The sequence below is a fragment of the Dyella mobilis genome (genome assembly GCF_016904945.1).
Classification (GTDB): Bacteria; Pseudomonadota; Gammaproteobacteria; order Xanthomonadales; family Rhodanobacteraceae; genus Dyella_B; species Dyella_B mobilis.
The window spans coordinates 343,631-574,316 of the sequence record NZ_JADIKF010000038.1 but is presented as its reverse complement, the minus strand read 5'-3'; the positions used below and the strand labels follow the sequence as shown (position 1 = coordinate 574,316).

Sequence of the window (230,686 nt, the reverse complement as noted above, 5' to 3'; positions counted from 1 at the left end):
CGGCAACCAGTATTTCTACGACGACACTGGCATCGGCGCCAACTTCAACACCTACAACCCCGTCGCACAGCAGATGATCATCGATTCGCTCGCTTACTGGAGCAACACGATGGGCGTCGACGGTTTCCGTTTCGACGAGGGACCGATTCTCGGCAACAACTGTTTGAACCAATCGTACGAAGCAGCCGCACCGAACTGCCCGAACGGCGGCTTCAATTTCGATGCCTCCGATTCCAAGGTGGCTATCAACCAGATTCTCGCCAACTTCACCGTGCGTCCGGCTGGCGGCGGAACGGGACTGGATTTGTTTGCCGAACCGTGGAGCGCCAGCGGCGGCAACGACCAGGGACAATTCCCAGCCGGCTGGTCGGAATGGAACGGCGCGTTCCAGGCCACGCTTCGCCAGGCGCAGAACGAACTGGGCAACATGACCATCTCCATTGGCCAGGATGCACAGGACTTCACCGGCTCGGCCAATATCTTTCAAGGCAATGGCCGCTATCCGTGGAACTCCACCAACTACATGGATATCCACGACGGCTTTACGCTGTTCGACATCTACTCCTGCGACAACCCGAACAATAGCCAGGGCTGGCCTTACGGTCCCTCATCCGGCGGCAACAGCACCAACTACAGCTGGAACCAGGGCGGCGCCGCCTTGGATCAACGCCGCGCGGCACGCACCGGACTGGCATTCACCATGCTCTCGGCCGGTACGCCGATCATGGCCGGCGGCGACGAATACCTGCGCTCGCTCCAGTGCAACAACAATCCCTACAACGTCGACTCCACCGCCAACTGGCTGACTTACTCGTGGACCAGCGACCAATCCAATTTCTACAACTTCGCGCAACGCGCCATCGCCTTCCGCCTCGCGCACCCAGCCCTGCGTCCGGCAAACTGGTACACCAGCAGCCAGGTGGAATGGTGGGAACCGAGCGGTGTGCAGGCCACCAGCAGCTATTGGAGCAATACCAGCAACTACGCCATTGCGTACACGATCAATGGTTCGTCGTTCGGCGATGCCAACTCCATCTACATCGCCTACAACGGTTGGTCCGGCCAGGTGACCTTCACCCTGCCGCCACCGCCCACCGGCACCAACTGGTACCGCGTCACCGACACCTGCAACTGGAACGACGGCCCCAACACCTGGGTCACACCGGGCAATGAAACGCTGATCGGCGGCAGTGGTGCGACCTACAACCAATGCGGGCAATCGCTGTTGCTGCTGATTTCCAAATAATGATCCGCACAAAAAAAGGAGGGGCATGGCCCCTCCTTTTTGCGTTCGTCGAAACGACAGCCGTTCAGCGCGTGGTGCTGCCCGTGTTGGCAACCGGCGCCGGCTCCAGATTGAAGGAGATGGTGGTGACCTTGGCGTCCAAGCCCTGCACCACGGCAGGCGTGAGGTCGTTGGCCATGTTGCCGCTCAACACCACGTTGCGATCGAACAACACGCCGCAGCCCTTGCTGGAGTAGGCGCTGGCGATGACCGGCTGCGCATACGATGCGATCTGGTCCATCGCCTTGGCGCGCGTCGCTTCGAGCTGGCGGGCCTTGGTCTGCTGGTCGGTCTGCACGCCCTGCATGCGCTGGCCCAGCGCCTGTTCCTGCGCTTGGCGCTGATCGGCCGACATCGAACTGGCCTTGGCGCGATACGCCTGGACGTCCGCTTCGATCGGCTTGCGCTCGGCATCGATCTGGCTCTGTGCCTGCTCGGCCAACTGCTTCAGGCGCGCGGAAGCCGCCTGGCCCACCTTGGCGTTGGCGAAAACCGCCTCGCGGGACAAATAGCAGATGCCGGCCACTGCCGGTCCGTTGCTCGGCAAGGAGCCGCTGCTGGACTGAGCGTGCACGGCGGCGCCCGGCAAACCTGCCAGAGCCACTGCCGCAAGAGCCATCATTGTTCGATCGATACGCATGGTGTGTCCTTGTCCTTAGCTTTGGTGAAGTAGCAGACGCATAAGATGGCACTAATTTTTGGAATTTGCATAGGGGCGAGGCGCCGCGGGCGGCGAGCCCCTTGCGGCCGCCGTGGAGGCCTTCGGAATAGCTCTTTATCAGGCCGATTCCTGGCCCGCTCACCGGGTGGCGATCGAATTTACATTTTTTTAACCATTCGGAGCCGCCATGATCCACCTGGAAGTTTCCCCTAAAGAAATGGCCTACCTTCTTCTTTCATTGAAGCGCTACCAGGAAAGCCTGCTCGCGCAGGAGGCAGAAGACCTGGGAGACGCAGCAACCGACCTGATCGTCATTCAATCCTTGGCGCAGAAACTGAGGACGGCGATCGAAGCGAAATGATCTGGTGGCGTTCGACGTTGCATCACCATCGCAACGCATCCACCCCGCTCGCGTCGCACCGCAGTCGGCGCAATACCCGTCTTTCGCTTGCGACAAGCTGACAAAGAAAAATGCCGGCGTGAACGCCGCGCGCATCCTTTGTGGCAAATTCGTTGCACGCAGACGCTTTTTGCTGCACATTCGAGCCGGTGTTGGGCGGGTGATCAGTTGGGGATGGAAAATAAGCGGGAAGGCGCGTCGATCGTTCCGTTGCCGGAAAACCCGGCCATCGACGTACGCGCCAATGCACGGCATTTCGACGCATTCATCCGCGGCCAGTTCCGCGGACTGGTGCAGTTTCTGCGCGGGCGAACGGCGTCCGAGCAGGATGCCGAGGATGCCGCGCAGGAAAGCCTGACCCGACTGCTGCGCTATCGCGAGTCGGAGCCGCCGTCGGCCTGGAAGCAACTGCTTTACCGTATCGCGGTGAATGTCGCGCACGACCAGTTCCGCGTGGCACTGACCCATCACCGCAAAGAACACGTCGCACTGGAGGGGCTGGAAATCGCCGCCACCGAGCACACGCCGGAACAACGCGCGGTTTACGACCAGCAGGTGGCCCGCTTGTCCAAGGCCATCCTGGAGCTGCCGCCGAAGTGCCAGCGCGTCTACCTGCTCAAGCGGGTGCACGACCTGAGCCACCTGCAGATCGCCGAGCGTTGCGGCATTTCCGTCAAGATGGTGGAAAAGCACCTCGCCACCGCCCTGTCGCAATTGCGGCGCAAGGTAGGCGATTCCTCATCGGACACGTTTTAATGGACATGGACAGGCGGAATACAAACAGGGGCGCGGCGCTGGGCTCGTACGACGAAGCCGAGCACTGGTTCGTGCGCCTGCTCGAACCGAACTGCCCTGCCAACGAACGCTCCGCATTCGAGCACTGGCGCACGGCCGACCCGGCCAATGCGGCGGCTTATCGCGAAATCGAGCTGCTGTGGAAGCAGAGCGAAGACGCCGTAAAAGATCCCGCCGTGATGGCCGCAGCCGCCCGCGCACTGCGTCCGGAGCCGGCGGAACGGTTCCGGCGGCACTGGCTGTTTCCGGCTTTCGCCGCCGGCTTCGCCCTGCTGGTGGCTGCCGTAGTGCTGCCTCGCTGGCTGGCAACGCCGGCCGCATCTGAAGGTGTTGCCTACGCCACGACCACCGGCCAGGCGCAGACCGTCACCCTGTCCGACGGCTCCTCGATCCTGCTCGATACGGATACGCAACTGACCGTGCGCTACGACGCGCACGTGCGCCGCGTGGATCTGATGCACGGCCAGGCGCAGTTTTCGGTGCATGGCAATCACGCCTGGCCGTTCGTGGTGCATGCGGGCAGCGGCACCGTGACCGCGGTCGGTACGCGATTCCAGGTGCGGCTCGACGAGCACGCCACCGAAGTCGCCCTGCTGCAGGGCAAACTCGCCATTGCCGCGGCATCCCCCGACGGAGCCAGGCAGGAAGCGGCATTGGTAGCCGGCCAGGGCCTGGCCTACGACGACGGCGGACACATCACGCCCGTGCATCCGGTGGATGTGCCGCAGGCGCAAGCGTGGACCCAGGGCAAGCTGTTCGTGCACGACTGGCGGCTGGCGGACCTGCTCGCGGAAATGAACCGCTACAGCAACACCAAATTGCAGATTGGCGATGCATCGCTGCAGGACATCCGCGTCAGCGGTGTTTTCAACACGCACGATCAGCAGACCATGTTAATGATGCTGCAGCAGGGCTGGCCCATCCACACCAAGCGCATCAGCGCTACGCAGATCGAATTGCTGCGCAATCAGTAAGACCGCACATCGCGTAATGCGTAGGTTGGGTTAGCGAAACGTAACCCAACAGCCGATGAGTGAGTGGAGAGAAGCGAGAATTAAGAGAAAGGCGAAGCCATGCCGTGGCTTTGCTTATTTCTCACTTCTCTCCACTTACTCCTAACCTTTCGCAATTGTCGGGTTACGCTGCGCTAACCCGATCTACATTCGACACTCGCATTCGTCAGTGCGCAACGCACGCTTACGACAAAATGACAAAAGCGACATTCGTGCGAACCACGCCACAAAGTTGATCTTCGTCATCGCACGCGGGTGGGGATTCCTTTCACGCACGCGTCTTATTCATCGGCGGAACTGCAGCACCGACGTACAAGGAACGTAGGGGACGTCGGCCTCTGAGAGCCTTCGTGGGCCGCCAGACACGCAGTGATTCGAGATGCCGCACGCGCGGCAACAACTACTTCATGGGGCTTGCGAGCCGCATCGGGTTCGCTTGTCCCAAAATTCGGGAGTTCACTCAATGTCGAGTCGTTTTGGTTTTACGGGGAATCGCAAACTGTTGTTGCCGGCGGCGCTGTCGCTGGCACTGGTGTCGATGTCGGCGCAGGCCGGCAACAACTGGGTATCGACGCGTACGCACGCGGGCATCCAGAACAATGGCAGCAAAATTTCCACGCTGATGATGACGGGCCATCCTTCGATCGAGGCCTCGCAGATCATGCCGCTGGAACAGAGCAAGAAACTGCACGTGGAAGTGAGCCTGAATCTGCGCAACGTGGATGCGCTGCAGAGCTTCCTGCATGCGGTTAACCAGCCTGGCAGCGCCAGCTATCACCAGTTCCTGACGCCTGCACAGTTCAAGGCCCAGTACGCGCCGACCGAAGCGCAAGTGCAGACGGTGGTGTCGCACCTGAAGTCCTACGGCTTCACCAACATCAAGGTGGCACCGAACAATCTGTTCGTGTCGGCGGATGGTACCTCTGCTGCTGCCAATGCGGCGTTCAACGCCAACATGAAGACCTTCAGCTACAAGGGCAAGAAGCACTTCGCCAATGCGTCGGACGTGACCGTGCCGCAATCGCTGGGCGGCATCGTCGACGGCGTGCTGGGCCTGCAGGATTTTGCCCGTCCGCACGTGATGTCACACCGCATTAGCGCCGACGCCGCCAAGCTGGCGACGACCGGTACGCAGGTCGGCCACAACCCGACCGATTTCGCCTCGATCTACGATGCCGGCAGCACGCCCACCGCATCGAACACCGTGGTCGGCATCATCACCTGGGGTGACATGACCCAGACCATTTCCGACTTGAACACCTTCACCAGCAACAACAACCTGGCCACGGTGAACACCTCCACGGTCGCCGGCGGCACCGGCACGCTGGCCAGCGACGGCGATCCGTCCGAATGGGATCTGGACAGCCAGGACATCATCGGCGTGTCCGGCGGCGTCAAGCAGCTGATCTTCTACGCCGCAATCAACGGCGACAGCAGCGACAGCCAGCTGACCGACGCCACTATCACGGCCGCGTACAACAAGGCGGTGACCGACAACGTCGCCAAGGTCATCAACGTCTCGCTGGGCGAAGACGAAACGGCTGCGAACAACTCCGGCACGCAGGCTGCCGACGACAAGGTGTTTGCCCAGGCCGTCGCGCAGGGCCAGATCTTCTCGGTCGCCGCGGGTGACGCGGGCGTGTACCAGTGGTCCAGCGATCCGACCGAAGGCGCTCCGGGTTATGTCGCCAACTCCAGCGGCACCACCGAGATCTCTCTCAGCCACTACGGCGTGAGCGAACCGGCCAGCTCGCCGGACGTCGTTGCCGTGGGCGGCACCACCCTGAGCACCACCAACACCACCACCTGGTCCGGTGAAACGGTGTGGAACGAAGGCCTGGCGCAGATCGATCCGCAAGGCCAGAACAACAACGGCACGCCCGACGACAACGAACGCCTGTGGGCGACCGGCGGCGGCGTGAGTCTGTTCGAAGCGGCTCCGGCCTGGCAGACCAGCGCGCTCGGCGCAACGGTCACCAAGCGCGAACTGCCGGACGTGGCGTTCGATGCGGCATCGAGCACCGGCGCACTGATCGTGATCAACGGCCAGGCCAACCAGCAGGTGGGCGGCACCAGCCTGGCTTCGCCGCTGTTCGTGGGCATCTGGGCACGTATCGAGTCGGCCAACAACAACTCGCTCGGCCTGCCGACGCAGAACATGTACACCTACTTCTCGAAGGACGCCACGCCGCTGCATGACGTGACTTCGGGCAACAACGGTTACGGCGGCTACGGCTACAACGCCGCCGCGGGCTACGACACCACCACCGGCTGGGGCAGCCTGGACATCAGCAAGTTCAGCACCTACGTCACCAAGTATTGGGGCGGCACGAGCACTGGCGGCGGCGGCACCACGCCTCCCCCGGCCGGCAAGCCGGTCGCCAACTTCAGCGACACGGTGAGCGGCCTGACGGCGACCTTCACCAACAGCTCGACCGATACCGGCGGCACCATCAGCACCTACGCCTGGAACTTCGGCGACAACGGCACCTCGACCTCGGCCAGCCCTAGCCATACCTATGCGGCTGCCGGCACCTACACCGTCACGCTGACGGTCACCGATAGCACCGGTGCGACCAACACCAAGACCGGCTCGGTCACCGTGACCAGCAGCAGCACCGGCGGCGGTGGCAGCACCAGCGGCGTGTTCAGCAACAACAAGGCCGTGGCGATCAACGACAATGCCACCATCACCAGCAGCATCGCGGTGACCGGCATCTCGGGCAACGCACCGACCAACCTGCAGATACACGCCAACATCACGCACAACTGGTCGGGCGACCTGACCATTGAGATCGTGGCGCCGAACGGTGCGTACGCCGTGCTGCAAAACCCCGACTACGGCGATGACGGCAACATCAACACCACCTGGACGGTGAATGCCTCCTCGGTGACGGCCAACGGTACGTGGAAGCTGAAGGTCATCGACAACGATCCGGAGTATTACGGCGATTACGGCACGCTCAACAGCTGGAGCGTGACGTTCTAATCCGTCTCTGAAGCGTTGCCCGGCGCGCACGGAAGTGCGCCTGGAAATCACCAAGCCCGGCTGTCACAGGCCGGGCTTTTTCCGTTGGCGAAGCCGCGATTGCGCCGCCATGCCCTATGATCGACCCAAGCCGTCCGGCAACGCGAACGGCATCACGCAGGGGAAAGAAGTGGGAGGCGAGAAGTAGGCATGGCGGGCATTATCCGGCGAAGGTTTGCGCGTGCTCTCCGGCATGACGTCATGCCTGCCGCCAGCATGCCGGGCCGGGTACGCCACGCATCCCTGTTGCTGCTGGCGCTGTGCGGTGCCTCGCTGTCGCTGGCCGTCCCGCAAGAAGCCGCGGCGCAAACCTCCTCGTCGCTGCCCTCCTACGCGATCGGCTCCGGCAGCCTGCGTGATGCGCTGGATGCGTTCGCCGAACAGGGCAAGGTGCAGCTGATCTATGCGCCGGAGCTGGCCGAAGGCAAGACCACCCGCGGCGTGTCCGGAAGCTTTGCCCCGGCCGATGCCCTGGGGCGGCTGCTGGTCGGCACGGGCCTGACCTGGAAGACCTTGAACGATGCCACCTTCGTGCTGGAGCGCTCGCCGGTTTTCCAGCGCGCCGCCGACGCCACGCAAACGCACATCGGAACGATGTCGACGCGGATGCTCAGCGCGGTGAACGTCAGCGGCTCGCTGATCGGCAATGCCTCGATCCAGACGGCCACGCCGATCTATTCGATCAGCGCCGAGGAGATCAAGGCGCGCGGCTTCAACAACCTCGCCGACGTGCTGCAGAACTCGGTGCTGGCCACCGGCTCGGTGGAAGGGCCGCAAGCGGCCAGTACCTTTACCCAGGGCGCCCAACCGATCAGCCTGTTCGGCCTCAATCCGCAGTTCACCCTGATCCTGATCGACGGCAAGCCGCTGGCCGATTTTGGACGGCTATACGACGGCACGGCCAATTTCACCAGCGTGGCGAACCTGCCCATCGCCATGATCGAGCGGATCGACTTCATGCCTGGCGGCGCATCGTCGATCTACGGTTCGCAGGCGATCGGCGGCGTGATCAACATCGTGACCCTCTCGCACCTGCAAGGCGGCGAAATTTCCGTACGCGATGGCGGCTATTCGGACGGCGGCGGCGCGAACCAGCGCCTGAGTTTCGCCTATGGCCACGATTTCGGCCGACTCAGAGTGCTGGCGGCCGGCGAGTTCGACAATGCCTCGCCGATCTGGGGCTTCCAGCGCCCGCTGACCACCGGCAGCAATTCGGGCCCTTCCGGCAGCACGGCATCCAACCTGCAGGCGGCCATTTTCGACTACGGCACGCTGCCCCAGTTCACCGGCTATCCGTTGAGTTACCTCAACCCACCCGCCGGTTGCGACACCCGCCTGTTCGGCGGCAGCACCACGCTGATGAACAGCCACCAGGCCAGCCAGCCGGGTCAGTTCTGCGGCTCGGACCGGCAAGTGGGTTACGTCACCTATAGCAATCAACTGCGTAACTACGACGGCATGCTGAAGCTCGACTACGAAGTCAGCGATTCGCTGCGCCTCTACGGCAGCCTGATGCTCGATTCGCAGCAGCAGCGATGGTATCCGGGCGTATCGGACTGGTTTTCCGACGACTATCCGCAGGGCTTGATCGAGGACGCCAACAGCCGCCAAATGCTGTATCTGCTCAGGTACTTCGCACCGGAGGAAATGCCCGGCGGCGTGGTGGAACAGATGACCCGCCAGGACGATCTGCTTTATCAAGGCACGCTCGGCGCCAATGGCCGCTTCGGCGACTCGGGCTGGAACTGGGACATCTATTACCTGCGCACCGGCGATCGCACGGAGGTGGTCGAGTCGCTGCCGATCAAGGCATCGATCGATGCTTTCTTCGACCAGATACTCGGTCCGCAGCTCGGCGTCGACCCGGGCACCGGCGTAAACCTTTACAGCCCGCGCTATCCGGCGTTCTTCCAACCGGTAACGCCCGCCCAATACGGCAGCTTTACCCAGGGCGTGAATGAAACCAGCAATACCTGGATCAACGACACGCGCGTCACGATCACCAATGCGTCCCTGTTCACCCTGCCGGGCGGCGATGCCGGCTTCGCGGCGTTGGTGGAAAGCGGCAACGAAGCCTGGTACGAGCCGGTCAATCCACTGTTTACGCAAGGCTCGATCTTCGAACACGCGGCCACCGGCGGCGGCGGCCAGCGCACGCACGAGGCATCAGCGTTCGAGTGGAACCTGCCGCTGCTGAATTCGCTGACGCTGGATGCATCCGGCCGTTACGATCATTACGCGCTGGAAAAGGGCAGCAACAATCACAAGTTCACCTACAAGATCGGCATCGAGTTCCGCCCGCTGGACAGCCTGCTGTTTCGCGGCAACTACACCACCGCGTTCAAGGCGCCGGACCTGGCTTCGATCTTTCTCGGCCCTACCAGCTACTACACGCCGATCACCGACTATTACCAGTGCGCGATCGAGCACGTGACTCCATGCGGCAGCAACCAGCAATATGAAGTGCGCGGCACGTCGCTGGCCAACCCGACCTTGCAGCCGACCTCGGCGCAAAGCTGGACGCTGGGCTCGGTGTGGTCGCCCATCGATGGACTCAACTTGAGTCTGGACTATCTGCACCTCACCGTGCGCGACGAGGTGGTGCTGCAAGACGTGAACCTGCTGATGCACATGGATGCGCAGTGCCTGCTCAAGCAGCTCGATCCCGATTCGGCCCAATGCAAGGCCATCCTCAACCCCGTCGACGGACAGGTACAACGCGCAGGCGGCACGGGACCGGTCACCGCGATCACCACGTACTACGCCAACCTCAGCAACGAAACCACCCGCTCGATCACCGGCAGCGCACGCTACCGTTTTTCGCCCTGGCACCTGGGCAGCTTCGTCGTGCAACTGGATTACAACGACATGCTGGGGCACGAATACCAGATCGCACCGGGCCAGGCACCGATCAACCGCCTGGCCGATCCGCTGTACAGCAGCGAGTTCAAGAGCATCGTCAGCGGCAGCGTCACCTGGACCAGCACCAGCGGCCGGTGGAGCAGCACCTTGTACGGCCACCGCTACGGCCCATCGCCCAACTACGCCGCGCAGAATGACGGCGCCGGCTATGACGGCGCGGGAAGCCTGTCGCCGTGGATCACCTTCAACGGCAGCGTGAGCTATCACCCGACTCGCGACGTCGAGATTTCGCTGATGGTGAACAACATCGCCAACAAGATGCCGCCCGCCGACCCCACCGACACCGCGTACCCGTATTTCAACGTCGAGAACTACAACATCTACGGACGCGAGATCATGTTGCAGATGGATCTGCAATGGGGCAGCGCGGCGCACTGAGGCCAACCGCAGGTGGAGGCGCTACTTCCAACTGACTCCAATTAGCGATAACGCTAAGCAATAGATGCGTTTTCAACCACTCGACAAGGTGAAGCCATGGAGCGAAGGAAATTTATCGGAACATTGCCGTTATCAATAGGCGGCGCGCTAGCCGTCGGAGTTTCCAACTCCAACGCGCAAAGTGCACCGGCACCGGCACCGGCACCGCCAATGTGGACAAACGTCAAGACGTTTGGTGCTACCGGCGACGGGGTGACGGATGACACATTGGCGATACAAGCGGCGATAAGTTCTTTAGAGAAAGACTCCACTTCTCGTGGAGGTGTAGTTTATTTTCCGGCCGGCCAATATGTATGCAGTGCAACGCTTGCCTTTACCTCTTATAGCCCGGACGGTGCGTCTGGAAACGCATTGCACAACATCATCGTAAGAGGTGATGGGCCGGTGTGTACGACTCTCAATTTCTCCACTGCCTCTTCTGGCACCAACGGAATCACGTTCAACGCTGGTGCGCATTTTGGTATCGAGGACATAGAAATCAGCCAAGCGCCAGGCAACGGCATCGTGATTGGCATGGGAAACGATACCAATACAACAGGATCATTCTGCTTGCTCTTTGCGATCAGCAACGTTCGCGTTCAGCAAAGCGGAGGAAGCGGCCTTGTATTTACAAATGCTTTTATGGGCACGATCTCAGATTGCTGGGCGACGACGAGCGCAGGTGCTGGCTATCTCTTCAACGGCTTTCATACGTCTATAAATGCCACTAGAAGCTACGCCAGTGAAAACACAGGAATTGGGTGGTCTTTGAATGGGCTGACGTACTCATCTTTCACCGCCTGTGGGTCCGATTACAATCTTTGGGGCTACGCGCTGTCGAACATCATCGGCGTTAGCTTCAACTCGTGCGGCGCTGAACACAATCAGCGAGAAGGGTGGTATTTGTTTACTGACAGCTCGACGGTCACCGGCCTTCCAACAGATTCCCAAGATATTCATGGCCTGATTTTTATCTCGTGTGCGACTTATTCAAATAGCATGGCGGGGACAAACTCATACGGTTCCCACTTAGCTGCTAACACACAAAACTACCGCCCAATCGAGTTCAAGATGATCGGGAACACTTCATCCTGCGCCATAGGCTCCAATATCAGCATGGTGCTCAATGCGTCAGGAACTCCTCCCGTACCCGGCGGACCTATAACGGCTTTAGATGAACTTTCTTACTTCAATGGGAGTTGGGCAACCAGTGGCGTGGTCAACCGATCACCTCCGGCGTCTTCTTGAAGATTAGCTGGCGATAAAAAGTCTCTTCAAGGTGAAGCCAGGTTCACTAAGAAAGTGAACCTATGTACAAAGGGGTCAGAACCTGAGGCATCCCCACGTTTTTGCTTGAGATTTCCCCCAAAAATCTGCGCCACGTCCAAGTCAATCTAGACCTTCAAAGAGTCTCGCCGTCATCCCAGCGAAGGCTGGGATGACGAGCGAAAAAACGTGGGGATACCTCAGGCTCTGACCCCTTTGACTGCTTTGACTCGGGCCCCTTTGACCCAACGGGTTTCTGGCTTGTAGGGATTTCCTGACAGAACTTTCCCTAATAATCGGGTTAAATGCGAGGGACCAAACGACGAGGGAGTGTCGCAATGCCATTTAATGCCACCGGCGCAGCCAATTTTATCGACGGTCATGCGCAGCCCCACAGCACCAACAATTGCGCTGCATATGTGCGCCGGGCTATCCAGTGGGGAGGGGTCTACGTTACCCCTACGAATAATGCAAAGGACTATGGCCCCAATTTGGTGGCGGCTGGTTTCTATGCAGTCACTGACGCACCTCAAAAAGGCGATGTCGTGGTTATCGATGGAATCGCGGGCCACTCTCATGGTCACATGGCGATGTTCGACGGTTCAAAGTGGGTGTCCGACTTCAAGCAAAGGGCGGGCACTGAGGGTTTCTATCCTGGCCCCGATTATCGAAGGGTCAAGCCGTCCTACACGATTTACCGCCACAATTGAGAGGGCGTATGTTGAAGATATTTAGGGTGTTTGGGTTGGCGGCAGTGCTGTTGATTTGCGCGCTCAGCCCGCGGTTTTCGGTAGCGATGGGCGCGCCCACCCCCGAGGCTGACGTAAAGGCGTTTTATGCCTGGTATGTCCCCCTCACGGCTCAGCTAAAGAATCCGCTGATTGACGACCACATCTATGCCTACGTCGAGAAGAAGACGATCGACGCCCTGCGCGATGACTACAAACACGACAAGTTGCCGGGGGATACGGACTACTTCACCAAGGTGCAGGACTTCGACGAAAAAGATTGGGCCAGCCACGTCGTGATTCGACCGCCCATTACGTTGGACAACGTCGCGGTAATTCTGGCTACCTTTGGCTCCGGCGCAACAAAATCGAACATCGTCATCTTCCTGCGCCAGCAAGGCGGAACCTGGAAGATCATGAAAGTGGAAGACACTGACGATCCCTTTTGACGCCGTAACCATTGGCGAGCAGTGAGGTGGGAAGGAAACTCCATTCCGCCCCTTTTGGTCGCCAACATCTACGGACGCGAAATCCTGCTGCAGATGGATCTGCAATGGGGCGGCGCGGCGCATCGATCGTGGTTACGGATGCTCTTCCGCTGCCGTGCTCCGCTGCACGATGCAGGCGAATCGATCCAGCGGACAGGCATTCGCATCGCTCCCGTCGCTACATCCCGGAATGGCGATCGGCGCCATCGCCGGCGGATGATCCAGATCCAGCGGGGTCGTGTTGCGCATCTGCATCATGCTCTGGCTGACGTAATACGCGCGCACCATGAATTGACTGTTCTGTGCGTCGCCGTACAATTCGAAAACCAGCGCATCGCCGGTGGACGTCGGATCGGCCGACGGCTCGTCGAGCAGCCAGTGAAGGTTTAGCAGGCCGGCCAGTGTCTCGATATTGGTGTCGTGACCGACCAGAAAAACCAATTTGGACTGCACGCCGCCGATGGCCTGCTCCGTCGGCTTGCCGCTGACTGCCTGCTGCAGCGTCGCCATAATGTGCTCGGCCAGCGGACCGGCATAGGCGCGCGCGATAAACGGCGTACGCAACACGGTGTCGCTGTAGATGCTGTGCAGAGCGAGCAGTTGTCCCACTTGTGCGGGCGTGATGCGTCCCCACGCCACCTCCGGCATCGGCATGCCTTCGACGTATTCGAGAAGGTAGTTTTCGGCACGCGCTGGCGCAGGTTGCCCACCAGCGATATGCCGTCGGTGTGAGGCAGCATGCGGTCCACCACGAGCAGGTCGTATTCGCCTTGCATCGCCATCTGCCAACCGGTTGACCCATCCGCGGCGCAATCGACGAACTGGCCGGCGCTGGACAGGCTGGCCTTCAGATATTTCGCGGTCTCATGGTCGTCTTCCACCACCAGAATCTTCATCTCGCCCTCCCGCCCTGCCCAGCCAGGAAGCGCACCCCATACAAGCAAGGCGCGCTTCGTGCAATGCAACAGAGAGTGTGACGCGGGCTATGCGGCAATCTGATGACAGGGGGTATTGCCGTGAGATGTCGGAGGGGTTTGCGCCTTTTTTGCTCAAGACCTTAAGCGCTTAATGTGGAGGCTCGGCCAATTTGGAGTGAAAGCCGTATTTCCAATCGGCATTCATTGGCGGGAGCGCCATACCTGGTTTCGCCCTTTAATGGTAAGGATTATGCTCGCTATCGCACGCGGCCCTGATATTTCTTCTTCATATTGCGACATGGAGGCCTTATGAAAGTTCTGCGCGCTGCCCTGATTTTCTTGCTGGTCTGCTGCGTATTTACGTCGAGCGCATGGGCTGCCAACGGTGATCCGTCACCTACTTTGCCTGATAAGCACGATCTGAAGGTGCTGGAGGCAATGAGCGAAAATTCGACCGATTGGCATCCAGACTTGCATGGCCAGTTTGAAGGGTTGATTCGCTACGAAAAAGGCGACTATACGGAAGCGATGCAATACTTCTTGGTCGGCGCGCGCTATGCGGACAAGGTATCTCAGCTCTGCATAGGCTTGTTGTATCTCAATGGCCAGGGGGTACGTAGAGATCCCGTTGCGGCCTATGCCTGGGTAGCCCTCGCTTCCGAGCGCAACTATCCAAAGTTTGTGGCTACCCGCGACCAGATCGGAAGGCAGCTCAGTCCACAACAGCTCGCACAGGCCAACGAACTTTTAAAAAAGCTTGCCGCCAACTACGGAGATACCGTTGCAAAACCCCGCATGAGTGCGCAGCTGATGCAGGGAACGTTGCACATGACCGGATCAATGCTCGGCTTTTCGCCGTATACCCAAACGGCCACCCCCGAACAATATTTATCGGGAACGAATAGCGGAAATCTGGTTGCGGGAGAGGCTCCGCCCAATTGCAGCGGAGGTTCGATTGAGGGCGGGGTCACGATAGGCTGTGGGGAATATTGGAGCGCTGAACGCTGGAAGCCGTCGCTGTACTTCAGGTCGATGGATAGCCTGTGGCAGTCCAAGGTGACGGTAGGCGCTCTGCAGAATGTCCAGTCGCCGGGAAATTAGGCGCTCATATTGGAGGGCTAAACAGGGATTAGAGCGCACGTCCCTTCATCGGAACGTGCACTTTGGCCCGAGCTTCAGCCCGCCCCTGTTTCTGGTTTCGAGAAAGTGCACTCTGACCCAACGCTGGATCAGTGTTGCAGCATTAGGTTGCGTGGTGTTTTTATCATCGGGCCTGACAGAGGGATGTGTGATGGGTGTATTTGATCGATTGGTTCTGATTTCTGAAGTTCATGGCACGGTGCTGATGAATGGCATGCCTGTGCAAGGGGCCGTACTCGTAGAAAAAGCGGTATGGTCGGGAAACAAAAGCGCACCTCAGCGCACGGTAACCGACGAAAATGGAGCATTTTCGTTACCCGCCATGAAACACCGGGCCGGCTTGCGCCGATTAATTACCGCGCAGCCTAACGTGTCGCAAGAAATTTTGATTAACTACCAGGGCGTTCAATATATAGCCTGGAATTACCCAAAATTTAACTACGAGGCAAATGGCGAGCTAGATGGTCGCCCCATCAACCTGCTCTGTGAATTGACTAATCCACCCACTACTGACGGCAGCCTCTACGGAATCTGCAAACTCGTGTGAGCAAGCGGAGGTGCGTTTTCACATCTTTTTCAAAGGGAAGCGGATCAGGGACATCCGCTATTTGAACGCCACGTTGTGCCGGAGCCAAGGGGAGTGTTGTCCGCGGCTGTCGCGACATTTTGTCAGCAATGAATTAATTGATGGCTGGCCCTGATTGCGCTTGAAGATTGCGCTTGCGAAGGAGAATGAGGCTTCGATGGACGTGGACCCAAGCCAGCGAAGACTAGGAGGAGGGAAACGAATGGGAGGCCGTTTGAGCGATCACGAAAGGCGCAGCGCTGGATCAGTGTTGCAGCATTGGGATGCCTGGTTTTTTTGTCGTCGGGCCTGACAACGGGATGTGCAATGGATGCATTTGATCAATTGGTTCTTTTTTCTGAAGTTCATGGCACGGTGTTGATAAATGGCAGGCCTGTGCAAGGAGCCGAACTCGTAGAAACGGCGGCATGGTCGGGCAACAAAAGAGCACTTCAGCGCACGGTAACCGACGAAAATGGGGCATTTTCGTTACCCGCCATGAAACACCGGGCCGGGTTGCGTCGATTAATTACCGCGCAGCCTACTGTGTTGCAAGATATTTTGATTAATTACCAGGGCGTTCAATATGTAGCCTGGCAGTACGCCAAGTTTAGCTACGACGCAAATGGCGAGCTAGATGGTCGCCCCATCAACCTGCTCTGTGAGTTGACTAATCCACCCACTATTGCCGGCAGCCTCTACGGAATCTGCAAACTCGTGTGAATCGCAAGGGCAGATCGAGGGCACCGAAGGCAGATCAGCGACACCCACCACTTTGCGCCAGAGACGAAGAAAGTGCTGTCCGTGGCTGTCGCAACACCTTGTCAGTGACGGACTAATAGTGGATGGCGCCGATTGCTAGCCGATCCGGTTGCTAGCGCCTCTGATCCTAATCAGCCACGATACTTGCGCGGCAAGAAGGAGCATGGGGCTTCGATTGACGTAGACCCAAGCCAGGGAAGACTACGAGGAGGGAAACTTGACTTCCGGGAATGGGAGGCCGTTTGAGCGGTCACGAAAGGCGCAGCGCTGGATTAGTGTTGCAGCATTAGGATGCCTGGTGTTTTTGTCATCGGGCCTGACAGGGGGATGTTCGATGGGTGCATTTGATCAATTGGTTCTGTTTTCTGAAGTTCGTGGCACGGTGTTGATAGATGGCAGGCCTGTGCAAGGAGCCGAACTCGTAGAAACGGCGGCATGGTCGGGAAACAAAAGAGCACTTCAGCGCACGGTAACCGACGAAAATGGAGCATTTTCGTTACCCGCCATAAAACACCCGGCCGGGTTGCGCCGAATAATTACCGCGGCGCCTACTGTATGGCAAGAAATTTTCATTAATTACCAGGGCGTTCAATACGTAGCCTGGAAGTACGGAAAACTGAACTACGACATTAACGGCGAGCTAGATGGTCGCCCCATCAACCTGCTCTGTGAATTGACTAATCCACCCACTAAGGACGGTAGCCGCTACGGAATCTGCAAACTCGTGTGAGTAACAAGCGGAGGGGCAGACCAGGGACATTCACCAGTTTGCGCCAGGAACGAGGAAAGTGTTATCCGCGGCTGTCGCAACACCTTGTCAGTGAAGGGCTAAATGGTGGGTGGCCCCGATGATGATGACAGGCCTAGAAATGTGTTCTGGCCCCTTTGACTATGGCGCTCTTATAAAGACTATCCCTGCCTAGCGGGATGAAGAAACATCGAAGTGCTTAAATTCGAAGCCAAAGCCAGCGCCCTCAACAATGCTGGATACCTTCGTGTAGAAGGCCTGAGCATCGCCGCTCAAAGGGTGCTTTCCCACGACACTGATTTTTGCCGGCATGCCCCGATACTGCGGGCACGATTCGTAAATCTCGCCACTCTCGAAAAATGCCAGGTACTTGTTAATCTTTTCTTGAAGCAGCCACAGATGCCTTGGAGCATCCACATTTTCCCATGCAAGATGGTCGCTGATGGTAAGGACGACGACGCCTTCGGAATCCACGCTCGTGACGTCTACGACATCGAGTTGCTCTATCGACATGCAGGGGTATTTCCTTCATCTACCGAATCAATTACTGCGATGACCCTCAGAATAAGAGATCGCTTTTCTGCTGAATCAGGAAACGACGTGGCGCTTAGCTTTAACAATGGCTCGAATGGCGAACACACCAAAGATGATCGAGAGAGCCGCGGCGATGCATGCCAAAGTGCCCCAAAATTCAACATTGCGCACCGCTCGATCCCCAGAAAAAAGGCATGCGGCCTGGACAACACCAAGCGCGCAATACAAGGCAGACAAGAGCGTGAATACCGCCAGCCCGATGAACATCCACTTTTTCTTTCGAGGCGTCATCATCTGCCTTTTTCGTCAAATGTCCTTGGCTTATCCGGATGCTGAAATCGGACTGACTATCCCTTACTCAACCAGCCCACTATTTTGCCTCATCGGTACCTTGGCCATTATACAAAACGCTCCCGCGACCACGGCTCCTGCCAAAGCGGTCACGAGCAGCAGAACCCCGTTCTCAAAAATACTGCGCAAGCTTTTTGTGAAGGCCAATATAAGGACCACCGTTAGAAGGCCACAAAACGCCCCTAGCGGCACAACAAACCGACCTTGCAGTCGCTTTGCCTTTGTCAGAATCAATATGACTGGAACACCAAAAATTAGAAAAAATAAATAGCTGAAAGGCAAAACGCCAGCAAACGTTTCGAAGACCGCGCCCCTAAAATAGTTGGCATTACGTTCGTCGAAAACAATCATTTTTGCGATGAAGAACAGCACGGGAAGCACCAGAGGGGAAATTATCATCGCGGCCATCTTCTTCATTGACTAAATTCTCTCCGCGGTCAAAACAGGGCCGAAATGGTGATTGAGCTCGCTTCCCGGCTGGGAAAAGTGAATCTGGCGCCACTTGCGCAACTCGCGTGCCACGACAGCAGCAGGTTTCTCGCTGACTTTCATCATGCGGCCCCCTTGGCTCTTGAACTCCACGCTAAACCTTTGACGCGTTTCCATGAACACCTCCGTGCGAGGATTGTCCTCGCTTTTAGGTGTCCGTGAAATCAGGACCCATCCACGGAAACGGGACCCGTCCATTCCGACCCCTTTGGTTCCGATTTTGAACACCTTTGGTTCGTTTATTTCATATGTGTCATTACTGCTTCGATGCATCCTGAGTGCTCGTCGATCACCACCGTTAAACCACCGGCTGTGGTCATTGCAGGAGTTGTGCCCTGAACTATCCAATAATTTCCATTGGGACTACGAACCGCGTGAAGAGGAAGTTGTGGCTTTACCCTATCCTCTCCAAAGCGAGCAATTAAAACAGCTTGAGCAATGGTCTCTGCAGTTCTTTCATCGGGCACGTAATCCGGGTGCGGTCGCACCCCATTCGTCGCCTGCCCGAATATCGCACCTGAGAACATCAGTGCTATTAACACAGCACCTAATTTTTTCATATCTAACTCCTCATTCGCGCCTTACTGGCACCCGCAGTTTCCAGGACTCAAGAGCGTCGACTTCCCATAGGGATAAAGCTCCTGAGGATGGTCGCCGGGCGTATCGAGGTAACCAGGAACACGATTTGAGTTTGTGAAGCCGATATCAGCTTCGGACCAAACCTCATTTCCATCATATTCCCAAGTATATCCAGCCTGCCCCGGGCCAGGATTATTGTCGTAATTTGCGCCAGGGTCATACCCACCATGGGTGTGATACTAACCTGCCTTCTGAGTGTCTGATGGAATAGGGTTAAATGTATTGGGATCCATTTCCGAAGAGCCCCCAGCAACAGGAGCGGTGTAGGAAAATGTTCCGTCCCTGTTTTGATATATCCATCCACCATATTCCCGGCCATTGGGGTGAAAGAAACCTGGAATTTTTGATTCGGGATTAATGCCTGTAACTGCATTCCATCCCGCGCACCGCACCGTATGATATCGGTCGCCAGGAGCAAGGCCGAGAGGGTCGATATTGCCTAGTGGATCCCCGCTCACATAGGCATAGGTACTAGCCTGACCGCCAAACACCCCTAACGGATCACTCTCAATATATCTGCCCGTACCTGGGTCGTAATCCCGATTAACGTTGTAGCTAAACCCCGTCTCAGCATCCGCATACTGCCCCGCAAACCGCAGGTTGTAGGTATACCCACTACTCGTCGGCGCCACCTCCGCCCACGGATTGCCCTGATACGGCAGCTGCCACACCGTATTGCCACTGGCATCGGCGATAGCCCTCGGCGTCCCCAACTGATCCGCCGTCACATACGCCATCGTGCTGCTGCCATTGGCCGTATCGATATTGGCTACCGGAATACCATCCATCCAGAGGTAATCCCGATTCGTCGCGCCGTATTCGGCCAGTAACTGCCCGGCCTCGTTGTAGACGTAGCTCTCCGGCTGCCCGTTCGCCACCTTCTGTATCCGCTGCCCCAGCGCATCGTAGGTGTAGTTCGCCAGGGTGCTGCCACCGACCTGCGCGACCACCATGCGGTTGCGGTCGTTGTAGCCAAAGCCATACGTGCTGCCGGCCTGGGTCATGGCCGTGGTGTTGCCGTTGGCATCGACCGTCAGTGCCGCGTTGCCGATGGTGACCAGCTGATGCGTGTTCGGGGTATAGCCGTAGGTACCGGTGTCTAGACCACTGCCCGCTTTGCTGAGCCGGTCGCCGGTTTGATTGTAGGTGACGCTTTCCAACACGCTGCCGTTGGCTTCGGTGACGGCGGTGAGGCGATACAGCGGGTCGTAGCTGTAAGTCTCCGTGGCTGGATTGGCACCGGCGACGTTGCCGATGGCGGTGATATCGCCCATCGCATCTCTGGCGACGTGCAAGCTAAACGCGGGGCTGGTGAGGTCGGTGAGACGGTAGTTGGCGTCGACCGTGCGCGTGATGGCCTGGCCATTGCCCAGGGTGTAGCCGCTGACCGGTCCGAAGGGCTGGTAGGTCACGCCGCTGACGACGGTGGTGGCGGTGCCGTTTGGCGGGGTGGTGCTGAGGCTTTGGATGCGGCCGTCGCCGTCGCGGTCGTAGCTGACCAGTGAGCCGTCCGGCGAGACGAGGCCGCTGAGCCGGCCGGCGGCGGTGTAGCTGTAGCCCACGGTGTGAGTGGTGGTGCCGGTGATGATCTGTTTCTGGATCACGCGGCCCCAGGCGTCGTAGCAGTACGCTGTGGTGACGCTGCTTTCGATGATGCGGGTCAGGCGGCCGACGGGGTTCGAACTGCTGCACCCGGTGACGCTGTTGGCCTCGTCGTAGGTGTAGGTGATGTTCTGGGTGGTGTCGGGAAAGCTGGTGCTGGTCAAGCGATCGAGTGCGTCGTAGGTGTTCGTTGCCGTGATGCCTTTGGCATCGGTGCGGGTCAACACGTTGCCGGCGGCATCGAAGGAGCGACTGGTGGTGCCGGTATCGGGACTCACCTGCCCCGTCGCATCGCTCAGGCCGTCGTAGCTATAGGTGGTATTGAGGCTGCTCGGATCGGTGACCTGGGTGAGGCGGTCCGAACATTGGGGTCAGACCCTTTAAGTTGCTCGTAAGCTGCTCGGAGACCGGCACTTTTTCAACCAGGCTCAAAATTTTTCGTCATTCACGAAAGTACTTCGGATTACAAACGATCACGTCTCCAACCATTTCCCTATCTCCGACAAAATCAGAAAAGTGGCCATGCTCCTGTTCGCCACCTCCCGCATAAAGGTCCGCTTGATTAATTAAAAATGCAGCCAACTTACGAAGCTCCGTCGGATCTGCGATAAAGCTCACCTCTTTAAGTGCAGCCAGCTGATGAGGTTCCGTATCGGTGTAGCCATACAGTTTCATATTATTTCACCCTTAGAATTGAACACTGACTTGGTCAATACATCGGCTGTCCAGGAGGCTGCCCGCTCATTGATTGATATACCCCACAGGCAATCGCGTCCCCTCTTGAACATGCCTCCGCCTCGACATTCTTCACTAGGTCTTGGATAAAAAATGCATCCCCCACCGTAGAAAGACATTCAACTGCAAAACCTTTCTTCGCGAGAAATTGCAACACTTTTTTACTACGCGTCATTTTAGATAGGTCCGATCCGTGGCTAGGCGTACCATCTAAATTCATTGCCACCTCCGCCCCCCTTTGTTTGAATGTGCGCATGGGTTTGCTGACCCGGCACGTGGGGACCATCAATTCTCACCCACGTATTGGTTCCAGGAACCTGCTGCCATTGCCCGGAAGCAAGGCCAAACGGATCACTTTCGCCTAATGGGTCATTGTCAGCGTAGGCGTACGTGCTCAATTGATCTCCAAACAGTCCATTGGGATCGCTTTCGGTGTATCGCCCACATGCAGGACAGTAGTCACGATTTACGTTGTTATACAACCCTGTCTCCTCGTCGTAATACTGGCCGGGAAGACCAAGGTTATACACATAGCCACTGCTGATAGGTGTCTGCTCATTCCATGGATTGCCCTGGTAGGCGTTCCGCCAGAGCGTGTAGCCGCTGGCGTCTCCGATAGCTCTTGGCGTTCCCAATTCATCCGCTGTGACATACGTGATCGTGCTGCTGCCATTGGCCGTATCGATATTGGCCACCGGAATACCGTCCATCCAGAGGTAGTCCCGATTCGTCGGCCCCGATTGCCGCAGCCCCGATTGCCGCAGGGCGGCCCCGATTGTTCCCCGACTGCTGCTCCGTTTTAACTAAATTCCGTCTGTAATCTCAATTTTTCCTGAAGACTTATACTTAGTCACAATCCAATGATATCCAACATTTGCATATTTCCCGGTAGCCTCAAATACGTAATAGACGCTGTCACCACAGTCACGTCCGCTTGACACACTTACCTCGTTCACTGGAAATTTATGAGATTCCATAAACGCCTTCCTAATTTCCGGAAGTGCAGCATCCGACGTTTTTTTTGACATCTCTTTACACCCATCGACGTCTGCCATGCATTGAGCACTAAACATTGCGAGCAATATCAGAGCTAGAATTTTCACTTACCACCCCCAAGCTTCACACTTGTAGTATTGCAATAGTTTCTTATCTCTAATCACTGCACTTTGCGCGCCAGGGCACTGAGAATCACACTGCAGCGATTTACGATATGCCTTGCATTCACTTCTTTGCAATGGGTATTGCGGCACGCTGGAATTCGGCTTGGACGGGTCCCGTTTCCACGGACAGTTTAATTAGTCACCTCAGCCATTCTCTCGAAAGCTTCGGGTGAGCGGTAGCCCAAGCTGCTATGCAGCCGTTGTCGGTTGTAGAAGCTCTCGATGTATTCGAAGATCGCCGTCCTGGCCGCATCACGATCCTTGAAACGTTCGTGATGTATCAGCTCCTGCTTCAGCGAGCTGAAGAAGCTTTCCATCACCGCGTTGTCGTAGGGGAGACCCTTGCGGCTCATGCTGGATACCAATCCGGCATCAGCAAGCTGTTTTCGATAGGTCTTGCTTGTGTACTGCGCGCCTTGATCACTGTGATGGATGGCGCCTGGCGCTGGGTGTCGTTGCCCAAGGGCCATCGTTAACGCATTGCACGCCAATGCTTGCTCGGGGCGATCAGACATCGCCCAACCCACGATGCGACGGCTATAAACATCCAGCACCGCAGCGAGATATAGCCAACCCTGTCGAGTCGGCACGTAGGTAATGTCAGCCACCCATATCCGGTCCGGTCCAGGGCTACTGAACGGCCAGGTCAGCCGGTTCGGTGCGGCAGGCACGCGCTGATAAGGGGCTCTCGTGCGCAGGTAACGACGTCGCCGACGCGTTTGAATGCTGTGCTGCTGACGAAGGCGACGCACCCGGTGACGCCCGCACGTCTCACCCTCTTGCCGTAAGGCCTGCCATATCCGTGTCGTCCCATAGGCTTCGCGCGTGACGACATGTAGTTCCCGGATGCATTGAATCAGGCGCTGGTTCTCCAACGCTCGATCACCAGGTTGCCGGCTGCGCCACGCGTAGTAGCCACTGGGCGATACCTGCAGCGCACGACACAAGGTGCGTACGGCATGACCGTGCTGGGTCGCTACCCAGGCGTACTTCACGGCAGCTCCCGCGCAAAGTACGCCGCCGCTTTTTTTAAAATCTCGTTCTCTTCTTTCACGCGCGCCAGTTCGCGCTTGAGCGCTGCCAGTTCGTCCTGACTTGCCTTGGGACGACCACTGCCACGAAACGCCTGGCCACCCTTCTTCTCGGCATCCTGTACCCATTTGTAGAGCCGATTGCGAGGCACGCCCAATTCACGAGCTAGCGTGGCGGACGGCTTACCGCTTGTCTGCACCAAGCGGATCGCCTCACGCTTGAATTCCGCACTGAACCTTTGGCGCTTTTCCATCGAACACCTCCGTGCGAGGATTGTCCTCGCTTTTAGGTGTCCGTGAAATCGGGACCATCCATTCCGCCCCCTTTTACGGATCTTGGCTTTCAACACTCCCCCATTGATAAAAATGCGCTGAGCCTCGCAAAAATATACATACCGAAGTCCGCGAACTCCGCCTCATCAATGGCCATCTCTCGCACAACATTTTCATCATATGTTTTGTTTGTCACATGCTCTTTCCGCACCCAGTTCTTAGACCCCTCCTCACCTTCCACGTCATCGAGACGAATCCTTATTCGACCATCTTCTTGCTCAATAGATACCAAGACCGCACGACGTGTTTTTTTGTTAGTCATAACTGTGTACTCAGTGAAGTCGCCACGGCGGAAGAGGTGCATTGATACCATCATCTCCATCTCGCTCGCTTAGACAGTTTCCGTAACGCAGCATCGCCTGCTGCTCGCATATTTTAAAAGCATTCTTTCCACGCGACTTACCAAGCTGACTGCACGTCTCCATGTCGCGCCTCAGATTTTGTTCGCAACGATCCTCATTTGAATGACATTCAGTCGGCGGATGCGGCTCGTCAGCACACGAATCGGCTGTAGCCGTCGGATACAGACACCCTCCTACAGTTGCTGCAGCTGTACACAGAACAGGATTTTCGATACATATCCCAATCAACGCCTTCGCGACTTGCCCCGGGTTAGGAATGGATCTCGGCGGCACGATCGGCTCCGGCAGGACACCCGGCGCAGCCGGACTCGTCGGCCCAATCGCCGGCGCGGAAGCGCGAAATGGGAAAAGCCCAAGCGGATCAATAAAACTCAGCGGACTGTTATTTCCATAGGCATAGAGAGCGATGCCTCCCTCAAATCCGGTTGGGTCGGGTTGATCAAAGCCGCCTCTAGCGGAGTCATAGGTGCGAGCACCATTGTCCGACGAGCCTGTTTCAAGGTCGTAATACTGCCCCGCAAACCGCAAGTTGTACGTGTACCCACTACTCGTCGGCGCCACCTCCGCCCACGGATTCCCCTGATACGGCAGCTGCCACACCGTATTGCCGCTGGCATCAGCGATAGCCCTCGGCGTCCCCAACGGATCCGCCGTCACATACGCCATCGTGCTGCTGCCACCGGACGTATCGATATTGGCCACCGGAATACCGTCCATCCAGAGGTAGTCCCGATTCGTCGCGCCGTATTCGGCCAGTAACTGCCCCGTCTCGTTGTAGACGTAGCTCTCCGTCTGGCCGTTCGCCACCTTCTGTATCCGCTGCCCCAGCGCATCGTAGGTGTAGTTCGCCAGGGTGCTGCCACCGAGCTGTGCCACCGCCATGCGATTGCGGTCGTTGTAGCCAAAGCCATACGTGCTGCCGGCCTGCGTCATGGCCGTGGTGTTGCCGTTGGCATCGACCGTCAACGTTGAGTTGCCGATGGTGACCAGCTGGTGCGTGTTCGGGGTGTAGCCGTAGGTACCGGTATCTAAACCACTGCCCGTTTTGCTGAGCCGGTCGCCCGTTTGGTTGTAGGTGACGCTTTCCAGCACGCTGCCGTTGGCTTCGGTGACGGCGGTGAGGCGGTACAGCGGGTCGTAGCTGTAAGTCTCCGTCGCCGGATTGGCACCGGCGGCGTTGCCGATGGCAGTGATGTCGCCCATCGCATCGCGTGCCACGTGCAAGCTAAACGCCGGGCTGGTGAGGTCGGTGAGGCGGTAGTTGGCGTCGACCGTGCGCGTGATGGCCTGGCCATTGCCCAGGGTGTAGCCGCTGACCGGTCCGAAGGGCTGGTAGGTGACGCCGCTGACGACGGTGGTGGCGGTGCCGTTGGGCGGGGTGGTGCTGAGGCTTTGGATGCGGCCGTCGCCGTCGCGTGCGTAGCTGACCAGTGAGCCGTCCGGCGAGACGATGCCGCTGAGCCGGCCGGCAGCGGTGTAGCTGTAGCCCACGGTGTGGGTGGTGGTGCCGGTGATGATCTGTTTCTGGATCACGCGGCCCCAGGCGTCGTAGCAGTACGCTGTGGTCACGCTGCTTTCGATGATGCGGGTCAGGCGGCCGACGGGGTTCGAGCTGCTGCACCCGGTGACGCTGCTGGCCTCGTCGTAGGTGTAGGTGATGTTCTGGGTGGTGTCGGGGTAGCTGGTGCTGGTCAGGCGATCGAACGCATCGTAGGTGTTCGTTGCCACGATGCCTTTGGCATCGGTGCGGGTGAGCACGTTGCCGGCGGCATCGAAAGTGCGGCTGGTGGTGCCGGTATCCGGACTTTGCTGGCCCGTCGCATCGCTCAATCCATCGTAGCTATAGATGGTGGCGAGGCTGCTGGGGTCGGTGACCTGGGTGAGGCGGTCCAGGCTGTCGTATTGGTAGGCGGTCTTGGTGTTCTGGGTGGCGGTATCGGTGCCGTTGTAGTTGTCCAGGGTTTGCACCAGGCGGTTCAGGGCGTCGTAGCCGAGTTGGCGCTGGATGCCCAGGGCATCGCTGCTTTGCACCAGGTTGCCGTTGGCGTCGTAGCTGGTGCTGGCGGTGGCGTTGAAGACGGTCTGGTTGAGGCCGTCGACCACGCTGGTGAGCTGGCCCAGGGGGTTGAAGGTGCGGGTGAGGCTTTTGTGCAGGGTGCCGCTGGCGTCGTAGACACTCTCACCGGTTTTATCGCCGGCGGCATCCAGCGTGTAGGCGATGGTGTTGCCGAGTGCATCGGTGATCTTGGTCAACCGATGGGCCGCGTCGTAGCCGTAGGTGGTGGTGACGCCATCGGGATCGGTGAGGGTTTGCACGGCGCCGTAGGCGGTGTAGGTGAAGCTGGTCTGGGCACCGCCGACGGTGCGGGTCTTGAGCCAGCCGCGGGGGTAATAGGTGAGATCGGTGTTGGTGCCGTTGGCGTCGGTGAGGCGCGTGATGCGGCCATCGGCATCGTAGGAGGCGATGGTGGTGACGTGGCCCAGCGCATCGGTGACGGTGTGCAGGTCGCCGGGTTGGTAGCAGGCGGCGCCGGGGGTGCCGCAATTCACGGCGCTACTCGCCATGTAGTAGCTGTAGGCGGTGGTTTGGGTGAGGTCGGTGCGGGGGCCGGTCGTCGTCAGCAGCAGGCCGACGAGGGGGCATTGCACGGTGTCGACGGCGGTGCAGTAGGTGTCGGTGGTGCGGCGTACGCCGGCGGGGACGGTGCCGGTGGCGCTGCAGCTATAGCCGGACGCAGATGCGTTGGTCGGATCGATGGCGCAGCGGGCCAGGGTTTGGCCGGTGGCGGTGTAGACCCATTGGGTATTGCTGACGAGGTTGCCGTTGGCGTCCTGCACGGTGCGGGTCAGCGGGACGCGTAGTGCGGTGTTCCAGGTGAAGGTGGTGGTGCGTTGGTTGGGCGTGCCTTGCGCATCGACTTGCTGCGTCAACAGATTATTGCTGTTGTAGGTGGTGGCCGTGGTGTTGCCGTTGAAGTCGACCGCCGTTTGCGGATTGCCGTTGGTGTCGTAGGTGCGCGTTTTCCACGGCTGGTTACATTGCGGGCCGCAAGCCTGACTCACCGATGCGATGTTCGCGACCCCTAGTGTCGTCGAATATCCATAGTCGACGACCAGCCCCAAAGACGTCTGAATTGACGATGTGCCATTGCTTCCGTAGGTGATTTGGACCGCATCCACACCTCCCGCCAATACAGAAGAAGTAGCGAGACCACCACTCGTGTAAGAGGTACTTTCCAGACGTGTATTCGTCTCATCAACGGTTCCCGTCATCGCAGCAGGTAGACTGGCACCACCCGTCAATGAGGCCTCGTTATAGACATATTGCTTCTTCGAATTATCCGGGTACGCCACCGTGATGAGGTTGTCGTTGGCATCGTAACCGTAGTTAATGACCCCGCCATCGGGCAAGGTCAGCGCAACGAGGTTCGACGCGTTGTCATAAGCAAGATGAAGCTGCCGGCCTTCGGGATCAGTCACTGAAATCAGAAGCCCCTGCGCTGGCGCGACGGATGAGGGCGTCGATGGCGTGCTGTACGCAAACCGCAAGCTCTGCCCGCTCGCATCCGTGATCTGCTGCAAGAGACCGTTTGCCCCGTATAGCTCATACGTCCTTTGCGATGCGATAAAAACGGTGTAACTCGTCGCAACGCCATTCGCGTTGTCGGTTTCGGTAAGCACGTCCGCATTGTCGGATTCGGCCTGCCACTGGTTGCCGACCTTATTGAACACCTCTCGATTCCCGTCGGGTCGCAGCATCACCATGGACGCTGCCGGGTTACCGAATACGTAGAGCATCTGACTGTAGGTATGACGCCAGTTAGAACCGAGAGGCGTAGTCACCAGACCGGCGGCGCTGTTATAGAAACGGCTGAATCGCAGCCATGCTCCACTGTCAAAGTCATCATCGCGATGAAAGCTGTTGCCCGTAGCCCCGTTGATGGGCTCGCCCACCATCACGCAGCTGCAACGGCTTCCGTTGCCATAATTTTTTGACAAGGCGTCAGAGGCATTCAGAGGCGATGTTCCGCACTGATACTGCCATGCCTGTGATTGCACGTGAGGATCGCCCGGCCCGTCCCAATACAGTTCCACCCAGCACTGCGACGAAGAGAGCGTCGTGACGGTTTTTGACTGGCAAGTATGCGAATAGCCGGGCGTATCTGGAACGTAGAGGCACGCCGCCAAGGCTTGTGAATAGGTCGTCGTCAAAGCCTGCGCATACACGTGCGTTGGCACGAGCATGCCCCAGACTGCAAAAAGCGAGAGAACATAAATCCAATGTGGAAAACGTCCATGACCCAAACGCATAGATACCTTCACCTTTTCCCTGAAAGTGGAATTCCTTAGCAAGCTCGGCATGGCTCGTAAGCGCGCAGAAAGCGGGATATCCCGACGATCAGCCGCCATGTGTAACCGACTGAGGCTGATCGAACGGAAGAACGCCAAGAACGCTGCCAACCACTTTTTGCCACGCATCCTTTTGGAAAAGGCGCTCAAGAGCGCGACGCGTTCCTTGGATACTCACCCCCACTGCTCCCTGACAAATCCTTGTTCGCGCGTGCCACCCGATCAACGGGCAGCCACACGGCCTTACTGAAGGCACGCACCCTTAGCCAATAACTTTTTACGCTATCGCAAACCGCACGTCGAGAGAACCATGCCACCCTTCTTGATGAGCATGAAGCCTGTCTCGTCTCGATGCTGCGTCACGCTGGTTGTCTGTCACGGTGGAGCACACCTGTCTCATGGCGTGCTACGCGTACGGCGCGCCGTCATGCCGACGCGAGCCCTACCTATCCGCTTAGATGCGGCACGCCCTTCCTCACGCGGCGTGCCGCGGTGACGATCATGCGGCAGTACGGGTTATCCACCCGGCTCAGGTGGGAGCGTGCCGGCGTACTGGCGCAGGTAGTAGAGCGCGGCGTGCAGGCCGCTGGCTTCTGACGGGATCAAAGGCCAGGGGCTGATCGGGTCGCGGGTGCGACCGATGCGTGCGCGTTTGTAGGCTTCGCTGTATTCCAGCAAGGCTTCGATGGTGCCGGTGGCGTGGATGACGCCAGCGATGCGCGCGCTGTTGGTCAGCCGCTTTTGCTGCGTGCGGCTCAGTGGATAGAGCTGGTAGTTGGCGAACGGGAAGGATTCTGAAACGGGTTCGTTGCGAACCGATGGGCGTGCGTCTGCCGTATGATCTTGGGTAGCCATGATCAACTCCTGAAAGTTGGTTTTGGTTAGCGGATCGTGGGAGCTCGTAACTCTCACGGTCCGCGCCTTCCACACATTGCTGCATGGGTCATCGACGTTGCCTGGTTAGAGATGGCGTTGATGACGGTGCCAATTTATCAAATGAGTGCGCGGGACCCGTGTAGGGGATCGATGGCAGGTTTTGTGCGTGCTTGCGCTGGAGGGATGGGGGTTCGCTTGCGGCACTGAGGCGTGCGCTGATGTGGGGTCGCTGAAGAGCGGGAAGGAAAAGCTTTCCTTCGGAAGAGTCGCGCAAGAGTGGCCCCTCACCCTGCCCTCTCTCCCACGGGACTAGCTTTGCGTCGCCCGGAGGGGAGAGGGGAAAAGCTTGCGCGGCTTCGTTCTTGGCTTGGTGTTAGCGCGGTACGCGCAGGCAGGAGTCGCGCAGGGCGGCGTCGTGCAGTACTTCGTCGTGAGCAGCGGTGTCTTCGGTATCCAACGCGCAGTGACCCGGACGGTGCATGCCACCCGGATGGCTGGGAGCTCCGGTGGCGTCATCCTTGTCGATGGTGGTGTCCGTGGTGGGCTTGGTGCTCATGCGCGATGTCCGAAATTTTCGCTATTTCCGCACGAAGCCTATCGGCGCGCAAGCTGATCGGTGGACCAACCGCCGCCGAGGGCGCGGATCAGCTGCACGCTGGCGCGCAGGCGCTGGGTATCCAGTTGCAGCAGGCCGCGTTGTTCCTGCAAGGCCACGGTTTGCGCTTGCACTACGTCGAGGTAGCTGACGGCGCCGTGTTTGTATTGCGTCATCGACAGGTCCAGCGCGTGCTGCGCGGCGTCGGAAGCATCTTTCTGGTTGACGCCGGCGGTGCCCAGGTGATCGAGCAAGGCGAGGTTGTCCTGCACTTGCTGGAATGCAGTCAACACCACGCCGCGGTAGGTGGCGCCGGCTTCGTCGGTCTTGGCTTTGGCTGCGTTGACGCTGGCCTTGCGGTAGCCGCCGTCGAACAGGTCGTAGGCAAGCTGCGGGCCGAGTGCCCAGATGCGGTTGGGCGCGGTGAACAGGTTCGCCCAGCCGGTGCTTTGGAAACCGCCTTGCGCGTTGAGCGTAAGCGATGGAAACCATGCTGCGCGTGCCACGCCGATGCCGGCATTGGCGGCGGCTACGCGGCGTTCCGCTGCGGCAACGTCGGGGCGGCGTTGCAACAGGCCGGACGGTACGCCGACCGGTACCACCGGCACGGGAATCGCGGTGGTTTGCGCCGGCAGCGTGAAGGTGGAAGCGTTCTCGCCTACCAGCACGGCGATCTGGTCTTGCATCAAGGCGCGTTGCGCCAAGGCTTGCGACCATTGCGAGCGCGCATCGGACAGCTGCGTTTGCGCACGCGAAACATCCAGCCCGGAGACGATGCCGCCGGCATGCAGGGTTTGCGTGAGCTTCAGGGCTTTCCCATAAGCCTCGATGGTTTGTTGCAGCAAGGCGATCTGCTGGTCGTAGCCGCGCAGTTGCACGTAGGTGTCGACCAGCTGAGCCTGCAGGCTCAGCTGCGCCGAGGCGAGATCGGCTTGCGCAGCCAGCGCATTGTCGCGGCCGGCTTCGACGGTGTTGCGCACCTGGCCCCACAGATCGACTTCGTAACTTGCTTGCACGCCGACGGTGTAGGAATCGTAGTCGGAGGGCGCAGCGGGGTTACGCAACGGCGGCGCGGTGGCCGACTGCCGCTGGCGCTGCCCGACGGCGCCTGCGCCGATCTGCGGGAACAGTTCCGAACGGGCTTGCGCGCTGTACGCCTGCGCCTGCTGGTAATGCGCCAGCGCCGCGGCGAGATCGGTGTTGTTGGCCAACAAGCTGGCTTGCAGCTGATCAAGCTGGTCGTCGTCGTAAAGCTTCCACCAACTATCGCGCGGCAGCTGGTCGGAAGGTACGGCAGAGATCCACGGACCGACATCGCGATACGCGCTGGCCTGCGGCGTGGCCGGTGTTTTGTAGGCCGGTGCCAGCGAGCATCCGCTCAACGCCGCGGCAACGGCCGCGCAGAGTATCCACTCAAGCTTTTTCATGGGGCTTGGCCGCTGCGTTGTCGGTGGCGATCTTCACCTGATCGCCGCTCTTGATGCCGTCCGGCGGGCTGTCGATGACGTGATCGCCGGCTTCCAGGCCCGAGCCGATTTCCACCGACTTGCCGTAGTCGAACAGGATGCTGACTTTCTTGAACGCGACTTTGTTGTCGCCGTCGACCGTCGCTACGCGCAGGCCGCCGTTGTCGAAGATCAACGAGCTGGCCGGCACGCGCAATGCCGCCGTATCCGCCGGCAGACTGAAATGCACGTGGGCGAAGCTGCCGGGCATCAGTTTGCTGTCGGCGTTGTCCACCATCAGCTGCACCAGCGTGGTGCCCGAGGTGGCGTTGACGGCGTTGGAGGTGGCGACAACCTGAGCGTGGAATTCGCGGCCGGGATATTCCGGCACCACGAGCACGGCATCGCTGCCGGGACGGATCGACGGGCCATAGGCCTGCGGCACTTGCACGTATACGCGCAGCTTGTGGATGTCCGACACCACGAACAGTTCCTGGCCTGCACCGCCACCGGTGTTGACCAGGGCGCCCACGTCGGTGTCGCGAGCGGTGACTACACCATCGAACGGTGCGATCAGGCGCGCGAATGCCTTGGTGGCTTCGAGACGATCAACATTGGCTTGCGCGGCTTTCATCTGTGCGACTTTTGCCGCGTAATCGCCGGTGCGCTGATCGACATCCTGTTGCGCCACCGAATCGCTGCCGAGCATCGCCTGCCAGCGCTTGGCGGTGATGCCAGCCAGATCCGCATTCGCTTTCGCGCTGGCGAGATCGGCACGTGCCTGCAGCAACTGCTGGTCGATTTCCGGCGTGGAGATTTCGCCGAGCAGCTCGCCGGCTTTCACCGGTGCGCCGATGTCGGTTTTCCAGTCTTTCAGATAACCGCTGACCTGCGCGTAGATCGGTGCGCGCACGTACGCTTCCAGCCGGCCGGGAAGATCCAGCACCGGACCTTTGTCGCCGGGCATCGGCGTGACCAGCTTGACCGTGGGTACAGCCTGCTCCTGCGTCCAGGTCTTGATGTTGCTGGCCTGGGAGGCGCGGGTGATCAGGCCGATCACCACGATGGCGATCAACACCACCGCCACGATCAATCCGGTCAGGCGTAGACCGCGCTTGGAGAGTTTCTGGGGCGCATGAGTAATGGCTTCAGACGACATAGCTGGGTTCTCCGGAAGCGTCCGCTTCTTTCGGTGCATGGCTGTGACGACCATGGATGATGCTGAACACCACGGGCACGAACAGCAGCGTCGCGCAGGTGGCAAAGATGAGGCCGCCGATCACCGCGCGGCCGAGCGGCGCGTTCTGCTCGCCGCCCTCGCCCAGGCCCAGGGCCATCGGCGCCATGCCGATGATCATGGCGAGTGCGGTCATGCACACGGGACGGAAGCGGGTGAAGCCGGCTTCGAGGGCAGCGAGGGTGGCGTTGCCGTGTTCGGCCAGGCGTTCGCGGCAGAAGCTCACCACCAGAATGGAGTTGGCGGTGGCCACGCCCATGCACATGATCGCGCCGGTCAACGCAGGCACCGACAAGGGTGTGTGCGTGGCAAACAATATCCACACGATGCCGGCCAGTGCGGCAGGCAGCGCGGTGATGATCACGAACGGATCACTCCACGATTGGAAGTTCACCACGATCAGCAAATAGATCAGCACCACCGCACCAAGCAAACCGAACAGCAGGCCGGAGAAGGCGCTGTTCATGGTCTGCACCTGGCCGAGCAGCACCACGTGCGAACCCTTCGGTTGCTGGCTGGCGGTGTCATCGATCACCTTCTGAACATCCGCCGCTACCGCACCAAGATCGCGATCCTGCGTGGCGGCGTAGATCTGCACTACCGATTGAATGTCGTACTGGTCGACCACGGCATTGGTGTTGGTGCGCTGGAGCGTTACCAAGCCGCCCAGCACCTGCGGCTGGCCGTTGGCACCGTTGATCGGGAGGTTGCGCAGCTGCGCCAGGCTGTCCAGATCGTATTGCGGCGTCTGCATCACGATCGGATACGACACGCCGTTGGCCGGATTGAGCCAGAACGTGGGCGCCACCTGGCTGGAGCCGGCGAGGTTCACCACCAGGCTGTTGGTGACGTCGCGCTCGGTGATGCCGAGCAGCTGCGCCTGGGTGCGATCCACGTTGACGTTGAAGCCGGGGTTGGCCTGCGATTCCTGGATGCGTGCGTCGACCACACCGGGGATCTGCTTGATCTTGCCGAGCAGAAGATTGGCGTAGGCAAAGTTGGCCGGCAGGTTCGGGCTGCGGATCTGCAGGTCGATCGGTGCGGGCGAACCGAAGTTGAGGATCTGGCTGACGATGTCCGCCGGCGGGAACGAGAAGGTGACGCCGGGGTATTCGCGCGGCAGCAGCTCGCGCAATTTGCGCACGTATTCGGCGGTGGGATGGTGCCCTTCGTTGAGCGCGATCTGGATGTCGCCATCCTGTTCGCCGACCAGGCCGGTGTTGTTGTACGTGGTGTTGATGCTGCTGCCGGACAGACCGATGTTGTCCACCACCGTGCCCAGTTCCTGCGGCGGAATCACTTTGCGAACGGTCTGCTCGATGTGGTTGAAGATGATGGCGGTATCTTCCACGCGCGTGCCGACCTGGGCGCGTGCGTGCATCAGGATCTGACCGCCATCCACGTCGGGGAAGAAGTTGCGCCCCAGGAACGGCACCAGCAGGAACGACACCAGCACGAAGGCGAGAAAGCCGATCACGAACGGCCGGCGATGCGCCAGCGCCAGATCGAGCGCGCCGTGGTAGGTGGCGCGAATGCGCTCGAAGCGTGCCTCGAAGCCGCGCTGGAAACGCACCAGTGGATTGCGCGACGGCGCTTTCGCCACTTCCTCGCCATGCGGCGCATGCGCTTTCAGCAGGTACTTCGCCATGGTCGGCACCAGGGTGCGCGACAGGATGAAGGAACAGATCATGGCGAACATCACCGATTCGGCCATCGGCACGAACAGGAAGCGCGCCACGCCGTCGAGGAAGAACATCGGCACAAACACGATGCAGATGCACAGCAGCGAGACGAAGGCCGGCGTGACGATCTGCTTGGCGCCGTCGATGATCGCGGTTTCCACATCCTTGCCGTGCTCGAGATGCCAGTTGATGTTCTCGATGGTCACCGTGGCGTCGTCCACCAGGATGCCCACCGCCAGCGCCAAGCCGCCCAGGGTCATGATGTTGAGCGTTTCGCCGAAGGCGGACAGCAGCGAAATGGCGCCGAGAATGGCCAGTGGGATCGACACCGCGATGATCACGGTGGACCGCCAGCTGCCCAGGAACAACAGGATCATCAAGCTGGTGAGTGCCGCGGCAATCACGCCCTCGCGTGCCACGCCGGTAATTGCGGCGCGCACGAACAACGACTGGTCGCCGATCGGCGCCACTTTCAGGTTGTCCGGCAGGATGCCCTTGCTGTCGGCCAGGCGCTGCTTGATGCCGGCGACGATGGCAAGCGTGGAAGCCGAGCCGTTCTTCAGGATGCTAAGCAGCACCGAGCGGTGACCATCCACGTGCACGATATTGGTCTGCGGCGGTGCACCGTCGCGCACGTGGGCCACGTCGCGGATGTAGATGGTGGTGCCGTTGACCTGCTTGACCGGCAGGTTGCCCAGTTCGTTGATATCCGACGGCGCGTTGTTGAGGTTGAGCGTGTACTCGAAGCTGCCGATCTTCTGCGTGCCGATCGGGGTGATCAGGTTCTGCGCGGCCAGTGCATTGGCGACGTCCTGCGCCGACAGCCCGCGCGCCTGCAACTTGGCCGAATCGACGTCGATCTGCACCTGGCGAGTCTTGCCGCCGTAGGGATACGGAATGGCCGCACCGGCTACCGAGACCAGCTGCGGACGCAGGATGTTCTGGCCCAGGTCGCCCAGGTTCTGCTCGCTGAGGCCGTCGCCCGACAGCGCCAGCTGCAGGATCGGCACGGTGGATGCGTTGTAGTTGAGGATCAGCGGCGGCGTGGTGCCGGGCGGCAGCTGCCTGAGCATGGTCTGCGCCACGGCCGCGACCTGGGCGTTGGCGGTGGCGATGTTGACCGTGGGCTGGAAGAAGATTTTGACGATGCCGTAGCCGGCGATCGACTTCGCCTCGATGTGTTCGACGTCGTTGACCGTGGTGGTCAGCACGCGCTCGAACGGCGAATTGATGCGCCCGGCCATCTGGTCCGGCGGCAGGCCGGTATAGGTCCAGGCCACCGCAATGACCGGAATCTTGATATCCGGAAAAATATCGGTGGGCGTGCGCAGGGCGGCCAGCGGCCCGACGATCAGGATCAGCAGGGCAAGAACGACGAAGGTATAAGGCCGCTCCAGCGCAAGCCGTACAATCCTCAGCATGGATGAACTCCAAAGGATGGGGCGGAGCGCCTGCCGCGTGCCAGTCCATGGCAACCATGCAGCGCAACGAGGTTTGTGCAGCCGGATGTGGCGGCCGCATGCTCCGCTTACATGCAAAATTCCGGTTCGGACGGCCGGTCCATGGGGATGGCGCCAGCCGAACGTGAAGGTTAGTTGTACGACTTGCTAAGATCGATACAGTAAGGCGAATGGCTCGATACACATGACGAATGAATACTTGGAACTAAGGCACCTGAAGTATTTCGTCACCGTGGCTGACGAGTTGCATTTCGGGCGCGCGGCGGAACGGCTGGGCATTTCGCAGCCCCCGCTTAGCCAGCAAATTCATGCACTTGAGCTGCGGCTCGGGGCCAAGCTGTTCGAGCGCAAAGGCCGCGGCATCAGCCTGAGCCATGCGGGAAACGCATTGCTGCCCCGAGCAAGAGGCATACTGGCGCAGGCCGAACGCGCGGCCGAATCGGTCGCCCGCTCGCAACGCGGCGAACTGGGCGAATTGCATCTTGGCCTGATGTCCTCCGGCCCCTTCACGTTTGTGGTGCCACGGGTGCTGGCCCGGTTCCGCGAACGCCTGCCCGACGTGCGCCTGTTAATTCACGAGATGGCCACCTCACAGCAGATCGACGCGCTGGAGCAAGGCACCATCGACGTGGGCGTGATCCGGCCGGAAGCCTTGCCCGACGGCATCCGCGCGATCGAGCTGTTCAAGGATTCGCTGACCGTGGTCATGCATGCCAGCAACCCGCTGGCTGCCGCGCGCGGGCCGATCCACATCGGCGAGCTGGCCAACGAAGATTTCATCTTCTATCAACGCCACCTTGGCGTGCGGTTGTACGACGAGGTGATCGCGCTGTGTACGAAGGCGGGGTTCAATCCGCGCATTCTTTACGAGGTGCGCGAACTGCCCACCATCATCGGCCTCATCTCCGGCGGCTTCGGCGTGGCCGTGTTGCCAGGATCGGTGCAGCGCATGACGGTGGAGAACGTGGTGTACCGGCCACTGGCGGACATGGAAGCGGCCACTGCGGTGTGGGCCATCTATCGCCACGACGGCAACGACCCGATGGTGCACGCCTTTCTGCAGATCGCGCAGTGCATGGCTTCCAAACAGGTGGACAACCGTGAACGCGGCGTCGCCTAGCCTTAGTCGCGGCATTACGCAGGCGCTGGCGGCGGCTGCGCTGTTCGGCGTCAGCACGCCGCTGGCCAAGCTGCTGCTGGGCAGCGTGGCACCTGGCATGCTCGCAGGGCTGTTGTATGGCGGCTCGGGCGCGGGACTGCTGCTGTGGATGCTCTGGCGGCGCACGTGTGCATCTTCATCGGATGAAGCGCCGTTGGCGCGGCGCGATCTGCCGTGGCTGGCCGCGGCGGTGTGCTTTGGCGGCGTGCTGGGGCCGCTATTGCTGATGTTCGGGCTGATGCATACGCCGGCGTCTTCCGCATCGCTGTTGTTGAACCTGGAGAGCGTGCTGACGGCGGTATTGGCCTGGGTGGTGTTTCGCGAGAATGTGGATCGCCGGGTTTTGCTGGGCATGCTGGCCATCGTGGCCGGCGGTGCCTTGCTGTCGGTGCAGCACTTCGGTCTTGGCGGCGCTGCGCCGGGCGCGGCGGCGATCGTCGGCGCCTGCCTGTGCTGGGCGCTGGACAACAATTTCACCCGCCCGATTTCCGGCAGCGACCCGGTGCAGATCGCCGGCATTAAAGGCGCGGTGGCCGGCTCCATCAACATCGCGATAGCCCTGGCCAGCGGTTACGGCTTCCCTGCCCCGTTCAAGATTGTGGCCGCGGGTGTGCTGGGGGCGGGCTATGGCGTCAGCCTGGTGCTGTTCGTGCTGGCCCTGCGTTCGCTGGGGACGGCGCGCACCGGTGCGTATTTCTCCACCGCGCCGTTCCTGGGGGCGTGCGTGTCGCTATTGCTGTTGGGCGAACACCCTGCTCCCGCGTTCTGGCTGGCCGGTGCATTGATGGCGCTGGGCGTGTGGCTGCACGTCAGCGAACGCCACGAGCACGAGCACGTACACGAAGCGCTGGCCCACAATCACCGGCACCGCCACGACGAACATCACCAGCACGATCACGACTTTCCATGGGACGGGAAAGAGCCGCACACCCATCCGCATACGCACGAACCGCTGCGGCACAGCCATGCGCATTTTCCGGATCTGCACCACCGGCATCGGCATACCTGAGAAGCGATTGTGCGATCGCAGGTGGCAAGTGAATCTTGCGCGTAGCTGTCGATTACACGCACTCACTCCGAGGCAACAGTGCGTTGCTGAAAATGACACAAATGTCGCTAGCCATGCGCCTTAATCATTTGTAAACTTAGTAGTACATAAACGTCATACCACCCCTTCCCCACAGGTATTTCGAATGCGTATTCATCCAATCACCCGCGGCCTGGCAGTCGCGCTGCTGTGTGCCCTGCCGGCGCTGCCCGCGATGGCCGCTCGGTTCGAATTGCAGGGTGGCGTCAGCTACATGGGCAACCCCAACAACAACTACAACACGCCGGTTGCATTCGGCGAGGTCGTGTTCGATCCGAGCCAGATCGGCAGCAGCAATTTCACCTGGTCGCCGGACGTCACCGCCGGCTGGATCGGCGGCCGCGACGGCCGCAAGGTTGCCGAGTTCAACAACGACAACCCGAGCACGCGCCACGACACCTTCATTCTGGCTGGCGGCGTGCGCGTCCATTACGGCACACCCAATGCCTGGTATCAGCCGTTCTTCCTAAGCTTCCAGCCGGCCTACAACAGTGCCCGCACGCAGGCATTGAGCACGGCCTACGAATTTGTCACGACGGTCGGTTACCAGGGCAATCACTGGAGCCTCGGTATCCGCCACATTTCCAATGGCAGCCTGCACGAGCCCAACCGCGGCGAAACGATGGCGGTGGCAGGTATCGCGTTCTGATCTATCGCGTTCCGGTTGCGCACAAGACAACGGCCCCAAAAGGGGCCGTTGTCGTTTGTGAAAGTGCCTGGCGTATCAGTGACCGCCTCCCCCTGCGCCCGCCTTGGCGGCGAACGGCGGCTTGGCCATCCAGATCACCACGATCAGCGACAGGAAGATCCAGCCCAGTGCATGGAACACTTCGTTGAAGGAGATCTGCAGGCCCTGCAAGGTGATGGTCTGGTTCAACATCGCCATCACGGTCTGCGAATCGCCGGTCTGGCTCACCGCCTGTTGCACCAGCGGGTTGTACGGCGTGATCTGCTCGGCCAGATGCTCGTGATGGATGATGCCGCGGTGCTGCCACAGGAAGGTGGTGATCGACGCGGAGAAGCTGGCACCAACCGTACGCAGGAAGGTTGCCACGCCGCCGCCCGCCGCGATCTCGTGCGGTTGCAGATCCGATAGCAGGATGGTGGTAACCGGCATGAAGAAGAACGCCACGCCCAAGCCTTGCAGCAACTGCACCAAGGCCACCGATTCGAAATCCACGCCGATGTAGAAGTCCGAGCGCAGGAAGCAGGTCACGCCCATCACCACGAACGCACCGCTGGTGAGCAGGCGCAAGTCGAAGCGCGTGGCGTATTTGCCGACGATAAAGGTCAGCAACACCGGCAGCACGCCCAGCGGCGCGGTGGCGAAACCGGCCCAGGTGGCGGTGTAGCCGAGATTCAACTGCAGCCACTGCGGCACCAAAAGACCGATGGCGAAGAACGCGGCGTAGGCCAGCACCAGTGCAATGGTGCCCATGCGGAAGTTGCGGTGACGGAACAGCTTCAGGTCGACGATCGGATCCTTGTCGGTCAGCTCCCAGATCAGGAAGATCGCGATCGCGATGGCCGAGACGATGGCGGTGATCACGATGAAGGTGGAGTTGAACCAGTCTTCGTCATTGCCCTTGTCCAGCACCACCTGCAACGCGCCCACGCCGATCACCAGGGTGATCAGGCCGACGTAGTCGATCTTGGGCCGCTGCGTAACCACTTCGCGCAGGCGCATCTGGTTGCCCACCACCATGCTGGCGAAGATGCCGATCGGCACGTTGATGAAGAAGATCCACGGCCAGGAATAGTTGTCGGTGATCCAGCCGCCCAGGATCGGGCCGGCAATCGGCGCCACCACCGTCACCATCGCCAGCAACGCCAGCGCCATGCTTCGTTTGGCGGGTGGATAGATGGAGATCAGCAGTGCCTGCGTGATCGGATACATGGGACCGGCCACCGCACCCTGGATGGTGCGGAACAGGATCAGCATGCTCATGCTCTGCGCAATGCCGCACAGGAACGATGCGATCGAAAACAGCACCGTCGCCCACATGAACAGCTTCACCTCGCCGAAGCGGCGGGTAAGAAAGCCGGTGAGCGGCAGCGCGATGGCGTTGCTCACTGCGAACGAAGTAATCACCCAGGTGCTCTGGTCCTGGCTCACGCCGAGGTTGCCGGCGATGGTCGGCAGCGACACGTTGGCGATCGTGGTGTCCAACACCTGCATGAACGTGGCCAGCGACAAACCGATTGTCGCCAGGACCAGGTTGGGTGGACGGAAATGGGTGTTCACTTGGCTATACCTGAATTAGGCCTTTGATTCCCTCTCCCCGGCGGAGAGAGGGAAAAGCGTGGGGCTCAACGGCCACCCGTGTTCTCGTGGATGATCTGCTCGATCTGCTGGTTCGCTTCGGTCAGCTGGTGGTTGTAGACGTCGGTGCTGAACAGCGGTTCGGTGCGCGGCGTCTGCGACAGCGCGAGGCCGTTCTGGTTGTGCAGATCCACTTCGGTGTCCAGCGACATGCCGATGCGCAGCGGGTGCTTGTCTAACTGGGCAGGATCGGTGAAGACCACGCGCACGGGAATGCGTTGCACGATCTTGATCCAGTTGCCGGTGGCGTTCTGCGCCGGCAGCAGCGAGAACGCACTGCCCGTGCCGACGCCGAGGCTCTGCACCTGGCCTTTGTATTTCACCGAGCTGCCGTACACGTCGGAGATGATTTCCACCGGCTGGCCGATGCGCATCTGGGTGAGCTGGGTTTCCTTGAAGTTGGCATCCACCCACACTTCGTGCAGCGGCACCACGGCCATCAGCGCGGCACCGGGCTGTACACGCTGGCCCACCTGCACGGTGCGCTTGGCGATGTAACCGGTGACCGGAGCGATCATGGTGGTGCGTACGTCGTCCAGATAGGCGGCGCGATATGCAGCGGCGGCGGCCTTCACGTCCGGATGCGACGTGACGACGGTGTCGTCCACCAGCACCTGGTTGGTCTGCAACTGCTGCTGCGCGGTGTCGAGGGCGTTCTGCGCGGCGGTCAGCGCATCGCGTGCGTGCGACAGCTCTTCGGCGGAAATCGCACCGGTCTTGGCCAGATCGCGGCGGCGGTTGTAGTCGGCCTGCGCCTTCTGCAAGGACACGCGCTGCACTGCCAACTGCGCCTGCGCGCCGGATACCGTGCTGTACAGGCCGCGCACTTTGCGCACCGTGCTGGCAAGGTTCGCCGCGGCGCGCTGCAATTCGACATCCGCATCGGAGCGGTCGAGCTGCACCATCACCTGGCCCTGCTTGACGAAGTCGCCGTCGTCGCCGCCGATGCTGATCACCGTGCCGGCGATGCGCGGCGTGATCTGCACGATGTTGCCGTTGACGTAGGCGTCGTCGGTACCTTCGTACCAGCGGCCGTCAAGGAAATACCACGCGGTCCAGGCAATGGCCGCGAGAACGAGGACCACCAGCAGCAGTCGCAGCAGGAAGCCGCGCCGGTTGCTGACCGGAGGCGCCTGGACTACCGGCGTGTCGGCGGTATTGGGGTTCGGACTGGACATGGGGCTGCCTCAGAGAAAGTAATTACTTGGAAGAAAGTTGGGTGTCGGCCTGCGGACGGAAGCCGCCGCCGAGCGCCTGGATCAGTTGCACATTCAGATCGGCCTGCTGTGCATGCAGCGCGGCCATGCGCTGTTCGGCGGCCAGCAGTTCCTGGCGCACGCTCAGTGCCTCCAGGTAGCTGCCGATGCCGGATTTGTAGCGCTGTTCGGACAAGCTCCACGCATCGTTCGCCGCGTCGAGTGCGCGTTGCTGCGCATCGACCTGCTCTTTCAGCGAATTGAGCGCGTCGTAGTCGTCGGAGATTTCGTTCACCGCCGACACCAGCGTCTGGTTGTATTGCGCCACGGCCAGATCGTATTGCGCATCCTTGCTGCTCAAGTTGGCGCGGCGACGACCGCCGTCGAAGATCGGCAGACTGATCGCCGGGGCCGCTTCGTAGAAACGGTTCGACATCTGGAACAGATTGGCGCCGCCCAGATTGATCAAGCCGAGCATCGCGCCGATGTTCACGTCCGGCAGAAATTGCGTCTTGGCGGATTTGATCTCTTTGCCGGCCGCTTCGACGCGCCAGCGCGCAGCCACGAGATCGGCGCGATGACCCACCACGTCGACAGGAACATTGGCCGGTACGGTCAATGCACCCGGCGGCAGCAACTGCGGACGGGCGATATCCAGGCCGCGGTCCGGACCTTTGCCGAGCAACACCGACAAGGCAGAACGTGCCGCATCGATCGCGCGATCGGCCTGCGCCTTCTGCCCTTGCGCGCTGGCCACTTCCGAATCGCTCTGCTTGAGCTGCATCTGGTTGTCGATGCCCGCGGCGACACGCTGGTGCGTGAGGTCGCGCGCTTCGCTGGCACGCTTCAGTTCGGCGGCAGCCACGTCTTGTTGCACGTAGGCGTAGCTCAATTGCACGTAGGCACGAGCGACATTGGTGGACAACTCGATGCGTGCGGCCTGCGCATCCACTTCCGATGCACGGTATTGACCCAAAGCCGCTTCCCACGCAGCGCGCTGGCCGCCCCACAGATCCAGGTCCCACTTGAAGCTGCCGTAGACATACTTGGCCGCTCCCACGTGCCCATTGCCGAGTGCGGGAATGGAGGTGGGAATGCGTGCTTCGGCAACGCTGGCGCCGACGTCGAAGACCGGCTGGCGCGACGCATCGGCCGCACCGGCTGCCGCTTGCGCGGAGCGTGCGCGCGCATCGGCGACGGCAAGCGTCGGGTTGTCGTGCAGCGCCTCGGCGATCAGTGCGTTGAGCTGGGGATCGCCCAGGCCGGTCCACCAATCGTTCTTCGGCCAGGCCGCATCGGATACCTGCACGTTCGCCAGGCTGCGATCAGCCTTGAGCGAAGACGGATCGGTCGGGGTACCGTCCGGGTGAATGCCGCCCGAGGTGGCGCAACCCGCCAGTGCGAACGTCAGTCCGACAGCAGCCGCAAGAATATGCAGACGCATGGCTTTCAAGTCTCGATGCAATGAGTAGATGGATGAATCAGTTCTTGTCACGAAGTGCGTGCAGCACACGCTCCAGGTAGTCGTGCAAGTGCTTGCTTTCGGTTTCGGTCAACGAACGCTGTGCGGCCCGCAGCACGCGTTCGTTGCAGCCGGTCAATTGCTGCCACAACGCGTCGCCTTGCTCGGTCAGTTCGATGCGCAACGCTCGGCGGTCCTGTTCATGCGGAAGCCTGCGCAGGAATCCCCTGCCCTCCAACTGATCGAGCTGGCGCGTCATCGCGCCGCCATCCAGTTCCACGGCACGCGCCAGCTCGGTGGCCGTCATCGGGCCCAGAGCGGCCAGCCGTTTGAGTATCAGGAACTGAGTAAAGCGCAAATCCAGTCCCTTGGCATTGATTTCCGCTTCGATACCGCGCACCAGCTCCGCGCGGACGAGGCCAATCAACACGCCAAGGCTTTCCTGGCTGGTAGGGGTAATGAGCGGGCCTGTTTGCATGGGAGCGCACTTTATTGCCCCTAACAATATTTGTCAAGGCAAATATAGTTTGGACACCTATTGTTACAGCAAATGGACAGAAATGAATTATTTGCGCGGAGCGGCGGTGAGTTCCGCCAGTTCGTCGCCCATCCAGGCGCGCAGGGCCGGGTCGCGCAGTTCGAACAGGTCGAACACGCCCAGCGCCCGCAAGGCCGGCAATTGCGCCAGCAGTCGCGGCTCCATGGCACGCCTCATCGGTTCGGGCGTGGCGGGGTCCAGCATTTGATGGGCACAGGCGACGAAGGTCTCCAGCGGGGAACGGGATATCTCGGATTTCAGGGACACCAATTGGATCGGGGACATAGCCTTTCCTTGTGTTCTTATCAGCGTGTCTTGTCTGCGTGCCAGGTCTTGCGGGGGTTACTCATTAAGACGAACGAATGAGGCTTCCCGTGACAGACGTCCCATGGCCAGACGGGGTTTTCCGCGAGCGGCGCGGTCCGAGGCGATCTGGCTGGGTGTCGAGGCCGCGAGCGGCGGCGGCGGCCGGGGGAACCTGGTGGGGTGACCAGGTACTAGAAAGCTTAAGCAAGGTCAGGGCGGAACTGATAACGTTATTTGGCCAAATAATGTCGAGATTCGGCCATGACGCGGTCCAAGCAAGAACTCTACGAATACATCGAGAAAATCGACGGCCCGCCGCTCATTGCCTACTGGAACGAAGGCGAAGCCACCGGCGAATACAGCCAGGACACCCACACCTACGACTGGCACAGCCACGTGCGCGGCCAGTTCTGGTGCGTGGAAAGCGGCTTGGTGCAGGTCCACACTTCGCGCGGCTCGTGGTTGCTGCCACCACATCGTGCCGGATGGATGCCGGCCGGTGAAATGCACAAAGTCACGCTCAGCGGCGTCATGAGCGGCTGGGGCGTGTTTGTCACGCCAGAGGTCAGCCAGTGCCTGCCGCACCATCCCTGCGTGATCGGCACCAGCCCGTTGCTGCGCGAGCTGGTCCACCGCGCCAGCTCGTGGACCTGGGAGACCCGGCTCAGCGAACGGCAGGAACGCGTGATGACGGTGTTGCTGGACGAGATCCGCCACGGCAGCCCCGAACCTTTGTACCTGCCGATGCCGCTCGATCGCCGCCTGCACCGCATTGCCCAGGCCGTGCTGGAGCAACCGCAAGACAACCGCAGCCTGGACGAGTGGGCGGCGTGGGCAGGCCTGTCGCCGCGCACGCTCAGCCGGTTGTTCCGCACCGAGACCGCGCTGAGCTTCGCGCAGTGGCGGCAACAGGCCCGCCTGAGCAAAGGCCTGGAGCAACTGGCCGACGGCGTACCCGTGGCCGCGGTGGCCGACAGCCTTGGCTACGCCAGCACCAGCGCCTTCATCGCCATGTTCCGGCGCAGCTTCGGCTACCCGCCGGCGCGCTATTTCGGCCAGCGGGTCGCGGCCTGACGGACAGCGTGCGTCGCATGGATTGAGACGCTCGCAGCGGACCATCCGGCAGGCCGGCCTTTACCGCTGCGCCACCAGGCCCTATGTATGATCGACGAACCGCTCCCGCCCCAAAGCGGGCTATCGACGATGCCGCTGCACGATTTCCATCCTGCCGTTTCCGCGTGGTTCGAAGCCACGTTTCCCGCGCCCACTTCCGCGCAAGCCGGTGCGTGGCCGGCGATCAGGGCAGGGCAGCACACGCTGGTTGCCGCACCGACCGGTTCGGGCAAGACGCTCACCGCGTTTCTCGCTGCCATCGACGCCCTGGTGTGCGAGGCGGTGGCGCGCGGCGGCACGCTGCCGGACGAAACGCGCGTGGTGTACGTGTCACCGCTGAAGGCCTTGTCGAACGACATCCACATCAACCTCGAGGCGCCGCTGGAAGGCATCCGCGCGCAACTGGAGCAACTGGGCTTGCCCGACGCGCCGATCCGCACCGCCGTGCGCACCGGCGACACCCCGCAGCCCGAACGCAACCTGATGCGCAAGGCACCGCCGCACATCCTGGTGACCACGCCGGAATCGCTCTACGTGCTGATGGGATCGCTGTCCGGCCGCGAGATGCTCAAGAGCGTGCGCAGCGTGATCGTCGACGAAATTCACGCCGTCGCTTCCAGCAAGCGCGGCGCGCATTTGTCGCTGACCTTGGAGCGGCTCGAAGCGCTGTGCCAGCGACCGCTGCTGCGCATCGGTTTGTCGGCTACGCAGAAGCCGATTGAAGACGTGGCGAAATTCCTGGTGGGGGAGGGCGTAGGTTTGGCGCCTTCTCCGTTGCGGGGAGAAGGTTCGGATAAGGGGGCAACCTCGCGGAATCCTTCCAGCGAAACAAAACCTTTTATTCCCGATCTTTTCGCAAGAGCCGCCCCTCACCCCAACCCTCTCCCCGGAGGGGAGAGCGAGCAGGAACTTCGTGCCAAGGAGAGGGAGCAGGGCTGCACGATCATCGATGTCGGTCACACGCGTGCGCGCGACCTCGCCATTGAAGTACCGCCGGTGCCGATGGAAGCGGTGATGTCCAACGATACCTGGGAGCTGGTCTACGACCGGCTGGCCCAGCTGGCTGACCAGCACCGCACCACGCTGATCTTCGTCAACACGCGGCGCATGGCCGAAAGAGTGGCGCGGCATCTTTCCGAACGCATGGGCCACGAAACCGTCGCCGCGCATCACGGCAGCCTGGCCAAGGAACAACGGCTGGATGCCGAGCAGCGCTTGAAGCGCGGTGAGCTGAAAGTGCTGATCGCCACCGCGTCGCTGGAACTGGGCATCGACATCGGCGACGTGGACCTGGTTTGCCAGTTGTCCTCGCCGCGCTCGATCGCCGCCTTCCTGCAGCGCGCCGGACGCTCCGGCCACGCGGTGAACGGCACACCCAAGGCGCGCCTGTTTCCCAGCAGCCGCGACGACCTGATCGAATGCGCCGCACTGCTCGATTGCGTGCGGCGCGGCGAACTCGACACGCTGAAACAGCCGCCGCAACCGCTGGACGTGCTGGCGCAGCAAATCGTCGCCGAAGTGGCCTGCGCCGAATGGGACGAGGATGCGCTGTTCGACCTGGTGCGCCGCGCCTATCCCTATCGCACGCTGTCGCGCGAACAGTTCAACGCCATCGTGCGCATGCTGGCCGATGGCTTCACCACGCGGCGCGGTGCACGCGCTGCCTACGTGCATCGCGACGCCGTGCATCACGAACTGCGTGCGCGGCGTGGTGCGCGGCTGACCGCCGTCACTTCCGGCGGCACCATTCCCGATACGGCCGACTACCTGGTGGTGCTGGAGCCGCAGGCAACGATCGTGGGTACGATCAACGAAGACTTCGCCATCGAGAGCATGGCCGGCGACATCTTCCAGCTCGGCAATACCAGCTATCGCATCCTGCGGGTCGAACGCGATCGCGTGCGCGTGGAAGATGCGCAAGGCGCGCCGCCGAGCCTTCCGTTCTGGCTGGGCGAAGCGCCCGGGCGCAGCAACGAATTGTCGCTGGGCGTGTCGCGCCTGCGCGAAGAAGTGGTTGCGCGCATCGAAGCCGGCGGCGTGCAGGCGGCTTACGACTGGTTGCGCGATACGCTCGGGCTGAACGAGCCGTCCGCGCAACAGATCGTGGAATACCTCGCCAAGGCCAAGGCGGCGCTGGGTGTGTTGCCCACGCAGTCGACGCTGGTGTTCGAGCGCTTCTTCGACGAATCCGGCGGCACGCAGCTGGTGATCCACACCCCGTGGGGCAGCCGCATCAACCGCGCCTGGGGCCTGGCACTGCGCAAGCGCTTCTGCCGCCAGTTCAATTTCGAATTGCAGGCGGCCGCCACCGAAAACGCGATCGTGCTGTCGCTCTCCACCAGCCACAGTTTTCCGCTGGAAGAGGTGGCGCGCTACCTGCACAGCAGCAGCGCCGAGCACGTGCTGGTACAGGCGCTGCTCGATGCGCCGCTGTTCCCGGTGCGCTGGCGCTGGAACGCTGTAACTGCGCTTGCCTTGCCGCGCTATGCCGGCGGCAAGAAGGTGCCGGCGCCATTGCAACGAATGAGGAGCGAGGATCTGCTCGCCACCGTTTTCCCCGATCAAGTCGCCTGCCTGGAAAACATCGTCGGCGAGCGAGAGGTGCCCGATCATCCGCTGGTCAACCAGACCATGCACGACTGCCTGCGCGAGGCGATGGATGTCGATGGCTTGCTGGACATTTTGAAGGGCCTGGAATCGGGCGCGATCACCGTCGTGGCACGCGATCTCACTGCCCCCAGCCCGCTCGCCAGCGAAATCCTCAATGCCGCACCGTACGCCTTCCTAGACGACGCGCCGCTGGAAGAACGCCGCACGCGCGCCGTGCAGACGCGCCATTGGAACGGCATCGAAGACACCGACGACCTGGCCAAGCTGGATCCGGAAGCGATTGCCGCGGTGCGCGCCGAAGCCTGGCCCGAAGTGCGCAGCGCCGACGAAATGCACGAAGCGTTGAACGTGCTGGGCTGCGTGACAGCCGAGGAAGCGGAGCGCAACGATGGATGGGGCGACTGGCTGCACAAACTCGCCAACGCCCATCGCGCCACCCTGTTGAATCTTTCTGCTGCGTGCCGAGCGTGGGTCTGCGCCGAAAAACTTCCGCTGTGGCAAGCCGTCCACGCAACCCCGGCCATGCAGCCGGCCATCGCTGCACCTGCCGAATACGCAGCGCAAAGCTGGACGCGCGAAGATGCGCTGCTGGAGTTGGTACGCGGCCGGCTGACCGGACTGGGCCCCACCAGCGTGCGCGCACTCGCCGCGTCGCTCGGCGTGGAAGCTTCCGATATCGAGCTTGCGTTGCTGCGCCTGCAAACCGAAGGCTACGTGATGCAGGGCCGCTTCACGCCGGACGCCAGCGAAACCGAATGGTGCGAACGCCATCTGCTCGCGCGCATCCACCGCTACACCATCGGCCGCCTGCGCCGCGAAATCGAGCCGGTCAGCCGGCGCGATCTGATGCGCTTCCTGCTCGATTGGCAACACGCCACGCCGGGTACACGGTTGAAGGGGCCCGATTCGGTGTTTGCGGTGATCGGCCAGCTCGAAGGCTATGAAGCCGCTGCCGGCGCCTGGGAAAGCGAATTGCTCGCCTCGCGCATCGAAGACTATGCCAGCCGCTGGCTGGACGAGCTGTGCCGCGCCGGCCGCATCGGCTGGAACCGCTTGCGCAGCGGCGGCGGCAGCAGCGGCCCGGTGCGCGCCACGCCCATCGTGCTGTTGCCGCGCCGCCAGCTCGGCATCTGGACCTCCGTCGCCGATCGCAATCAGGAGCAGCAACCGTTGCTGTCCTCGCGCGCACAAGCGGTGCTGGACACACTGCTCGACCACGGCGCGATGTTCTTCGACGAGCTGATGGAAGACGCCCGCTTGCTGCGCACCGAACTGGAAGATGCGCTGGGCGAACTGGTCGCCGCCGGCCGCGTCACCGCCGACAGCTTTGCCGGCTTGCGCGCCCTTCTCACGCCCGCCGCCAAGCGCGAGTCGCCGCGCCACCGCCGCGTGCGCCGGCACGCCTTGAGCGAGATCGAGGACGCCGGTCGCTGGTCGCTCGTGCGCAAACGGACGGAGGGCAGGGCAGACGCGCCCGGCTCGCGGGAAACCGGCGCGGACGACCCGATCGAACACATCGCCCACACGCTGCTGCGCCGCTACGGCGTGGTGTTCTGGAAACTGCTGGAACGCGAGGCGCCCTGGCTGCCATCGTGGCGCGAACTGCTGCGCGTCTACCATCGCCTGGAAGCCCGCGGCGAAATTCGCGGCGGACGATTCGTGGAAGGACTGGTCGGCGAACAATTCGCCCTGCCCGAAGCCATCGGCCAATTGCGCAGCGTGCGCCAGCGTCCGCTCGAGCAGCAATGCATTTGCCTCAGCGGCAGTGATCCGCTCAATCTGGTCGGCACCGTACTTGCGGGTGACCGCCTGCCTGCCCTCGCCGGCACGCGCGTGCTGTATGAGGACGGCATGCCGGTTGCCGCACTGGTTGCCAACAAGCCTCAATGGCTGATCGATAGCGATCTGGTCCAGCAACGCCGCTGGTTCAACGCCTTGCTGCGCCGGCCGGAACCGGATGGGACCAGCGACGTCAGTTACGTGCGTCGCTGAAGACTGACGCGCTAGACTTCAGCATCATCAACATCTCTAAGGGAAGGGAAGATGTCCATGATTTTGGGACTGCGTACCGCGATTTACCCCGCCGGCGATTTGACCGCCGCCAAGCAGTGGTACGCGCAAGTGCTGGAGCAGCAGCCTTATTTCGACGAGCCTTTCTATGTGGGCTTCAACGTCGGCGGATTCGAACTCGGGCTGATACCCGATGCCCAACCCGGCATCGCGGGTCCCCAGCCGCTATGGGGCGTGGCAAACATCGCGACGGCCTTTGCGCGCTTGCTCGAACTTGGCGCCGGGCAGCTTGAACCGGTTACCGAGGTGGGCGGCGGCATCAAGGTCGCCGCGGTGCTCGATCCTTTCGGCAACCGTTTCGGCATGATCGAAAATCCGCATTTCGATCCATCGAATGTCCGGTGACATTTGAAGACACCAAAGGAGCTGGACAGGTGTCGATAAACTTCACACCGGACGAGAAGCGCTACATCGCCTATTTCACCAGGCTCGACAAACCGATCTACCGATGGGGCTTCTATTCGGCATGGCTGGTTCCGATCCTGGCTTTTGGCAGCTACGGATTGTTGCGGCAGGACATCGTTGCCCTGGGGATGGCGTTCTTTGGGCTGCTGTTCTTCACGCTCTGGCGCATTGCGTCCAGCTTTCGCAGTCAGCGCATCGTGGCTTCGATTCTCGACAAGGTGGCGGACGAGAAATCGTCACCCGCCGCGCCCCGCGAATGACCGCATCGGATCACTGCCCGCTCAGTCGCTGTGGTCGGCGATATAGATCAGCAAGCCGTCGCGTTCGCGGAATTCGCTGCGCCCCGGCATGGCGATGCGTTGCCCAGCACGCACGCCATTGGGCAGGTCGATGGCAAACGTGCCTTCGAAGAAAATCTGCACGTGCGCCGTGCCATCGGTTTCGGCGTAACCGGTAATGGTCTGGCGCCGCCCTGAAAACAGGCCGCGCGAACGCTCGGCCAGCAGGCGCAGCTGATCGATGCCGATGATGCTCACACTCAGATTGCCGGCCGTGTAGTTCTCGAAGATCACTTCGCGATGGACATTCGCCAGCATGGCGTCGACGTCCATACGGTTGTAGGCGTCGATGTAGCGATCGATCAGAGTGCGCATGAGCATGAAACGGGCAGGGCAGGGGTGGTGAGCTTACCCCACCCGGCCCGTCGCCGCCGCTTCAATGCTTCAGGTTGTCGGTCTGCTCGATGAAGCGCGCCACGTTGTCGTGCAGCTGCTTCAGCGACGGCTCGTTGGCGTAGACCATGTGGCCCGACGGATACCACGCGTAGCTGATGTTGTTCATCAGTGCGGACGGCACCGGCAAATGATGGGCTTCGTAGTCGGCGGCGAAGAAGGGGGTTGCAAGGTCGTAGTAGCCGCCGTTGAGCAGGATCTTCAAGTTCGGGTTGGTCTTCATCGCCATCGCCAGGTCGGGCATCACATTGAGGGAGCCGTCGTGACCGTTGTGCTTGAAGCCCCAGTCGGTCATGTCGCTGGCGAATTCGCGATAGGTCTGGTCCTGGCCGTATTTCAGGTCCTTGCGCACATAGTCGTTGAAGGCGGCAATGTAGGCCGAACTGATGGCCGAGGATTGCGGGTCGTACTGCGATTCCTTGCTCAGGGGATCGAGCGAGGGACCGGAGAAGCGGCTGTCCAGGCGGCCGGTGGTGTCGTCGCTGTCACCCAGCAGCTCGTGCTCGAACATGCCGCCGCTGACGCGCAGGTCGGCCTTCAACAGATAGGCCACCGGCAGACCGGTGTATTGATGCAGCTTTTCGGCAATCGCCTGCTTGCGCGCATCGTCCAGGCGCGAGCCGGCCATCATGGCCTGCGCGTAATCGCCGAGTGCAAACTGCTCCACTTCTGCCAGGAAGGGTTCCAGCGCTGCCGGTTGCTGCGGCAATTTGTGGTGGTAGTAAGCCGTGGCGGCAAAGGTCGGCAAGGCCAGCTCGTAGGGCAGGTCGACGCCGGGATTCTGCTCGGGGCCATCGATGCTGGTGTCGAAATTGAGGATTTGCGACAGCAGGATCACGCCATTGAGATCCACGCTATCTTCGTTTTCCAGGTCGTTCGCCACCACCGCCGAACGGGTGGTGCCGTAGCTTTCGCCGAACAGGTATTTCGGCGAATTCCAGCGGCCGTAGCGCGACAGGAACTGCGTTATGAATTGCGCGAAGGCATGGCCGTCGCCGTCGACGCTGTAGATGTCCTTGCGGCGCTCCTTCATCTGGTCGCCGCGCTTGGACGCATCCGGATCGTTGGCGATCAGCCGGCTGAAGCCCGCGCCGGGCGCATCGATGAAGACCAGGTCGGAAGCATCCAGCAGGCTGTAGTCGTTATTGACCAGTTGGTACGGCGCGGCCGGCGTGTGGCTGTCGTCCTTGGTGAGCACGCGGCGCGGACCGAATGCGCCCACGTGCAACCACACGGTGGCCGAACCGGGGCCGCCGTTGTAGACGAAGGTGATCGGGCGCTTGGCCGCATCGTCGCCTTTCTTGAAATAGGCGACGTAGAACATGCTGACGGTAGGTTCGTTTTCCTTTTCGTTCTTGCCGTGCAGCACGATGGTGCCGGCCACCGCCTTGTAGGCAATGCGCCTGCCCTCGACCGACACCGAACCTTCGCTGGCCGAGGCCTGCGGATGCACCAGGGCAGCATCGGGCTTCGTTTCTTCCGGCGTCTTGTCCTTCTTGTCAGCCGCGCTGGCAGTGCCGAGTAGGAGCGCGGCGAGGGCGACGACGAGCGGAAGCTTGCGCATGGGAGATCCTTGGGCCGGGCGGTGGCGGTGCGCACACCGGAATTCCCAGCTTAAGCATCAAACGCGCCACGTTTCATACGCCAGAAGTCACTGTGCCGCCACCTGCGCGTGCAGGTGCGGCATCTTGTGTTCTTCAGCCGCGCAGAGCTGCGGCCTCGCGCGCCAATTGCTCGATGCCCGCCCAGTCGCCGGCCTTCAACTTGTCGCCCGGGGTGAGCCAGGAGCCGCCCACGCAAAGCACGTTGGGAAGGCCGAGGAAATCCTTGGCCGTTGCCACGGAGATACCGCCGGTGGGACAGAAGCGGATCTGCGGCAGCGGGCTGGCCCAGGCGCCGAGCAATTTCGTGCCGCCAGCGGGAACCGCCGGGAAAAACTTGAGATGGCGATAGCCGCGCTCGAGCATGTTCATCGCTTCGCTGGCCGTCGCGACGCCGGGCAGCAGCGGCAACGCGCTGTTGTCGGCGGCGGCGAGCAGGTTAGGCGATACGCCCGGCGATACGGCGAAGCGCGCACCGGCCTGCTCGGCGGCGTGCAGATCCTTGGCCGTGAGGACGGTTCCCACGCCGACCACGGCGCCTTCCACTTCGGCAGCGATGGCGCGAATGGCGTCCAGTGCCGCAGGCGTGCGCAGCGTGACTTCGATCGCGGGAATGCCGCCGGCCACCAGCGCGCGCGCCATCGGCACGGCGTGGCGGGCGTCATCGATGATCACCACCGGGATGACCGGCGCCAGACGCATGGTGGCTTCGACGTGCTGCTGCTTTGTTTCGATGTTCATGGCGTAGCCTGAATGTTGCGACTCGTGGAGATGAGGTTCAAAGCACGCCGGCGCCGAGATCGGCGGCCGTCGCGTTGCGGCGGAACATGCCGAACAATTCGCGCCCCATGCCGCGCTGATGCCGCGAAAGGTCTTCGATGGCCGGCGTGCGGTCGGCGAACTCCGCCGCGTCGACCATCACTTCCAGCTGGCCGTGGACGGCATCGACGCGGATGATGTCGCCGTCGCGGATCTTGGCGATCGGGCCGCCATCGTCCGCTTCCGGTGTGACGTGGATCGCCGCCGGCACGCGACCGCTGGCGCCGGACATGCGCCCATCCGTGACCAGGGCGATGCGATGGCCGCGATCCTGCAGCACCGACAAGGTCGGCGTCAGCTTGTGCAATTCGGGCATGCCGATCGCGCGTGGACCCTGGAAACGCACCACAGCAATGAAATCGCGATTGAGTTCGCCGCGGTCGAAGGCGCGCTTGATGTCGTCCTGGTCGTGGAATACCACGGCCGGTGCTTCGATCACCAAGCGATCGTCGGGCACGGACGAGACTTTGATCACCGCGCGGCCGACATTGCCGTGCAGCATGCGCAAGCCGCCGTCGGGACGGAACGGTTCGTCCGCGCCGCGCAATACGCCGCGGTTGCCGCTCTGCTTGAGCACCGGCGTCCAGACCAGCTCGCCGGCCTCATTCAGCGACGGCACCTGGTTGTAATCGGCCATGGTGCCGCCGGTAATGGCGCGGGCGTCGCCGTGCAGCAGGCCGGCGCTGAGCAGTTGGTCGATCAGGAAGCTCATGCCGCCGGCATCGTGGAATTGGTTCACGTCGGCATAGCCGTTGGGATAGACGCGCGCCAGCAGGGGTATGACGGAGGACAGTGCGTCGAAATCTTCCCAGCGCAGGGCGATGCCGGCTGCCTGCGCCATCGCCACCAGATGCAGCAGATGATTGGTGGAACCGCCGGTAGCATGCAGGCCGATCACGCCGTTGATGATGGCGCGCTCGTCGATGATGTGACCGATCGGCAAGTTTTCCCCGTGCTTGCCTAGCGCGGCGCAGCGGCGCACGGCTTCGGCGGTAAGCGCATCGCGCAGCGGCGTATCCGGCGCAACGAAGCTTGCGCCCGGCAGATGCAGGCCCATGATCTCCATCAGCATCTGATTGGAGTTGGCTGTGCCGTAGAAGGTGCAGGTGCCGGGGGCGTGATAGGCCGCGGCTTCTGCTTCCAGCAATTCCGCGCGTCCGGCCTTGCCTTCGGCAAACGCCTGGCGCACTTTGGATTTCTGTTCGTTGGTGATGCCGCTGGGCATCGGACCGCTGGGCACGAACACTGCCGGCAGATGGCCGAAACTCAAGGCGCCGATCAGCAAGCCCGGCACGATCTTGTCGCAGATGCCCAGGTACAAGGCGCCGTCGAACATGTCGTGCGACAGCGCCACTGCCGTGGCCATGGCGATCAGGTCGCGCGAGAACAGCGACAACTCCATGCCGGCACGGCCTTGGGTGACGCCATCGCACATCGCCGGCACGCCGCCGGCCACCTGTGCGGTAAAGCCCGACTCGCGCGCCACTTCGCGGATGTAGGCCGGGTAGCGCTCGTACGGTTGATGCGCCGACAGCATGTCGTTGTACGCAGTGACTATGCCGATATTCGGCACGTGTCCTTCGCGCAAAGCCGCTTTGTCCTGCGCGCCGCAGGCGGCAAAGCCATGCGCGAGATTGCCGCAGGAAAGGCGCGCGCGGTGCGTGCCTTCGATGGCGGCGCCATTGATGTGGTCCAGGTAGGCGGCGCGCGTATCGCGGCTGCGTTCGCGCAGGCGTTCGGTAACTTCGGCAACGACGGGATGCAAACTCATTTCAAACTCCAGCCAGGCGAACCCGGCGTTGACGCATACAGTGCTTGGATGGTGTGGCCGTCATTCCCGCACGTGCGGGAATGACAGCCCCTTCTGCAGCAAGTCCGGAACGCGGCAGCCGCATCACGGGCACCAATAGATATCCAGCGGCCGGCCCGCGCGCAGCACACTGGCGATGGGCAACTTGCTGCCCGGCTGCTCCGCCTCATCCAGCACGATGCGCTTGTCATCGCCCTGGATGTGCAGATACAGCGCCTTGGCCTGCAACAGTTCGCGCAGCGTAAAGGTGATGCGTGGCTCGCCCGCGCCCTGCGCACGCATCGGCAGCACCACAGCGGTGTTGGACACGTCGAGCGCTTCGTCCAGGCGATCACCGCCAGGGAAGAACGATGCCGTGTGGCCATCCGGCCCCATGCCCAGCACCACCACGTCGAACGGCAGCTTGAGTGCGCCCACGTGCGTGCGCACCTCGGCGATACCGGCCTCCGGGGTCGCCGCTTCCACATACAAGGGCACGAACTGGGCATCGGCCGCTTTGTGCTGCAGCAACGAGGCTTCCACCATGCGCGCGTTGGAACGCTCGTCGCTGTCGGGCACCCAGCGCTCGTCGACCAGAGTGACGGTAACGCGCGACCAATCCAGGATTTCGTTGGCAAGCGCTTCGAACAGGCGCTTGGGCGTGCTGCCGCCAGAGACCGCGATCAGCGCTTCGCCGCGCGCTTCGATCGCGGCACGCAACTGGCCTGCGATGCTGGCGGACAAGGCGGTAGCGAGGCCCTGCCCGTCTTCGAAGGCGCGAAATTTTTGCTCGTCGGACACTATTCGTAATCCTCGTCCCAGGTGCGTCCGTCGCGCTCGATCAAGGCCACCGCGGCACTCGGCCCCCAGGTACCGGAGGTGTACGGACGCGGCGCTTCGCCGCTGGCCGCCCAGGCCGCCAGGATGGGATCGGCCCAGCGCCATGCCGCCTCGACTTCGTCGCGGCGCATGAACAAGGTGGGATTGCCGCGCACCACGTCCAGCAACAGGCGCTCGTAGGCATCGGGCTGCTGCACGCCGAACGCTTCGACAAAGCTCATGTCCAGCGGCACGTGACGCAGGCGCAAACCGCCTGGGCCGGGATGCTTGATGGTGAGCCACAGCTTGACGCCCTCATCCGGCTGCAGGCGCAGCACCAGGCGGTTCTGCGCCAGCGGGCCGGCGGAAGCGGTGAAGATCGAATGCGGCACGGGCTTGAACGCCACCACAATTTCCGACACGCGCTCGGCCAGCCGCTTGCCGGTGCGCAGGTAGAACGGCACGCCGGCCCAGCGCCAGTTGCCGATCTCGGCCTTGAGCGCGACGAAGGTTTCGGTGTTGGATTTCTCGACCTTGGACTTGCTGTCCGCATTCAGGTCTTCGATGTAGCCCGGCACGCTCTGGCCTTCGGCCGCGCCCGCGCGGTACTGGCCGCGCACGGTGAGCTGGGCCGCGTTGCCCTCGTCGATCGGCTTGAGCGCGTGCAGCACTTTGAGCTTCTCATCGCGCACCGCGTCGGGCGAAAGCGAAGCGGGCGGCTCCATCGCCACCATGCACAACAGCTGCAGCATGTGGTTCTGCACCATGTCGCGCAACGCGCCGGCGTGGTCGTAATAAGGGCCGCGGCGGCCCACGCCCAGCGTTTCGGCCACGGTGATCTGCACGTGGTCGATGTGGCCGGCGTTCCACAGCGGTTCGAACAAGGCATTGCCGAAGCGCAGCGCCAGCAGGTTCTGCACCGTTTCCTTGCCGAGGTAATGATCGATACGGTAGGTCTGCGATTCGGCGAACACCGCACCGACGTCGTCATTGATGCGGTTGGCGCTGGCCAGGTCGTGGCCGATCGGCTTTTCCAGCACCACGCGCGACTCGCCCTTGTTGAGGCCGTAATGGCCCAGGCGCTGGCAGATGTCGACAAACAGGTCCGGCGAGGTGGAGAGGTAGAACACCCGCACGTGGCTGGGGCATTCGCCCATCAGCTTGGCGAAATCGTCCCAGCCCTCGTCCTTGCGCGCGTCCAGCGGCCGGTAGTGCACCATCTTGAGGAAGGCGTCCAGCTTGTCCGGCTTCGATTGCGCCGCACCGTTAAGCGTCGCGCGCACCTGCTGGCGGTAGCCGTCGTCGTCGAGGGCTTCGCGGGCCACGCCGACGATGCGGCTGCCGTCCTGGATCTGGCCGTCAACGAAGCGGTGGAACAAGGCAGGGAGCAATTTGCGCACGGCCAGGTCGCCGGTGCCGCCGAAAATCACCAGATCGAACAGATCGACCGGTTGAGCAGGTGCAGTCACAACTCACCTCTAGAGAATGCTGGCAGCCACGGGCGTGCGGCCGCCGGGGAGCTTTGATCGTACCAATGACATACCAGGCAATACCAGTGTTTTGTGCATTGCAATCGTATGCAAATTTTTCCTAAGCCGACGGGGCCCTGCGGGGGTGACCCAGTTGTCCCAGTGGTTCCTCATTGGTATTGTGCGGCTATGCAGAATGCCTTGGCCGACGAATACCGGCGCCTCAGCCGCGATACCAGCACCCACCAGCCGCTGGCTTACCTGCGGCTGCGCCGGGCGATCCGTAACGTGATCCAGCACCGGGACATCGAACCGGGCCAAACCTTGCCCAGCGAACGTGATTTATCGCAGGCCTTGGGTTTGTCCCGCGTGACGGTGCGCAAGGCCATTTCAGGTTTGGTTGAGGAAGGCCTGCTGACGCAGCGCCACGGCGCCGGCACATTCGTGGCCGAGCGCATCGTCAAGCCGATGTCGCGGCTGACCAGCTTCACCGAAGACCTGCGCGCGCGCGGCCTGCATCCGCGTTCGGAGTTCTTCGAGCGCAGCGTGGGCGAAGTGACGCCGGAAGAATCCATGGCGCTGAACCTGTCGCCCGGCGTGCTGGTGGTGCGCCTGCACCGCGTGCGCTACGCCGAAGACGAGCCGTTGGCGATCGAGCGCACGGTGGTGCCCGCCAGCATCCTGCCCGACCCGCACGAAGTGCACGATTCGCTGTACGAGGCGCTGGAAAAATACGATTGCCGCCCGATCCGCGCCTTGCAGCGTCTGCGCGCCGTATTGCTGGGTGCGCGGCAGGCCCGCTTGCTGCACGTCACCGCCGGCAGTGCCGGCCTGCACATCGAACGGCGCGGCTTTCTCGAAGACGGTCGCGTGGTCGAGTTCACCACCTCCTGGTATCGCGGCGACATCTACGATTTCGTGGCCGAGTTGCAGACGGACTAAGCACAACCGAGATTTCCCGATAGTGCGCGACCCAGGCTCGTCGTCATCGTGCGACCGATGTCTTCGCCCCATGACTTTCCTTCTTGCATCTTCATCGTCCTAAACGCTGTCAGGCAATGCCTTCGATCTGCGTGAGTTCATCGTTGTAACCATGTCCGTGTCGACAGCGAATCGCTGCCAGACCAGCACGGAAATCTGGTCGCAACATCGAACAGGAAGAACACGATGACGATTTATTTTGTTCGCCACGGCGAATCGCTCGCCAATGAGCAGAACTACTTTGCAGGGATCCTGGACTCTCCGCTGACGGCGCTGGGCCGGCGCCAGGCTCGGGAAGCGGCGGCACGCATCCGCAAGCTTCACGTGGACTTCGATGAAGTACACATCTCGACACTCGGACGCGCACGAGAAACTGCGCGCACCATTCTTGGCGACGATCTTGCACCGCGCGCAAAAATCGTCTTCAGCGACGCGCTGATTGAACGCGACTTCGGGGTATTTGCAGGCGAAAACAAGACACTGCTGAAGAAGGCTCTCGGCTACGAACGCTTCGATCACTTCATTCACAGCAAGGACGGCCAGCCTCCCTCCGGCGAGAGCTGGATGGACATGTATGAGCGCTGCAAGGCGTATCACGAGCAAGTGCTCGCACCACTTGAGCAAGCCGGCAAGCACGTGCTGGTGGTCGCCCACAAATACATCGTGGAGATGTTCGCGCTAATCGCTTCCGGACGCACGCCATCGGAATATATCGATTTCAAGCTACCCAATTCCCATCCGCTGTCCTGGAATGACCTCACCGCGCTGACGGCAAGCAGCTCGTCCGTGCTCAACCACGTGGCCGAACACGTGGAAATCCACCTGCCGCTGTGGACGCTCGGCGCGGCGCTGGCGGGCCTGGTCATGGCGCTGTCTGGCGCGGCGTTGCCTGGAGCGTGGGTCGATGCTGGCATTCTGGCGCTGCTGGCCGTCAATGCTTTCTTCCTGGCGCTGCGCATCGAGACCGGTGTGCTCGATCCTCGCAAGGGCTCGCACACGGTCAGCCTCGTTGTATTGATCGCACTGCGGCTGCTGGTTTGCGGCTTGCTGATGTTCTATTTCAACAAGTCGTGGGTGCATCTGGTCGGCCTGTTGCTGTTGATGCCACCGGCTTTTTCTGTTCCCACTTTCTCGCTCTCTCGCGGCGGCGATTATTTCTTTGCCGCGCGCAACACCTTGTGGCTTTCGATCCTTTCTCCGTTCGCGCTAATCGCCGTGGCATGGTTCGATCCATGGATGACGACGGATATCCACGGCTTGCAGCGCTTTGCGATCGTCTTGCTGGTGGCCATGGCCGCTCCCATCCTGCTGGCGCAGAGCTGGCGTCGCTCCCAGCCGATCCGGGCTGGCAGCATCAGCACGAACTGGGGCTGGATTGGCTCGGCGGCAACGATTCCCTTGGCGTTCCTGGCGGTTGCCAATACATCCAGCCCCACTCTGATCACCGATCTGTGGCTGGAGGAATGGCATGCTTATGTCTATCTTCTGAGTCCGCTGGCCGTGCTGATGTTCGTGCGGTTCGGCAGCATGCTGTATGTGCAAATCCACGCGCGATTCAGCCATAACCGCATAGCCTCGTCCATCGCCAGCGATTTGCACCTGATGCAATCGCTGCCGAATATCTTTCTGTGGTTCAGCCTGCTTACCCCGTTCTATCGGATGGACTACTCCGCACTGATCGTGGGAACGATGCTTGGCTTCTTCGTGTTTGCCTTTATCGACGATGCCATCGTGGTGGCGCGCTTCCGGTCACGTATCAGATCCAAGATGGAAGCGGCCTCTGGCCATGCATCCATCACGCCTCGAAATGCCCCACGTTCCATGGCCGACGCGACGGCCTAGCGACAGCAAAGGCACACGGAAGTGCTTTTCGCGGCCAGGCTCATCGCTCCACGACGGTGATCGGCGTTCCTTCCACCCCTGCATAGAACACCAGCAGTAGCGCCGATTGATCTTCGGTGTAGCCCAGGTGCGACTGATTGACCGTCTCCGGCAACACATCGCCCGTCTTCAAGTGAAGCTTCTTGCCATCGCTTTTCTTTTCCACGGTGAGTTCGCCAGTAAGCACATAAGCGGCATTGATCACGGGATGGCTGTGCCAGGGAAGCGAGGTATGCGGCGGTATGTAGATGCGCAACACAGATATCTGCGGCTGCCCGGCCGGGTAGGGTTTGTACCGATCGCCATCCCAGGCCCGGGTGGTTTGCAGCAGAACTTCGGATATCGCCGCCTTTTCGGGTGGTGCGACTTCTTTGGCCAGCACCACGCTGAAGGCAAAAAGCGCCACCGCTGCCAAGCCACAACACGCCTTCCATTCGTGGGGCGACATAGTTCCGTCTCATTCCGTTGCTGAAATGTCCCAATGGTGCACAAGCCTTCCGCGAAGGTAATTCGGACTGACCGCAAAGCTTGCGAAACAGGTGCAACGGGCGCCACCCGGCGACGCGCCATTTGCGCGCGCTGACTGCAACTAGTTAAGATCGCGTTTGTTTCGGGTGTCCCCTGGCCTAGCTGAGGGGATGAAACGGGAAGCCGGTGCGCTGTATCGACAGCAAGGCCGGCGCTGCCCCCGCAACGGTAAGCGAGCGTTTCACGAACGATCACACGCCACTGTGCTCTGCATGGGAAGGCATCGTTCGACGGCATGCACAAAAGCAGCCACTCGCGAGTCCGGAGACCGGCCCGATTCGATGGTTCTGGCGACTCGCGGTGGGCGGGGCTCGGATCGCGTGCTCCGGCTGCTTTCGCCCGCCCGCCATTCCGTCCCCCGCACCGCTGGTTCGCCGGCTTTTTTATTCACGCCGCGCGGGGACGCTCGGCAGGGGAATCATTATGTCGTTGAAGAAAACTGCCCTGGCAGCCGCATTGCTCAGCCTCGGATTGGCCGTCCAAACCGGCCACGCCCAGACGGTCACCGATCAGAACAACACGCTGCAAACGGTGATCGTCACGGCGACGCGTACGGCCATCACCGAAAACCAGGCGCTTGCTTCGGTTACCGTGATCACGCGCGAAGACATCGACCGCCTGCAGCCGGCCACGCTGACCGATCTGTTCAACGGCTTGCCCGGCATTTCGGTCGCCACCACGGGCGGACTCGGTTCGGCAACGTCGCTGTATGTGCGCGGTACCAATCCCAACCACGTGCTGGTGATGATCGACGGCGTGCGCATTGGCTCGGTCAGTCTGGGTTTGACGGCGCTGGAACAAATCCCGGTCGATGCCATCGATCGCATTGAAATCGTGCGCGGCCCGCGCGCCAGCCTGTATGGCTCGGATGCGATTGGCGGCGTGATCCAGATCTTTACCCGCCACGGCCAATCGAATGGCGGCATCACGCCTTCGGCGCAGGTCACCGGCGGCAGCCACGGCTATGTCAACGGCCAGGCCGGCGTGTCCGGCGGCGATTCGCATCTCTGGTACAACGCCAGCCTCGGCGGCGAATACACCGGCGGCATTCCCAACTGCCGTATGGGTGCGGCCGAAGCCGGCGTGGCCTGTTTCGTGGACGATCCCCGCAACGACGCGTATCGCAACTGGAACGGCTTCGCCAATTTCGGCTATCGCTGGGATAACGGCACGGAACTGGCCTTCGACTGGATGCGCAGCAAGAGCGACGCGGAATACGCCGGCAGCCCTTACGTCGGCAACGACGCGCTCGAAGAGCAATATGTCGCGGGTGCGCGGCTGAGTTTCAGCCCGCTGGAGATCTGGAAGGTCACGCTGAATGCCGGTCAGAGTCGCGATTACGACAACACGTATTACGAAGGCACCTATTTCGGCCAGTATTACCCGCGCATGGCGACGGGCTATTTCAATTCGCGCCGCAATCAGGCCTCCTGGCAAAACGACATCACCCTGACCAGCAACCAGTTGCTGTCGGTGGGCGTGGATTACCAGCAGGAACACATCTACAGCGATACCGCCTTCCAGGAGACCACGCGCGGCGACACCGGCACGTTTGCGCAGTACCAGGGCACGTTTGGCCAGAACGAAGTCCAGGTTTCCGCGCGCCACGACCACAACGATCAGTTCGGCAACCACAACACCGGTGCCGTGGCGTGGGGGTATCACTTCGATCAAGGCCTGGTGCTGTCGGCCAGCTATGGCACCGCGTTCCATGCACCGACCTTCGATGACCTGTATTTCCCGGCTTTCGGCGGCGTGCCTACCGCCAACCCGGACCTGAAACCGGAAACCTCGCGCAGCGCGGAAATCGGCCTGAACCAACAGCTCAGCAACTGGAACTGGGGCGTCAACGTCTACCAGACGCGCATCAACGACCTGATCGTGCTCGATGCCGAACAAAACTACGTTCCGTTCAACCTGGGCCGCGCACAGATCCGCGGCATCGAAGGCCAGTTCGGCTTCAACCTCGACGACTGGCGCGTGCAGAGCTACCTGACACTGATGCAACCGAAGGACGACGATGGCGGCCCGGACAACGGCAACCTGCTGCCGCGCCGACCCAAGCAGACCGCGCGCGTGGACGTCGATCGCAGCTTCGGCAAATTCAACGTCGGCGCCACTTTCTTCGCCTCCGGCAAGCGCTATGACGATGCTGCCAACACCTATCGCATGGGCGGCTACGCCACCACCGACTTGCGCGCCAGCTACACCTTCGCGCCGAGCTGGCAGGTGGAAGCCAAGCTGGCGAACGTGTTCGATCACAACTACGAAACGACGTACTACTTCAACCAGCTGGGCCGCACCTGGTACCTGACGTTGCGTTACAGCCCGTCCATTCATTGATCTTCCGGCGCCTTGAGCGCCTGCCCGTTCACTCGCTCCCTAGGGCCTGTTAGCACTATTTTCGTGGCTCGCGCCGGGAGCTGTTTGCGCGCCAATCAAGGAAGAGTGAGGGAGTGTACGTCCGTACACAACCGAGCGATGACGCAGGATGGCGGGCAAACAGACCCGGCCCGTAGGGTTGCCGTTGAGTGGCCGCCATGCGGCAGCGCGCGGCACCGGCTTGGCAGCCAGCCAAGTCAGTGCCACGCACTACCACCTGACGTCCACTCAACGACAACGCGGGCTACGAAAATAGTGCTAACAGGCCCTAGCAGGGAGCGGGTGAAGGCCGCATCCACGCCACGATTCCCAGGTGATTGGGTTCCGCAACGGAACTAAATCGCCAAGCCGCGGACCATATCCGGTCCCGTGCCTTCCGGCAGGGCCGGACTTCAGGCACATTTACGCGGCGCCTATGGAGGGTATGAAGTGGTTATGGAACCTACTCACGATTTCTCGCGACTGCTGCCCGTGCCTGGCCTACGCCGAACTGACAACGGCGCAGGGGCACCGGCATGAATATCTTTGCGCCGATCATCCGCCGTCCCGCGGGTACCTCGCTGCTCGCCATTGGCGTGGTGATCGCCGGCATTTGCGCCTACATCCTGATTGGATTGGCGGCCTTTCCGTCGCTGGAGTTTCCCGGCGTGATGGTGGCGGCGTCGATGCCGGGTGCCAGTGCGCAGACCATGGCCTCGACCGTCACGGCGCCGCTGGAGCGCCAACTGGGCCGCATTCCGGGTGTCCAGGAAATCGACTCGCAAAGCGACGACGGCGCCACCCAGATCCAGATCATGTTCGACAGCGGCACCAACGTCGACCGGGCCGCCCGCGACGTGCAGGCCGCCATCAACGCCTCCCTGCCGCAGCTGCCGCAGCAAATGGCTTCTTCGCCACCGCAATATTACAAGTTCAATACATCGCAAATTCCCGTCCTACTGCTTGAGGTGACCTCCACCAGCATGTCGCCGGACAAGCTTTACGACCTGGCCGACACGTTCATCAAGCCGGTGGTGTCGCAAATCGACGGTGTCGCACAGGTGCAGGTGCAGGGCGGTGCGCCGCACGCCGTGCGCGTATCGCTGAACACCGCCGCCTTGACCGCCAAGGGGCTGACCTCCAATGACGTGGCGAACACCTTGCGCGCCGCCAATGTCACCTCGCCGCAGGGCCTGCTGTCCGACGGCGTAAGCCAGATGACCGTCACCGCCAACGATGCCTTGCAGACCGCCAGCGATTTCCGCTCGCTGGTGATTGCAAACAAAAAGGGCGTGCCGGTCTATCTCTCGGATGTCGCCAAGGTGGAAAACGGGCAGCAGGATGCGTATCAGGCAGCCTGGTTCAACAACCAGCGCGCGGTGATGCTGAATATTGCCAAGCGACCCGAAGCCAACTCCGTGCAGGTGGTGAAGAGCATCAAGAGCTCCATCCCGCGGCTGAAGGCGCTGCTTCCTGCCGATGTACAGATCACGCCGATTTTCGACCTTACGCCCTCCACCACCTCGGCCCTGCACGAAGTGGAAATCGCGCTGCTGCTCAGCATCGTGATGGTGGCGATCGTGATGCTGGTGTTCCTGCGCCGCGCACGGCCTACTTTCATTGCCATGGTCAGCGTGCCCCTGTCGCTGGCCGGCGCGTGCGTGGTGATGTTCGCCTGCGGCTTCACGCTCAACATGCTGTCGCTGATCGCACTGGTGTTGTGCATCGGCTTCGTGGTCGATGACGCCATCGTGGTGATCGAAAACATTTTTCGCCACATGGAGCGGGGTACCGAACCACTGGAGGCCGCACTGATCGGCGTGCGCGAGATCGGCTTTACGGTGATCTCGATCACCTTGTCGCTGATCGCCGTATTCGCGCCGATGTTGTTCGGCAACAACGGGCTGGTGACGGTGATGCGTGAATTCTCCGTCACGCTGATTTCCACCATCATCATTTCGGCGGTGGTGTCGCTGACGCTCACGCCGGCGCTGTGCGGCCGCTATCTCAAGCAAGAGCGGCCGGGCGAACACGTGCCTAGCCGGTTCGAGCAGTTGGCCGAGCGCCTGGACCGCTGGATGCTTGCGGTCTACGAGCGCAGCCTGCACTGGGCCATGCGCCATCGACGCATCATGCGCTGGCAGCCGCCGATCCTGCTGGTGTTGACTGGCGTATTGGCCTTTGCGGTCGTCAAGACCGCGGGCGGCGGCTTCATGCCCAAGAGCGATTCGGGCATCGCGCAGGCTTTCCTGGTGGCCGACGCCAACGTCTCGCCCGAATTGCTGGCCAAGCGCACCCAGGCTGTCTACACCGCCATCCTGGCCGATCCGGCGGTACTGGATGTGGCCAGCTTCCTGGGCGGCAACGGCGGCAACGGTTCGGTAGGCAACCAGTCGTCGTTCTTTATCGATCTGAAGCCCTTGGGCAGCGGACCCAACGATCGCCGCGATTCGACCGATACGGTGGCGAACCGCCTCAGCGACCAGTTCAAGAAGCTGACCGATGTGCAGGTTTCCGTCACCGGCCTGCAACTGTTCGGCAACAACGGTCCGTCATTCGGCGGTGCGAAGGGACAATACTCGTTCAACCTCACCAGCAACAATGGCGACCCGCTGCAGGGCCCCACGCTGGCGCTGGCGCAGCAACTGCGCAAGATGAAGCAGTTCCGCGACGTTACGACCAGTTTCGACAGCATCGGCAAGCAACAGATGATCGAGGTGGATCGCAATGCCGCGGCGCGCCTGCAGGTGACCATGGGGCAGGTCGACCAGGTGCTGTTCGACGCATTCGGCCAGACACCGGTCTCCACCATTTACTCGGACATCAACCAGTACCAGGTGATCCTGGTGGCCGACAATGCCAACTCGCTGCGGCCGGATACGCTGTTGAACCTCTACGTGCGCAACAACCAGAACCAGATGGTGCCGCTATCGGCGTTCGCGCACATCAAGCCGTATATCGCACCGATGGAAGTGCAGCACTACAAGCAGCTCGAGGCGGCGTCGATCAACTACAACCTGGAAAAGGACGTGACGCAGAGCGACGCCTTGCAGCTCATCAGTGTGGCCATGCTCAACGCGCACATTCCACCCGGCATCTCGCAGCAGTTCACCGGTGATAACCAGAAACTTGCCGAAGCGGCCACCAACTCGATCTTCCTGCTGATTGCCGTGATCCTGGTGATGTACATCGTGCTCGGCATCCTGTACGAGAGCTTCATTCATCCGCTGACGATTCTTTCCACGCTGCCTGCCGCCGGCATGGGTGCGTTCCTTGCCATGTTAGTAACGCACACGCAGATGACTATCATGTCGGTTATCTCGGTGCTTATGCTGATCGGCATCGTGAAGAAGAACGCGATCCTGATGGTGGACTTCGCCCTGGTCGCCGAACGCGAACACGGCCTCTCGCCGCCGGAGGCGATTCTGGAGGCGGCGCTGGTGCGCTTCCGCCCCATCACCATGACCACGCTGGTGGCGATGGGCGCTGCGTTGCCGCTGGCGGTCGGCTTCGGCATCGGTTCGGAAATGCGCCAGCCGCTTGGCATCTCCATTCTGGGCGGCCTGCTGGTATCGCAGTTGCTGACTTTGCTCAGCACGCCGGCCATCTACCTGTGGCAACACGACCGGCGCGAACGCAAGGCCAAGCGGGCGGAGCGACGCCGCCTGCGCCGCTTGGGCAAGCAGGCTGCGGCATCATCCTGAATCGGTTTTGCCACGCGGCATTCACCTGAAGGAAACATCCGGCCCGTCACGCGTATCGCCCTTTGGCGATACGCGTGCTCAAACCATCTCTACCTAATGGCACGGTTGGACGAAAGGCACATTTGCGCCGTGGCCGATCAGGGTATGAGGTGCGCATGGATATGTTCTCTTCGCCCTCTCTGTTTCGACGCGCCCGATATCGCGGCGCGTATCGCTGGACCCACGCGTGAATATTTTCGAGCCCGTCATCCGCCGACCGATCGCCACGTCTTTGCTGGCGATCGGCCTGGTCATCGCCGGATTCTGCGCCTACCTGGTCCTTGGACTGGCTGCGTTTCCGTCGATACAATTCCCCGCCGTCACCGTGCAGGCGCTCTTGCCGGGTGCGGATGCGCAGACGGTGGCGTCCACCGTCGTCGCGCCGCTTGAGCGCCAGTTTGGACGGATTCCCGGCATCCAGCAGATGACCTCCGATGCCAATCCGGGCGGCACGCAGATCCAGATCCGTTTTGACACCTCGCGCACCGCCGACAGCGCGGCGCGCGACGTGAACGCGGCCATCAATGCGGCGATCCCCGACCTGCCGCCGGTGATGGCCTTGTCGCCGCCGCAATTGTTCAAGGCCGACACTACGCAGATCCCGGTGTTGCTGCTGGCCATGACCTCTTCCAGCATGGCGCCGGACAAGCTCTACGACCTGGCCGACACCTTGATGCGGCCGGCCATCGCGCAAATTCCCGGCGTGGCACAGGCACAGCTCATCGGCGGCACGCCGCACGCCGTACGCGTTTCGCTCAACGCCGCGGCCCTCACCGCGATGGGACTGACCGCCAATGACGTGGCCAACGCCTTGCGCGCGGCCAACGTCAGCTCGCCGCAGGGCATCCTGAGTGATGGCACCACGCAAATGACGGTGAGCGCCGACGACGGACTGATCCGCGCACGCGACTTCGCCAACTTGGTCATCGCCAATCAGAAAGGCGTCCCGGTGCGGCTTTCCGACGTGGCCACGGTGACCGACGGCCAGCAGGACGCCTATCAGGCCGCGTGGTTCAACAATCAGCACGCCGTGATCCTGCAGGTGATGAAGCGCCCGGAGGCGAACGCCGTGCAATTGGCGCAGAGCATTCGCGACACGGTGCCGCGGCTGGAAGCGCTGGTGCCGGCCGACGTGCGAATCAACCCGATTTTCGATCTGACCGACTCCACCAAGTCGACGCTGCGCGAAGTGGAAGTGGCACTGCTGCTCAGCGTGATCATGGTGGCGTTGGTGATGCTGGTTTTCCTGCGCAGGGTGCGCCCGACCCTGATCGCCACGCTGAGCGTACCGTTGTCGCTGGCCGGTGCCCTGGTGTTGATGTACGCGCTCAACTTCACCCTCAACATGCTGTCGCTGATCGCGCTGGTACTGTGCATAGGTTTCGTGGTGGACGACGCCATCGTGGTGATCGAGAACATCTACCGACACATGGAACGCGGCGCCGATCCCATGGAAGCCTCGCTCAACGGCGTGCGGGAAATCGGCTTTACGGTGATCTCGATCACCCTCTCGTTGATCGCGGTATTCGCTCCGATGGTGTTCGGGCACAGCTTCATGGTGATGCTGATGCGCGAGTTTTCCGTCACCCTGATTGCCACCATCGTGATCTCCGCGCTGGTGTCCCTCACGCTTACGCCTGCGCTATGCGGCCGTTACCTGGTGCGGGAGGAGGGAAGCAAGCAGGCGGGCAAGCTTGAAATGGCGGTGGAGCGCTTCGACCGCAGCCTGCTGCGCATCTATTCGGGTGCGCTGGACTGGGCCATGCGCCATCGCCGCATCATGCGCTGGCAACCTCCGCTGCTGTTGATTCTCACCGTGGTGCTGGCGATGGCAGTGGTCAAGACGGCAGGCGGCACCCTGATGCCGGAGGGCGACACCGGCAAGATCGAAGCCGACCTCGTAGCCGATGCCAATATTTCGCCCGCATTGCTGGCCAAGCGCACGCAGGCGCTGGAAGCCTCCATGCTGACCGACCCGGCGGTGCTCGACGTCACCTCGTTCCTGGGCGGCAACAACACCAACGGCGCGGTCTCGAACGAGGCCACCTACTTCATCGACCTCAAGCCGCGCGGCGACGGCCCGGGCGAGCGTTCGGACCCGGCGGACAAAGTCATTGCGCGCCTCAAGGCGCAGTACCAAAAACTGGCCGACGTGCAGCTATCGCTGACCAACATCGGCTTCTTCAATAGCAACTCAAGCAACAAGGCCAAGGGTAAATACGACTTCGACCTGACCAGCACCACCAGCCAGGCCCTGCAGGGACCGACCCTGAAACTGGCCCAGGTGATGCGCACGATGAAGCAGTTCCGGGACGTCAGCACCAGCTTTGACAGCATCGGCAAGCAACAGATGCTGCAGGTGGATCGCAACGCCGCCTCGCGCCTGCAGGTGGACATGGGTCAGATCGACCAGTTGCTGGCCAACGCCTTCGGGCAGACGCCGGTGTCGGTGATCTATTCGCCGCTCAACCAGTATCAGGTGATCCTGACCGACGACAACGCCGGCTCGCTGAACCCGCAGACGCTGCTGGGCATGTACGTACGCAATAACCAGAACAAGATGGTGCCGCTGTCGGCCTTGGCGCACGTGCGGCCGTTTATCGAACCGATCGATATCCAGCATTACAACCAGCTCGAATCGGCGACCATCAACTACAACCTGGCGGACGGCGTAACCCAGTCCGATGGGCTGAAGCTGATCGATCAGGCCATGCTTGCCGCGCAACTGCCGCCTGGCGTCATGAAGAAATTCACCGGCGACAACCAGCAGCTGATGGAAGCGGCCACCAACGGCGCGATCATTTTCATTGCGGTGATCCTGGCCATGTACATCGTGCTGGGCGTTCTCTACGAAAGCCTGATTCACCCGCTGACCATTCTTTCCACCTTGCCGGCAGCCGGCATGGGTGCGTTCCTGGCGATGCTGGTTACGCACACGCAGGTGTCGACCATGTCGGTGATTGCGGTGCTGATGCTGATCGGCATCGTGAAGAAGAACGCGATCCTGATGGTGGACTTCGCCCTGGTGGCCGAGCGCGAGGGCGGGCTCACGCCGCCCGAAGCCATCCGCGAGGCGGCCCTGGTGCGTTTCCGGCCGATCACCATGACCACCCTGGTCGCCATGGGCGCCGCACTGCCGCTGGCGCTTGGTTTCGGCATGGGCGCTGAGATGCGCCAGCCGCTGGGCATCGCCATCCTCGGCGGACTGTTCGTATCCCAGTTGCTGACCTTGCTCAGTACGCCGGCGATCTATTTGTGGTTGCACGATCGACGCGAACGCAAGGCCTTGCGCAAAGCCAAGCGCGTGCACAAGCGCCGCTTGCGCGCGCTTGGCGGACAGGCCACGGTCAGCGAGTGAAGCCGCTCAGTCGGCAGGGCCGGTGCACGCTGCGTAGCGCTGGCCTTCGACTTTCAGCACATCCTGCTCGTCGAGTTTCACGCTGCCGAGATAGTGCTGCGGCGAATCCAGCGCAATGCGTCCATGGCCGTCGTGGGCGCCGCACGCAGTTTGCCAGGCCAGGGCCGTACTGGTGCGATGTTCGTTGCTGCGCTGGCAATCGGCGTCCGGAGCCATCACGTCCACAAAGGTGGCCCACGGGTCGGCGCCGTCGTACAGGCACTTCCACTTCACCGTGTCGTGGCCGTCCTTGATGGTGTGCAAGGTGATCTTCCACAAACCGGGCATGGCCTGGAAGTCGCCCGGATCGGCCTGCACGGGCGAGCTGATCGTACTGGACGCGCCCAGCAACAGCAGCGCGGCGGCGGGATTGGACCAGCGGCCCAGGTAGCTGACGGAACGTGCAAAGAGACTCATCGCGAGAATTTTTCGGCGTTCGGCTGAGGAAAAAAAGCCCCGCCTGCCGAAGCGGGCGGGGCATGGTCCACAGCATACTCAGTTCTGTGTTGCGGCAACGCTACCGTTCTGGGACTCCCAGCCGTGATGGAAGTTGAACATGTCCATCAAGTCGCCGATGGCCGGGGCGTTCACCGGAACGTAGGGGTTCCAGGGAAGCTGCATCGGGTTGGGCAGGTTGTCGCGGCTGCGGCTGGAGATGGTCTCGCGGATACCCCAGTTGGCTTCGACGAATTTGTCGAACGAGACGTGGTCGAAATAGGTGTGCACCACGCGGCCGCCGGCGGAATACTTGGAGACCACCAGCAACGGAATGCGCGTGCCGTCGCCGAAGAAGTCGATCGGCTGCACGTAACCGGAATCGTAGTAGCCGCCGCCTTCATCGAAGGTGATCATGATGGCGGTGTTGTTCCACAGGGTCGGATTGGCCTGCACCATCTGCACGATCTTCTGCACGTAGCCTTCATACAGCTCCAGCTTGGACGACGACGGATGACCGTCCAGCAGGCCGTCGGGCTTGGCGATCGCCACTGCCGGCAAGGTGCCGTTCTGGATGTCGCTGTACAGGTTGTTGATGTCCTGGTTGTTGGCGCGCAGGGCCGGGTTGGTCATGACCTGCGTGGAGTACAGGAACGGATCGCAGATATTGCAGAAGGTGCCGGCTTCGCCCGATTCGGTACCGTTCGCCCAGCCTTCGCCGTAATACTTCCAGCTGACGTGATGGCGCGTCAGCAGCAGCGCGAGGTTCTGCTGCTTGGTCGGCGGAACGGTATACAGGTCGTTGCCCAGCGGAGCCGGTGCACCGGTGCCCAGGTAACCCGGGTTGTAGTTGTTCACCAGGTAGTAGGCGCCCGGCTTGCAATCGGTGCCGCGGAAGGTGTGGTACGGCAGGCTCTTCAGATATTTGCGCACCGCGCCCACGCCGGGTTGGCTGTCATCGGCGCAGTTCACGTAGGAACCGCCGCTGTAGCCGTCCTGCACCCACCAGTTGTTGGTGCCGTTCTGCGAGTTGGGGTTTTCGATCTGGTTGGTCGGCGGCACCGCGGGGTTGCCGTTGGTGTCGGCGTAATAGATCGCGTCGCCGAAGCCCAGCATGATGTGGTTGGCACCCGTGCCGCCCATCACCGACTGGTGGAAGTTGTCGCTAAGCGCGTACTGCTCGGCAAGCTGCTTGAAGTACGGCGCGTCGCCTTCGGCCATGTTGAGGAACTGCATCGAGGTGGAACCTTCACCCGTGCTTTCGTCGCTGAAGTTGGTTGGCTGGATCTTGCCGTTGTTGCCGGCACCCATGGTCACTTCCACCCAGGGGAAGAGGTCGGCGCGGCAGCCGCTGGGATTTTTCCAGGTGGCGTTGGCGACGTTGCAATCGAGCTGCTGCCACATCTGGAAGAAGCGATGTACCGGGCTGTTGGCGTAGTCGTTGTAGCTGAGCGATGCATGCATGTCGACCGGCGCATTGCCCAGCGTAGCCGGGAAGCGCGTGTCGACGACATCGTTGGGAAGGCCGGTGCCACCTTCGGCCAGTTGCACGTAGTCGGCGCTCGGCAGCGCCGGCTCGATCGCTTCGGCCTGCGCGGCGGAGGACAGATACGGCTGGGTCGGCGCGCCGCCAGTGTTCATCTGCGGCAGGTTCGTATATGCGCCGGTGCGCGTGGGCGAATTCGAATAGTCGCCGGTCTGGCTGGCCTGCCACTGCTCGGCCCTGGCCACGTTCGGACCCGGCGTGCCGTCGGCATTAACGATGCCTTCGGAAAGCAGATTGTTGACGGTCTGCCCGGCCGGCGGCGTGTAAGTGGCGAAGACGTGATCGAAGGTGCGGTTTTCGCCGATCAGCAGAATGACGTGCTTGATCGGGGTACGCGTGCGATTGCTGGCGTCCTGCCTGTCGTTCGGATTGTAAAGCGTAACGATGCCGCCCGGCTGGCCGTTCACCGGCGTGGTGGCCGTGCTCGGCACGTTGTAACGGAAGTGGGCGTCATTCGGCGGAGTGGCGGTCTGTGCATTGGCTAGACCGACGATCCCGGTCGCCAGCGCGCACAGTGCAACAGGCCTCATGAAAGATGATTTGAAGCGTTTACGGCCGAACTTCGTAGGCATGACTGGTGTCTCCTGCCGGCTTTCCAGGAAAGCCTGCAATCGAAGTAATCCCCCTGATTACGCTTGCATGCGCGAAGTGAGCCTCGGAGCAAGCGGCGAAAAGTGTGCGCCGCCCACGTGACGCAACGTTGGCAGGGCCGCGACATCGCGCGCGTGCGACGTGACAGTTCTGCGACAAAGATGACGGCGTGCACGGATGCATTGACGCACCCTTCACTTCTTACGCGGGCAACAGCTCGTAAGGCCGCATCATTTCGTTGTCCTCGTGCTCGAGGAAATGGCAATGCCACACGTACCGGCCGGGCTCGCCTTCAAAACGCATCGCTATGCGCGTGACCATGCCCGGATCGGTGCGCACGGTATCTTTCCAGCCGCATTCATGCGGTTCGGGCGGCAGGGCAGGGCCGGTGAACTTCAACTCGCGACGTGCATTCCAGGCAAACAGGTCGAAGGGACGCCGATCCACGATCTGGAAACGCACCAGATGGAGATGGATCGGGTGCGCATCGCCGGTGGGATTCACGAAGCTCCAGGTCTCAATGCTGTGCTGGCGCGGTTTTTCGCTGATCGGATCGGACCAGCGCCTGCCATCCAGCAGCATCGTCATGGCATTGCCATTGGCATCGTCCACTTCGGTCAAGGCCATCACGCGGTGCTGCGTCGCGCTGGCGGAGTCGATGCGCGGCACGTCGCGCAGAGTCGCCGGCAAGGCAGGGACCTTGCTACCGGTACTCGCACCGACGCGAAACTCCAGGATGCCTTGCGACTGGTGGCGAAGCTGAATCGTCTTGCCAGCCCATGCGGAGAAGTCGATCAGCACATCGGCGCGTTCGGCCGGATAGAGCTCGATGCGCGCGCGCTCCAGCGGCTTTGCCAACAAGCTCTGGTCGCTGGCGACCTGCTGGAACGCCTGATCGTGCGACAACGACAGATCGAAGAAGCTGGTGTTGGCGACATTGATCAGGCGCAGGCGATAGCGGCGCGGCTCGACCTGCAGATAAGGAAATATCTTGCCGTTACACAACGGCAAGTTGCCGTTGCATTGCATGACCCAGGGTGCGGACGGATCGTCCGAAACCGGGTAATACAGGCTGCCGTCCTGTGCCACCAGGCGGTCGCACAGCATCAAGGGAATGTCGTAGCCCCCGGATGGCAGTTGCAGGGCCTGCTCCTCGGAATCGCGCACGATATAGGCACCCGCCAATCCTGCGTAGACATTGAGCCGCGTGATACCCATGGCGTGATCGTGGTACCAGAGGGTGGCCGCGTCCTGACCGTTGGGATAGTGATAAAGCGCCGAACGGCCTGGCGTGTACCAGTCCTCCGGAAAACCGTCAGCATCGGCCGGCACGCGCGCACCGTGTACGTGCGTCACTGTGCGCACGTCCGGCTTGCCTTTCTCTGCGCCGTGAATCGTGTGATCGATCGGCAGAAAATGCCGCTCAGGCAATGCGTTGATCCATTCCACCAACACAGGTTCGTCGCGCTTTACGTCGATCGTGGGGCCGGGAAAGGCGCCCTCGTAGCCCCACATCGACGTCGGCGGAAGGTCGCGATGCAGGCGCGCCTTGAACGCGCGCATCTCCACCCGGTAGTACGGAAGTTGCCGGCCGGGATAGCGGGGATGTGCGCGCTGACCCGCGGCGCGCATCACGGGCGGAATCGGCAAGGGATCGACGAAGCGCGCCAGCGAAGTGGGGCTGATCAATGGCACCTTGGGTGCAGCCAACGTTGCGGCCGTGCTGCGCATGGGCATGCTCATCGGCGGCGGTACGAATGCCGCCGCGCTGCGCCAGGTGCTTTCCAAGCCGCAGACGCCTAGCAAACTGCCCGCACCGAGCAGGAAATCGCGCCGCGAGACCGTCACGCTCCCATCCTCCTGGTCGGAACCGATAGAACCCGCAAGCGAAGCTTGCAGTGCGAGTGTTGCCAATGAGAATCACGTGCGGATGCCATGCCAGCACCGTAAGCACGCCACGTGACAGAGATGTTTCAAGCGCGACCGCCAGTCAGGCAAGCGGTCACACCTCCGGCAATTCGTCAGCGGTTGAACTCGGTCATACGCAACGCTGCCGGCTTAGGTGTCCCGTCCTGGCGGTACAGCCCGAAGCGATCTTCTTTGTTTTCCGGATCCCCGCCGTCATCGATCAGGTCGTACCACCACACGCCGCGCACGTATCCGCTCGCCTTGGCCAAATTCATGAAGCGGGTCAGGTAATCCGCAACTGTGTCCTCGGCATAACCGCCCACGTGAGTCGGCCAACCGATTTCGGTGACATACACATCGACCGGGCGGCCGCTTGCCTTGGCCAGCAATTGCTCGGTCCGGTCGACCCAGGCCATGGCCGCCTCGGGTGTGTGCCCCCATAGCGGCTTGCCGTAGTTGTAAGGATGGATGCTGACTCCGTCGATCTCCGATAGAGCGCCGGTGCGAGCGAACGCCTCGAACCAATGCGTATCCTCGTTGGTCGCACCGCCGGCAATCACTACGGCTGATGGGTCTGCGGCACGGATGGCGGCGGCAGCGGCGCGTACGAGCTTGGCATAAGCGTCGACGCTTCCAATGGTTCGCGGCCTGGTGGTGGAGCCTAAGCCGATGTTCCACTCGTTCCATATCTCGTAGTGGTGCACGACGCCTTTCATTTGCGTTGCCACCCAGCCGGCATAGTTGGCGAAGCCTGTGCGCGCTTCTTCGGTGGTGACGAGCCCGCCTTTCTCATAAAGCTCGTTGCCGTAATCCAGAATCAGCAAGGGATGCAGGCCCTGCTGCCGTGCCTTGCGCGCCTGTTCCACTACGAGCGCGAAAGGTGGCGGCAATACGTAGCTTCCTTTTTCGCGCTCGACGGCTGCCCAGACCAGCGATGTTCGCCAGGATGTCAACCGAGTCTGCCTGATCAGACACGCGATGAGGGGGATGTTTGCGTCCTCATAGGAAAAGTGGACGACAGCACCTATTTCCAGGTCGTTGGCGCGCGCATGGGCCGACTGGGTCAGTGATAGCGCCAAGGCGAATGCCCCGGCCCAGACTTTTACGGCACGGAGCATCGTCAATACGCTTCCTGCGCGATCCGGCGTGCGCGTTCTACGCCACTCGTTTCTCTTCCCTTCCACTCGAAATCTGCAACCACTAGCAGAAGAAAGGGCAGTACGCCGATCTTGTGCCGGAAGTACGAGCCGAAGTCCGGTTCGAAGAGCGCGCCCACAATCGTGAAGGCCAGCAACACGTGGGCCGCCATGGAGCGCAAATCGCGGCTCGGATACCTGAGCTGGCGGAGCGTCATCCAGGTCAGCAGGCATTGCAGGACCACGTATGGCAGATAAGACGGGCTGATCGCCAGCAAGCTTACTGGCAACAGCAGTTGTAGCAGCGTGAGTACGCGATTGCTGACGAAGCCGATCCCGTTGTTGTCAGGAAACAAATATCGGATGCGGCTGTTGGACACGCCTTCCAAATAAGAGGCGCGACCTTTGTTGATCAGATCAAGTGGCAGCTTGTCGTACAGAACGACCAGAGCACCTGCGCCGAGGAGATAGAACAGCAGCAGGTTCTTGCGGCGCCCATCCATCGTCCAGTTCAGCCACAGCAGCCCCGCGAAGCACAGATAGTAGATACGAAAATAAAAGCCGCACAAAAGAATCAAGCCGACATAGAAAGCGAACATCCCTCGCCGACCCAGCCAACCGAGCCGGTGAGTTGTCAACGCTACGACCGCTACCCATGCAGGAACGAGTTCCTTGGAAATGCAGAAAAAGAACGGGGATAGGGCCAGTAGGAAAAAGCCGAAGCTGACGACATTCACCAAGTTCGAGCGTACCCGCAAGCTCATGGCTACCACGGCCACCCCAAGAAAGAACATTCCACCGAACAGCACATTGACGATGAATTGATCGTCGTCAAAGACCTGGCCGTAGCCATCCAGCCTCACTCCGAACGTGCGCAATACGTCGAACAGCGGAGAAAGCAGATAGGCGGAAGCCTCATACGAGCTTCCGAATGCCGTCAATGCCAGCTTGGTTTGCAGGATGCTGATCCCATCCACGTACAGTAGCGGGATCGGCTTCAGGCCGGCCATGATGCAAGCAGACAGAAAGCACAGGCACAGCAGCACGATACGCGTTGCCAGTGCATTCCTTCTCTCAACGTTCACGAGTTCGTCGCTCGTAGAAGGCCTCGAACAGCGGCATGGATTGCCGTATGTCGAAGCGGCGGGCGGCCTCTTCCGTGGCCGCCGCGGACATCGCCGACCAGGCGTCTTGGTGATTCAGCAAGTGCTGCACGCGCGAAGCCATCGCCTCGGCATCGCCGGCGGGCACCAGATAGCCGTTGCGTTCGTCGCGGATGATGTCGCGGATGCCGTCGACATCGGTACCGACCACTGGTATGCCCAAAGCATTGGCTTCAGCCAATACGTAGCCGAAACTTTCGTAGTTCGAGGTGAGAACCACCACGGCGGCATCGGCGATCAGGCCGATCAAATCGGATCGCGGCATCCATTCGACGATTTTCAGGTCCTGCTCGACGAGTCCGCTGGCATGCATCATTTGCGCGAGCGTCCGGCGGTCGTCTTCGTAGTGGCCGACACCCACCAGATAGCACGGCGCGTTCGATGTCTCGCGAAGGCGGCGCACGACCCGCAGATACATGGGAATGTTTTTCTGCTCGCTGACCCTGGCGACGAGCACTATGTGCCCACCTGTCGGTTGCGTGCGGCGATGGCTCAGGTGCTCCAGATCAACGCTGTTGAGGATGTGCTCGACACGCGAACGAGGGCAGCCGATATCCTCGAGGGCGCGCCGCTCTTCCGACGGCGAGGTTCCCAGCGTGATGCTGCGCGCCAGCCGGTCCAGTACCCGCTCGGCCCACGTGAATATGCGCCGCGCGAGTCCTCGTTTCGCCAGATAGAAGTAGGCGTGTGGCGTGTAGACGACTTTGCGCCCCAGGCCCACGCACGCCAGGCGCCCCACCAGCCCTGCCTTGGAACTGTGCAGGTGGACGACGTCGGGCGATGCGCGGCGCACGATGCGGCGCAACGCCAAAGCGGCTTTCAGATCCGCCCATGGCGCGATCGGCCGGCGCATTGGCACGGTATGCACCGGCATGCCTTGCGCGGTCGCGTACTCGTACAGGTCACAGGCTTCGGGCAACACGAACGACAGGCGCAGCTTTTCGTTGTCGTTATGCGATGCAAAGATTTGCAGATAGGTTTCCACCCCTCCCAGGCATCCGCTGACGTGCATGATTTCCAGCGGCGCGTCCGAACGGCGCTGACGGGTCAGCTCCTTATCGACCGCGATTTCGTGCAGTACGCGATATCCACTCTGGGCGTCGGCATAGCTGTGATAGCGCCTGGCCAGGCGGGTACCCGCGTTGTCGCCGCCGGGCTGCAGGGCTGCTTCGTTACTTAAAATGGCTTCCAGCCGATCAATGGCACCTTGCCAATCGATGGACCATTCGCCGCCCGTGAAGTTTTCGTAGCTCTCATACAGTCCACGACTGCGCTGATAGGCCTCAAGATCCGGTGCCAGAAATACGATCGGTCGCTGCAGCAGGCTGTAGTCCATGGCGATTGCCGAGTAGTCCGTAATCAACACGTCGAACGCATTGAGCACCTCGTTGACGTCGTGCAGCATCGAGGAAGTCAGAAAGCGGATGCGCCCCGTTTCTACGTCGGCCACTTCATTCTGCAACGTTCCCCACGGATGAGAACGCACCACCAAACAGGCGTCCTGCCTGCTCAGTGCTGCCTGTAAAGCTTGCAAAGCCTCGGCGCGCGGCAGGGTCGGATCTTTCTGCCCGTCGCGCCAGGTCGGCGCGAACATCACCAGCCGGCCCGGCAGGGCTTCGATTCCCCAGATGTCGGCCAGCCGACGCAAGGCTTTCGCCTTGCGCTTGTCCGGTTCGCCTTCCAACAGTACGTCGCAGCGCGGATCACCGGTAAGACGGATGCGTGACAGATCCTGCCAACCCCAGGAGCTTTTGAATCGCTCGCTGACCATCGGCGACGGCGAGGCCACGCAACTGATCAGGCGTGAAGAAATTTTGAACGCCGTCCTGACCAGCCAGGCGCCGACCTTTCCCACGCCCCCTTGCGCACCGGCGGTTTGCGTATGGGGGGCATCCAGCTGGATGCGTTTCAAGGGCGAGCCATGCCACAACTGGACCAGATACATGCCCGGCACGAAGGGTCGGCAGAGATCGCCAAAACCATGCGTCATCACCCCGACACTCGCCCGCAAGGTGAGCCAATGCGCACGCCACGAAGACTTGCAATGGACCTCCAGGCCCAGCCTTTTCGCCTCTTCACATTGGGATGGGTTCTGCGCTATCCAGACCAGGCGCAACTGCGGGTATTCCTGGCGTGCCACCCGCAAGAGGCGCAACGGCCCCTCGCCGACCCCTGTGCTGCGGCCAAATACCCACAGATCCCGTCGGCGTGGAAAAAACCAGGCAACGAGGCCACCCAGTGCATATAAAGGCAATCGAGCCAATTTGACCGCGTTGGCCTTGGCGAAAGTGAAATTTTTCACGAGCCTGCCTTCGTCGGAAGCATCCGGCGGCGGAAGTGATAGATGAAACCCGCGACAATCAGGAGTTGCGTCGCCAGCATGCCGTCCACGGCAGCAGCAGCGCCGTAGCGAGCAAGTACGGCCATGAGGACCAGCCCCACCGGCAGCAACGCCATGGCGTAGACCTTGAACAGGTCGCGGGTGTTGGCTTGCGCGCGAATCGCCGAGCGATAGACAGATGCGACCACCCAAAGCGCAGGCAGGAACGCCGCGCTGCGCAGGACATCGGCGAATCCGACATAGGCTTCGCCATAAATCAGCACGATTAGCCTGGCGCTGGTCGGTGCCACTACCAAGCCGCAAAGCAGCGTGGCGCCGAACAGCGCTGCGGCCATGCGATGAATGGCTCGCGCATAGCCTGGGGCGTCGCCGTTGCGATGCAGATCCGCAAGCATGGGCAGGATCGCCGTGCAGGCACCGACCAGCAACGTGTTGATCGGGGCCACCAGGTTGAGCACCGCGCGCAATCCGCCGGTTTGCGCGGTATCGCCATACAGCGGCATCACGAATGTGTAGCCGTTGCTGTTGATCCAGATGAGCAGCGCGGCGGGAAGACCCCACGACGCATATTTCGAGGTCGCCTTCAAATAACGCCCCAGGTGCCTGGCACATTCGGCATCGGGCGGCTTGATGGCTCGCCAAAGCGGGATCGACGCCGCTGACGCACCCGCCGCGATCGACCACAATGGCTGCCACGCCGCGCCCTGCATACGGTAGCCCATCCACGTGACGCCCAACGTGACCAGCGCATACGCCACGGTCGTACCCAGTACGGCCAGCGGTCGCTTCTGTCGATAAAAGAACGGCTTCACTGACCAGTAACAGGCGCTCAGCGCCGTTGCCAATACGAAAGGGATATTCCAGGTCGCCTTTTGCATCTCCTCCGACCACGTGCCAGCCAACGCAATCAGGCCAATGCTTCCCAATAGGAGCGAAACCGTAGTGAGGAAGAGCGGCAACGTGCCGTAGCGACGTGCACTCTCCGCTACATTTGGGTCGACGCTGTAGATTTCGGCAATTGCGGCCGCGTGCACCATGTTCACCAGCACGATCAGCGAATAGGCGAAAGCAAATTGACCCAGCGCCATCACGCCGCCCATGCGCGCCACCAGTACGCCAAGCAGAAAATGCGCCGCGGCCAGGGCTGCCTGGTCGATCGCGCCAAGCACGGCCTGGCCGCCGGAGCGGGTGCGTAGCCGAAGATCCGCCATCGCCTAGCCCTTACGAATCACTTCGATGATCTCCGTAGTGGAAATCGACGGCGTACGCGCGAGATAGACCACCTCGCACAAGTCCCGGCAAAAGTCGAAGCGGCCTTGCCAGTCGTCGCCCATCACCAGCACGTCGGCCCTGTGCCTCACAATGTAGTCGCGCTTCAGATCCAGGGATTCCTCCATGAACACCTCGCTGACGCAGCGTATGCCCGCAATCAGCGTCGCGCGATCCTTTTCGCCGTAGATCGGGTAGCGATGCTTTTTGCTGTAATTGAGGGCATCGGTGGACACGCCCACGATCAATTCGTCGCCCAGCCTGCTGGCCCGTTCCAGCAAACGTAGATGGCCCAGGTGCAGGACATCGAAGGTCCCGAACGTAATGACGCGGCATGGCGATGAGGGGAATGCCGAGTCCGTCGCACGCATCACGGGCAACCGCCTTTGCTTTCCACGGTTTGGGTGGCGGCTTCGCTCAGATAGCTGCCATAGCCGTATTGGCCGTATCGCGCACCTTGCAGGCTGGTTTGAACGCCATTGAGCACGATGCCTTCGAACTCGATATCGGCACGGGTCAATCGGGCGCGAGTTTCAATCAGTTCGCCTTCGCTGGTGATGCCGTAGCGCGCGACCACATAAACGGTGCTGGCATGCAGAGCCAGCCACAGCGTGTCCGCCACCGGCAACAAGGGTGCCGTATCCACGAGCACGACGTCATAGCTGGTCGCGGCCTCAGCCAGGCATGTCTCGAGCATGGGGCTTTGCAGTAGTTCGGTCGGATCTGAGGTCTTGCTGCCGCTGGCGAGCAGCGACAGCCCCGGCAAGACGGTCTTTTGTACAGCCTCGGCGAGCGTCGCCTCTCTGCGCAGTATGCTGGAAAGGCCCTTGGTTTCTGCGAGCTGGAACGTGTGATGCAGAGTACCTTTGCGCAGGTCGCCATCAATCAGCAACACCTGCTTGCCAGCCTTGGCCAGCAATACGGCGAGGTTGGACGCTACAAAGGACTTGCCCACGCCCTGCGTAGCGCTGGTTATCAGGACGACGGCTTTGCGCGCATCGAGGCCGAGCAGTTGGACCGCTACGCTCAGTCCTCGCAGTCCTTCCACGGCAGGCTCCTGAGGCTGGCTTATCGCCACCGGCCGACCATCCCTGAGGGGCATGCGCAACCGCCGCAAACCCCGGCGGTCGTTACGAAGCTGGCGCTTGCTCAAAGGGATGGTGGCTTGCACTGGCACGTCGAGCAGTTGCTCGATCTCGTGGGGCTCGGTCACGGATCCGCGCCACAGGCTCCGCAGCAATGCAATCACGATGCCGGCAAGCAAGCCCAACGCCAACGCGCCGATCATTATCAATGCTCTACGCGGCGTGACCGGCTGCTCAGGCAGCTCGGCATCATCGATGATACGCACGTTGCCGACTTTTCCAGCGCGCAGCAGGCGCAACTGTTGCATGCTGTTGAGCATCGCCACATAGAGATCGTTATTGACCCTCACCTCGCGAGTCAGGCGAACCACGTCTTGCTCGGTCGCTGGCAGGCGCTTGATCCGTTGCTCGATGCCGCGCATTTGCCGATCAAGCAAGGCGATCTGCGCATCGACGGAAACGATGGATGGATGCCTGGCTGTGAATTGCTCCAGCTTCGCCTGGCGCTCCTGCTGCAACAAACTGATGCGGGTCTGAAGGGCCACGACCTGACCCATCTCCTGCCTGGCCTCTTCGCTCAGGTCGACGGCGCCGTGAGCGTTGCGATAGGCCAGCAAAGCATCCTCGGCACTTTGAAGATCCTTTTTCATGCCCGGCAGTTGGTGTTCCAGGAAGGCCAGCGACTTCTCGGCCTCTTGCGCTTTTCGTTCGCCGTTCTGGCGAACGTAAGCCCTGCCTATTGCCTGCAACAGCTCGGTTGCCCGTTGCGGATGGACACTCTTCAACGCCACGGAAATGATACCGGCATCCTTTGACTTATCGACGATGGCGATGCGGCGCCGCAGGTCGGCAACGGTCAATTGGCGCGAATGGCGGTATAGCTTGAAGCGCGTGCCGACATTGGCGTTCATGCCCTCGATGTTCAACGCTATTTCACCGTACCGCGTAGGAATGTGCGCAGGTTCACCCACCCTCCCAACGTATTCGTTTGGCAGATCGGACGAGTGGAGGCTGTAGCGACCCGCGCCCAACGACATCAAGGTGAATGTGTCGTCGTAAAGCAAACTAGGTGTATCGAATTGCACGATATCCAGTGATTCGTTGCCCCAGGCGTATCCTCCAACGCCGAACATGCCAGGCTTGGACGGGCTGTTGCTGCCGCGTGCGATCCACTGGCCGATGAGCGGAAAGCGCGCGGGCTCGGCCTCGATGTCATAGCGGGTCTCGTCGACCGCTGCGCCGATGACCTTGTTGGACCCCAGAATCTGCATCTCGGCGTCATCACTGGATTTCACGCCCAGAAAGGTCGACAGGCTCCCGAGCAGTTCGGTGCCGGCGTTGTCGCTGCTGCTTTCAATCTGAACCAGCAGGCTCGATTCATATGTGGGCGTCGCCAGCCACGCATAGAGGACGCCGGCGATAAAGATCAAAGCAGCGACTTTGGCTATGAGACGCCACGAGCGCCACAACACATCGAGCAACGCAATGATGTCGATGGCGTCGCACGAGCTTTCACGCGCCACATAGGTTCGCCTTTGATGGGTCATGACGCACCTCGCGCAGAGACCCTCGCTAGCGCATGCAGTCGGGGCCGCCACACTCCGACAGCCTCGGCTACGTGCGTGTAGCAATCGACGAACGCGGCATAGGATTGCTGATAGGGGTCGGCGATGCATCGCTCCGACAATTTCCGCACTCGCCCTCGAAGTTGCGGATAGCGGAACAGCACGTGGTTCTTGAGCGGCTCGTCCATCACGAATATCACGTCGTGCGCTGCGCATAGCGCGCGGGTCAGCGGTTGTGCGCGGTGAGTTTCAATGTCGATGCCTCGTTCGCGCATGATGGCGATGGCGCTTGGGTCGGCCGCTGCGCCGGTTTGCGCGTGGATACCGGCAGATGCCACTTTCATGCCTGGCATGGCATGGCCAAGCACGCCCGCTGCCATGGGGCTGCGGCAGAGATTGCCGACGCAGACGAAGAGCACGCCGCGAATCATGGCCCGTCAACCGCACGCTGGGTGTTGTAGAGCGACAGCGTGCTCGACAACAAAAGATTCATGACGCGGTTCCAGCGCATCAATCCGGCCGTCTGTACATAAACGAGGTCGCGCGGCTGTAGCGGAAATTGGCCGGCCAGCGCCAGCCCGGTGGGCGACGCTGCATCGAGGCGGAAAATTTCAGGCGTGCGGCTGCGTTCGGCAATGCGCACCACGTACACGCCGCGTGGATTGCTGCCGAGCTGGCTGACGGAGCCGGACAGCGCCAGCGCGTCGCCAAGACTCAGCACGCCATCGCGCATGGGCACGGCTCGCGCCTGCCCCACTTCGCCGGCGACAAAGACCGGTTTGTCCGCCTGTTCGGCTATGTGCACCCGGTCGCCATCGCGCAGGTAGATATTTTCTGCGCCGCGTCCGACCCGCACCAGCGAGCCAAGGCTGATGGAGTGAATCTTGCCGCCACGTGTGAGGGTGATGCAGCTGGCATCCGCGTTCGACGGGATGCCGCCCGCACCCGCCAATGCCAATGCCAGCGTCATCGGCACGTCGGTGATGTCCTGGCTGCCGGCGGTGTGAACCGCGCCATCCACGTAAACGCGCTTGCTGCGGAAGCCGATCACGCGTACGGCTATCTGCGGGTCACGGATATATTGCGCAAGCTGCCCGGTCAGATCGCTGCGCACTTGTTCCACCGTTCTACCCGCTGCGACGACATGGCCGACGTGCGGATAATTCAGGCGCCCGGATGCGTCGACCACGAAGCCAAACGGCTGGTCGGTGCCGTTGCGCTCAGGTGGCGCGTCCGGCGGCACCAGCTCCGGGTGATTCACCACGCCGATGGCCAGGATGTCCGCCGGCCCGATCCGATATTCCTCGCTTGGTGTTGCGAAAGCAGCCAGGAGGGCGTCGATATCCGGATCGGCGGGTATCGCTTGCGCTGCAATCACCGCGGGTGTGATGAGCGTGGCGGGTGGTTCGCCAACTGGCGCGCTCATGCCTGGAGCCAGGGCGCAACCACTCAGGCACAACACCGCCAGCGGTGCAAAGCGGCGACGGGCACGGGCGGTCGATAGTCCGCCGCGTACATCAACGGCGAAGCAGGTGAGCACGCGAACAATCATCAGTAGGCATCCTTGCCGCCGAAGCCCTTGAATACCGTCGTCGCGACAATTTTCAGATCGAGCCAAAACGACCAGTGCTGGATGTAGAACAGATCCAGCGCCACGCGATGCGTCATCGATTCGACTTTCTCGGTTTCGCCCCGCGCACCATTAATTTGTGCCCAGCCGGTTATGCCGGGTTTGATGCGATAGCGGTACATGTAGCCGTCGATAAGACGCATGTAGAAATCGTCGTGCTCGATCGCATGCGGTCGTGGCCCGACTACCGACATGTGCCCAAGCAACACGTTGATGAACTGCGGAAGTTCGTCCAGGCTCGTCTTGCGTAGAATTCGACCGATTGGCGTGATGCGCTTGTCGTTCTTGCTAGCCTGGGTCAGCCTCCCCGTTATCTCCTGGTGCACGCGCATGGAGCGGAATTTCAGGATGGTGAATTCGCGACCGTCGACGCCCTTGCGGCGCTGGCGGAAAAGAACCGGACCGGGCGACGTGCACTTCACCGCCACGGCAATGGCAATCAACGCGGGTGAAAGGAGTAGCAAGGCCGCCAGCGCAAACAGGCGGTCGAAAACCGATTTCGACCAGGCGTCGTCCTGCGCTGAGGGCGACGTCACCAGATCGACGAAAGTCGTCCCCGCCAACGTCGTCGCGGCAGGATTGAACATCGGCAGGTTTTGCACGTCCGCGAACAATCGGATGTCGACGAAGTGATGCTGCATCGCCGTCACGTAACGGCTTATTTCTTCCTGGCTGGACATAGACAGTGCCAGCCACAATTCATCGAAGTCCTGGTTTTTCGCTTTGGCAACGAGGCTGTCGAAGTCCACCAGTATCGGCACGCTGCTTTCAATGGCTCGTGTCGCGTCCGGGTTATAAATGGCGATGACCGCATAGTCCGAAGTCTCGTCGTGACCGGACCGCAACCACGGGTTCAGGTAGTCGGCTTCCCCCGCGACGGCTACTCGGCGTTTGCGCAGATGCGATCGCCGTGCGCGATTGATCCATGGATCGAGAGCCAGGCGCGAGGCGAGCATCAGGATCGTGAAAATGGCCAACCAGGAGTCAAGCCAACCGAATAGCTGTGGTCGATCCGGTCCCATCTCCATGGCGGCACGGTTGGCGGCAGCCCAGGCCAGCATGGACAACACGACGATTCGGGTCGCGGCGCTGGCCGAACTTTTGTGGTGCTTGCGTGCGTACACGCCGGCGATCACGAAGGTCAACAACAGCATCAGACTGCCGGCGCTCGCCAAGGTGGTTTCTTCATTGCTCCACGATGCTGGCAGCCCAGTGGACAAGGTACGGGCAAGCCATGCTCCACCTGCTAGCGACAGTAAATCCAGCATCATCCACATTGCTGCTGTACACACGGCACGAATCCTTGATGCTCGAAACTCACATTCGAGCTACTGACCCGGCCCCCTGCTCCGGAATGCAAACGATGGCAGCGGACTGCCTGTTCGCGCATAGCTCTTTACTAGATGACGTTGGTTGTTTCGAGCACTTGACCAGTCAAGGCACCATGACCGACGACCACCGTATTTCTGGGTAATCGTCGATAGCGTGCTCGCTGAACATCTCGCGACGCTTCGAACGAGCGTCTTTTACGTCGCTGCGCGGGACATTCAGGGAGATATGCTAACGACGACGCGGGTAGGCGGCATATCGAAAGTTGGCCGCGTACGATCCGGTTTAATACCCGTGCGCCTGTCGGAATTTTTCTTTTGCTTGTCGGATATTTTCTAGCGATTTGTACGTTGGCTATCGAAAATCACACAATCAAAGTAAGGCAACGCTTTCAGTCTGTTTTGAGTCTCGATGTGGCGCAGCGCCAGCTTCCCTGGTCATGCAGCCCACAACGACAACGGGCGCCGAAGCGCCCGTTGTTTTCAAACCATGATGCGTCGACGCGCGATCAGATCGCGTAGTACATCTGGAATTCCAGCGGATGGGTGCTGGCGCGGTAACGGGTCACTTCCTGCATCTTCAATTCGATGTAGGCATCGATGAAGTCGTCGGTGAATACGCCACCGGCCTTGAGGAAGTCGCGATCCTTGTCGAGCGCTTCGAGCGCGGCGTCGAGGCTGGAGCAGACCTGCGGGATGTTCTTCTCTTCTTCCGGCGGCAGATCGTAGAGATCCTTGTCGGCCGGTGCACCCGGGTCGATCTTGTTGAGGATGCCGTCGAGGCCGGCCATCATCAGCGCGGTGAAGGTGAGGTACCCCGACTGCATCGGATCGGGGAAGCGCACTTCGATGCGGCGGCCCTTCGGGTTCGACACGAACGGAATGCGGCAGCTGGCCGAACGGTTGCGGGCGGAATAGGCCAGCATCACCGGCGCTTCGAAGCCCGGCACCAGGCGCTTGTAGCTGTTGGTGGTGGAGTTGGCGAAGGCGTTGATGGCCTTGGCGTGCTTGAAGATGCCGCCGATGTACCACAGCGCGGTCTGCGACAGGCCGCCGTACAGGTCGCCCGAGAACAGGTTCTTGCCGTCCTTGCTCAGCGACTGGTGCACGTGCATGCCGCTGCCGTTGTCGCCGACGATCGGCTTGGGCATGAAGGTGACGGTCTTGCCGTTCTGGTGCGCCACGTTCTTGATGACGTACTTCATGGTCATCAGTTCGTCGGCCTTCTGCACCAGCGTGTTGAACTTCACGCCGATCTCGCACTGGCCGGCATTGGCCACTTCGTGGTGATGCACTTCCACCACCTGGCCGAGCGACTCCAGCACCTTGCACATGTCGGCGCGAAGGTCGTTCAACGAGTCGACCGGGCTGACCGGGAAGTAGCCGCCCTTCACGCCCGGACGATGGCCGCTGTTGCCTTCGTCGTACTTGAAGCGCGAGCTCCACGCGGCTTCCTGCGATTCGATTTCATAGAACACGCGGCCCATGTCGTTCTGCCAGCGCACCGAATCGAAGATGAAGAATTCCGGTTCCGGACCGAAGAAGGCGGTGTCGGCGATGCCGGTCGACTTCAGGAAGGCTTCGCCGCGCTTGGCGATAGAGCGCGGATCGCGGCCGTAGGCCTGCATGGTGCTCGGCTCCAGCACGTCGCAATGCAGGACCAGCTGGGTGTGGCCGCTGAACGGATCGAGGTAGGCGGTTTCCGCATCGGGCAGCAGCACCATGTCCGACTCGTTGATGCCCTTCCAGCCGGCGATCGAGGAGCCGTCGAACATCTTGCCGTCCTCGAAGGTCGACTCGTCGATGGCGTGCGCCGGGAAGGTCACGTGATGGTGCTTGCCGAGCATATCGGCGAAACGCAGGTCGACGAACTCGACCTCATGCTCCTGGATCAGGTCGAGAACTTTCTTGGCGGACATGGTGAAACCTCGATTCGAGAAATGGGGATCGCGCGTGCAGTTAAGGCAAGCACCGTACCAACTGCGAAAAGCACGGTGTATCAAGCATTTGAATGTAAGACGGGGACCCTGGAAAGTCTACATGCACCAAGTCGCCCCTCCAATTTGCACCAATTTAGTGCAAACTGAAGAAGCCCTATCGACCGTGCGCCGCGTCGAATTCCAGCGTCGTACGAACGGCGGCCATCATCATTCCGCCTAAGCTATGCCGTTTTGTGTCGGCTGTCCCGCCCCTTTCCGGAGCCTGCCTGCGTGCATGATCTTATTAATGTCATTTTGCTCGGCATCATCGAGGGCATTACCGAATTCCTGCCCATCTCCAGCACCGGCCATCTGCTGATCGCCGAGAAGTTCGGGCTGGGCGCCCGCTCGGACCTCTTCAACGTCGGCATCCAGGCCGGCGCCATTCTGGCGATCACACTGATCTATTGGCGACGCATCTGGCAGTTGCTGACGCAGTGGCGGGAAGCCTCCAACCGCAGCTATCTGTTCAAGCTGGTCACCGCCTTCCTGATCACCTGCGTGCTCGGGCTGGTCGTCACCCGCTACGGCTTCAAGTTGCCGGAAACGGTGACGCCGATCGCCTGGGCGCTGGTGATCGGCGGGTTCTGGATCCTGGGTGCGGAAGCCGTCGCGGTACGCCAGCTGGATCGCCGGGAGGTGACCTGGCGCGTGGCGATCCTGGTCGGAGTCGCACAGATCGTGGCCGGCGTGTTTCCCGGTACGTCGCGCTCGGGCGCCACCATCTTTACCGCGATGCTGGCCGGCACCAGCAACCGGCCTGCGGCGACCGAGTTTTCGTTCCTGGTGGGCATCCCGACCATGTACGCCGCCACCGGTTACGAGCTATTGAAGGTGCTCAAGAGCGGCGGCGCCGCGCACGAAGACTGGAGCGCGCTGATCGTTGGCTTCGCGATGTCGCTGGTGGTGGCATTCATCGCGGTGAAATGGCTGCTCGGCTATATCCGCACGCATCGCTTCACCTGGTTTGCGGTCTATCGCATCGTGGTCGGAGCGGCGTTACTGCTGCTGATTCCAGCAGGCGCGTAGAACGCTTATTGCGTTCTACGCGCGGGCGGCGGCAACTCCCGCACCGGCCGCAACGCATCCACCACGGGTGCAGCCGCCACCTGGCATACCGACTCGAAGGGACGCTCGAACAATTCGCGCGACCACTCGATAAACGCCTGCACGCGTGCGGACAAATGCTTCTTCTGCGGATAGACGATCCACACATTCTTGCCGGTGGAAACCGTATCGGTCATCACCGGCTCCAGCTTGCCCAGATCCAGCATGCAGGCCGCCAGTACGTGGGGAGCCTGGATGATGCCCAGGCCCGCAACCGCTGCCTGGATCACCGACTCGCCGTCGTTGATCAGCAGATGCGCGTTGATGTCGATCTCGACCCGGCCGCCAGGGGTGTCGAACTGCCATTGGCGCGGACGGCCGTTGGCATAGACATAGTTGATGCAGCGGTGGTTCTGCAGATCATCGATGCTGCCGGGCGCGCCGTATTTCTGCAGGTATTCCGGCGAGGCCAGCAGCACGTTGCGGAAGTAGCCGATCTTGCGGGCGATCAGGCTGGAGTCTTCCAGCTCGCCCATGCGGATGGCGCAGTCCACCCCTTCCTCATTGAGGTCGTAGGGGTAGTCGCACATCATCAATTCCAGCCGGATATCCGGGTAGCGGCGCTCGAAGTCGGAGAGCTGGGGAATGATCGCCGCCCGCCCTACCGATACCGACATGCCGACCCGCAATTTGCCGGTCGGCTTGCGATGGGCGTAGCCCAGAGCCTCGGTGGCTTCGGTGAGATCGGCAAGGATTTCCTTGCAACGTGTATAGAACGATGCCCCATCGTCGGTTAAACGCAAGGCGCGAGTGGAGCGGAACAACAACCGCACCCCCAGATGTTCCTCCAACCGGGATACGGCACGGCTCACGCCCGAGGGGGTCATGCCCAGCTGTGCGGCTGCGGACGCAAAACTCTTCGCCTCGACCACGCGAACGAAGGAGGAAATGGCAGAAAAGTCTTCCATAGCCGTGCCCAGAAAAAGGAGTGCCTATCATTGTGCACCCATTCATGACTGTGAGTCACGAGTGGCTTGCGCAAGAAACGGATTTTCTAAACTGTACCGTATACCCATTATTCGTTTCCCCATCGTTGCTGCATTGCGGCACGACTATTCCCAGGGAGCGATAAAGATGTTGAAGAAGACCATTCTGGCCGGCCTCGTCGTAGCTGCGATGGCCGGTAGCTGGGTATTACTGAGCAACCACGGCGCCCACGCCCAAGGTGCGGGCCCCGGCGGCGGTGGCCCGCCCGAAGTCACCGTAGCCTCGGCCATGATCAGGCCGATTAGTGACAGTGCCGATTTCACCGGCCAGTTGCAGGCCGTCGATACCGTGGACGTGCGTCCCCGCGTCGGTGGATATGTGGACGCCGTGTTGTTTAAGGAAGGGGCCGAGGTGCACCAGGGCGATGTGCTGTTCCGCATCGATCCGCGCCCGTTCCAGGCCGAGGTGGACCGGCTGACCGCCAACCGCGCCCAGGCGCAGGCCCAGCTGAGCTTGGCCCAGGCTAACGCCGCCCGCGCCAAGCGTTTGCTGGCCCAGCACGCGATTTCGCAGGAAGACGCGGACAGCATGAGCACCAGCGAGCAGAGCGCCACCGCCACCCTGGCGGCGGCTTCCGCAGCGCTGGCTACGGCCAAGCTCAATCTGGACTGGACCAATGTACGTGCGCCGATCGATGGCCGCGTCAGCAATGCCCACATCCAATCGGGCAACCTGGTGAGCAGCTCGGATGTGCTGACCAGCGTGGTGTCGGTGAATCCCGTCTATGTGTACTTCGATGTGGATGAGCAAACCTGGCTGAAGCTGGACCGGTTGCGTCGCGATGCCACCCGCAACGGCCACACCCCGCGCATCGAGGCGACCATGGGCCTGGCGGATGAGCAAGGTTATCCGCACACCGGCCGCATCGACTTCGTCGACAACCAGCTGCGTTCGAACTCCGGCACGATGCGTCTGCGCGCCGTGTTCGACGACGAAGGCGGCTTGCTCACTCCCGGCCTGTACGCGCACGTCCGCCTGCAAAGCGGCCAGCCGCGTTCGCGCGTGCTGATCGATGACCGTGCCGTCGGCACTGACCTGAGCAATCAGTTCGTGTACGTGGTGGATGGCCAGCACAAGGTGGAGTACCGCAAGGTCGACCCCGGCCCGCTGTTCCATGGCATGCGCGTCATCAACGACGGCCTCAACGCCGGCGACGTGGTGGTGATCAATGGTCTGCAGCACGTGCGTCCTGGCGTCGAAGTGTCGCCGCAGCAGGTGGCGATGGATTCGCGCCTTAGCCCGCAGGACAAGGCGTTGGTCGATGCGGCAGCCACCAACCCGGATGGCGATGACGCACGCACGGCACAGGCCAGCAACGCGAAGGCATCGAAGCCCCCGCAAGGTTGATGCACTTTTCTTCCTCTCCCCCTGCGGGGGAGGGGACCGGGGCGAGGGTCAACTTCGCGAAGACTTCAGCAGAAACATTCTGAACTTTTAGCTCACCGCAAGCGTAGCCCCTCGCCCAAACCCTCTCCCCCGGAGGGAGGGGGAGCCTTTACGGCAAGCATTGAGAGAACTTCCATGAAAAACATTGCACAGTTTTTCGTCGACCGGCCGATCATGGCCGCCGTGCTTTCGCTGATCTTCGTGATCGCCGGCAGCATCGCGGTATTCAAGCTGCCGATCAGCGAATACCCCGAAGTGGTGCCGCCCACCGTAGTGGTGCGCGCCAACTATCCCGGCGCCAGCCCCGAGGTGATCGGTGAAACCGTCGCCACGCCGCTGGAAGAACAGATCAACGGCGTCGAGGGCATGCTGTACACGTCCTCGCAGGCGACCAGCGACGGCCAGATGACCTTGACGGTCACCTTCGCGCTGGGCACCGACCTCAACAACGCCCAGGTGGAAGTGCAGAACCGTGTGTCACAAGCCTTGCCGCGTCTGCCGGAAGAAGTGCAGCGCCTGGGTGTGACCACGCAGAAGAGCTCGCCCGACCTGACCATGGTCGTGCATCTCACCTCGCCGGATAAGCGCTACGACATGCTGTACCTGTCGAACTACGCGCGCCTGCACATCAAAGACCTCCTCGCCCGTCTCGACGGCGTGGGTGATGTGCAGCTGTTCGGCGCCGGCGAATACAGCATGCGTGTGTGGCTGAATCCCAACAAGTTGGCGCAGCGTCACATGACCACCAGCGACGTGGTGCATGCGATCCAGGAGCAGAACGTCGCCGTGGCAGCAGGTGCGCTTAATGCACCGCCAGTGCCGGGCAACACGGACTTCCAGCTCAACATCCACACGCAGGGTCGCCTGAGCACTACGGATGAGTTCGGCAACATTATCGTGCGCACCGATCCGGATGGCAGCGTGGTGCACCTGCGCGATGTCGCCCGGGTGGAACTGGGTTCCAATCAGTATGCGTTGCGCAGCTTGCTGGACAATCAGCCGGCGGTGGCGATCCCGATCTTCGCGCGCCCTGGCTCCAACGCGATCCAGATCTCCAACGAAGTACGCTCCACCATGGCGGAGCTGAGCAAGGAATTCCCACAGGGTATCGAGTATCACATCGTGTACGACCCGACGGTGTTCGTGCGCGGCTCGATCGAAGCGGTAGCGCATACCTTGCTGGAAGCGATCTTACTGGTCGTGCTAGTGGTGATCTTGTTCCTGCAGACCTGGCGTGCGTCGGTGATTCCGTTGGTGGCGGTGCCGGTGTCGTTGATCGGTACCTTCGCTGTGATGTATGTGGTCGGGTTCTCGCTCAACGCACTGTCGCTGTTCGGCCTGGTGCTGGCGATCGGCATCGTGGTGGACGACGCGATCGTGGTGGTGGAAAACGTCGAGCGCAATATCGAGCTTGGCCATACGCCGCGCGAAGCCACGCGCCGCGCGATGAACGAAGTGACCGGACCGATCATCGCCACCGCACTGGTGCTGTGCGCCGTGTTCGTGCCGACCGCATTCATCAGCGGCCTGACCGGCGAGTTCTATCGCCAGTTCGCGCTGACCATCGCGATCTCGACCGTGATCTCGGCGTTCAACTCGCTCAGCCTGAGCCCGGCGCTGGCCGCTGTGCTGCTGAAGGGGCATGACGCGCCGAAGGACAAGTTGTCGATCCTGATCGAGAAGCTGTTCGGCTGGATCTTCCGCCCGTTCAACAAGCTGTTCCACCGCGGCGCGGAGCGCTATGTCGGTGGCGTGCGCCGCATCGTGGGCACGGGACCGGTGGCGCTGGTGCTGTATGCCGGCCTGATCTTCATGACCTGGGTGGGCTTCTCGCACGTGCCGATGGGCTTCGTGCCACAGCAGGACAAACAGTATCTGGTGTCGTTCGCGCAGTTGCCGGATGCGTCATCGCTGGATCGCACGGAAGATGTGATCAAACGTATGTCGGAGATCGCGCTGAAGCAGCCGGGCGTGCAGAGCGCAGTAGCGTTCCCCGGTCTGTCGATCAACGGCTTCACCAACAGCACCAACTCGGGCATTGTGTTCGAGACGCTCAAGCCGTTTGAAGAGCGCCGCGATCCGTCCCTGTCCGCCGGTGCGATTGCCGCTGCACTGAACCAGAAGTTCGCCACGATCCAGGATGCCTACATCGCCACCTTCCCGCCGCCGCCGGTACAGGGCCTGGGTACGATCGGTGGTTTCCGTATCCAGATTGAAGATCGCGGCCAGCTCGGTTTCGATGAGCTGTACAAGCAGACGCAGAACCTGATTGCACAAAGCCAGAAGACACCGGCGCTGGCCGGGCTGTTCTCCAGCTATCAGGTGAGCGTGCCGCAGGTCGATGCCAACGTGAATCGCGAAAAGGCGAAGGCGGAAGGCGTGGATCTGAGGGATGTCGATGAAACCATGCAGGCCTATCTGGGCTCGCTGTATGTCAACGACTTCAACCGCTTCGGCCGCATCTACCAGGTGAACGTGTCGGCAGATTCCAGCTTCCGCCACGAACCGGAAGACATCCTGCAGCTGAAGACGCGCAATGCGCAGGGCGACATGGTGCCGCTGGGCTCGTTCGTCACCGTGAAGAAGACCGCCGGCCTCGAGCGCGTGATGCACTACAACGGTTACGTCACCGCGGAAATCAACGGTGGCCCGGCACCCGGCTACAGTTCCGGCCAGGCGCAGGCAGCGATGGAGAAGCTGGCCCAGGACAACCTGCCTAACGGTATGAGCTACGAATGGACCGAGCTGACCTATCAGCAGATCCTCGCCGGCAACACCGCCATCCTGGTATTCCCGTTGTGCGTGCTGCTGGTGTTCCTGGTGTTGTCTTCGCTGTACGAGAGCTGGTCGCTGCCGCTGGCGGTGATCCTGATCGTGCCGATGGTGCTGCTCTCGGCGATTGCCGGCGTGTGGCTGTCGGGCGGAGACAACAACATCTTCACTCAGATCGGCCTGATCGTACTGGTTGGCCTGGCGTGCAAGAACGCGATCCTGATCGTGGAATTCGCCCGCGAGCGCCAGCATGAAGGCATGAGCCGTCACGATGCGGTGCTGGAAGCTGCCCGCCTGCGACTGCGCCCGATCCTGATGACGTCGATCGCTTTCATCATGGGCGTGGTGCCGTTGGTGACCTCGCACGGTGCGGGTGCGGAAATGCGTCACGCGATGGGTGTTGCGGTGTTCTCCGGCATGCTCGGCGTCACCATCTTCGGCCTGATCTATACCCCGCTGTTCTACGTGCTGATCCGCGCCGTGGTCGAACGCCGCGAAGCGCGCAAGAAGCAGCACGCATCGAATACGCCCGCTTTGGAGGGCCATTGAGATGACACGTTTCTTTCGTAACACCGCGTTGTTCGCCGCACTCGCGCTGGCCGGTTGCGCCAGCGTGGGGCCGGACTACAAAACTCCGCAGACGCCTGCCGCCAACGTGCAGGGACTGGACGCGGCGCGCGAAAGCGCTGCGCAATTCCAGGCCAGCTGGTGGAAACAGTTCAATGATCCGGTGCTGGACGCACTGATCCAGCGCGCCGCCAAGGGCAGCCTGGATCTGCGGATCGCCGAGTCGCGACTGAAGGAATCGCGCGCGCTGCTTGGCACGGCCAGGTCCGACCAGCTGCCGACCATCAGCACGGATATTTCCGCCAATCGCGCGCTCGAACAGCAGCCTGGTTTTGGATCGACCAAGCGTATCGGGGTCGATACCTACCAGGCCGGTTTCGATGCTTCGTGGGAACTGGATCTGTTCGGTGGCATCCGTCGTTCGGTAGAAGCCGCGCGTGCGGATGTCGGCGCCAGCCAGGCATCGCTGCAGGATGCACAGGTCAGCCTGTTTGCCGAGGTCGCGCGCAATTACTTCGAACTGCGCGGCGCGCAGCAGCGTTTGGCGATCGCCCAGCGCAACATCAATAACCAGACCGACACGCTGAAGCTGATCCAGGCGCGAGCGGAAATCGGCACCGCATCCGAACAAGACGTCGCCAGCGCCAGTGCGCAGCTCAGCGCTGCCAAGGCGCAATTGCCGGTGCTGGATACGCAGGCTCGCGCCTATGAGTACCGGCTGGCGGTGCTGTTGGGCGAACGCCCTGGCGAACTGGACGTCGACGTATCGCCGACCACGTTCAAACCGATCGCCACCGTGTTGCCGATCGGCGATGCCGGCGACGCGCTGTCGCGTCGTCCCGACGTGCGCATTGCCGAACGGCAATACGCGGCAGCCACCGCGCGCATCGGTGTCGCCAAGGCGGATTTCTTCCCGCATATCTCGCTCGGCGGCTTTTTCGGCTTCCTGGCCGGACAGCCCAACGACTTCGGCGGCCCGGGTTCACGCGCCTTCTCGATCGGACCCAGCATCACCTGGAACGGTTTGAACGTGGAGCGCGTGCGATCCAACCTGCATGCCAGCGAAGCGCGTGCCGATGAAGCGGAAGCGAATTACCAGCGCACGGTGCTGCAGGCGATCGAGGATGTGGACAACGCCGTCGTCGGCTATAACGCCGAGCATGCGCGGATCGAGCAACTGATCGCACAGAGCCAGCAGAGCAAGCGCGCGGCGGACCTCGCACGCATCCGCTATCGGGAAGGCGCTACCGGCTATCTGGAATTGCTGGATGCCGAGCGCGTGCAGCTGGCGGCGGAAGATGACCTGGCGCAGTCCGAGACCGCTATCGATACGCGAGCGGTGTCGCTTTACAAGGCGCTGGGTGGTGGGTGGCAGGCTTGTGGAGATGCGAATTGTTCGGATGTTGCACAAACTCAATAAGCCTGCCGTAGCGGCTTAACCTGTCTGATCGTCATCCCGGCGCAAGCCGGGATGACGTGCGCGCGATCAGCGCTGCACCATCCGCGCAAACCACTCCCAGCCGCGCACGCGTTCAGCGATCAGCTTGAAGCTGGTCAGCATGGGCACCGCCAGCAGCGCACCGGGAACGCCCCACAGCCAACCCCAGATCAACAGCCAGATCAGGATGGCGATCGGGCTCACGCGCATGCGCCGGCCCAGGATCATCGGCGTGATCAGATTGCCTTCGAAGGCGGTGATGCCCGCGAAGCAAAGTGCCGGCAGCAATGCATTCGTCACGTCGTTGAAGTGAACCAGGCCGACCAGCAGCAAGGTGGTGGTGGTGACGATGGCGCCAACGTAGGGAATGAAATTGGCAAAGGCTGCAACTGTCCCCCACAGCAAAGGATCGGGCACGTGCAGCAGAAACAGCATTCCCGCCGTCAGCGCGCCGAGCGAGGCGTTGATGACCACGGTGGTGAGAATGTAGCGCGACACCTCAGTCTGGATGCCGCGCACGATGGTTACCGCATGGCGCTTGTAGCCGAAACTGGGCGCGATCTCGACCAGGCGCCGCAGGATCAGGTCGCCGTACACCAGAAAGAAATACACCAGCAGCAACACGGTCAGCACCGCTGCCAGCACTTTGGGTGCATTGGCGAGCACGTCCCACACGCTGAAAGCCACGTCGCTCGGGCTTTGCCCGGCTTCGGGGCGAACCGGATGACCGTTGACCAGTGTCTGCGTAGCGCGGCCGGCCGCTTCCAGCGGACGGGTAATGTGTTCCAGCTTGGGAATGAAGCTGCGAATGGTCGACGGTGCGCTGTGCAGCCAGGTCGTTGCCGGCTCGGCAAGCAGGCTGATGCCGGTGACGATGCCGGCGATCAGGAAAATCATCAACGCGCTCGCGCCCAGCCAGCGGGGGATGTGATGGCGCGTGCCACGAGCGACGATCGGGTTCAGCGCCAGGCCGATAAACGCGGCCAGCACCAGCGGAATGATCAACGCCTTGACCAGGGTGATGGTGTAAACCAGGGCGAGGATCAGCATCGCGTTCAACGTCATGCGGATCGCCCGCAGATGCCCGCGCAGGCGGTGAACGCCGTGGGCGGCCTGCTTGATCTGGTTGGGGGTAAGGGCGGCCGGAGGAGGCGGGGCGGATGTTTCGCGGGTTGTTCCGGCCACTGCCGCATCGCCTGGCAATGCCGTGGGCTCGATGCCGGTCACGCGTCGGTGCCGTCTTGATCGCTATCGCTTTCGTCCATGCCCAGTTCGGCGATCAGGCGCGTGCCATGCGCCACGATGTCCGCCACGCTCGTGCTGATCATCGATGCCAGTCCCGGCACACGCAACGCACCGACGCCCATGCTGCCGAGCACGACGCCCGCGCCGGCCGCCACGCCCATTGTGGTCAGGGGATGCCGATGCCCGCGCGCCAGCAGCGCCGCGGCCGGGGTGGCTACCTCGTTGCGGTGAACTGCCACGCGATCACGCGCCTTGCGAACTTTTTCGATCTGTTTGAACAAACCCATGGCGAGCCCATCCCCCTTCAGTCTGGACGCTTGTCGGCCTCGACGTCCTGCTCGGCCTTTTGCAAAGTATCGCGCATGATCGCACGCCATTCCTGACGGCTGCCCGGCAGGCTCATCCAATGCATGCAGCGGCGGAACAGCAGGATCGCGCCAGCCAGCGCCAGCGCTTCCAGCACCGCCAGCACGGCGAAAGCGGCGATCCAGGAACCGAACCACTTGGCCAGCACCAGACCAACCAGCCCGAGCACGGTCAGCCCGAGCCCAACACCTGCCACGGTTGCTATCAACCCGGCAGCCAGTAACCACGACACGGCGCTGCGCGCCAGCCCGAGCTCGGCGGCAAGCAACTGCATCTGCGCACCAAACAGCTGGCGCATGGCGCGCGCCAGCTGAGTCACATCGTCGAACAAGCCGCCCGGGGCCTGCTCGGATGGCGGCTCGGTTTGCCCGGCCGCCTCGTTATCGCGCACGGAATCGTGCATCGCCCCGCCTCCGTGCCGAATCGTCAGGGATCAGCGGCGAAGAATCCGGCCCAGCAGCCAGCCGGCGCCGAGTGCGATGGCAACCGCCTGAACCGGCTTTTCGCGGACGTAATCGCGCACTTCGTCCAGCCACTCGTCCGCGCGATCGCGTGCCTGGCCATAGGCGGCACGCCCGCGCTCCTTGGCGTCGTCCACCTTGTCGCTGGCGCGGTTGGCGGCATGCGCGGCCTTGTCGGTGGCGCGATGCAGGCCGTCTTCGAGATGATCGGCTGCGCGTCCGAACTTCTCCTTGCCGCTGGCCACGGCCTCGGAGGTGGCTTGCTTGATGCGCTCCGCACCGTGATCGATGCGCTCGTGAATGTCGTGTTCGCGTTCGTGCGCGTCGTTCGCCTGGACTTCTTTGTTCATGACGGTCTCCGATGACAAGGACTTCACTGTAACGGGTTATCGGCGAGTTGGCTGAACGGCCGCCCGGTCGTTCAGTTAGTCCGCCGCAGGAATGCGACCACGGCCAGGATCAGGAACAATACGAACAGCACTTTGGCAATCCAGACGGCGGTACCTGCGATACCGGTAAAGCCAAGCAGGGCTGCGATGACGGCGATAACCAGGAAAACCAGGGCGTAGTGCAGCATGACGGCGCTCCTCGCAAAGCCGGGGCGTCATCACGCACGCCCCGCGTTCCATGTTCCACGTGGCGTGCCGTCTGCGCGTGAAGGTTGCCTGCTGCAACTTTTGCCGTTTCATTACGTTCATCGCTGCCGCCGATGCGACGATCAGGCGACCGCGTGGGGATTGATGCTGTAGGTGCCGGTGATCGCCGCTTCCGCCAGCACGTGTCCGCTCATGGCGGCGCGCAGCTCGGCCAGGGTGAAACCCGGCTTCAGCGCGAGCTTCTCCGTATCCAGCGCATAGACGCGAAAATGGTAGTGATGCACCAGCGTGTCGTTCCACGGCGGGCAAGGGCCGTCATAGCCCAGATACGTGCCGCCCATCTCCGCATCGCCGGCAAACCATCCGGTGTAGTCGTTCACCCCTTGCACACTGCCGGGCGGACCAAAAGGCTGCTGCTTGCCGCGCGCCGTGATCCCCTCGCTGCACGCACCTTCGCCAAGCTCGACGCACTCGACGGGAATGTTGGCCATCAGCCAATGCGCGAATTCCACGCGCGGCAAATCGGCCGGCACGCTGCGGCCGGGCTTGTTCACGTCGTCGGGCTTGCTCGGCACGTCGGTATCGATGCAGGTGAGCACGAACGAGCGGGTGCCGGCGGGCGCGTCCTTCCAGGCCAGGTGCGGGTTTTCGTTGTCCGACAGCGCCACCGGGTCGCCCGGCTTGCCGAAGGCGTTTTTGGACGGAATCGCCTTGCCGTGCTGGAAGTTGTCGCTGCGTAGCTGCATGGGTGTCTCCGATGGCGCAAGGGAAAGGCTTCTTTATTGGGGGCGCCGTCAAGGTGGCGCAAGTCAGTGCTTGCGGCCGCCGGGCTGCACCCCCATCTGGCCGCGGAGCTTAGCGCAGCCGCCCTGATCCGGCGGTGACAGCTCTGCTAAGTTACGCGTTCGCAGGGAGGAAGCATGAGTGTGAGTGAGCTTGACGATCTAAGTACCCTGGTGCGCGCCGCGACACCTTTGCTGGTGATCGAAACCGTTGACGAACAACGGGTGATCGAGTGTTTCCAGCACGTTATTGCCCAGACCCTCAGCCCGCTGTGGCGCTGGACCATGACCGAGGGTCTGGAACGCCTGGATTTCAACGGCCCGCGCGACGTGCAGGTCGCCCCCGACGCCACCGCCACGCTCAACGCGATTCGCGACGCCGAGCAGCGCGGCATCTATCTGCTGTTCGATTTCCTGCCCTGCCTGCAATACGCCATGACGCAGCGGCAGATGCGCGAAATCGTGCAGCGGCAACACTCCGTCGCGCATACCCTGGTGCTGGTGGGCGCGAAAGTGGAGTTGCCGCAGGAACTCGAACCCCTCGCGACCCGCATCCCGCTGTCTTTGCCGGACGTCAAGGAACTGGCCGGCATCATGCGTGGCGAGGCCGCCGCGTGGCAGCGCGAAAACAACCGCAACCTGGAAGTGGATAACGAGGCCGCCCGCACCATCGTGCGCAACCTGCTGGGCCTCACTGCGCCCGATGCACGGCGCATCGTACGCAAATTGATCTACAACGACGGCGCGCTCAACGCCAACGACCTGCCCGAACTGATGCAGGCCAAGTTCGACCTGCTCAACCGTTCGGGGTTGCTGCATTACGAATACGCCACCGCCAGCTTTGCCGATGTCGCCGGCGTCAGCCACGTGCGCGACTGGGTGCAGCGCCGACGCGCGGTTTTTCTCGATCCCAATCCGGCACCGGCGCTGGATCCGCCCAAGGGCGTGCTGTTGCTGGGCGTGCAAGGCTGCGGCAAGAGCCTGGCGTCCAAAGCCATTGCAGGCGGCTTCGGCGTGCCGCTGATTCGATTGGACTTCGGCTCGCTCTACGACAAATACCAGGGCGAAACCGAGAAAAACCTGCGCGAAGCCCTGACCAGCTGCGAAGTGCTCGCACCCTGCGTGCTGTGGATCGACGAAATCGAAAAGGGGCTGGCGGGCGGCGGTGAAGACGGCGGCGTCTCGCGGCGCGTGCTGGGCTATCTGCTGACCTGGATGGCCGAACGCAAGTCCAAGGTGTTCGTGGTGGCGACCGCCAACGCGGTGGACGAACTGCCGGCAGAGCTGTTGCGCAAGGGTCGCTTCGACGAAATCTTCTTCGTCGATTTGCCGCGCGCCGAGGTGCGCGCGGCCATCTTTGCCTTGCATCTGAAGCGCCGCAAGCTGGCGGTCGACTCGTTCGATCTCAACGCCCTCGCCGACGCTGCAGACGGTTTCTCGGGCGCGGAGATCGAACAGGCCGTGGTCAGCGCACTGTACGATGCCGCCGGCAACGGTTCCGCACTCGACCAGGCCACCTTGCTCAACGCCCTACACGCAACCCGGCCGCTTTCCGTGCTGATGCACGAGCAGGTCGCCACCCTGCGCCAGTGGGCCAGCGGCCGGTGCGTGCCGGCTGATTGATCCGTTCGCAACCGGCTGCTCAACCGGCGGTCTTGGGGGCCTGGGGCGAAGCTGCCTGATCCAGCAGCTTCTGCACCGTTGCCCAGGGCGTCGGCCCCTCGTGCATGGCGTAAACGGTATCCACTTGAAGATGCTCGCGTGCGACCGCTTGTGCCACTTCGTACATCAGGTCCGGATCGTAGAGCGTCTTGTCGGGATTGAGCGCCAGCGTATCGCTGGCGTACAGCAGCTTTTGCTGCGGGAAATAGACCATGTATTGCCGCTCGGTCGACGCGCCACGCAGCGGATACAGCACGACTTGGTTCGCGCCATGGCCCAGCTCCAGCCGGCCGCCCACGTCGATCCAGTGCGGCGCCTGCGGATGGTTTTGCAGATCGTCCGGCTGCAACCGGTGCGGTGCATCGACCAGGCGGTCCAACAGCGGACGGTTGAGATCGAGCGCGTAGACCGGAATGCCCGCGGCCACCGCCTGACGCACCCCGGCTGCGTGCGGCCAGGAATCGGAAGTGCTGAGCACGCCCTTGATCGGTACGCCCGGATACTCGCTGTGCACCTTGGCCAGCACGCCCTGCACGTAGCTGGGAGAAATCGGTGCCTCCAGCACCAGCACACCGTCTTCCTGCTTGATCAAGGTGGTGTTCCACGAACCGCGATAGAGCTCGATGCCCGGCGCCAGCTCGACGCGCTTCTTGTCGCTGAAAATCCGGTTCCAACCCTTGGACTGCGCACTCTTGGCTGCGACGGCGGCATCCATCGCGAAGGATTTGTCGTCGACCGGGGCGTTGAAAACCGGATTGAATATCTGGGTGGAGGCGTACAGCATCCCGTTGCGTTGATCGATGCGATTGGTCGGAAACACCACGCCTTGCACGATGTGCCAATCGTCGAAGTAAATGCGCTGGTCGACGTCGCCCCAGGCGAACCAGTAATCATTGAAAGTGCGGGTGCGCTCCAGTGCATCCGGCAGATGGTTGTACGCATTGAGCAACACCTTCACCGGCGTGCCATGCCAGGTGAATTCCACCACGCTGTGCGGCGTCGCACGCAGCCATTGCGAAGGCGCGTAATGCAGATCGGGGGCCGCTGCTGCGTTGAGCAGCAAGCGCTCCGGACCGAGCGCCAGGGTATCGGCGGTATCGTCCAGATCGGACAGGCCGCAGGGTGAATCGCCAGCTTTGCTGCGATAAACGCCACCCTGCGGCGTCGCTACCAGGGTGACGTCGACGCTTTCCGTATGCGGATCCGATTCCGGCCAGGTAACGTGCACGGCGCGCGTCAGGCGCTGCTTGTCGAAATCGACCGTGACCTGGTCGCGTTCGTAAGAAGTGATGAAGGGTTGCTGCCGATACGACTGCTCCGCCAGCACGGCATGCCCCATCGATTCGTAACTCGCTTCGTGGATGCCGGCGAGCCGCTGCCGACCACCCATGGCGGCGATCGCCTGCTCCACGCAAGCTTTGGCGTCAGCGTGATCGCAACCCGGATGCGCCGTGCCTTTTACGGCATCGCCATCCTGCGGAAGGCTCGCGGCAAAACTTGGAGCAACCGCGGCTAGCGCCAGCAACGCGGGTAAAGCCCTACGGATACGGCGTTCCATATCGATTCCCAGGCGACGCCCGTAGACCACGGGCAGTGGTAGCGCAACTTACGCGCCCGGGCCTGGCGCATCCCCGTGGAGGAAGTCACGCAAGCGGGGGTGCCTGATGGCAGGGGTGGGGTGCCTTACGAGTACAACGACGGAAAACTCGTCACTCGGTCAGTGCGTTGAAACGGGCCGCAATGTAGTCGTCGCAAAAGCTGGTCATGTCCCATCCGCGAATGAAACCGCAGTGGCCGCCATAGGTGGCGATATCCAGCTCCACGTTGCCGGGCAGCTCCAACTTTTCGAACGCATCGACGGGAATCACCGGATCGTCGCGTGCGGTGAGGATGGTGGCCGGTATCTGCAAACTGGCGAGCGCGCGGCCGGCTACCGAATAGCCATCCAGATAGGCTTGCAAAGAACCGAAATCGGTATGCCGCAACACCAGCGCCTCGGTCAGGCCGCGCAGGTTCTGTTTCAGCTCCTGCAGCTCGAAATACTCACGGTGCGGAAAGGCCGCCTGCTTGGCGCGCAGCGAGTGGCGCCATTTGTTCATGAAATATGCCTGGTAAAACCACGGCGCGGTTTCTTCCAGCGAAAACAGGCCTTCGCTGGGATCGATGATCGGGCACACCGCGAGCGCATAGCTGAGCGGAATGCTTTTCGCGGGCGCCTGCATCGCCACGCGCAATGCAAAGTTTCCGCCGAGCGAGAAGCCGGCCAATGCCAGCGGACGCGCCGGCCAACGCTGTGCAATGTCGCCCAGGGCGTGCACCACTTCGTCGATGCGGCAGGAATGGAACAGCGCCTCGTTGAGCCCGTGGCTTTCGCCGTGGTCGCGGAAGTTGAGCCGGAAGATGTCCCAGCCGTCCGCCAGCAGGCGACTGCCGGTTTGCAGCACATAGGTGGAATCGAGACTGCCTTCCCAACCGTGGAACAGCACGGCAAGGCCGCGCGAAACCGCTTGGGTTTTCTGCGCCGTGTAGGCGCCGGTCAGCCGCACGCCATCGCCGCCGTCCACCATCACCGTCTGTGCGCCTTCGAGCACCTGGTACGCGCGGCGCGGCAGCAGCATGCGGCGCACGCCGCTGGAAGAGAGCATGGTTTGCACGTGGCCGCTGGTAAGCGGCCAGGAAGGACGAAAATCCCTTCCCATGGGCAAGCATCGGTTCAATGCGTCCATCTGGCTCACGCGGTCGTCGGACGTTCGTCAGATGATGATATGAGGCGCGTCGAATGGCTCATGCACGTCGATCCTCCAACGCTAGTGCGATGCGCTCGCGCGCAAGCTCGGCCATGCGGCGGCGGCCATCCTGACTGGCTGCCACGGGGTCAAGAAAATGCACCTCCGCATCCATCGACGGGCCGCCGAGCATGCGCAGGAAGTTCTGCATGAAGTTTTCGTGTTCGCGAAAGCCGGCATCGATCAGGCGCTTGCCTTCGCGCGCGAAGCGCAGCGCAACCGGTTGCACCGGCACTTCCGCATCGAGTGCGGCCTGGAAGATGCGCGCATGAAAAACCTTCAGCACGCCGTTGTGGCCGGTGCCGCCCTCGGGAAACACCGCGACCGAACGGCCCTGGCGCATGCGTTCGACCATTACCTGCATCACCGCGGCCAGCGAATGATTGCTGCCACGGCGATGAAAAATGGTGCCGCCGCTGGAGGCCAGCCAGCCGACCAGCGGCCAACTGGCGATTTCGGCCTTGGCCACGAAACAGGCGGCGCGCTGGCTGTGCAGCAGTTCGATATCGATCCACGAGGTGTGGTTGGCGACGAACAGCACCGCGTCGGGCAGCGGATTGCCCACGCGCACGGAACGCAAGCCGAAGATGCGCATCAGTCCCTTGGACCAGGCGCGGATCATCCGGTGCGTAAACGGCTCGCGGCCGTCCTTCATGACGGCCTTGCGATTCCAGGTAAGAATGAACCCGCAAAGCATGATGCCGAGCACGATGTGCAGCAGCAGCAGGGGCACGCGCCACACATAGCGTAGCGGGCGCAGCAGGTCTCGGTCCGGGGCGGAAACGGCTTCGATGCTCATCAGCACATCATTTTAACGTTAATCGGGGCGCGCGTCGGCAGTACGCGTGCGCACTGTCTTTCTTGAAGCGTTTCAAGCGCGTGAGCATCCACAAAATCGCAAGAAAGCGCTCCGCTACAACGCCGCGTCGATCAGCTTGCGGGCGGCGACACCAAGCGCGCGTGCCGGCCCGCCTTCGCCGAAGGCCTGCCCGGACACGTAGCTGCCTTCGATCAGCAACAACAGGCTGTCGGCCAGTTCGTCCGCATCGCGCGCGCCCATGGAGCGGCACATCTCGCCCAGGCGTTTGCGCAGGGCGTGTTTGCTGTCGACCGCCACCTGGTGCGCGGGATGCGCGGGGTCAGGATATTCGATGACGGCATTGGTGAGGCCGCAGCCGCGATAGCCTTCGGCACTGGCGCGCGCCGCAAGCCTGTCCAGATAGGCCAGCAACTGGCCTTTGGGATCACCGGGATGCTCGGCCGCGGGCGCCTCGAAACTCCGGCAAAAGCGTTCGTCGTAATCGCGCAGGTAGTCGGCGATCAGTTCGTCCTTCGATTCGTAGGCGCGATACAGGCTGGGCTTGGTCACGCCGGCGCGGTTGACGATTTCTTCCACTCCGATGGCGCGGATGCCCTCCCGGTAGAACAAGTCGAAGGCGGTGTCGCGGATGCGGTCCGCCGCACGACGCGGGGTGTCGGCAGCCGTGGTTGGCGGTGATTTCGAACGCGTGGACATGATCGGGCCTATTGACAATGTTACCGATCGGTACGTACTCTGCGCCTCCGTCCCGTACCGATCGGTAACATGACTATACAACGCCGCCGGCCCTTCGGCCAAAACTATGCCTTTGTCGTCGTAGCTGTCGTGTTTCTGGCCTTGCTTGCGTCGGCAGGCATGCGCGCCACGCCAGGGGTGCTGATGTTGCCGCTGGGCCGCGCCTTCGGCTGGAGCCGGGGCGACATTTCCTCGGCCGCCGCCGTCGGCATCCTTCTGTACGGCTTGATGGGCCCGTTCGCCGCCGCGCTGATGCAGCGCTTCGGCATCCGCCGCGTGCTGATCAGCGCCCTGGCGGTGATGACACTGGCAGCCGCCTCCAGTGCGTGGATGACCCGGCCTTGGCATCTCCTGCTGACATGGGGCGTACTCTCGGGTGTCGGCAGTGGTTGCGTGGCGGTGGTGCTGGGAGCCACTGTGGTCGGCCGCTGGTTCAGCACCCACCGGGGGTTGATGATGGGCCTGCTCACCGCGAGCACCGCCACCGGCACGCTTATTTTTCTGCCCGCACTGGCAGCCATCGCCCAATACGCAGGCTGGCGGCCAGTGGTTTTGACCATCGCTGCGGTCTGCGCAGCGCTGGTGCCGCTGGTGCTGTGGCTACTGCCGGAACGCCCTTCCGACATCGGGTTGACTCGCTATGGCGCCGTGGCTGACGAAGCGGCCGAGGTCGGTGCCGGGTCGGGCAATTTGCTGGCGCTGACCCTGGGTGCGTTGCATCGCGCCAGCAAGCGCGGCGTGTTCTGGCTGCTGTTCGCCACTTTCTTTGTCTGCGGATTCACCACCAACGGCCTGATCGGCACGCATTTCATCGCCATGTGTGGTGATCACGGCATTCCCGAGGTGCGCGCGGCGGGTGTGCTGGCCATGATGGGCGTGTTCGATCTGTTTGGCACCACCGCCTCGGGTTGGCTCACCGACCGCTTCGATCCGCGCAAACTGCTGTTCGTCTATTACGGGCTGCGCGGACTGTCGCTGATCTACCTGCCCTATTCCGATTTCTCGCTCTACAGCCTTTCGCTGTTCGGCGTTTTCTACGGCCTGGACTGGATCGCCACGGTGCCGCCCACGCTGCGCCTGACCACCGATGCCTTCGGCGATCGCGACGCGCCGATCGTGTTCGGTTGGGTGGTGGCCGGACATCAGATCGGCGCCGCGGCCGCTGCGTTCATGGCAGGGGTGCTGCGCGTGCAGATGGGTAGCTATCTCACGCCGTTCGTGATTGCCGGCGCCGCCGGCGTGGTGGCCGCGTTCCTGGCCCTGCGCATCCAGCGCCGGGACCAGCGCGACCAGGACGCGCCAATGCTGCCGGCCGGCGAAAGCGCTTGAAGTCGCTCACGACTCCAGTTGCGCCAGCGGCAAGGCCGCGGAGCGTTTGACCGTGCGCAGCACGAAACTGGAGTTCACGTCCGCCACGCCCGAGGCATTGAGCAGGCGGTCGAGCAGGAAGCGCGAGAAATGCTGCAGGTCCGCCACATAGATGTGCATCAGATAATCCATGTCGCCGGTCAGCGCATAGCAGGCCACCACTTCGTCCCAGGTGTTCACGTGCTCGACGAAGCGTTCGATGGTTTCGGCCTCGTGCTTGGTCAGCTGCACTCGCACGAACGCCTGCAAACCGAGACCCACCGCCTCCGGATCGAGCTGGGCGGTGTAGCCGATCAGAATGCCTTCGCTCTCCAGCCGCTGCAGCCGGCGCAGGCAGGCGGAAGGAGACAGGCTGATCCGCTCGGCCAGCTCCGCGTTGGTGATACGGCCGTCGCCCTGAAGCACGGCGAGGATGCGCAGGTCGGTACGATCCAGGCTGACCATGCACGATGCTCCTGTATTTGAGGTCAAAGACGCACAAATATTGCACCTACAGACGCAGATGCTGCAATAAAACAAGGTTCGTGCGAGGGCTTGGCCGTATGATGTTGCGAGTAGAGCAATGCATTCGATCCCTCGCAAGCCGGAGCCCCGATGGACACCCACACCGCGCCACGCAAAGTCGAACACCAGCAGACCGATCGCGGCTATGTGCCGGTGTACGCCACTGGCGTGGTCGAGCAGCCGTGGGAGAGCTATACGCGCACCGACCACGAAGTCTGGGACACCCTTTACAAGCGCCAGCGCGAGCTGCTGCCCGGACGTGCCTGCAAGGAATTCCTGGCCGGCGTGGAGCGCTTCGGCCTCGGCGACGGCGGCATCCCGAAATTTGCCGACCTGAACCAAGTGCTGGGCCAGACCACCGGCTGGGAGCTGGTGGCCGTGGAAGGCCTGCTGCCCGACGAGGTGTTCTTCGATCACCTGGCCAACCGCCGTTTTCCGGTGAGCTGGTGGATCCGCAAACCGGATCAATTGGATTACCTGAGCGAACCGGACCTGTTCCACGATCTGTTCGGCCACGTGCCGTTGCTGCTCAACCCGGTCTTTGCCGATTACATGCAGGCCTACGGCCGCGGCGGCATGAAAGCCTTCGGCATCGGGCCGGAGGCATTGATGAACCTCACGCGCCTGTACTGGTACACGGTCGAGTTCGGCCTGATCAACACCGATGAGGGCATGCGCATCTACGGCGCCGGCATCGTGAGTTCCAAGGGCGAATCGATCTACTGCCTGGATTCGGCCGCTCCCAACCGCATCGGCTTCGGCCTCGAGCGCGTGATGAATACGCGCTACCGCATCGACACGTACCAGCAAACCTATTTCGTGATCGACAGCTTCGAGCAGTTGTTTGACGCCACGCGGCCGGACTTCACGCCGATCTATGCCGAGCTGAAGCAGCACACCGCGCACGCCGCGGCCGACGTGCTGGAGAACGACCGCGTGTTCAACCGCGGTACGCGCGAAGGCTTCGCCAGCAACGCCGATACCTGAGACGGCGCGGTCACCTGGATTGAAACGGCCGGCTTGATGCCGGCCGTTTCGCTTCGCCCCTTGCAAGTCGGCCGACTGCCTACATCCGAAGAAGCGGACTCCAGGGGAAGGGACATGCCATGCGCATCGAAGCCGTCGAGCGACTGGATCTTGCGGATATTCAGGTGCTCGTATTCGCCGGCGGCGGCAACCGCTGCTGGTGGCAGGCGGGTGCCGTAAACCATTGGTTGGAACGCGGCTGGTTCTTGCCCACGCGCTTGCTGGGTACCAGCGGCGGTGCGGCAGTCGCTACCTCGTTCCTGACGACAGGGGCCAATGCTGCCCTGGATACGTGCCAACGGTTGTTTGCCGCCAACGCGCGCATGTTCGAGTGGAAGCATCTGCTGCGCCTGCGTGTGCGCTTTGCCCATCGGCACATCTATCCCCAATGGGTGGCGAGCTTCCTGGACACCGAGCATTTCGAGCGCCTGCGCGAATCGTCGAGCCGGCTATCCGTTGCCGTGACACGGCCGGCCAAAATGCTGGGGCTGAAGGGTTCGGTGGCGGCTGCCACGCTGGCTTACCTGGTCGACAAATTCGTGGCGAACCGGATTCATCCGCGCTTGCCCACGTTGCTGGGACTGCGCCAGGACCTGCTCGAGCTGCACGCCTGCGCCGACGCCGACGAGGCACAGACCCTGCTGGTGGCTGCCGCCGCCGCCCAGCCGTTCATTCCCGCCCGACGCGTGGCCGGACGCATCGCCTTCGATGGCGGCTATACCGACAACGCACCCATACCGCCGGCGCAGGAAGGCTTGCACACCCATACGTTGGTGTTGCTGACCCGGCGCTATCGGAAATTGCCGACCCTGTTCCGCGCCGACAATCGCTACTACTGGCAACCCAGCCGCCGCATTCCCGTGTCCATGCTGGACTGCACGGCGCGCGCCACGGTTCGCGACGCCTTTGCGCTCGGCGAAAGCGATGCGCGCGATGCCTTCGCACGCAACGAGCTGTGCATCGGGCCAAGCGTCTCATCGTAGAGAGTGGTGAAAAAAGAGCGGCTCTATCCGCGCTTCATCTCGCTCACTTGCAGCACTTTCGCGATGCGCTTGCCGTCCCAGCGATAGATCAGGTGCTGCGCCTGCACGCAGGGCGCCACCACATCGGGATAAAAAGCCGCGAGGCATTCGCCGCCGCGATGACGCACGCTGTCGTAGACGATGCCGTTCGAACCGGCCTGACGCAGTTCGCGCGCCAGCTTCACGCCGGCAACATAACTATCGGGATCATGCGCATGCGGCCAGCCGCCGCGGATGTCATGCAGCTTGCAATCGACACTGGTGCGATAGCAGCGCATTTCGATGTCGCAGGCGGGCTCCGCCGTGGCGGCAAGGAACAACTCCCGATGGTAGACCGTTTCTTCCACCGCGGTGGTCACGCTGCGTGCAGCGTAAAACACCCCCCACGTGCCATCGGAAAAACGGCTGCCATCCGGATTGAGATGGGTGAACGCCGCCATCACCGGGGTCGAACCCGGTCCGCTGATGCGCCTGTCGCGCGGCACCAGGCGCAAGGTATTGGCTTCCTCGCGCAGGCGTGGATTGGTCAACGCCTCAATCGCGAAAACGGCGTCTAGATCCGCGGGATCGGCGATGCGATCAAACAATCCGGCCGGCGGAAACCGGCTCGGCACGATGCGATAAGCCTGGCTCCAACGGATGCGTCGAATGGGGGGCGTGTCGATGGGCATGAGTATTCCGTGGCACGAATCGCGTGGACTCGCGGTCTTCCGTGCTCGCTCCAGGGCCTGTTAACACTAGAAGTCTGCCGAAACGTGCTCTCGCCGACTGCGACGACCGGCACCGTTTGCCTGTCGGGCGTTCAGTTGCCGCCGCGCTGCGCATCCAGGTATTGCCGCACCACGTACAAGTCGGCCACATTGCCTGACAGCATGCGTTCCAGCGCGGAGTGCCCGCCGAACAAAGCCGCCTGATTCGGTTTGTGCAACCACGCGTCGGCCTGCTGCACGTCGGGGAAGAGAATCTGCAATGCCTTGTAGATCCCCAGCAGGTAACTGATGCGCTCCAGCGTATCGCGCCCAAGCGCACCATCCTGGTGACGCTTCCACTTGTAGAAGGTCGACTCCGGCGGATCGCCCAGCAGCTTGCGCTGATCGGCAATGCGCAGGCTCCACAGGTCGGCCAGCTTGAAGAAGCTGCGCAGGGCAGCTCCGCCAAGGCCTTCGGCGGGCTCGGTGCGGGGCAGGGGATAGGCCGTCATACCAAACTCTCCTCATAGAGTTTGTGAAGATAATACTCCACCGGTGAAGTTGTGGCCAGTCCGCTCGGAACACGGGACGCAGCGGGAGATTCCCCCGCTACGTCAACCTGACGATGCTCAGTCGCCTGCCTTGCGCGCGGTATTGCCGTAATCGGGCTCGGGCCCGCCCTCGGCAATGAAGCGGTTGATGCGCTGCTCCAGCACCGGCAGCGGCACGGAGCCGGTCGAAAGGATCGTGTCGTGGAAGGCACGAATGTCGAACTTCGGACCCAGCGCCTTTTCCGCCTTGGCGCGCAGCTCCAGAATCTTCAGATAGCCGAGCTCATAGGAAAGTGCCTGTCCCGGCCAGCTGATATAGCGGTCGACTTCATTGGCAATCTCGCGATCGGACAGCGCGGTGTTCTGCGTCATGAAATCGATCGCCTGCTGGCGGGTCCAGCCCAGATGATGGATGCCCGTATCGACCACCAGGCGGCAGGCGCGCCACATCTGGTAGGTCAGGTAGCCAAAGCGCTGATAAGGCGTCTTGTAGATGCCCATCTCGTTGCCCAGGTATTCCGAATACAGGCCCCAGCCTTCGCCATACGCGGAGATGTAACCGTTGCGACGGAAGGCGGGTTGGTCGTGCTCCTCTTCGGCCAGCTCAAGTTGCAGAGCATGGCCGGGATAGGATTCGTGCAAAGTCAGCGCCGGCATGTTGTAAAGCGGGCGCGAAGGCAGGTCGTAGGTGTTGACCAGATAGACGTCCGGGCCGCCGCGGCCGGAGGTGTAGTACGGCGCGATATCCGCCGCCACCGGCTCGATGGTGAAGCGTTCGCGCGGCAGATGGCCGAAGAACTTGCCGACCTGGCCATCCACTTCCTTGGCCACCCAGGCGGTCTTGTCGAGCAACTCCTGCGGCGTCTTGGCATAGAAGCGCGGATCGGTGCGTAGGAAGTGCAGGAACTGCGCGAAGCTGCCTTTGAAACCGGTCTGCTGCATGGTCTGCAGCATCTGCGCGTGGATCTTGTCCACTTGCTCCAGGCCGATCTTGTGAATGGTGTCCGGATCGAGATCCAGCGTGGTGTATTCGCGAATCTGCTGCCGGTAATAGTTCTTGCCGTCGGGCAGGGCTTCCGCCGCCAGCGTGGTGCGGGCCTGCGGCACGTATTCGTTGCGGAAGAAGGTCAGCAGCTTGGCGTAGGCGGGAATGATGTCCTTGCTGATCTTCTCGCGCGCATCCGCCTGGATCGCCGCCGCCGTCGCGACGGGAATGCTGGACGGCAGGTGCTGCAATGGGGCGTAGAACGAGGTCTGTGTCGGGTCCTTGGCATCGGCGACGGAGGCGATCGAAACGTCGCGTCCTGCCAATACCGCGCGCGGCACGCTGAAACCGCGCTTCAAGCCTGCACGCATGTTGTCGATCTGCTCGTCGAAATACGCCGGCACCTGGCCCAGGCGGTCGACATAGTGGCGATAGTCGCTTTCGGTGTGCAGCCCGTCGGCGCCCAGATCGTCGTCCAGTTCGCTCCAGAAGGCCGAATCGCTGTTGAACGGCATCTGCCATTGCTTGAACTGCTGGTCGGCGATGAAGTTGCGGATCTGTTCGCGGTACACCGCGTAGTTGACCTGCTCTTCCGGCGACAGTTGCTTTACGTCGATGGCATCGAGCTGACTCATCACCTTCTGCCAGTAGTCCAGGCGTTCCTGCTGATGCTTGGCATCCACCTGGTCGAGACGGCCATTGTTGGGCAGCGGCTCGCCGGACGTACTGAGGCCGGACTGGCCGGTGCGCCAGGCCCATTCCTGATGGTAGATCTGCTTGAAGCGCGCGTCGGCGTCCTGCTGCGCGAGCGCCGGCAGCGCCAACGCCAAACCCAAAACCATACAGCCGATTCGCGTCGTTCGTGTTGCGCTATTCACTAAACTCGTTCCCCGTAGACGATGGTGCGCCGAGCAATGCCGACACGGCATCTTCCACGCTCCAGTTATTGAGTGCCTGTGGCGAAAGCTGGGGCAGGCCGGCGCGCAGCAGCAGGTCGCGCGTTTCGTCTTTGAGCCGGGCGACGTGCAAGCCGATGCCCAGCGATTGCAGCCAGGCCGAAAAATCGCCGAGCGCCTCCAGCGCGGTGCTGTCCAGGTCCGGCGATGCTTCCAGGCTCAGGATCACCTGCTTCAGATCCTTGCGCTCAGCCACTCGTTTGCGCGCGAGACCCATCACCGATTCGGCGTTGGCAAAAAATAGGGGCTCTTCCGGGCGCAGGATCAGGATGCCTGGCGGCTGCGCGGCATCGGGATGCTGGGCCACGTCGACGAAGTCGTGGCCATTGGCCAATCGTCCAAGCACGTCCAGGCGTGCGGCGGCGAGCTGGCGAAGCAGCAAAATCAGGCTGAAGACGATGGCAACCAGCAAACCGTTGAGGATGCCCAGCGACAGCACCGCCACCACTGCCGCCAGCGCCAGCAGGCGATCGCGCTTCCATTGCAGATAGGGGCGGAACACCGACAAGCGCCAGGATTTGCTCACGGCGTGAATCACGATCGCCGCCAGCACCGCCAACGGAATGCGCTCGATCCAACGCAACAGCAACAGCACCATCAGCAACACGGTGACCGCCGCAACCAGGCCCGCCAGGCGCGACTGTGCGCCCGCCGCCTCGTTGGCCGAGGTGCCCGAATAACCTGCACCCACGGGCATGCCCTGCAGCAGCCCGCACAACACATTGGCCACGCCCAGCACCAGCAGATCGCGATTGGCCTGGACCGGATCGTTGTGCTTGAGCGCGAAGCCGCGGATCGAACTGTATGACTCGGCGTAGAGAATCAGCAGCAGCGCGGCGGCCATTTCCACACTGGGAAGCCACTGGTCGCCCGACGGCCACGTCGGCATGCCCAGGCTCATCTGCAAATGGATGGTGCCGGTCAGCGGCACGCCGCGCGCGGCCAGCCAACCGGAAGCGATCACGCCCAGCGCGATCACCAGCAAACTGCCGGGCAGGCGGCGCACCCGCTCGCAGGCGAACAACAACGCCAACGCAATGACGCCGGTGCCCAAGGTCACCAGGTGCACCTGATTGGAGGTCTCGACCAGATTCTTGATTAGCAGCGGCACGAAATCGCCGTGCAGATCCGGCCATCCACCCAGATGCGGCAATTGCTTGAGGGCAATCACGATGGCCAGGCCAAAGGTGTAGCCGCGCAAGACCGGACGGGCGATCAGGTGCGATAGACCTCCCAATCGTGCAAATCCGGCGATGAGGAAGCAAAAACCGCCGAGCAGCACCAAGGTCGCCGCCATGGCCACCCTGGCGGCGAGGCCGCCGCCGGCCAACGCGAGCGTTCCGGCCGCAAGCACGGCCGCCGACGATGAGGTGGATGAAACAATCGCAAAACGGCTGGTGCCTAGCAGCCCGTAGCACACCAGTCCGATGAACAGCGCGATCACGCCCGCCTGCGGCGGCATGCCAGCAATGCCCGAGTACGCCACCGCTTCGGGCACCAGCAGCCCCGCAATCGCCAGACCCGCCAGCAGGTCCGCCGCGTTGATCGAGATGCGGGGCGCAGCGGTGCTCATTGGACGATCACGCCACTCCAGCCGGGCAGGTACGCGGTGTCGTGCGAGTGTGCGTAGATCATCGCGTCCTTCACCACTTTCGCCGTGATGTGGCCGTTCTTGAGTTTGCAGTGGCGCCGATAGAAATCCGCCCACAGAAATTCCGAGTAAGGCGTCGCGTCCTTGGAATAGCCGCCTGCCATGCGTACGCGCGCCGCGAGGGTGCGGAACGGGTCGTCGCGCATGTCGGTGAGCTTGGTGGGAATGGCGTCGTATTGCTCGCGCTGCCCCTGCTCGTTATAGGGATGCGCCCAACGATTGAATTCCATGGTGTGCCAGAACACGGCCGGTTCCAGCCAGGAAAAATCGCGCTGGACCATCACCGGCACTTCCTTGACCCCTTCTTCGAACAAGGCTAGCCCAAGGTGGTGGTGATCGACGATGTAGACCTGGTTCTTGGGCCCGAGCACACCGGGAAACCAGTGTTCGGCCAGCATTTCCTTGCGCTTCTTCTTACCGAGCCTTTCCCATTGGGCGCGCTTTTCCGCCACTTCGGCCTTGCCCACGGTCATCTGGGTCGGGCGCAACTTGCTCGGTGCGATGGATAGCAGGGGATGACGCACGCCTGAAGACATGAGGTGCTCCTACGCTTACCGTGGTTCGCGCAGGGTACCCGAGCGCGGGCGCAGCGGCCACGCCCCATAATCGCAGGTGTTTGCTTCGACGCTATTCCAGGCCCGAGAAATAGCCCCGCATGGCCTGCAGATAGGAGCCCAAGTCGCGATCCGGGGCGCTCTGGAAGATCTCGCCGCTCTGGTCGATCCGCGCGATGCGGTCAGGGCGGAAGTTGCGGAAATCCTGGCGTAGGCGGCACCAGGTGCCCAGCGTCCATTTGCCGCCCCAGAACGCCAGGCACAGCGGCTCGACCTCGCGCTCGCTTTCGCGTCCGGCTTCGTCGCGATACGCCAGGCGCAGCACGTGCTGGGCCTCGATGGCTGCATGCAGTTGGTCGATACGGGCGGCGAAAGCGATCGATTCTTCGTCGCGCCAAATCGGTGCATAGATACGGGTACGCGAGGAACGCTCGCGCAGTTCCGGCGGCAGCACGGCCTCGATTTTCACCAGGGCCGCCTGCGCACCGGCTGCCAGCCTCTCGCCGGCGAAAGCGCGAACGAAGCGCGTACCGACCACCAGCGATTCGAGTTCGTCGGCGGTAAACATCAGCGGCGGGATGTCCGAGCCCTTGCGCAGAACGTAGCCGACGCCGGCCTCGCCTTCGATGGGCACGCCAGAGAGCTGCAGGTCTGCCACGTCGCGATAGACGGTGCGCAGCGAAACGCCCAGCGTTTCCGCCAACTGGCGCGCCTGCAGCGCGGTGCGGCGACCGCGCAGGGCGTTGATGATGAGAAAGAGGCGATCGGCACGGCGCATCCGTACATCATCACCCACGCGGCGCGTGCGGACCAGCGTCCGAAGTCACGCCTGCGCGTCGCAGGGCTTGCGATGCGGATGAGGGAAACTGGGGCGCGCACCATCGTCATATCACCCTGGCTTCACGCAGCCTGCAGCGCGAAGAGCTCGGCATCCTTGGCTGCCGCGCGTTGCATGGCCGGCCGGGTGATGACGCGATCGGCATAGGCTCGAATCGCCGGCGTTTCCGGCACCAGTTCAAACATCGTGGTCCAGTGCAATGCCCCGCCCCACAGCACATCCACCGCCGTGAAGCGCTCGCCCAGCAGATACGGGCTTTGCGTCAGCTGCTGGTTGATCGTGTTCAGCACGTCCTCCCAGGCACCGTAGGGCGAAGCCATAGGCGGTGCCGGCGCGCGCTTTTGCGAGCGATCGACAATGGCCGGCTCGAACGACGAGCCGTAGAACACCAGCCAGCGCAGATAGGGGCCGCGCAATGGATCGCCCGGCGGCGGCGCCAGGCGCGCCTGCGAATAGAGGTCGGCCAGATACAGAAACACGGCCGGCTGTTCGGTGATCAAGGCACCGCCGTGCAGGATGGCCGGCACCTTGCCCATGGGGTTGATGGCCCGGTAAGCGGGTTGCCGTTGCTCGTTCTGCTTGAAATTGACCAGCCGCAATTCGTAATCGGCACCGAGCTCTTCCAGCAAGGCAAGCGTTCCGCCGGAGCGGCTCTGCGGCGCGTGGAAGAAGGTGATCTTTTGATCGGTGCAAGTTTGCGCGTTAGGTTTCACGGCAGCTATCTCCAATTACAAATGACGCGTTTCGGCCGGCGCAACACGCCAGTTGTCGTTGCGTCCATCGGAAAAATGCATGGGTGCTTCGATCAGTTCGATCGGCTCGACATCGTCCAGGCAGGCCACGTTGACGGTGTAGAAGTCGCCGCCCAGCACATCCAGATGCCCCTTGCCGAACGGACGAACGCCGCAATGACGACAGAACAGGTGATGCATGCTGTGCGAACCGAACTGGTAATCGGAGAGATCGTTCTCGCCGCTGAGCAGGCGAAACGCTTCCGGCTTGACGATCACGCCCCACTGCCGCGTCTTGGTGCAGACGGAACAATTGCAGCGTCCCGTGCCGCGCGTCAGGTCGAGATCGGCTTCGATCTTCACTGCGCCGCAGTGGCAACTTCCGTGGTAGGTCTTTTGCACGGGTGATTCCTCGTAGCGTTTGATGTGGAATGGTTTTGAAGCACGCCTGCGCTATGCACGACGCTTGGCAAATGCCTTCGCCTGAGCGGGCACCGCCGCGGATTCGATGCTGCCGGCGCAAACGCTCGCCGCCGCACCGACAGCGCTCGCCACCAGCACTCGACGACGTCCCGGCTCAAAAGCCGGACGCACCGTCACCACCCGTTTGCCAGCTACCGGCGGCTCTTTCGGTACCTCGGACAAGCGGTATTGCCCGTCCATCAACAGGCCGCGCAGATACAGCGGCCGATAAGCCTTCACAATGCGATCGATCAAGCTGCTCATCTCGACACCTCACGCCAGTTCAACGACGGGAACGGTTTCGCCACCCAGCCACGGCGGCGGCACGGCATGCTTGAACAGCCGATACCAATGCTCGCGGTCGCTGCGGGTATACAGGTCCAGCACGTGGATGATTTCGCGCGCAAACTCGATGCTGCCCAGGTGACTGGCAGTGATTGCACCGCCATCGCTGACCGCCAGGACGTGAGCATCGTATTGATCGTGCCCGGCGTACCCGGGCACTTCGCGGCCGATCTGGCCCGGCCAGTTGGCCGTATGCCTGCAATGCTCGAGCAAGCCTGCGCGCGCCAGCGCCAGCACGCCTTCGTCGATGGCGGCGACCGGTGCGCCCGCTTCGTGCACGCGCGCAGCAAGCTGGGCAACCTGGGCCACTTGCGCGGGCCACCAGAGATGACCTCCCGGCAGCACCAGCATGGCCACGGCATCCAGATCCAGCTCATCCGCGCTGCTGTCGGGCATCACCCGCAGGCCGCTGCTGGAAACGACCGGCTCGCGATCCAGGCCCAGCGTGCGCACTTCCCAGTCCCCGGGCCGGCGGACCTCGCTCAGGGCCAGCGCCACCTGCCAATCGGCAAACCCCTCGAAAACCAGCACATAAACCACGTCGCGCATGATCGTTCCTCCTTTCCGATGATGAGAGCTTGCGCGCCTGCTACTGCCAGCGTGTTGTCAGCAGCAGGGTGCCGGCCGGTTCAGGCGCGCGACTGGCGCCCGTAAGGCAGAGCCTGGAAAATGGCGGTCCCTTTGCCTGCGGGTTCGCCATGAAGTCCATTTCGCTGATCCAGTTCCTGATCGAGGAACGTCGCGCCGGCCGCGTCAACGCCGAACTGTCCCTGTTGATCGAAGTGGTTGCGCGCGCCTGCAAGCGCATTGCCGTTGCCACCAACAAGGGCGCGCTGGGCGGCGTACTGGGCGAGGCCGGCACCGGCAATATCCAGGGCGAGGCGCAAAAGAAGCTGGACGTGATCTCCAACGAGATCCTGCTCGAAGCCAATGCCTGGGGCGGCCAGCTGGCGGCCTGCGCATCGGAGGAAATGGAAGATCCGCAGCCGATTCCCGACATGTACCCGAAGGGCAATCACCTGTTGTTGTTCGATCCGCTGGATGGCAGCTCGAACATCGACGTGAACATTTCGGTGGGCACGATTTTCTCCGTGCTGCGTTGCCCCGACGGCATCAGCGAGCCCAAGGCCGAGCATTTCCTGCAACCGGGTACCACCCAGCTTGCAGCCGGTTACGTGGTTTACGGCCCGGCCACCGTGCTGGTGCTCACCTTCGGCCACGGCACCCACGAATTCACGCTCGATCGCGAAGTGGGCAGCTTCGTGCTCAGCCGCCGCGACATCCGCATTCCGGAAGAAACCGGCGAGTTCGCCATCAACGTGTCCAACCAGCGCCACTGGGAGCCGCCGATGCAGCGCTATATCGGCGAACTGCTGGCCGGCACGGACGGCCCGCGCGGCAAGGATTTCAACATGCGCTGGGTCGCGTCGATGGTGGCCGACGTGCATCGCATCATCACCCGCGGCGGCACGTTCTTCTATCCGCTCGACGCGAAGATCAAGAGCAAGGGCGGCAAGCTGCGCCTGATGTACGAAGCCAACCCGATGGCTTTCATCGTCGAACAGGCCGGCGGCGCAGCCACCACCGGTCGCCAGCGCATTCTCGAGGTGCAACCCACCGGCCTGCACCAGCGCGTGCCGGTGTTTCTGGGTTCGAAGAAGGAAATCGAGGTCGCCACGCATTACCACCTGGTGGCGGACGGCGCGCAAGGCTGATACGGCACCGTCGGGCGTGCCGTTTCAAGCGCGCCCGATCGTCGCTGTCGCTCAAGTGGGCGGCAGCGATTCGCCGTAGCGCCGCTGGCGCATCCACTTCGTCACGATCCACTTTTCGCCGCGCGTCACCGGCGAACCGCCATGCAGGGTGAGGCGATCAAGTTGATTCTGGCCGTTGGTGTATTCGAAATAGACAGCCGAACCTTTTTTCGGCACCACTTCCAGCCCGATCTCCGGAAAGATGGTGGTGCCGCCTTCTTCCACGTCGTTCAAATACATCACCAGCGTGGATGTGCGCTGGCCGCCGATGGTCATCTGCACATGGCTACCCGGGTCTTCGGGCGGAAAGTAATCGAAGTGCGGCTTGTACTCGCCGCCTGTGCCGTAGTGCAAAACCTGCAGGCCCTCGCCGTTTTCCACCGGACAGTTCATCACTTCGCTGATGCGGCGGTCGAGACGGGCAATGAACGGGTCGGCATTGACGGTGAAGAACGTGCCTTCGCTGCTGCGGTCGGCAATGACTTCGTGCTTGCCGCTGATCGGATCCACCGTAGTGGAGCGATGCATCTTGTGGGCGGAGAGCTTGATCAGCTCATCGCACTCTTCGTTGCTTAGCACGCCTTCCAGCACGGCAATGACCGGTCGGTTGACCCGCGTGACGACGCGCACGTCGCGATCGGAAGTGCGGATCAGGTTGCCGGCCGGCAAACGCGGTGTTTCGTAGACGTAGCCGGAAGCGGGCTTGGGTTTCGCTTCGAACGCAGCGGCCAGCGGACCGTTGTGGGTCATCACGCCGTTGACCGCCGCCCGCGCAAAGACCGGATCGAAGCGATTGCGCACCATGTCGTCGATCAACGATTGCGGCGCACAGCCTCGCGCGAGATTTTCGCGAATCCAGTCCTGCCATTCCGGCGGCAGATGTGTGATCGCATTCATGGCGGACTCCCCAGCCCACGGCGTGTTCGATTCGATGGCTCGCCCTGGTGATACTGGCAGAGCGAATGGCTGTCGATTGTGAACCCGTTTGAGCCCGCCAGGCGACCCCTTTTCAACCGAAAAAGGGGCGCTCGGGGCTCAGGCCAGGCCGTGGCTGCGCAACAAGGCATCCGGTTCCGGCTTGCGGCCGCGGAAGGCCACGAAGCTCTCCAGGGCAGGACGGCTGGCGCCCACGGCCAGGATTTCGCTGCGGAAGCGGTCGCCGGTGGCAGCATCGATCACGCTGCCGCCGGTGCCGGCCCGTTCTTCAAAAGCGCCGAAGGCATCCGCACTGAGCAGCTCGGCCCACAGGTAGCTGTAGTAGCCGGCCGCGTAGCCGCCCGCAAAGATGTGACTGAAAGCGTGGGGGAACCGCTGCCAGGCGGGCGGATGCAGGACGGCCACTTCGCGGCGCGCCTCCTCCAGCACCTCCAGCGTGCGGGCACCTTTGGCGGAGTCGTATTCCAGGTGCAGGAGAAAATCGAACAGGGCGAATTCGAGTTGGCGCACCAGGAACAGGCCGGCATGAAAATGCCGCGCCGCCAGCATGCGCTCGAACAGTTCGTCCGGCAGCCGTTCGCCAGTTTCCCAATGCTTCGCGAACAGGTCCAGCGCTTCGCGGTTCCAGCCGAAGTTTTCCATAAACTGGCTGGGCAACTCCACGGCATCCCATTCCACGCCATCGATGCCGCCCACGGATGGCAGCGGCACTTCAGTCAGCAGATGATGGAAGCCGTGGCCGAATTCGTGGAACAAGGTCAGCACGTCGTCGTGCGTAAGCAGGGCAGGGCGGCCTTCGGTGGGCGGTGCGAAATTGCAGGTGAGATAAGCGATGGGAAGTTGCAGGTGCGCACCGTCGTCGAAGCGCGCGCGGCAGACATCCATCCATGCGCCGCTGCGCTTGCCGCTGCGGGCATACAGATCGACATAGGCGCCCGCGAAGACGCGGCCGTCTTTGTCGATGACGTCGTAGTAGCGGACGTCGGGATGCCAGACATCGACGCCGTCGCGATTAGCCAGACGGATGCCGTACAAGCGCTGTACCAACCCGAACAGACCCTCCATGACCGCCGGCAGCGGGAAGTAAGGCTTGAGCTGTTCCTCGTCCAGCGCGTATTGCTTCTGGCGCAATTTTTCCGACGCGTAGGCCACGTCCCAGGATTCGAGGTTGTCGATTTTCAGCTCGCTCGAAGCGAAGTCGCGCAGGGTGGCGAGTTCCTTTTGCGCCACGGGCTTGGCGCGCGCCGCGAGGTCGCGCAGGAACACGAGCACTTCGGCCGGATCGCCGGCCATCTTGGTGCCCAGCGATTCCTCGGCGGCGTTGGCAAAATCCAGCAGTTGGGCGGCCTCGTGGCGCAACGCCAGGATGCGCTCGATGCGCGCCGTATTGTCGTATTTGCCGGCGTGCGGCCCCTGGTCGGACGCGCGGGTCTGATAGGCCCAGTACACCCGTTCGCGCAGCCCGCGGTTGTCGGCGTAGGTCAGCACGGCATGCGCGCTGGGTTGCTTGAGCGTCACCAGATAGCCGTCCATGCCTTGCTCTTTGGCGTATTGGCGCAGCACGGCGCGGCCGGATTCGGGAATGCCGGCCAGGTCGCGCTCGTCGGTAATGCGTTCGTGCCAGGCATCGGTGGCATCGAGCACGGCATTGGAGAATTCGGTGGAAAGTTTGCTCAATTCCACGCCGATCTCGCGGAAGCGGGAACGAGCGGGTTCTTCCAGCGCCACGCCGGACAGCTTGAAATCGCGCAGCGCATGTTCGACCAGGGCACGTTGCGCGCGCGACAGGCCGGCGAATTCCGGCGCATCGGCAACGGCCTGCACGGCCGCGTAGAGATCGCGGTTCTGGCCGACTTCCAATGCGTGATCGGTAAGCTTTTCCTCGGCCGGTCCATAGACTTTGCGCAATGCCTCGCTGTCCGCCACCGAGTGCAGGTGCGACACCGGCGACCACGCATGCGAGATGCGCTGATCCAGCCGCTCCTGCGGCAACATCACCGAGGCGAAATCGCGCGGCGCGCCGTGAGCGATCAGCGCGGCGATGCCGGCGCGGCTGTCGGCCAGCAGGGTATCGATGGCGGGCGTCACGTCTTCAGTCTTGATCTGTGAAAACGCCGGCAGCACGGCATCGGCCAGCAGGGGGTTGTCTTGGTTCATGGCTCACTCCTTCAGTCCCGAAAGCGTGCTGGCGTCGCGTACCGAAATCAAGGCGGGGATTTCCCTCCGCGACCCATACGATGTCACGAGCGACGTCGTACCATCATGAATATGCTGCCTGCCGATACCTCAGCCCTGATCGGTCGCATTTCCCTGTTTGCGCACATTAACGATGCGCAACGCAAGGCATTGGCCGAAAACCTGCGATGGATCTGCCTGCCCGGCGGCCAATACCTGTTCAAGGCTGGAGAGGTCGCCGATGCGCTCTACCTGTTGCGCAGCGGCAGCCTGGGCGTGTTCGACGGCCCCACGCGCCTGATCCGCCAGGTCTCAGTGGACGACAGCATCGGGGAAATCAGCCTGCTCAGCGGCGAGCCCTTTCGATACAGCGTGCGCGCCCTGCGCGATTCGGAATTGCTGCGGCTGGACCGCCAGCTGTTCGAGCACCTGATCGAGCGCCACCCGCGCGCCATGCTGGAAGTAGCCCGGCAAGCCATGGACCGCCTGCTGCGCCGCGAGCGCCACGACGAACCGCCGGACAAGCCCCGCACCTTCGCCATCCTCCCGGTCGATAACGGCGTGCCCGTGCGCGGCCTGGCCATCCAGCTCGCGCAGGCGCTGGAGGCTTATGGCAGTTGCCTGGTGGTCGATGCCGAGCACGGCGCCAACCGCGGCAGCGACTGGTTCGCCGAGCGCGAGGCGCAGGCGCGCTTCGTGATCTACCTGGACAGCACTGGCGACGCATCGTGGCGCATGCGCTGCCTGCGCCAGGCCGACGTGTTGCTGCTACCCGCGCTGGCGGCGCAACCCGCGCGTCCCTGGCCCGAGGCGGCACCGGGACATCCTGCCCGCGTGCGTCATCGTCCACGGCATCTGTTGTTGATGCATCCGGGCCATCGGGTCATGCCGGGAGCGGCCCGCCGCTGGCGTGCCGAATTCAGCGGGGAATTGCAGCATCACCACATTTGCGGGGAGAGCGACATTCCCCGTATCGCGCGATTGATCAGCGGCCACGCACGCGGCCTGGTGCTGGCGGGCGGCGGCGCACGCGGGCTGGCACATCTGGGCGCGTTGCGCGCACTGCGCGAAGCCGGGCACGAATTCGATGCGGTCGGCGGCACCAGCATCGGCGCGATCATCGGCGCCGGGCTCGCCAACATGTGGAGCATCGACGACATGATGCGCATCTATTACGACGCCTTCGTGCGCGGAAAGCCGCTGTCGGACTGGACCTTGCCATTTGTCGCATTGACGCGCGGGCGCCGCGCCGCCCTGATGCTGCGACGGGCATTCGGCGCCATCGATATCGAAGATCTGGAGCGGCCGTTTTTCTGCGTTTCCACCAATCTTTCCGGCGAGGGCAGGGTGGTGCATCGGCACGGTCCATTGTGGCTGTGGCTGCGCGCCAGCAGTTCGATTCCCGGCATCCTGCCGCCGGTGCTGCATCACGGGCACGTCTACGTCGACGGCGCCCTGGTCGACAACCTGCCCACCGACGTCATGGCTGAAGACGGCATCGCCCACATCACCGCCGTAGCCATCCGCGCGGACATTGCGTTGCGCGCTCACGCGGAGGAATTCGCCACACCGCCGTGGTGGCGATTGTGGATGCGCCAGCGCCGCGGTGCCGGCTGGCCCGGCATCGTCTCCACGCTGACGCGTGCTGCGATGGTGAACAGCGAGGAGACCAGCCTGCACTGTATCGAGCGGGCGGATCTGCTGATCACCCCGCCGCTGGAACACGTCAGCATGCTGGACTGGAAAGACTGGCAACTGGCAGTGGATGCCGGCTACCAGGAAACGCTGCGCGTGCTGTCGGCGAGCGCGCCCGATACATCACCGCCGGGCAACGAGAACCTTACCGTCACCGGCTAGAATGCGCGCATGAATCATCTGCGCAGCTTCAAGGGCGTCATGCCCACCCTGGGTGCCCGTACCTACGTCGATCCCGCCGCGACCGTGATCGGCGACGTTGTGCTGGGCGACGACGTTTCGATCTGGCCCGGTGCCGTCCTGCGCGGCGACGTGCATTACATCCGCATCGGCGCACGCAGCAACGTGCAGGATGGCGCGGTGGTGCACGTCACGCACGACGGTCCGTATTTGCCTGGCGGTTTTCCCACGATTGTCGGCGAAGGCGTCACGATCGGCCATGCAGCAGTCATCCACGCTTGCACCATCGAGGATTATTGCCTGATCGGCATGCATGCCACCGTGCTGGACGGCGCCGTGGTGAAGAAATACGGCTTCGTCGGCGCAGGCAGCGTCGTGCCACCCGGGAAAGTAGTCGGCGAGCGTGAGTTGTGGCTGGGCAGTCCTGCGCAGCGCGTGCGCGTGCTCAGCGACAAACAGGTCGAGCAACTGCACTACTCGGCCGATCAGTACGTACGCCTGAAAGACGTCTATCTGGCCGGATAGACCCAGTTGGCATTCTGCCCGCCAGCCGCCTGCTGCGCCTGGATGCGCGCCGCTTCGGCTTCGTGCTCGCGGCGCTCGATCACGCGCTGCGCGTCCAGCACGCTGCCGAGCAACGCCAGCTTGTAATTGTGCGGGTCGTACATGCGCAGCAGCGACAATTCGCGTTGCGCCTCGTCGAGGTCGCCGGAGTTGATGGTGGCCTCGACGGCGTCGCAGGCAGGCTTGAAGGTTTCTTTCAGGCGTTGCATGGCGATGGCATCGTTCGGATCGAGCTGCAATACGCTGAAATAGAACTCATACACGTTGCTGCCCACCGGGGCGACCAGGTGCTTATCGTGATAAGCGGTGTCGGCCAGCCCAAGCAAGATGCCTACGTCACTGCCGTCATTGGCTTCGTGGCCGCCCTGCTTCGCGCCCGTGCCTGCATGGGTGTACCAAAAAGCGCCGCCCGCCACGGCCAGGACCACCGCGAAGGCGACAAACAACAACCCGCGCCGATTCGGCCCAGTGGAATTGGAAGAAGACATGCTGACCTGGCGCTATTGCGTGGAATCGCAGCTGCTCTGTGCAACAGAGCAGCCCCCGCTGTCGCGGCAGGTTAGTCGTCAAAGATGTCAGCAAAATGACTCTGCCTGTCGAATGTGACAGGCGCTGTCACAAAGCCCGGATCGAGCTCAGTGGAAATCGCCGCCGATGATGTGCCCGTCCTTGTCCAGCGACGGAAAGAAGCGGGTGTTGTCGTAGCGGATTTCCATGGTGCTGATCATGCCCGGCATCATCAACTGCACACCCGGATACATCGCCTTGAACTGTTCCGGCGTCGGATGCGTGGCAATGAAGGTCTCGAACGGCTGCATGTTCGCCACCCCGCCCTTCTCCACCCGCGATCCATCCGGACGCTTGGCGTGATGGCAGCCGGCAAGCGCGACGGTCACGCCAAGGATGGAAAGGGCAAGCAGACGGGTACGCATCGGTAAAGACTCCATGGAGCGTGGTGCTCCTGTCACATACCGACAAAACTAGCATGCCGGTACCCCCTCGAGCCATCCGAGGGGGTACCGGCCATTCATTACCACGCCGGCAAGGGACTGGCGCCGAAGGGGGCGCCGTCCGGATGGCTGAACCAGAACACCCGGTTCTGTTGGCCCGGACAACCGTTTCCGCTGTTGTAGCCGGTCACCACGTCATTGGCCGCCGAGACACTGGCACGATAGCAACCGCCCAGCGAATCGCGGAACGTAAATACTTGCTTACTGTTCTGGCCCGCGTGGCTGAGGATGTCGTAGTTGGCGTCGTAGTCGATGGAATCCGAGCCTTCGTGGTGGTTGTGCACATCGGCCGCATACAGCGGGAAGCCGTCGACGGAGAAAGCCACGTGCTCGTCGAAACCCTGACGGATGTTGGTCTCTATGGTGGAATCGCCCGCACTGTCGGTGAAGGTCTGGTTGGACAGCATGTAGAACGGGTAGCGGTAACTTTGGTGGAACTCGCTGCTCACCCAGGTGCCGGTCCTGCTGACGCTGTGGCCCTCGACCGAAGTGAGCTGCTCGGTGGTCTGGTCATAGATGCTGTTGGGTATGACGTCGAAGATTTCCGTGTTCGCGAACGCGACGGTTTGGTCCACCGTCGTGTCGACGCGGCCATGCGACGTATTCACATACCCTTCGATCACGAAGTGGCGGCTAAGGTTGGTGGTGACGTTGCCGGTGGTTTCGCCGGATGCGCTGGTGGCCAGCGTACTGCCGATGGTCGGCGTGGGCGCCTGGTCGGCCAGGGTATTGCGCACCACCTGGCCGCTCACTTGCGCGGCATGCGGATCCTCATAGACCAGCAGGGCCGCCGTGGCCATGAAGTAGTAGTTGACGCCTGCCAGCGTCAGCGTCACCTGGTGCGGCGAACCATTGCTGAGGAGACCTGCAAATGGGGTCAAGTCAACGCGATAGGGCAAGAAGTTGAGCGTCTGCACACCCGGCGTCGGTTTCCAGATGAACAGGTCGGCACCACCGGTAAAGACCCACGGATAAACCGGAGCCACGCCGGCGGACTGGCCGTCGATGCTGATTTCAGCTTCGCGGAAATTGCCGCCGCCGCACTCGCCGGTCTGGTTTGCGTACTGAGTCGGTACGCAGGTGTACCAGAACTCGTCCGGCGTGCTCTGGCCCTGGGTGAACACATCCAGGTACGCGCGCTCGACGTTGCGCGGCAAAGTCAGCGTCGCCGACATCTGGTTGGCGGATGCCTGCAGCAGCACGGTGCTGCCCACCGGATCGCTACCGATCGGATAGACCGCATCCGGCACCTTCGCCGCCGGTGCAACCGCCGAGGCGGGATAGAACAGCAACCGCGCGCTGCCCTGGATGACGCCGGTATAGGTGCCGTTGACGATGTTGCCGATATCGGCCTGTCCATTGCCCGCATTGCGGAACAGCGCGCTGTAGTCGGTCAGATCGCGTTCCACGTGCCAACTCGGCGCTAGCGTCGAGGTGGGTTCCTGCGTGGTGCCGAAAAACAGATTGACGCCGTCGAGGAAGATCGTGGCAGTGCGGTCGAACTGTCGACCCGCGGTCACCGAGAAATCGGCTTCCAGCACGACCTTCGACCAACGCGTGCCGCAACCGGCCGGCGGCGTGTAGTTGAAAGGTCGCGTGTTGAAATCATCGAACGTGTCGTTGCTGAAAAGCTGTACCACGCACGGTGTACCCGGTGGCCGCGGCACGGTGGGATCGGCGACGGTCACATTGGCCGTGCCGACCGGACTGCCGGGATCCGGAGCAGCCTGCGCCGCTCCTGCAAAAAACAACGTAAGCCCGGCCGCGGCCAGGCAGCGACTGAAACTCCCCATCGGCAACATTTGCGCAACTCCCCGCGAAGTGATGCCCCCCGTCCGGCCACGCTAGCACGACCCCGAATTTAGACAGGCCAAATCCGCGGACACAGGAACTTGCGGCGCGCAAGGTATCGCGCTGGAAAGCTGTCCACGAGCGAAGGTCATTATCCTCCTGCACCATTGCCGGAGCTTTTATTGCCACGGGCGAGGCGACGCTGATATACAATCGCGCCCGCTGCCGCCCGGCAGCCGTAAGCGTTTACGTCAACCAACGCCCAATTCAGCCACTGCTCTTTCGAGCCGCGGTTGTGGGTGTTGTGTGGCGTCTTCAGTGCAGCACATCCCGCGATCATGCTCGCCGATGAAGTGGCTCCCGCTCTCTGTGGAGTCTGCAATGCTCAATGTTTCCAACACCATGAAGTTCAATCACATCAGCTTTCCTTCCAGTGATGTGAATGCAACGGCATCATTTTTTGTGCGCCATCTCGGTTGTACCGTTTCGGACTTCGACACCAGCAAGATCTTGAAGCGGCACGATTTCGATATCGTCATTGAAGACGCTGCCGATCGCGCCGTGCAGTGGCCCGACAACTTCCACATCGGCTTCGAGCTGCCCAGCGCTGCCGATGTCCTCGCCACGTATGAAGACTTCAAGACGAACGGGGTCGAGTTCGAAACCGAGGTGATCCGGCACCCAAGGGGTTCGCGCTTCTTCTGCCGGATTCCCGGCGGCGTCATGGTCGAGATCAATACGCGGGAGGATGCCGCGGAAGCCTATCGAGCCGGTTTTGGCCGGGCATAAAGGCCGATCAGAAACGGGAGGCGTCCAGCCTCCCGTTTTTTATGGCGCAGTGAGCTTTTCCATCCTGTTTAGCCAAAGCATGGCCTGTTCGCGGTCGCTGCCACACATCTCCACGGACGGCTTTAACCTGGCACAGAAATCTGGACGCTCCGGTTTGCCAAAGATGGCGCAACGGTTGTCCTCGGTCAGCTGAATGCAGCGAACACCTGCGGGCTTGCCGTGCGGCATGCCCGGAATTGGCGATGTGATCGACGGCGCAATGCAACATGCACCGCAACCGGATCTGCAATCCACTCAGCTGCTCCGCGTACTCAGCGATTGATAAACCGGGCCGGTATCCGGCCGTCTGCCGTGCCACAGCTGGAAGGCGTCGGCTGCCTGTTCCACCAGCATGCCCAGGCCGTCGTGCGCATAGCGCGCGCCGGCGGCCCGCGCCCAGGCGAGAAAACCGAACGCCGACGGACCGTAGCCCAGGTCGTAGCAGGCAGCTCGCGATCCGATCAGCGAAAACGGCAAGGTGAGCGACTGGCCGAGCGTGCCGGCCGAGGTGGCGTTGACGACGAGATCGAAGCTGCCGATGTGGCCCAGGTCGTCCCAATAGCGCGTATGCACGCGCGCCGGTTCGCCGATTGCATCGGCCAGCGCATCGGCGGCTTCAGGTGAACGATTGACGATGGTCAGCGTACTCACGCCTGCTTCGAACAGCGACCAGGCCACCGCGCGGGCCGCGCCGCCTGCGCCTAGCAGAAGCGCGTCGTGGCCGCGCAGATCCAGATCGTGGCGATCGGTGAGGTCGCGCACCATCGCCGCGCCGTCCGTGTTGTGCGCCGCGAGCCGGCCGTCCGCGAGGCGGGTCAGCACATTGGCCGTGCCCGCGCGCGTGGCGGCCTGGCTGCGTTCGTCGGCCAGGGCGAAAGCGGCGTGCTTGTGGGGCAGGGTGACGTTCGCGCCGCGTCCGTCCTCTTGCGCGAAGAAGCGGCGCACGGCATCGGCAAATGCGTCAGGTGCCGCATCGATGGTGCGGTATTGGAGCGCAATACCGAATTGCTGCGCAAAAGCCTGATGGATCTGCGGCGACAGGCTGTGCGCGATCGGATGGCCAAAAACGGCGAACTGGGCGAGGCGGGACATGCGTGAAGTGCTCCTTGCTGACCTTTCCATTGTACGGCGCCGATCCGTGCTTGCAGGCTTGGGGCGGCGACCGGTTCAGCAGCGCTTGTCACGCGCCGGCTTGGGCATCGCAGGTTATGAGATCGGCGGCGGGCAAGCTTTCCCCATCGCCCGGTCAGGAGTTTTCCCATGCGTTCGCAGCCTGCTGATTCCCATCGTCGTGAGCGGCTGCTGGCCGCCTCCTTGCTGTGGCTGCTGCTTGGCAGCGTTGCGTTGGCCACCACCCTGGTGCCGGCCCACAACGATTTGCTGGGCTGGTCGCCGCTGTTCTGGCTGCTGTGCGCACCGCTCGCCGTCGCGCTGACGCTGGAACCGCGCCTGCCGCGCCAACTGCTGGCTTTGTGCCGCGTTCGTCGCCGCCATGCCGACCAGTTGATCTGGCACTGAATTCCGCTTGGCAGTGGAGCCGGGACGGCCGGAGCGCCGTGCCCTGGGATGCCGCCGGCCTGGTCATGGACGTGGTCGCTAGCCGGCAGCCAGCGCGATGGATCGCGCACGTATCCGGCTCGCTCAGGGACGAGCGGGCCGGAACAACCCTCTAGGGCTTATTAGCACTATTTTCGTGGCCCGCGCCGGGAGCTGTTTGCGCGCTAGCCCAGGAAGAGTGAGGGAGTGTTCGTCCGTACACGACCGAGCGATGACACCGCATGACGACCACTCAACGACAACGCCGGCTACGAAAATAGTGCTGACAGGCGCTAGGTGGTGATGCCCAGGCGCTTGCGCTCCATGCGCCGCAGGAATTCCTGCATGATGCGGCGATAGAGATCTTCGCCCAGATAGGTGTCTTCCACACCGGCGTCGATCGACGGATTGTCGTTCACCTCGATCACCACCGCCTTGTCGCCAACCTGCTTCAAGTCCACGCCGTACAGGCCGTCGCCGATGGCATTGGTGGCCTTCAGCGCCAGCTTCACCACTTCGGCCGGCGCGTCGCGCGTGGGAATGGTTTCGAAACCTCCGGACTTGGCCGTGCCTTTCGCGCCATGGTTGTAGATCTGCCAATGGCCACGCGACATGTAGTATTTGCAGGCATACAGCGGCTCGCGATTGAGCACGCCGATGCGCCAGTCGAAATCGGTGTAGACAAATTCCTGCGCGAGCAACAGCGCACTGTGCTGAAACAGTTCGCCGGCAGCCTTTTCGAGCTGGTTTTCGCTCTCCACTTTCATTACGCCGCGCGAGAACGAACCGTCGGGAATCTTCAGCACCAGCGGATAGCCCAGCTTGCTGGCGACTTCCTTCAGGCCCTTGGTGTCGTCGCGGTACAGGATTTCCGTGCGCGGCACGGCCAGCTTGCGCGCCACCATCAGATCGTTGAGGAATATCTTGTTGGTACAGCGCAGGATCGAGCTTGGATCGTCGATCACCACCATGCCTTCGCGCTCGGCGCGGTGCGCGAAGCTGTAGGTGTGGTTGTCGCTGGCGGTGGTTTCGCGAATGAACAGGCCATCGTATTCGGCCAGGCGCTGGTAGTCGTTCTTGCCGATCGGATCGACTTCGATGCCCAGTTCCTTGCCCGCGCTGATGAAGGATTTCAGCGCCTTCTTGTTGGAGGGCGGCATGGCCTCGTTCGGATCGACCAGCATAGCCAGGTCGTAGCGATACAGCCGCCTTGCGCGAGGCTTGCGCCACAGCTTCTTGGAGAAGCGGTCCAGCTCGGCGGCAAAGGCGTCTTCCTGCGCATCGTCCAGGGTGTGCAGGCCCACCGGCTTGATGGAGGTGATCTGCCACACGCGCTCGCGCTCGAACTCGATGCGCAGCAACGGGCAGGGATACATTTCGAAGACCTGCCGCGCAAGGTCCTGCAACGCCGGATGCGACGTTTCGCCGAAGTAGACCAGGCTGCCGAAATCGGTCGTGTCGCGGCCGCCCTCGGGCAGGAAGTGCGTAAGCTTGGCGTTGAGGTCGTCGATGGCCAGGCCGTAGAGCGAGCGGCGGCGCAGATCGTTCACCGTGCGCACCGAGGGCATCACGCGATGGCCGCGTGCCTCCGCCAGCAGCGACACGTAATAGCCCGTGCCCAGGTATTTGTAACTGCGGCACAGGTTGAGCACGTGGGTGCGCTCGTCGTCGCCGCCCACCGGTTCGCGCAGGTAATCCATCGCGGTGACCACGTCGACGGACGGATAGTAGGAGCCCCAGTCGGAAGCTTTCTCGACGACGATGACGAGTCGGGTCATGACACCTCGGCAGACCAGCAGGAGAGACGTCGTCGCGTAGGGGAACGAGGCGGCGCAACGCAAGGCGGAAGTGTCTTGCACCTCGGCGACGTGCACAAGAGCAAGCACTGAAGCTGGAGTAAATGTGCACCGCGCCGAAGAGGGTGCAGTGGACGCCGGGTGACTTTGGCGGGATGCTTTCCCGCGCGTCGTGCACTACAGTGCCGCGCTTGTTCGAACCTTCTGCCCTGACCCGCGCCAGGCCGACCACCGGCGCGCTTGACGAGAACCCGTTGATGACCCCATCGCCAGCCACCGCCGCCGTGCGGGTGCGTCGAGCCGAACTTTCCGATCTCGATGATCTGGTCGCGCTGGAGCAAGCCACCTTCGACAGCGACCGCGTCAGTCGCGCGCAATTTCGCCGCCACCTGGACAGCGATTCGGCACGCGTGCTGGTCGCCAGCGCCAACCACCGGCGCTTTCTCGGCACGGCCCTGGTTTTTTTCCGCAAAGGCAGCCGCGTGGCGCGGCTTTATTCGATCGCCAGCCTGCCGGAGGCGCGCGGCAAGGGTGTGGGCACCGCGCTGATCGAAGCCGCCGAGGCCGCGGCGCGGCAACGGCGCTGCCACGCCTTGCGGCTGGAAGTGCGCACCGACAATGCCACTGCCGTCCGGCTGTACGAGCGGCTGGGCTATCACCGCTTCGGCCCGCTGGTGAAGGGGTTCTACGAAGACGGTTCGGACGCGTTTCGCTACGAAAAGATCCTGAAGTAAGTGCCAAAAAAAGGCCTCCCATGCGGGAGGCCTTTTTCGTTGCGGCAGGACCGCTTCAATGGTTTGCGTTGGAGACCTCGGCGGCCTGCTTCAGCTCGCGATTGGCCTGGTCGAGCAAGTCCTTGGCCTTGGCGGCATGGCCACCCAGATCGAATTCGTTGGCTTGCTGGGCGGCAACGATGCTCTTGTACGCCGCATCGGTCTGATGCTGGGCGCGAGCCAGGTTCGGGTGATGCTTGGCGCTGATATCGCGGACCGGTTGCTGCTGGGCCAGGGCGGCGGTGGCGACGAAAGCAAGGCCGGACATCATCACGACGGACACGAAACGTTTCATGCGTATCTCCCCTTTTGGTCTGCAGAGCAGGTGACTGGTAAGGCGAATCTAGCACCGCATCGTGACGACAAAAACACGGGATTTCTTGCGATTTAGCAGCAGTTGGGTCACTCGCCCATCGGCTGGCCGATGCGCTGCCGGGTGGCATCGTCGGGGCGCGCCACCAGGGCGCCGGTGCGCATCAGGCTCACTTCGTAGTGGCCGCCGTCGACCAGCGGCAGGAAGGTGCCGCTGCCGAACACCGTGTCCACCTCGGGCAGCCAGCTCGGGAACTGCTTTTTCAGGTCGAGCAGGTCGCCCTGGCCGGCCTCGTTGAAGTCGATGACGGTGCGCGGCGCGTTCGTTTCCTGTCCGGCATCGTCGTAGCGGCCGGTAAGGCGATCGAGGCGATACAGCGGCGGCAGTCCCGCCAGCATCGCCGGCAGCTTCCACTTGAGTACGATCGCGTCGATCTGGAAATCGTCGCCGGTGAGCGTCACCTGGCGCATGCTGCCGTCGGGCCAGGTCAGGATCAGGTCCCAGCGTTGCGGCGACAGGATGCGCGAATCGATCTGCACCACGGGCGCCTCGTCGCTCAGAAAGCGATAACCGCGCAAGGTCGTGGCCAAACCGGCCAGGAACACCGTCACGATCACCAGGACCAGCATCAGCAGGACGTGGCCGGTGGCGGCCAGATGCCGGCGCCTGTGCACGTGCCGGCGCGCCGCCAGCAGTTGGACCAAGGCCGCCAGCAACGCGATGCAAGCCAGGATGGCAAGCAGGGTGGCAGGCAGGCGCAGCAATTCGTTCCAGTTCATCGACGACTCCAGATACCCGCACGTCCTTGTGCCGTTTATCGCGCATCATAGTCGCTGTCGCGGTGACATCCGGGCGGCTTGGCTATACTGCGCCCGTTCCCCCAGGACTTTGCACCATGCGTCGACCGATCCTGCTGCTGCCGGCCTGCCTCGTTTTCGCCGCGATCGCCGGTTGCGGCAACAAAGGCCCGCTTTATATGCCGCCGCCGACGCCAAGGCCGGTGCAGCCGGCTCCCGCGCCGGCGCACGCCAGCACGGCAGCACAGCCCGCCAGCGCAAGCAGCGTGGTCACCAAGCCACTCAGCGGGCATTGATCGGGCGATCGGTCATGGCACTGCGGTTTTCCAAGATGCACGGTAACGGCAACGACTTCGTCGTGATCGACAGCCGTGACGGCGCACTAGCCTTGAGCGTCGCCACGATGCGTTCCATCGCCGATCGCCACACCGGCGTCGGCTTCGATCAATTGCTGAGCGTGGAACCCGCGCGCGACGGCGCCAGCGCGTTCTATTACGGCATCTGGAACGCCGACGGTTCGCCTTCCGGACAATGCGGCAACGGCGTGCGTTGCGTGGCGGCCTGGCTGCATCGCGCCGGCGAACTGGGTTTGGACGAAACCGTGCAGATCCAGAGTCCATCCGGGCCGGTGGCGGTACGCCTGATCGACGCGCATACCGTCACGGTGGACATGGGCGAACCGATTTTCGAGCCCATCCGCATCCCCTTCGACGCCCCCAACATCTCCGATCGCTACGCTCTGGCGGCGGATGGGCAGGCGCTGGAAATCGGCACCGTTTCGATGGGCAATCCCCACGCCGTAATCGTGGTGGATGATCTGGCAGCACCTGCGCTGGAGCGGCTCGGTCCGGCCGTAACCGGGCACCAGCGCTTTCGCGAAGGCGTCAATGCCGGCTTCGTACAAAAAGTGAGCCCGGGTCACCTTAGGTTGCGCGTCCACGAGCGCGGCGCGGGCTGGACCCAGGCCTGCGGCACGGGCGCTTGCGCGGCGGTGGCGGTGCTGCGGCAACGCGGCGAGGTCGACCCGCAAGTGCGCGTGGATTTGCCCGGCGGCAGTTTGCGCATCGATTGGCGCGGACCCGGCGAGCGATTGTGGATGACGGGCCCGGCCAGCTTCGTCTTCGAAGGTGAATGGCCGGACACCTGATCGCATCAGGTGATTGATGCGCGGGCGCGTCCATCGCACACTCGGAACCGGCGGTTCGCCGTCCCAAGTTTCCCGTTCGAGGTTTCGCGCATGACCAACGCCCTGCTCGACGACACGATCAAAGCCAGCGACGTGGCGGCTTACTTGCGCCAGCATCCGACGTTTCTCGCCGATTACCCGGATCTGGCCGCCTCGCTCACCGTGCCCCGCGAGCAAGGCGCGGTGGCCTCGCTCGCGGCATATCAACTGGAAACGCTGCGGGAGAAGAACGGCGACCTGGAGCGCAGGCTGGGCGAACTCACCGTCATTGCGGCGGAAAACGAGCGCCTGATGCAACGCGTGCACGAGCTCAACGTCGCCGTGTTACGCGCCAACACCCCGGCCATTGCCGCGCGTACCGTGGTGGTCAGGCTGCGGGAGGACTTCGGTACCGAGCAGGTTCGCCTGGTGATGTTCGGCGACCTGATCCTGCCTCCGGCGGATTGGCTGCTGCACGAACCCGGCGGCCGCGCTGCGATGCCGGAATTCACCGACTTCCTGGCGCATCACGAACCCATTTCCGGCCGGCTGTCCGCCGAGCGACTCTATCGATTGTTCGGCCAGCACGCACCGGAGATCCGCTCCGCTGCCGTGATGCCGCTCGGCGAACTGGGGCTGCTGGCCATCGGCAGCCAGGATCAGGACCATTTCCAGCCTGGCATGGGTACGACATTCTTGAAGATGATCGCCGCCACCCTCACCGGCGCCCTTGCACGCCTGAAGGACGGCGCCTGAGTCTGGCCGTGGACATTCAAGGCCAGATCGACACGTGGCTCGCCCGAATGGCCAACGAACGCAAGGCGTCGCCGCATACGCTTGAGGGTTATCGCCGCGATCTGGCCAAGCTCGTGCGCTACATGCAAACCCAGCAAATCTCTTCGTTCGACGCGCTGGAACCTCATCGCATGCGCAGCTTCGTTGCCGCCGAGCATCGGAGCGGACTGTCGCCCAAAAGCCTGCAGCGCCTGTTGTCTTCCTGTCGCAGCCTGTTCCGCCAGCTCACCCGCGAAGGCGTGCTGGCGCACGATCCGCTGGCCGGGGTGCGCGGTCCGAAAGTTCAGCGCAAATTGCCCGAAGTGCTGGACGTCGACGAGGCCACCGCACTCGTGGAAGGCGAAGGCGACGAAGCACTTGGATTGCGCGACCGCGCCATGCTGGAGCTGTTCTATTCCTCCGGCCTGCGCTTGTCCGAACTGATCGGATTGCGTTGGCTGGACCTGGACCTGGATGCGGGCGAAGTGCGCGTGCTCGGCAAGGGCCGCAAGACGCGCGTGGTGCCGGTTGGCCGCCATGCAGTGACGGCGTTGCGCGCACTGGGCGATGCCGAAGGGCGCGAACCCGAATCCCCGGTATTCCGCGGTCGCCGCGGTGCGCCGATCAGTCCGCGCACCGTGCAGGCACGCATGAAAACGCTCGCGCTGCGCCAGGGCTTTGCCAAGCGCGTGCACCCGCACTTGCTGCGACATACCTTCGCCAGCCACGTGCTGGAATCCTCGGGCGACCTGCGCGCCGTGCAAGAGCTGCTCGGCCACGCCGATATCGCCACCACGCAGATCTATACCCATCTGGATTTCCAGCATCTGGCCAAGGTGTACGACGCCGCGCATCCGCGCGCCCGACGCAAAGGCTCCTGAAGCGGCCGGCCGGGGAGGGCGGCTCCCGCATCTTGGAAACAGGCCAGGCGGCCCCACGTTTCCGAACCTGGCTTTGTTTCGGAGATCTTCATGGAATCGTTCCACGCCACCACCATCGTCTCGGTACGCCGCCAAGGCCGCGTCGTCATCGGCGGCGACGGGCAGGTCACGCTGGGCAATACCGTCATGAAAGCCAATGCGCGCAAGATCCGGCGCCTGGGCAAGGGTGACGTGCTGGCCGGCTTCGCCGGCGCCACGGCCGACGCCTTCACCCTGTTCGAGTTGTTCGAGCAAAAGCTGGACAAGCACGGCGGCAACCTCACCCGTGCCGCGGTGGAAATGGCCAAGGAGTGGCGTACTGATCGCCGCCTGGGTCGCCTTGAGGCGATGCTCGCCGTCGCCGACAAGGAAGCCTCGCTGCTGATTTCCGGCAACGGCGACGTGCTCGAGCCCGAACACGGCCTGATCGCGATCGGTTCCGGCGGACCCTACGCACAGTCGGCCGCGCTGGCCTTGATGCAAAACACCGAGCTCGATGCGCGCGCCATCGTCGAGCGCGCATTGAAGATCGCCGGCGACATCTGCATCTATACCAATCACAACACCACGATCGAAGAGCTGTAAATCGCGAATCGGGAACGAGGCTTCGAACAGGCCCAGGCTCCCGTACACCCGCTCTGCCCATTCCCTATCCCCATTTACGATTCCCGGCCATGTCAGAACTCACTCCTCGCGAAATCGTCAACGAACTCGATCGCTTCATCATCGGCCAGCACGACGCCAAGCGCGCCGTCGCCATCGCGCTGCGCAACCGCTGGCGCCGCATGCAGCTGGAGCCGGCGCTGCGTGAGGAAGTGACGCCGAAGAACATCCTGATGATCGGCCCCACCGGCGTGGGCAAGACTGAAATCGCCCGTCGCCTCGCGACCCTGGCCAATGCGCCGTTCGTAAAAGTGGAAGCGACCAAGTTCACCGAAGTGGGATACGTCGGCAAAGACGTGGAATCGATCGTGCGCGATCTCGCGGATGTCGCCTACAAACTGACCCGCGAGCAAGCGATGAAACGCGTGCGCACGCAGGCGGAGGATCGCGCCGAAGACCGCATCCTCGACGCCTTGCTGCCGCGCCGCCAGGCTCCCAGCGACTGGAGCCACGACCCGACACCCGCCAGCTCGATCGAAAGCGACACTCGCCAGAAACTGCGCAAGCAACTGCGCGAAGGCGCGCTGGACGATCGCGAGATCGAGCTCGACGTGAACATGAATGTGGGCGTGGAAATCATGTCTCCCCCTGGCATGGAGGAGATGGGCCAGCAGCTGCGCCAGATGTTCCAGAACCTTGGCGGCGCCAAGACGCAGAAGCGCAAGCTGGCGATCAAGGCGGCGCGCCCGCTGCTGATCGAAGAAGAAGCCAGCCGTCTGCTCAACGAGGAAGAAATCCGCGCCCTGGCGATGGAAGCCGCCGAACAGAACGGCATCGTGTTCATCGACGAGATCGACAAGATTGCGCAGCGCTCCGAATGGGGTGGCGCGGGTGTCAGCCGCGAGGGTGTGCAGCGCGATCTGCTGCCGCTGGTCGAAGGCTCCACCGTTTCCACCAAATATGGCCCGATCAAGACTGACCACATGCTGTTCATCGCTTCGGGAGCGTTTTCGCTGGCCAAGCCGTCGGACCTGATCCCGGAACTGCAGGGTCGCCTGCCGATCCGCGTGGAGCTGTCCGCGCTGTCGGTGGACGATTTCAAGCGCATCCTGCGCGAACCGCACAACGCGTTGACCAAGCAGTACGTCGCCTTGCTGGGTACCGAGGGTGTCACCCTCACCTTCGAGGAATCCGGCATCGACCGGCTGGCCGAGGTGGCCTTCCAGGTGAACGAGCGCACGGAGAACATCGGCGCCCGCCGCCTGCATACGGTGATGGAGCGACTTCTGGAGAAGATCTCCTACGAAGCTGCGGATAAAAACGGCGAAAACTACCAGATAAGCGCCGAATATGTAGATAAAAACCTCGGCAGCCTGGTCAGTGACGAAGACCTCAGCCGTTATATCCTATAAGCGCTTGCCAGTCTCCGTAACTTATTGTTTTAACATAGGAAAATTAACAACCAGTAGCGCTTAGCGGGCTGTAAACAAGCCGTTGGAACCCCTCTGGTAAAATGGTGACCATGGGCAAGATTATCGAACTGAAAACCACCGGCCAGCGTGCGCAGCTCCGCGAAGCGCAACAAACGCAGCAACTGGTGCGTCTATGGCGCGGCGAACTCGAACACGGCAGCTTCTGCGGTTATGTGGGCAGCGTCGGCCGGGAGTTTTTCCTGTTGTGGGTCGTCGGCGACGGCGTGACCTACGACGGCATGTATGTAATGCGGCATCGCGACATCAGCGAGCTGGAAACGCCGGACAAGCATCACATCTTCATGGAGAAGGCGTTGGTGCTGAAGAATCTGGTGCCGCGCCTGCCACGCAGCTTCCCGCTCGACAGCATCCGCGATGTGGTCCAGGCGGCCAGCGCCATCGCGCCGGTCATCGGCGTGCACGTGGATAGCGAGGACGAGGCGGAGGTCTGCTACATCGGCCGCCTGGTCAGCGTCGAGGAAGACGGCTTCAACATGCAGGAAATCACGCCGGATGCGGAGTGGCTGCGCGAGCCCTCTTTCTTCTCGTGGGACGAAGTGTCGACGGTAACCATGGAAGACGGTTACGCACAGTCGCTGCTCGCCGTAGCCGGCGCACCGCCGCCGCTGTTGCAGGGCGACTCCGGCGTCGGCCACGCGCATTGAGAGCACGTTGATGCAAGACTAAAAAAGCCCGCCAAATGGCGGGCTTTTTGTTACTTGGCGGGCTCACCGTCCAAACAGATTTCGCCGCGCCTCTTCATCCGTTCGCGCATCGAGCTTGCCCTTGATGCCGTCGCCGATCGCGTACGCCCGTTTCGTCGCATCACGATCGCGGATGTGTTCGAACCATCGCCTGAGATGCGGGAAATCCTCCAGCTTCATGCCTTGGTCTTCGTGCGATACCGTCCATGGATAGGCGGCGAGGTCGGCGATGCTGTACTCCTTGCCGGCTATGAAATCGCGCCCTTCCAGGCGCTTGTCGAGCACGCCGTAGAGCCTGCGCGTTTCCCGCACGTAGCGGTCGATCGCATACGGAATCTTTTCCGGCGCATAGCGATTGAAATGATGGTTTTGGCCGAGCATCGGCCCAAGTCCGCCCACTTGCCAGAACAGCCACTCCATCACCGTCGCGCGGCCGCGCAGATCCGATGGCAGAAGGCGGCCGGTCTTCTCCGCCAGATACTGCAGGATTGCACCGGACTCGAACACGCTAAGCGGCTCGCCGCCGTCCGCGGGGGCCTTGTCCACGATCGCCGGCATGCGGTTGTTCGGGGAGATTTTCAGGAAGGCCGGTTCGAACTGCTCCCCCTTGCCGATGTTGACCGGCTTGATGGAGTACGGCACACCCGTTTCTTCCAGGAACAAGGTGATCTTGTGGCCATTCGGCGTCGGCCAGTAATACAGCTCAATCATGGGACAGCTCCGGGACGCAAAATGAAAGCGTCGGGGCCGCCGGCATCCCTTTCAAGACCGGGTCGACAAAAGCTTACGAATGGCTGAAGAAAATTTGCGCGCAAGTAAACGCAGCGTGGCGCTCACCGTTTTCCAACTGCCGGCCTTCGGCGAGCTCACCCACGAATTCTGGAGACATCGCATGAACATCCTCGCTTCGCGTTTTGCCCTGCTTGCCCTTGCAGTGGGCGCCGTGACGCTTGCGCCTAGCTTGGCGTTTGCACAGGACAGCACCTCCACCGGCGCAAGCAGCTCGCCATCGTCCGGTGCCCAACACACGGCGCCAGACCCCCAAAAACAGGCCGCCCGCCTTACCAAGCGATTGGGATTGAGCGCCGACCAGTCGACCAAGATCACCACCATCCTGCAAAACCAGCAACAGCAGCTGGCGGCGGCCCGCGGCGACAGCTCGCTCTCCAAGCAGGATCTGCATGCCAAACTGCATGGCATCCGCCAGGACACGGCAACGCAAATCAATGCCGTACTGACACCTGCGCAGCAAACTCAATACGCAAGCATGAAGCAACAGATGAAGCAGCGCGCGCAGAACGCGCGCAACGCCGGATCATCGACGGGAAGCTCCAACGGCAATTCGAATGCCGATTCGAGCGACAGCCACTAATTCGTTTCGAGGCCGCTGCAGGTCTGCCGGGAACCGACTCGTGCCGGTTCTCGGCAACGGCGCGACTATCGCCTGGACGGTCGTGGCTTTACGCTCTGCGCGTCAGGTATCTACGCGGGAGCAAACGTGACACGTCTCGTTGTCGTCGGCAGCATCAACATGGATCTGGTGACCTTGGCGCAACGGTTTCCCGCGCCGGGCGAAACCCTGCTCGGCGAGCGCTTTCTTTCCGTGCACGGCGGGAAGGGCGGCAATCAGGCCGTTGCAGCCGCGCGGCTAGGCGCTGAAGTACACCTGGTAGGTGCCGTGGGCGACGACAATTTTGCCCAACCGCTGCGCGATGCCCTGCTCGAGGAAGGCATCCACGCCGAACACGTGGTTCACGTCGAAAACTGCAGCAGCGGTACCGCCTCGATCACCGTGGCGGGCGCTGAAAATTCCATTGTTGTCGTACCTGGCGCCAATGCACGGCTGACACCCGGGCACGTCGCACGCGCGCGGGAGGTCATTACCCGGGCTGACGTGGTGCTCGTGCAAATGGAAATTCCGCTGGAGACCGTGGAAGCCACGCTGCGCATCGGGCACCAGGCGCAGGTGCCGGTCATTCTCAATCCCGCGCCCGCTCAGGCTTTGCCGGCGGATTGGTTGAAGCTCGCGCGCTACATCACGCCTAACCAGCACGAATTGGCGACCTTGCTGGGCGCGGACCCAGCCATCGATTTTCGCGAGCTGATGCGTCGCTCGCCGTGCCCGGTGGTCGTGACGCGCGGCGCTGAAGGCGCCTGGTTCCGCGAAGAAGGCGCGCCTGTGCATCAAAGCGGTTTTAAAGTTGAAGCCGCGGATAGCACCGGCGCCGGCGACACGTTCAATGCCGCGCTTGCCGTGTATTTGCAGGAGGGCTTGCCGATCGCCGTGCGCAAAGCCTGTGCCGCGGCCGCTCTGTCCGTTACGCGTCTTGGCGCTCGTGGCGGCATGCCGCGTCCGGCCGAACTCGACGCGCTGCTCGCACGACAACGCGATTGATCATTTGCCGATGCAGAAAGTGCTGAAAATCGCGCCGAGCAGATCATCACTGGTGTAAGTGCCGGTGATTTCGCCCAGCGCATGTTGTGCTTGTCGAAGTTCTTCGGCCGCCAATTCGCCGGCACGCATATCGATGAGCGCGCGGGCGGCATGCTCCAGGTGAACGGCTACCTGCTCCAGTGCAAACACGTGTCGCCTGCGTGCGCTGAAAGTTCCCTCGCCACTGCCGGCACCTGCAAGTTGCTTGAGATGCTCACGCAACACCGCTAGACCTTCGCCTGTTTTTACGGAAATCCACAACCATCGAGCGCCATCGCGGCACTCGTCTCTGGTTTGCAGACTGTCCAGATCGATCTTGTTGATGACCACGATGCGCTCTGCCGAAGCCGGGAGATCCCTCAACCAGGCCAGATCGGTTTCGGCGTGCAGAACATCGCTGACGAGCACGACGACGTCGGCACTTTCGCGTTCTCCGTGCGCACGACGCACACCTTCGCGTTCCACCGGATCGTGCGTGTCGCGCAATCCGGCGGTGTCGGCCAACTCCAAGACGAAGCCGTCCAGGTTGATGCTTTCGCGCACGACATCGCGCGTAGTGCCGGCAATGTCGGTCACGATGGCTCGTTCGCTGCCGGCCAGCGCATTGAGCAAGCTGGACTTGCCTGCGTTCGGCCGCCCCACGATGGCGATGCGCAAGCCATCGTTGAGCCGAACGCCGCGACGTGCTTCGACCAGCAGGTCATCCAACTGCGCACGCAGCGCTTCCAACTTCTGCATGATCGCGGGGTCGGCCAGGAAGTCGATTTCTTCCTCGGGAAAATCGATGGCCGCTTCCACGTGTACGCGCAGGGCGATGAGAGCTCGCAGCGAAGCATTCACCTTGCGCGAGAAAACGCCATCCATCGACTGCAAGGCTGCGCGCGCGCCGGCTTGCGATCGCGCCGCAATGAGATCGGCGACGGCTTCGGCTTGTGCCAGATCCAGCTTGCCATTGAGGAAGGCGCGCTCGGTGAATTCGCCCGGACGCGCAAGCCTGGCGCCCAGCTCGCATACGCGCCGCAACAACAGATCCAGCAGCACCACGCTGCCGTGACCTTGCAGTTCAAGTACGTGTTCGCCGGTATAAGAAGCCGGCGAGGGGAAATGCAGCAACAACCCGCGATCGATCAATTGGCCATCTGCGCCGCGAAACGCGGCAAGGTGCGCGTGCCTCGGTTGCGGCGATCGACCTAACAAAGCCAGCGCGATCTGCGGTACGTTCGCACCCGAAACGCGCACGACGCCTACGCCTGCCGCGCCGGGAGCGCTGGCGATGGCGGCAATGGTGTCATCGTTGGGAGCGGTGGCGGTCATGGATATCAGCATAACCGCGGCGGGCGGCACCTGGCCGCCCGCGCGTCGTTATCAGGCTGCCTTGGCCTGCGCCGCTTCGGCGCGGCGCGTCACCCAGGTCTGTTGCAGCAGGCGGCACAGGCCGTTGACGACGTAGTAAAGCACCAGGCCCGACGGGAAGAACAGGAAGATCACCGCGAACATCAGCGGCATGAACTTCATCATCTTTGCCTGGGTAGGATCCATGCCGGCCGTGGTCGGCATCATCCATTGCTGAACCAGCATCACGACCGTATAGAGGATCGGCAGCACGAAATAGGGATCGGCCGCCGAAAGATCATGGATCCAACCGAAGAACGGCGCCTGGCGCAATTCCACGCTATCGCGCAGCACGTAGTAGAGGCCGTAGAAGATCGGAATGGTGATCAGCAACGGCAGGCAGCCAGCAGCCGGATTCACCTTTTCCTTCTTGTACAGCTCCATCATCGCCTGCTGCATCTTCTGGCGATCGTCGCCGTAGCGTTCTTTCAGCGCGTCCATGCGCGGCTTGAGCCTGCGCATCTTGGCGGCGGATTCGAACTGGGCGTTGGTGAACTTGAAGGTGACCAGATTGATCAGCAGCACGAGCAGGACGATCGACACGCCCCAATTGCCGGTCAGCTTGTCGAGCTGGGCCAACACCCAATGCAGGGGTTCGGCAAAGATCTTCAACATGCCGTAATCGATGGTCAGTTCCAGACCGGGTGCGATGGTCTGCAGGGCATCCGGCAATTTGGGCCCCAAATACAACTGTGCGCTGCTGCTGGCCTGTTGCCCCGGAGCCACGTTGATCTGCGGACCCACGGCGCGAATGACGTAGCGCTGCTTTCCTTCCGGCTCATTCACCGTGGCGCTGGAGAAGCTGTCCGCTTCCTTCGCCGGCGGGATCCATGCGCCGAGGAAGTATTGCTGCATCATCGCCACCCAGCCGCCGGCGACCTGCTTTTGCAGTGGGTCCTTCTCAAACTTGTCGAAAGCAAGCTTGTTGAATTTTTGCTCGGGGCTGTACCAGACGGCGCCGAAGAAGCCGAAGCGCGACTGATCGGAAATGCGCTGCAGGAAGTTGCTGTACACCGGCGTGGGGCGATCGACGCGCTGGAACTGGCGGTACGCGTTGCCGTCCCAGTTCTTGCTGCTGCCGTTGTTGATCTGTTGATCGACATCGATCACGTAGCTGTCGCGATGCAGGGTGTAGCGCTTGACCACCTTGATGCCACTGGCATCGGTCCAGGTGAGATCCACGTTGAGCGCATCCTGGCCGTCGGCCAGCGCGTAACTGGTTTGTGCCGACTGGAAGATCGCACGGTGGTCCGGTGCGGCACCGTCAGCGCTGACCAGCCCGCTTTGCGCGGCGAAGTAATCGGCCGCACTGTCGTCCAACAGGCGGATCGACGCCGGATCGGGATCTTTCTTGGTGCGCGGCGTCACTGGATATTTCAACAGTTCCGAACGCACGATGCTGCCGCCGCGCGTGTCGATGGTGAGTCGCAACACGTCGGTGCTGACCGTAATCAGCTGGGACTGGGCGGAACCCGCCTCGGTAGCGGTGCTGGCGTTGGAAATCGCCGGCGCGGCGCCCGGAACCGTATTTCCGGAAGCATTCGCTGATGCAGGGGTTGCGGCCGTCACCGGATGCGGGCCGTAGTCCTGTTCCCATGCCTGCCAAAGCAGGAAACACACGGCCATCAAGGCAAACATGAGGAAGGTGCGCGTTTGATTCATCGCGTAGCGATCCGATAGGAGGCACCGCACCAGCGGGCCACTGAGGGTGGGAAAAGGAAGATCAACACGCGATTGTGGAGGTGTCGTCGCCGCGCTTCAACGGCACGAGTTTGCGCCAGAGGAGATCGAGCTCGGCAAGAAGCTCCGGGCCTGGCAGTCCGGCGGCCTGCTCGCGGGCCATGAACACCAGGTCCAACGGGGGCAACTCGTGGCGGATGCGGCGAAATGACTCGCGCAGGAGGCGCTTGATGCGGTTGCGTTCGACCGCGCGCTTGGACACCCGCTTGGAAATGGCCAGGCCCAGCCGTGCGTGGCCTAGCTCGTTCTGTCGATAGCGCACAGAAAAACAGCGGCCGCCGAGGCGGCCGCTGGCTTGTCGCAAGGCGGCAAAGTCACCGGCTCGGCGAATCCGCGCCTCGCGCGGCAGGCCGGCGGTAGCCATCTGCGCGAATGCTTATGGGATCAGGCGCTTACGACCCTTGGCGCGACGTGCGTTGAGCACCTTGCGACCATCGGCCGTGGCCATACGAGCACGAAAGCCGTGCGTGCGGGCGCGCTTGAGCTTGCTGGGCTGGAAGGTCCGCTTCATGGCTTCCTCCTAAGTGAATGGGTGAAAAAGATTTGGAAGTATGCGGAATGACAGAAGCCGTGTCAAATAGAACCGTAGCGGCAACTTGTGGATATCCACGTGGATAGTTGCCCGGGGTCTGCTGCTAGACTTCCCGGTCCACCCTGCGCGAAAGCGCCCCTGCTGTGGTTGAAAGTATCCATGAGTGATTTGTGGCGGCGCTGTCTGGAGCGTCTCGAAGGTGAATTGAGCGCCGAGGACCTGCACACCTGGCTGATGCCGTTGCAGGCACGCGATGACGCGGACGGACTTCAGCTTTACGCGCCCAATCCCTACACGCTGGATGCCGTTCGCGAACGCTATCTGCCGCGAATCGAGGCGGTATTGACCCTGCTCAACGGTCAAAAGGTCCCCGTGCGTCTGGAAGTCGGCTCCAGCGCCAATGGCGTTGGCCATGTGCGCCCAGCGGCGCCGTCGCGTCCGGCGGCTGCCGTTGCCGAACCGCCGCCGGCCAACTTCAACCACAACCTGGATCCGCACTACACCTTCGAAACCTTCGTCGAGGGCAAGTCCAACCAGCTCGGCAAGGCAGCCGCCATGCAGGTGGCGCAGAACCCTGGCCGGGCCTACAACCCGTTGCTGCTTTACGGCGGCACCGGCCTGGGCAAGACGCATTTGATGCACGCCGCCGGCAATCTGATGCGCGAGCACAATCCTCATTGCAAGGTCATGTACCTGCGCTCCGAACAATTCGTGGGTTCGATGATCGAGGCCTTGCGCACCAAGAGCATGGACGAGTTCAAGCGCCGCTTCCGTTCTGTGGATGCGCTGTTGATCGACGATATCCAGTTCTTTGCCGGCAAAGACACGACGCAGGAAGAGTTTTTCCATACTTTCAACGCGTTGTTCGAATCCAAGCAGCAAATCATCCTTACTTGCGACCGCTATCCGAAGGAAGTGGACAAGCTGGAGCCTCGCTTGAAGTCGCGCCTCGGTTGGGGCTTGTCGGTGGCGATCGAACCGCCCGACTTCGAAACGCGCGCGGCGATCCTGCTGGCCAAAGCCCACGACAAGGGGGTTTCGGTGAGCGAGAACGTGGCCATGCTGCTGGCCAAGCGGATTCGTTCCAACGTGCGCGACCTGGAAGGCGCCCTCAACACCTTGGCGGCGCGCGCCAACTTCTATGGCAAGCCGATCACCACCGACTTTGCGGAGGAGACGCTGCGCGATCTGCTGGCGACACACGCACAGGCAGTGACTGTGCCGAACATCCAGAAGATCGTTGCCGAGTATTTCGGGGTGCGCCTGCAGGATCTGTTGTCCAAGCGCCGCGTCCGCTCCCTGGCACGGCCGCGCCAGATCGCCATGGCCCTGTCCAAGGAGCTGACCGAACACAGCCTCCCCGAAATAGGCGAAGCCTTCGGCGGCAGGGACCACACCACGGTCCTGCACGCCTGCCGCACCATCAAGAAACTGTGCGAAACCGATACCCGCATGCGACAAGACTGGGAACAACTGATTCGTACGCTTACAGGTTGAGCGGCGCAGTTGAACAAGTTCTTGAAAACCGGCAGGGTATCCTGTGGATAATATGAAGACGCCCTGAAGCACTAAAGTTATCCACTGACGATGCACAGCAGTCGGGACATTCGAGGCACAGGCGATTTTTTTCTAAGTTTTTGTTTTTAAAGAATATTTAAAGCTTATCAAGTTATCCACGGCACCTGCTGCAACCACTACTCTTCTTTTAAAAAACAGAACTGCAGGATAGGGAAAGCAAAAACATGCAATTCAGCATCCAACGAGAAGCTCTGCTTAAGCCCCTACAGCAGGTCGTCGGAGTGGTCGAGCGCCGTCAGACGCTTCCTGTGCTGGCCAACCTGTTGGTGAAAGTCAGCGACGGGAAGCTGTCCTTTACTGGCACCGATCTCGAAGTGGAGATGGTCGCTGCAACGGAAGCTGAAAAGTTGGTCGAGGGTGAGACCACCATCCCGGCGCGCAAGCTGTTCGATATCGTCCGCGCATTGCCCGATGGCGCGCAGATCGAGTTGAAGCAGAACGGCGACAGGGTTGCCTTGAACGCGGGACGCAGCCGCTTCACCCTGGCTACGCTACCTGCGACAGAGTTTCCGACCATCGATGAAATCGAATTGGTTGAGCGAGTCAGCCTTCCGGAGGAAGTGCTGCGCGATCTGATGGAGCGTACGTCTTTTGCGATGGCCAACCAGGACGTCCGGTATTACCTCAACGGCATGTTGCTCGATCTGCAGGAGCATGCGCTTCGTTGCGTAGCTACCGACGGGCACCGTTTGGCGTTGAAGGAAACGGAGCTGGAAAGTAAGGTTTCCACGCGCCGCCAAATCATTATTCCGCGCAAAGGCGTGAACGAATTGGTCGGTTTGCTCGAATCCGGCGAGGGCTTGGTGGAGCTTGAGTTCGGGCGCAATCATCTGCGTGTACGCAGGGGCCAGGTGGTATTCACCTCGAAGCTGATCGACGGTCGGTTCCCCGACTATGAGGCGGTCATCCCGCTTGGCGCCGACAAACGCGCCACGCTCGATCGGGAAGTTCTGCGTGGCGCCTTGCAGCGCGCCGCTATTCTTTCCAACGAGAAGTACCGCGGTGTGAAACTCGAGTTTTCGCCTGGGAAGCTACGCATCGTGGCGCACAATCCCGAGCAGGAAGAAGCCGTCGAGGAAGTCGAAGCCGATACGGTGGTTTCCGATCTGACCGTCGGCTTCAACGTGGGCTATCTACTCGATGCGTTGGCCGCATTGCGTGGAGACAAGGCCCGGCTTAGCCTGCGCGATGCCCAATCGAGCTGCCTGGTGCAGGAAGACGACACCGAGCAGTCGCGACACGTCATCATGCCGCTGAGGCTTTGACGGATCGCATGGCGATCATTGGATGTTTGGATTGTCTCGACGCCGGAGCCCCTGAGCTCCGGCGTCGCCGTTTTAGGGCACCTGTTTGATGCGCTTCGAGAAGCTTCAGCTGCGTGGTTTGCGTTGTATTTCCGAAGCCTCGTTGGACCTGTCTCCGGGGTTCAATTTCTTTGCGGGTGCGAACGGTGCCGGAAAGACCTCCGTGTTGGAGGCAGCCTTTCTTTTGTCGCATGGCCGCTCGTTTCGCAGCGGCGCGCGGGACGCTTTGACGCAGAGGGGAGCAGCGGGACTTAGCCTGTTCGCGGGCATCCGGCACGATGACCAGCGTCTGGTGCGACTTGGCCTGGGTAGGGAAGGCGCTCGATGGGAGGCCAGAATGGACTCCGAATCCGTTGCCATTGGTCAGCTGGTTCGGGAATGCGCGGTGGTTTGCTTCGAACCAGGGTCGCATGCCCTGATCGCGGGAGGGGCGGAGGAGCGTCGTCGGTTTCTTGATTGGGGCGTGTTCCACGTGGAACACGAATTTCTGGCGACCTGGCGTCGCTACCAGCGGGCGCTCAAGCAACGGAACAGTCTGCTGCGCAAGAGCGCAACTACTGAGGAAGCTCTGTTTGAGCCCTGGGAACAAGAAATGGCTCGGGCAGGGGCATTGATCGATGAGTGGCGCAGGAGATATCTGGAGCTCTTGCTTCCTCATTTGCGCGACCAGGCGGCGCTGTTCCTCCCTGAGTTGGGCAATCTGGAGCTTCGCTATCGTCCGGGCTGGACAGAAGGGGAGGAGCTGCTGGCCCTTTTGGCGATTCAGCGCACCCGCGACCAAGCTAGAGGGCACACGACCTCCGGCGCTCATCGCGCTCATTGGTCGCTCTCGTTTGCGCAGGCTCCCGAGCGCGAGCACCTATCCCGAGGGCAGGAAAAGCTGGTCGCGCTCGCCTGCCTTCTCGCGCAAGCGCGCCTGGACGCGCAGATACGCGGCGAATGGCCCATCGTGTGCCTGGACGACCTCGCCTCGGAGCTCGACCAGGCGCATCAGGCATCGGTAGTGGAGAGCTTGAAGGGCACCCCCGCCCAGGTCCTGGTGACCGGAACGGACACTCCAGGGGCGCTGGAACGTGTGCCTGCTCGAGTGTTCCACGTGGAACAAGGCCGGTTGACGCCCCTGCTATAATCAACCGCTTACATCCAGTCCGGCATCCATGGCGCCGCGTCGGGCGGATTAATGGCGTCGGGACATGGTTATTGCATGAACGCATCCTACGATTCGAACAGCATCAAGGTACTCAAAGGCCTGGAAGCGGTGCGCAAGCGCCCTGGGATGTACATCGGTGATACCGATGACGGTACCGGCCTTCATCACATGGTGTTCGAGGTCGTGGATAACTCCATCGACGAAGCGCTGGCCGGTTTCTGCGACCACGTCATCGTCACCATCCACGAAGACGAATCCGTCAGTGTCATCGACAACGGACGCGGCATTCCGGTGGACATGCATCCGGAAGAGGGCCGCTCTACCGCCGAAGTGGTGATGACGGTGCTGCACGCCGGCGGCAAGTTCGACGCCAACTCCTACAAAGTATCGGGCGGCCTGCACGGCGTGGGCGTGTCGGTGGTAAACGCGCTCAGCCAGCACCTCTGGCTGACGATTCACCGCGATGGGCACGAGTATCACCAGGAATACGCGCACGGCGAACCGCTGTACCCCGTGAAAATGGTCGGCCCTTCCGACCGGCGCGGCACCACGGTCAGGTTCCTGCCCAGCCCGCAAACCTTCACTCACATCGAATTTCACTACGACGTGCTGGCCAAGCGCCTACGCGAACTGGCCTTCCTCAATTCGGGCGTCACCATCGATCTGCGCGATGAACGCGGGGAAGGGCGGCGCGATACGTTTGCCTATGAGGGTGGCATTCGCTCTTTCGTGCAGCATTTGGCTCAGCTGAAAACGGCACTGCACTCGAATGTCATCAGCCTGAGCGCCCAGCAGGACTCCATCACCGTCGAACTGGCGATGCAGTGGACCGACTCTTACCAGGAGACGATGTTCTGCTTCACCAACAACATCCCGCAGCGCGATGGCGGCACGCATCTGACCGGCTTTCGTGCTGCGCTTACCCGCGCCATCCAGGCCTATATCGAGAAAGAGAATCTGGCCAAGAACGCGAAGGTCACGCTTTCCGGCGATGACATGCGCGAAGGCCTGATTGCAGTGTTGTCGGTCAAAGTCCCAGATCCGAAATTCTCGTCGCAGACCAAGGACAAGCTGGTTTCCTCCGAGGTGAAAACCGTGGTGGAGCAGGTCGTCTACGAAAAGCTGGGCGAGTTCCTGCTCGAGCACCCCAACGAGGCCAAGTCCATCGCCAGCAAGGTGGTGGATGCCGCCCGTGCCCGCGAAGCCGCGCGCAAAGCCCGCGAAATGACTCGCCGCAAAGGCGCGCTCGACATCGCAGGCTTGCCGGGCAAACTCGCCGATTGCCAAGAAAAGGATCCTTCGCTGTGCGAACTGTTCCTGGTCGAGGGTGATTCCGCAGGCGGCTCCGCCAAACAGGGCCGCAACCGCAAGACGCAGGCGGTGCTGCCCTTGAAGGGCAAGATCCTCAACGTGGAAAAAGCCCGCTTCGACAAGATGCTCTCCTCGGCCGAGGTCGGCACGCTCATCACCGCACTGGGCACGGGCATCGGCAAGGAAGACTACAACCCCGACAAGCTCCGCTATCACCGCATCATCATCATGACCGACGCGGACGTGGACGGTTCGCACATCCGCACCTTGCTGCTCACGTTCTTCTACCGGCAAATGCCTGATTTGATCGAGCGCGGCCACGTCTACATCGGCCTGCCGCCGCTCTACAAATTGAAGCAGGGCAAGCAGGAGCTTTATCTGAAAGACGATGCGGCGCTGAATGCCTACCTGATCTCCAGCGCAGTCGACAATGCGGAACTGACCTACAGTCCGGATGCGCCGCCGATCACTGGCGAAGCGCTGGAAAAGCTGCTGCGCGAATACCAGCTCGCGCTGGACCAGATCGAGCGCCTCGGTCATCGTTTCGATGCCAATGTACTCACCGCCATGCTCGAGCGTTCGCCGATCGACGCTCAGCTGTGGAACGATCCGGCGAGCATGCAGGTGTGGCTGGACGCCGTGGCCAACAGCCTGGCTGCCAGCGGTCTGGGCAAGCCGCGTTACCGTCTTGCACTGCGTCCTGCGACGGCGGAACAGCCTGCCGCAATAGAAGTCGTACGAGAACAGCATGGCCTGAGCCACACCTGGCTTTTGCCTCAGCCGTTCTTCGGTGGCTCGGAATTCCGGCCGATTCTCTCCGTCAGCCAGCAGTTGGCGGGAATGATCCAAGCCGACGCCGTGGTGCGCCGAGGCAACGGTTCGCGTGGGGTCACCCGCTTTGCCGAAGTTCGCGGCTGGTTGCTTGACGAGGCCAAGAAAGGACGCACCATCCAGCGCTTCAAGGGCCTGGGCGAAATGAATCCCGAACAGTTGTGGGAGACCACGGTCAATCCGGAAACCCGCCGCATGCTGCAAGTGGGGGTTGAGGACGCCATCGCGGCTGACCAGATGTTCTCGATGCTGATGGGCGAGGCGGTTGAACCGCGCCGGGATTTCATCGAGGCCAACGCGCTGAAAGTCGCCAACCTCGACATCTGAGAAAAAATGCGGCCCGGAAAATCTCCGGGCCGCACCTTTGCGCTATTTGACACATTAATGCATTAATACGCGCATAAAGTGCCTGGCTCGCCAAATCCAGGGGGATAAACGGCGCTTTGAAGAAATACCAGCCCGTCCAGTGACAGAAAATGCGGGCGCGTATGGCGTGAATATTATAAGTTATTGATTTGTAAAAGGCTTTCATGTCGCAGTGCGACTTGTTATCGATAGTCTGCTCGGGTTAATCTCAGTGATCCCCCGCACAGCATGTGCGTGAAGTCCGACTCCTTTCAATTTGAGGAACGCCATGAAACACGCTTCCCTGAAGATGCTGGCCGGCGCTGCGCTTGCGCTTATGTTGGCGAGCACTCCGGCGCTAGCGAGCGACAATTCGTCGTCGAGCGATCAGAAAGCGGCTCCGCTTTATCCCAACGCCACGCGTAAAGAGCCGAAGATCGATCTCACCGACGCGAAGGAGCAAAAGGCGCTCAACGAAGGTATCGATGCCGCTCAGGCCAACGACAACACCAAGGCCGCGCAGATTCTTCAGCCGATCGTCGATAGCAGCAAAAGCAAATACGCGCAGTCGATGGCGCTGCAGGCATTGGCTCGCATCGATGCGATGAACAAAAACCTGCCGGCCGGTATCGACAAGTTGACCAAGGCGCTCGCGAACAACAGCTTGCCGAACGATGCGTACTTTCAGGTCGAATACGAACTGGCAACGTTCTACCTGTTGAACCAGCAATACCAGCCCGCCATCGACACTGTCGAAAAGTGGCGTGCAGAAGGCAAGAGTGAAACGCCCGAATCCTATGCGCTGGAAGGCGAAGCCTACTACCGCATGCAGAAGTATCCGGACTCGATCACCGCGCTGCAGAAAGCGCAGTCGATGGCTGGCGCCAAAGCGGACCCGCGCTGGAATCAGCTGTTGATCCTCGATTACAACGATTCCGGACAGAAAGACAAAGCCGCTGCACTCGCGTCGAAAGCGGCCAGCTCCTCGCCGACCGATTCCACCAGCTTCCACAACGCGTTGAGTCTGGACATCCAGATGCAAAAGTTCGACGACGCGCTGAAGCTGATGGAGCAGGCACGTGCTGACGGCAAGATTCCGTTTACGGAAAGCGACTACGTCACCATGGCCAAGCTGTACATGAATAACGCGCAGGCAGACAGCAACCAGGATCCGAGCGCGGATACGACCAAGGCGGTCCAGGTTATGCAGGACGGCATGACCAAAGGCATCGTGAAATCCAGCGCCGAGAATTACTCGCTGATGGGCGACGCCAACATGATTGGCCAAAACTACAGCGATGCCGCTGCGGCCTATCAGAAGGCGATCCCCTCGGCCAGCGACGGCGAGCCTGCCTACAAGGCTGGCGTGGCCTACGTGATGGCCAACCAGTACAGCGAGGCGAAGTCTTTGCTGCAACAGGCCATCAACAAGGGCGTGAAGCACAAGGGCAAGGCCTACATGGCTCTGGCTCAGGCAAATATTGGGCTCAAGGACAAGCCCGCTGCTGCCGATGCAGTCATGCAAGCGGAAAAGGACCCCGAAACCGCTGCGCAAGCCAAGAAGTGGCTCAAGGACGCCAATATTGGCAGTTGATTTGTAAGCACGCCTCGTTTGTTTCAGCGGGTCAGATGGACGTCCATTCGGTTGTCATCCAAGGCCTACACGAAAGCTATACAAACTAGACGTGCTGTTGTACCGTTGGACTTTTCCCGCATTGTCCAGTGGCAAACGTCACCCTTCTTGGGAACAGCTTTGCCACCGGATGCTGCGACCTCGACTCCGATTTCACTAGCTCCTGATTGAAAGCGACAGATGGCCTCAAGTAACCAAGATACCGGCACTAAGCCGTTCAGTTGGGGGCGCACGTTGGCGCTGGCGGTAGCCATTGCGCTGCATGCCTTTGCTTTCCTCATACTGATTGCGCCTGCGGCGCCGCCGAAAACGGCAGAAGTTCAGAAAGAAAAGATTGTGCAGGTGAACTTCATCGAACCTCCGCCGCCGCCGCCGCCCCCGCCGCCGCCGCCGCCGGAGCCGCCGAAGCAGCCACCGCCGAAGATCATCAAGCAGGTGGTTCCGCCGCCGACTCCGCCGCCGCCGGCTCCGCCGCCGGCCGTGCAGGAAGCGTCGACCAACCCGCAACCGTCGCCGCCGCCAGCACCACCGGCACCACCGGCGCCGCCGCAGGATATCCAGGCCGCACAGGACATCAGCTACAACAGTCGTATGCAGCCGAAGTATCCGCCGCAGGCTATCCGCCAACGGCACGAAGGCACGGTTACGTTGTTGATTCTGGTGGCTGTGGATGGCACACCAAAGGACATCAAGGTCGACCAGTCCAGTGGCTTCCGCGAACTTGATCGTGCGGCCATTGAAGCGGCTCAGAAATGGCGCTTCAATCCGGAAATGAAAAACGGTAAGAAGGTTGAGGGCTACGTTCGCGTACCGGTCAACTTCAATCTCAATCAGCTGTAATACCAATTACAGTTACAGTTCACGCCTGACTTCCAAGGGTAGCGTTTATGTTCCAACAGACTCCTGCTTCCGATGCCGCCGCTCCGGCTCTGGGTGGCAACGCCAACGCCCAAGCCATGCAACAGATGGGCTTCGGCGACCTCATTCACCACTTTGACTTCCTGGGTTGGACAGTCTTTGTAGTGCTCGTCGTGATGTCGTTCTCCTCCTGGTATTTCATCATCGCCAACGCCATCCGCAATTCGATGGTGCGCGGTCGCGCCGACGGCGTGATCAACGGCTTCTGGTCCAACAACTCCACCCAGGACGCGATCCGCGAACTGGAAGCTCAGCCCAAGGGCGAACCCTTCTCGAAGATCGCTCTCGACGCCGCTTCCGCCGTGGCTCACCACCAGCAGGCTTCCGCTGGCGGTGGTCGTCTGGCCGAATCGCTCAGCCGTTCGGAATTCGTCGACCGCGCACTGCGCCAGGCCATCGCTCGCGAGAGCCTGCGTCTGGAAGGCGGCATGACCCTGCTCGCAACGGTCGGTTCGTCGGCACCGTTCGTCGGTCTGCTCGGTACGGTGTGGGGTATTTACGGCGCCCTGATCCGCATCGCCGCTACCGGCAATGCCTCGATGGAAGCTGTGGCCGGCCCCGTGGGTGAAGCGCTGATCATGACCGCCTTCGGTCTGTTCACCGCTATCCCGGCGGTGCTCGCCTTCAACTTCTTCACCCGCTCGAACCGTCTGACCTACGCTCGCTTCGACGAATTCGCGCACGACCTGCACGACTTCTTCGCCACCGGCGCACGCGTCGAAGGCGTTGCTCAGACTCAGAAGTGAGGATTGACCCATGGCGATGAGTTCCGGAAACGAATCCGGCTCGCCGATGTCGGAAATCAACGTCACGCCGCTGGTCGACGTGATGCTGGTGCTGCTGATCATCTTCATGATCACAGCACCACTGATGTCGCACCGGGTTAAGGTGGATCTGCCCCAGGCAAATCCTCACCAGGAAGAAAAGACGCCGCCGCTGGATACTATCGATCTTGCGGTCAAGCCGGATGGCAGCATGTTCTTGAACGACAGCCAGAATCCGATTACCGACGTCGAGCTGAAGTCCATGTTTGCTGCCTACGCCCAGAAGTCCCCGCAGCCAGAACTGCAACTTCGTGCCGCGCACGACACGGAGTTCAAGATGGTTCGCAAGGTTCTCGGCGAAGCCAAGGATGCAGGCATGGTCCACGTCGCTTTCATTACCACTGGTAAGGAGTGACGAGCCATGGCATTCAGTAGTGGAACTGGCAAGGGGCCGATGGCCGACATCAACGTGACGCCGCTGGTCGACGTGATGTTGGTGCTCCTGATCATCTTCATGATCACGGCGCCGATTCTGACCCACAAGGTCAAGATCGATCTGCCCCAGCCGAATCCGAACGTCATTCCGCCGAACAATCCACCTGAGCCGATCCATTTGAAGATCGACCAGTCCGGTACGTTCTATTGGAACGACACTCCGGTGGACGAGCAGCAGCTCAAGACGCAGATTGCAGTGATTGCGACCAAGAGCGAAGCAGATCAACCGGAAGTACAGATCGACGCGGCTGACGCAGTCCCCTATCAGGTGGTTGCGCGTGTTCTGGCTGATGCGAAGAGCTACGGCCTGAACAAGATCGGCTTTACCGACAGCAACGGGCAGTAAAAACGGCCATTGAATCGGAACAGTTCAATGATCGTGCAGCGTTACCCGCAAAAACCCCCGCGAAAGCGGGGGTTTTTGTTTGTGCTCCCATTATTTGGATGTCTGTTTGTCAGCGAAGGATTTGCAGGTACTTCCTGACGGTGTTGGCCAAACCTTCATACAGCGCTTCGCCGATCAGCGCGTGCCCAATGGACACTTCGGCCAGGCCGGGAATCGCTGCGCGCAAGGTACCCAGATTGGCCTGGCTGAGATCGTGTCCCGCATTGACCGCCAAGCCCACCTGTTGCGCACGGCGTGCGGTTTCCACGCACAGCGCAAGTTGCTCCGCTGCGTGGCCGTCCTCAAAGGCTTCCGCGTAGGGCCCTGTATAAATTTCCACGCGCTGGGCGCCGATGGCGGTAGCGTGCTCGAGCCCCTGGGCAGCAGGGTCCACGAACAGGCTTACTCGACAACCCAACTCGCGCAACTCGCCGATCAGCGGGCGCAACCGTTCGCGTTCGGCCTCGCTGGCGAGATCGAAGCCGTGATCCGAAGTGATCTGGCCATCGCTGTCGGGAACCAGGGTCACCTGCGCCGGACGCACCTCGCGGCAAAGGGCGATCAGGCCGGGATAATCACCGCGCGCTGCGGCGAAAGGATTGCCTTCGATGTTGTACTCGACCCGCCCGCGCAGCAACGCGGCCAGTGTTCTTACGTCATCCGGCCGGATGTGACGCTGATCAGGGCGCGGATGCACGGTGATACCGCCACAGCCGGCTTCGATACAGGTGGTCGCGGCGCGCGCGATATCGGGTTCGTGGCCGCCGCGTGAATTGCGCAACACGGCGATCTTGTTGAGATTGACGCTCAGCAGGGTCATGGACTTGAAAAACGTGCTTCGGGCCGACCACAGTGCGCCGTTCAGGCGTCCGCGGCAAGTGTCCAGATGTTTACCAGCAAAGGCGGCCCGCGCCAGGCCAGACTGGCCACGTAGCCGGTATCGAGCTCGAGTTGCTGCAACTGCCATTGGGATGCATCGTCGCCATCCAGCCAGAGCAGTCCGGGCTCGCGCGGCGGTACGCTCAAACGCAGCCGATCAAGGCCAAAGGCGACGCCTCGACCAAGGGCTTTGACCACGGCTTCCTTGCCGGTCCAAACGCGCAAAAAGGCGTATTCGCGCTGGGCAGCGTCCAACGCAGAGAGATCGCTGCATTCATCCGGATGAAAAAAACGCTCAGCCAATGCGATGGCGCGCGGCCTTGGCCGGATGCGTTCGATGTCGATGCCGGGAACGATGTCGCGCGCGACGGCGATAACGGCCTTGCCCCCGCTGTGCGACCAATTGAATTGCAGAAGCCGGTTCCATGGGGATGCCAGTTCGGGACGGCCATGCTCGCCCTCCCGCAATACGACCTGCTCGGATGGCAGCCCGAGATAACTGCCCAGCAGCGAAAGCAAAGGGCGGCGGTGTTGTGTTCTTTGATAGTCGAGCAGCCACACGTGGACGCAAGTGCGGTCCAGGCGAGAGGTGATTTCGGCTATATCGTGCCCGAGGACGGTGCGCATTGACGCATGCTGCCGACAGCCGCCGCTTGAGACAAGAAGCGGCGGCTGTCGGTGAGGTCGAATCAACGAATCAAGCGTTCGTCGACCAGATTTTTTACGACACCCGGATCGGCCAGGGTGGAGATGTCACCCAGCTGCTCGGGCTGGTTTTCGCCGATCTTGCGCAAAATGCGCCGCATGATCTTGCCGGAGCGGGTCTTGGGCAAACCGGGTGCCCACTGCAGATAATCGGGTGTCGCAATCGGTCCGATTTCCTTGCGCACCCACGCTACCAACTCTTTGCGCAACTCATCGCTGCCCTGCTCGCCGGCCACCAGGGTCACATAAGCGTAAATGCCCTGGCCCTTGATCTCGTGCGGACAACCCACCACTGCGGCTTCCGCCACCTTGGGATGCGAAACCAGCGCGCTTTCCACCTCGGCAGTGCCGATGCGGTGGCCCGATACGTTGATCACGTCATCGACGCGGCCGGTGATCCAGTAATAGCCGTCCTCGTCGCGCCGCACGCCGTCGCCGGTGAAATAGTTGCCTGGATAGGCCTTGAAATACGTGTCGATGAAACGCTCGTGATCGCCGTACACGGTGCGCATCTGGCCAGGCCACGAGTCGGTGATCAACAGATTGCCCTCGCAGGCGCCTTCCAGCACGGTGCCGCTTGCATCGACCACGGCGGGCTTGATGCCGAAGAACGGCAATGTCGCGGAACCGGGCTTGGCATCGATAGCGCCGGCCAGCGGCGTAATCAGAATGCCGCCGGTCTCGGTCTGCCACCAGGTATCCACGATGGGGCAACGCTCGTCGCCGACCACCCGGTGATACCACTCCCACGCTTCCGGATTGATCGGCTCGCCAACCGAGCCAAGCAAACGCAAACTGGCACGTGAGCAGCTCTTCACCGGCGCTTCGCCTTCGCGCATCAAGGCACGAATCGCCGTCGGTGCGGTGTAGAACAGGCTCACCTGGTGCTTGTCCACCACCTGCCAGAAGCGACTGAAGTTGGGGTAGTTGGGGACGCCGTCGAACATCACGGTGGTGGCGCCGTTGGCAAGTGGTCCATAGACCACGTAGCTATGCCCGGTAACCCAGCCTACGTCGGCCGTGCACCAGTAGACGTCGTCCTCACGCAGATCGAACACCATTTCGTGCGTAAAACTGGCGTAGACCAGATAACCGCCGGAGGTATGCAGCACGCCCTTGGGTTTGCCGGTGGAGCCGGACGTATAGAGAATGAAAAGCGGGTGCTCGGCCTCTACCGGTTCCGGTGGGCAATCGGCGGATTGCCCTTCCATCAAAACGTGATAGTAACGATCGCGTGGCGACTGCATGGGTATGGCCGAGCCGGTGCGGCGGACCACGATCACCGTCTCCACGCTGTTGGTGCCCTGTCGCTCCAATGCGGCGTCGACATTGGCCTTCAGCGGAATCTTCTTGCCGCCACGCACGCCTTCGTCGGCAGTCACCACCACTTTGGCCGCGGAATCGGCGATGCGTCCCGCCAGGGAATCGGGCGAAAAGCCGCCGAATACCACCGAATGAATGGCACCGATGCGTGCGCATGCAAGCATGGCCACCGCCGCCTCAGGAATCATCGGCATGTAGATCGCCACGCGATCGCCCTTGCCGACACCCAGGTGCTTCAGGGTGTTGGCGAACTTGCACACCTCTGCGTGCAGCTCGCGATAGCTGATGCGGCGGGATTCGTTGGGGTCGTCGCCTTCGAAGATGATCGCGGTTTTATCGCCGCGGGTGGCCAGGTGGCGGTCTAGGCAGTTGGCCGATACGTTGAGCAGGCCATCTTCATACCAGCGAATGTGCAGATCCCTGGGATCGAACGACACGTTGCGGATCTTGCCGGGCTTTCTGGACCACGCCAGTCGTTCGGCGACACGCCCCCAGAAACCGTCGGGGTCCTTTATAGATTCGGCGTACTGCTGCTCGTAACCTGTCTTGTCCAGGCGCGCCTTGGCGGCGAATGCGGGATCGACCGGATAAACCTTTGACATGCTTGCCTCCTGCTCACCGATCGCCCGGGAGCCCTCTCAGTGGGAACTGCATGACACCTGCGCAGCGTCAACCCACCGAGTGTAGCGTTTAGGCGGCTAAACCGCCAAAGTTGCGGTGCAGCATTCACTCTTCGCCAGATTTTTCGCGCTGCCGGTTTCGCCACTGTTCAAGTGGCGGTTCGGGTTGTGCGTTGGCGTCGATGCGCGCCTGCGCAAACATCAACGCGGTAGCGATTGCCCCAACGATGGCCAGCAGCAGCCACAAAGCCATGGCGCCGGGGCCGTGCCGGGTAAAACACAAAACCAGCGACAACAGTGTTGCCAGCAACCACAACCATCGCATGGACGGCTCCTTTTGGACTCGTCGCGTAGCGAGCATTTTAGCTCCGCAGCCAGCGGGGAAATGCGATGTCGTCACCAGCTCTTTACCAGTCTGGCCTAGGGCCTGTTAGCACTATTTTCGTAGCCCGCGTTGTCGTTGAGTGGTCGTCAGGTGGTAGTGCGTGGCACTGACTTGGCTGGCTGCCAAGCCGGTGCCGCGTGCTGCCGCATGGCGGCCACTCAACGGCAACCCTACGGGCCGGGTCTGTTTGCCCGCAATCCCGCGTCATCGCTCGGTCGTGTACGGACGTACACTCCCTCACTCTTCCTTGGCTGGCGCGCAAACAGCTCCCGGCGCGGGCCACGAAAATAGTGCTAACAGGCCCTAATATGACCGCCTTGATCCTACGCAGGGGAATACGTAGCGATGGCCGAACCCGATCCGCCCGGCGCACCGGTGCGCTGGCGGCAATCACTCTGGAAGGTCTTTGACGGTTTGGCCATCGGGCTGGATCACTGCAAGCCGATCCGGGTTTCCCTGCTGGTGCTTGCTTTCGCAGCGCTGGTGATCAGCAACGTCGATCAGGCCAGCGAACTGTTCCTGATCGCGGTATGGGCCGACCCCAGCAACGCGCGCTATGTCGCCCTGCTGGCGACCAGTGCCCTCGCTGGCCTGGCCGTGTGGTACTCCGCCCGCAATGCCTACCACCTGGTCTACCCTCGCTGGCCGGCGCTGCAGGATCCGCGTGCTGCGCCGTTGCGCCGATGGCTGCCGCGCGTCCTCGGTGCCCTGGTGCCTTTATTGGTGCTGTTCGGCTACTTGATGACCTTGCGGGGCACGCCGCATGCCACGTGCATGACTGCCGAGCAGTGTCATCGGCGCAATTGGCACGTGGCGGGGCTGTTGGTGGAGGCCGCGGCCATCCTCACCTTCTTCATCGGGCGGCGCTCGCTGCCGGGTGGATATCGGATCTCGAATGCGCATGCGCGCAGGTCCGATTCCATCCGTACGCTTGGTACCGTGCCACTCAGCATTTTTATCGCGGCGCTGATCCTCAACGTATTGATTACCGTGCTGGTGGTGATTCAGCCACGTCAATTCGACAGCCTGGGTTCGCTGGCCGTGTTGCTGATCGTGGGAAGCTTCTTTTGCATGAGTGGTGGATTCCTCTGCATGCTCGCCGATCGCCGCGGCATTCCACTGCTCAGCTTGCTGCTGTTGGCGGCCGTGAGCCTGCATGCCCTGCATTTGAACGACAACCACCGCGTGCGCCAGTACCCGTCCATGAGCACGCACCAGCGGCCGGCTGTCCCACCGGCCGATCGTCGGCCCCGTTTCGATGACTACGCCACGACGTGGCTGCGCAGCCGATGCGTGCCGCAGCATTCCTGTCCGGTCATCGTGGTGTCGACCGAAGGTGGAGGCTTGCGCAGCGCGGCCTGGACCGCGATGGTGCTGAGCCGCTTCACCACGCTCGTCGATCAGGCTGTACCGCCCGAGGGTGGCGAACCGATGTTCGAGCGCTATACGTTCGCGGCAAGCGGCGTATCGGGCGGAAGTCTTGGCTTGGCCGCCTATGTCAGCGCTTTGCAGGTTGCGCCGAAAACGGGCCTCGCCGCGCAAACGCGTGTCGAGCAGATGCTCAACCACGACTTTCTTGCGCCGGTGATGGCCAATGCGTGGTTTGTCGACTTCACTCAACGTTGGATGCCCGGCGCGCTGTTCGACGATCGGGGACGTGCCTTGACCACGGCCTGGGAACAGGCTGCGCAAGCGCAAGGCATGAATGCGTTCGCGCACCCGTTTTCCGAGCTCTATACACGTGCCGATGGCAGCGTAAACACCGACGTGCCCGCGCTCTTCTTCAACAGTACGACGGTAGGGCAGGGCTGGCGATTCGTGCAGGACCCATTCCGGCCGTTCGATAAAAGTCCCTGGACGACCGCCTACGACGGTTCGCTGTGGCTGGATCCGCGCATACCGTTGAGCGAAGTGGTGCTCAACAGCGCACGCTTCACTTATCTGAGTCCCGCCGGCACGCTCGAGACAGCAGCACTTCCCAGCGAATCATCGCCCGTGCCGGCAGACTTCCAATTGGTCGATGGCGGCTATTTCGAGAATTCAGGCGCCGCCACCCTGCGCGAAATCGTCCGCCGCTTGCGCGCCATTGCGGCCAAGCAGGGACAGCCGGTGCAGATCATCGCCTTGCACATCAGCAACGATCCCAGCCTGCGCGACTTTGTCGACGCGCACGACACCCGTCAACCGATTCCTCTCTATTCGGCGGCGTGCAGCCGGATACCGAGCGCATCGGAACGTTCGAGCTACGGCGAAGCCACCGCTCCCCTCGTTGCCCTGCTCGACACCCGCGACGCGCGCGGCGAATACGCGCGCGAAGAATTGCTTGCGTCGCTGCACATTCAACCGGCGGATGCTGGCGACAGCGACATTCTTTGGCATCTGCGCCTGTGTCCGGGCAATTATCCATTGCCATTGGGCTGGGCGATCTCGCCGCCGGTATTCGCCGAAATGCATCGGCAGCTGGAACAGAACTATCCGCTTGCAGGCATGGCCGGCTGGCTTGCGCAGCGATTGCGCACGGCCAAACAGCCATGACGTGTCGCGCCGTCTGAGACGGTTTCGGGGCATCATCGCCGAATGGTCGATCTACCTCGTGCATTCAAAGGCCGCGGCGCCGCTTCCAATCCGGAAGGGCGTTTCGAAACGATCCGTCATCACGCGGAAGACGACGGCTGGCAACGCGACGTGCTGGACGAAGAAGTTGCTCGCCCTCGCACCGAAGTGACGGAAGAGCGCGCGCGCAGTGTCATCACGCAGAACGATTCGCCCGACCTCAAGTTCAGCCAGGCCATGAACCCCTACCGCGGTTGTGAACACGGCTGCATCTACTGTTTTGCGCGCCCCAGCCACAGCTATCTCAATTTGTCGCCGGGACTCGACTTCGAAACCAAGTTGCGCGCCAAAACCAACCTGGCCGAGGTGTTGCATGCCGACCTGGCCAAGCCGGGCTACACGGTCAGCCCGATCAACATCGGCAGCAACACCGATCCCTATCAGCCGATCGAAAAGCGCTGGCGACTGACTCGCGCGGCACTGGAGGTGCTGGCCCAATGCCATCACCCTTGCACGATCGTCACCAAGAACGCGCTGGTTGAGCGCGACCTGGACATTCTCGTGCCGATGGCGCGCGAGCGGTTGGTGCAGGTATTCATATCCGTCAATTCGCTGGACAACCATCTGGCGGCCAAGCTGGAACCGCGTGCGAGCGCGCCGCACCGGCGCATCAAGGCGATCAAAACCTTGGCGGAAGCAGGTGTACCGGTGGGCGTGCTCGTAGCACCGATCATCCCGGCTTTGAACGACCGTGACTTGGAGGCGGTGCTGGACCAGGCAGCCGAAGCGGGTGCTTCGTGCGCAGGTTATACCGTGCTGCGGTTGCCGCACGAATTGAAAGCCTTGTTTCGCGAATGGCTCGAGCTGCACGCACCGCAACGCGCGACGCACGTGATGAGCCTGGTGCAGCAGATGAACGGCGGGCGCGACTACGACAGCAACTTTGCTACGCGCATGCGCGGCCAGGGCGTGTTTGCTGAATTACTGCGCCGGCGCTTCGATATCGCTTGCAGGCGTCACGGCTTCGGGCGTGCGCGCGAATTGCAATTGAACACATCGCACTTCATTCCGCCACGAAAAGCCTCGCCACAGGGCGAGCTGTTTTGAATTCGCCAGGGAGCCGCACGCCAACCAGATGATCGAAGCATCCCGGTTGGCGTTCAATATCGACCCGCCGTCGCCGGCTTATTGGGGCGGCAGATATTTCTCGAACCAGTTCAAGGCACGCTGCAGAACATCGCGCTGATTCGCCGGGTTGTAGAAATGGTGTCCTTCGTTGGGATAAACCACCAACGACGTCGGCACACCCAGCGCGCGCAAGGCGTGCCAGTATTCGAACGATTGCGGGGCGGGACATTCCGCATCGCGTTCGCCCACCACGATCAGCGTAGGCGTTTTCACTTTCTTGATGAAGTTGATCGCCGAGCTCTTCGCATAGACCGCCGGGTCGTCATACACCGAGGCACCGAAGAACGGGACCATCCATTGGTCGATCAGGTTCTGCCCGTAATAGCTCTGCCAATTGGCGATGCCGGCGCCTGCCACCACTGCACGGAAGCGCTGCGTCTGGGTCGGTGCAAACATGCTCATGAAGCCGCCGTAGCTCCAGCCGGTCAGGCCCAGGCGGCGATCGTCCACCGGTACCAGCTTCTCCACCGCATCGACGCCGGCCAAGGTGTCGCGCAGGTCGCCGTAACCGAAGTCCTTGCGATTGGCCTGCACGAATGCCTCGCCTTCGCCGAAGCTGCCGCGCGGATTGGTCATGAACACGAAATAGCCGAGCGCGGAAAACGGCGCCGCACCATAACCCACCGACGGCCAGTGCGGGACCACGGCCGAAGACGGGCCGCCGTGAATATTCACGATCATCGGATAACGCTTGCTGGGATCGTAGTTGACCGGATACAGCAGCCAGCCCTGCACGTGGAAGCCTTCGCTGTTCCATTCCACCGACTGGGCCTTGCCCCAGCTCGGCTTCAATCCTGCATTGAGGGATGTGACCGCCGCCGGCATCCGATCACCGATCGCGCCTGCGTATACCTCCGGCGCCGACTCGTAAGAAGATTGCCCGAACGCGACCTGCCGGTGATCGGCAGAAAACGACAGCGCGGCTTCGGCCGTGCCGTCGCCGACATAGCCTGGAGCGGTAAACAGCACGCGCTGCTGTTGCGCGTGATCGGCTTGAACGGCGTACTCCGCCAATTGCACCTTGCCGCTGCTGATCTGGCTGACCAGCATCGACTGCGGCGAGCTCCAGCTGAACCATGCGGGGGTGACGTGAATGCCGGGCGTGAGGTCGGTTGGAGCGCCGCCGCTTGCAGGCACGCTGTAGAGGTCGCCACCGGTCGCGCCCTGGTCGCTCATCAAGCCGCCGATGAAGGCGATGCGCGAACCGTCCGGCGACCAGCGCGGCACGGCGATCTGCAAGCCACGTAGCGGGCCGCTCACCGTGCCGGGATTGACCAGCGCCGTGCGCGCCGAGTCTGCCTGCACGCCCTGCACGTAGAGCTGAGCGATCCACCAATTGTTGTCGCCCGGTGCCGGAGCGGCAACATAAGCCACGCGCTGGCTGTCCGGCGCCCAGCTGAATTCGTAGACATAGCTATCGGCAGGGGTGACCCACTGCGCCGTGCCGCCTTGAGCCGGCAGTGTCGCCACGCGTTGCACTTCGATGCCTTCCACGCCAATTTCGCCGGTCTGCGGCTTCGCCGCCGCCAGTGCACTGGCGCGGCGCGTGGCGCCCTCCACGTAAAGGAAGGCCAGCGATTTGCCATCCGGTGCCCAGCTCAGCGCATGCACGTAGCCGCTCAGGTTGGAGAGACGGGCGGGCTTTTCCTGCGACTGGGTGTCCAGCACATAGACATCCGCCTGCTTCCCGCCCATCGAACTGTGCGAACTGGCGCAGTTCGAAAGGAAGGCCAGATGGCGCGAATCGGGCGCCCAGGCCAGTCCGGACTCGCTGCAACTGCCCGGCTTGGAGGCCAGGCCGACGCTGTGCGCGTTCTTGCCATCGGCATCGGCGAGCATGATGCCCGGCTTGTCATTCGTGTCCACCACCCAGGCCAGCTGATGGCCATCCGGCGACAACGCCACCTCGCCGATGCTGCGCACCTTGCCCAGTTGGGTCAGCAAGGCGTCGATACGCGGATCGGTGGTCGTCGCATGAGGGGTATCGGCAACGGCGAGGGGGGCAAACAGGGCTGCCAGCAGCGGCAGCAGCAGGCGAGAGGGCTTGAGCATGACGACGTTCCGGGAACACGGGCAAACCCCAACGCTAGCAGTTCATCCGGGCCCTGCCCACGTGCATGAAGGCACCTCGACAGGGATCAGGCCGGCAGAAACGGATGCGGCCGCCGTTGTACGCCGCACCAACCGCGCCAGGCCATCCATCCCAACGCCAGAATGACCAGCATCCAGGCCGAAGCCAGCAAGACCGTGGAAGATCCGCCGAGCACGGGGGAGGGGCTGAAAAACGGCATGCAAACGTTGTCGAACCCGACCAGCCCAAAGCACAGGGCGGCGATCAGGCCGGCGCTCCATTTGGGTACCGAAACGCCGCCGAAGTTCGACAGCGCGAAGACCAGCGCGATACCCGCTGCGGCGACTTGGCCAAGCAGTGCAATGCCGACGCTCCACGCGTCCACGTGCTGAATGAGCGCCACGGCCAGCACGAGGGCCAGCAGAACCGCCTGGATGGTCAATACGCGCAACAGGCTGGCGCGCAGCAGATTGCGCACCAGCGGCCAGCCGTGGCCAAGCGCCGGCAGCAGCGCCAACAAGGGTAATTCCGCGTTTGCCTTGCGCCAGCGCTGTTGCAGCGTCACCGCGACGACGAGACTCAACGCGGCGCCGCCGTAGCCGGCCAACCACACCCACACGCCGAACGTCATGCCATGCACGATCAATCCCAGCAGTGACAGTATCGAGACACCCGCGCTGCGGGCGCACAGCGACGCAATGATCGCCATCGGCACGAGGACAGATACCCAGCGCAACAACATGCTGTGCCAGGTGATGGGCAGCAGCCAGCCACCGAGAGCAACACGCAGGCTGCGCGCCGGGTCGCGAGGTCCGGTGCCGTTCAAGTCGGCCTTTGGAAGCATCCAGGCCGGCACCGTTTGCATTGCCAGGGCGCTGTCGCGCGATTGGCCCCACCCACCCCAACGATGCCACCCCATCGTCTGAGAGCGGTTCTGCATGACCAGCGCGCGACTGGCGCTCAACCGGTACGGGTCAACCGAGCGCAGCTGTCGGCGCCAGCGAACGGCGATGACACTACAGAAGAGCGCGACACCTGCCAAAACACAAAAGAGGCCGCCGCTCGCCCAGTGCGGCAACGCGAGGTACGGCCTGAAGCTGCTGACCAGAACAGGCACGAAGCCGGACACCGCGGCGACGGAGCGCGGCAGCAATCCCAGCGCCGTTCCTGCTGTCAGGCCGAGCATCTGGATCGCAAAAATACCTGCGAATTCGCCGCCGGCAAGGGTGAGTAGGATCGAGGGTATCGCGGCCAATGTCAGCGCATAAAAAATCATTCCGGGCAAAACGACATTGTGCATGCGCGGTATGCGCAGCTGCCTGGCATCCACCGCCAACAACAGGGAGGGCGCCAGCAGCGTCAACCCGGCGAAGAGGCCTGCATAGCCGTCCACGATAGCCGCTATCCAGACGACTTCGCGCGCATGCAAGTACATCGCGCAGATCGCGCTGGCGGACCAGATCAGTACGGCAATGGTCAACATCGTCCAGCGCATCGTCAACGAGGTCGAGCGCCAAAGCACCATCATCATCGGCGGGGCTTTCATTCGGCGATCTCCACGAAAAGATCTTCCAGGCCCAGCGCGTCAATGCGTGCGCCGGGCATGGTGGATGCTTGCGGCCATTGCCCGTAGCGGTCACGTTCGACAATCAGGCTGAGGCTGCCGTCCTGGTTGCGGCGCCGGCTCAGGCTTTGCGATGGCGCGGCCGACGTCATTTTTGCGGGCAGCCACAAACGCGCATAGCGTTCCTTGGTTTCGTCCACGCCACAGTGCAGCAACAGCTTGCCTTCGTGCAGAAAGGCAACTTCCGAGGCAACGCGTTCCAGGTCGGAAACGATGTGCGTGGAAAACAGCACCGTTGTGCCCGATTCGCCTGCACGCAGCGCGAGCTCGCGCAGCAATTCGCGACGCGCTACCGGATCGAGCGAGGCGGCGGGTTCGTCGAGCACCAGCAGCTCCGGTTGCGAAGCGAACGCGCGAATGAGATCGACGCGCTGGCGCTCGCCCGGAGAAAGCTTTGCCAGCAGGCGGTTGGGCTGGATTTTCCAGCGCTCCAGCGTGGTGCGGATGAACGGAGCATCCCAGCGCGGATAAAACCTACCCACGAAATCAAGCATCTGCTGCACCGTGAGCCAAGCCAGGGCCTCCGGTTGCTGCGGCACGTATGCAATGCGCGATTTGGCCTCGTCGCTCAACTTCAAGGCGGGTTCGCCAAAAACAAACGCCGAGCCAGCCAGCGGCTCGAGCAATCCGAGCATGGCCCGTATGAGCGTGGATTTGCCGGTGCCATTGCGGCCGACCAAGCCCAGTACGCTGCCCGGCGTCAGGGTGAGGTCCACGCCGGTCAGCACGTTGCTGCCTTCGTAGCAGTGAACCAGGCCGCTGGCAGTCAGCGGAGACGCCGAAACGTTATCCGGATACTCAAGTACGGCATTCATCTCAATCTCCCAGCAATTTGGCCAAGCGGCGCAATACGGGCTCGGCGGGAAGTTCCAGTTCGTTGGCGTGGCGCGCCAGTTCTTGCAACTGCGACTCCAGCAACGCCATGCGCTGGCTTTCGCTTTGCACGGTCCTGCGGGTGGCGGCGACGGCCATGCCCTTGCCGCGGAGGCGTTCGAGCAGACCTTCCGCTTCAGCCATGCCATAGGCGCGCGACACGGTCATGGGATTGATCGCGTGAAAGCCGGCCACCTCGCGCACGGAAGGCAACAACTCTCCGGAGGTCAGCTGGCCACTGGCGATCAGGCGCCGCAATTGCTCGACGATCTGCCGGTAGATCGGATCCGGCGCGTTGGGCTGTATGGTGAGTAATGAGGCATCCATGTGTATCAATACAACAATACACTTGGCTTTCCGTCAAGCATGACCTGCGGCACGGTCCGGTGGCGGTAATCCGCATCCCTTACAATGCCCCCATGAAAATCGCCTCGTGGAACGTCAATTCGCTCAAGGTGCGCATCCCGCACCTCACCCAGTGGCTCTCCGATGCGAAGCCCGACGTGGTGGCGCTGCAGGAGACCAAGCTCGAAGACGCTAAATTTCCGGTCGACGAGCTGGCCGCCGCCGGTTATCAGGCGGTCTACGCGGGCCAGAAGACCTACAACGGCGTGGCCATCCTGGCGCGCAACGACGCGGGATTCTCGTTCGAAGACGTGGTCACCGATATTCCCGGGCTGGACGACCCGCAGCGGCGCATTCTCGCGGCCACGGTCGGCGGCGTACGCGTAGTCGACCTGTACGTGGTCAACGGCAAGGCCGTCGGCGACGAAAAGTACACCTACAAATTGCACTGGCTGGAACGCGTGCACGCCTTCCTTGAGCAGGAGATCCGGCGTAATCCCAAGCTGGTCGTGCTGGGCGATTTCAACATCGCCCCCGATGACCGGGACGTGTACGACCCGATCGGCTGGGGCGAGGACGTACTTTGCTCGCCACCCGAGCGCGCCGCCCTGAAAGCCATCACGGATCTGGGGCTGCACGACAGTTTTCGGCTTTTTGAAACCGAAGCTGGCCACTACAGTTGGTGGGACTACCGGCAGGGTGCGTTCCGGCGCAACATGGGCTTGCGCATCGACTTGATCCTGCTCGGCGATGCCCTGAAATCGTCGGCAAAGGCCGTCACCATCGACCGCGAGCCGCGGCGGTGGGAGCGTCCCTCCGACCACACCCCGGTCACGGTGGACCTGGATATCTGATGACGACTGGCAATACCAAGGCAGATTGGCCCAGCTCGCTGGACGACAGCGAACTCGACGAACTTGACAACTACCTGCGCACCCACGCCCAGGATGGCCACCTCCTGCTGGATGGCGTGCACGGCTTGCTGAGCGCGATTTCGGTGGGCCCGATGCAAGTGCTGCCGGAAGAATGGCTGCCCGAAGTGCTGCACGAGCCGTTCGATGACGAAAACGAGGGCAACCGCGTCCTGGCCCTGCTCGCCAAGCTCAACGATTCGATCAGCGCCGAGCTCGACGTGGATGCCTATGAGCCGATCCTGGGCGAAGTCGACACCGAAGCAGGACCGGCGCTGTCCGCAGCGGGCTGGTGCGAAGGTTTCAGCCGCGGCATCGATCTGCGCGCCGGCCTGTGGGAAAAGCGCCTCGCCGACGATCCTTCGCTGATGGAAATGCTCGGCCCGGTGATGGCCCTGGCGGTGGACGAGGGCATCCTCAGCGCCGAAGCGGAATTCGAAAAGCTCAGCGAGGAAGAGTACGACGACTGCCTGACCCAGCTTCCCGCCGTGCTGGTTGCCGTCAACCACTACTGGTTCGAACACCCTGCCACCGAGGCCGAGATCGACGCCGCCAGCCACGGCGACCAGACCAGTAAGGAACAGCCCGGACCCCCGCGGCAACGCAGCGGCCATTGGGTGCATTGACGGTCGGCGCGCCGACGGCGCGCTGACCCGTAGAGACGCCAAGCTTCACCAGGAAACAGTCCGTTCGTACGGCCCTACTTGGGCATGCGATGCGGCAAGCCCATCATGTGCTCCAGATCCTTCCGACAGGAGCCAACCATGACCGAACGCAGCATTCTTCGCCGCATTCGCGGCACCGACACCTCCGACGGCGCGGGCGTGAAGCTCAAGCGCATCATCGGCCAGCCCGGCCTGGACATGCTCGACCCGTTCCTGCTGCTGGACGAATTCCGTTCCGACCAGGCGGGCGATTACATCGCGGGCTTTCCCGAACATCCGCACCGCGGTTTCGAAACCGTCACCTACATGCTTGCCGGCCACATGCAGCACGGCGACAACCACGGCAACCGCGGCGATCTGACGCCCGGTAGCGTGCAGTGGATGACGGCCGGGCGCGGCATTCTGCACTCGGAGATGCCGCAGCAGGAAAACGGCCTGATGTGGGGCTTCCAGTTATGGGTGAACCTGCCGGCCAAGGACAAGATGACCGCGCCGCGCTACCAGGACATCGGTCCAGAGCGGATTCCGGTGGTGCATCCGGCCAATGGGGTGACGGTCAAGGTCATCGCCGGCACCCTGGGTGACGCTGTCGGTCCGGTGTCGGGAATTGTCACCGCCCCGGTGTACCTGGATGTGGCCGTCGAAGCGGGGGCGAGTGTCGACATCCCGTTGCCTGAAGGCCACCACGCCTTCGCCTACGTGTTCGATGGAACCGATGCGCAGGTCGCCGGCGAGCCGCTCCAGCGCAGCGAACTAGCCGTTTTGTCCCCGGGGAGCAGCGTACGCATTGCCGGCCGGGAAGGCGCTGCGCGCGTGCTGCTGGTGGCTGGTCAGCCTCTGCAGGAGCCGGTGACGCGCTACGGGCCGTTCGTGATGAACACGCCCGAACAGATCCACGAGGCCATTGCCGACTTCCGCGCCGGCAAATTCTAAAAAACGACGCTTCAGCCCAGCCATCGCCCTGCCGATAACTTCATCGGCGGGGCGATGTTTTTTCAGGGACAGGTGGCACGAACGATGCACCAGTTCCGCCATCGGAAGCTGTTAAAGACGGCTAACGATAAAGGGTTGCCTAACGGGGAAATTCGCCGTTAAATAAAGATTAATCCAAGCAGGTTCATGTGCCTGTAAAATCCTGCTTCGTGAAAATTTCAGAAACCGTGACTAAGTAGCTGTTTTAAATCATTATGGCCGTTCTGACGCTCGCTTTGATCTTTACCGTCTCCGCCCTCGCGGCGGTTGCCGTCAAGCGCGTACCGGTCGGCCAGGTGCACAGCCTCTACCGTCATGGAAAGCCCGTCCGCCTGCTGCAACCGGGCACCCACGTCGTTCTGCCGCTGCTGGACCGGGTCGGCCATCGCATCGATCTGGGCGGCCGCATGCTGCGCTTCGATGCCTCGCTGGCCGAAACCCATCCGCTGCACGGCACGGTCTATTGGCAAGTGCTGGAGCCGGAGCGTGCCGACGCCGTCATCGATCAGGCCGACCAGCTGATTCGCCGCGGCGTGCTCGACGCGCTCGCCGATACCGCTGCCAATGAGGACGAGCGCCGCGAAATGGCCGCACGTCTCAAGTCCTGCCTCAACAAGGATCTGCGCGAACGCGGGGTCATGGTGACGCGCGTGGAGCTGGAAGCCGCCTGATCGCGTACCGAATCTGGCCAGGTTGCCCAAGAAAGCACCGGCACAGGGGAATCTGAGCAAGTGTGACCCGCCGTTGGCGGGTCTTCTTTTTTACGCTGGCATCGCGGCCATCCCGCCCGGATACTGGCCGACCACTCTTCTCGACGGATAGCTCATGGCCGACCGCGCCGCTCTGCAAACCCAGCTCGAACGGGGCATCGATGCGCTGGGCCTGCGGTTGCCCGCAGAGGCCGTGCCGCGCCTGCTCGACTACCAGGCCCTGCTGGAGCGCTGGAACGGTACCTACAACCTCACCGCGATCCGCGATCCATCGGAGATGATCAGCCGCCACCTGCTCGACTCGCTGGCGATCCTTCCCCACGTGCAAGGCGAAACCCTGGCGGACCTGGGCACCGGCCCCGGCCTGCCCGGCATTCCGCTGGCCATTGCCGCGCCCGGGCGCCAGGTATTGCTGGTCGATTCCAATGGCAAGAAAGTGCGCTTCCTGCGCGAGGCCATCCGCTCGCTCAAGTTGGAAGGCGTACGCGCGCTGCAGTCGCGAGTGGAAGACGTGGAAGGCGAATACGACTGCGTGACGGCGCGAGCCTTTGCCAGCCTCGCCGACATGCTTGCCTGGGGCGGCCATCTGCTGGCGCCCAGCGGCATCTGGCTGGCCATGAAGGGCAAGTCGCCGGAGGAAGAGCTTGCCGGGGTTCCCGACGGCTTCGCCCTGGAAGGAATCCACGTTCTGGACGTACCCGGCCTGGGTACCGCGGAGCGTCATCTGGTCGCCCTGCGGCGGCGCTAGGGCGCCGGCTCCTCGGGCTTCGAGCCTACATCCTGCTAATCTAGCCGTTCTTTTTCACGCACTCGGTACCGGACGAAACATGGCCCGTATCATCGCTGTCGCCAACCAGAAGGGAGGCGTCGGCAAAACCACCACTGCTGTCAATCTCGCTGCTGCGCTCGCCGCGGCGAAGCGCAAAGTGCTGCTGGTCGATCTCGACCCGCAAGGCAATGCGACCATGGCGTCGGGTGTGAACAAGCACGAAGCGCATCCCAGCGGCTGTGAAGTCCTGCTCGGCGAAGCACCGATCGAACAGGCCATCGTCACCACCGAAGCGCATTACGACCTGCTGCCGGGCAACGGCGATCTCACCGCAGCGGAACTCAAGCTGATGGACGCGCTGGCGCGCGAAAACCGGCTCAAGGAACAGCTCGGCAAAGTCGCGCACAAGTACGACACGGTTCTGGTCGACTGTCCGCCGACACTGCACCTGCTCACCGTCAACGCGCTCACCGCGGCGAACGGCCTGCTGATTCCGGTGCAGTGCGAATACTTTGCGCTGGAAGGTCTTTCCAGCCTGCTCGACACGGTGAAGGCGGTGCGCCAACACCTCAATCCGCAACTGGAAATCGAAGGCCTGCTGCGCACCATGTACGACGTGCGCAACAATCTCGGCAACGAAGTATCGGCGCAGCTCACCCAGCATTTTGGTGACAAGGTGTTGCGCTCGATCATTCCGCGCAACGTGCGCCTGGCCGAGGCGCCCAGCCACGGCCAGCCGATTCATCTCTACGACCGCAGCTCGCGCGGCGCGATCGCCTATATCGGGCTCGCCGGCGAGATCATCCGCCGCGAACGGGGTTCGCAGGCGGCCGTAGCCGCGCTGCATGACATGCACGGCGACGCTCCCGGGGAAACGCTGGAAGCCTCGGCGCATCTTGATCAGGAGTAAGCACTGAATATGTCTGCCGCGAAAAAACGTGGACTTGGGCGTGGCCTCGATGCCTTGCTCGGCGGAGGCGAAACCGGAACGCCATCGGTGATCGAGCAGGAAGGCGAGCTGCGCCATTTGCCGATCCAGTACATCCAGCCCGGCAAATACCAGCCGCGCCGTCATTGGAACGACGAGGCGCTGGACGAGCTGGCCGCCTCGATCAGGGCGCAAGGCCTGATCCAGCCGGTGGTGGTGCGTGCACTGGGCAAGAACAGCTACGAGCTGATCGCCGGCGAACGCCGCTGGCGTGCCGCGCAGCGTGCCCAGCTGAGCGACATTCCCGCGCTGGTGAAAGACGTGCCCGAAGTCGCCGTGCCGGCGATGGCGCTGATCGAGAACATCCAGCGTCAGGATCTCACCCCGCTGGAAGAGGCCGACGCGATCAAGCGCCTGATCGACGATTTCGATCTTACCCATCAGCAAGCGGCCGACGCCGTGGGCCGGTCGCGCGCATCGGTGTCGAACATGCTGCGCCTGATCGATCTTCCCGCATCGATCAAGCGCCTGCTCGACGACGGCAAGCTGGAGATGGGCCATGCCCGTTGCCTGCTGACCCTGCCGGAATACCAGGCCGAAGCGCTGGCGCTGGAGGCTGCGCGCAACAACTGGAGCGTGCGCGAGCTGGAAGACGCCGCCCGCAAGGCGCAGACCGCGCCCAAGGGCAAGGCCAAGAATGCCCCGGTACGCGATCCGAATGTGGATGCGCTGGAACGCGAGCTGGCCGAGCGCTTCGCCACCAAGGTGGAAGTGGCACGTGGTCGCGGTGGCCGCGGCAAGCTGGTCATCCACTACCACAGCAATGACGAGCTGGAAGGGATTCTGGGCAAGATGCGCTGATCGATCGAAGAGAGAGTGGAGAGGCGTGAAAAGCAAGAGAGGAAGCCGCGCCCTTGCTTAGCTCTTCTCTCATTTCTCACACCGCTCTTTTTTCGCCGTTTTCCCGCAACGTTCCAACCTTACGCTGGCGCACCAGGCGTCCACACCGTTACCCAGGGTCTTTCCCATGCCGCAACTTTCCGTCGTCGTGCCCGTCTTCAACGAACGCGACAACATTCCGCCACTGCTGGCCGAAATAGCCACGGCGCTGCGCGGCAAAGTGGATTTCGAAATCGTCTACGTCGACGACGATTCCAGCGACGACAGCCGCGCCGTGCTGAACGCCCAGAAGGCCGGCTATCCGGAACTGCGCGTGTTGCACCACGTTACCCGCAGCGGGCAGAGCACTGCCGTGTGGAACGGCGTACACGCAGCTCGCGGTGCCTGGATCGCCACGCTGGACGGCGACGGCCAGAACGATCCGGCCGACATTCCCAAGCTGCTCGCCGCGCGCGATGCCGCCGAGCCGGGCATCAAGCTGTTCGCCGGCTGGCGCACCACGCGCCGGGACAGCTTCAACAAGCGCATTTCCTCCAAGATCGCCAACGCGGTGCGTTCGCGCATGTTGCGCGATAGCACGCCCGATACCGGCTGCGGCCTGAAGTTGTTCGAGCGCGAGCTGTTCCTGCGCCTGCCGTACTTCGACCACATGCATCGCTACCTGCCGGCGCTGGTCAACCGTGCCGGCTATCGCAGCCAGAGCGTGCCGGTCGGCCATCGGCCGCGCACCGCCGGCACATCCAAATACGGCATGCTCGATCGCTTGTGGGTGGGCGTTGCCGACCTGCGCGGCGTCGCCTGGCTGATGCGCCGGGCCAAAGTCACCCGTGTCGAAGAATCCTGAGCGCCATCACGCCGATTGAATGACTGAAGCGTATGCTTGACGGTCGTAGTCTCGTATAGGAGACCGTCCGTGAGTATTGTCGTCAAACGCGTCTACGAGCCCGCCAAAAAAACGGATGGCTATCGCGTACTGGTGGATCGCGTGTGGCCGCGAGGCCTCAAGAAAGAAGATGCGGCCCTCGACATCTGGGCGAGGGAGCTGGCGCCGACGACGGCACTGCGCCGCTGGTTCGGCCACGATCCCGCCCGCTGGGAAGGTTTTCGCCATCGCTACGCCAGCGAGCTGGATGCGCGCAAAACCTTCTGGCAACCCTTGGTGACCCAGGCCGAACGGCATCCCGTGACCTTGCTCTTCGGTGCGAAGGATGAGGAACACAACCAGGCCGTTGCGCTGAAGATGTATCTCGACAGCTGGATCAAGGCGAACGGGCTTGCCTAGCTAAGCATCCGAACGACCCGGATTCCACTCTGCCAGCGCCGCGCGTGTCTTGGCCCGGCCGAGTTCGATCAGCTCGCGTGCGCGATAGAACTCATAAGCGCTCGAGACGTTGCGCGCGATCTGTACCTGCAGATCCGGTTGATACGCCGCCAGGCGAAGACGCGAAAGATTGGCTTGCATCAGATCCATCGACTGCACCAGCAATTCCAGCGCGCCGTGTTCCTGCACCTTGGTCTGGGCGGCCTTGGAGTCGCCTGGAAGCAGCCGGCCGAGCAACCGGCCGATGCCGCGCCTGGCCGGCGTCGCACTGGCGGACATCTGCACGGGCGTATTCGTATCGGCGGGGCCATCGATGCTCACGGCGATCACGTAATCGGCCGGGTCGCGGATCAGCGGCGTCACGGGTACGGGGTTGAGCAACGCACCGTCCACCAATACGCGCCCGTCGATGGAATGCGGGCGGAACAGGGTAGGGATGGCGATGGACGCGCGCACTGCATCGAACAACGAGCCGCGCGTGAGCCACACCTCGCGTTCGCGTTCGATATCGGTGGCGACGGCGGTGAAGGCGATCGGCAATTCTTCAATCAGGGTGTCGCCGATCAAGTCGAGCAGCGTGCCGATGAGCTTCTCGCCTTTGATCAGTCCCCCGCCTGAAAAGGAGAACGACCAATCGACCAGTTTCAGCACATCGAACTTGTCCAGCGAACAGACCCAGTCGCGATAAATATCCAATTTGCCCATGGCATGGATGCCGCCGATCAGCGCGCCCATGGAGCAGCCGGCAATCGCGGTGATCTCGAACCCCTGCGCCTCGAGTTCCTCGATGGCACCAATGTGGGCAAGACCCTTGGCACCGCCTGCGCCTAGGGCCAAGGCCACGGCGGGCTTGCGTGCGGGTGCTTTGTCGACAGCTTCTTGTCGGGGATCGGTGACTGCCATCCCTGGCATGTTAGCGCGGGATGGCAGGGGTTTGGACTACTGATAACCGCCCAAAGCCAGCTGAAGCATGATCTTCATTTCCTCACGCAGCGGCAGTGGCGCCACGATCTCCGCATCCGGACCGTACTTGAGTACATCCATCAGCAGTTCGCGCGAATTGGAATACGGCACCTGCAATTCATAGCGGCCGTCCGGCAGCCAGCTTCCTTTCTGCTGGGAATGCCAATGCTCGTCCGCCACCCAGCGCGCGGCATGCGCCGAAAAGCGGATCGTGGCCCACGCCTTCGGCTTGCCGGCAAAAATGCCGTAGCTGGAAGCGAGCAAATCGTTCAGGTCGTTTTCCGCCACGTCGGTGGCAGCGGCCTCCAGGGTATGCGGTTCCACGATGCGATCCACCGCGAAACTGCGTAAAGCCTCGCGGTCGTGGTCCCACGCGTCCAGGTACCAGTTGTCGCGGTAATGCGTCAGCCGTTGCGGCGATACCGTGCGTCGGCTTTCGTTATTGGTGGTGCGCGCACGATAGAGGAAACGCAGCTGCTTGCGATCGAGCACTGCACCGGCGGTGATGCGGAAAACCTGCTGGTCCAGCTTGCGCTCGCCCCACGGAATGACGCGGATACGTTCCACCGGCAACGCCTTGCCGCTGGCACGATCCGACAGCAGATGCTCGATGCGTGCCTTGAACGGCGCCAGCGCGCCGGCCAGCACGCCGGGACCGCTGCGGCCGATCAGTTCGTTCAAGGCCAGCAAGGCGGCCAGTTCGTCCGAGGTCAGCCACAGGCCGGGCAGCTCGAAGCGCTGGCCTTCGGTGGCCTCGTAGCGAAACGCGGCGTGCTCGCCGCCGGCGCTTTCGATCGGTGCCCCCAGGGCGTCCCGCAGGAAGGCAATGTCGCGATATAGCGTGGCGCGCGAGCATTCCAGCTCGTCCATCAGTCTGGGCAGCGGCACCGGGTAATGGGCCGATTTCAGCAGGCGGTGCAGGGTAAGAATGCGCTCGTAGCGATCCATGTCGACTTTCGGCGGCCGGGGATTTGTGTAGCATGAGCATGCTACGTGACGCCCGCAAGCGCGCGTGCGGACTTTCCCCGGTCCTCATGATCAATTCGTCCCCTCCATCGCAGTCGGTGAACGGCGACTTCCATGCCCCTCCGGCAGGGTTGGCGCCCATGCTCCTGGAGGCCCTGGCCCTGTGCGGCTATGGCCTGTGGACCCTGCTTGGCCTGGCCCTGGCGCTGGGGATCTACCGCACCGGGCGCGGGGAAGCGCTGGTACCGCTGACGCTGGGCTGCGTGTTCGTCAGTGCCGGTCTGCTGGCAGCCTGCATGCGCTCGCGCGTGATGCCCGAATGGCATGGCTGGCGCGTCGGCACCGCGCAGCGCCCGACCCGCGAGGCGATGCTGGCCCTTGCCACCTACCTGCCCCTGCTTGGCCTGGCGGGCCTGGTCCGCGGCACGGACGGCTTCTGGGCCACGCGCGTGGCCAGCCTGATCCTGATGATCTGCAGCCTGTCCTGCCTGGTGACGAGTGCCTATGGCTACCGCACGCGCCGTCTGGCCAGCCGGGCAGGGATCGCCATCCAATTGCCAGTGAGCCGGTTGCTTTCAGCCTGGTACAGCGGTGGCCTGTGGTTGTGGGTCTGTGTGATCTTTCAGGCCGATCTCACGGGGAGCGTGGTGGAGCCTTTGCCGTGGGAGATCGGTCTGCTGCTGATGGCCATGCTGCTGGGCCTGGTCGATGGGCTGAACTGGCAATCCCTGACCGAGCCCGGCCTGGGCGAATACCAGCGGGCGGCGCAGGGGTTGCAGTCCCGGCGATTCCTGGCCGCCATCCTGGTCTGGGTGGTGCCCAGCCTCAGCCTGCTGCTGATGCCGATCGTCCCCGGCGGCCGATGGCTGGCACCGTGTGCGGCAACTGCCTGTATCATTGGAAAAAGTCTGGAGCTGTGGCTCTACGACTTTGCGCTTACGCGCTCCGCTCAGGCACGTTCGGCTCAGATCGAACCGTTTTGGCCGCGTGATCGGTATTAATACCGATCTAAACATTCACAGAAGATTCAAGCCGTGCCATTAAAGTGGCGCGTTGCACAACTTTTTAACAATAGGACAACCAGCGATGAAAACTATCCTGCTGACCGGTCTGGCGCTTGCCACCCTGGCCACATTCGCTGCCCAGGCCCAGGACACCTCGTCCGGCGTCCAGACCTCTTGGGGCACCTGGACCGGCTCAGGTGAATTGGGCTTCGCCTCGACGACGGGCAATTCCCGTTCGCAGAACATCAATGCGAAAGTAAAACTGCACCAGGAAACCGATCAGTGGAAGAACGACTTCTTCGCTGACTGGCTGCGCACCAAGGGCCAGGTCACGGTAGTCGATCCCCAGGGCAACTCGATCAAGCAATTCGATACCACCGCCAGCCGCTACGATTTCGGCGCTTCGGCCGGCTACAAGCTCGATACCCGCAGCTACATCGTGGCCGCCGGCCGCTACGACCACGACGACTTTGCCGCCAACCGCTGGCAGGGCACGGTCTCCGTCGGCTACGGCTACATGGCTTTGAAGACGGACCGCACCCAGCTGTCTTTCGAAATCGGCCCGGGTTACACCGAATACCAGCCGGCTACCGGCTACGTGACGATCGAAGGCAAAGAGGTGCTGGAAAGCGAACCGACCCAGCACCAGGTGGTGGCACGCGGGCTGATCAACTACAAATACCGCATCACCGACAACACCTCCTTCGAAGATACGTTCCTGACCGAAGCGGGCAGCAAGAACACCTACATGCAGAACGATGCCGGGCTTGCGGTCAGCATGACCAAGAAGCTCGCCATCAAGGTCGGCTTCCAGGTCCGCCACAATAGCGAAGTGTTGCCGGGCATCCGCCGCACCGACACGCTGACGACCACCAACGTGGTCTACAACCTCTAACCGAAGCGTCCGCCGCGCTTTGCGCGGCCATGCCACGCCAAACCCCTCTTGCCTTTGGCAGAGGGGTTTTTCTTTGCGCGATTTCTGAAAGCGCCTACACGCGTTTCCGCCATCAACCACGCGGCTTTCGCGCATTCGCTATGTCATCCCACGAGTGATTAGGAGAGCCTGAAAAAGGCTCGATAACGCTTGCTCGTGCCGCTTCCATCGCCTGACCTCCAGGGGCATCCGCGCTCATTTCGTACGCAGCACGATGCGCGCGCAAAGAGAGGTGTGTGCGATGAACGCCGCCCGCGCCACACCGCAGCCGAACCAGACCAGACACAATAGAAGGAGCTGTTCAGATGAGGCAGAAAACCCTGATCGCATCGGCCGTTGCGGCGGCATTGACCATGTTTACCTGCACGGCGTCGGCGCAGGATGTCGGCAGCGACAGTAGTAGCGAACCGAAAAAGGCCAAGAACCTGGAGGCCATCACCGTGACCGGTTCGCACATTCGCAGCGTGGATGTGGAAACGTCGCAGCCGGTCTTTACAATGGATCGTCAGGCGATTCAGGCCACGGGTTTGACCAACCTCAACGATGTGCTGGCGCGCCTGCCCTCAGCAGGTACGCCGGACATTACTCCGCAGGACACTTTGTTGAACGGCGCGGATGTGGGCGGGCGCTACGTCGACATCCGTTACCTGGGCTCCACGCGTACGCTGGTGCTGGTGAACGGTCATCGGTGGAGCACCAGCCTCAGCGGCCTCACCGACTTGTCGACCATTCCGGTCGCCATGGTCGAGCGCATCGATGTCCTGAAAGACGGCGCCTCATCCATCTACGGTTCCGACGCCATCGCAGGCGTGGTCAACATCATCACCCGCGAGAAATTCGACGGCGCCGAAGCCAACGTGTATTACGGCTCCAATCAAAAGGGCGATGGCCAGCAGAAAAACGCCGATTTCACCTGGGGCCACAACACCGCGAAGTCATCCACCATCATCAGCGCGTCCTATCAGGACGAATCGCCGATGTGGGATCGCACGCGCGCCATCACGCGCTACGGCGCCGGTCCACGCCACCCCGACGATAGTCTGGGGCTAGGGCCCTGGGGCCGCGTGACGGATCCACGCGCGGAGGGCACCCCGGGCGCCGGCAAATACGATAAGAACGGCCAGTGGGTTCCCAATCAGTACGTCATCAACCATGGCAGCGCAGATACCGGAAACCTGGATAACTACCATCGATTCACCGGCGACCCGAGCGACCTCTACAACACGAACCAGGACTCGACCTTCCGCGCGGGCAGCAAGCTCAAAACCATCTTCGCGCAGGAACGCTACAAGCTCACCGACGACATCACGCTGACGGGCACTGCCACCTACAGCACGCGCGATACCAGCAGCCAGCTCGCGGGATATCCGCTATCGACATCAGGCATCGATACCGCCAACCTGGTGATGGATCCGAACAATGCCTACAACCCGTTTCCCGGCTACGAAACGCCCTTTGCACGCCGCACGGTGGAACTGCCGCGCATTACCTGGGCCAATTCCCGGCTCGCCCACGTAGACCTGGGCGCCCAGGGCTACTTCAGCTTTCTCAGTCACGACTGGAGCTGGGATGCCAACTACACCTTCTCCCAGAACAATATCAAGCAAATAACCACCGGCAATCTGTATCTGCCGAACGTGCTCAATGCGATCGGCCCCACCACGGTGATCGATGGGCAACTGGCATGCGCCGATGCCGCAGCACGCGCCGCCGGTTGCGTGCCGTGGAATGTGTTGGCGGGCCCGGGCCATACACCGTCTTCGTTGTGGTCTTATCTCAATGCCGTAGGTACCGCGCGACAACAGAGCCAGACGGACGACATCACGGTGAACACGAGCGGCGGCTTGTTCGATCTACCCGGTGGTACGGTCAATATCGCCGGAGGCCTGGAACATCGCCGCGAAAAAGGCTACTTCCGTCCGTATGGTCCGGATTCGGCAGGCTTGACGACCAATCTCGCAAGCGATCCCACCAAGGGCCGCTACGACGTGAACGAGGCGTACCTGGAATTGGACGTGCCATTGCTGCGCGACCTGCCGGGAGCGCAAGAGCTGGGCCTCAATGTCGCCAGCCGCTATTCGCACTACAGCAACTTCGGCAGCACGACCAACAACAAATACAGCATACGCTGGCGGCCCATTACCGATCTGCTGCTGCGCGGTACCTATGCCAAGGGTTTTCGTGCTCCGGCCCTGCAGGATCTTTTCGGCGGCAATGCGCAAAGCTTTGAAACTTTCCTCGATCCTTGCGACAGCGCTTATGGTGCTGCCGTGGGCAGCGCGAACGTCGCTGCCGCCTGTGCAGCGGCCGGCGTGCCGACGAACTATCGACAGATCGGCCAATCCGGGGAAGTCGGTCCCAATGGCGGGCAAACGACCATTCCCTTCACTCAAGGCTCAAACCCAAAGCTGAAGCCGGAAACGTCCAGCACGCGCACCATGGGGCTGGTCTACAGCCCGCACTACGTCGATGGCCTGGATGTAACCCTGGACTACTACGACATCCGCCTGAAGCAGGCGGTCACTTACCTCGATGCCAGCGACATTTTGAACTACTGCTACATCGAGAACCTTGCCGACTACTGCGCAAATATCACGCGCGACAGTTCCGGTCTCATCAACTCGCTGCGGGAGGGCCCGGTAAACCTGGGATCGGTCAATACGCGCGGATTTGATTTCGGCATTCACTACCGCCTGCCGGTAACGCCCCTTGGCCAATTCCGCGTCGGTGTGGACGGCAATTATCTGAGCAGCTATCAAACCAGCAATGGTCCGGGGTCGTTGACCAAGAACCTCGCCGGCTGGATGAGCGGTACGCAGGCGCTGTATCGCACACGGTCCAACGTGCAGTTGGACTGGGACTACAAGCAATTCGGCGCAAGCTGGACGGTGCGTTACTTCTCCGGCCTCAAGGACAGCTGCTGGGATGTCGGCATCGAGTGCGATAACCCGGACTATCCCAATCCGGTAAATCCCGGCCAGGGCGTGGCACAAAAAGGTTCGACGACCTTCAACGACGCGCAGTTTCGCTACAGCATGCCGTGGAACGGCAAGCTCTCGCTGGGCGTCAACAACATCTTCAACAAGAAAGGGCCGCTGTACTACAACGTGGCTTCGGCCGGTTCCGGCAGTCCGCCTTACAACCCGCAGTTCGATATCGATCGCTACTTCTACGTGCAATACAGCCAGAAGTTCTGAGCGATCAAACCTTGCGTGCCTGCGACGAGGGCGATCCGTTGGATCGTCCTCGGGTTTTCCTCAGCGCGAAAGCAATGCCGAGGCGCCTTGTGCGAACAATGCCTGGGCCACGTCATGGCCCAGCTTTACCGGATCGTCGCCTTCGCCGGCGGCTTCCGCCAGCAACAGCCGGCCACTGGATACATCGCCGACCATGCCGCGCAAATGCAGCCCGTGCTCGGTGACCGTGCACCATGCGCCCACCGGCACGGTGCAACTGCCGCCGAGCAGGTGATTCATAGCGCGCTCCGCCGTCACCGCCAGGCGCGTATCGGCGTCATCCAGCACGGCGAGGGCTTCGAGCACTTCAATCTGGTCGATGCGTGCCTCGATCGCAATGGCCGCCTGGCCCGGTGCAGGCAGCCAGTCCGGTGCCGCCAGGCGACTGCGGATGCGATCGTGCAAACCCAGGCGTTCCAACCCTGCGCAAGCCAGCAGGATCGCTTCATAGTGACCGGAATCAAGCTTTTGCAGACGCGTGCCGACGTTGCCGCGCAGGTCCAGCAATTCCAGGTCGGGCCGCATGGCACGCAGTTGGGCCTGCCGGCGCAGCGACGACGTACCGACACGCGCACCACGTGGCAACGCATTCAGCTCGGCGTAGTCGTTGCTGACGAAGGCATCGGCGGCATCCGCGCGCGGCAGGATCGCCGGGAGCGTGAAGCCCGCTTCCAGTTCTGCTGGAACGTCTTTGAGCGAATGCACGGCCAGGTCGGCGCATCCTTCCAGCATCGCCACCTCCAGTTCCTTGAGGAACAAGCCCTTGCCGCCAATGGTGGCCAGCGGCTTGTCGAGAATTTCGTCGCCGCGTGTCGACAACGGCACCAGTTCCACGCGAAGCCCGGGGTGAGCGGCGCGCAGGAGTCCTGCCACGTGTTCGGCTTGCCACAGCGCGAGTGCGCTCTTGCGTGTGGCGATGCGCAGGGTCGTGGGCGTCATGACAGCTCCGGTGATAAACGGTCGTCGCTATTGTCGCGCACCGGTCACCCCATGCGCAGCAGCTTGCGCAAGGCGGGGAGATTGCGGCGGCTTACTTCCGGGCTGAAATCCGTGCCGGCGAGGCGCGCCAACACGCGTCCGTCGGCCAACGTCTTCAGACCGATCAGCCGGTGAGCCGGGACCAGGCAGTTGCGATGCAGTCGGATCAACTGGTCGGGGTAGGTTTCTTCCAGCTGGCGCAGCGAATCATCCAGCAGCAGCTGGTCGCCGCTGCGATGGGCGACTACGTACTTTTCTTCCGCCAGCAGGCAGATCACGTCATCCAGCGCCATGCGCACCGGCTCTCCGCGCACGCGTGCATGCAGCCATCCGCTGGGTTCGCGTAGATGCGCTTCCAGCCTCTGCTGCACGCGCCGCAGCGCATCCTGCAGGCGTTCCACCCGTACCGGCTTGAGCAGGTAATCGGCGGCACCAAGCTCGAACGCGTGGACGGCATGCGCCTCGTAGGCGGTGCAAAACACGATTTGCGGCCGGGTCCGGTTGGCCAGCCGCGCAGCGAGCGCCTTGCCGTCGAGCCCCGGCATGTTGATATCCAGCAGCAAGACATCCGGGCGGCTATCGGATAGCGCGGTCAGCGCCGCCTCGCCATCGCCGACGCTGCCGACGATCTCCACGTCCTCGCACTCCCCGAGCAAGGTAGCCAGCCGCGCGCGTGCCAGCGGTTCGTCATCGACGATCAGCACGCGCATGGCGCATCTCCACCGGCAGACGCAGCTTCACTACAAAGCGGCCTTCGTGCGGTCCCGCTTCCATGCTGGCACGCGGCCCGAAATGGTAGGCAACACGCTGGCGAACATTGTTCAAGCCGTGGCCGCTGCCGCCGCTGCTCGGTTCGTCGGCAAGCGGGTTGTCGATCTGGATCTGCATCATGTCGTTCTCGCAGCTGCCGAGCAGCACGATCTCGCCACCCTCGCGGCGCGGCTGGATGCCGTGGCGCACGGCGTTTTCCACCAGCGGCTGCAGCAGCAACAACGGCAGCGAGGCGTCCAGCGGCAGGTTTTCAAGTTCGCGGCGTACGCGCAAACGCTCGCCCAGGCGCAGTTCCTCGATCGCGAGATAGCGATCGACCAGCTGCAATTCGTCGCCCAAGGTGCCGGTATGCGTGTCGTGTTGTCCCAGGGCGGCGCGGAACAATTCGGAAAGGTTTTCCACCGTGCGTTCGGCGGCCACCGGATCCACGCGAACCAAGGCGGCCACCGTATTCATGCTGTTGAACAGAAAATGCGGACGTATGCGTGCCTGCAGGGCCTCGACCCTGGCATGCGCTACCGCCGCCAATCGCGCCTGCCATTCGGCCAGCACGAAAAAATAGCGCAGCATGGCCGCGCCCAGCAGGGCGGCGATCAAGGCATTGTCGCGCACGAAAACGTGCGGCCCAGAAAGAATCAGTTGCATGCCCAGCATCTGGTCCATCCACTCGGCGGCCATGCTACCTGCGGTCACGATCAGCAGCATGACCAGCCAGACGCCGGCATACGGCAGCAGCCCGGGCAGGCGGCGCAACCAGGGATGCAGTTTGCACAAAGCCACGCCGATGACGATCGCCAGCCATTCCACGAACAGCATGCCGACGCTGTAGCCGCGCCACCCCCGCGTGCTTTCCGGTGCCAGCCAGCACAGCGTCACACACAGCGCGCCTACTACCAGCAGGGCGGAAATCACCGGCAGGCTGCAGAAGTCCGGCAGCGGACTGTGCGGTTGAGTCGGTGCTTTGGACGAGGATTCCGGCATGCGGACAAGTATGCCCGCTGCCGTCGCCGCTTTCAGCGCAGGCGTTCGTCCATCCAGCGACGCAGATCCGCGATTTCCTCCGCACAGACCGCGTGCGCCATCGGGTAGGTATGCCATGCCACCTGATAGCCGAGCGCTTCCAGCACCTTGCGGGAATCGACGCCACGCTGCATCGCCACCACCGGATCGAAGGTACCGTGGCCCCAGAAGATCGGCACCGCGGCATTGGCTGCGCCGCGCTCAGCGGCCAGCGAATCGGCGATCGGCAGATAGGTGGACAGCGCAATGATGCCGGCCAGCCGCTGCGAATGGCGCAGGCCCGCGGCCAAGGCGATGGCGCCGCCCTGCGAGAAACCGGCGAGCAGGATGCGTTCGCTGGGCACGCCGCGCTCCTGCTCGCGCGCGATCAGGGCTTCCACCTGGGCGATGGATTCGCGCACGCCCGCTTCGTCCTGTCGCGACACCAGGTCGAAGCCGTAGATGTCGTACCAGGCGCGCATCGCCATGCCGCCGTTGATCGTGACCGGGCGCACCGGCGCATGCGGAAACACGAAACGCAGCGCCGGCCATTGCGCTTCGACCAACTCGGGCACGATCGGCGCGAAATCATGCCCATCCGCACCCAGGCCATGCAGCCAGATGACGCTGTAGACGGGGCTGGCGGCGGTTTCGTTTTCGACGGTGGGGAGCAGGCTCATGGGCTTCAACGATGGGAACCGGAGCGGCATCGTAGCAGCCGCCCCGGTGCGCCGCGTTCATGCCGCCGCGGTCTGCCCGAGCTGCTCCAGCGCGCGTTGATGCGAGCTATGCACGTTGTCGCGTTCCGGCAGTCGGCCGCTGGCCAGACATTCCAGCCATTCGTCCGTGCTCAGCACCGCGGCAAAGTTGGATTGCTGCACCACGCTGAAAACGCGATGGATCTCCTCAGCGCTGGCCAAGCCGGCACGATTGGCATAAGGCACGCTGCCCGATGCATCGTGCAGGAATTCCACCTGCATCCCGCGATCGGCGGCATGCTTGATGGTGGTGTCGTTGCAGTTGTGGGTCATGTAGCCGATCACGGTGAGCGTGTCGATCTGGTGCTCGGATAGCCAATCGGCCAAGTCGGTGCCAATGAAGGCACTTGCCTTCAGCTTGCTCAGATAGTGGTCGCGCGGCCGGCTGGCCACCGTGTCGTGCAAGGCCCAGCCCTGCGAGCCGGTGGCGAACAGCGGCCAATCGGTGGGCGAAGACTGCTGCACCACGATCACCGGAATGCCCGCTGCGTGGGCCGCATCCATGGCACGGCCGATCTGCCGCAACGAGCCGGCCACGGGCGGGTATTGGATCTGCAAGTTGCCGGTGACGTATTCGTTTTGCACGTCGATGACGATCAGTGCGCGACGCGGAGCCTGGTTCATGGCTGCATACCTTTTTGAGGAGGGGGAGCGCTGCTCCCGGTGCGCACATGGTCCGCCGTCGCTCGCCTTGCCCACAGTGGCCTGTTTGCCATTCTGAGATAGAATCGGGCCAATGCTTCCGGGGCACCCGCCATGCCGCTCATCAAGGTCGCCATTGCCGCGTTCGACCAGATCCGGCCCTTTCACCTGTCCGTACCCTGCGCCGTGTTCGGCGATCCCAGCGGTGACGATGCGCCCTCGTTCGACGTGCAGGTATGCGCGATCGAGTCCGGCGAACTGCGCACGCAGGCGGGTTTCGGCATCACCACGCCGTACGGATTGCGAGAGCTGGAGCGGGCCCAGGTAGTCATCGTGCCGTCCTGGCGCCATCCCGCCGAGGCCGCACCGGCGCCGCTGCTGGCCGCGTTGCATCGCGCCCACGAGCGAGGTGCGACCTTGGTGGGGCTATGCCTTGGCGCCTTCGTGCTGGCGGAAACCGGCTTGCTCGATGGCCGGCATGCCACCACGCACTGGCGAGGCACCGAGCATTTCACGCAGCGCTTTCCCGAGGTGAAGCTCGAACCGAACGTGCTCTATGTCGACCAGGGCGACGTGATCACTTCCGCGGGCACTGCGGCCGGCATCGACTGCTGTCTGCACGTGGTGCGGCGCCAGTTCGGCGCGGAAGCCGCCAATCGCATCGCGCGCTCCCTGGTGGTGCCGCCGCATCGGCAAGGCGGCCAGGCGCAATACATCGAACGGCCGGTCTTGGCCGGCGCGCAGGACAACCCGCTGACGCGCACGTTGAGCTGGGCAGAACGCCATCTGGATCAGTCCCACAGCCTCGATTCGCTGGCGGCGCGCGCCTTGATGAGCCGCCGCAGCTTTACCCGGCACTTTCGCCAGCACCTGGGCATGACCGTGGGGCAATGGCTGCTGACCCAGCGGCTGAGCCTGGCGCAGCGCATGCTGGAAACCACCGACCAGCCGATCGAACGCATTGCCGAACGGGCGGGATTCGGCACCGCGCTGTCGATGCGGCAACATTTCGGCGCGGCGTTCAACACCACGCCTTCCACTTATCGGCGCGAATTCCGCGGTCCGGAAGCGTGAGCGGGCTTGCGCCTCGCTCACGCCTGCCATCGCGCTACTTCGTATCCAGGCCGAGTTCCTGGGCAAAGAACGTCAGCATGATCGCGGTGTTGCCCACGCGCTGACTGAACGGTGCGCCGATGCCGTGTCCGGCATTCATGCGCGTCAGCAACAGAATTGGCGCATCGGAGGTCGTCGCGTTCTGCAACGCCGCGGTGAACTTGCGCGACTGCCACGGCGCCACGCGCGGATCGTTGGCGCCGGTGGTCATCAACACCGCCGGGTAAGCCGTATGCGGCTTCACATTTTGCAGCGGCGAATACGCCAGCGTGGCCTTGAACTGCGCCGGGTCGCTGACCGTACCGTACTCGCTCACGTTATAGGCGCCATTGGCGAAATTCGTTTCGTGGCGGATCACGTCGTAGATACCCACCATCGACACCACGGCGCGATAGTCCTGCGGGTGCTCGACCAGGGCGGCGCCCATCAGCAAGCCACCGTTGCTGCCGCCCAGAATGCCCAGGTGCCGGCGGTCGGTCCAATGCGTGTCGATCAGCGCCAGCGCGGCGGCGTGGAAATCGTCGAACACATTCTGCTTGAGCAGCTTCTGGCCTTGCGCGTGCCAATCCTCGCCGTTTTCGTTGCCGCCGCGGATGTTGGCGAAGGCGAGTACGCCGCCGCGCTCCAGCCATGCCAGCTCGGAGGCGATGAAGTGCGGGGCGATCGGGATGTCGTAGCCGCCGTAGCTGTAAAGAATGGTGGGGCGTTGCCCATTGGTTGTCGTACCCGGCATGGACAGCACGGTCACCGGAATCTTGGTGCCGTCCTTCGACGTGCCGTCGATGCGCTGCACTTGCACCTTGCTGTAGTCGGCCGCGGGCTTGACCTCGAACACGGTGTGCAGAACGCCCGTCTTGGCGTCGTAATCGGCCCAGCGCGAGGGCAAGGTCCAACCGCCGTAGGTGATCAAGGCTCGGTCCTGCCCCTGTTCGGCAGCTACGCCCTCAATACCGATGCCGTGCTGGGGCAACGGGAGGCGGCGCACCAGGGTGCCGTGCGCATCGTATTGCTCCATCCACCAGTCCGGTCCCCAACTGCGCGTGACCAGGAAGCCGTCGGCAATCGGCGCGACGTCCTGCAATGCGCCATCGCGTTGCGGCAACATCGTGTCGACTTTGCCTCGTTCGTCCACCGCAAGCACCTTGCCGCGCGGCGCATCGGCGAAGCTGGTGACAAACAGGCGCTGGCCGACCCAGGCCGCTACGCGCACGTTCGCCTCGTCGCCGAGCACTTTGTTCCAATGCGTTCCCTCGCGCAGATAGACCTCGGCGGGACCGCCGTCGCCGACGTTCGCGAGTACCGCCAGCTGCTTGGCGCCCGGTGAAGAGAGCAGTCGATACTCGGCTACCTTCGAGTAGCCCTTGCCGAATACCACTTCATCCGAAGCGGACGGCTGTCCGATGACGTGATGCACCAGCGTCGCATCGAACTGCCGAACTTCCGTACCCGCCGGTGGCAGCGGAAAGCGCACATAGGTAAGGCCGTGCTCGTCGGCATCCCAGGCAACGCCTTGCGGCGTGGTGCCGCCGCCAGCGTAGGGCAGGGCATCGCTCATCACCTTGCCGGTGGCAACGTCGAGCACGTGCAGGGTGGTCAGCTCGCTGCCGCCTTCGGCCGTACCGTAAGCCAGGTAACGCCCGCTTGGCGAAGGCCAATAGCCGGTCATCGCGGTATTGCCGTCCCCCGCGTTGAGGTCGACCAATACGCGCGCCTTGCCGTCGGGCCACTTCTGCGCCATCAGCTGCGGCTGCGGCTGCGGTGGGGTTTCCTGCATGTAGAACAACGTGCCGCCGGCCAGCAAGGGCGAAGACCGCGTGGTCGAGGTAACGGCGAGCTGCTGCACCCGATGCGTCATCGCCTCGCCGTCGGGCATGGCCGCCAACACCGCTTCGGTGTGTTGGTTTTGCGCCGCAATCCAGGCTTGCACGGCCGGATCGTCGGGGTTTTCCAGCCAGCGATACGGGTCGTCGACGGTCACGCCATGCAAGTTGCTGGAGGCCGGGTGCGTGGGCGAAGCCGGTGGCTTGCTGCCGCTGTCGGCATGCGCCGCAACGGCGGCGGCCAGGGCAAGAACGGGCAAGCGGCGCAATAAAGGATTCACGTGATGGTTCCCCGCGTCTGCGGCCGCAGAAAGGCGCGGCCAAACAAGCAGCCTATCCCGCAGGCCGAATCGGTAGAAGCGGGACCCTTGGCGCTTGCCAGACCTTTTCACTTGGCTATGCTGAGGGGTTTGGAACCAGGGAGCGACCCATGCGTCGACTGCTGCTTGCCGGCCTCATAGCTTTTTCCGTTCTGCCGGTGGCAGCGCAAACCGCATCGAACGCGCAACCGCTCGATCTGGAAACCATCATGGCCAATCCGGACTGGATGGGGCATGCGGTGGAAAACCCCTACTGGAGCGTCGACGGACGCAACCTGTACTACAGCCTCAAGCGCGATGGCAGCCCGGTGCACGACTTGTATCGCGTCGACCCTGCCAGCGGCCAGGGCAGCAAGCTCGATGCCGCGGCGATGGCTCGCGCGGAGGGACCGGCGGTCTACGACCGTGCCCATCGGCACGCCGCCTACATCCTGCACGGCGACGTTTTCCTGGTGGACCTGGGCAACGGCCAGCGCGTACAGGTGACGCGCAGCGCGCAGCCTGAATCGGCGCCGCAATTCTCGGCCGACGGCCGCTCGCTGCAGTTCCGCGAAGGCACCAACTGGTTCGTCTACGATCTGGCCAGCGGCGTCACCGCACCGGCCGCCGTGCTGAAATTCAGCGACGATCCCCAGGCCAAGAAGCCGGATGCGCTAGAACGGCAGCAACTGGATCTGTTCAAGGAGCTGCGAGAAAACAAGCAGGACAAGGATGCCGAACACGCCGAGCAGCAGGCCTTGGCCCAGGCTGATCCCTCACGCGCCCCTTTGCCGTTCTACCTCGGCGACAAAGTACAAGCGTTAGATACCGAACTGTCGCCGGATGGCCACTGGATGCTGGTGGTCACCCAGCCCGCACATCACGACGATGGCAAAGCCCCGTATGTGATCCACTACGTCACCGATTCGGGCTACACCGAGACCGAAGACGCGCGTACCTACGTCGGACGCAACGATCCTGCGCCGCAATCGGTGCTGTTGCTCGACCTGGTTGCGCACAAGCAATTTCCGCTCTCCACCGACAACCTGCCCGGCATCAAGGACGATCCGCTCAAGGCCATTCGCGCCAAGACCGTGGCGGAGCTGGAAAAGGCCGGCAAGGATGACGAAGCCAAGGCATTGAAGGCACCCGACGTGCGTCCGGTGACGATGTACAGCATGGACAGCGGCAGTGCCGGCATTGCGTGGAGCGAGGACGGGCGCAACGTGGCGCTGGAATTTCTATCCATCGACAGCAAGGATCGCTGGATCGCCAGCGTGGACTTCAACAAGCACGAACTGGTGCCACAGCATCGACTGCACAACGATGCCTGGATCAACTGGATCTTCAACGATTTCGGCTGGCTCAAAGACAGCCGCACGCTGTGGTACCTGAGCGAAGAAAGCGGCTATTCCCAGCTCTACGTGAAACCGGTCGACGGTGCGGCTAAGGCGCTGACCCGCGGCAAGTTCGAAGTCAGCCAGCCGCAGCTTTCCAACGACGGCAAATGGTTCTACCTGCGCACCAACCAGGTGGCGCCGTACAGCTATGACGTTTATCGCGTGCCTTCCACCGGCGGCAGCCTGGACCGCACCACGCAATACGGCGGCATGGACCAGTTCGCACTGTCGCCCGACGACAGCCAGCTTGCCGTGCTGCATTCGTCGGCCTACGTGCTGCCGCAGCTCGCCGTACAAAGCGCGCAAGGCGGCGCGCCGCGCGAACTCACCAACACCATGAAACCTGGCTTCACCGCGCACGCGTGGGTCCAGCCGAAGATCGTGGAAGTGCCGTCTTCGCACGGCGCCGGCGTCATCTATGCCAAATACTATGGTCCGGCTAACGAAACCGACGCAGCGTCGTCACGGCCTGCAGTGATTTTCGTGCATGGCGCGGGCTATCTGCAGGACGTCAGCGAATCGGCCACGTATTACCAGCACGAACAGTTGTTCAACAATCTGCTGGTGCAGCAGGGTTATGTCGTGCTCGACCTGGATTACCGCGCTTCGGAAGGTTATGGCAGCGCGTGGCGTACGGCGATCTATCGCCAGATGGGTCATCCGGAACTGGAAGACTTGCTCGACGGCAAAGCCTGGCTGGTCAAGAACCACGGGGTGGATGCCAGGCGCGTGGGCATTTACGGCGGCAGCTACGGCGGTTTCATGACCGAAATGGCCTTGCTGCGCGCGCCCGGCGAGTTCGCCGCTGGCGCAGCCCAGCGTCCGCCGGCCGACTGGGTCACCTACAACGACCAGTACACCGCGAACATCTTGAACGACCCGCAGTTGGATCCGCAGGCCTACAAGACCAGTTCGCCGATCGAATATGCCGCCAACTTGCGCGATCCGTTGCTGATCAACCACGGCCTGATCGACGACAACGTCATGGCCAGCGATTCGCTGCGCCTGTATGAGCGCTTCGTCGAACTGCACAAGAAGAATTTCTGGATCTCGCTCTATCCGCTGGAGCGCCACGAATTCGAACACGCCGATTCGTGGTACGACGAATACCGTCGCATCGACGAATTGTTCGAAACCTGGGTGAAGCCGGGCAAAGCCCACTGACGCGAATCTGGCCCTCCCCTTCGGGGGAGGGTGAGTTGAGATCATTCTTCTTCGTCATCCGCACCGGCGGCCGTCCAATAACCGGTGGCGCGGATCCATTCCTTGGGTACGCCGCGTTCTTCGGCCAGGTATTTGCGCATGGCGCGTGCGCGGCGCGATTCGGCGGCGATCCAATAGAACGTATCGCCCGGTCGCTCGGGAAGCTCGCGCAAGGCGAGTTCCAGCAGACGGCTGCCGGCGGCATCGGTGCCTTCGCGCTCGAGCCAGGTCACGCGAAATTGCGCCTGCGAGCCCAGCGGCTGGCGATCCGCAGCTTCCGGAATTTCCGCCAGCACGTGCACTCGCGTACCCGCAGGCATCTCGTCCAGCCGGCGAGCCATGGCGGGCAGCGCCGTTTCGTCGCCCGCCAGCACGTAATGGTCGAAATCCTCGGCGACCACGAATGAACCTCGCGGACCGCCGATGCCAAGGCGCTGCCCGGGCGCGGCCTGCTCGGCCCAGGCCGATGCAGGGCCGTCGCCGTGAATCACGAAATCGACGATCAGCTCGCGGCGTTCCGCATCGTAGTCGCGCGGCGTGTAGTCGCGCATCGGGGAAGGCAGGGCATTCGGCGGGAATTCGGGTCCGTTGGGGCCGGGCGTGGGAAACACCAGTTCGCCGTGCGCATTGGGAAAGATGAGCTTGACGTGGTCGTCGGGCGCCGCGCTGACGAATCCGTGCAGTTCATCACCGCCCAAAACGACGCGCTGCACGTGCGGCGTGATGCGCTTGCTGCTGCGTACCTCCACGATACGACGTACGAGCACGTGCCGCACCGTGCGATGTTCGTGCCGCGTCATGGTCGATTCCTGTTCCGTATCAGGCTTCATCCGTGCGGCCGGTGGCAATTTCTGTGGCGGCACGCTCGAGAATCGCGGCGACGCGCTGCGCTTCGGCCTTGTTCCAATCGCCCGCGCGCATCAGCACCGCATGCTTGAGCACGTGCATGGCCTTGCGTACGGCCAGCGGCAAGGACAATTTGGCGATCAGTCGCGCGCTGTGCTTGGTGCGCTCGGTCATCGCATCCACGGCCGCGCGATTCTGGTCGAGGAAGGCGCGGCCTTCGTCCGTGATCGCATACAGCTTGCGCCCGCCCTGCTCGTTCGCCACCGACGCATGGCCGAGTTCTTCCAGCATGGTCAGGGTCGGATAGACCGCGCCCGGGCTGGGCGAATACTGGCCGTGAAACATTTCCTCGATGGTGCGAATCAGCTCGTAGCCGTGGCGCGGCTGTTGTTCGATCAGGGCCAGCAGCAGCAGTTTCAGATCGCCATGCCCGAGCAGGCGCCCGCCGCCACGCCGGCCGCCGCCGTGCAGTCCGTTCCAGTCGCTGAAAGCGTCGCCGTCGTGGTGATGGCCAAAACGGCCGCGGCCACCGCGGCCGCCGTGGAATTCATAGGCAAAAGCCTCATCGCCATATTCAAACGGCTCGCTACCGTCCATGCCGTGCCAGCGATGATGGCGGTGCAGGAAGCGGTGAAACAGGGGATGTCTGTGCACGATATAACTCCGATATATCGAAATGTGTTTCCAAAACGATATATCTAAATTATGTCGGAAACAAGCCTGCACTACTGTACGAGCGGGCATTCTGCGTGTTAAAGTTTGCATCGCAAATGCAATGCATGGAGTTATCGCTATGAAAAACGCGACGTTGCCCTCTCTCCGTGTCGATCCGGAGTTGCGTCAAGCGGCAGAAAGCGTATTGAACGAAGGCGAGAGCCTTTCGTCGTTCATGGAGGAATCGCTGCGTGCCAGCATCACCCGGCGGCAGATGCATCGAGAATTTATTGCTCGAGGCTTGGCATCCTATGAAGACGCCAAGAAGACGGGCGTCTATTTTTCTTCAGAACGAGTGCTGGCCGATCTCGAAGAGATGCTGCGGCAGGTTGAGGCAAAGGAAGGGAATCGTTGATTTACCAGATTCGCTACACGGAAGCAGCACGCCTCGATCTGATTCGCCTTTACCAGTTCCTGTTGCAAAAGGATGCCACTGCAGCGCGGCGGGCACTGGATGCCATTCGCAAAGCGGTTGGCGTTCTGGAATCGTTTCCGTATACGTGTCGCAAGGCCGACGCGGGCCATCCATTTTTACGCGAGCTGCTTATTTCGTTCGGATCGTCTGGTTACGTTGCACTATTTAAAATCGACGAAGAAAACGTGGTGACGATCATTGCTTTGAGGCATCAGCGCGAAGACGACTATTACTGATTGTCGGAGCGATAACGCAGCAACGCATCGCCAAGCCCATCCTTGAGTGAACCAAGATAAGGCGCATAGTTCGTCCATTGATCGAGCCCGTCGCGGAAAATCGGTCGGCGCACCTGCTCCGAGCTGGCCGTGCGCACGCTGCGCTCCGTCTTGTGGAATTGAAGGCAGCCAGGTTCGAACGGCAATCCGCAGAAATCCAGGATGCGCCGCACGCTGCCTTCCAGGTCGTCGACCACATCTTCGTGATGCACGCGCAGGACGCGGCCAGGAAGCACCGCGTCCCAATGCTGCATCAGGTCCAGATAGGTGCGGTAATAACGCGCGATATCTTCGATGCTGTAGGTGAACTCCTGGCCGTTGGCGAACAGCTGCTTGAGGTTGCTGAAGCAGCACGCCATCGGCTCGCGCCGCGCGTCGATGATCTTGGCGTTCGGTAGCATCAGGTGAATCAGGCCGAGGTGCCGGAAGTTGTTCGGCATCTTGTCGATGAAGAAAGGCTTGTTGCCGCGATAGATGCGCGTATCGCGCAGGTATTTTTCGCCAAGCCTGCGGAAATCCTCCGGCTGCAGATCGGCCAGTGCACCGGGATAGCGCGGATCGTCGAGATCGGGTTCGCGGCCCTGGAGCTCCTGCACGATGCGCGGAACGTCGGCCAATTCCTGCGTACCTTCCACCTGCGAATGCGAGGCGAGGATTTGCTCGAGTAAGGTCGATCCGGCACGCGGCAGTCCGACGATGAAGATCGGGTCCGGGCTGGGGTCGCCGACGTGCGCGCGGTCGGAAAAGAATTCGCGCGTGCAAACCTCGACCTGCCTGCGCGTATTGGTTTCGATGATCTCGGCGCGATAGCGGCTCTCGGAGCGCTTCAGCGTATTGCCTCGTTCGTAGTAGTGCCACGACTGAGCGAAATCGCCGCGGTCTTCAAACGCCTTGCCCAGTGCGAAACACAGGTGGTAGCGGTCGATCAACGGGGTGGATGCCGACGCCTCCACCATCCGCATGCGATCGATTTCCTCGTCAGGAAAACGGTACGTCTTGAGATTGGCCAGGCTCCAATACGCGTCGCCAAAGCTCGGACGCGCCACCGTCGCGGCGCGGTAGGCGTCGATCGCTTCGGCCTGTCGTCCTTGGGTTTTCAGGGCGTGTGCCAGCGACAGATGCGCATCCGCCGCCCCTGGCGCATCCAGCAAAAGTTTCTGGTATAGCGTGATGGCCCGATCGTGTTCGCCGAGGCCGACGCTGGCGCTGGCATACAGCGTGCGGTAATCGAGGTGATCGGGATCGGCGGCAAGCAGCTGCTCAATTTGCTCGTAGGCACGTTGATACAAATGCCGCTCGAACAGCACGCAGGCATAGTCGTAGCGCGCCGCGCGGTATTCGGGCGCGACTTTCAATACGGCCTCGAGCAACAGATCGGCATCGTCGAATACGCCGCGCGCCAGGCCGATGCGCGCCAGTAGCCGCATGGCTTCGATATCGTTGCCGACCTTGAGCAGATATGCGCGAATGATTTGTTCGGCCGGATCGAGTTCGCCGTCCGAGAAATGACCGGTGGCAAGCACCACGTCCGGCGCCAGCCTTTTGAGCGTGGCGACATGCGAGGCAGCGGTTGCCGCGTTGGCGTCATCGCCGATCATGCGGTAAAGGCCGTTCAGCAGATTCCAGCTTGAGGGCAACGCGGGATTGATGTTGACGGCGCGCAGCAGTGCATCGATGGCGCGGGGCGCATCGCGCATGACTACGTAGCAATGGCCGCGCTCTTCGTGCAAGCGGCTGTATAGAGGACGGTCCTGTTCCAACCGCTCCAGCGTCCGCAGGGCGTCGTCGATGTGGCCCAGATAGCGTTGCGCGCGCGCCGTCAGATACACCGCCTCATAACGATCCGGCGCCTGTGATGACAGCTCCTGCGCTGCCTGCAAGGCCTGCGCGTACTGGCCATCGGCCTGCAACTGGCGTATGCGCCGGATTTCCTGATCGACGGAGGATTGAACGGAGTCGACGGCCGCAGTGCTCATGAGTGCTCGAAGAACCTGAAAAAAAGGGGGTGGGCTTACGCCCACCCCAATTCTACCGATCCGCCAGGGGAACAGGCGGATTAGAACTTGAAGCCTACCTTCACACCCAGCACGCGCGGACGGATCGGCACTTCCGACTCGATGAACTGAGCCGAGGAGGTGAACACGCTGGCGTGGTTGTTGGTGAGGTTGGTTCCGTACAAGGAAACGTCCCAGTTGTCCTTGGACACGCCGATCGATGCGTCGACCGTGGTGTAGCCGCCCTGCAGGTAACGCAGTTCCACGGTGGTAACGTCGGTCACGCCCGCGCCGCTCGGGTACGTGGCCGGCTGGTTGTACATCGAGCCGGTACGGTTGAAACCGGCTTGCGCAAAGGCCTTGAAGCCGCCGTTGAACATCCAGTCGTAGCGCAGACGCACGTTGTACTGCGAGCGCGGCGAGAAGGCCGGCGTGCTGCCGACTTCACCGAACGGGTTGGTGAAGGAGCTCACGTCGCCGATGGCACCGGTTTCGGTGATGCAACGGTTGTAGTTGGCCGAACCCGGAATGTTGTTGTACAGGCACGGCGAGTTGGTCTGCTTGGCGTGGTTGAGCGAGCCCGAGCCGATGACCGACAGGCCGTCCGTAATCTTCGCCTGGAACTGCAGCTCGAGGCCGTCCACCTTGTAGTTCGGACCGTTGACCGCAAAGGTGGTGTTGCCCAGCACCAGCGGGTTGAAGAACTGCATCTGCACGTTGTTCCAACGCATGTCGTACAGCGAGCCGTTGAAGAGCAGGCGGTCGTCGAGGAACGTGGTCTTGAAGCCGATTTCGTTGTTGGTCAGCGTATCGGGCGCATAGCTGATCGGCTTCTTGTACTGCGCCACGCCATCGAGCTTGGCCACGCCGGAGGTCGTGCGGTTGAAGCCGCCGGGGCGGAAGCCCTGCGAGAAGGTGTAATACACCATCGTATCGGGCGTGATGTGGTACACCACATTCACGCGGCTCTTAAAGCCGTGGTACGACTTGTGATAGTCCATCACCGTATCGTTGCCCACGTAGGTGCCGTTGGGCACGTTCACCTGGGCGGAGGTGGTGTAGAACTCGGTACCGGTCTGCCATTCGGAGTAATGGTAATAGCGGGTACCGGCAGTCAGCGTCAGCACGTCGGGCAGCACGTCATACGACACCGAGCCGAAGGCCGCTTCCTGCTTGTAGCCGCGCTCTGCGTTTTCGCCGAATGCCGTACCGACCGGCATGTTCACGCCCGGAGAGGACTGGGCGTTGGCCACGCAGGGGTAACCGCCGGCGAGTGCGCTGGTGAGGTTGGTCGGCGTACAAGACGGAATCGTCAAGTAGTCGAAGGCCATGTGGTCGTCGATGTTGAAATCTTCGTAGTACAGGCCGCCGATGAAACGCAGGCGATCGTCTTCCGGCGTGCTCAGGCGCAATTCGTGGCTTTCGTGCGTGCTTGCCACGTGGTCGTTCCAATAGCCGGCCGGCGAGTAGCAGATCGGCTTGCCGGCGCTGGACAGGCCCGCCGAGGTACCGGTGCACTGGTAATACATGCCGCCGGCGCTACGCGCGTAGTTGGTGTAATCCTGCTGCTCGCTGATGTGGCGATTGGTGTAGCCGCCGGTGTAGACCAGCGAGAGATCGTCGCCAATCTGGCCGTTCAAGGTCCAGGCGGTGTTGGAAAAATGATCGTCATTCCAGCCCGGCACGAACGCGGTGATCTGGTCGGTGCCCAACGTCTGGCCGTCCGCACCCACCGGATAAGTCGACGACTGACCCTTGGCGTTCATGTCCTGATAGCTCTCGGCAATCAGGAAGTTCCAGTTGTCGTTGATCTTCCACAAGGCAGACAGGCGGGCACCCTGGTAATCGATCGGGTTCCAATCGCTTTGCGCGACGGAAAAATTGTTGGCAACGGGAGCGGCGCCGGCCGCCACGTACGGAGCCATCGCACCGCCGCCATCGGTCGGCTGGCGGGTGAACGTGCTCGGCACATTGTCGATGTAGCCGCCCTGGTGTTCGTTGTAGATCACGCCGCGTACGGCCAATGTGCCCGGAATGATCGGCAGGTTGATCATCGCGTTGGCCGAATTGTTCGGCGAGCCGCCGTCGGTGACACCGACGCTGGCTTCGGCGCTGCCGCTCACGCGGTCAAGATTCGGCTTGTTGGTGATGTAGCGCACGGCGCCTGCTTCGGCGCCGCCGCCGAACAGGGTGCCCTGCGGGCCTTCGAGCACTTCCACGCGTTCCATGTCGACCATGTAGACGTCGAGGTTGCGCGCCGGGAACTGCATGGACTGATCGTCCAGGTACACCGCCACGTTCGGGAACGGCGCGATGGTCGCGCTGGACTGGTTGCCCAGGAAGCCCGTGCTCAGGCCGCGCATGTAGATGTTGCCCTGGCCCGGTCCGTTAGCCGCGAAGGTGACGTTGGGCAGGTATTTGATCAGGTCGTCGAACGAGACGATGTTCAACTGCTGCAAGGTGTTGCCGGTGAACGCCTGCAGTGTGATCGGCACGTCCTGCATGTCCTGCGCGGTGTGCTGCGCCGTAACCGTCACCACGCCGAGCGTGGAGGCGTTGGATGCATCCGGCTTGGCCGGCATGGCTGGCTGGGCATTGGCAACGGGTTGCGTGGTCGGAGCGGGCTGAGTGGTGTCATCCGCATACGAAACGCGTGTGACCGCAAGCGCGGCCAGCACCGCGCAAGTGATTGGGTTGATCTTCAAGTCAATGTCCCCAGAGGTGATGGTAACCGGTAGCGCCGGCATGCATGCCTGGTGCTGCGATGGCGAGCAGGCTAGGGGAGGGCGATGAAATGCTCGTGACGCAGGCTAGTCAACTTCCGAAGCTGTCTAGCTTTGCGCGTGATCCACATCGCCGATCCCCCGGCGGCGCGCGTACTCTTGGGAATTGGCGTGACAGTGTGATGACTGTGAAACGCGCAAACGATGACACGCTGCGATGGTTTTGTTGCAGTACCTTCGCAACGCCTGCTGGCCAATATAAAAAAAGGCGAATTTCCCGCAGAAAACTCGCCTTTTTTCGCGGTCGCGCACGTGACAACGCAAGGTGAGCACGTGACGCGTTTGAAACGAATCGGTGCGATGACACCGATGCGTGCAAGACGATGCTTATCGATGTCACCGCGCATCGTGCGTCAGACAGAAGCAAGTTTGCTCGAGCAAAAAAACATCTCGGCGTGCGCACGTCCTTGCGACGCCGAGTTTCAAACGTAGGGATTGGAGCGTGCAATCCGTCTAACCAATTCGGCTGGACGGATGCAGAAAAAATCAGAACGAGCGTTGCCCGGCCACCCATACGTTGCGCACCACCGGAAGGCCATCCAGCACGTGCATGCGCACCACGTCGGCGCGCATGCCTGCCTTGAGCTGGCCGCGATCGTCGAAGCCCAGTGCTTTGGCAGGATTGCTGCTCACCGTCGCCATCGCACGCGGCATCGACCAGCCTGCCTGCGTATGCAACAGAAAGGCGCCATGCAGCAAGCTGGCCGGCACGTAGTCGGAAGAAAGCATGTCCAGGCGACCGGTGCGTGCCAGTTCCAGTGCAGCGACATTGCCCGAATGCGAACCGCCGCGTACCACATTCGGTGCGCCCATCACGGTGGTCAATCCGTGCGCGTGGGCGGCGTCCGCGGCTTCTTGCGTCGTCGGAAATTCCGAGATCGTCACGCCCACCCGCTTGGCATGCTCCACCTGCTGCGTATCGGTGTCGTCGTGGCTGGCCAGCACGATGTCGCGCCCGTGCGACAGGGTTAGCACCGCGCTTTCGTGCATCGCGCTGTACTTGGCCTGTTGCTCGGTGCGTCGCTTCACGACGTCGGCAAACTCGTCCTCGGTCCAGCTCATGTGGTTCTTGCTGTAATACTTGCGGTATTGCTGCAGGTCGCGGTACTGGCGCTGGCCCGGGGTGTGGTCCATCAGCGAGATCAGGCGCACGGTGGAATGATCCATCAGCGGTTCCAGCGCTTCGATCAGGCGCGGATACGCCAGCTCGCAACGCAGATGGAACCAATGATCCGCGCGCAGCGCGCCGCTGCGCTGGCCGTCCAAGATGGCGTCGTAAGTGCTGCGCAAGGTTTCGATGCGCACGCTTTCTTCTTCCAGGTCACCCACGGACAGGGCATCGAATACGGTGGTGATGCCGGCGGCTACCACTTGTGCGTCGTGGGTCAGCACGGCGGGAAGCGATGGCCAGATGACGCCGGCGCGCGGCATCAGGTGTTTTTCCAGGTTGTCGGTATGCAATTCGATCAGGCCGGGAATCACGTAGTCGCCTTCGCAGTCGATCGCGCCGGGTGCCTGGGTCGAGTCTTCTTTGACCAGGCGGATCATGCCGTTGCGGGCGATGAGGCTGCCGTGGATCACGCCGTCGTCGAGCACGATGCGGGCATTGGTCAGGGCTAAATCGTTCATGATCGTCTCTACAAAAGGGTTAGGCGGCTTCGAGGGCTTGCATGGGGAACAGGCGCGTGGCTACGCGGTCGCGCATGTCTTCGTCGTGGAAAATGCCGAGCACGGCCGATCCGGCGGCGCGCGCTTCGGCGAGCAACTGCGCCACCACTTCGCGATTGCCGATGTCCAGCGACGCAGTCGGTTCGTCCAGCAACAGGATCGGGCGAGGCACGATCAATCCGCGGGCGATGTTTACGCGCTGCTGTTCGCCGCCGGAAAACGTGCCAGGCGGCAACTGCCAAAGACGCTCCGGCACGTTCAAGCGGTGCAGCAGGCCGCCGGCGCGCTGGCGTGCGTCGTGTACGTCCGCTCCGGCTTGCAGCAAAGGTTCGGCCACGATATCCAGCGTCGGCACGCGCGGAATCACGCGCAGAAACTGGCTGACATAACCCAGCGTGCGACGGCGAACCTCCAGCACTTCGTGAGGCGAGGCCTTGGCCAGGTCGATCCAGCGGCCGTCGTGACGCAGGTGCACGGTGCCGTAGCTGGGCCGATAGTTGGCGTAGATCACGCGCAACAGCGTGCTTTTGCCGGCACCCGACGCACCGGACAGCACCACGCATTCGCCGGCGTGCAGGCGCAGGTTCAGTCCCCGCAGCACATTCAGGCGCGCGCCGTGCTGGTGATGCAGTTCGAACGACTTGCTGAGGTCGCGCAGTTCTAGGATCAGTGTGGTGTTCACGTGGTCAGTACCGAGGAAACGAGCAATTGCGTGTACGGATGTTGCGGGTCGTCCAGGATCTGGTCGGTCAGTCCCGTTTCGACCACGCGTCCTCCCTGCATCACGATGGTGCGCGCCGCGAGCAGCCTGGCCACGGCCAGGTCGTGCGTCACCATGACCGCGGCAAGGCCCAGTTCGTTTACCAGCCGGCGCAGCAAGTCCAGGATGCGCGCCTGCACGGATACGTCCAGGCCAGCCGTGGGCTCGTCCATGAAAACCAGGCGCGGCTGCGTGACCAGCGTGCGTGCGATCTGCAAGCGCTGCTGCATGCCGCCGGAGAATCCGGTCGGTGCGTCATCGATACGTGCCGGATCGATCTCCACGCGCTCCAGCCAGCTCCGTGCGATGCCGCGCAGTTGGCCGTAATCGCGCATACCCAGCGCCATCAGGCGTTCGGCCACATTGGCGCCGGCACTGACATTCAGGCGCAGTCCGTCGCGCGGATTCTGGGTCACGAAACCCCATTCTTCGCGAGCCAGCCGGCGCCGGTCCGCTTCGTTGAGCGAGCCGATATCCAGCCATTCGCCGTCGCGCTGGCGGTAATGCACATTGCCGGCGGCGGGTGACAGCTGCGCCGCCACGGTGTTGAGCAGGGTCGATTTGCCGGACCCGGATTCGCCCACGATGCACAACAGCTCGCCCGGATGCAGATCGAAGCTCACCTCCTCGCAGCCGATGCGCTGTCCGTAGTGACGGCTCAGGTTGCGTACTTTCAGCAGTGCGCTCATGCCCGCGCCTCCGGGCGGCGCTGGCCGCAGAAATCGGTATCGGAGCAGACGAACATGCGCGTGCCGCGATCGTCGACGATCACCTCGTCCAGGTAGCTTTCGCCGGAGCCGCACAGTTCGCACTGGTGCTCCCAACGCTGGATCTCGAAGGGGTGATCGTCGAAAGCCAGGCTTTCCACCTCGGTGTAGGGAGGGATGGCGTACAGGCGTTTCTCGCGGCCGGCGCCGAACAGCATCAACGCCGGCGACTGGTGCAGCTTGGGATTGTCGAACTTGGGAATCGGCGAAGGCGAGGTGAGGTACCTGCCATCGACCAATACCGGATAGTCGTAACTGGTGGCGATGTGTCCGTACTGGGCAATGTCTTCGTACAACTTCACGTGCATGAGTCCGTAATCGGCCAAGGCGTGCAGGGTGCGTGTCTCGGCTTCGCGGGGTTCCAATGTGCGCAGCGGTTCGGGCTCGGGAACCTGGAACACCAACACCTGATCTTCCCGCAGCGATGTTTCAGGAATGCGGTGGCGGGTCTGGATGATCGTGGCGTCGACGGTGTGTTCGGTGGTGGCGACACCTGCCACGCGGGCAAAGAAGCGGCGGATGTTCACCGCATTGGTGGTGTCGTCCGCGCCCTGGTCGATCACTTTCAAAACATCGTCAGGCCCGAGCAAGGCAGCGGTAACCTGGATGCCGCCGGTACCCCAACCATAAGGCAGCGGCATTTCGCGGCTGCCGAACGGCACCTGGTAACCGGGTATCGCCACCGCCTTCAGCAATGCGCGGCGCAGCATGCGTTTGGTGTCTTCGTCGAGAAAGGCAAAGTTGTAGGTCATGTTTTCACTGCCTCGAACTGCTCCCTCCCCTGCGCGCAGGGGAGGGTTGGGGTGGGGTCAGGCTCTTGCGAGCACGCGGCATCCGGCCCCGCCTTTCCGTCCTCCTGCGGTGAAGCAGAGGGAGGGGTTTGAAGATGCGCGGCGTGCTGCGCAGCCAGCGTGCGCAGCAGCGAGAGTTCCGCCTGGAAATCCACGTAATGCGGCAGCTTCAGATGCTGCACGAAGCCGGAGGCCTCCACGCTGTCGGAATGCGACAGCACGAATTCCTGATTCTGTGCGGGTGCGTAACTGGACTCGGCCAGCTCGTCGCAACGCAGGGCGCGGTCGACCAGCGCCATCGACATCGCCTTGCGCTCGCCTTCGCCCATGCACAGGCCGTAGCCGCGCGTGAACTGCGGCGGCACGCCGTTGCCGCCGTGGAACTGGTTGATCATCTGGCATTCGGTGAGCGTGATGCTGCCGATTTCGATGGCAAAGCCGAGTTCTTCCGGACACACCACCACGTCCACCTCGCCCATGCGGATTTCGCCGGCAAACGGGTGGCTTTCCGCGTAACCGCGCTGGGTGGAATAAGCCATACCCAACAGGAAACCTTCGTCGCCGCGCGAAAGATTCTGCAAGCGCGTGGCGCGATCGGCCGGAAAGGTCAGCGGCTCGCGGGTGAGATCGATCGGTTCGGGGTCGCTGCCCGGCTCGATCCGTTCGATCAAGGCTTCGGCATCGAGCAGATCCAGCACGCGAGGCACGTTGGACGGCAGCGGCGCGTCCGCCAGCGAGACCTCGACCGGCGAAGTCGTTTCGAAATCGAGCAGGCGCTGGGTGTAGTCGTAGGTGGGGCCAAGCACCTGGCCGCCGGGAATATCCTTGAACGTGCCGGAGACACGCCGGCGCACGCGCATGGCTGAGGTATTCAGCGGCTGCGTGTAGCCGAAGCGTGGCAAGGTGGTGCGATACGCGCGCAGCAGGAAGATCGCTTCCAGCATGTCGCCGGCTGCCTGGCGCATGGCCAGTGCGGCCAACTCCTCGTCATACAGCGAGCCTTCCTGCATCACCCGGGCCACGCCCAGGCGCAACTGCTCGCGAATCTGCTTCAGTTCCAGCTCGGGCACCGCGGTATCGCCGCGCCTGGCCTCGGCCAACAATTCCAGCGAACGGGCAATCGCCTGTTCGCCGCCTTTCACGGCAACGTACATTCAGCCCTCCAGCCAACGAGTCGTGCGCGGCAGGCCAACGACCTGGTGCGCGGCGACGAAATAGAGATCGACACCCAGCGGGAGCTGGCTGGCCAGCTCGGCGCGCTGCTGCCAGAAACCGTGTGGCAAACCCTCAATGGCGAGTGTTTCCACGTCGCGAATACCGGGTCCGCTGAATTTGCCGGCCCCATGGGAGGCGCCGAACCCTGCAACCTGGACGATCACACTGGCGGAACGATCCGGGTAACGCAGGTCGCCGCGCGCAAAAGCATCAAGCGGCGGCATCGAAGTCGGATCGGTGATCAACGCGAAATCCGCGTCTTCGGGTCGTTCCGCGAGTTTGAGGCCGGCATGAAAGCGCAGGTGATCCACCGCGGTTGGTTGCGGCTGCTGCAGCCACACCGAGGTGGTCGCATCGCACAGGGTCAGCAGAATGGCCATCGCGGCGGGGGCGATCGGCGCCGGCGAGGGCGGCAGGACCGGCAGCTCGCGCGGCGCCGCGGGGCGTGCCATCGCTTGCAGCAATTCGCGAAAATTGCGCTGGCTGTCAAAAACCGGGTTGGCAAAGGCGCTCAGCATCATTCGCCCCGCACCACGGTGAAAAACTCCACCTTGCTCGCCGCGGCCTTGCGGCTGGCTTCATCGCGGCGACGATGCAGTGCGCGGCGCAGCGGTTCGATCACGTCCCGGCACAGCGACGGGTTTTGCTCACCATCCTGCAGCAGGGCATCGGCCAGGGCGGCCAGCTCGGCGTGGCGGGCATTGCTGCCACGCACCCAGGCGTGGCCGATGTGATCGCCGGCCTGCACGCTGCAGCGGGTCACGGTCATCTCGCCGAAATTGAATTGCGGCCCGGTGCCGCCGACCCGGCCGCGCAACATGTACAGGCCGGTCTGCGCCGGCCGCAGCCAGGTCAGGTCGGCCGGCGGGGCGAAGCCGTCCATGGCGGCGGCCAGCTCGGCCGGATCCGATTGCGCCAGCAGCGACATCCATTGCGCGCGCGCCAAGTGAGGGGAGGTGTCCATGGGTGTTCCTAGGCTTGTCACAAATGTCTAGTTATCTAGACAGACCGGGACGCCAGGGGGCGTCCGTCGGGTAGGCATTCCAGCAGGCCAGCGTGCCGCTGCCATGACGACGAATAGACAGGTTGAGGACGTGGTATGAACGAGATCGAACGTGGGAGAGGCGTGGCCTTGTGGAGCCAGATCAGCGGCATCCTGGCCGCCGACATCCTCAAGGGCCAGCTGCGCCAGGGCGAGCAACTGCCCTCGGCACAGGAGCTGGCCGAGCGTTTCAATGTGAACCGGCACACCGTGCGCCGCGCGATCGCCGCGCTGGAGCAGCGCAACCTGGTGCGCACCGAGCAGGGGCGCGGCACCTTCGTGCAGGAGCACACGCTGGACTACCCCATCAGCCGCCGCACGCGCTTCACTCAGAACATGCGCAACCTCAATGTCGAGGCCGATATCGAGATCCTGGAAGACTATCGCGAGCTGCCGCCGCCCCAGGTGGCGCAGTCGCTGGGCCTGGATCGCCACGAATACACCTACCGCATCGAAACGATCAGCCGCGCGGATGGTCACATCGTGGACTACAGCACCGCCTATTTTCCCGCCGCGCGCTTTACCGGCCTGCCGTCCGTGTATCGGCGCCTGTTGTCGGTGACGCGCACGCTGAGCGAGTTCGGCATCACCGACTACGAGCGCAAACACACCCGCGTTTCCGCCCGCCTGCCCGATGCCAACACCGCGCGCCTGATGAAGCAGCCGGCGAACCGCCCGGTGCTCTACGTGCAATCGATCAATGCCGACACGCGCGGCATACCGGTGCAATATGGCATCACGCGCTTTTCCGGCGACTGGGTGCAACTGGTACTGATGGCGGATCAATGAGCATGCTCTGGTCCATTACACGCACCCGGCATGACCTCTTTGAAGTCACCCTATCAATCAATTTCATTGTTCTGGGGCCGCACTGCATGCGCGCAGCGCGCAGCCCCAGCGTTTTGACAGACCACCAGTCTGCCTGCACCGCTGCGGCTGCGCGCTGCACGCATGCAGTGCGGTGACGGGTACGTGGAATGGACCAGAGCATCCTCATGCGTTACGCCGTGTACTTTTGCCCCGCCGAGGGTAGCGGGCTGGACGCCTTCGGGCGCGACTGGCTGGCTACCGAGCACATACCCGGCATCGATCCGCCGGATCTACGCACCCTGCTGACGGACGTGCGCCGCTACGGTTGGCATGCCACGCTGCGGTCGCCGTTTGAACTGGCCGAGGCGGTGAGCTACCAGGATCTGCGCGAGACGGTCGCCGCGGTGGCGCGGCAGGCGACATCTTTCACGTTACCGCTGAAGCTCGATCGCCTGGCAGGTTTTCTGGCCCTGCGCCCCTGCGGCGACGAAAGCGCCATCAACGCGCTGGCCGAGCGCTGCGTGCGTGCACTGAATGCGCTGCGGGCCCCGCTAAGCGAAGCCGCGCAACGCCGCCGGGCGACCGGCCTGGACGAGCACGAGCTGCATCTGCTGCACGAGTTCGGTTACCCCTACGTGCTGCAGCGCTATCGCTTTCACCTGACCCTGTCGGCGCCCGCCTCGGCGTCGGAAGAGCGAGTTTTGTGCACGTGGCTGTCACCCAAGCTGGCGACACTGCCACCCGCACAGATCGACGCGCTCACCATCTGCTGCGAAAGCGAACCTGGAAAAGACTTCGAAATGCTCGAACGGATTCCGTTGGGCGGAGGACACCTGGCATGAAAGCGGGGCAGTTGTATTACGTGATGGGTCCGTCCGGCGCCGGCAAGGACAGCGTGCTGGGCTGGGTACGCGAGCACGGTGTGGCGCATGGTGTGTTGTGCGCGCACCGCTACATCACGCGTCCGGCGCAGGCGGGCGGCGAAAACCACGTGGCCTTGAGCGAAGAAGAATTTCTGCTGCGCGAACGGCGCGGCTTGTTCGCACTGACCTGGGAGGCGCACGGCCTGCACTACGGTGTGGGCAGTGAAGTGGCGCATTGGCTGGCGCGCGGTGCCGACGTGCTGGTGAACGGATCGCGCGGTGCATTCGGGCTGGCCTGCGAGCGCTTTCCCGCTTTGCGCCCGGTACTGATCACGGCCAGCGCGCAGGCCATAGCGGGCAGGCTGGCGGCGCGCGGGCGGGAAGATGAAGCCGATATCGCCGTCAGATTGGCGCGGATCGACGCCTATGCGGTACCCGATGGCAGCATGGTGATCCGCAACGACGGTTGCCTGGCCGAGGCCGGCTCGACCCTGTTGCAGGCGATTCGCGCCGCGCATTGAGCGGATCGGTACGGGATGTCGAGTTCGCCGCGGTCCGTTCGTCGTGAGGATAAGGCCGCGCTCCCGCTTGCCCGGGATAGCCTGGCGCGATCCGCCCATTTGCCGAGGAGACCGATCATGACGAAAGCCGAACTCGTGCCTGCCGCCGAACTGGTGAAACGCAACGGCGTTACGATTCCCAACGAAAGCCAGGCCTATCGCCAGGCGCGCAATGAGCTGCTGCGCGAAGAATTCGAGTTGCGCCGGCAGATCGAGCGCGTGGCCGAACTGCGCCGCGCGCTGCCACCCGGCGGTGAAGTGATCGGCGACTACCGTTTCCAGGGCGAGCACGGGCCGGCCGGCTTTGCCGATCTGTTCGGCGACAAGCAAACCCTGGTCGTCTACAGCTATATGTTCGGTCCACAGCGCGAGCGCCCGTGTCCCATGTGCACCTCGATGCTCAGTTCGTGGGAAGGCGAGGCGCGCGACATGCATCAACGCATTGCCCTGGCCGTGATCGCGCGTTCGCCGATCGAACGCCTCGCGGCCTTCAAGCAGCAACGCGGCTGGCGTGACCTCAGGTTGTACTCGGACATCAACGGCAACTACAGCCGAGACTACGGTGCGATCGAAAAAGACGGCAGCGACATTCCGGCTCTGCACGTCTTCACGCGACGCGACGGCACGATCCGTCACTTCTGGGCGGGAGAAATGAGTTCAGAGACAGCGGACCCGGGCCAAGATCCGCGCGGTGCGCCCGATCTCATGCCGATCTGGACCGTGCTGGACATGACGCCGGAAGGGCGCGGCACGAATTGGTATCCCAAGCTCGAATACGCAGAATGACACTTTCATCGCCGATGCGGTTTGGGCCTTGGGCGGAGTCATCCCGGCGGCCGCTCCATCGTCGGCCAACACCCTCAAGCAGCAAGCTGCTCAATGGCATCGACTGCCTTGCCCAGCGCGCGCCGTGCTTCTTCGAGGTCGTAGTCGTTCTGCAGGCCTAGCCAGAAACGTTCGCTGGTACCCAGTACACGGGCCAGGCGGATGGCGGTGTCAGCGGTGATGCCACGCTTGCCGAGCACAATTTCGTTGATCCGGCGTGGCGGCACGCCGGCAGCGCGGGCTATCGCATTCTGGCTGATATCCAGCGGCTCCAGAAATTCTTCAAGAAGAATTTCACCGGGATGAATATTGGGAAGACGCTTCACGGGTAACTCCGATTCAGTGATAGTCGACGACTTCCACGTCGTGGGCGTGCCCGTCTTTCCAACTGAAACAGATACGCCATTGATCGTTGATCCGGATGCTGTGCTGGCCCTTCCGATTGCCCCTCAATGCCTCCAGGCGGTTCGCCGGCGGGCTCTTCAAATCATCAAGCGTGGACGCGTTCGCCAACATGCGAAGCTTGCGTCTGGCAACGGGCTGAATGACCAGAGGAAGGCGTCGAGACGGTGTGCCCGCCCAGATCTTTGCAGCTTCCTTGTCAGCGAAACTCCGTATCACGAGCTAACCATAACGGGATGCGTCATATGACGCAAGTCGTTATGATTTGGTGATCGCTGGAGAAGTTCCAGGAAGTCTCAAATGGCTGCGGGTACCGCCATGGGCGCCTTCGCCTTCCGGGCCTTCTCGTAGAAATACAACGCCGAAACCAGCGTAATCAGCATGCCGATGCTCGACAGCGTCATCACCGTGTCGGCATAAAACGATGCCCAGGAAAGATGCATGCCGCCGAATTCCTTCACCAGAATCACTGCCACGCTGCCCATGTAGCCGCTGCTGTCGGCGATATACATGATGAAACCCACGTTGCCGCCGACGCGGAAGGTCGCCAGCATGCGCTCGAAAAAGGTGGCGTTGTACGGCACATAAGCCAGGTACAAGCCGAAACCGCTGAGGCCGATCCAGCCGATCGGATCGATCATCGCGTGGTTGTGCATCCAGGTGGACAGCACGGCGATGCTGAAGCCGCCGAAGATCAGCACGTGGTTGAGCATCAGCGCACGAAGGTTGTCGCGCACGATCATGGTGAAGGCAGTGATGATCAGCACGGCAATGGCGATCGGCACTTCGGTTTCGGTAAACACCGAGGCATCGCCGCCGCGGCCCAGGTCGCTCCAGATTTCCGCGGCAAAGTTGTCGCGGAAATCGCGTGTCACCGTCAATGCGACATAGGCCATCACGATCATCGCGATGCCGGGCAGGAAGCGCGCGAGGAACGCGCGCCGGGTGGTTGCATCCATGGGTACGCGCATGCTGCGCGCCGCGATATCGGCTGAATCCGGTGCGGGCAAGTGTTCCAATATCCAGGTCGCCGCGCACAGGGGTGGAATGAACAACATGCCGGTGGCAAACGGCATCCAGAACTCGCTGACGTGCCAGCTCACCATCAGCCAGGTACCTACCGACTTCACTACTCCCGAGCCCACGATAAAGCTGGCGCACATCAGTGCACCCATCAGTTCGGTGCCGCGGCGACCCTCCAGGTAGCCGAAGATCACCCCCCACACCATGCCCAGTGGCAGGCCGTTGAGAAACAGGAACGGGACATTCCACGGCGCCGGCACCAGGGCAAAGCCCAGCAAGGCGATCCATGCGAACCCGATCAGCCCGGCCAGGGTGCGGGCGCGCCGCTGCCGCTGGATTTCCGCGATCCAGGTAATACCGCGCACCTTGCTCAGCATGTAGCCCAGCACCTGCGCGATCACCAGCCACACTTTGTAATCGATGCCGGCCAGGTGCAGCCCTTCGAACGAAGCGGCCGTAAAGGGTTTGCGGAAGGCATACATCGACGCGTACGCCAGGAACGCGGCGGAGCCTGCCAGCAGATTGATCGCCATGGGATGGCGGCGGATACCCGATAAAAACGACACGAAAAACCCACCCGGAAGCAGCCGATGTGGCCGTGCCGGCAGGGTGCAGCGCGCAGGTTACAGTGGCGTGGCGATCACTAGCCGCGGGGACCCCCAGCGTCTAATCGGCGATTTCCTGCGCAAAGCCGGCGATGATCACGCGCATTCCGCGTTCGAAGCGTGCGTCATAGTTATCGAACACCTCCGATCCAATGCTGCGCGAGAGCGGATACAGATCCGCATCCACCCGTGTCTCGCGGGCGGAGAGGGTATAGCGCGGATCGCGTTCGCCGCTGGGCGACAGCACCGCCTGCTGTTCGATGGTGAAACCGATCACGTAGCTATAGACCGTCGTTAGGCACGCGGCTGCATCCGGCGGCGCAATGCCGTTGGCCTGGAACAGGGTCAAGGCGCGTTCCATCGAGGCGTAGAGCCGCGTATTGGTCAGGCGGGAGCCGGATACCATGCGGGCGCCATCGCGGTAGCGCAGCAGAACCTCGCGCAGGTGGTTGCCATAGGCCATGCTCCATTCCGGCCACGTGGCAGGCAGTCGCTTGCCTTGAAAGGATTCGGCCCAGTCGACCAGCACCTGGGTCGCCATCTCGTCCACCAGATCCTGCTTGTTCTTGAAACGCCAATAGAGCGTTGGCGCCTTGACGCCCAGTTCGGCGGCAATCGCCCGCAGCGTTACGGCTTCCAGGCCGCCCGCATCCAGCAACTTCAGTCCGGCCCTGACCACCGGTTCCCGACCCACCCGCATTCAGCTTCTCCCGACCGCTTCTCTAACGTTGTAAGAGCTCTCTAACCGTGTTATAGAATACTCCCTAACAACGTTAGAGAAAGAGGTGCCATCATGAATCCTCCGGGTTCCACTGATGTCCTGATCGTCGGAGCCGGCCCCACCGGCTTGATGCTGGCCTGTGAACTGGCCCGCCGCGAGGTACCGTTCCGCCTGATCGATGCTGCCCCGCAAGCCTGGAATGCTTCGCGTGGGAAGGGCCTGCAGCCGCGCACGCTTGAAGTGCTGGAGGACCTCGGCGTCGTCGATCGGATACTGGCGGGGGGTCGCTTCGATCTTCCGCTGCGCTTTTACGACGCCGATGGCAATCACCACGACCAGAAGCTCTGCGAAGGGCTCGAACCGAGTTCGGATGTGCCGTACGGTTCGCCGCTGCTCATTCCGCAGTGGCGCGTGGAGCAGATCCTGCGCGAGCGGCTTGCCGAATGGGGCGGGCAAGTGGAATACGGTGTTGCGCTGGAAAATCTCGTGCAGGATGCCACCGGCGTCACCACCACGGTGTTGCGCAGCGATGTGCCGGAAACGATCCATTCACGCTGGTTGGTCGCCTGCGATGGTGGCCGTAGCACGACGCGACGAATGCTTGGCATCGACTTCCTCGGCGAAACGCTGGAAACGCATCGCATGTTCGTCGGCGACGTACGCGCGAGTGGCATCGACCGTGAGTTCTGGCATGCGTGGCGCAACCAGGAAGGTGTGGTGGCGCTCGCGCCGTTGCCGGGGACGGATGCCTATCAATTTCAGGCCTCACTGACACCGGACATGCCGACGGAACCATCACTGGCACTGTTCCAGCAGATTCTCGAAACCCGCAGTGGCCGTCGTGACATTCGCCTGATCGATGCCAGTTGGATGTCGTACTGGCGCGCCAATGTGCGCATGGTCGACCGCTATCGCGTGGGCCGTGCCTTCGTTGCCGGCGACGCCGCACACGTACACACGCCGGCGGGCGGCCAGGGCATGAACACCGGCATCCAGGATGCGTACAACCTCGGCTGGAAACTGGCCGCCGTTATCGGTGGCGCAAACGAAAGCCTGCTCAACACCTATGAAGAAGAGCGGCTGCCCGTAGCAGCTGCGGTGCTGGGTCTGTCGAACCGATTGATGGCGCGTGCGGTTGCAGCACGGCACCTGGTTCCAAGACGCGGCGCGGAAACCTTCCAGCTCGACATCAACTATCGCGGATGCTCGCTGGCGCAGGAGCTGCGCCACGCGCCGAGTGAGTTGCGCGCGGGCGATCGCGCGCCGGATGCGCCAGGCCTGCTTCGCGACGGACAACCATGTCGGATGTTCGACCTGTACCGTGGCCCGCACATCACCCTGCTCGCTTTCGGCGAAGGATGGCAGTCGATCATGGCTGAAGCAGAAGCGCGTTTCGGCAACCGCGTAAAAAGCGTCGTCACGGGCGATGCCGGCTGGCAGGATAGCGAAGGCCACGCGAGCAGAAACTACGGCATACACGGCGACACGCTGCTGCTGATTCGTCCCGATGGCTACGTGGGGCTTGCGACAAGTGATAAAGCGGCCGGGCCGATCCTCGCCTACCTGGAGACGTGCCTGCCGCGCGTCTAATAATCCACGACGTCTACGCTGCGGTGCTTGCTCACCACCGCGGCGCCGATGCTGCGAAACGCGATAAAGGCGATCACCAGCAGCAACCCCACGGAAACCATCGCCGAAAGGTGCATTCCGCGTACCACCAGCGCGTTGCTGTCACCTGCCAGGGCCCCAAACAAGGCCACGCCCATCGCGCCAGCCGCCTGGCGCGCCGAATTGAGCACGCCGGAGGCCGTGCCCGACGCTTCCTTTTCCACCGACGACAGCACCGTCGTCGTCATCGCCGGTACGCCCAGGCCCATGCCGCACGGCAATAGCGCAAAAGCGGGCAGCATCAGCAGATACGGGCTGGTCGCGCCGAGCAGCAGGAATAGCCCGAAACCGACGGCGTCGATCAGTGCACCCAGCACCATGGGCAGGCGTGTACCGACTTTTCCGATCAACCATCCGCTGAACACGTTGACGCCGAAGAAACTCGCCGTCAGCGGCAGATAGGCCAATCCGGTGCGCAACGCGCTATAGCCCTGCACGCGCTGCAGATACAGGCTGAGCAGGAACACGATGCCGTAGTAGGTGAAATTCATCACGATGCCGTACGTCACCGCGGCACCGAATCCCTTGGCGCGGAAGAATCGCAACGGCAGCATCGGCGCCGGGCTGCGCGACTCCACTCGCAGAAACAACGGTACGGCCAGCAGCACGGTCGCGATGCAACCCAGCACTAGCGGGTGCGTCCAGCCCAGCGGCTGCGCTTCGATCACCGCCATGGTGAGTCCGGTCAGGGCCAGGATCGCCAGCAGTTGCCCAGGCAGGTCGAAATGCTTGTGCTGCGCCTTCAGTTCCGTCTCCGGTACGCGCAGGGTGAGCCAGGCGCCCAGCAGGCAGACCGGAATGTTCACGAAAAAAATACTGCGCCAGTTGGCGACGCTCATCAGCAAGCCGCCGACGATGGGTCCCGCCGCAATGGTGATGCTGCCTGCGGCCGTCCACCAGCCGATCGCACGCGCACGCAAAGCGTGTTCGTGTGCCGTTGCGTGGCTAAGCAGTGCGAGCGAACACGGCATCATCGCCGCCGCGCCCAATCCCTGCAGCGCCCGTCCGGCAATCAGGGTTGTTGCGTTGGAGGCGCAACCGCACAGCACCGAGGCTATCCCGAACAAGGCCATGCCGTAGAGATAGACCTTGCGTGCGCCCAGCCGGTCGCCGAGATATCCCATGCTCAACAGCAGTACCGCGAATGCCAGCGCGTAGGCATCCACCACCCATTGCAGGCCGGCCACGCCGGTATGCAGGTCGCTGGCTACGTGCGGCAGGGCCACGTTGACGATGCTGACATCGAGCTGCACCAGCGCAAAGCCGAAACTGGTTGCGGTAGTGACACGCGCGATGCCGCGATGGAAAGATCGCTGATCCATGTCAGTGCGTTGCTGTGGGGACGGGGTAGGCCAAGCTTACGGCAAGGGGAGTGTGGATATTTCGCTCTGCGCCGTAATATCCGTTTCTTGCACCGAAAAAAAGCCCTGGCGGCAAAGCCGCCAGGGCGCTGGTACATCTATGGATGAAAGGAATCAGAGTCCGTTAAAGGATTTCCACGCCGATAGCAGATTCGTGGCGTTCACCGAACCCAACCCGTTGGCGAAGCTCCAGCCCGCCTGCGCCGCGTAGGCGGCCGTGGTGCTGTTGTACTTCGTCGCGCTGGTCGAGGTCAGGCCGACCTGGGCCGGTCCGAACAAGCCTTCGAAGTTCTGGATCGTGCCGTAGTAGTAGCAATCGGTGGTTGCCGGGACTTCGCCCTGCAGTTCGATGCACTGCGTGGAGTTGCCGCCATCGGTGATGTTGTGGAACACGCACTTGCCGGTGCCCTTGGTACCGTTGTTGGCATCGCACCCGGCCAGTGTCGACGGCGCCTTGCCGTTCGCGCCACCGTATTCGGCATTGGCCAGCTGATACAGCGTCGGTGCCGCATTGCCCTGGTCTACGGAGCCGCCGGCAGCGGACAAGCCCTGGTCGACCAAGGCCTGGATGCCTGCGAACATCGGCGAGGACAATGACGTGCCGCCTTCCAATACCACCGGCGAGGTGAAGTTCGCCGCACACGGATAAGAGCCCGTGCACAGGATCACCCACGAGTAGCCGCCATACGAGCCGGCGAACAGCGAGACGTCAGGCAGATCGCGCGACTGATCCTTGGCCGCACCGTGCACGATCCGTTGCCAGGACGGCTTTCTGTCTACCGAGGACGGTCCGCCGCTGCCGCTTTCCGACGTGACGTAGTAGCCGTAGGGATCGTAGATCAGCGCGTTCTTGCAGAACTGCAAGGCGGTACTGTTGATCAGGTCCTTGGCTGCGCGGGTGTTGCCGCAGGACTGGTTCCAGGTGATTTCCGGCACATACGACTTCGCCGAACCGTATACCGGGTTCAACGTCGTGTTGAAGTACTTGCTGGAATCGCCGTCGAGCACATCGGCCGTATCCGAGCCGCCGACGCCGGTATCGTTGGGCGAGGTGGCAAAGGCGTTGGCATCGACACCGACGCCATTGATGATCGAGCCGTTGAAACTCGGGTTGGAACCGGAGTCGCCGCTGGAGACGAAGACCGAAATGCCTTCGGCATCGGCCTGTGCCCACATCAGGTCGATCGCCATCTTGCTGGCGCTGTCGGTGAAGCCTTCACCGTAACCGTAGCTGGCGCTGATGACATCCGGACGCGAGGCGCCATTGATCAGGTTGCTGGCTGCGGTAAAAACACCGCCGAAGAAATTGCTGCTGCCGGCATCGTTGCAGGTCGCTACCCAGATATTCGCACCGGGAGCGATGGCGGTGGTGTATTCCGAATCGAGCACGGTCTCGATGCTTTCGCCATCGGGGCTGTTGCCGCCCGGATCCGTGCAGTTGCCCGTATCGGGCGACAGCAGCGGCTGGAACTGCTTATACGTTCCGCCATAACCGCCCAGACCGAACTGCGTGACGAAATTCGGCCAGTCCGATACATCCATGTCCTGGTCTTCCACCACGGCAATCGTGATGCCCTTGCCGGTCAGGCCGCTGGTGTAGAGGGGGGACGTGTTGTAGATGGTCTGCATGTCATAAGGCGCGAACCCGCGCACGCCGCCGCTGAAACTCACCATCGGACTGGGACCGGCGGTGGTGTTGGACTTGGGCGACTGCTGGATCTTGAAGCGCTGGTTCGATGCACTGAACTGCGCCACCTGCGGCTGCTTGTGCTGTGCCTGCGGACGGAAGTCGTTGAGACCGGCCACGCCGACCACCACGTCTCGCAACGCCGTCGGCATACTGATGTCGCTCGCGTTGGCCACGTGGCTGACGTGATTGACGATGTAATGGTTTTCCTGCGTGTGGAAGGCCGTGCGCACCTGGCCTGCGGTACCGCTGAAATCGACCTGCATCTTGTTGGGGTATATGCCGTTGACCTTGAAGCCTTGCGACGTCAGCCACGAAGTCACTGCATTGATATCGGCATCGGAAACGCCGAAGTTCTGGCCGAACTCGTCCGGTGTCACCCACTGGTGGAACTTGGACGAAGACGGATCGTGCTGTGCGGCGATCAGGTTCTCCAGTGCGTTCGTGCGCAAGGCGCTGCGCTGGAGGACGAGCAGCATGTGGTTCATCGGGGTGGAATCGGCGACTGCCCCGGTGGGTGAAACCTTGTCCAGCAGCGACAGGTGCGTATTGCCCAAGGTGGAAACCACCCTGTTGTCGACGGTCTGCGTTACCCGCGGTGCTTCGGTCGTGTCGATACCCGCCAGCGCGGCGTTTGAAGCGGAAGCCAGGGCGATCGAGGGCAGCGCGGCAAGGGCGGCTGCGATCGATACGCCAATCATCACGTGCTCGGTTTTCACGTCTTTTCTCCCTAAAGGCATGGATGAAAAAAGCGAGTTCCCCTGTGATGGACGGTCAAGCCGGTAATGTCGTCGCAATAACCTCTCTTCCTAAGGTACGAACGGAGTCATCGGACCGCGGTGTGGGCTCGACGCAGCCGTGCAGGCTGCGGTCGCGTTGACCTTTGCTTAACTCCCTCTGCGCCCCCGGCAGAAAACCGGGGATTCGATGTTGCTCCCGGCCCGTTTGGCCGTCCAGTGCTCCGGATGAATTTAGGTGTTACATCTGATTTACAGATCACAAAACCAGCTGAATGCACCTGCGCGAGGCTGACGTTTTTCCGCAGCGGTCACGTGTGAATGCCGGAATGGAATAAGCCGGCACCGATACGTGAAGAACTCATGACGACGATGCCGACACCAACTGGTTGCGACCTTGCGCCTTGGCCCGGTACAACGCCGCGTCGGCAGCATTGAGAAGGTCGAGCCAGGTCAGCACGGTGCTGTCGCCCTTGGCCACGCCCAGGCTGGCCGTAACGGCCAGGCGCTGGGCGCCCGGCGCGGTTATCTCGTCGTCCGCAATGGCGTGCCGGATGTTTTCGGCCAGCGTGCACAGCTCTTCCATCGACAAGCCGTTGGTCAATATCGCGAATTCCTCGCCGCCGTAGCGGAACGCGACGTGCGGCGCGGCCACCAGGCGCATGATGCGGCTGGCCACCTCGCGCAAGACCAGATCGCCGACAATGTGGCCGTGCACGTCGTTGATGGGCTTGAAGTAATCCACGTCGATCAGGATCAGTCCGCGCCCCTTGGACAGCCGCACCGGCTCGGCGGAAAGATCGCCGGTGATCTCCTCCAGCGCATGGCGGTTGAGCAGGCCGGTCAGTGCGTCGGTGTGTGCCTGGCGACGTAGGGAACGGCTCAGCTCGTCGCGTTCGAAGGCCAGTTGCATACTGTTGACGTGGTGCCGCCGCAAAATGTCCAGGGCGTCGTGCAAGGCGCGCACTTCGGCGCTGTTGCCGGCGCGCGGCGCACGGCGCAGGTCGCCCTGGGCAAGGTTGATGATTTCCTGCCGGGCGAGCAAAAGCGGACGCGTCACCAGGCGTTCGGCGGCGCGCAGCAGGGCCAGCAGGAAAACGCAGAACCCCAACAGGCAGGCGCCGATCAGCAGCACGTGCCTGCGGTTGTCGCGACGGGTGCGGTTGACCTGAATCAGGGCGCGCTGCATGAACAGGTTTTCCAGCTTCTCCAATCCCATCAGGTCGGGCATGACCTGGCGCGTGAACGCGGCCGCGCGCAGCGCGTAGCTGGAGCCGGACTGCGCCACTAGAGTGTCGATCAGCGGCAGCGTGTGATGGAAGAAGCCTCGTTCCACCTGTGCGCGCACGTTGTCGATATCCTCGTGATCCTGGTCGCTCGGATCGATGTGTCCGGGGATCAGGTGATGAATTTCCTGGACGTGGCCGCGCAGCCTGGCCAGCACCAGCTGCCGGGCCGGGGCGATGGGAGCCGGTGTCGAGAGCGGAACGATCAGCATCGAACCCATGCGTCCGCCGTATTCGCGCAGATCGCTGAGCACGCGCGCCATCTGCACGATGCCGGCCTGGTCCGGCGCGCTCTGCATGGCCTCGCCGTAGAAACTGTCGATCAACGGGTCCAGCTGCTTGCGCGCGTCGATCATCTGGTCGATGGCGTCCTGCAATTGCTGGGGCGATCGATCGGACGGCGCGTGCAGCAACAGTTGATCGATATCGGCGCGGCCGCGCATCAATGAGCGTTGCGTGCTCAGCAATTCCTGCCGGCGCTGATTTTCCGGCGGCAATGCCTGCACCAGTCCACTCAGTTGCGCCAGCGCCTGGTCGGCGCGATCGCGCGCCCGCGCCATGCGTGCCGCGGTCGACTCATACGGCTGCCCCGCGTCCTGGTCCAGGCTGAGCACAATGTTGGAAGGTCCCCGTTCGGCCGACACCGCGTTTCCGGCTTCGAGCACCTGTGCATAGGATTCCAGCGCTTGCACATTGCGCGAGCTTTGCCGGTAGGCATTCAGGTAGCCGGGAAGCACGTAGCCCGAGATCCCCACCGCCACGCCCAGCAACAACGCCGCGCCCATCCTGAGTTGTGCTTGAAGCTGCATGGATCCCGCTCCGAACCCTTAGGCGCAGGAGCGACCGTCCGCTGCGGCGCTCCGATGATGGTTGCAGATGGGTCGAGAGATCACTGAATTCTCTGGTCGGAAAGGCAAGCCGCTATATCGGCCGCTGGGCGAAAAACCAAAGACCTCGATGCGTCATTGTGGCGAGGACCGTGGCGATTTCCGAACCGCCTGCGTCGCCGTGACGCAGGCGGCAACACGCCAAGCGGTCAGGCCGACAATGCAGATTGTTCTCGTCGCTCACAGTCCCTCCCTAGGGAATACGCGTGACGCATGAGGGAGCCGGCCTCCAGGCCAAGCTCACGCGGGACGCCAAACATAGCGAAAACCGGTTACCGGTACAGCCAAAAAGCGCCGGTTTGCAAACCGGCGTTCAGCTGGGAAAAAGTTGCGCGCCGGTCGGCCGGTCTGCGGTCGAACGATCAGGCCACGCCGCGCAAGCGCGCAGCCACGCTCACCGAAGCGATCAAGGCGTGCGACAGCACCTGCATGTCGATCGGCATGTGCCGCCGGCGCACGTCGAGCAGCAAGGCTATGCGCATGTCGTCGCTGTGATTCCACACTTCGTGCGGATAGGTGTCGTCCCACAGCAGTTGCTGGCCATCGCCGATGCGATGCTCCTGGTCGTTGAGCGACAGCACGGCGGCGGGCCGCCCTTCAGCGTCGAGCGGTACCGACAGGCCGAGCTGGAAGCGCAGCACGCCGCGGAACGGCCCGCGATGCCGCGGAATGTGCTTGCGCGGCGCCAGGAACGACAAGCTGGCGGAAAGCACATCCGGCGTCGACGACACGACTTGCGCCAGCGCCGGACAGGCCGCCATGTTCTTGCCGACCTCGGCACCGTAGACCTTCAGGATGAAAAGCCGCCAATCCTTGCCGTCGTTGGCGGAAATCGGCGCTTGCGCCGGCATGATTTCGTGAAAGCGCGGCACCGACTGCATGCGCGAAGCGGCTATCGCCAGCGCCTCCGCGCGGATCGCCGGCCACGCCGTGGCGAAGTTGGCCGCCCCGGGGAAATAACTGGCGGCATCCAATACCGGTGGCGTAGTGATGCGCGCGTCATAGATGCGCCGCACGGCGTTGGCTGACAGGTCATACAACGTGCTCATGCGTGGGGTGTCCCGTCGCGGGTTTATCCAGGAAGAACGACGCCGTCGCGAAGCAGTATGGCACCGGATTCCGCGGTTGGCCTTCAACAACGCTTACGGAGCAAACGAACCAGCGCGCGGGACGTTGACGGTCGGCCATCGGTGGAGAACGCGGAAGTCGTCGCTTCACCATCGTGTGTCGGGCGCCGTTCACGTAGACAAGCCGCAGGGACATCCCGTAGATTGCTTGCATGCTCAATCCATCGACTCTCTCGCGACGACGCTGACGATTCTCTTGCGACAGGCACGCAGTTGCCGGTCACGCGGATTTGTACGTTTTCGGAGACCTCGATGTTTCAAGCCATTCCGGCGCGGATCGACGCGATCCTGCGCGACGCCTTTCTAGCCCTCGACCTTCCCGCCGAACAGGCGCGCGCCGTGCGCTGCGCGCGTCCCGAGCTGGCCGACTTTCAATGCAACGGCGCCATGTCGGCGGCCAAGTCCAGCGGCCGCACGCCGCGCGAGGTTGCCGACGCCGCCGCGGCGCAGCTTGCGAGGCGGCCCGAATTCGCTGAAGTCGCCGTCGCCGGTCCCGGCTTCATCAACCTGCGGCTCGCGGCGGCGCTGCTGGCCAAGGCCGCGACCGAGCTGCTGACGGATGCGCGGATGGGCATCGCCGATGAAGGCTGCGGTCGCGTCGCCGTGATCGATTTCGGCGGCCCCAACGTGGCCAAGCCCCTGCACGTGGGCCACTTGCGTTCGCTGGTGCTGGGCGAAAGCCTGCGCCGATTGTTGCAGGCTCGGGGTTGGCGGGTGATCGCCGATGCGCACCTGGGCGACTGGGGACTGCAGATGGGCATGCTGACATCGGCCCTGCGCGAACGCGATCCGGGCTTGCCATGGTTCCATCCCAACGACGCGGGTAAGTGGCCCGATGCGCCGCCGGTGTCGCTGGACGAGCTGGAACGCCTTTACCCGCAAGCTGCCCAAGCTTGCCGCGATGATCCCGCGCGCATGGCGCGGGCGCGTGCCGACACGGCGGCTTTGCAACGAGGCGACGCGGGGCTGCTCGCGTTGTGGCGGACTCTGCGCGAACTCTCCCTGCAAGCGCAACAACGCGATTTCGCCGCACTGGGCGTGCAGTTCGACCTGCTGCTCGGCGAAAGCGATGCGCAGTCGATCATGCCCGCCATGATCGACGACCTGCGCGCACGCGGCATCGCCCAAGCAAGCGACGGCGCGCTCGTGATCACCGTGGCGCAACCGGAAGATCGTCACCCCGTGCCGCCATTGCTGCTCTCCAAACAGGACGGCGCGGCACTCTACGCCACCACCGATCTGGCCACGCTGATACCGCGAGTAACGCAGATGCGCGCCGCGCGCATTCTCTACGTGGTCGATCAACGCCAGGCCCTGCATTTCGAGCAGGTGTTTCGTGCAGCGAAAAAGGCGGGCTTTTGCCCCGACACGCAACTGCAACACGTCGGTTTCGGCACGGTGAACGGGTTGGATGGCAAGCCTTATAAAACGCGGCAGGGCGGCGTTGCGCGTCTGGCCGATCTGCTCGACGAAGCGATCGATAAAGCGGCCGAACGAATGAGCGAATCGGGCCACGGTGCCGATCTCGCACCCGAAGAAAAAGCGCGCGTGGCGCACGTGCTCGGCATCGGCGCGGTGAAATTTGCGGATCTGTCGGGGGATCGCGAATCCGGCTACCAGTTTGACCCGGAGCGCTTCGTATCGTTCGAGGGACGAACCGGTCCCTATCTGCAATATGCCTGCGTGCGGATACAGTCAATTTTGCGCAAGGCCCGTCAACGTGACGAAAGCATGGGAACACCGTGGCCGCAAGCCGCCGCCGAACGCGAGTTGCTGCTTGCCTGCCTGGCGTTTCCCGATGCCGTGGCAGAGGCTTCGCGGCAGCTGCAACCCGGCGTACTGGCAGAATATGCGTTTCAGCTGGCGCAATGCTTCAGCCGCTTCTATGCAACCTGTCCGGTGCTGGCTGCCAAGACGAAAGAACAGCGAAGCTCGCGTCTGGCTGCGTGCGAGCTGACTGGTCAGGTGCTTGCGCGCGCGTTGCAATGGCTGGGGATCGACGTTCCGGAGCGCATGTGATGAGGCGCCTGGCGATCCCGCTCGCTCGTGCAACGGGCATGATGAGCGTGAGATGACAAACATCACTTAACGTCATCGCCCCCATCGCGCAGTATCACCAGCCAAGGAGGGGGAGCCATGAAAACACTGTTTCCTTATGGATTGGATGCACCGCCGGTGGTGCGCAACCTGGTACTGGGGTCGCTGGCCTGCTGGCTGGTCTTTGCACTGAACGCCGCGCATCGGCTGCCGATCATTGTCAACGGGCTGCAATGGCCGGGCCTGAGCCTCGCCATCGGCGCGCTGGCGATGATCTGGAGCAGCCACTATGGAAAATTGCGTCGCCGCGAAAAGCTGCTCGACCATCTGGATTGGCGCGGCGACGAGCACGTGCTCGACATCGGCTGCGGTCGTGGCTTGATGGCCGTGGCGGCAGCCCGCCGCACGCCGCGCGGTCGCGTCACGGGTATCGACATCTGGCAAAGCGAAGATCTCAGCGGCAACGGGCCCGATGCCGTGGCTGCGAACGCAGCGCGCGAAGGCGTGGCGGCCAGGGTGGAAACGCGCACGGCCGACATGCGCCAACTGCCTTTCGCCGACGGCGCGATCGACACGGTGGTGTCCTGCGCCGCCATCCACAACATCTATCAGGCCGAAGGGCGTGATCGCGCCATCGACGGCATTGCCCGCGTGCTGCGGCCAGGCGGACAGGTATTGATCGACGATATTCGCCATTTGCCGCAATACGCCGAAAGGCTGCGCGCCGCCGGTTTCGAAGTAGACCTCATGCACGGCATCGACAGCGTATTCTGGCGCGTGCTGAGCCTGGGCAGTCTCGCGCCGGGCACGCTGGTGGGCCGCAAGCCGCTGTAAATCAGGGCGTGGCGGTCATCACGCAATTGCGCCCCGCGCGCTTGGCTTCGTAAAGCGCAATATCGGCACGGCGGCGGGCGGCCATCAGGTCCAGCTCGTCGCTGTCGGCGATGGCGGCGCCGATGGAGACGGTCAGCTCGCAACGCTGACCCGCGATAAAGAACGACGAGCGCTCCACCGCACCGCGGATGCGCTCGGCCAGCGCCATTAGGTCGCTCGATTCCACCGAGGGCGACAGCACCAGGAATTCTTCCCCGCCCACGCGCCCGACCAGATCGCCGGCGCGCAGCATGCGCCGGATATTGGCGACCAGCTCCAGCAGCACGCGATCGCCATCGTCGTGCCCGAAGCGGTCGTTGATGCTCTTGAAGTGATCGGCGTCGATCAGCAGCACGCCGATCGGCTCGCGTCGGTTGCGCGCCCGCGTGACCAGCGCTTCGGAAGCCTCGAGCAGGCCAAGCCGATTGATCACCCCGGTCAACGGATCGATACGCGCCAGCTCGTGCAGGCCGCGCTGCAGGATCTCGTTGTAGAGCAGCAGGAACCCGACACTGGCAAACAAGGGCTGGATGCCGAACAGCAGCACGTAAATGGTGTTGATCAGCGCCGGTGTATCGATGCCGGGCGGCGGCGTGGGCACCGCCCACAACCAGATGTTGCGCCAAACCAATAGCGCCACGGACAGCACATACGTCCACATCAACAGGCATTGCGCACGCGTATCCGGCTTACGGCAGCCGCCCCACAGCGCCATGATATTGAGCGTGCAGTTGCAGGCCAGGAAGAACGATCCCCACAGCACGCGCAGGAGATAATCCGGATGGGCGGTGCTCAAATAAGTCACGCCCAGCCAACCCCCTATCCCCAGCAGGATGGCCTCGCGCCAACAAAGCCGGCGCTGCAATACCATGCGCAGCGCAACGATGGTCACGGCCTGCGCGGACAGATTGAGCGTGTTGCCCACCAGCAACACGAAGATGGGCGACACTTTCGAGGCAAACGCCAGGATCAGGTCGGCAGAACCTTCCAGCAACAGGGCCACGGCGCGCAGCCGCAGCCCGTTGATCGCGTGGGTGCTTCCCCCGCGGGTACCGAACCACAGCATCAACGCCAGCGCCAGAGCCTGGCAGCCGTTGACCAGTGACAATGTCTCGACGTTCAACTGCATCGTGAGATCCGGGCGCGGAAAGGGTTCAACCGCATTCCTTTCGAATGCGGAAGCGATTGCTGAAACACGTGGAGCCGCGCGGTTCAATGTCCGTTGGTGCTCGATACGCTCGCCACACTTCCCCCGATTCCCCCGACACCTCAGCGTTGGACGATTCGACGTGATGCGCGCGTCAGCACCCATCATGGGTGAATGGCGACACGCGTCAGTCCCGGGAAATCAGGCAAGGAACATGCCATGACGTGTAAGGATCATTTCAAACAGACGTCCAAACGGTTACAGGGCACGCGCGGCGCGCAGCCTTTCGCCACCGCAAGCAAGCGAAGGTAAGCGAACGCGGAAAATCGCTTCTTTCGAAAGAATTTACGGATGCCGGTACGGCGAAAGAGGTGCCGATTGCGCGCTGCGCGTCACTTTTTTCGGAATCTAGCGCTCGCTGGTCATTCACGAGAGGTATTCGTAGGAGATGCCGCCGAGTAACCCCCTCCCGTTAAAAGGAGGCTAGGCCTCGGAAACAGCCACGGATAAGCGTCGATATCTCCGCCAAGCCGATAGCGGCTATACCCCATGCCGATGTAGGCCAATGCCATAAACGCCCAAAACATCACAAAAAAAACGTGACCGCATCGATGCCACGGTGAGAAAGCGTGAGTTTTGGTGAGAAAGCGTGAGGGAATTTCCAGCCGCGTTCTGCAATCGTTTGCACGTCGTCATCGGGGACGGCGCCACTGTTTGGGGACACGGATGACTGCACCGAATTATTCATGGGGATACACGTGGCTGCTATGCGTTTTCTGCAGCGCAGCCTTCGCGCAACCACCCCAAGCCGCTCAAACGCAGGGCAGTACCCCAACCGCGGCCGCTACGCCAAATCGCAATACGACGCCGGGGAAGAGCCCGCAAGCGGGCAGCTCAGGCCTCAACAGTGCGGTCAGCGTGAACTACAGCTACGACAGCCTGGGGCGCTTGATCCTGGAAAGCTATCCCGCCCAAACCAGCGGCTACAGCTACGACGCGGCCGGCAATCGCACGCAGTCGCAAACCCAATAACGTCAGGTCGAAGAGGGAACTTCCATGCACACCTACTTGCCATCGCGCGCACGCTTATTGCTGGCAATCGCCACGTTTGGCGCAGCATTCAGTACGCACGCCCAGAACCGGCCACCCCAGCCCGAAGCGAAGCAGACGTTCAATCCACCGCAAAATACGGCGCCATCGCAATTGAACATGCCGTTGATGAGCGTGGACGAAGGCCAGCGCTTTCAACAGCAGCGCGCGGTAAAGACGAGCGACGTACCGGTCAGCAAGATGCTGCAGCGAGAGAGTGCTGCAACAGGAGCGGCAAAACCGTCGCTTGAAGGTGTCAGCGGCGAAGCCATGAATTTACCCAACAGCAAGCCCACGCTTGGGCACGTGTTGCCGACCAGCCACGCGACGCCGCTGGGATTCCCCCGCGCCGACTTTGCTATCGGCAGCAGCACGCAAGCCACGCAAACGGTGAAGGGCGACAAACCGTCGTCCAGCAGCGGCCTGAGCAACGCTGTCATCAAGTAACACAAGCCTTGCCCACCATTCATTGCCCCGGTTTCGACCGGGACCAGTGGCGCTTTGCCATCGGGAACCGTCATGTCGCATCAAATTCGCATTCTTCCGCAAGCCATCGTTGCCGCGCTGCTTTGCGCCGTTGGCGCTGGTACCAGCATCTACGCGCCATCCGCACAAGCTGCCCTGCCTGCCTTGACCTGCACGCCGCCACCGGCAGAACCGGAAATCGCAGCGCTTGCGCGTTCGCTGGAATACAACCTCAGCCTGATCTACGAGTACGTCTATTACAACGTCGACTACTCGCCGACCTGGGGTTCGAAGAAGGGTGCTCTGGGCACGTATCTCGATCGGCGTGGTAATGGCATCGACCAGAACACGTTGTTTGTCCAATTGCTTCGGCAATCGTGCATCGCCGCCAATTACCGCTACGGCACGGTCACGCTTCCCACGGCAGCGGTCGCCAACCTGTTCGGTGTGCAAAATACCGTCCCCGCTATCGCTACGGTGCTGGGCAACGGCGGCTTCTCCGCCAATATTGATGCACAAAACACTGCGCTCAACACAGTCTGGACCGAGGCCACCGTCAACGGCACGACCTACGAGTTGGACCCATCGTTCAAGTCGTATGCGGCGTACACGCCCATCGACCTGGGTGCGGCGATGGGCTATTCCCGCGATGCTCTCATGGCGGCAAGTGCAGGTGGCGCATCGCCGATTCCAGGCACGCCAGCAGGCGTGGTGACGGCGCAGCATTTCAATCGGGCCCAACTCACCGGCCTGCTCAATACCTATTCGGGCAATCTCGCCAACTATCTCAAAACCAACCTGCCATCGGCTTCCACCAAGCAAGCCTACGGCGGGCGAGACATCACCAACGATTACTACGGTTCGACTTTTCCTGCCGTAGGCACGGTCTATGGCAACCTGCCGGATTCGTTTGAAACCGTCTTTACGGTGACTGTCTCCGACAGCGCGGACGGTAGCAACCCAAGCCTTAGCACCAATGTTTATGCCAGCCAGATCGCCGGCAAACGCCTGACTCTCACATACAACGATGCCGCTCAACCCGTACTGGCGCTGGATGGCACTGTGCTGGCGAGTGGCAGCGCTACGGGTGTGCCTGTGCAGACCGTCTCCATGACGGTGCAGCACCCCTATCCGGCAGGCGCCAATTTCTCCACCTGGACGGTGCACCCGCAAGTCAAAACCGGCGGCACTTATGCGCTGATGCTGGTGGCGGGCGAACTCGGGCGAGACAGCCTTACCCGGCACCAAAAAGCCGTGCAGACCCAGCTCAAGAATGGGCAGACCGGCGAACCTGCCACCGGCGAGGCGTTAGCCGCCATCGGTACGGCGTACCTGAGCCAATCCGATCGCGCCACGCAATTCTCGGGCGACTACTTTGGCTTTGTCGATGTGCGTCACGCAGCCATGGGCATCGCCGGCAAAACGACTTCGGCCTATGTGGACTTTCCAGGTCAGACCAGCAGCCTGAGTCCCTTCGACGCCAACATGTCCATCAACGACATGAAGGCGGCGCTCACCGGTCTCAACATCTTCAATAGCACCCTGGAATCCACGGCGGTCGATCAGCTGCAGAAAAATCCAGCCGTCTCGACGGTGCGCATGTTCGATTACGCCAATAACGACGGCACCGGCTTTATCGAGGCCACTTATGCCAACTGGGGACAGGTGCAGCCCCTCTTGCAGAATTGGAGCGATGCCAGCCAGGCAGCGATCGCGGGTTATCTGCAGGCGCATCCGGATAACGGCCAGATATTCATTCCCCAGAACGGAGCACGCAAGGTTGGCGATTGGACAGGGAGCGGCTATTACACGCTCGATACGGCCGGCAATATTTTCAATATGGCGTATCTGATTGCTGGGGGGTATTACGGGGGGTACGGCACGTTGCCCAATTTTAGTGATGTGTCATCGGGTTCCTACTCTGCTGCTCCAACAGCACAGTTCTCCGACCCGTCACCGAAGAGCAGTGAGCCGATCGATATGTACGCCGGCAACTATCTCTACGACCATCAAGACATCGACGCGGGCAACGGCGATTTCCCGTTTCGGCTTAGTTTCAATCGCTCCTACAACTCAAGTAATGTCAATCAGACTACGAGCTTGGGCGCAGGATGGCGCAACAACTTCATGACGTCAGCCATGATAGACAGCGACAGCTACCTTGCGTTCGGCGATGACAACCCTCTGGCAGCCGCACCGTCTGCAGTGATGGCGTATGTGTTGAAGGATCTATCCAACGGCGACCGGCCCGTGCTCGGCAATACCGTGGTTGCTTCGCTGGCCGCGAGTTGGATGATGGATCAGCTAGTCGACAACGCCGTAACCCTGAGCCTGGACAGCGGCACCAAGAAGTTCGTCAAGATACCCACCGCCAATGGGCCGCTGTATGTGCCGCCCCCGGGCGACGCATCCACCATCACGGTAGATCCCAACAGCCAGGCGATCACACTCACCGATAAATTCAAGAACGTCTACCAATTCGACGGCGACGGCAAGCTGGCCCAGTGGCACGATCTCAACGGCAACGACGTAAGCTTTACCTACAACGGCACTGGTGCGGGGAAAACCCTCGCTCTGGTCAGCAACAATCACAGCGCCAAGCTCAGCTTCACCTACAGCGGCGATAAGCTGACCCAGGTTAGTAACGGCAGTACGGCGGTAACCTTCGCCTACAATGGCGATTCACTTGCCGGTGTCACTAATCAGGCCGGTAACACCACTCGCTACACCTACGATCCTTCCGGCCGCCTGGCGTCGATTTTCTATCCATCATTCCCGGATACAGCCGCCGTCACTAACTTCTACGACGCATTGGGCCATGTGAAAACCCAAACCGACGCCGCCGGCAACGCATGGCAATACCTGTTTGCCAATGGCCAGCGCGCCTCCGAGGTCGATCCGAACGGCTATGGCTGGGTGCTCTACTACGACAAGAACGGCAATAACATCGAAGACATCGATCGCGTCGGCAACCACACGTTGTTTACCTTCGACGGCGTGGGTCGCAAAGTGCAAACCACCTATCCGGCCGGGGACAGTGTCGCCGTCACCTACGATGCCAACAGCAACGTGCTGAACCAGATCACCCGTCCGATTCCAGGTGCCATCGACACCATCACCGGAGAGCCAGCCACGCCGTTATCCGAATCATGGACGTACGATCCGGTCTTCAACAAACCGCTCGTCGTCAAGAACGCGCGCGGTTATGTCACAAGCAACACCTATGACGCGGCAGGCAATCTGGTCCAGATTTCGCAACCAGCCGTGCCCAGGCCTGGTAGCGTCGCGACCGCGCCGGTCACCAAAACGGCTTATAGCTTCGGCCTGCCCACCGACGTGACGGACGCCGAGGGCCGAGTCATCACTTACACCTACGACCCAGCCACTTTGAACCTGCTCAGCAAAGTCGACGACGCAGGCCGCCTCAATCTCACCACTCAATACAGCTACGACGCGGTCGGCAACAAGCTCACCGAAACCGACCCGCGCGGCAACACCACGGCTTATCAATACGATGCTCTGCGCCACGTCACCCAGATCACGCCGCCAGCGCCGTTCGGAAGCAGCATCACTCAGTACGACTATGACGCCGATGGCCAGAAGATCGCCGAACGCCACGCCACCGGCGATGCGGCCGACCCTTGGCGCACCACGACTACGGTGTACAACGCCAGCGGCAAAGTCGTTCACGTTATCCAGCCTGATAACACCAGCAAATTGACGACTTACGACAACATCGGCCGCACCGCCACGGAGCTCACATCCAGCGGACGGCAGGTGGCCTACGCCTACGATCCTGATTCGCGTGTCATCCAGATCACCGACCAGGTCCCCGGAAACCTGGATCCGTCCATCACCCGCAACCTGGGTTCCGTGATGCGCGAGCAGCGCACCTACTACAACACCGGCGGTCTGGCCACGCTCACCGACGGCAACGGCAACAAGCTCACCTATTACTACGATGGCTTCAAGCGCCAGAAGCAAATCAGCTATCCGGACAACCGCTACGAGCTGCACGGCTTCGACGAAGCTGGCAACGAACTGG

The 230,686-nt window shown here is 62.3% G+C and carries 203 protein-coding genes, 1 pseudogene and 1 riboswitch (2 of these 205 cut by a window edge); of the genes and pseudogenes, 86 read left to right on the top strand and 118 right to left on the bottom strand.

Annotated features, from left to right (window positions below; translation table 11 throughout):
- A protein-coding gene (locus ISS99_RS10200) for an alpha-amylase family glycosyl hydrolase (protein ID WP_204631496.1) crosses the window boundary here: on the top strand, positions 1-1,246 show its 3' portion. It extends 1,091 nt beyond the left edge of the window; the window shows 1,246 of its 2,337 coding nt (coding positions 1,092-2,337); its start codon lies off the left edge, out of view; its stop codon occupies positions 1,244-1,246.
- Between the two features lie 64 nt (positions 1,247-1,310).
- Here ISS99_RS10200 and ISS99_RS10195 read toward each other — a convergent pair whose 3' ends face one another.
- Positions 1,311-1,925, bottom strand: a complete 615-nt coding sequence (locus ISS99_RS10195) for an OmpH/Skp family outer membrane protein (RefSeq protein ID WP_204631495.1) — start codon at positions 1,923-1,925, stop codon at positions 1,311-1,313.
- Between the two features lie 208 nt (positions 1,926-2,133).
- Here ISS99_RS10195 and ISS99_RS10190 point away from each other — a divergent pair, with 208 nt between their 5' ends.
- The 8 genes from ISS99_RS10190 to ISS99_RS10155 all read left to right on the top strand — a co-directional run bounded on the left by ISS99_RS10190 (position 2,134) and on the right by ISS99_RS10155 (position 12,964).
- Positions 2,134-2,307 carry a hypothetical protein gene (locus ISS99_RS10190; protein WP_204631494.1) on the top strand — a complete coding sequence of 58 codons (174 nt, stop codon included), beginning with the start codon at positions 2,134-2,136 and terminating at the stop codon, positions 2,305-2,307.
- A gap of 213 nt (positions 2,308-2,520) precedes the next feature.
- Positions 2,521-3,102, top strand: coding sequence for an RNA polymerase sigma factor (locus ISS99_RS10185; RefSeq protein WP_204631493.1), 582 nt, complete (start codon positions 2,521-2,523; stop codon positions 3,100-3,102).
- Between the two features lie 5 nt (positions 3,103-3,107).
- The gene (locus tag ISS99_RS10180; RefSeq protein ID WP_204631492.1) at positions 3,108-4,115 is read left to right on the top strand and encodes a FecR family protein; all 1,008 of its coding nucleotides are present in this window, start codon (positions 3,108-3,110) and stop codon (positions 4,113-4,115) included.
- Between the two features lie 502 nt (positions 4,116-4,617).
- Complete coding sequence (locus tag ISS99_RS10175) at positions 4,618-7,143, top strand: protease pro-enzyme activation domain-containing protein (protein WP_204631491.1); 2,526 nt, start codon at positions 4,618-4,620, stop codon at positions 7,141-7,143.
- A 240-nt stretch (positions 7,144-7,383) separates the two neighbouring features.
- The gene (locus tag ISS99_RS10170) at positions 7,384-10,482 is read left to right on the top strand and encodes a TonB-dependent receptor (protein ID WP_204631490.1); all 3,099 of its coding nucleotides are present in this window, start codon (positions 7,384-7,386) and stop codon (positions 10,480-10,482) included.
- 96 nt (positions 10,483-10,578) lie between these two features.
- Complete coding sequence (locus ISS99_RS10165; protein ID WP_204631489.1) at positions 10,579-11,769, top strand: glycosyl hydrolase family 28-related protein; 1,191 nt, start codon at positions 10,579-10,581, stop codon at positions 11,767-11,769.
- 356 nt (positions 11,770-12,125) lie between these two features.
- A complete protein-coding gene (locus ISS99_RS10160) occupies positions 12,126-12,497 on the top strand; it encodes a CHAP domain-containing protein (protein ID WP_204631488.1) in 372 nt (123 codons plus the stop codon).
- A 44-nt stretch (positions 12,498-12,541) separates the two neighbouring features.
- Positions 12,542-12,964, top strand: coding sequence for a DUF3828 domain-containing protein (locus ISS99_RS10155; protein ID WP_284343775.1), 423 nt, complete (start codon positions 12,542-12,544; stop codon positions 12,962-12,964).
- Between the two features lie 132 nt (positions 12,965-13,096).
- Here the strand turns inward: ISS99_RS10155 and ISS99_RS23270 are convergent, their stop codons facing one another.
- Both ISS99_RS23270 and ISS99_RS23790 read right to left on the bottom strand, forming a co-directional pair.
- Positions 13,097-13,657 (bottom strand): histidine-type phosphatase, encoded by a 561-nt coding sequence (locus tag ISS99_RS23270; protein ID WP_239537823.1) that lies wholly within the window; start codon positions 13,655-13,657, stop codon positions 13,097-13,099.
- A 35-nt stretch (positions 13,658-13,692) separates the two neighbouring features.
- Positions 13,693-13,899, bottom strand: a pseudogene (locus ISS99_RS23790) (response regulator); the annotation flags it as partial.
- 330 nt (positions 13,900-14,229) lie between these two features.
- Between ISS99_RS23790 and ISS99_RS10140 the strand changes: the two are divergent.
- From ISS99_RS10140 to ISS99_RS10125, 4 genes are all read left to right on the top strand, one after another.
- On the top strand, positions 14,230-15,021 hold the full coding sequence (locus ISS99_RS10140; RefSeq protein WP_204631484.1) for a sel1 repeat family protein: 792 nt from the start codon (positions 14,230-14,232) through the stop codon (positions 15,019-15,021).
- 190 nt (positions 15,022-15,211) lie between these two features.
- Complete coding sequence (locus tag ISS99_RS10135) at positions 15,212-15,607, top strand: DUF6795 domain-containing protein (protein WP_204631483.1); 396 nt, start codon at positions 15,212-15,214, stop codon at positions 15,605-15,607.
- 345 nt (positions 15,608-15,952) lie between these two features.
- Positions 15,953-16,348, top strand: a complete 396-nt coding sequence (locus tag ISS99_RS10130) for a DUF6795 domain-containing protein (protein ID WP_204631482.1) — start codon at positions 15,953-15,955, stop codon at positions 16,346-16,348.
- A 373-nt stretch (positions 16,349-16,721) separates the two neighbouring features.
- Entirely contained in the window at positions 16,722-17,117 is a 396-nt protein-coding gene (locus tag ISS99_RS10125) for a DUF6795 domain-containing protein (RefSeq protein WP_204631481.1), read from the top strand.
- Between the two features lie 189 nt (positions 17,118-17,306).
- Here the strand turns inward: ISS99_RS10125 and ISS99_RS10120 are convergent, their stop codons facing one another.
- The 17 genes from ISS99_RS10120 to ISS99_RS10035 form a co-directional block, all read right to left on the bottom strand.
- Positions 17,307-17,648: a DUF6572 domain-containing protein gene (locus tag ISS99_RS10120; protein ID WP_204631480.1), complete on the bottom strand. Its 342-nt coding sequence runs from the start codon at positions 17,646-17,648 to the stop codon at positions 17,307-17,309.
- 75 nt (positions 17,649-17,723) lie between these two features.
- Positions 17,724-17,936, bottom strand: coding sequence for a hypothetical protein (locus tag ISS99_RS10115; protein WP_204631479.1), 213 nt, complete (start codon positions 17,934-17,936; stop codon positions 17,724-17,726).
- Between the two features lie 87 nt (positions 17,937-18,023).
- On the bottom strand, positions 18,024-18,437 hold the full coding sequence (locus tag ISS99_RS10110; RefSeq protein WP_204631478.1) for a hypothetical protein: 414 nt from the start codon (positions 18,435-18,437) through the stop codon (positions 18,024-18,026).
- A 3-nt stretch (positions 18,438-18,440) separates the two neighbouring features.
- Positions 18,441-18,626 carry a hypothetical protein gene (locus ISS99_RS10105; RefSeq protein WP_204631477.1) on the bottom strand — a complete coding sequence of 62 codons (186 nt, stop codon included), beginning with the start codon at positions 18,624-18,626 and terminating at the stop codon, positions 18,441-18,443.
- 122 nt (positions 18,627-18,748) lie between these two features.
- Positions 18,749-19,069 carry an NTF2 fold immunity protein gene (locus tag ISS99_RS10100; protein ID WP_204631476.1) on the bottom strand — a complete coding sequence of 107 codons (321 nt, stop codon included), beginning with the start codon at positions 19,067-19,069 and terminating at the stop codon, positions 18,749-18,751.
- A gap of 258 nt (positions 19,070-19,327) precedes the next feature.
- Positions 19,328-21,028 carry an RHS repeat-associated core domain-containing protein gene (locus ISS99_RS23675; protein WP_204631475.1) on the bottom strand — a complete coding sequence of 567 codons (1,701 nt, stop codon included), beginning with the start codon at positions 21,026-21,028 and terminating at the stop codon, positions 19,328-19,330.
- A gap of 163 nt (positions 21,029-21,191) precedes the next feature.
- Positions 21,192-21,425: a hypothetical protein gene (locus ISS99_RS10085; RefSeq protein ID WP_204631474.1), complete on the bottom strand. Its 234-nt coding sequence runs from the start codon at positions 21,423-21,425 to the stop codon at positions 21,192-21,194.
- A gap of 257 nt (positions 21,426-21,682) precedes the next feature.
- Positions 21,683-22,195, bottom strand: coding sequence for an RHS repeat-associated core domain-containing protein (locus tag ISS99_RS10080; protein WP_204631473.1), 513 nt, complete (start codon positions 22,193-22,195; stop codon positions 21,683-21,685).
- Positions 22,196-22,776: 581 nt separating this feature from the next.
- Complete coding sequence (locus ISS99_RS23265; protein WP_284343756.1) at positions 22,777-23,640, bottom strand: IS3 family transposase; 864 nt, start codon at positions 23,638-23,640, stop codon at positions 22,777-22,779.
- Positions 23,637-23,930 carry a transposase gene (locus tag ISS99_RS23260; RefSeq protein WP_204631472.1) on the bottom strand — a complete coding sequence of 98 codons (294 nt, stop codon included), beginning with the start codon at positions 23,928-23,930 and terminating at the stop codon, positions 23,637-23,639. Before ISS99_RS23260 ends, ISS99_RS23265 begins: the two co-directional genes overlap by 4 nt.
- 89 nt (positions 23,931-24,019) lie before the next feature.
- On the bottom strand, positions 24,020-24,271 hold the full coding sequence (locus ISS99_RS10065) for a hypothetical protein (RefSeq protein ID WP_204631471.1): 252 nt from the start codon (positions 24,269-24,271) through the stop codon (positions 24,020-24,022).
- 10 nt (positions 24,272-24,281) lie between these two features.
- Positions 24,282-28,328 (bottom strand): RHS repeat-associated core domain-containing protein, encoded by a 4,047-nt coding sequence (locus ISS99_RS10060; RefSeq protein WP_204631470.1) that lies wholly within the window; start codon positions 28,326-28,328, stop codon positions 24,282-24,284.
- Between the two features lie 909 nt (positions 28,329-29,237).
- On the bottom strand, positions 29,238-29,576 hold the full coding sequence (locus ISS99_RS10055; protein ID WP_204631469.1) for a hypothetical protein: 339 nt from the start codon (positions 29,574-29,576) through the stop codon (positions 29,238-29,240).
- Between the two features lie 394 nt (positions 29,577-29,970).
- Positions 29,971-30,153 (bottom strand): hypothetical protein, encoded by a 183-nt coding sequence (locus tag ISS99_RS10050; RefSeq protein ID WP_204631468.1) that lies wholly within the window; start codon positions 30,151-30,153, stop codon positions 29,971-29,973.
- A gap of 38 nt (positions 30,154-30,191) precedes the next feature.
- Positions 30,192-31,619: an efflux transporter outer membrane subunit gene (locus tag ISS99_RS10045; protein ID WP_204631467.1), complete on the bottom strand. Its 1,428-nt coding sequence runs from the start codon at positions 31,617-31,619 to the stop codon at positions 30,192-30,194.
- Positions 31,606-32,796: an efflux RND transporter periplasmic adaptor subunit gene (locus ISS99_RS10040; RefSeq protein WP_204631466.1), complete on the bottom strand. Its 1,191-nt coding sequence runs from the start codon at positions 32,794-32,796 to the stop codon at positions 31,606-31,608. Before ISS99_RS10040 ends, ISS99_RS10045 begins: the two co-directional genes overlap by 14 nt.
- Complete coding sequence (locus ISS99_RS10035) at positions 32,786-35,977, bottom strand: efflux RND transporter permease subunit (protein ID WP_204631465.1); 3,192 nt, start codon at positions 35,975-35,977, stop codon at positions 32,786-32,788. The genes ISS99_RS10040 and ISS99_RS10035 overlap by 11 nt, the downstream gene beginning before the upstream one ends.
- Before the next feature lie 223 nt (positions 35,978-36,200).
- On the opposite strand from ISS99_RS10035, the gene ISS99_RS10030 reads away from it, so the two are divergent.
- From ISS99_RS10030 to ISS99_RS10020, 3 genes are all read left to right on the top strand, one after another.
- The gene (locus ISS99_RS10030) at positions 36,201-37,136 is read left to right on the top strand and encodes a LysR substrate-binding domain-containing protein (RefSeq protein ID WP_204631464.1); all 936 of its coding nucleotides are present in this window, start codon (positions 36,201-36,203) and stop codon (positions 37,134-37,136) included.
- Positions 37,117-38,184, top strand: a complete 1,068-nt coding sequence (locus tag ISS99_RS10025; protein WP_204631463.1) for a DMT family transporter — start codon at positions 37,117-37,119, stop codon at positions 38,182-38,184. Before ISS99_RS10030 ends, ISS99_RS10025 begins: the two co-directional genes overlap by 20 nt.
- A gap of 184 nt (positions 38,185-38,368) precedes the next feature.
- The gene (locus ISS99_RS10020) at positions 38,369-38,911 is read left to right on the top strand and encodes an acyloxyacyl hydrolase (protein WP_204631462.1); all 543 of its coding nucleotides are present in this window, start codon (positions 38,369-38,371) and stop codon (positions 38,909-38,911) included.
- Positions 38,912-38,986: 75 nt separating this feature from the next.
- Here the strand turns inward: ISS99_RS10020 and ISS99_RS10015 are convergent, their stop codons facing one another.
- From ISS99_RS10015 to ISS99_RS09995, 5 genes are all read right to left on the bottom strand, one after another.
- Positions 38,987-40,507, bottom strand: a complete 1,521-nt coding sequence (locus tag ISS99_RS10015) for a DHA2 family efflux MFS transporter permease subunit (protein ID WP_204631461.1) — start codon at positions 40,505-40,507, stop codon at positions 38,987-38,989.
- A gap of 65 nt (positions 40,508-40,572) precedes the next feature.
- Entirely contained in the window at positions 40,573-41,763 is a 1,191-nt protein-coding gene (locus ISS99_RS10010) for an HlyD/EmrA/EmrK family protein (protein WP_204631460.1), read from the bottom strand.
- Between the two features lie 22 nt (positions 41,764-41,785).
- Entirely contained in the window at positions 41,786-43,225 is a 1,440-nt protein-coding gene (locus ISS99_RS10005; RefSeq protein ID WP_204631459.1) for an efflux transporter outer membrane subunit, read from the bottom strand.
- A gap of 37 nt (positions 43,226-43,262) precedes the next feature.
- Positions 43,263-43,721 carry a MarR family winged helix-turn-helix transcriptional regulator gene (locus tag ISS99_RS10000; RefSeq protein ID WP_204631458.1) on the bottom strand — a complete coding sequence of 153 codons (459 nt, stop codon included), beginning with the start codon at positions 43,719-43,721 and terminating at the stop codon, positions 43,263-43,265.
- An 87-nt stretch (positions 43,722-43,808) separates the two neighbouring features.
- Complete coding sequence (locus ISS99_RS09995) at positions 43,809-44,066, bottom strand: hypothetical protein (RefSeq protein WP_204631457.1); 258 nt, start codon at positions 44,064-44,066, stop codon at positions 43,809-43,811.
- Between the two features lie 282 nt (positions 44,067-44,348).
- Here ISS99_RS09995 and ISS99_RS09990 point away from each other — a divergent pair, with 282 nt between their 5' ends.
- The 4 genes from ISS99_RS09990 to ISS99_RS09975 all read left to right on the top strand — a co-directional run bounded on the left by ISS99_RS09990 (position 44,349) and on the right by ISS99_RS09975 (position 50,545).
- A complete protein-coding gene (locus tag ISS99_RS09990; RefSeq protein ID WP_204631456.1) occupies positions 44,349-45,161 on the top strand; it encodes an AraC family transcriptional regulator in 813 nt (270 codons plus the stop codon).
- A gap of 129 nt (positions 45,162-45,290) precedes the next feature.
- The gene (locus ISS99_RS09985) at positions 45,291-49,802 is read left to right on the top strand and encodes a DEAD/DEAH box helicase (RefSeq protein WP_204631455.1); all 4,512 of its coding nucleotides are present in this window, start codon (positions 45,291-45,293) and stop codon (positions 49,800-49,802) included.
- Positions 49,803-49,853: 51 nt separating this feature from the next.
- Entirely contained in the window at positions 49,854-50,225 is a 372-nt protein-coding gene (locus ISS99_RS09980; protein WP_204631454.1) for a VOC family protein, read from the top strand.
- A 29-nt stretch (positions 50,226-50,254) separates the two neighbouring features.
- Positions 50,255-50,545, top strand: a complete 291-nt coding sequence (locus tag ISS99_RS09975) for a hypothetical protein (protein WP_204631453.1) — start codon at positions 50,255-50,257, stop codon at positions 50,543-50,545.
- Between the two features lie 21 nt (positions 50,546-50,566).
- Here ISS99_RS09975 and ISS99_RS09970 read toward each other — a convergent pair whose 3' ends face one another.
- From ISS99_RS09970 to zwf, 6 genes are all read right to left on the bottom strand, one after another.
- Complete coding sequence (locus ISS99_RS09970) at positions 50,567-50,938, bottom strand: nuclear transport factor 2 family protein (RefSeq protein WP_204631452.1); 372 nt, start codon at positions 50,936-50,938, stop codon at positions 50,567-50,569.
- A gap of 61 nt (positions 50,939-50,999) precedes the next feature.
- A complete protein-coding gene (locus tag ISS99_RS09965; RefSeq protein ID WP_204631451.1) occupies positions 51,000-52,580 on the bottom strand; it encodes a S10 family peptidase in 1,581 nt (526 codons plus the stop codon).
- Between the two features lie 133 nt (positions 52,581-52,713).
- The gene (eda, locus tag ISS99_RS09960) at positions 52,714-53,358 is read right to left on the bottom strand and encodes a bifunctional 4-hydroxy-2-oxoglutarate aldolase/2-dehydro-3-deoxy-phosphogluconate aldolase (protein ID WP_204631450.1); all 645 of its coding nucleotides are present in this window, start codon (positions 53,356-53,358) and stop codon (positions 52,714-52,716) included.
- Positions 53,359-53,395: 37 nt separating this feature from the next.
- The gene (edd, locus tag ISS99_RS09955) at positions 53,396-55,207 is read right to left on the bottom strand and encodes a phosphogluconate dehydratase (RefSeq protein ID WP_204631449.1); all 1,812 of its coding nucleotides are present in this window, start codon (positions 55,205-55,207) and stop codon (positions 53,396-53,398) included.
- A 123-nt stretch (positions 55,208-55,330) separates the two neighbouring features.
- Positions 55,331-56,026 (bottom strand): 6-phosphogluconolactonase, encoded by a 696-nt coding sequence (gene pgl, locus ISS99_RS09950; RefSeq protein ID WP_284343758.1) that lies wholly within the window; start codon positions 56,024-56,026, stop codon positions 55,331-55,333.
- Positions 56,026-57,513: a glucose-6-phosphate dehydrogenase gene (gene zwf / locus ISS99_RS09945; RefSeq protein ID WP_204631448.1), complete on the bottom strand. Its 1,488-nt coding sequence runs from the start codon at positions 57,511-57,513 to the stop codon at positions 56,026-56,028. Before zwf ends, pgl begins: the two co-directional genes overlap by 1 nt.
- Before the next feature lie 189 nt (positions 57,514-57,702).
- On the opposite strand from zwf, the gene ISS99_RS09940 reads away from it, so the two are divergent.
- Both ISS99_RS09940 and ISS99_RS23255 read left to right on the top strand, forming a co-directional pair.
- Positions 57,703-58,455 (top strand): GntR family transcriptional regulator, encoded by a 753-nt coding sequence (locus ISS99_RS09940; RefSeq protein WP_204631447.1) that lies wholly within the window; start codon positions 57,703-57,705, stop codon positions 58,453-58,455.
- A 225-nt stretch (positions 58,456-58,680) separates the two neighbouring features.
- Positions 58,681-60,336 carry a histidine phosphatase family protein gene (locus ISS99_RS23255; protein ID WP_239537821.1) on the top strand — a complete coding sequence of 552 codons (1,656 nt, stop codon included), beginning with the start codon at positions 58,681-58,683 and terminating at the stop codon, positions 60,334-60,336.
- Positions 60,337-60,376: 40 nt separating this feature from the next.
- On the opposite strand, the gene ISS99_RS09930 is transcribed toward ISS99_RS23255, so the two are convergent.
- Entirely contained in the window at positions 60,377-60,823 is a 447-nt protein-coding gene (locus ISS99_RS09930) for a cupin domain-containing protein (RefSeq protein ID WP_204631446.1), read from the bottom strand.
- A 147-nt stretch (positions 60,824-60,970) separates the two neighbouring features.
- Positions 60,971-61,194: riboswitch (cobalamin riboswitch) on the top strand.
- A 132-nt stretch (positions 61,195-61,326) separates the two neighbouring features.
- Between ISS99_RS09930 and ISS99_RS09925 the strand changes: the two genes are divergently transcribed.
- The 3 genes from ISS99_RS09925 (at position 61,327) to ISS99_RS09915 (ending at position 70,365) form a co-directional block, all read left to right on the top strand.
- The gene (locus ISS99_RS09925; protein ID WP_204631445.1) at positions 61,327-63,246 is read left to right on the top strand and encodes a TonB-dependent receptor domain-containing protein; all 1,920 of its coding nucleotides are present in this window, start codon (positions 61,327-61,329) and stop codon (positions 63,244-63,246) included.
- Positions 63,247-63,800: 554 nt separating this feature from the next.
- Positions 63,801-66,968: an efflux RND transporter permease subunit gene (locus ISS99_RS09920; RefSeq protein WP_204631444.1), complete on the top strand. Its 3,168-nt coding sequence runs from the start codon at positions 63,801-63,803 to the stop codon at positions 66,966-66,968.
- A gap of 226 nt (positions 66,969-67,194) precedes the next feature.
- Complete coding sequence (locus tag ISS99_RS09915; protein WP_204631443.1) at positions 67,195-70,365, top strand: efflux RND transporter permease subunit; 3,171 nt, start codon at positions 67,195-67,197, stop codon at positions 70,363-70,365.
- 6 nt (positions 70,366-70,371) lie between these two features.
- Here ISS99_RS09915 and ISS99_RS09910 read toward each other — a convergent pair whose 3' ends face one another.
- The 13 genes from ISS99_RS09910 to glnA all read right to left on the bottom strand — a co-directional run bounded on the left by ISS99_RS09910 (position 70,372) and on the right by glnA (position 88,320).
- Positions 70,372-70,821: a DUF3617 domain-containing protein gene (locus ISS99_RS09910; RefSeq protein WP_204631442.1), complete on the bottom strand. Its 450-nt coding sequence runs from the start codon at positions 70,819-70,821 to the stop codon at positions 70,372-70,374.
- Between the two features lie 78 nt (positions 70,822-70,899).
- On the bottom strand, positions 70,900-72,957 hold the full coding sequence (locus tag ISS99_RS09905) for an alkaline phosphatase family protein (protein WP_204631441.1): 2,058 nt from the start codon (positions 72,955-72,957) through the stop codon (positions 70,900-70,902).
- Between the two features lie 220 nt (positions 72,958-73,177).
- Positions 73,178-74,824, bottom strand: coding sequence for a multicopper oxidase family protein (locus ISS99_RS09900; RefSeq protein ID WP_284343759.1), 1,647 nt, complete (start codon positions 74,822-74,824; stop codon positions 73,178-73,180).
- Between the two features lie 173 nt (positions 74,825-74,997).
- Positions 74,998-76,002, bottom strand: a complete 1,005-nt coding sequence (locus tag ISS99_RS09895) for a cellulase family glycosylhydrolase (RefSeq protein ID WP_204631440.1) — start codon at positions 76,000-76,002, stop codon at positions 74,998-75,000.
- Positions 76,003-76,004: 2 nt separating this feature from the next.
- Positions 76,005-77,105 (bottom strand): hypothetical protein, encoded by a 1,101-nt coding sequence (locus ISS99_RS09890; RefSeq protein ID WP_204631439.1) that lies wholly within the window; start codon positions 77,103-77,105, stop codon positions 76,005-76,007.
- Positions 77,095-79,485, bottom strand: a complete 2,391-nt coding sequence (locus tag ISS99_RS09885; protein WP_204631438.1) for a CDP-glycerol glycerophosphotransferase family protein — start codon at positions 79,483-79,485, stop codon at positions 77,095-77,097. Before ISS99_RS09885 ends, ISS99_RS09890 begins: the two co-directional genes overlap by 11 nt.
- Complete coding sequence (locus tag ISS99_RS09880) at positions 79,482-80,735, bottom strand: lipopolysaccharide biosynthesis protein (RefSeq protein WP_204631437.1); 1,254 nt, start codon at positions 80,733-80,735, stop codon at positions 79,482-79,484. The genes ISS99_RS09885 and ISS99_RS09880 overlap by 4 nt, the downstream gene beginning before the upstream one ends.
- Positions 80,736-80,738: 3 nt before the next feature.
- Positions 80,739-81,164: an FAD synthase family protein gene (locus tag ISS99_RS09875; protein WP_204631629.1), complete on the bottom strand. Its 426-nt coding sequence runs from the start codon at positions 81,162-81,164 to the stop codon at positions 80,739-80,741.
- Positions 81,164-83,425: a polysaccharide biosynthesis tyrosine autokinase gene (locus ISS99_RS09870; RefSeq protein WP_204631436.1), complete on the bottom strand. Its 2,262-nt coding sequence runs from the start codon at positions 83,423-83,425 to the stop codon at positions 81,164-81,166. Before ISS99_RS09870 ends, ISS99_RS09875 begins: the two co-directional genes overlap by 1 nt.
- Positions 83,422-83,874 (bottom strand): low molecular weight protein-tyrosine-phosphatase, encoded by a 453-nt coding sequence (locus ISS99_RS09865; protein ID WP_204631435.1) that lies wholly within the window; start codon positions 83,872-83,874, stop codon positions 83,422-83,424. Before ISS99_RS09865 ends, ISS99_RS09870 begins: the two co-directional genes overlap by 4 nt.
- Positions 83,871-84,995 carry a polysaccharide biosynthesis/export family protein gene (locus ISS99_RS09860; protein ID WP_204631434.1) on the bottom strand — a complete coding sequence of 375 codons (1,125 nt, stop codon included), beginning with the start codon at positions 84,993-84,995 and terminating at the stop codon, positions 83,871-83,873. The genes ISS99_RS09865 and ISS99_RS09860 overlap by 4 nt, the downstream gene beginning before the upstream one ends.
- Positions 84,995-86,350, bottom strand: coding sequence for an undecaprenyl-phosphate glucose phosphotransferase (locus ISS99_RS09855; protein ID WP_204631433.1), 1,356 nt, complete (start codon positions 86,348-86,350; stop codon positions 84,995-84,997). The genes ISS99_RS09860 and ISS99_RS09855 overlap by 1 nt, the downstream gene beginning before the upstream one ends.
- Positions 86,351-86,910: 560 nt before the next feature.
- Entirely contained in the window at positions 86,911-88,320 is a 1,410-nt protein-coding gene (gene glnA, locus ISS99_RS09850; RefSeq protein ID WP_204631432.1) for a type I glutamate--ammonia ligase, read from the bottom strand.
- A gap of 291 nt (positions 88,321-88,611) precedes the next feature.
- Here glnA and ISS99_RS09845 point away from each other — a divergent pair, with 291 nt between their 5' ends.
- The gene (locus ISS99_RS09845; RefSeq protein WP_204631431.1) at positions 88,612-89,409 is read left to right on the top strand and encodes an undecaprenyl-diphosphate phosphatase; all 798 of its coding nucleotides are present in this window, start codon (positions 88,612-88,614) and stop codon (positions 89,407-89,409) included.
- A 5-nt stretch (positions 89,410-89,414) separates the two neighbouring features.
- Here ISS99_RS09845 and ISS99_RS09840 read toward each other — a convergent pair whose 3' ends face one another.
- On the bottom strand, positions 89,415-90,395 hold the full coding sequence (locus ISS99_RS09840) for a LysR family transcriptional regulator (protein WP_204631430.1): 981 nt from the start codon (positions 90,393-90,395) through the stop codon (positions 89,415-89,417).
- 166 nt (positions 90,396-90,561) lie between these two features.
- On the opposite strand from ISS99_RS09840, the gene ISS99_RS09835 reads away from it, so the two are divergent.
- The 3 genes from ISS99_RS09835 to ISS99_RS09825 all read left to right on the top strand — a co-directional run bounded on the left by ISS99_RS09835 (position 90,562) and on the right by ISS99_RS09825 (position 96,619).
- A complete protein-coding gene (locus ISS99_RS09835) occupies positions 90,562-91,821 on the top strand; it encodes an efflux RND transporter periplasmic adaptor subunit (RefSeq protein ID WP_204631429.1) in 1,260 nt (419 codons plus the stop codon).
- 174 nt (positions 91,822-91,995) lie between these two features.
- A complete protein-coding gene (locus ISS99_RS09830) occupies positions 91,996-95,181 on the top strand; it encodes an efflux RND transporter permease subunit (RefSeq protein WP_204631428.1) in 3,186 nt (1,061 codons plus the stop codon).
- 1 nt (position 95,182) lies between these two features.
- On the top strand, positions 95,183-96,619 hold the full coding sequence (locus tag ISS99_RS09825) for an efflux transporter outer membrane subunit (protein ID WP_204631427.1): 1,437 nt from the start codon (positions 95,183-95,185) through the stop codon (positions 96,617-96,619).
- A gap of 66 nt (positions 96,620-96,685) precedes the next feature.
- On the opposite strand, the gene ISS99_RS09820 is transcribed toward ISS99_RS09825, so the two are convergent.
- From ISS99_RS09820 to ISS99_RS09795, 6 genes are all read right to left on the bottom strand, one after another.
- Complete coding sequence (locus tag ISS99_RS09820; protein ID WP_284343760.1) at positions 96,686-97,864, bottom strand: AI-2E family transporter; 1,179 nt, start codon at positions 97,862-97,864, stop codon at positions 96,686-96,688.
- Positions 97,861-98,169, bottom strand: coding sequence for a hypothetical protein (locus tag ISS99_RS09815; protein WP_204631426.1), 309 nt, complete (start codon positions 98,167-98,169; stop codon positions 97,861-97,863). Before ISS99_RS09815 ends, ISS99_RS09820 begins: the two co-directional genes overlap by 4 nt.
- A 17-nt stretch (positions 98,170-98,186) precedes the next feature.
- A complete protein-coding gene (locus tag ISS99_RS09810) occupies positions 98,187-98,651 on the bottom strand; it encodes an ABC transporter ATP-binding protein (protein ID WP_204631425.1) in 465 nt (154 codons plus the stop codon).
- A gap of 30 nt (positions 98,652-98,681) precedes the next feature.
- On the bottom strand, positions 98,682-99,059 hold the full coding sequence (locus ISS99_RS09805) for an ElaB/YgaM/YqjD family protein (protein ID WP_204631424.1): 378 nt from the start codon (positions 99,057-99,059) through the stop codon (positions 98,682-98,684).
- Between the two features lie 71 nt (positions 99,060-99,130).
- A complete protein-coding gene (locus ISS99_RS09800) occupies positions 99,131-99,286 on the bottom strand; it encodes a DUF1328 domain-containing protein (RefSeq protein ID WP_204631423.1) in 156 nt (51 codons plus the stop codon).
- A 141-nt stretch (positions 99,287-99,427) separates the two neighbouring features.
- Positions 99,428-100,051 carry a YbhB/YbcL family Raf kinase inhibitor-like protein gene (locus ISS99_RS09795; protein WP_204631422.1) on the bottom strand — a complete coding sequence of 208 codons (624 nt, stop codon included), beginning with the start codon at positions 100,049-100,051 and terminating at the stop codon, positions 99,428-99,430.
- A 180-nt stretch (positions 100,052-100,231) separates the two neighbouring features.
- Between ISS99_RS09795 and ISS99_RS09790 the strand changes: the two genes are divergently transcribed.
- Entirely contained in the window at positions 100,232-101,710 is a 1,479-nt protein-coding gene (locus ISS99_RS09790; protein ID WP_204631627.1) for an AAA family ATPase, read from the top strand.
- A 19-nt stretch (positions 101,711-101,729) separates the two neighbouring features.
- On the opposite strand, the gene ISS99_RS09785 is transcribed toward ISS99_RS09790, so the two are convergent.
- The 4 genes from ISS99_RS09785 to ISS99_RS09770 all read right to left on the bottom strand — a co-directional run bounded on the left by ISS99_RS09785 (position 101,730) and on the right by ISS99_RS09770 (position 106,051).
- Positions 101,730-103,307, bottom strand: a complete 1,578-nt coding sequence (locus ISS99_RS09785; RefSeq protein ID WP_204631421.1) for an MBL fold metallo-hydrolase — start codon at positions 103,305-103,307, stop codon at positions 101,730-101,732.
- 151 nt (positions 103,308-103,458) lie between these two features.
- Positions 103,459-104,448, bottom strand: a complete 990-nt coding sequence (locus tag ISS99_RS09780; protein ID WP_239537819.1) for a YheT family hydrolase — start codon at positions 104,446-104,448, stop codon at positions 103,459-103,461.
- Between the two features lie 85 nt (positions 104,449-104,533).
- Entirely contained in the window at positions 104,534-105,334 is an 801-nt protein-coding gene (locus ISS99_RS09775; protein WP_204631420.1) for a lysophospholipid acyltransferase family protein, read from the bottom strand.
- Positions 105,335-105,448: 114 nt separating this feature from the next.
- Positions 105,449-106,051, bottom strand: coding sequence for a TetR/AcrR family transcriptional regulator (locus ISS99_RS09770; protein ID WP_204631419.1), 603 nt, complete (start codon positions 106,049-106,051; stop codon positions 105,449-105,451).
- A 69-nt stretch (positions 106,052-106,120) separates the two neighbouring features.
- On the opposite strand from ISS99_RS09770, the gene ISS99_RS09765 reads away from it, so the two are divergent.
- Entirely contained in the window at positions 106,121-107,419 is a 1,299-nt protein-coding gene (locus tag ISS99_RS09765; protein ID WP_204631418.1) for an MFS transporter, read from the top strand.
- A gap of 6 nt (positions 107,420-107,425) precedes the next feature.
- On the opposite strand, the gene ISS99_RS09760 is transcribed toward ISS99_RS09765, so the two are convergent.
- Complete coding sequence (locus ISS99_RS09760; protein ID WP_204631417.1) at positions 107,426-107,902, bottom strand: Lrp/AsnC family transcriptional regulator; 477 nt, start codon at positions 107,900-107,902, stop codon at positions 107,426-107,428.
- A 150-nt stretch (positions 107,903-108,052) separates the two neighbouring features.
- Between ISS99_RS09760 and phhA the strand changes: the two genes are divergently transcribed.
- Positions 108,053-108,949: a phenylalanine 4-monooxygenase gene (gene phhA, locus ISS99_RS09755; RefSeq protein WP_204631416.1), complete on the top strand. Its 897-nt coding sequence runs from the start codon at positions 108,053-108,055 to the stop codon at positions 108,947-108,949.
- 119 nt (positions 108,950-109,068) lie between these two features.
- Entirely contained in the window at positions 109,069-109,971 is a 903-nt protein-coding gene (locus ISS99_RS09750) for a patatin-like phospholipase family protein (protein WP_204631415.1), read from the top strand.
- A gap of 23 nt (positions 109,972-109,994) precedes the next feature.
- Here ISS99_RS09750 and ISS99_RS09745 read toward each other — a convergent pair whose 3' ends face one another.
- The 10 genes from ISS99_RS09745 to ISS99_RS09700 form a co-directional block, all read right to left on the bottom strand.
- The gene (locus tag ISS99_RS09745; protein WP_204631414.1) at positions 109,995-110,681 is read right to left on the bottom strand and encodes an RES family NAD+ phosphorylase; all 687 of its coding nucleotides are present in this window, start codon (positions 110,679-110,681) and stop codon (positions 109,995-109,997) included.
- A 131-nt stretch (positions 110,682-110,812) separates the two neighbouring features.
- Positions 110,813-111,211: an MbcA/ParS/Xre antitoxin family protein gene (locus ISS99_RS09740; RefSeq protein ID WP_204631413.1), complete on the bottom strand. Its 399-nt coding sequence runs from the start codon at positions 111,209-111,211 to the stop codon at positions 110,813-110,815.
- A 117-nt stretch (positions 111,212-111,328) separates the two neighbouring features.
- Positions 111,329-113,077 (bottom strand): DUF885 domain-containing protein, encoded by a 1,749-nt coding sequence (locus tag ISS99_RS09735; protein ID WP_204631412.1) that lies wholly within the window; start codon positions 113,075-113,077, stop codon positions 111,329-111,331.
- 28 nt (positions 113,078-113,105) lie between these two features.
- Complete coding sequence (locus ISS99_RS09730; RefSeq protein WP_204631411.1) at positions 113,106-114,764, bottom strand: SulP family inorganic anion transporter; 1,659 nt, start codon at positions 114,762-114,764, stop codon at positions 113,106-113,108.
- On the bottom strand, positions 114,761-115,378 hold the full coding sequence (locus ISS99_RS09725; RefSeq protein WP_204631410.1) for a ParB-like protein: 618 nt from the start codon (positions 115,376-115,378) through the stop codon (positions 114,761-114,763). Before ISS99_RS09725 ends, ISS99_RS09730 begins: the two co-directional genes overlap by 4 nt.
- A 91-nt stretch (positions 115,379-115,469) precedes the next feature.
- Complete coding sequence (locus ISS99_RS09720; RefSeq protein ID WP_204631409.1) at positions 115,470-116,174, bottom strand: helix-turn-helix transcriptional regulator; 705 nt, start codon at positions 116,172-116,174, stop codon at positions 115,470-115,472.
- A 122-nt stretch (positions 116,175-116,296) separates the two neighbouring features.
- A complete protein-coding gene (locus ISS99_RS09715) occupies positions 116,297-116,947 on the bottom strand; it encodes a glutathione S-transferase family protein (protein WP_204631408.1) in 651 nt (216 codons plus the stop codon).
- 15 nt (positions 116,948-116,962) lie between these two features.
- Positions 116,963-117,367, bottom strand: coding sequence for a GFA family protein (locus ISS99_RS09710; protein ID WP_204631407.1), 405 nt, complete (start codon positions 117,365-117,367; stop codon positions 116,963-116,965).
- Positions 117,368-117,418: 51 nt separating this feature from the next.
- Positions 117,419-117,691, bottom strand: coding sequence for a hypothetical protein (locus tag ISS99_RS09705; protein WP_204631406.1), 273 nt, complete (start codon positions 117,689-117,691; stop codon positions 117,419-117,421).
- Between the two features lie 9 nt (positions 117,692-117,700).
- On the bottom strand, positions 117,701-118,321 hold the full coding sequence (locus ISS99_RS09700) for a DJ-1/PfpI family protein (RefSeq protein ID WP_204631405.1): 621 nt from the start codon (positions 118,319-118,321) through the stop codon (positions 117,701-117,703).
- Positions 118,322-118,470: 149 nt separating this feature from the next.
- On the opposite strand from ISS99_RS09700, the gene ISS99_RS09695 reads away from it, so the two are divergent.
- A complete protein-coding gene (locus ISS99_RS09695) occupies positions 118,471-119,487 on the top strand; it encodes a class 1 fructose-bisphosphatase (RefSeq protein WP_204631404.1) in 1,017 nt (338 codons plus the stop codon).
- Between the two features lie 51 nt (positions 119,488-119,538).
- Here the strand turns inward: ISS99_RS09695 and ISS99_RS09690 are convergent, their stop codons facing one another.
- Both ISS99_RS09690 and ISS99_RS09685 read right to left on the bottom strand, forming a co-directional pair.
- A complete protein-coding gene (locus ISS99_RS09690) occupies positions 119,539-120,423 on the bottom strand; it encodes a 2OG-Fe(II) oxygenase (RefSeq protein WP_204631403.1) in 885 nt (294 codons plus the stop codon).
- 138 nt (positions 120,424-120,561) lie between these two features.
- Positions 120,562-122,619 carry a M3 family metallopeptidase gene (locus tag ISS99_RS09685; RefSeq protein ID WP_204631402.1) on the bottom strand — a complete coding sequence of 686 codons (2,058 nt, stop codon included), beginning with the start codon at positions 122,617-122,619 and terminating at the stop codon, positions 120,562-120,564.
- A gap of 105 nt (positions 122,620-122,724) precedes the next feature.
- On the opposite strand from ISS99_RS09685, the gene ISS99_RS09680 reads away from it, so the two are divergent.
- Together ISS99_RS09680 and ISS99_RS09675 are read left to right on the top strand one after the other, a co-directional pair.
- Positions 122,725-124,494 carry a patatin-like phospholipase family protein gene (locus ISS99_RS09680; RefSeq protein WP_239537818.1) on the top strand — a complete coding sequence of 590 codons (1,770 nt, stop codon included), beginning with the start codon at positions 122,725-122,727 and terminating at the stop codon, positions 124,492-124,494.
- Positions 124,495-124,503: 9 nt separating this feature from the next.
- Entirely contained in the window at positions 124,504-125,037 is a 534-nt protein-coding gene (locus ISS99_RS09675) for a gamma carbonic anhydrase family protein (protein ID WP_204631401.1), read from the top strand.
- Here the strand turns inward: ISS99_RS09675 and ISS99_RS09670 are convergent.
- The 3 genes from ISS99_RS09670 to ISS99_RS09660 all read right to left on the bottom strand — a co-directional run bounded on the left by ISS99_RS09670 (position 125,022) and on the right by ISS99_RS09660 (position 127,888).
- Positions 125,022-125,564, bottom strand: coding sequence for a hypothetical protein (locus ISS99_RS09670; protein ID WP_204631400.1), 543 nt, complete (start codon positions 125,562-125,564; stop codon positions 125,022-125,024). The two genes, ISS99_RS09675 and ISS99_RS09670, sit on opposite strands and share 16 nt — an antisense overlap.
- A 147-nt stretch (positions 125,565-125,711) precedes the next feature.
- Complete coding sequence (locus tag ISS99_RS09665; protein WP_204631399.1) at positions 125,712-126,008, bottom strand: hypothetical protein; 297 nt, start codon at positions 126,006-126,008, stop codon at positions 125,712-125,714.
- A 98-nt stretch (positions 126,009-126,106) separates the two neighbouring features.
- Positions 126,107-127,888, bottom strand: a complete 1,782-nt coding sequence (locus tag ISS99_RS09660) for a peptide-N4-asparagine amidase (RefSeq protein WP_204631398.1) — start codon at positions 127,886-127,888, stop codon at positions 126,107-126,109.
- A 307-nt stretch (positions 127,889-128,195) separates the two neighbouring features.
- Between ISS99_RS09660 and ISS99_RS09655 the strand changes: the two genes are divergently transcribed.
- Complete coding sequence (locus ISS99_RS09655) at positions 128,196-128,666, top strand: VOC family protein (RefSeq protein ID WP_204631397.1); 471 nt, start codon at positions 128,196-128,198, stop codon at positions 128,664-128,666.
- A gap of 39 nt (positions 128,667-128,705) precedes the next feature.
- Here the strand turns inward: ISS99_RS09655 and ISS99_RS09650 are convergent, their stop codons facing one another.
- Positions 128,706-128,960: a YkgJ family cysteine cluster protein gene (locus ISS99_RS09650; protein WP_204631396.1), complete on the bottom strand. Its 255-nt coding sequence runs from the start codon at positions 128,958-128,960 to the stop codon at positions 128,706-128,708.
- The gene (gene aroE / locus ISS99_RS09645) at positions 128,961-129,797 is read right to left on the bottom strand and encodes a shikimate dehydrogenase (protein ID WP_204631395.1); all 837 of its coding nucleotides are present in this window, start codon (positions 129,795-129,797) and stop codon (positions 128,961-128,963) included. It abuts the gene before it with no gap.
- Positions 129,798-129,965: 168 nt separating this feature from the next.
- Here aroE and ISS99_RS09640 point away from each other — a divergent pair, with 168 nt between their 5' ends.
- The gene (locus ISS99_RS09640; RefSeq protein WP_204631394.1) at positions 129,966-130,223 is read left to right on the top strand and encodes a hypothetical protein; all 258 of its coding nucleotides are present in this window, start codon (positions 129,966-129,968) and stop codon (positions 130,221-130,223) included.
- A gap of 311 nt (positions 130,224-130,534) precedes the next feature.
- On the opposite strand, the gene ISS99_RS09635 is transcribed toward ISS99_RS09640, so the two are convergent.
- Positions 130,535-132,019 carry a RimK family protein gene (locus tag ISS99_RS09635; RefSeq protein WP_204631393.1) on the bottom strand — a complete coding sequence of 495 codons (1,485 nt, stop codon included), beginning with the start codon at positions 132,017-132,019 and terminating at the stop codon, positions 130,535-130,537.
- Between the two features lie 275 nt (positions 132,020-132,294).
- Between ISS99_RS09635 and ISS99_RS09630 the strand changes: the two genes are divergently transcribed.
- Entirely contained in the window at positions 132,295-132,771 is a 477-nt protein-coding gene (locus tag ISS99_RS09630) for a GNAT family N-acetyltransferase (protein ID WP_204631624.1), read from the top strand.
- A gap of 55 nt (positions 132,772-132,826) precedes the next feature.
- Here ISS99_RS09630 and ISS99_RS09625 read toward each other — a convergent pair whose 3' ends face one another.
- Both ISS99_RS09625 and ISS99_RS09620 read right to left on the bottom strand, forming a co-directional pair.
- Complete coding sequence (locus tag ISS99_RS09625; RefSeq protein ID WP_204631392.1) at positions 132,827-133,105, bottom strand: hypothetical protein; 279 nt, start codon at positions 133,103-133,105, stop codon at positions 132,827-132,829.
- A 107-nt stretch (positions 133,106-133,212) separates the two neighbouring features.
- A complete protein-coding gene (locus ISS99_RS09620) occupies positions 133,213-133,902 on the bottom strand; it encodes a hypothetical protein (protein ID WP_204631391.1) in 690 nt (229 codons plus the stop codon).
- Positions 133,903-134,018: 116 nt separating this feature from the next.
- On the opposite strand from ISS99_RS09620, the gene lptM reads away from it, so the two are divergent.
- The 7 genes from lptM (at position 134,019) to ISS99_RS09585 (ending at position 139,519) form a co-directional block, all read left to right on the top strand.
- Entirely contained in the window at positions 134,019-134,216 is a 198-nt protein-coding gene (gene lptM, locus ISS99_RS09615) for an LPS translocon maturation chaperone LptM (RefSeq protein ID WP_204631390.1), read from the top strand.
- 14 nt (positions 134,217-134,230) lie between these two features.
- On the top strand, positions 134,231-135,067 hold the full coding sequence (dapF, locus tag ISS99_RS09610; RefSeq protein ID WP_204631389.1) for a diaminopimelate epimerase: 837 nt from the start codon (positions 134,231-134,233) through the stop codon (positions 135,065-135,067).
- Between the two features lie 90 nt (positions 135,068-135,157).
- Positions 135,158-135,841: a DUF484 family protein gene (locus ISS99_RS09605; protein WP_204631388.1), complete on the top strand. Its 684-nt coding sequence runs from the start codon at positions 135,158-135,160 to the stop codon at positions 135,839-135,841.
- An 8-nt stretch (positions 135,842-135,849) separates the two neighbouring features.
- Positions 135,850-136,740 carry a tyrosine recombinase XerC gene (xerC, locus tag ISS99_RS09600; protein WP_284343761.1) on the top strand — a complete coding sequence of 297 codons (891 nt, stop codon included), beginning with the start codon at positions 135,850-135,852 and terminating at the stop codon, positions 136,738-136,740.
- A 90-nt stretch (positions 136,741-136,830) separates the two neighbouring features.
- On the top strand, positions 136,831-137,364 hold the full coding sequence (gene hslV / locus ISS99_RS09595) for an ATP-dependent protease subunit HslV (RefSeq protein ID WP_204631387.1): 534 nt from the start codon (positions 136,831-136,833) through the stop codon (positions 137,362-137,364).
- Between the two features lie 89 nt (positions 137,365-137,453).
- The gene (hslU, locus tag ISS99_RS09590) at positions 137,454-138,794 is read left to right on the top strand and encodes an ATP-dependent protease ATPase subunit HslU (protein WP_204631386.1); all 1,341 of its coding nucleotides are present in this window, start codon (positions 137,454-137,456) and stop codon (positions 138,792-138,794) included.
- A 110-nt stretch (positions 138,795-138,904) separates the two neighbouring features.
- Entirely contained in the window at positions 138,905-139,519 is a 615-nt protein-coding gene (locus ISS99_RS09585; protein ID WP_204631385.1) for a hypothetical protein, read from the top strand.
- Positions 139,520-139,582: 63 nt separating this feature from the next.
- Here the strand turns inward: ISS99_RS09585 and ISS99_RS09580 are convergent, their stop codons facing one another.
- A complete protein-coding gene (locus ISS99_RS09580) occupies positions 139,583-140,269 on the bottom strand; it encodes a glutathione binding-like protein (protein WP_204631384.1) in 687 nt (228 codons plus the stop codon).
- A 79-nt stretch (positions 140,270-140,348) separates the two neighbouring features.
- Between ISS99_RS09580 and ISS99_RS09575 the strand changes: the two genes are divergently transcribed.
- Together ISS99_RS09575 and rbsK are read left to right on the top strand one after the other, a co-directional pair.
- Positions 140,349-140,930, top strand: coding sequence for a hypothetical protein (locus tag ISS99_RS09575; protein ID WP_204631383.1), 582 nt, complete (start codon positions 140,349-140,351; stop codon positions 140,928-140,930).
- 126 nt (positions 140,931-141,056) lie between these two features.
- Positions 141,057-141,953 (top strand): ribokinase, encoded by an 897-nt coding sequence (gene rbsK, locus ISS99_RS09570; RefSeq protein WP_204631382.1) that lies wholly within the window; start codon positions 141,057-141,059, stop codon positions 141,951-141,953.
- Here rbsK and mnmE read toward each other — a convergent pair whose 3' ends face one another.
- From mnmE to rpmH, 4 genes are all read right to left on the bottom strand, one after another.
- On the bottom strand, positions 141,954-143,306 hold the full coding sequence (gene mnmE / locus ISS99_RS09565) for a tRNA uridine-5-carboxymethylaminomethyl(34) synthesis GTPase MnmE (protein ID WP_204631381.1): 1,353 nt from the start codon (positions 143,304-143,306) through the stop codon (positions 141,954-141,956).
- 51 nt (positions 143,307-143,357) lie between these two features.
- Entirely contained in the window at positions 143,358-145,046 is a 1,689-nt protein-coding gene (gene yidC, locus ISS99_RS09560; RefSeq protein WP_204631380.1) for a membrane protein insertase YidC, read from the bottom strand.
- Positions 145,047-145,107: 61 nt separating this feature from the next.
- Positions 145,108-145,488, bottom strand: coding sequence for a ribonuclease P protein component (gene rnpA / locus ISS99_RS09555; RefSeq protein WP_204631379.1), 381 nt, complete (start codon positions 145,486-145,488; stop codon positions 145,108-145,110).
- A gap of 12 nt (positions 145,489-145,500) precedes the next feature.
- Positions 145,501-145,635, bottom strand: coding sequence for a 50S ribosomal protein L34 (gene rpmH, locus ISS99_RS09550; RefSeq protein WP_007510029.1), 135 nt, complete (start codon positions 145,633-145,635; stop codon positions 145,501-145,503).
- A 180-nt stretch (positions 145,636-145,815) separates the two neighbouring features.
- Between rpmH and dnaA the strand changes: the two genes are divergently transcribed.
- The 9 genes from dnaA to ISS99_RS09505 all read left to right on the top strand — a co-directional run bounded on the left by dnaA (position 145,816) and on the right by ISS99_RS09505 (position 156,331).
- On the top strand, positions 145,816-147,153 hold the full coding sequence (gene dnaA / locus ISS99_RS09545; RefSeq protein ID WP_204631378.1) for a chromosomal replication initiator protein DnaA: 1,338 nt from the start codon (positions 145,816-145,818) through the stop codon (positions 147,151-147,153).
- Positions 147,154-147,398: 245 nt separating this feature from the next.
- Positions 147,399-148,499, top strand: coding sequence for a DNA polymerase III subunit beta (dnaN, locus tag ISS99_RS09540; protein WP_204631377.1), 1,101 nt, complete (start codon positions 147,399-147,401; stop codon positions 148,497-148,499).
- A gap of 88 nt (positions 148,500-148,587) precedes the next feature.
- Positions 148,588-149,667 carry a DNA replication/repair protein RecF gene (gene recF, locus ISS99_RS09535; protein ID WP_204631376.1) on the top strand — a complete coding sequence of 360 codons (1,080 nt, stop codon included), beginning with the start codon at positions 148,588-148,590 and terminating at the stop codon, positions 149,665-149,667.
- Positions 149,668-149,742: 75 nt separating this feature from the next.
- A complete protein-coding gene (gene gyrB / locus ISS99_RS09530) occupies positions 149,743-152,157 on the top strand; it encodes a DNA topoisomerase (ATP-hydrolyzing) subunit B (protein WP_204631375.1) in 2,415 nt (804 codons plus the stop codon).
- A 307-nt stretch (positions 152,158-152,464) separates the two neighbouring features.
- A complete protein-coding gene (locus tag ISS99_RS09525) occupies positions 152,465-153,769 on the top strand; it encodes a tetratricopeptide repeat protein (protein WP_239537817.1) in 1,305 nt (434 codons plus the stop codon).
- Positions 153,770-153,988: 219 nt separating this feature from the next.
- A complete protein-coding gene (locus tag ISS99_RS09520) occupies positions 153,989-154,648 on the top strand; it encodes an energy transducer TonB (RefSeq protein WP_204631374.1) in 660 nt (219 codons plus the stop codon).
- 47 nt (positions 154,649-154,695) lie between these two features.
- Positions 154,696-155,472, top strand: a complete 777-nt coding sequence (locus tag ISS99_RS09515; protein ID WP_204631373.1) for a MotA/TolQ/ExbB proton channel family protein — start codon at positions 154,696-154,698, stop codon at positions 155,470-155,472.
- Between the two features lie 10 nt (positions 155,473-155,482).
- A complete protein-coding gene (locus ISS99_RS09510) occupies positions 155,483-155,905 on the top strand; it encodes an ExbD/TolR family protein (protein ID WP_204631372.1) in 423 nt (140 codons plus the stop codon).
- 6 nt (positions 155,906-155,911) lie between these two features.
- Positions 155,912-156,331 (top strand): ExbD/TolR family protein, encoded by a 420-nt coding sequence (locus ISS99_RS09505; protein ID WP_204631371.1) that lies wholly within the window; start codon positions 155,912-155,914, stop codon positions 156,329-156,331.
- 109 nt (positions 156,332-156,440) lie between these two features.
- On the opposite strand, the gene ISS99_RS09500 is transcribed toward ISS99_RS09505, so the two are convergent.
- The 4 genes from ISS99_RS09500 to ISS99_RS09485 all read right to left on the bottom strand — a co-directional run bounded on the left by ISS99_RS09500 (position 156,441) and on the right by ISS99_RS09485 (position 160,222).
- Positions 156,441-157,190, bottom strand: a complete 750-nt coding sequence (locus tag ISS99_RS09500) for a pyridoxine 5'-phosphate synthase (RefSeq protein WP_204631370.1) — start codon at positions 157,188-157,190, stop codon at positions 156,441-156,443.
- 41 nt (positions 157,191-157,231) lie between these two features.
- Positions 157,232-157,876 carry a 4'-phosphopantetheinyl transferase family protein gene (locus ISS99_RS09495; RefSeq protein WP_204631369.1) on the bottom strand — a complete coding sequence of 215 codons (645 nt, stop codon included), beginning with the start codon at positions 157,874-157,876 and terminating at the stop codon, positions 157,232-157,234.
- A gap of 62 nt (positions 157,877-157,938) precedes the next feature.
- A complete protein-coding gene (gene acs, locus ISS99_RS09490) occupies positions 157,939-159,879 on the bottom strand; it encodes an acetate--CoA ligase (protein ID WP_204631368.1) in 1,941 nt (646 codons plus the stop codon).
- Between the two features lie 124 nt (positions 159,880-160,003).
- Positions 160,004-160,222, bottom strand: coding sequence for a hypothetical protein (locus ISS99_RS09485; RefSeq protein WP_204631367.1), 219 nt, complete (start codon positions 160,220-160,222; stop codon positions 160,004-160,006).
- A gap of 405 nt (positions 160,223-160,627) precedes the next feature.
- Between ISS99_RS09485 and ISS99_RS09480 the strand changes: the two genes are divergently transcribed.
- Positions 160,628-162,817 (top strand): hypothetical protein, encoded by a 2,190-nt coding sequence (locus tag ISS99_RS09480; protein WP_204631366.1) that lies wholly within the window; start codon positions 160,628-160,630, stop codon positions 162,815-162,817.
- A gap of 42 nt (positions 162,818-162,859) precedes the next feature.
- Positions 162,860-163,942 (top strand): PA0069 family radical SAM protein, encoded by a 1,083-nt coding sequence (locus ISS99_RS09475; RefSeq protein WP_204631365.1) that lies wholly within the window; start codon positions 162,860-162,862, stop codon positions 163,940-163,942.
- A gap of 78 nt (positions 163,943-164,020) precedes the next feature.
- Here ISS99_RS09475 and ISS99_RS09470 read toward each other — a convergent pair whose 3' ends face one another.
- From ISS99_RS09470 to ISS99_RS09455, 4 genes are all read right to left on the bottom strand, one after another.
- Complete coding sequence (locus tag ISS99_RS09470) at positions 164,021-166,075, bottom strand: S9 family peptidase (RefSeq protein WP_204631364.1); 2,055 nt, start codon at positions 166,073-166,075, stop codon at positions 164,021-164,023.
- Positions 166,076-166,161: 86 nt separating this feature from the next.
- Positions 166,162-167,640: a hypothetical protein gene (locus ISS99_RS09465; RefSeq protein WP_204631363.1), complete on the bottom strand. Its 1,479-nt coding sequence runs from the start codon at positions 167,638-167,640 to the stop codon at positions 166,162-166,164.
- Positions 167,637-168,533: an ABC transporter ATP-binding protein gene (locus ISS99_RS09460; protein ID WP_204631362.1), complete on the bottom strand. Its 897-nt coding sequence runs from the start codon at positions 168,531-168,533 to the stop codon at positions 167,637-167,639. The genes ISS99_RS09465 and ISS99_RS09460 overlap by 4 nt, the downstream gene beginning before the upstream one ends.
- A gap of 1 nt (position 168,534) precedes the next feature.
- A complete protein-coding gene (locus tag ISS99_RS09455; RefSeq protein WP_204631361.1) occupies positions 168,535-168,918 on the bottom strand; it encodes a GntR family transcriptional regulator in 384 nt (127 codons plus the stop codon).
- A 92-nt stretch (positions 168,919-169,010) separates the two neighbouring features.
- Here ISS99_RS09455 and xth point away from each other — a divergent pair, with 92 nt between their 5' ends.
- From xth to ISS99_RS09410, 9 genes are all read left to right on the top strand, one after another.
- On the top strand, positions 169,011-169,790 hold the full coding sequence (gene xth / locus ISS99_RS09450; RefSeq protein ID WP_204631360.1) for an exodeoxyribonuclease III: 780 nt from the start codon (positions 169,011-169,013) through the stop codon (positions 169,788-169,790).
- Positions 169,790-170,473, top strand: a complete 684-nt coding sequence (locus tag ISS99_RS09445) for a YecA/YgfB family protein (protein ID WP_204631359.1) — start codon at positions 169,790-169,792, stop codon at positions 170,471-170,473. The genes xth and ISS99_RS09445 overlap by 1 nt, the downstream gene beginning before the upstream one ends.
- Before the next feature lie 138 nt (positions 170,474-170,611).
- Positions 170,612-171,445, top strand: a complete 834-nt coding sequence (locus tag ISS99_RS09440) for a pirin family protein (RefSeq protein ID WP_204631358.1) — start codon at positions 170,612-170,614, stop codon at positions 171,443-171,445.
- 254 nt (positions 171,446-171,699) lie between these two features.
- Positions 171,700-172,155, top strand: a complete 456-nt coding sequence (locus tag ISS99_RS09435) for an SPFH domain-containing protein (RefSeq protein WP_204631357.1) — start codon at positions 171,700-171,702, stop codon at positions 172,153-172,155.
- 154 nt (positions 172,156-172,309) lie between these two features.
- A complete protein-coding gene (gene rsmG / locus ISS99_RS09430; protein ID WP_204631356.1) occupies positions 172,310-172,942 on the top strand; it encodes a 16S rRNA (guanine(527)-N(7))-methyltransferase RsmG in 633 nt (210 codons plus the stop codon).
- 79 nt (positions 172,943-173,021) lie between these two features.
- Entirely contained in the window at positions 173,022-173,873 is an 852-nt protein-coding gene (locus ISS99_RS09425; protein WP_204631355.1) for a ParA family protein, read from the top strand.
- A gap of 9 nt (positions 173,874-173,882) precedes the next feature.
- Positions 173,883-174,752, top strand: a complete 870-nt coding sequence (locus tag ISS99_RS09420; RefSeq protein ID WP_204631354.1) for a ParB/RepB/Spo0J family partition protein — start codon at positions 173,883-173,885, stop codon at positions 174,750-174,752.
- 166 nt (positions 174,753-174,918) lie between these two features.
- A complete protein-coding gene (locus ISS99_RS09415) occupies positions 174,919-175,635 on the top strand; it encodes a glycosyltransferase (protein WP_204631353.1) in 717 nt (238 codons plus the stop codon).
- A gap of 69 nt (positions 175,636-175,704) precedes the next feature.
- Entirely contained in the window at positions 175,705-176,073 is a 369-nt protein-coding gene (locus tag ISS99_RS09410; protein WP_204631352.1) for a DUF488 domain-containing protein, read from the top strand.
- Here the strand turns inward: ISS99_RS09410 and ISS99_RS09405 are convergent, their stop codons facing one another.
- Positions 176,074-177,015 (bottom strand): patatin-like phospholipase family protein, encoded by a 942-nt coding sequence (locus ISS99_RS09405; RefSeq protein WP_204631351.1) that lies wholly within the window; start codon positions 177,013-177,015, stop codon positions 176,074-176,076. It abuts the gene before it with no gap.
- 36 nt (positions 177,016-177,051) lie between these two features.
- Positions 177,052-178,023, bottom strand: coding sequence for a helix-turn-helix transcriptional regulator (locus tag ISS99_RS09400; RefSeq protein WP_204631350.1), 972 nt, complete (start codon positions 178,021-178,023; stop codon positions 177,052-177,054).
- Between the two features lie 158 nt (positions 178,024-178,181).
- Here ISS99_RS09400 and ISS99_RS09395 point away from each other — a divergent pair, with 158 nt between their 5' ends.
- The 3 genes from ISS99_RS09395 to ISS99_RS09385 all read left to right on the top strand — a co-directional run bounded on the left by ISS99_RS09395 (position 178,182) and on the right by ISS99_RS09385 (position 183,176).
- Positions 178,182-179,042 carry a hypothetical protein gene (locus ISS99_RS09395; protein ID WP_204631349.1) on the top strand — a complete coding sequence of 287 codons (861 nt, stop codon included), beginning with the start codon at positions 178,182-178,184 and terminating at the stop codon, positions 179,040-179,042.
- An 85-nt stretch (positions 179,043-179,127) separates the two neighbouring features.
- Positions 179,128-179,940 (top strand): DUF481 domain-containing protein, encoded by an 813-nt coding sequence (locus ISS99_RS09390; protein WP_204631348.1) that lies wholly within the window; start codon positions 179,128-179,130, stop codon positions 179,938-179,940.
- Positions 179,941-180,284: 344 nt separating this feature from the next.
- A complete protein-coding gene (locus tag ISS99_RS09385) occupies positions 180,285-183,176 on the top strand; it encodes a TonB-dependent receptor domain-containing protein (protein WP_204631347.1) in 2,892 nt (963 codons plus the stop codon).
- 60 nt (positions 183,177-183,236) lie between these two features.
- Here the strand turns inward: ISS99_RS09385 and hemC are convergent, their stop codons facing one another.
- From hemC to ISS99_RS09360, 5 genes are read right to left on the bottom strand one after another with little or no spacing between them, the layout of a single operon-like run.
- On the bottom strand, positions 183,237-184,154 hold the full coding sequence (hemC, locus tag ISS99_RS09380; RefSeq protein WP_204631346.1) for a hydroxymethylbilane synthase: 918 nt from the start codon (positions 184,152-184,154) through the stop codon (positions 183,237-183,239).
- 44 nt (positions 184,155-184,198) lie between these two features.
- Entirely contained in the window at positions 184,199-184,903 is a 705-nt protein-coding gene (locus tag ISS99_RS09375; protein WP_204631345.1) for a LytR/AlgR family response regulator transcription factor, read from the bottom strand.
- Positions 184,881-185,945 carry a sensor histidine kinase gene (locus ISS99_RS09370; RefSeq protein ID WP_204631344.1) on the bottom strand — a complete coding sequence of 355 codons (1,065 nt, stop codon included), beginning with the start codon at positions 185,943-185,945 and terminating at the stop codon, positions 184,881-184,883. The genes ISS99_RS09375 and ISS99_RS09370 overlap by 23 nt, the downstream gene beginning before the upstream one ends.
- Before the next feature lie 32 nt (positions 185,946-185,977).
- Positions 185,978-186,643 carry an alpha/beta hydrolase gene (locus ISS99_RS09365; RefSeq protein ID WP_204631343.1) on the bottom strand — a complete coding sequence of 222 codons (666 nt, stop codon included), beginning with the start codon at positions 186,641-186,643 and terminating at the stop codon, positions 185,978-185,980.
- Between the two features lie 57 nt (positions 186,644-186,700).
- Positions 186,701-187,345, bottom strand: coding sequence for a cysteine hydrolase family protein (locus tag ISS99_RS09360; RefSeq protein ID WP_204631342.1), 645 nt, complete (start codon positions 187,343-187,345; stop codon positions 186,701-186,703).
- 132 nt (positions 187,346-187,477) lie between these two features.
- On the opposite strand from ISS99_RS09360, the gene ISS99_RS09355 reads away from it, so the two are divergent.
- Positions 187,478-188,437 carry a GlxA family transcriptional regulator gene (locus tag ISS99_RS09355; protein WP_204631341.1) on the top strand — a complete coding sequence of 320 codons (960 nt, stop codon included), beginning with the start codon at positions 187,478-187,480 and terminating at the stop codon, positions 188,435-188,437.
- 34 nt (positions 188,438-188,471) lie between these two features.
- On the opposite strand, the gene ISS99_RS09350 is transcribed toward ISS99_RS09355, so the two are convergent.
- Positions 188,472-190,577: a prolyl oligopeptidase family serine peptidase gene (locus tag ISS99_RS09350; RefSeq protein ID WP_284343763.1), complete on the bottom strand. Its 2,106-nt coding sequence runs from the start codon at positions 190,575-190,577 to the stop codon at positions 188,472-188,474.
- 149 nt (positions 190,578-190,726) lie between these two features.
- On the opposite strand from ISS99_RS09350, the gene ISS99_RS09345 reads away from it, so the two are divergent.
- Positions 190,727-193,159, top strand: a complete 2,433-nt coding sequence (locus ISS99_RS09345) for a S9 family peptidase (RefSeq protein ID WP_204631340.1) — start codon at positions 190,727-190,729, stop codon at positions 193,157-193,159.
- Between the two features lie 41 nt (positions 193,160-193,200).
- On the opposite strand, the gene ISS99_RS09340 is transcribed toward ISS99_RS09345, so the two are convergent.
- Entirely contained in the window at positions 193,201-193,998 is a 798-nt protein-coding gene (locus tag ISS99_RS09340) for a siderophore-interacting protein (protein ID WP_204631339.1), read from the bottom strand.
- A 19-nt stretch (positions 193,999-194,017) separates the two neighbouring features.
- Entirely contained in the window at positions 194,018-194,698 is a 681-nt protein-coding gene (locus ISS99_RS09335; protein ID WP_284343764.1) for a PadR family transcriptional regulator, read from the bottom strand.
- Positions 194,699-194,837: 139 nt separating this feature from the next.
- Here ISS99_RS09335 and ISS99_RS09330 point away from each other — a divergent pair, with 139 nt between their 5' ends.
- Both ISS99_RS09330 and ISS99_RS09325 read left to right on the top strand, forming a co-directional pair.
- The gene (locus ISS99_RS09330) at positions 194,838-195,113 is read left to right on the top strand and encodes a YlcI/YnfO family protein (RefSeq protein WP_204631338.1); all 276 of its coding nucleotides are present in this window, start codon (positions 194,838-194,840) and stop codon (positions 195,111-195,113) included.
- Entirely contained in the window at positions 195,110-195,409 is a 300-nt protein-coding gene (locus tag ISS99_RS09325; protein ID WP_204631337.1) for a type II toxin-antitoxin system RelE/ParE family toxin, read from the top strand. The genes ISS99_RS09330 and ISS99_RS09325 overlap by 4 nt, the downstream gene beginning before the upstream one ends.
- On the opposite strand, the gene ISS99_RS09320 is transcribed toward ISS99_RS09325, so the two are convergent.
- Together ISS99_RS09320 and ISS99_RS09315 are read right to left on the bottom strand one after the other, a co-directional pair.
- On the bottom strand, positions 195,403-197,424 hold the full coding sequence (locus ISS99_RS09320; RefSeq protein WP_204631336.1) for a tetratricopeptide repeat-containing sulfotransferase family protein: 2,022 nt from the start codon (positions 197,422-197,424) through the stop codon (positions 195,403-195,405). The genes ISS99_RS09325 and ISS99_RS09320 overlap by 7 nt on opposite strands.
- 80 nt (positions 197,425-197,504) lie before the next feature.
- Positions 197,505-200,147, bottom strand: coding sequence for a TonB-dependent receptor (locus ISS99_RS09315; protein ID WP_204631335.1), 2,643 nt, complete (start codon positions 200,145-200,147; stop codon positions 197,505-197,507).
- A gap of 222 nt (positions 200,148-200,369) precedes the next feature.
- Here ISS99_RS09315 and ISS99_RS09310 point away from each other — a divergent pair, with 222 nt between their 5' ends.
- Positions 200,370-200,657: a hypothetical protein gene (locus tag ISS99_RS09310; RefSeq protein ID WP_204631334.1), complete on the top strand. Its 288-nt coding sequence runs from the start codon at positions 200,370-200,372 to the stop codon at positions 200,655-200,657.
- Positions 200,658-200,711: 54 nt separating this feature from the next.
- Here ISS99_RS09310 and ISS99_RS09305 read toward each other — a convergent pair whose 3' ends face one another.
- Genes ISS99_RS09305 through phnG form a run of 7 tightly spaced genes read right to left on the bottom strand, consistent with a single transcriptional unit; the run spans position 200,712 to position 206,390 of the window.
- On the bottom strand, positions 200,712-201,854 hold the full coding sequence (locus tag ISS99_RS09305) for an alpha-D-ribose 1-methylphosphonate 5-triphosphate diphosphatase (protein WP_204631333.1): 1,143 nt from the start codon (positions 201,852-201,854) through the stop codon (positions 200,712-200,714).
- 19 nt (positions 201,855-201,873) lie between these two features.
- Positions 201,874-202,575: a phosphonate C-P lyase system protein PhnL gene (phnL, locus tag ISS99_RS09300; protein WP_284343765.1), complete on the bottom strand. Its 702-nt coding sequence runs from the start codon at positions 202,573-202,575 to the stop codon at positions 201,874-201,876.
- A complete protein-coding gene (gene phnK, locus ISS99_RS09295; RefSeq protein WP_204631332.1) occupies positions 202,572-203,342 on the bottom strand; it encodes a phosphonate C-P lyase system protein PhnK in 771 nt (256 codons plus the stop codon). Before phnK ends, phnL begins: the two co-directional genes overlap by 4 nt.
- Positions 203,339-204,172 carry an alpha-D-ribose 1-methylphosphonate 5-phosphate C-P-lyase PhnJ gene (locus tag ISS99_RS09290; RefSeq protein WP_204631331.1) on the bottom strand — a complete coding sequence of 278 codons (834 nt, stop codon included), beginning with the start codon at positions 204,170-204,172 and terminating at the stop codon, positions 203,339-203,341. The genes phnK and ISS99_RS09290 overlap by 4 nt, the downstream gene beginning before the upstream one ends.
- Positions 204,169-205,365 carry a carbon-phosphorus lyase complex subunit gene (locus ISS99_RS09285; protein WP_204631330.1) on the bottom strand — a complete coding sequence of 399 codons (1,197 nt, stop codon included), beginning with the start codon at positions 205,363-205,365 and terminating at the stop codon, positions 204,169-204,171. Before ISS99_RS09285 ends, ISS99_RS09290 begins: the two co-directional genes overlap by 4 nt.
- On the bottom strand, positions 205,366-205,947 hold the full coding sequence (phnH, locus tag ISS99_RS09280; protein WP_204631329.1) for a phosphonate C-P lyase system protein PhnH: 582 nt from the start codon (positions 205,945-205,947) through the stop codon (positions 205,366-205,368).
- Positions 205,944-206,390: a phosphonate C-P lyase system protein PhnG gene (gene phnG / locus ISS99_RS09275; RefSeq protein ID WP_204631328.1), complete on the bottom strand. Its 447-nt coding sequence runs from the start codon at positions 206,388-206,390 to the stop codon at positions 205,944-205,946. The genes phnH and phnG overlap by 4 nt, the downstream gene beginning before the upstream one ends.
- 135 nt (positions 206,391-206,525) lie before the next feature.
- Here phnG and phnF point away from each other — a divergent pair, with 135 nt between their 5' ends.
- The 4 genes from phnF (at position 206,526) to ISS99_RS09255 (ending at position 209,487) form a co-directional block, all read left to right on the top strand.
- Positions 206,526-207,257 carry a phosphonate metabolism transcriptional regulator PhnF gene (gene phnF / locus ISS99_RS09270; RefSeq protein ID WP_204631327.1) on the top strand — a complete coding sequence of 244 codons (732 nt, stop codon included), beginning with the start codon at positions 206,526-206,528 and terminating at the stop codon, positions 207,255-207,257.
- Positions 207,258-207,463: 206 nt separating this feature from the next.
- Positions 207,464-208,120: a DUF1045 domain-containing protein gene (locus ISS99_RS09265; protein ID WP_204631326.1), complete on the top strand. Its 657-nt coding sequence runs from the start codon at positions 207,464-207,466 to the stop codon at positions 208,118-208,120.
- Entirely contained in the window at positions 208,117-208,662 is a 546-nt protein-coding gene (gene phnN / locus ISS99_RS09260; RefSeq protein WP_204631325.1) for a phosphonate metabolism protein/1,5-bisphosphokinase (PRPP-forming) PhnN, read from the top strand. Before ISS99_RS09265 ends, phnN begins: the two co-directional genes overlap by 4 nt.
- 117 nt (positions 208,663-208,779) lie before the next feature.
- Positions 208,780-209,487 (top strand): DUF899 family protein, encoded by a 708-nt coding sequence (locus ISS99_RS09255; protein WP_204631324.1) that lies wholly within the window; start codon positions 208,780-208,782, stop codon positions 209,485-209,487.
- Between the two features lie 74 nt (positions 209,488-209,561).
- Here ISS99_RS09255 and ISS99_RS09250 read toward each other — a convergent pair whose 3' ends face one another.
- The 4 genes from ISS99_RS09250 to ISS99_RS09235 all read right to left on the bottom strand — a co-directional run bounded on the left by ISS99_RS09250 (position 209,562) and on the right by ISS99_RS09235 (position 212,256).
- Positions 209,562-209,852, bottom strand: a complete 291-nt coding sequence (locus ISS99_RS09250) for a HigA family addiction module antitoxin (protein ID WP_204631323.1) — start codon at positions 209,850-209,852, stop codon at positions 209,562-209,564.
- A 13-nt stretch (positions 209,853-209,865) separates the two neighbouring features.
- A complete protein-coding gene (locus ISS99_RS09245) occupies positions 209,866-210,147 on the bottom strand; it encodes a type II toxin-antitoxin system RelE/ParE family toxin (protein ID WP_204631322.1) in 282 nt (93 codons plus the stop codon).
- A 77-nt stretch (positions 210,148-210,224) separates the two neighbouring features.
- Positions 210,225-211,517: a DUF5690 family protein gene (locus ISS99_RS09240; protein WP_284343766.1), complete on the bottom strand. Its 1,293-nt coding sequence runs from the start codon at positions 211,515-211,517 to the stop codon at positions 210,225-210,227.
- Positions 211,518-211,617: 100 nt separating this feature from the next.
- Complete coding sequence (locus tag ISS99_RS09235) at positions 211,618-212,256, bottom strand: TetR/AcrR family transcriptional regulator C-terminal domain-containing protein (protein WP_204631321.1); 639 nt, start codon at positions 212,254-212,256, stop codon at positions 211,618-211,620.
- Between the two features lie 93 nt (positions 212,257-212,349).
- Between ISS99_RS09235 and ISS99_RS09230 the strand changes: the two genes are divergently transcribed.
- Entirely contained in the window at positions 212,350-213,867 is a 1,518-nt protein-coding gene (locus ISS99_RS09230; protein WP_204631320.1) for an FAD-dependent oxidoreductase, read from the top strand.
- On the opposite strand, the gene ISS99_RS09225 is transcribed toward ISS99_RS09230, so the two are convergent.
- From ISS99_RS09225 to ISS99_RS09210, 4 genes are all read right to left on the bottom strand, one after another.
- A complete protein-coding gene (locus tag ISS99_RS09225) occupies positions 213,864-215,267 on the bottom strand; it encodes an MFS transporter (protein ID WP_204631319.1) in 1,404 nt (467 codons plus the stop codon). The two genes, ISS99_RS09230 and ISS99_RS09225, sit on opposite strands and share 4 nt — an antisense overlap.
- A 153-nt stretch (positions 215,268-215,420) precedes the next feature.
- Positions 215,421-217,712 carry a S53 family peptidase gene (locus ISS99_RS09220; protein WP_204631318.1) on the bottom strand — a complete coding sequence of 764 codons (2,292 nt, stop codon included), beginning with the start codon at positions 217,710-217,712 and terminating at the stop codon, positions 215,421-215,423.
- Between the two features lie 379 nt (positions 217,713-218,091).
- Positions 218,092-219,825 carry a GGDEF domain-containing protein gene (locus ISS99_RS09215; RefSeq protein WP_204631317.1) on the bottom strand — a complete coding sequence of 578 codons (1,734 nt, stop codon included), beginning with the start codon at positions 219,823-219,825 and terminating at the stop codon, positions 218,092-218,094.
- Between the two features lie 440 nt (positions 219,826-220,265).
- Positions 220,266-220,952 (bottom strand): aspartyl/asparaginyl beta-hydroxylase domain-containing protein, encoded by a 687-nt coding sequence (locus ISS99_RS09210; protein ID WP_204631316.1) that lies wholly within the window; start codon positions 220,950-220,952, stop codon positions 220,266-220,268.
- A gap of 330 nt (positions 220,953-221,282) precedes the next feature.
- Here ISS99_RS09210 and argS point away from each other — a divergent pair, with 330 nt between their 5' ends.
- Both argS and ISS99_RS09200 read left to right on the top strand, forming a co-directional pair.
- Complete coding sequence (gene argS, locus ISS99_RS09205) at positions 221,283-223,049, top strand: arginine--tRNA ligase (protein ID WP_204631315.1); 1,767 nt, start codon at positions 221,283-221,285, stop codon at positions 223,047-223,049.
- Between the two features lie 117 nt (positions 223,050-223,166).
- Positions 223,167-223,901 carry a class I SAM-dependent methyltransferase gene (locus tag ISS99_RS09200; protein ID WP_204631314.1) on the top strand — a complete coding sequence of 245 codons (735 nt, stop codon included), beginning with the start codon at positions 223,167-223,169 and terminating at the stop codon, positions 223,899-223,901.
- Position 223,902: 1 nt separating this feature from the next.
- On the opposite strand, the gene ISS99_RS09195 is transcribed toward ISS99_RS09200, so the two are convergent.
- On the bottom strand, positions 223,903-225,069 hold the full coding sequence (locus tag ISS99_RS09195) for a GGDEF domain-containing protein (RefSeq protein ID WP_204631313.1): 1,167 nt from the start codon (positions 225,067-225,069) through the stop codon (positions 223,903-223,905).
- 936 nt (positions 225,070-226,005) lie between these two features.
- Here ISS99_RS09195 and ISS99_RS23665 point away from each other — a divergent pair.
- From ISS99_RS23665 to ISS99_RS09180, 3 genes are all read left to right on the top strand, one after another.
- Entirely contained in the window at positions 226,006-226,119 is a 114-nt protein-coding gene (locus ISS99_RS23665) for an RHS repeat protein (protein WP_204631312.1), read from the top strand.
- 24 nt (positions 226,120-226,143) lie between these two features.
- A complete protein-coding gene (locus tag ISS99_RS09185; protein ID WP_204631311.1) occupies positions 226,144-226,623 on the top strand; it encodes a hypothetical protein in 480 nt (159 codons plus the stop codon).
- 72 nt (positions 226,624-226,695) lie between these two features.
- A protein-coding gene (locus tag ISS99_RS09180; protein WP_204631310.1) for an RHS repeat-associated core domain-containing protein crosses the window boundary here: on the top strand, positions 226,696-230,686 show its 5' portion. Its footprint extends 1,517 nt past the window's final position; only the first 3,991 of its 5,508 coding nucleotides appear in the window; the start codon lies at positions 226,696-226,698; the stop codon falls past the right edge of the window.

Excerpts from the sequence above, each read along its gene's own strand:
- ISS99_RS09745 (WP_204631414.1), bottom strand. The coding sequence starts at position 110,681 with ATGCCCATCGACACGCCCCCCATTCGACGCATCCGTTGGAGCCAGGCT.
- ISS99_RS09400 (WP_204631350.1), bottom strand. The coding sequence starts at position 178,023 with ATGGATCGCTACGAGCGCATTCTTACCCTGCACCGCCTGCTGAAATCG.
- ISS99_RS09925 (WP_204631445.1), top strand. The coding sequence starts at position 61,327 with ATGTCGTTGAAGAAAACTGCCCTGGCAGCCGCATTGCTCAGCCTCGGA.
- ISS99_RS10180 (WP_204631492.1), top strand. The coding sequence starts at position 3,108 with ATGGACAGGCGGAATACAAACAGGGGCGCGGCGCTGGGCTCGTACGAC.
- ISS99_RS09965 (WP_204631451.1), bottom strand. The coding sequence starts at position 52,580 with ATGCGCAAGCTTCCGCTCGTCGTCGCCCTCGCCGCGCTCCTACTCGGC.
- ISS99_RS10125 (WP_204631481.1), top strand. The coding sequence starts at position 16,722 with ATGGGTGCATTTGATCAATTGGTTCTGTTTTCTGAAGTTCGTGGCACG.
- ISS99_RS10045 (WP_204631467.1), bottom strand. The coding sequence starts at position 31,619 with ATGAAAAAGCTTGAGTGGATACTCTGCGCGGCCGTTGCCGCGGCGTTG.
- ISS99_RS09585 (WP_204631385.1), top strand. The coding sequence starts at position 138,905 with ATGGGCAAGATTATCGAACTGAAAACCACCGGCCAGCGTGCGCAGCTC.
- phhA (WP_204631416.1), top strand. The coding sequence starts at position 108,053 with ATGGACACCCACACCGCGCCACGCAAAGTCGAACACCAGCAGACCGAT.
- ISS99_RS09445 (WP_204631359.1), top strand. The coding sequence starts at position 169,790 with ATGACGACTGGCAATACCAAGGCAGATTGGCCCAGCTCGCTGGACGAC.
- ISS99_RS10040 (WP_204631466.1), bottom strand. The coding sequence starts at position 32,796 with ATGTCGTCTGAAGCCATTACTCATGCGCCCCAGAAACTCTCCAAGCGC.
- ISS99_RS09880 (WP_204631437.1), bottom strand. The coding sequence starts at position 80,735 with ATGGCGGATCTTCGGCTACGCACCCGCTCCGGCGGCCAGGCCGTGCTT.
- ISS99_RS09810 (WP_204631425.1), bottom strand. The coding sequence starts at position 98,651 with ATGCACGATTCCGTGCGCGATAACGAGGCGGCCGGGCAAACCGAGCCG.
- hslV (WP_204631387.1), top strand. The coding sequence starts at position 136,831 with ATGGAATCGTTCCACGCCACCACCATCGTCTCGGTACGCCGCCAAGGC.
- ISS99_RS09680 (WP_239537818.1), top strand. The coding sequence starts at position 122,725 with ATGAATATGCTGCCTGCCGATACCTCAGCCCTGATCGGTCGCATTTCC.
- ISS99_RS09705 (WP_204631406.1), bottom strand. The coding sequence starts at position 117,691 with ATGAGCAGCTTGATCGATCGCATTGTGAAGGCTTATCGGCCGCTGTAT.
- ISS99_RS09940 (WP_204631447.1), top strand. The coding sequence starts at position 57,703 with ATGCAGAATGCCTTGGCCGACGAATACCGGCGCCTCAGCCGCGATACC.
- phnN (WP_204631325.1), top strand. The coding sequence starts at position 208,117 with ATGAAAGCGGGGCAGTTGTATTACGTGATGGGTCCGTCCGGCGCCGGC.
- ISS99_RS09510 (WP_204631372.1), top strand. The coding sequence starts at position 155,483 with ATGGCGATGAGTTCCGGAAACGAATCCGGCTCGCCGATGTCGGAAATC.
- ISS99_RS10020 (WP_204631462.1), top strand. The coding sequence starts at position 38,369 with ATGCGTATTCATCCAATCACCCGCGGCCTGGCAGTCGCGCTGCTGTGT.
- ISS99_RS10065 (WP_204631471.1), bottom strand. The coding sequence starts at position 24,271 with ATGACTAACAAAAAAACACGTCGTGCGGTCTTGGTATCTATTGAGCAA.
- recF (WP_204631376.1), top strand. The coding sequence starts at position 148,588 with ATGCGCTTCGAGAAGCTTCAGCTGCGTGGTTTGCGTTGTATTTCCGAA.
- ISS99_RS09460 (WP_204631362.1), bottom strand. The coding sequence starts at position 168,533 with ATGAATGCCGTACTTGAGTATCCGGATAACGTTTCGGCGTCTCCGCTG.
- ISS99_RS09685 (WP_204631402.1), bottom strand. The coding sequence starts at position 122,619 with ATGAACCAAGACAACCCCCTGCTGGCCGATGCCGTGCTGCCGGCGTTT.
- ISS99_RS09805 (WP_204631424.1), bottom strand. The coding sequence starts at position 99,059 with ATGAACAAAGAAGTCCAGGCGAACGACGCGCACGAACGCGAACACGAC.
- ISS99_RS09405 (WP_204631351.1), bottom strand. The coding sequence starts at position 177,015 with ATGGCAGTCACCGATCCCCGACAAGAAGCTGTCGACAAAGCACCCGCA.
- ISS99_RS10035 (WP_204631465.1), bottom strand. The coding sequence starts at position 35,977 with ATGCTGAGGATTGTACGGCTTGCGCTGGAGCGGCCTTATACCTTCGTC.
- ISS99_RS10195 (WP_204631495.1), bottom strand. The coding sequence starts at position 1,925 with ATGCGTATCGATCGAACAATGATGGCTCTTGCGGCAGTGGCTCTGGCA.
- ISS99_RS10010 (WP_204631460.1), bottom strand. The coding sequence starts at position 41,763 with ATGTCCAGTCCGAACCCCAATACCGCCGACACGCCGGTAGTCCAGGCG.
- ISS99_RS09765 (WP_204631418.1), top strand. The coding sequence starts at position 106,121 with ATGACTATACAACGCCGCCGGCCCTTCGGCCAAAACTATGCCTTTGTC.
- ISS99_RS10105 (WP_204631477.1), bottom strand. The coding sequence starts at position 18,626 with ATGGAAACGCGTCAAAGGTTTAGCGTGGAGTTCAAGAGCCAAGGGGGC.
- ISS99_RS09375 (WP_204631345.1), bottom strand. The coding sequence starts at position 184,903 with ATGCGCGTGCTGATCGTCGATGACGAACCGCTGGCACGCGCGCGGCTG.
- ISS99_RS09365 (WP_204631343.1), bottom strand. The coding sequence starts at position 186,643 with ATGAGCCTGCTCCCCACCGTCGAAAACGAAACCGCCGCCAGCCCCGTC.
- ISS99_RS09640 (WP_204631394.1), top strand. The coding sequence starts at position 129,966 with ATGCGTTCGCAGCCTGCTGATTCCCATCGTCGTGAGCGGCTGCTGGCC.
- ISS99_RS23255 (WP_239537821.1), top strand. The coding sequence starts at position 58,681 with ATGACGATTTATTTTGTTCGCCACGGCGAATCGCTCGCCAATGAGCAG.
- ISS99_RS09670 (WP_204631400.1), bottom strand. The coding sequence starts at position 125,564 with ATGTCTTCTTCCAATTCCACTGGGCCGAATCGGCGCGGGTTGTTGTTT.
- ISS99_RS10175 (WP_204631491.1), top strand. The coding sequence starts at position 4,618 with ATGTCGAGTCGTTTTGGTTTTACGGGGAATCGCAAACTGTTGTTGCCG.
- lptM (WP_204631390.1), top strand. The coding sequence starts at position 134,019 with ATGCGTCGACCGATCCTGCTGCTGCCGGCCTGCCTCGTTTTCGCCGCG.
- xth (WP_204631360.1), top strand. The coding sequence starts at position 169,011 with ATGAAAATCGCCTCGTGGAACGTCAATTCGCTCAAGGTGCGCATCCCG.
- dnaA (WP_204631378.1), top strand. The coding sequence starts at position 145,816 with ATGAGTGATTTGTGGCGGCGCTGTCTGGAGCGTCTCGAAGGTGAATTG.
- ISS99_RS10120 (WP_204631480.1), bottom strand. The coding sequence starts at position 17,648 with ATGTCGATAGAGCAACTCGATGTCGTAGACGTCACGAGCGTGGATTCC.
- dapF (WP_204631389.1), top strand. The coding sequence starts at position 134,231 with ATGGCACTGCGGTTTTCCAAGATGCACGGTAACGGCAACGACTTCGTC.
- ISS99_RS09425 (WP_204631355.1), top strand. The coding sequence starts at position 173,022 with ATGGCCCGTATCATCGCTGTCGCCAACCAGAAGGGAGGCGTCGGCAAA.
- ISS99_RS09870 (WP_204631436.1), bottom strand. The coding sequence starts at position 83,425 with ATGACCCATCAAAGGCGAACCTATGTGGCGCGTGAAAGCTCGTGCGAC.
- ISS99_RS09480 (WP_204631366.1), top strand. The coding sequence starts at position 160,628 with ATGGCCGAACCCGATCCGCCCGGCGCACCGGTGCGCTGGCGGCAATCA.
- ISS99_RS23270 (WP_239537823.1), bottom strand. The coding sequence starts at position 13,657 with ATGCCGATGCCGGAGGTGGCGTGGGGACGCATCACGCCCGCACAAGTG.
- aroE (WP_204631395.1), bottom strand. The coding sequence starts at position 129,797 with ATGTCCCGCCTCGCCCAGTTCGCCGTTTTTGGCCATCCGATCGCGCAC.
- mnmE (WP_204631381.1), bottom strand. The coding sequence starts at position 143,306 with ATGACCGCCACCGCTCCCAACGATGACACCATTGCCGCCATCGCCAGC.
- ISS99_RS09465 (WP_204631363.1), bottom strand. The coding sequence starts at position 167,640 with ATGAAAGCCCCGCCGATGATGATGGTGCTTTGGCGCTCGACCTCGTTG.
- ISS99_RS09345 (WP_204631340.1), top strand. The coding sequence starts at position 190,727 with ATGCGTCGACTGCTGCTTGCCGGCCTCATAGCTTTTTCCGTTCTGCCG.
- ISS99_RS09875 (WP_204631629.1), bottom strand. The coding sequence starts at position 81,164 with ATGCGTGCGACGGACTCGGCATTCCCCTCATCGCCATGCCGCGTCATT.
- ISS99_RS09455 (WP_204631361.1), bottom strand. The coding sequence starts at position 168,918 with ATGGATGCCTCATTACTCACCATACAGCCCAACGCGCCGGATCCGATC.
- ISS99_RS09575 (WP_204631383.1), top strand. The coding sequence starts at position 140,349 with ATGGCTGAAGAAAATTTGCGCGCAAGTAAACGCAGCGTGGCGCTCACC.
- ISS99_RS09285 (WP_204631330.1), bottom strand. The coding sequence starts at position 205,365 with ATGTACGTTGCCGTGAAAGGCGGCGAACAGGCGATTGCCCGTTCGCTG.
- dnaN (WP_204631377.1), top strand. The coding sequence starts at position 147,399 with ATGCAATTCAGCATCCAACGAGAAGCTCTGCTTAAGCCCCTACAGCAG.
- ISS99_RS10050 (WP_204631468.1), bottom strand. The coding sequence starts at position 30,153 with ATGAGCACCAAGCCCACCACGGACACCACCATCGACAAGGATGACGCC.
- ISS99_RS09225 (WP_204631319.1), bottom strand. The coding sequence starts at position 215,267 with ATGGATCAGCGATCTTTCCATCGCGGCATCGCGCGTGTCACTACCGCA.
- ISS99_RS09310 (WP_204631334.1), top strand. The coding sequence starts at position 200,370 with ATGACACGCTGCGATGGTTTTGTTGCAGTACCTTCGCAACGCCTGCTG.
- yidC (WP_204631380.1), bottom strand. The coding sequence starts at position 145,046 with ATGAATCAAACGCGCACCTTCCTCATGTTTGCCTTGATGGCCGTGTGT.
- ISS99_RS10005 (WP_204631459.1), bottom strand. The coding sequence starts at position 43,225 with ATGCGTCTGCATATTCTTGCGGCTGCTGTCGGACTGACGTTCGCACTG.
- phnH (WP_204631329.1), bottom strand. The coding sequence starts at position 205,947 with ATGATGCTGAGCGCCTTTGCCAACCCGGTTTTTGACAGCCAGCGCAAT.
- ISS99_RS09370 (WP_204631344.1), bottom strand. The coding sequence starts at position 185,945 with ATGCCGGAATCCTCGTCCAAAGCACCGACTCAACCGCACAGTCCGCTG.
- ISS99_RS09420 (WP_204631354.1), top strand. The coding sequence starts at position 173,883 with ATGTCTGCCGCGAAAAAACGTGGACTTGGGCGTGGCCTCGATGCCTTG.
- ISS99_RS10135 (WP_204631483.1), top strand. The coding sequence starts at position 15,212 with ATGGGTGTATTTGATCGATTGGTTCTGATTTCTGAAGTTCATGGCACG.
- ISS99_RS09500 (WP_204631370.1), bottom strand. The coding sequence starts at position 157,190 with ATGACCCTGCTGAGCGTCAATCTCAACAAGATCGCCGTGTTGCGCAAT.
- phnF (WP_204631327.1), top strand. The coding sequence starts at position 206,526 with ATGAACGAGATCGAACGTGGGAGAGGCGTGGCCTTGTGGAGCCAGATC.
- ISS99_RS09330 (WP_204631338.1), top strand. The coding sequence starts at position 194,838 with ATGAAAAACGCGACGTTGCCCTCTCTCCGTGTCGATCCGGAGTTGCGT.
- ISS99_RS09230 (WP_204631320.1), top strand. The coding sequence starts at position 212,350 with ATGAATCCTCCGGGTTCCACTGATGTCCTGATCGTCGGAGCCGGCCCC.
- ISS99_RS10170 (WP_204631490.1), top strand. The coding sequence starts at position 7,384 with ATGCCTGCCGCCAGCATGCCGGGCCGGGTACGCCACGCATCCCTGTTG.
- gyrB (WP_204631375.1), top strand. The coding sequence starts at position 149,743 with ATGAACGCATCCTACGATTCGAACAGCATCAAGGTACTCAAAGGCCTG.
- ISS99_RS09920 (WP_204631444.1), top strand. The coding sequence starts at position 63,801 with ATGAATATCTTTGCGCCGATCATCCGCCGTCCCGCGGGTACCTCGCTG.
- ISS99_RS09415 (WP_204631353.1), top strand. The coding sequence starts at position 174,919 with ATGCCGCAACTTTCCGTCGTCGTGCCCGTCTTCAACGAACGCGACAAC.
- ISS99_RS09320 (WP_204631336.1), bottom strand. The coding sequence starts at position 197,424 with ATGAGCACTGCGGCCGTCGACTCCGTTCAATCCTCCGTCGATCAGGAA.
- ISS99_RS09995 (WP_204631457.1), bottom strand. The coding sequence starts at position 44,066 with ATGTCCCCGATCCAATTGGTGTCCCTGAAATCCGAGATATCCCGTTCC.
- ISS99_RS09470 (WP_204631364.1), bottom strand. The coding sequence starts at position 166,075 with ATGCTCAAGCCCTCTCGCCTGCTGCTGCCGCTGCTGGCAGCCCTGTTT.
- ISS99_RS09475 (WP_204631365.1), top strand. The coding sequence starts at position 162,860 with ATGGTCGATCTACCTCGTGCATTCAAAGGCCGCGGCGCCGCTTCCAAT.
- ISS99_RS10165 (WP_204631489.1), top strand. The coding sequence starts at position 10,579 with ATGGAGCGAAGGAAATTTATCGGAACATTGCCGTTATCAATAGGCGGC.
- ISS99_RS09255 (WP_204631324.1), top strand. The coding sequence starts at position 208,780 with ATGACGAAAGCCGAACTCGTGCCTGCCGCCGAACTGGTGAAACGCAAC.
- phnK (WP_204631332.1), bottom strand. The coding sequence starts at position 203,342 with ATGAGCGCACTGCTGAAAGTACGCAACCTGAGCCGTCACTACGGACAG.
- ISS99_RS09855 (WP_204631433.1), bottom strand. The coding sequence starts at position 86,350 with ATGTGGATGATGCTGGATTTACTGTCGCTAGCAGGTGGAGCATGGCTT.
- ISS99_RS09730 (WP_204631411.1), bottom strand. The coding sequence starts at position 114,764 with ATGAGCACCGCTGCGCCCCGCATCTCGATCAACGCGGCGGACCTGCTG.
- ISS99_RS10000 (WP_204631458.1), bottom strand. The coding sequence starts at position 43,721 with ATGCAAACAGGCCCGCTCATTACCCCTACCAGCCAGGAAAGCCTTGGC.
- ISS99_RS09980 (WP_204631454.1), top strand. The coding sequence starts at position 49,854 with ATGTCCATGATTTTGGGACTGCGTACCGCGATTTACCCCGCCGGCGAT.
- ISS99_RS09785 (WP_204631421.1), bottom strand. The coding sequence starts at position 103,307 with ATGGAACGCCGTATCCGTAGGGCTTTACCCGCGTTGCTGGCGCTAGCC.
- ISS99_RS09895 (WP_204631440.1), bottom strand. The coding sequence starts at position 76,002 with ATGCTCCGTGCCGTAAAAGTCTGGGCCGGGGCATTCGCCTTGGCGCTA.
- ISS99_RS09340 (WP_204631339.1), bottom strand. The coding sequence starts at position 193,998 with ATGACGCGGCACGAACATCGCACGGTGCGGCACGTGCTCGTACGTCGT.
- ISS99_RS10085 (WP_204631474.1), bottom strand. The coding sequence starts at position 21,425 with ATGAAACTGTATGGCTACACCGATACGGAACCTCATCAGCTGGCTGCA.
- ISS99_RS09520 (WP_204631374.1), top strand. The coding sequence starts at position 153,989 with ATGGCCTCAAGTAACCAAGATACCGGCACTAAGCCGTTCAGTTGGGGG.
- ISS99_RS09740 (WP_204631413.1), bottom strand. The coding sequence starts at position 111,211 with ATGACGGCCTATCCCCTGCCCCGCACCGAGCCCGCCGAAGGCCTTGGC.
- ISS99_RS09780 (WP_239537819.1), bottom strand. The coding sequence starts at position 104,448 with ATGGGAAGGGATTTTCGTCCTTCCTGGCCGCTTACCAGCGGCCACGTG.
- ISS99_RS09905 (WP_204631441.1), bottom strand. The coding sequence starts at position 72,957 with ATGCCTACGAAGTTCGGCCGTAAACGCTTCAAATCATCTTTCATGAGG.
- ISS99_RS09750 (WP_204631415.1), top strand. The coding sequence starts at position 109,069 with ATGCGCATCGAAGCCGTCGAGCGACTGGATCTTGCGGATATTCAGGTG.
- ISS99_RS09185 (WP_204631311.1), top strand. The coding sequence starts at position 226,144 with ATGCACACCTACTTGCCATCGCGCGCACGCTTATTGCTGGCAATCGCC.
- ISS99_RS09695 (WP_204631404.1), top strand. The coding sequence starts at position 118,471 with ATGAAGTCCATTTCGCTGATCCAGTTCCTGATCGAGGAACGTCGCGCC.
- ISS99_RS09665 (WP_204631399.1), bottom strand. The coding sequence starts at position 126,008 with ATGCGTACCCGTCTGCTTGCCCTTTCCATCCTTGGCGTGACCGTCGCG.
- rsmG (WP_204631356.1), top strand. The coding sequence starts at position 172,310 with ATGGCCGACCGCGCCGCTCTGCAAACCCAGCTCGAACGGGGCATCGAT.
- ISS99_RS09210 (WP_204631316.1), bottom strand. The coding sequence starts at position 220,952 with ATGAGCACGTTGTATGACCTGTCAGCCAACGCCGTGCGGCGCATCTAT.
- ISS99_RS09860 (WP_204631434.1), bottom strand. The coding sequence starts at position 84,995 with ATGATTGTTCGCGTGCTCACCTGCTTCGCCGTTGATGTACGCGGCGGA.
- ISS99_RS09985 (WP_204631455.1), top strand. The coding sequence starts at position 45,291 with ATGCCGCTGCACGATTTCCATCCTGCCGTTTCCGCGTGGTTCGAAGCC.
- ISS99_RS09800 (WP_204631423.1), bottom strand. The coding sequence starts at position 99,286 with ATGCTGCACTACGCCCTGGTTTTCCTGGTTATCGCCGTCATCGCAGCC.
- ISS99_RS09625 (WP_204631392.1), bottom strand. The coding sequence starts at position 133,105 with ATGAAACGTTTCGTGTCCGTCGTGATGATGTCCGGCCTTGCTTTCGTC.
- ISS99_RS10100 (WP_204631476.1), bottom strand. The coding sequence starts at position 19,069 with ATGAAAAAATTAGGTGCTGTGTTAATAGCACTGATGTTCTCAGGTGCG.
- ISS99_RS09775 (WP_204631420.1), bottom strand. The coding sequence starts at position 105,334 with ATGAGCATCGAAGCCGTTTCCGCCCCGGACCGAGACCTGCTGCGCCCG.
- argS (WP_204631315.1), top strand. The coding sequence starts at position 221,283 with ATGTTTCAAGCCATTCCGGCGCGGATCGACGCGATCCTGCGCGACGCC.
- ISS99_RS10130 (WP_204631482.1), top strand. The coding sequence starts at position 15,953 with ATGGATGCATTTGATCAATTGGTTCTTTTTTCTGAAGTTCATGGCACG.
- ISS99_RS09825 (WP_204631427.1), top strand. The coding sequence starts at position 95,183 with ATGACACGTTTCTTTCGTAACACCGCGTTGTTCGCCGCACTCGCGCTG.
- ISS99_RS10160 (WP_204631488.1), top strand. The coding sequence starts at position 12,126 with ATGCCATTTAATGCCACCGGCGCAGCCAATTTTATCGACGGTCATGCG.
- ISS99_RS10030 (WP_204631464.1), top strand. The coding sequence starts at position 36,201 with ATGACGAATGAATACTTGGAACTAAGGCACCTGAAGTATTTCGTCACC.
- ISS99_RS09770 (WP_204631419.1), bottom strand. The coding sequence starts at position 106,051 with ATGTCCACGCGTTCGAAATCACCGCCAACCACGGCTGCCGACACCCCG.
- ISS99_RS09620 (WP_204631391.1), bottom strand. The coding sequence starts at position 133,902 with ATGAACTGGAACGAATTGCTGCGCCTGCCTGCCACCCTGCTTGCCATC.
- ISS99_RS09830 (WP_204631428.1), top strand. The coding sequence starts at position 91,996 with ATGAAAAACATTGCACAGTTTTTCGTCGACCGGCCGATCATGGCCGCC.
- ISS99_RS09840 (WP_204631430.1), bottom strand. The coding sequence starts at position 90,395 with ATGGAAGACTTTTCTGCCATTTCCTCCTTCGTTCGCGTGGTCGAGGCG.
- ISS99_RS09235 (WP_204631321.1), bottom strand. The coding sequence starts at position 212,256 with ATGCGGGTGGGTCGGGAACCGGTGGTCAGGGCCGGACTGAAGTTGCTG.
- hemC (WP_204631346.1), bottom strand. The coding sequence starts at position 184,154 with ATGACGCCCACGACCCTGCGCATCGCCACACGCAAGAGCGCACTCGCG.
- ISS99_RS09395 (WP_204631349.1), top strand. The coding sequence starts at position 178,182 with ATGCTCCTGGAGGCCCTGGCCCTGTGCGGCTATGGCCTGTGGACCCTG.
- ISS99_RS09355 (WP_204631341.1), top strand. The coding sequence starts at position 187,478 with ATGCCGCTCATCAAGGTCGCCATTGCCGCGTTCGACCAGATCCGGCCC.
- ISS99_RS09385 (WP_204631347.1), top strand. The coding sequence starts at position 180,285 with ATGAGGCAGAAAACCCTGATCGCATCGGCCGTTGCGGCGGCATTGACC.
- ISS99_RS09200 (WP_204631314.1), top strand. The coding sequence starts at position 223,167 with ATGAAAACACTGTTTCCTTATGGATTGGATGCACCGCCGGTGGTGCGC.
- ISS99_RS09735 (WP_204631412.1), bottom strand. The coding sequence starts at position 113,077 with ATGGTTTTGGGTTTGGCGTTGGCGCTGCCGGCGCTCGCGCAGCAGGAC.
- ISS99_RS09440 (WP_204631358.1), top strand. The coding sequence starts at position 170,612 with ATGACCGAACGCAGCATTCTTCGCCGCATTCGCGGCACCGACACCTCC.
- edd (WP_204631449.1), bottom strand. The coding sequence starts at position 55,207 with ATGAGTTTGCATCCCGTCGTTGCCGAAGTTACCGAACGCCTGCGCGAA.
- eda (WP_204631450.1), bottom strand. The coding sequence starts at position 53,358 with ATGAACATCGAAACAAAGCAGCAGCACGTCGAAGCCACCATGCGTCTG.
- ISS99_RS10080 (WP_204631473.1), bottom strand. The coding sequence starts at position 22,195 with ATGGACGGTATTCCGGTGGCCAATATCGATACGGCCAATGGCAGCAGC.
- ISS99_RS09835 (WP_204631429.1), top strand. The coding sequence starts at position 90,562 with ATGTTGAAGAAGACCATTCTGGCCGGCCTCGTCGTAGCTGCGATGGCC.
- ISS99_RS09360 (WP_204631342.1), bottom strand. The coding sequence starts at position 187,345 with ATGAACCAGGCTCCGCGTCGCGCACTGATCGTCATCGACGTGCAAAAC.
- ISS99_RS09305 (WP_204631333.1), bottom strand. The coding sequence starts at position 201,854 with ATGAACGATTTAGCCCTGACCAATGCCCGCATCGTGCTCGACGACGGC.
- ISS99_RS23260 (WP_204631472.1), bottom strand. The coding sequence starts at position 23,930 with ATGGAAAAGCGCCAAAGGTTCAGTGCGGAATTCAAGCGTGAGGCGATC.
- acs (WP_204631368.1), bottom strand. The coding sequence starts at position 159,879 with ATGTCAAAGGTTTATCCGGTCGATCCCGCATTCGCCGCCAAGGCGCGC.
- ISS99_RS10110 (WP_204631478.1), bottom strand. The coding sequence starts at position 18,437 with ATGAAGAAGATGGCCGCGATGATAATTTCCCCTCTGGTGCTTCCCGTG.
- ISS99_RS09970 (WP_204631452.1), bottom strand. The coding sequence starts at position 50,938 with ATGCGCACTCTGATCGATCGCTACATCGACGCCTACAACCGTATGGAC.
- ISS99_RS09760 (WP_204631417.1), bottom strand. The coding sequence starts at position 107,902 with ATGGTCAGCCTGGATCGTACCGACCTGCGCATCCTCGCCGTGCTTCAG.
- ISS99_RS09990 (WP_204631456.1), top strand. The coding sequence starts at position 44,349 with ATGACGCGGTCCAAGCAAGAACTCTACGAATACATCGAGAAAATCGAC.
- ISS99_RS09815 (WP_204631426.1), bottom strand. The coding sequence starts at position 98,169 with ATGGGTTTGTTCAAACAGATCGAAAAAGTTCGCAAGGCGCGTGATCGC.
- ISS99_RS10140 (WP_204631484.1), top strand. The coding sequence starts at position 14,230 with ATGAAAGTTCTGCGCGCTGCCCTGATTTTCTTGCTGGTCTGCTGCGTA.
- ISS99_RS09660 (WP_204631398.1), bottom strand. The coding sequence starts at position 127,888 with ATGTTGCCGATGGGGAGTTTCAGTCGCTGCCTGGCCGCGGCCGGGCTT.
- ISS99_RS09390 (WP_204631348.1), top strand. The coding sequence starts at position 179,128 with ATGAAAACTATCCTGCTGACCGGTCTGGCGCTTGCCACCCTGGCCACA.
- ISS99_RS10115 (WP_204631479.1), bottom strand. The coding sequence starts at position 17,936 with ATGTTCATCGGGCTGGCGGTATTCACGCTCTTGTCTGCCTTGTATTGC.
- ISS99_RS09215 (WP_204631317.1), bottom strand. The coding sequence starts at position 219,825 with ATGCAGCTTCAAGCACAACTCAGGATGGGCGCGGCGTTGTTGCTGGGC.
- ISS99_RS09505 (WP_204631371.1), top strand. The coding sequence starts at position 155,912 with ATGGCATTCAGTAGTGGAACTGGCAAGGGGCCGATGGCCGACATCAAC.
- ISS99_RS09725 (WP_204631410.1), bottom strand. The coding sequence starts at position 115,378 with ATGTCTTCAGGCGTGCGTCATCCCCTGCTATCCATCGCACCGAGCAAG.
- ISS99_RS10055 (WP_204631469.1), bottom strand. The coding sequence starts at position 29,576 with ATGGCTACCCAAGATCATACGGCAGACGCACGCCCATCGGTTCGCAAC.
- ISS99_RS09195 (WP_204631313.1), bottom strand. The coding sequence starts at position 225,069 with ATGCAGTTGAACGTCGAGACATTGTCACTGGTCAACGGCTGCCAGGCT.
- glnA (WP_204631432.1), bottom strand. The coding sequence starts at position 88,320 with ATGTCCGCCAAGAAAGTTCTCGACCTGATCCAGGAGCATGAGGTCGAG.
- rpmH (WP_007510029.1), bottom strand. The coding sequence starts at position 145,635 with ATGAAGCGGACCTTCCAGCCCAGCAAGCTCAAGCGCGCCCGCACGCAC.
- ISS99_RS09485 (WP_204631367.1), bottom strand. The coding sequence starts at position 160,222 with ATGCGATGGTTGTGGTTGCTGGCAACACTGTTGTCGCTGGTTTTGTGT.
- ISS99_RS09675 (WP_204631401.1), top strand. The coding sequence starts at position 124,504 with ATGAATCATCTGCGCAGCTTCAAGGGCGTCATGCCCACCCTGGGTGCC.
- ISS99_RS09580 (WP_204631384.1), bottom strand. The coding sequence starts at position 140,269 with ATGATTGAGCTGTATTACTGGCCGACGCCGAATGGCCACAAGATCACC.
- ISS99_RS09605 (WP_204631388.1), top strand. The coding sequence starts at position 135,158 with ATGACCAACGCCCTGCTCGACGACACGATCAAAGCCAGCGACGTGGCG.
- ISS99_RS09630 (WP_204631624.1), top strand. The coding sequence starts at position 132,295 with ATGACCCCATCGCCAGCCACCGCCGCCGTGCGGGTGCGTCGAGCCGAA.
- ISS99_RS09515 (WP_204631373.1), top strand. The coding sequence starts at position 154,696 with ATGTTCCAACAGACTCCTGCTTCCGATGCCGCCGCTCCGGCTCTGGGT.
- ISS99_RS09495 (WP_204631369.1), bottom strand. The coding sequence starts at position 157,876 with ATGCGCACCGTCCTCGGGCACGATATAGCCGAAATCACCTCTCGCCTG.
- ISS99_RS10185 (WP_204631493.1), top strand. The coding sequence starts at position 2,521 with ATGGAAAATAAGCGGGAAGGCGCGTCGATCGTTCCGTTGCCGGAAAAC.
- ISS99_RS09290 (WP_204631331.1), bottom strand. The coding sequence starts at position 204,172 with ATGACCTACAACTTTGCCTTTCTCGACGAAGACACCAAACGCATGCTG.
- phnG (WP_204631328.1), bottom strand. The coding sequence starts at position 206,390 with ATGGACACCTCCCCTCACTTGGCGCGCGCGCAATGGATGTCGCTGCTG.
- rnpA (WP_204631379.1), bottom strand. The coding sequence starts at position 145,488 with ATGGCTACCGCCGGCCTGCCGCGCGAGGCGCGGATTCGCCGAGCCGGT.
- ISS99_RS09700 (WP_204631405.1), bottom strand. The coding sequence starts at position 118,321 with ATGCGCGACGTGGTTTATGTGCTGGTTTTCGAGGGGTTTGCCGATTGG.
- ISS99_RS09265 (WP_204631326.1), top strand. The coding sequence starts at position 207,464 with ATGCGTTACGCCGTGTACTTTTGCCCCGCCGAGGGTAGCGGGCTGGAC.
- ISS99_RS09690 (WP_204631403.1), bottom strand. The coding sequence starts at position 120,423 with ATGAATGCGATCACACATCTGCCGCCGGAATGGCAGGACTGGATTCGC.
- ISS99_RS09435 (WP_204631357.1), top strand. The coding sequence starts at position 171,700 with ATGGCCGTTCTGACGCTCGCTTTGATCTTTACCGTCTCCGCCCTCGCG.
- ISS99_RS09910 (WP_204631442.1), bottom strand. The coding sequence starts at position 70,821 with ATGAGTCTCTTTGCACGTTCCGTCAGCTACCTGGGCCGCTGGTCCAAT.
- ISS99_RS09865 (WP_204631435.1), bottom strand. The coding sequence starts at position 83,874 with ATGATTCGCGGCGTGCTCTTCGTCTGCGTCGGCAATCTCTGCCGCAGC.
- hslU (WP_204631386.1), top strand. The coding sequence starts at position 137,454 with ATGTCAGAACTCACTCCTCGCGAAATCGTCAACGAACTCGATCGCTTC.
- ISS99_RS09525 (WP_239537817.1), top strand. The coding sequence starts at position 152,465 with ATGAAACACGCTTCCCTGAAGATGCTGGCCGGCGCTGCGCTTGCGCTT.
- ISS99_RS09930 (WP_204631446.1), bottom strand. The coding sequence starts at position 60,823 with ATGTCGCCCCACGAATGGAAGGCGTGTTGTGGCTTGGCAGCGGTGGCG.
- ISS99_RS10190 (WP_204631494.1), top strand. The coding sequence starts at position 2,134 with ATGATCCACCTGGAAGTTTCCCCTAAAGAAATGGCCTACCTTCTTCTT.
- ISS99_RS09635 (WP_204631393.1), bottom strand. The coding sequence starts at position 132,019 with ATGACCCGACTCGTCATCGTCGTCGAGAAAGCTTCCGACTGGGGCTCC.
- ISS99_RS09720 (WP_204631409.1), bottom strand. The coding sequence starts at position 116,174 with ATGCGCCGTGCCGATCGCCTCTTTCTCATCATCAACGCCCTGCGCGGT.
- ISS99_RS09795 (WP_204631422.1), bottom strand. The coding sequence starts at position 100,051 with ATGCAGCTACGCAGCGACAACTTCCAGCACGGCAAGGCGATTCCGTCC.
- ISS99_RS10060 (WP_204631470.1), bottom strand. The coding sequence starts at position 28,328 with ATGGTGGGCGAGCCCATCAACGGGGCTACGGGCAACAGCTTTCATCGC.